Here is a 201,985-nt window from a genome sequence, read left to right as displayed (position 1 = left end):
TAGAGGATCTAATCACTTATCTTTTGTAGGTGTGCCAATCCCTTATAACGATGAAAGAATGCAATTTGAAATTCCGTTAGATGAAATTCAAAACAATCCTTTCGTTAACGATCAAAATAATTAGTCAATAATACTAATTGATATAAAAAACCTAACCATTAGTAATGGTTAGGTTTTTTACTTTTTGTTTGCTTTTTTCTCCGTATTGTAAAAGCCATTCAACTTCTTAGATCGTGTTTAAACAAAAAGCTCAAATTCATCCAAACTCTCCAAGAAAAATTATAATATCTTAGTTTATTAATTTCATTGATTAATGGATAAGGAAAATATTATAAAAAATACCATTCAATTTGTAAAAGAGACCTTAGAAGGTGCAGAAGGAGGACACGATTGGTTTCATATTCAGCGCGTATTGAATAATGCAAAACTGATTGCTGTAAGTGAAGACGTAGATGTATTTATTGTTCAGCTTGGAGCATTACTGCATGATATTGCCGATGCCAAATTTTACGATGGTGATGAGTCTATTGGCCCTAAAAAAGCAAGAGCCTTTTTAGAAAGTCAAAAGGTTTCTGAAGAAATAATTGTTCATATTGAAAATATTATCAAATACATCTCTTACAAGTCAAGTTTATCTATCGAAACAACATTTGCCTCTCCAGAATTAGCTGTAGTACAAGATGCCGATAGATTGGATGCTATTGGGGCTATCGGAATAGCGCGTTGCTTTAATTATGGTGGTTTTAAAAATCGTGCTTTATACGATCCTGAAATTCCTCCTAATTTAAGTATGACCAAGGAGGAATATAAAAAATCTATTTCCCCAACAATCAATCACTTTTACGAAAAATTGTTATTATTAAAGGACAAAATGAATACGGATACGGGGCGACGTATTGCAAATGATAGGCATGCTTATATGGAAGGGTTTTTGGCACAATTCTATGGTGAGTGGGATGGTAGAAAATAACTATTCATATCAGGTCATTTCAGAGGTTCCAGATCAAAATATACTGGATGCATTACTCCATTTATATGCTGAATTATTTGAAGACGCGAAACTCGACTTTTTTGTCGATCGAGTTCAAACCAAAGAAAATCTAATCATCATTTTATGTTATCATGAAAATGAATTGATTGGTTTTAAATTAGGGTATCGATATAATGATCATACATTTTATAGTTGGGTAGGAGGCGTATTACCTCGTTTTCGAAAACAGGGAATTGCGCAAAAACTCATGGAATTACAACATTCTTCCGCCAAGAAAAAAGGCTATCAAAAAGCACGTACAAAGTCCATGAATCGCTTTAAACCCATGATGATTCTCAACCTTAAAAATGGATTTGAAATTGTAAAAATCTATACCAATGACAGTGGACAAACCAAGATCATTTTCGAAAAATCGCTAGCGTAATTTTTGTAGTTTTCTGATTAAATGTTTCTTTTGAAATTCATTTTTAGTTAAGTCAATGGCTTTTTCTAACGCATTTTTAGCTTCGGAAAACTTATCTAACTCTTTTAACATCTCCGCTTTAATAGAATAAAACAGCGCATTTTCATTTAGTTTTTGCTCTCTATTCATAGATACTAATGTTTCCAGTCCTATTTTTGGCCCATACACTTTGTACAATGGAATAATTCGGTTTAGTTGCACTAACGGAGAATTCGCATATTTTAAATGCAAATCATATAATAATAAAACACTTTCCCAATCAATTTTTTCAAAGGAAGGAGCCTCGCAGTAATAATATGATATCGCAGCCTGCAAGTAATAGGATGGATTGCTCGATCGTCTTTCCTTAGCCTGATATAAGTGCCTCATTCCTATTTGAATGAGTTCTTTATTGTATAAGGTTCTGTCTTGATGCTCTAAATCGACCAGTTCATTGTTTGTATCAATTCTGGCATCAAACCTAGATGTATGGAAACACATCAATGCAATTAATGCATGTACTTCAGAGATGTTGGTCGTTTTGTTTTCTGTGAGTAACAATGCTAATCGGATGGCTTCATAACAAATGTCTCGTTTGATAATCACTGTTCCCTCACTAGCAGTATACCCCTCTGTAAATAGCAAGTAGAGCACTTTAAGAACACTATTAATCCGTGAAGAAAGCCCCATTTCTATCGGAATATCTAACGTCTTTATACTTTCTTTAAATTTTTTCTTCGCTCTCGTAAATGATTTGGCAACAGCTTCTTCTTTTTTTAATAGTGCTTTTGAGATTTCCTTATTACTAAAACCTCCTATTAACTTAAGACTCAATATAAGTTGACTCTCGTTAGGTAAGGAAGGGTTACAGCAAGCGAAGATCATCTTTAGCTGACTATCATCAACAGTGGTGTCTAATGATACTTCTTTTTCATCTTCAGAAAGTCCAGATAATAGCGTATGAATCTCATCGTGCTTTTGCACTTTTTTCTCCCTACGTAGTACATCAATCAATCCATTGCTGGCTACTCTTAACAGCCAGGCTGTTGGGTTTTTTGGCACTTCTTTATACCCCCAAATTTGCATGGCTTTCAGAAACGCATTCTGCACTGCATCTTCTATTTTTTCCAGGCTCTGTGCACCAAACTTATGGACCAGTATGGCTACGATCTTTCCATACTCGTGTCTGAAAATATGTTCTACTGTTTGGCTTTGGTTAGATGATTTCATCAACATAAAATATGTCAGTTCGAGCGTAGTCGAGAATGAACACATATCTCTTGTGTATCAAAAACCTCTCGACTGCGCTCGAGCTGACACGTAATTTTTAATTGCTATTACTGTATCAAGGGTTTACATATCCATAGACATGATCTCACGCACTTCTACCGTACTTCCTTCGTAATCGAAAATAGGGCACCCTTTAGAAATTTCAACTGCTTCTGCCAAATCTTTAGCCGATACAATAAGGTATCCTCCTACGATCTCTTCACCTTCCGCAAACGGTCCATTGGTTATTACTTCTCCTCTGTTCTCTACAACCTTGCCGTCTGCTCCTAAAGGTAAGCCATCAACCAAGCGCCCTTCTTCAGTTAGTCCACCCATCCACGTGGCCCATACTTGCATATGTGCTTGTTTTTCTTCTTGAGAAAGTTTGTTGAAGTTTTCGTCTCCGCCTCTAAATAAATACAAAAAATTGCTCATCTTTTTTAATTTTAAATGTTATTGATATTTCTCTAAAGACGAATTTGTTTCGACCTATTGGACAAATTAATGTACTTTTTTATTTTCCAGGAAAGTCCGCTTTTCTTTTTTCTAAAAAAGCCGTGGTTCCTTCTTTAAAGTCTTCGGTGCCAAAACAGTTTCCAAACTCAGCAATCTCCACCTCATATCCATTTGTTCCATCTTCAAAGTTTGCATTTACAGCTTTGATCGCAGCCCCTATAGCAACACTCGAATTTCGCATGATCTTACCAGCCAATTTTTCAGCCAAAGGAAGTAACTCCTCTTGTGCAACCACATAGTTTACTAATCCACAGGCTTTAGCTTCTTCAGCCGACATCATCCCAGCGGTCATGATCAACTCCATGGCTTTCCCTTTTCCAACTAATTGTGGTAATCGCTGTGTTCCTCCATATCCTGGAATCACCCCCAAAGAAACTTCCGGCAATCCCATTTTCGCATTGTCTGACGCCACTCTAAAGTGACAAGACATTGCTAACTCTAATCCTCCTCCTAAAGCAAAACCATTAACGGCTGCTATTACAGGGGTCGATAAATTTTCCACAAAGTCAAACAATTGCTCTTGTCCGTTCGCTGCCAATTTTCCACCTTCTTCTACAGAAAAATCAGCAAATTCCGAAATATCAGCACCGGCAACAAACGCTTTTTGTTCGCTTCCAGTAATGATGATTACTTTCGTATTAGTATCCTTATTCAAAGTGTCAAACGCTGTATGTAATTCAGCAATCGTCGCCTTGTTTAAAGCATTTAATTTTTTAGGTCTGTTTATAATAATAGTTGCTAACCCTTCATTATTGTTAACTAAAATATTTTCAAAACTCATATGTATATCGATTATTTTTTGGGTAAAGTTACAGTAAATACAGTTCCTATTCCAGCAGTTGAAGCAAACTTAATGGAACCTTCATAAGCTTCAATAATGTTCTTGATCATAGGTAATCCAAGTCCCATTCCACTAGATTTTGTCGTAAACTTAGGTTCGAAAACAAGATGCTTTACATCCTCTTGTATTCCTTTTCCGTTGTCTTCCACTTCTATTTTTATCGTTCCGTTATCTTCAGAAACGGTAACATCTATTTTTTGTATTTCTTGTCCTTCTACTGCCTGAATAGCATTCTTGATGAGATTGGTTAGAATTCTAATCAATTGTGTTTTATCCAGCAATGCATGCAATTCTTTTGCCCTTGGGTTGTATGAAATAAATGATTCGTTGAAGATGTCCAAAGCCATCTTTACGACACCTATTACTTCTATTTGTTCCTTTTTCTGCTTCGGCATCTTCGCAAAATCAGAAAATGCAGAGGCAATAGAACTCATCACATCTATTTGCTGAATAAGGGTTTCGGAATATTCTTTTAATTTTTCTTTGACCTTTGGGTCTTCTGGATTAAATCTTCTTTCAAAACTTTGAACGCTCAATCGCATAGGGGTTAGCGGATTCTTGATCTCATGAGCTACTTGTTTTGCCATTTCCCTCCATGCCTGTTCACGTTCACTTTGTGCCAATTTAACAGCGCTTTCTTCTAGCTCATCGATCATATTGTTATATGCCTCGACCAAAGTGATGATTTCTGAACTAGCTGTTCCTAACATGATCTTTTCATTACGCTTATTTAGCCGCGTTTTATGCATTTTATCTGAAATCGTCTTTAAGGAACGTGTAATATAACTGGATAGGAAATATGCCAATACAATTGCAATCAAGAACATGAAGAAATACACGACACTTAATCGAGATAGAAATTCTTCTAACTCCTTTTCTTGCTCTAAATTATCCTGAGTGAATTCCAGTTTTAAAATTCCTATCCTTTTGGCATATGGATCTAAAATATAGGTATACGATGTTTCGAAACTAATTTTTTCTCCCTCCTTAATATTTAAAATTCGATTCGTAGATGTACTTGCTAATTCGGTTACTATATCTTTAGAAAGATCATTTGGAATAGTATCTTTTAATCCAAAAGGGATAGACGTTTTTAACAACTTCCCATTGAGGTTGTACATCGTGATCTCAAAATTATGGATGTCCGACAACTCATAGATTCTATCCTGAAAAATACGCTTCAGGTTTTCAGTATTTACGAGATAAGTGGTCTTCTTTGTGAGTTCAATATTAATATCCTTCTTTACGGTTTGCTCTTTACGCCCAAATCGTTTGATATTATATTCTTTGGTCTGTTCATCGTATTGATAAATCGTAACAGTAACGATAAGCACAGAAGCCAACAAGACCAACAAGATCATTGCTAGAAAGATCCGTATTCGTAGTGATATGTTCTTAAATGGATTCAATTATTCTCCTAAAACAATTCTTTTGGTTTTCATGGTCAACAGGTCGTCAAATTCTCCATCTTTGTCCCAATCATACTTACTTATTCCTTTAAAGCCATCCTTTATTTTCTCAACATGATAGGCTTCTTTTACATTTCTACCATCGTAGAAGAATTCAATAAAAAGAGAATCTCCTTTTATATCCCAGGTGCCAGATGAATTTCCATGCCGTTCTCCTTTTCTGTTTAAAGACCAGGTATAAAATGTTCCATCGCTCTTGTATACCGATTGTACTCTTCTTGCCGGATTATTCTCAAATTTATCTTCAAAAACATGTGTTGAATCAGATTTACTGAACGTGGGCATTTCTATTTTCATATACTTCGTTTCCCAAGCATCAGTCATATATTCTTTCAATGGTTTTTCTTTATTTGTGCAACTTGCAAATAGCATTCCAAAAACAAACAGGGCTGCTAGTGTGTGTTTTGTTTTCATTTTTTTAATTTGTTTCTGACCTCTCTTATCTCTCGACAAGATAGTTAATAAACCTAAGACGAAAAAAAGTCATCACATAAACTATGATGACTTTCTGTTTGTTAAAAAACACTACGTGTTTTAGCCTACAATATTGATAATCTTACCAGGAACAATGATCACTTTTTTAGGTGTACGTCCTTGTAATTGTGCTTGCGTTTTTTCGTGCGCCATGACTACCTTTTCCATTTCCTCTTTAGTCATATCTAAGGGCAATTCTAACGTGAATCGCATTTTTCCGTTAAAGGAAATTGGGTAATTCTTAGAACTTTCAACTAAGTGTTTTCCATCAAATATCGGAAACGCCGTTGTTGAAATCGACGTTGTGTGTCCTAATTGACTCCATAATTCTTCCGCAATATGCGGTGCATATGGAGAAACTAACACCAATAATGGTTCCAGAATGGCTCTTTTGTTACATTTCTGAGCGGTCAATTCGTTCACTGCAATCATAAAGGTAGATACTGAAGTATTGAATGAGAAGTTCTCGATATCCTCTTCTACTTTCTTAATGGTCTTATGCAATGTTTTCAATTCTTCTTTGGTTGGAGCTTCATCAGAAACTGAAAATTCTTCTCCATTATAATATAACTTCCACAGTTTCTTTAAGAAAGAATACACTCCAGATATTCCTGAAGTTTTCCATGGTTTAGATTGCTCTAAAGGTCCTAAGAACATTTCAAATAAACGCAATGAGTCAGCACCGTATTCTTCACAGATACGATCTGGATTCACAACATTAAACCAACGTTTTGACATTTTTTCAACCTCTCTGCCAACAATATATTTTCCCTCTTCCAAGATAAACTCAGCATCCTTAAATTGAGGTTGCCAGTTTCTTAGATCATTGACCTCTATTTCATCTGCGCTATTCACTAAATTTACATCAACCCTCAATTCTTCTATTTCATATTGATCCTTTAATCCTTTCGAAACATATTGATTAGATCCAGAAACTCTATAGACAATAGCACTCGTCCCTAATATCATTCCTTGATTGATCAGTTTTTTTGCAAACTCATCTACAGGAACCAATCCTCTATCAAATAAGAATTTTTGCCAAAAGCGTGCATATAATAAATGCCCTGTAGCATGCTCCGATCCTCCAATATATAGATCTACTTGTTTCCAATAATCTAGTGCTTCTTTAGAAGCAAATTCAGTGTCGTTATGCGGATCCATATAACGATTGAAGTAATACGAACTTCCTGCCCAACCAGGCATGGTGTTTAATTCAAGTGGGTAAACACCGTTGTGTTTATCAGATTTCTCACTATCGTTCGAAATGACAAGTTCATTTGACATCACTGTGTTGGTATTGGTATCCCAAGCCCATACATCTGCATTTCCTAGTGGAGGTTGCCCATCTTCTGTGGGTAAATATTTTTCTACTTCCGGTAATACAATTGGTAAATGTTCCGCGTCAATCATTTGAGGCATTCCGTCTACATAATACACTGGGAATGGTTCTCCCCAATAGCGTTGTCTACTAAAGACTGCATCTCTTAATCTATAATTGATCTTTCCGTATCCAATGCCTTGTTTCTCCATTTCATAGATGACGGTTTTCATTGCTTTTTTGTATTTCAATCCGTTTAAGAAATCTGAATTGGCAATGATCGTTTTTTCTTTATCAGCAAAAGCTTCTTCTGAAATATCTACACCTTCAAAAATATTAGGGATGTCAATACCAAAGTGTTTTGCAAAATCATAGTCACGTTGGTCTCCACATGGAACTGCCATTACAGCTCCTGTTCCGTAACTCGCTAGCACGTAATCTCCGATCCAAATCTGTACTTTTTCTCCAGAAAACGGGTGTATCGCATACCCTCCAGTAAACGCTCCTGAAATGGTCTTTACATCTGCCATTCTATCTCTTTCTGAACGCTTCGCCGTTGCTTCCACATAGGCTTCAACTGCTGCTTTTTGAGATTCGGTTGTTATTTTTGATACTAGGTCGTGTTCTGGTGCCAACGTCATAAAACTAACCCCGAATATCGTATCCGGTCTTGTGGTAAATACATCGATCTTAGCATCATGTCCATCGACTGGAAATGAAACCATCGCTCCTTGTGAACGACCGATCCAGTTGGTTTGTGAGTCTTTTAAAGGTTGTGGCCAGTCAATGGTATTTAAACCATCTAACAAACGTTGTGCATATGCAGAGATACGCATGGACCATTGTGTCATTTTTTTACGAATCACAGGATGACCTCCACGTTCTGATACACCATTAACAATCTCATCATTGGCTAATACAGTTCCCAATGCCGGGCACCAGTTTACCTCTGTATCTGATAAAAAAGTCAGGCGGTATTGTAATAAAATTTGCTGTTGTTCTTTGTCGGAAAATGCATTCCATTCTTCCGCGGTAAAGCTTGTTACATCTTCATCGCATACCGCATTTACAGTTGTATTCCCGTCCTTTTCAAAAGCAACAATTAGCGTAGAAATATCTTCTGCTTTATTGCTATCCTTGTTATACCATGAATTGAACAATTGGATAAAGATCCATTGGGTCCATTTGTAATATTGAGGGTTCGAAGTACGCACTTCTCTAGACCAATCAAAAGAGAACCCTATTTGATCTAATTGTCTTCTATAGGTTGCGATATTCTCTTCGGTTGTTTTTGCTGGATGTTGTCCTGTTTGAATCGCATACTGCTCTGCCGGAAGTCCAAAAGAATCATAGCCTTGTGGGTGCAATACGTTAAATCCTTTATGACGTTTATAACGTGCATAAATATCCGATGCGATATACCCTAATGGATGCCCAACATGTAATCCCGCTCCAGATGGATACGGAAACATGTCTAACACGTAATATTTAGGTTTATCTGAATCATTACTGGCTTTGAATGTTTGGTTCTCTGCCCAAAATCTTTGCCATTTACTTTCTATCTCTTGATGATTGTATTGCATCTTAAACTTCTGTCTTTAAAGGATGCAAATTTACATTTATTGTTTGGAAGCGAAAAATAGCATATAGAAAATTCGAGAATAAAAAAACCTCTTCATTTTGAAGAGGTTAGATTCTATTCTGAAATTAAAATTGATATCCTAACGACAATTGAAATACTCCATTTCTAACATCAGGATTTTCTTCAATGGTTGTAATCCCAAGCGAATATCGGGTTTGAAAAAAGAATCCTTTCTCAAATTGATATCCCATTCCTACATTTAAACCAAAGTCAAAATTACTAACATTAGGGTTAAAGCTTCCGCTATTATTATTATTTACAACAAACTCTAATTCATCTTTTACCAAAAAAGAAAACTGCGGACCGGCTTCAATCGAAAATCCCTTAACTAGATAGTACTTAGCCATTATCGGAAGAGAAATATAATCCGTTCGTAATTTATTATTTGAATTCTCTGTGCCCAATTGAGAAAATAACAACTCGGGTTGAATCGAAAACTTTGGTGTTAACTTCAGTTCTGCAACCCCACCAATATGTAATCCAATTCTAGGATCTACGTCAAGGGCATTACCTCTTATCGTTGCAACATTTAACCCTGTTTTTACACCAAACTTTACTTCTTGGGCGTTTACGCTAGATATCCCAGCTACTAACAGTACAGCAAATAATAATTTTTTCATCATATGTATATTTAATTTTTTTAATGTTATTCAACAAGACAATCTTTGTGCCAAAAAACAGCATTCACGAGGCTAGAAAAATGTGATTAACAATAAATAACTCATAAACAAACTTTTACCTCTTAATTTTAGCTTTGAAAAAATCAAACATTTTATGTAATGTTGTTAATCTTATCTTTTTTTGAACAACCCTATTATAAAAATGCTGTTCTTTGTAACTATAAATTTACCTGCCTTGAACAAGCATCTATTAAAAGCACATTTGGCGCTATTGGGAGCCAATATTATTTACGGGGTTAATTATATTATTGCTAAGGGTATTATGCCTCATAAGATTGGTGCTTCCGCATTTATCTTTTTGCGTGTTGTAGGTGCTGGTTTGCTATTTTGGCTCATCAAATCTTTTGTTAAAGAAAGGGTAAAGAAAAAAGACCTCGGACGTTTAGTATTATGTGGATTATGTGGTGTTGCGGTAAACCAACTATTCTTTTTTCATGGTTTAAACCTAACCTCTCCCATTGATGCATCCGTGATTCTCACGGCTGTACCTATTTTAGTGATTATATTCAGTGCACTGTTACTAAAAGAGCGCATAACATCTAATAAGATCCTAGGTGTTGTGGTAGGTGGTATTGGGGCGTTTTTACTTATTTGGTATGGCAACGCCGATACAGGAACCAGTTCGCTATTGGGAAACCTTTTTGTCTTTTTGAATGCTTGCTCCTATGGGTTGTATTTAGTAATCGTGAAACCTCTGATGAAAAAATACAACGCTATAACAGTAGTAAGTTGGGTCTTCTTATTTGGTCTGATCTTTGTTTTTCCAGTCGGAATTGGCGATACCTTAAATACCGATTTTGAAGCGTTTACTATGCATACGTACATGACGGTAGCTTTTGTTATCATTGGAACTACATTCCTAGCATATCTCTTTAATATTTACGCACTTAAAAATGTGTCGCCCTCGGTAAGTGGCAGTTACATATACATGCAACCGGCTATTAGTTTTATTATGGTCAGTATCTATGCGTATTGGCTAGACCATGATCAGTACAAAGGAGATATAAGCTTGGTTAAAATTTTGAGTTGTTTCTTAGTTTTCTTAGGTGTTTTTCTAATCAGTAGAGGTCCTAAAAGGGCATAAAAAAACCGCAATTTATTCTGAATGTTATCAGAACAAATTACGGCAGGCATATATAAAGTCGTAAGAATTACTTTACAGGAACGCTTACGATCGTGTTTGCCCATCCTAAGTATAACTTTCCGTCTTGCACAGCTATTGAAAATGCTTCAATAGAATCTGCAGCTTTAGTAACGGTTGCTTTTACTCGAGCAACATCTTTGTCTTTATTATATGAAAAGGCTCCCCAATCATTCGTTGCCGAATTAATGATGATCGTCCATTCTTTTTCTCCAGGAATTGTAAATAATGAATAGGTTCCTGCTTTTATCTTTTCTCCTCCGAAGCTCACATCTTTATAAAAAGTGATCTGACTTGCTTCGTTAGCACCTGTTCTCCAAACTTTTCCATTTGGAGCTAATTTATCTAAGCTTCTTCCATCTAGTTGAGGTCTGCTGTATACGATCTTTAGTACTTTGTCAGCACCTCTTGTTGGAGAAAGAACTATATCTGCAGGGCTCTTATCTAGTTTACGGAATTTTTGAGCATTTGCATCATTCGTAAAAATGACAGCAAAAACTAAGATAGCAATGGTTGAAATAAGTTTTTTCATGATAATGATTTAAGTTAATTATTTAATAGGAATAGTTCTTCAAATTTACTCTTCCTTACACATAAAACTATTAATGTTCTGTTAAAGATTGTTAATGTCTAGCTCTTGATTCTTGAGGTAGTAAGCTGTGATAGATGAATGAATTTGTCGGAGTATCTATTTCTAATTCTAATCCTAACTTATGTACAGTTCCCACTTGAGACTCCAATTCTGAAGGTCTTCCTTCCATAATATCTCGCTGTAATGAAGCCGTAGTTTCGTGCGGAAGTCCATCAATAAAATGAAAAACTTTATCGATTGAATCTTGATTAAGATTTACTCCTTTCGCATTCGCAACTTGCACAATTTCTTCGGCTGTTTTATGCATTATTGCTCTTACTTCGGGAGTTGCTCGCATTTCTCCTAAAGTAGCTCTGGTAAGCCCTCCAATAGCACTAACAGTGGTAATGAATAAGAATTTACTCCAAATAGCCTTTTGAATATCATCAGGATTATCATTCGAGATCCCTGCTTCATCAAATACTTTTTTTAAGCCTTTAATTCGTCCGCCTTTTTGATTGTCTAATTGACCAAAAGCAATACAGGGTTCAATCGCCATATGATTTATAACCCCGGGTTCTTCTATTTTACTCACAATTTTACATAATCCTCCTATTACTTGCTGCTTATCTAATACGGAAAGTAAAGCGTCTGTATTTGTAACTCCATTTAACAATGGAACTACTGTAGAATAATAATTTAGTATCGGTTTGATGTCTTTTGCTGCTTCAGCGACCTGCCATGTTTTTGTCGCAATGATAACCAAGTCGGGATTTGAGATCGAGCGAACATTATCCGTAGCATTTACAGGAAAAACTGTATGATCTCCTTTGATGCTTTTTAATTGTAGTCCATTTTTATGAATGGCTTCTAGATGTTTTCCTCTAGCTATAAAGTGAACTTCATTACCACTTTGCGCCAACCTAGCGCCAAAGTATCCACCGACCCCGCCAGTACCGTAAATAATAATCTTCATAAGTAGTATGTATTAACAGCCACAATCAGGATTACATCCCTTGTCTTTTGCCGAAGAAAAGACATATTTTTTCAGCAAAAATGCAATAGCCAAACCTACGATAATATACACAATAATTTCTTGCATCTAACTCAAAATTTGATATACAATTAGTGAAGAAACATAGGCCAATAACCCCATTCCAAATAATTGGATTAACGGCCATTTCCAGCTTTTGGTTTCACGCTTTACAATAGCCAATGTAGCCATACATTGCATGGCAAAAGCATAAAAAACCAATAACGACATTCCCACAGGGAAGTTAAATCTCTTCTCTCCTGTAGTCGGATTAATTTCGGAAGCCATACGTTGTTTTATGGTTGTCGTATCATCGTCATCGCTTTCTACACTGTAAATCGTAGCTAAAGTTCCAACAAATACTTCTCTTGCGGCAAATGATGTGATTAACGCAATCCCTATTTTCCAATCGTATCCTAAAGGTTTTATAACTGGCTCAATCGTTTTACCCATGATTCCTATATAGGAGTTTTCCAGCTTTGCCGAAGCGATCTTTTGTTGCAATTGGTCTTCTGAAATTCCACTATTCTCGGTTTGAGCTTTTACATTTTTTTCTGCATCTGCATAGGCTTGTGGACCATTCGATGCTAAAAACCACAATACGATAGATAAGGCTAAAATAATTTTACCTGCACCAATTACAAAGGCCTTTGTTTTTTCGATTACATCAAAAGCTACATTCTTTAACGAAGGGGCTTTATAATCTGGCATCTCCACAACAAAAAAGGATTTGCTTTTAACTTTTAGTGTCTTATGTAAAATATACGCTGCTAAAATTGCTGTAGCAAACCCAAGTATATACAACGATAGCAATGTTAATCCTTGCAGACTTAAAAATCCGGCAACCCTTCTATCAGGAATAATCAATGCAATTAAAATCGCATATACTGGTAATCTTGCCGAACACGTCGTAAAAGGTGTAACCAAAATCGTGATCAATCGCTCTTTCCACCCAGCAATTGTTCTTGTTGACATTACCGCTGGAATTGCGCAAGCCGTTCCTGAAATTAAAGGAATTACACTCTTTCCACTCATTCCAAATCGACGCATGATCTTATCCATTAAGAATACTACTCGACTCATATATCCTGTCTCTTCTAGAATGGCAATGAACAGAAATAAGATCGCTATTTGAGGGATAAAGATCAGTACACCTCCTATTCCAGGGATAATTCCTTCCGTAATCAGGTCGTTAATAACGCCTTCCGGCAATTTCGATTTGATAAAGGTACTTGCGTCTGCAAAAAGGCCGTCAATAAAATCCATTGGGACCGTTGCCCAGTCAAAAATTGATTGGAATATCAGCAATAAGATTCCAAAGAATAGCACATAGCCAAATATCTTGTGGGTAAAAACCTTATCCAATTTTGCACGCAGATCTGAAGCTTTGGATCTATCAACGATATAAGTTTTCTTTAATATTTCATTGATCTTTTGGTATCGGTAGATGGTTTCTTTGTGTTGATATTTTTTTAATTTAGAAACGTCATGTTTAAAGTCAATGAGTTGCTGTTTCTCCTCTTCCGAAACAGAATCAGGAAAACTATTCTGTGTGATCATTAACCATAACTCATATATTGAGTAATTGGGGCTAATCTCTTTTAGCCTGTCAAAATAATCAGCATCTATTCTATGATTGATAGAACATAATGGTGACGCTTTTGCCGAAATGTACGCTTTAACAATGGCCGATTTAACTTCTTCAATTCCCTCATTCTTTCTAGCGCTAATAAGTATCACTTCAGAACCCAATTCTTTTTGTAGTGCTCTTAAGTCGATAGAAATCCCTTTACGACTCATTTCATCAGCCATATTAATAGCCAACACTGTAGGAATTTCTAAATCTTTAATCTGAGAGAAAAGTAATAAGTTTCTTTTTAAATTCTCAATATCGGCCACCACCAAGATCACTTCTGGGGCGTCCTCTTTGTCTGAGTTTAATAAGGTTTTGAGAACGATACTCTCGTCTAATGAGGTTGGGTTTATACTATAGGTACCTGGTAAATCAGTTACAACTGCTTTATGATCTTTTGAAAGGGTGCTAACACCTGTTTTTTTATCAACGGTAACTCCCGGATAGTTTCCTACTTTCTGATTCAACCCCGTAAGTTGATTAAACAGAGAGGTTTTTCCTGTATTCGGATTCCCTATTAAAGCAACATTTATAGAAGTAGGTGTCGCCATTAATTTGGTTTAATAATTATGATTTTTTCCGCTGTCTCTTTTCTTATGGCCAAATGACTTCCATTAACACAGATGTATAATGGGTCGTTCAATGGTGCTAACTGGACGAGTTCAACTTCTGCTCCAGGCAGGCAGCCCATTTCTAGTAATTTAAGAGGGATTTTATCTAAAGAGTCTTCAGAGATATATCCAAGTTCGCCAATCTGTAGAGATGCTATTGTTGTCAAAAAAATGATTTAGAAGGCAAAGATACCAAATTAGAATGATTCTAAACAAGTTAATCTTCGGCATATTCTACCTTTAACAACTTTATGTCATTCTTTACTTTTTCCATATCCTCTTTTTTGGTTCCATCATAGAATCCTCGAATACGACGTTCTTTATCTATCAATACAAATTGCTCTGTATGTATAAAGTCATTTTCATCTCCTTCACCTTCATCCAGCACAGCAAAGTAACTTTTACGGGCCAGATCATAAATGTGTTTTTTAGGCCCTGTAGTTACGTTCCATTTTTTATCTACCACTCCTTTCTTTATTGCATATTCTTTTAATACAGGAACACTATCCATCACTGGTGTAACAGAATGTGATAAAAACATAATATCATCGTCATTTTTGTAGTACTCTTGTAATTCTCCCATGTTATACGCCATGACAATACAAATAGTCTGACAACGTGTAAAGAAGAAGTCTGCAATATAGATCTTGCCTTCGTAGTCTTTATTTGTGATTATTTTCCCATTTTGATTGACCAAAGAGAAATCAGCAATCTTATGATTGTTACGTACATGCTTTACTGTTGGGTCTACTAATTTTGGGTTCACATCAGACGGGCTGTATACCTTTAATTTTTTATCCACTTTTAAAATATGGTAAAACGCTATAATTCCTACTATAGAAAATACGACCAAGAAAATTAACGTAGGTATTGATTTCTTAAAAAAGTGCAGGTTCATTTAAAAGTATTTATATTTACAAACACAATGCAAAGTTAGTTTATAATGAGGTTTTTACCACTATTATTTTTCTTTTTAACGCTCTCTCTTTTTGCTCAAAAAAAAGAGTATTATAAAGATGCATACCTCAATGAACTAACGAAAGGAGAAAAAAAGAGTGCTTCCAAAAAACTAGTGTTTCAGAGAAATTTAAACACGGCGAATTACGACGTAAAATATCACAAGTTAGAGTGGAATGTAGATCCAACTGAAGCTTCCATAAGCGGTACAGTAACAACCCACTTTGTTGCTGAAGAAGATATGTCTTCCATAACATTCGATATGGCCAGTAACTTAACCGTTTCTTCTGTTACCCAAAGAGGGGTAAGTCTTACTCATACAACAAATTCTGATGATGAATTAATCATCACGTTACCTTCGACCTTAAATCAAGGTGTATTAGATTCTTTGAAAATAACCTATAGCGGTAATCCAGTGAGTACAGGTTTTGACTCTTTCGAAGTAAGTACTCATAACGGAACACCTGTTTTATGGACACTTTCAGAACCTTATGGAGCAAAAGGATGGTGGCCGTGTAAACAAGACCTAACAGATAAGATAGATTCCATAGACGTATACTTAACACACCCTAATGCCTATAAGGGCATTTCCAATGGTTTACGTATTTCAGAAACTCCAGTAGGTGGTGATTTGGTAACACATTGGAAGCATAAATATAAGATCCCTGCTTATTTGATCGCTATTGCAGTGACTGATTATACCGAATACTCACACCATGTAAGCAATGGCAACTTTGATATTGTAAATTATGTGTACCCGGAAACATTTGCGTCTGCGCAAAATTCAACAGCGATTACCGTGGATATTATGAACCTTTTTGTAAATCTATTTGAACAGTATCCTTTTGCCGATGAAAAATATGGGCATGCCCAATTTGGTTGGGGTGGAGGTATGGAACATACTACGGTTTCCTTTATGGGTAATTTTAGTAGGGGGCTCATCGCTCATGAACTAGCGCATCAATGGTTTGGAAACAAAGTTACTTGTGGTTCCTGGGAAGATATTTGGTTAAATGAAGGGTTTGCTACCTATTTAAATGGATTGGTGATTGAAAATCTAGATGGTGAATCTGATTTTATAGCTTGGAAACAAGGAAAGACTAATTCTATTACAGCTTCTCCTTCTGGATCTGTACTATGTACTGATATTAGTTCAGTCTCACGAATTTTCAGTTCAAGATTAAGCTATAATAAAGGATCTATGTTATTGCATATGTTGCGATACAAACTAGGAGATACGGACTTTTTTAATGCCTTAAAAAACTACTTGCAAGATCCTAATCTGGCATATGGTTTTGCGAAAACTCCAGAGTTAATTCAACATTTGGAGACAGAAAGTGGATTGAGTCTTACTGAATTTTTTGACGATTGGTATTCTGGCGAAGGGTATCCTAGCTATCAGATTACGTCTAATGTGGATGGGAATTCAGTCGCTATTACCGTTAACCAAACACAATCTCATAGTAGCGTTTCTTTCTTTGAAATGCCCTTAATCTTTAAAATTGAGGGGGCTTCTGGAGAAGAAGAAACCATTCGAGTTGAACACACAACAGATGGTCAGGTTTTTAATCATACTGCGGCTTTTGCTATAGCGAATGTAGTTTTTGATCCTAAATCAGATATTATTAGCCGTAATAATACATCTACACTTTCTATCGAGAATGATGTGTTAGCCGCTGGTATCAGTATTTTTCCAAACCCTGTTATAGATAACCTCACAATACAAGTATCCAACAATATTCAACTTCAAAAAATAGAATTGTTTAATACACTTGGGCAATTGGTTTTTAGTAAAACAAGCCCGGCAGAAGTTACGGTCTTATCTAGTTTGAAAAATGGTGTTTATATTTTGAAAATTACTACGGATAAGGGTTTGTTAACTAAAACTTTGTTAAAATAAAAAGCCTTCCCCGTTTAAATCTTTTACAACTCTCTTTAAAAACGTACATTTGTGCGTTTTAAATACTTGACCAAAATTCCTTATGGAAATATTAATAAAAGCATCACAATTTATTTTAAGCCTTTCTTTATTGATCGTCTTACATGAGCTTGGACATTTTATCCCTGCCAAACTATTCAAAACTAAAGTTGAGAAGTTCTACCTCTTCTTTGACTATAAATTTTCTTTAGTAAAAAAGAAAGTGGGAGAGACCGTATATGGTATTGGTTGGATTCCTCTTGGAGGGTATGTTAAGATTGCTGGAATGATCGATGAAAGTATGGATAAAGAGCAGATGAAAGGCGAACCACAACCGTGGGAGTTCAGATCTAAGCCAGCTTGGCAGCGTCTTATTATTATGTTGGGTGGTGTTTTTGTGAATTTTGTATTGGGTATTTTTATCTATATCATGCTAATGTATTCATATGGTGAAAAGTATTTACCAAACGAAAATGTTACAGATGGTGTATGGGTAACAGATTCATTAGCCATTCAAGTAGGTCTTCAAAATGGGGATAAAATAGTATCCGTAGACGGAGAAAAACTGAGAAGATTCTCAGATATTACTGTAGCTTTTATTAATGGAAATAGATTTACTATTGACAGAGATGGGCAAACTATTGAGAAAGATCTTCCTGTCGATTTTATTTCTAAATTAATAGATAGAGGTAAAGATGCAGGTGCCATTGTTTCACCAAGATATCCTTTTATTATTGGGAAAATTCCTGATGAGTCTCCTAATAAAGACTCAGGTCTTCTAGCTAAAGATCTTATTGTTAAAGTAAATGGACAAGAAGTAAAATATTACGATGAAGTACAAAGTCTCCTATTGGGGTACAAAGGTCAGAATATTCAGTTATCGGTAAAAAGAGATGGTGGTGTCGAGGAAATCCCAGTTTCCATTACAGAAGAAGGCAAACTAGGAGTGTATGCTGCGGATTTGAAGATGAGCGATTTAGGAAAAATGGGATATTATGATTTAGCTGATATATCTTATTCGTTTTCTGAAGCAATTCCTGCTGGTTTTCGAAAATCTTACGAGACACTTAGCAACTATGTAAAACAATTGAAAAAGATCTTTAATCCTAGTACAGGGGCTTATAAAGGTTTAGGAGGATTTATTTCTATTGGAAGTATTTTCCCTTCAGAATGGAGCGCTCAAAGCTTTTGGAATATCACAGCTTTCTTATCTATCATGCTTGGTTTTATGAACCTATTACCTATTCCAGCTTTAGATGGTGGTCATGTAGTGTTTACACTATGGGAAATGATTACGGGTAAAAAACCAGGAGATAAATTCCTAGAATATGCGCAGGTAGCAGGCTTTATATTATTAATAGCATTGTTGCTCTTTGCCAATGGGAATGATATTTTCAGACTCTTTAACTGACGTTAGGGTTAGTAACGTTTTTTAATTTTTATTGATATCGCCAATGGTTGGAAGTACAAATAACGTGTGCTACAATCCTGACAGGAATAAGCCTTAGAAAAAGGGATATATTTAAGTGGCGGTTTTCTGGTACGCCGATTCCTCTTAACAGATTTACATTTCGGACATTGTTTCATATTACGGGGGAATTGGAAGACAATCCGCAATATAGACTATAATTTATAAGAAACGGTAACTATTTTATTTTTAAATTGTTACGTTTTTTTTCACCTTTACAGGTGATCCAACTATACTATTATATAGCTTGTTTAAATAAGCCTTCTATAGACTTCTGTTTTGATCTTAACACTTACATCTACCATTTGTAGATATAAGTATTTGGTTCCACAATCCATACAAGCATATAGTTTAGATAGTGGCACAAATTTTAAAAATGATTTTCGGGAACGTCTCATTCGTCGCGTAGACTCGCACTTAGGGCATCTTTTCATAATAGGGGGTTTAAAAGATTCCTTGCAATATAGTATTATTTTTTTAATACTATAATTAATCTATATTCAGTTTTCTGTGTGTGTTTTGAATAGCTTTTTCATTTTTCCAATCGATCCACTTTTGACCTTTTATCTTTCTCATGATATTATCATAAGTTCGCATGATCGCAATATTGTATATAGCTCGCGATAAGTTTTTAGGTTTTCTAGCAATAGCCCTAAGACTCATGGAAAACCCTGGAGTAATATATCTCATATAATGCCAATAACCTTCCGGCATATACAGCACATTTCCATGTTCTAAATCGGCAACATAACCTTTAGCATGTTTCAATGCTGGCCATTTGTCAAAATCTGGATTAGCAAAGTCGATATCTTCTCTAGTAATCAAAGAGTTTGGAATTTTATAGAGGTATTTACGCTGATCCTGTTCAAACAGAATACATTGTTTCTTACCTTCAAAATGAAAGTGGAAAATATTTGCCAGATCAATATCGTAATGCATAAATGTATAGGAATCTGTTCCTCCAAAAAACAGCATTGGCAATCCTTTGAGTAGCCTCAAGCCAAAATCAGGATAACTAAAGTCCTTTTGTAACATGGGAACTTCCTTAAGTACATTCCATAAAAAAATACGATATTTCGTAGGTTCTTTTTTCAGTAACTCTACATACTCACTCATTTTCATGGTGGCATGTGGCTCATTAAAGCCATCTTTATAATCTACAGGTCTATCATCATATAGGGGTACCGTCTTATCTCCAGCTACTTCTTTTATATAGTCTAAACTCCATTTTTTATAGGCAGGCCAATCTTCAATAAAACGCTCAATTACCACAGGTTTTTGAGGTTTGAAGTACTTTTCTATAAAATCTTTTTTGGTGATAGTTTCTACCCTATCTATTTGAGATAAGTTTAAACTCATTCTTAATCAATTAAAAAGCAAAGTTAAAAAAACGTTCTAAAATAGTTAACTCATTGCTATTCACAAAGAGTAGACGCTCATAAACACAGTTCTGTTACTCTTTTTAGGAAACTTTTACCTCTTTCGCTTTTTGTTTGGCCATTTCATTTCTTTCAATGGTATGTTCTGGCCTAGTCCACTTTGGTTTTTCTCCAAGAGATTCAAATTTAGAATCTCCAGCTTCCACCGTTTCTGGTTGCATCTTTTTTATAAAAGGTTTTTGTGGATTCAACCCTAACATTTTAAACATTTCCATATCCTCATTTACATCTGGATTTGGAGTGGTCAGTAATTTATCTCCTGCGAAAATCGAATTTGCTCCTGCAAAGAAACACATTGCTTGTCCTTCTCTACTCATTTCTGTTCTTCCTGCAGACAGTCGTACTTGTGTTTCTGGCATTACAATTCTGGTGGTTGCTACCATACGGATCATATCCCAAATCTCAACTGGTTTCTCATCTTCCATTGGCGTTCCCTCAACAGCTACCAATGCATTAATCGGTACAGATTCTGGTTGTGGGTTTAATGTCGCTAAAGCAACTAACATACCTGCTCTGTCTTCTACATTTTCTCCCATACCAATAATTCCTCCTGAACAAACTGTCACATTCGTTTTTCTAACATTATCAATGGTCTCTAAACGATCTTCATATCCTCTAGTAGAAATAACTTCTTTATAATATTCTTCAGATGAGTCTAAGTTATGGTTATAGGCATATAATCCTGCTTCTGCTAAACGATGCGCCTGATTCTCGGTAATCATCCCTAACGTACAACATACTTCCATATCTAACTTATTAATGGTTCTCACCATTTCTAACACCTGATCAAACTCCGGTCCATCCTTCACATTTCTCCAAGCTGCCCCCATACAAACCCTAGAACTACCTGAAGCCTTTGCTCTAAGTGCCTGCGCTTTTACATGGGGAACGGTCATTAGATCATTTCCTTCAATATCTGTATGATATCTTGCTGCCTGTGGACAGTACCCACAATCTTCTGGACATCCTCCTGTTTTTATGGATAACAATGTAGATACCTGTACCGTATTAGGGTCGTGATATTTCCTATGAACGGTAGCTGCATCATACAGCAATTCCATTAAAGGTTTATTATATATCTCTAAGATCTCTTCTTTAGTCCAGTTATGTTTTGCAGTGCTCATATGTGGGCGTTATTTAATAGGTCAAAAATAAAAAATTCCGCTGTAGTAGCGGAATTTTATCCCTGTTATTTAGTTTCTTCCGAATTAGGCTTTTCATCCGAAGGTTTCTTTTCATCTACCTGCGGTTTTATTTCTTTGTTTTTTATCACTTTAGCAGTTGGAGCGGGTTCTTCTTCTATTCCTTCCGAAGAAATTTCTTTACCTTTTAAATACTCTGGTAATTGCATTCCTGCCATATTAAACATTTCTTGTAAAGGCGGTACCGCATTATACATTCCTGAAATAAAATTAGAAGTCGATGTTTTTCCATCTTTTCCTCCTCCGTTTTCCCAAACAGTTACTTTATCAATCTTAATATTCTTAATCGCTTCCGATTGTAATCTTACCAATTCTGGTAATTTATCCGCAATTAATAATAGCGCTGCGTTTTGAGAATCATTTCCAGCAGCCTTCACGATTTGATCTAAACCGGCAGCCTGCTTTGTTAATACTTCAAAAACTCCTTTTGCTTCTGCCTGAGCCTTTAAGAAAATTGCATCTGCTTCTCCTTTTGCAATTCTTCGAATGTTTTCAGCCTCAGCTTCTGCGTCGATTTCAATTTTTGATTTTTCTATTTCAGCAGGAACCACAATATCTGCATATTGACTCGCTTTATCTCTTATAGCTCTGGCATTTTCAGCTTCTTTTTCTGCAGCATATGCTTCTTCTAAGGCTTTCGCTGCCTGAACTTTCTCAGAAGCGATCGCTCTTTTTTCTGCTTCTGCTTCTCTTTCTCTTCGTAACGCATCTGACTCAGCAATAGATATTTTTGCTGTATTTTCTCCATCAATTGCTCTCGCATTCGCTTCCGAAGTTTTAATTCTCTCATCCTTTAAGGCTTCTGCCTCTCCAATTTTAGCTTTGGCAATTGCACTTGCAGTTTGTATTCTCTCATTTTGATCTGCATTGGCTTCACCAATTTTTGCTTCAGCCATAGCTGCCGCTACCTGAGTTCTTTCGTTTTGAGCTGCTTTAGCCTCTCCAATTTTAGCTTTCGCTTGTAATTCTGAAACTTTAATTCTTTCGTCTTGCACAGCATCTGCCTCTCCAATAGATCCATCTCTATTTTTCTCTGCAACAGATTTACGTGCTGCATTGATTGCATGCGCTGCCGCTTCTTTTCCTAAAGCTTCAATATATCCCGACTCATCAACAATATCTGTAATATTTACGTTGATTAGTTTTAATCCTACTTTCTTTAATTCTGATTCTACACTTTTAGAAATATTCGTTAAGAACTTATCTCTATCAGAATTAATTTCTTCAATATCCATAGAAGCAACTACTAAACGCAGCTGTCCAAAAATAATCTCCTGCGCTAAATCTTGGATTTCATTCTGCCCTAAACCTAACAAACGCTCTGCTGCATTTTGCATGATTCCTGGTTCTGTAGAAATACCAATAGTAAATCGAGAAGGAACGTTTACACGAATATTTTGCTTAGATAATGCATTGACAAGGTTTACTTCAATAGAAATTGGAGTTAAATCCAAAAATTGATAATCTTGAAATACTGGAAATATAAAGGCGGCTCCTCCATGTATACATTTGGCCGATTCTCCACCGCCAACTTTTCCATAGACTACCAATATTCGATCAGATGGACATCTTTTATATCTTTTTAATAAAGTAAGAAAGATGATTAATACTCCAAGGATGATAGCAACAATTGTTACCGGCCACCCTAAATCTCCTAATTGGAGAGCAATTAAATTTAACATAGACATTTTTTATTTTTTTTGAGGTTCTACAATTAATATTCCATTTGACGTTACTTCAACCACTTTTATAACCATTCCTTGCGTTAGGTCATTATCATGATCGGTCAAAGCTTCTAATTCTCGTAACGAGTTTTGCACTTTTACTTGTACTTTTCCAATATTGGATCTATTTGCTCCAATAGTTAAATAAACTTCACCTATTGAGTGCAAAGCGTTTTTCATTTTTAGCGTTCCACTAGATGTCAGTTTACTGATATAATAAAACATGCTCGCCATCAAAGTCATCATTGCCAAACCGCATATAAGAGAAATGATTACAACAGTTGTTTTGGAACTTCCATCACCCATACTGGCAATTCCACTCCAACCAAAAATTGTAAAAAAAGCAACCGTGTTTTTAAAGGTGAAAAATTGAAATCCAGCACCAACATCTGCATCTACCTCAGCATCGATATCTCCAATATCATCTGTTTCTGCGCCTATAAATGTTGATATTAAAACAAACACAAAGACCACACTAGAAATCCCAGCCACTGCCCAATAAAATTGCTCAAAAGTGGTCAAATTAGAAAACCATTCCATCATAGTAATTAATTTAAAAGTTACTAAATATAAATAATTTTGACGGAATAAAAGGGTTTATCTCGTCAACAATACAGAAACCGCGTTTCCACCAAAGCCTACAGCATTTACCAATATTTTATGCAATTTTTTTGGTTGGTCTTGATCCATAGCAAAAGGAACCGAAACTGGTTGTTGGTGTACTAGCATGAACAATGCTAATTCCAAGCTCAACATTCCCGACGCACCGAAGGTGTGGCCTAGTTTCCATTTATTAGTAGTCAAAAAAGGCGTTTTGTTACAAAATATTGTTGAAATCGCTTTGAATTCGGATATATCTCCTTTAATTGTTCCAGGAGCATGCATAACAATCGCGTCAATTTCATCAGGATCTGTATCTCCTAAAGCCATCGTCATAGATCGTTGAAAACAATCTGCCTCCGTAGAAATAGAAATATTATGCTCCAAAATTTCAGTGGCATATCCAATTCCGGCTATATAGGCAAGGGCATTCTCCGAAATTCCTTTTTCTAAACAAGCCATAGAAGCTCCTTCCCCAATGACCATCGTATTTTCCTTCTTTTCAAGATCAAAAGCTCTGCAAGGATATTCTGCTTCGTTACTTGCATAAATTTTCATCGCTCGCATCTGTGCAATAGTAAAACCTGTTAGTGCAGCTTCACTACCTCCTACCAAAAACTTATCTGCCATACCTGATTGCATCCAGGCAACTCCATTTAACAAAGAGTGAAGTGCCGTTGAACAAGTAATAGAATGAGAGATCTCTGGTCCTTTGGTTTGTAGGTCATGTGCTACCCAAGAAGATATGTTTCCCAAAGTAGTTGTAGGGGACGTAAGTGTCTCTGCAAAATCATATTTTAAAAAGGACTGATGATATTTCTCAAATAAAGAAGTCGCCCCCCTAGAAGATCCAATGTTAATCCCAAAATTATCTGAAGCATCCCAGCCAGCCTTTTCAATTGCCTTTCTTGACGTGTATATAGCAAACAAAACACTAGCATCCAAGTTCTTATATTTAGAATCTGATTTTATCAATGCATCTATTTCCTCTTTGTCTTTCTCGGAAATTTCCGATACAAATGCAGAAGATGTATCAAACTTTTTTAATTTGATCGCATGACTATCATTTTGGTACTGCATCCAAATATCGCTTTGTGTTTTTCCTAATGCCGAAATGGACGCAATTGAAGTAATGGCTATTGGTTCTCTCAAGTTCTCTCTTCTTTGTTGCAAAAATACGCATCAACATTTATTTATACTCAAAATACCATTGAAATCTATTTTATTTATCTTGTTAAAAAATTTAGCATGGAACATCACGTAAAAAAAAGTTGGTTTCGCCGAAATTGGACATGGTTCGTCCCCACCATGGGTTGCGGAACCATCATTATTTTATTCATTTTGGGTATTGTAGGAATTTTCTCATTGATCAGTGGCTCAGAACCTACTCAACATGGGTTAGAAAAAGCTTCAAATGACCCTCAGGTAATCAAGTTTTTAGGAGAACCTATTGAAAAATATGGCCTCCCAACCGGAGAAATGACGTACAATTCGGATTCGGGGAGTCGCATAGATTTTATCGTTCCTATTGAAGGACCAAAAGGAAAAGGGTCCCTTATTGTAAAGGGGTACAAAGAAAATGAGACATGGGTGTATCAAAAATTGTATGTACACATTAAGGAAACTAATGAAAAGATCAATCTTCTGGATAAAAGTTTAGAGGGTATCTAATAAACCTTCTATCGTTTGATAGATTTTCTCCAATTGTTCTTCTGAAACAGTATATGGTGCGGAAATGTAGATCGTATTCCCAAGAGGCCTTAAGAAAACTCCTCGTTCCATAAAGAATTGGAACAGTTGGTCTCTCAAGTTTCCATAACGATCCATTTCAATATTCAGATCCAGTGCAAAAATAATTCCCGTTTGACGAGTGGTCTTCACTTTTGAGTGTGTCGAGATTCGCTCGTTAAATGATTGATGCGAAGCAATAATTCTTTTAATGTTGGTTTGCATTTCTGAGGTTTGCAACAATTCTGCAGCTGCCAAAGCTGCTGTACATGCTAATGGATTTGCAGAATAGGTGTGTCCGTGGAACAGTCCTTTTTTAATGTCTTCACTATAAAATGCATCATATATTTCTTGAGAACATGTCGTTAGCGCCATAGGTAGTAGGCCTCCAGTAAGTGATTTACTCAAACACATAACGTCTGGTTTTATCTCCATTTGATCTGAAGCAAAATAGGTTCCTGTTTTTCCAAAACCTGTCATTACTTCATCTGCAACAGTAATGATTGTATGGTCTTTACAAAACTTTAAAATCTCATTGAGTCCTTCTTTTGAATGCATTTTCATAGCCGCTGCTCCTTGCACTAAGGGTTCATATACAAATCCAGCTACTTTATTCGTAGACACAATTTTTTCCAGCTGATCCATGATTTTTTTATGGTTCTTTCCGCCCGGTACAGGAATCCTTTTAACCTCAATAAAAAAATCTTCAAAAGGTCCATTATAAACAGAAAGCCCAGACACGCTCATTGCTCCAAAAGTATCTCCATGAAATCCATCTTCGAAAGCTAGCAAAATGTTCTTTTTCTCTCCTTTATTAAAATGGTATTGCAATGCCATTTTAATACCAATCTCAACACTAGTAGAGCCATTATCACTGAAGAACATTTTCTGTTGATTCTCTGGAAGTATCTTCATCAATTCTTCGGAAAGCTTTATAGCTGGCTCATGGGTAAATCCACTAAATACAACTTGATCTAATTGCTGCATTTGAGCAGCTACTTTGTTTGTAATATATGGATTGCAGTGTCCGTACATAGCTACATACCATGAGGCAATACCATCTATATATTCATTTCCATTTTCATCAAAAAGAATACAGTTCTTTGCTTTCACAATTCCAATAGTGTCTGGATGTGTTTTATGCTGCGTTAAAGGGTGCCAAAGATGTTTCTTATCTCGTTCTTTTAGGCTCATAATTTGTCTTTAAATTCTTCTGCATATTCTACTATCACATTTTTGTCGAAATACGGTTCTTCATCTACTCTTCCTATGATGGGTACTCCAGTCATCTTTTCGATAATATCCTCTGTAGTTTGATGTTCCTTTCCCGAAAAAATAATCCCAATATCCAGCCCTTTTTCCTTAAGTGCGTTTACCGTAAGTAGCGTGTGATTTATACTTCCAAGATAATGACGTGAAACCACAATTACCTTATAACTAGGTTTAATAAGGTCAAATATCGTATCTGAATCGTTCAAAGGAACAAACAACCCTCCAGCTCCTTCAATGACCAAGTCGTTTTTCGTTTTTGGTTCTTTGATTTGATCTAACTTGATCTGAATTCCATCAATTTCTGCGGATGCATGAGGACTCATAGGCGTTTTTAAAGCAAATGAATTCTTGTGAAAAACAGATTTTTTATTCGAAATTAATGCTTTTACCTTATCCGTATCTGAGTAATGCAAATCCCCCGCCTGGACAGGTTTCCAGTAATCCGCTTCCAAAGCTTCCGTAACAATTGCTGATACAACCGTTTTTCCTACCTCCGTAGAAATTCCTGTTATAAAATATTTTTTCATAATTGTCATGCTGAACTTGTTTCAGCCTCTCATCTAGATTTAGTGATTCAGTAAGATGTCACAAAAATACGAAGTGTCTCTAAGACTTCATCTATTTCTTTTTCGGAATTATACGAATGTAAACAAAAACGTAGTCGTTCTTGTCCTTCGGGTACGGTTGGAGACAGAATTGGTTTTACATCAAACCCTCTCTGTTGTAATTGAGCGGCTCCTTGTTTTACCCTTTCATTTCCATGGATAACACAGCAATGGATGGCTGAATTACTTTCAATAAAGATCTTACCCATATTCAGTTCTTGTATTCTTCTTCTGAAATAGGTAATCTTATTTTTTAAACTTTCAATAGTCGTTTGATTATTGTTTATGAGCGTATAAACCATTTTGATAGTTGCGACGGCATGAGGAGACAAACCAGTCGTGTAAATGAGGCTTCTCGAAAAGTTAACCAAATATTCTTTCAATAAACTGCTGCCTAATATAGCTGCGCCATGACTCCCTATTGCTTTTCCGAATGTAATAATTCTGGCAAAAATGGCTTCTTCAATTCCCAAATCCTGCACAATTCCACGTCCTTTGTCCCCAAAAAGTCCAACAGCATGGGCTTCATCAACAACTAAATGAGCGCCATACTTTTTTCCTAGTTCCAATATCTTTATAAGATTTGGAGCATCTCCATCCATTGAAAAAATGGATTCCGTAACGATATAGATTTCTTGTTCAGGTGCTGAAACAAGTTCAGCATGACGGGTCAATAGTTCTTTCAGGTTTTCAAGATCATTATGCTTGAATTTATAACCTTTGGCATCGCTCATTTTTAATCCGTCTCTAATAGAGGCATGAATGAACTCGTCATAAAGAATAATATCTCCTCGCTGAAGAACGCTAGAGAAAAAGCCTACATTGGCGTCATAACCTGAATTGAACACAAGTGCCGACTCAGCATTATGAAAATCACACAAATAGGTTTCTAACTCTTCATACATATCATGATTTCCGGATAACAACCTCGACCCCGTCGCTCCATTCAGTTGCATGTTGTTATCGCGTAAATATTGATGTGTTTTATCAAAAACCTGTTCATTTCTAGCCATTCCTAAATAATCGTTGGAAGAAAAATCGACCAAATTATTTTGAGGCTTCAAACTGCGCATGGCATTTGAATTCAATCGCTTTTGAAGTTTATGATCAAGTTTTTTTGGAAATCTCATCAACACAAATGTATGTAAAATCTTGTACCTTTGGATTTTTAAAAACACAGATGGTAAAAGATAGTTCTTTAAAGGAAAAATGGGATTTTTTGGTTGATAAGTTATCTGGTCAATTTGCTGATGGGGATACACTTAATTTAGACAGTATTATCTATTTGATTGGTGTACAAGAATTGGGTCAGGGACAAAGACGATTTAAGAAAGACGATAAGGTAAATCTTATGCATATTGCGATATGTAAACTGTTAGAACCCTATGGATATTATGAGTTTGAGTACTTTGATGAAGACGGTTGGCCACATTATAAAGTAGTGACCGAATTACCAAATTTAAAAGCGGGAGAACAAACCGTCCTCATGAAAGAGTCCATCGTTCACTATTTTGATACATTGGGTTATTTTAAGTAACACTTAGCTTTCTAACCATAATCGAAAATAGTTTAGGAATCCATCTTTTTACATAGACTCCTAACTTCTCTTTTGCTCCAGCAATGTATGCCTCTTCTTTTTTTGCGCTCATTGCTCGAACCATGAGTTTGGCAAATCGTTCCGGTTTAATTCCATTCGCTGTGGCTTTATCCATAGTCTGCTGAGGTGTGCCATCACCAGTCAACGCATTCATAGAAACATTGGTGGTTACATATCCAGGACAGATCAATGTAATTGCAATCTTGTCGTTATACACCTCCGCTCGAAGACTATCAAAAAAACCATGCAAAGCGTGTTTGGATGCAGCGTAACTAGATCGTAACGGGGTTCCAATCTTACCTACTATACTTGTTGTAACAACAAACTGTCCAGATTGATTTTCTATAAAATGAGGAAGCACAGCTTTTGTCAATGCAATTGTTCCCAAGTAGTTGATATTCATAATACGCTCATCAACATCTATGGAAGTATCTTTTACCAATGATCGCTGACTAATTCCTCCATTATTTACCAAAACGTCCACCCGCCCAAAAGCTTTAATAGCTTCTTTTGCTTTCTCTTTAAAATTAGCGTGTTGAGCAAGGTCCAAATCCAGGACATATATATTATCTGGATCTTGGCAAAGTTCTTTCACCTTATTTAAGTCTTCTTTTTTTCTCGATGAGACGATCAATTTTGCGCCTTGTTCCGCTAAATGAAGTGCCAAAGCCTTTCCAATTCCGGATGAAGCGCCAGTGATCCAAACTACTTTATTAACATAACTCATTGTTAAAATTTTATTACAAAGTACATAAATTCTATTAGAAGTGGTACTTTTGGAATGCTTCTTGAAAGCCTATGTTCAAAACTGATTATATGAGAAATTTTTTAATCCTTTTTCTGTTTGTAACAACTGCTGCGTTACAGGCTCAGTATACAATATCTGGAACGATACAACCAGTAAACAATTATAAAAACGCATTGCTATACAAGGTAGAAGGTGCTAGACAGGTTTATATTCGAAATGCTAAAATTGAAAAAGGGATCGATCAAAGTATGGGCTCTTTTGAATTTATATTTAATAACGACATTGCTCCTGGGTCTTATAGAATTACATATGATCTCCAGCAAGGAGGTTTTATAGATTTTTTATACAATAAAGAAGACGTTTCATTTAACATCAATCCAAATTCGGATCAACCAGTGGTTACTTTTGAAAAATCAAAAGAAAATCTATTATACAGTAATTTTTTAAGTGCCTTATCCGTGGCACAATATAAAACAGATTCGTTGCAAATTGCGTATTTAAGAGCTCCTTCTAAAGTCACAGGCGATACATATAAAGAGGCAGTAAAAAACATTAAGGCAATCCAGGCGGACTATACACAGAAAGCCAATAATATGTTGGTCTTGAATTTTATAAAAGCAACAGACAGATACAATGCTGTTGAACCAGCAAAAACTCCCAAGGAATATTTTACAGGAGTTCTAACTCATTTCTTTGACAATATAAATTTCAAGAATCCTTTTCTATTCAATTCATCTTTTTTAATAGACAGAATTACTGATTATGTTTTCTATATGAACTATACTGATGACAGAGATCAACAGTTAACATTGCATAAGAATGCCGTTGATAAGGTGATGGGTTTGATCAACGATCCAAAATTCAAAGCAGATGTTATTGAATTCTTAGCTACGCAATTCTCAAGTGCAAAGGAAACTAAAATTGTAGACTATATTATCTCAAATCACTTTGAAAAATTACCTGCTGAATTTAAAAATCAAGAGTTTAAAAATAAAATATTAGGAGATTTAGCTATTGCTACTGGTAGAACCGCTCCAGACTTTTCCTGGGAAGAAAATGGAAAAACAGTAACACTTTCAGAATTAAATGATGGCAAACATTATGTCTTGATCTTTTATAGCACGGAATGTCCGCATTGCCTAAGAGAAATACCTCAATTTTTTGAATTTATGAAAGGTAAGGACCAAGTAAAAGTAATTGCTTTTGCTATGGAAAATACGAATATTTCGTGGAATAAGTTCAAGTCAACATTACCAGGTTGGCATCATGCTCTAGGGCTTGGGAAATGGGAAAATAAAATCGCAAGAACCTATCAAATTGTTTCTACTCCAACATATTTCGTCTTGGATGCTGATAAAAAGATTATTGGTAACCCGGAGGAGTTAGATGATCTAAAAGCGGCTGTTTCTCAGTTAAAAATGTAGGAACGCATCCTCTAAATGCACTACTTTGTCTTGATGGTCTTCTTTAGTGATCGCAATAATATCAAAGCGAACTTCTATATCGAGATCGTGTTGCTGGATATATTCATCAACAGCACATACCAATAACTTGATTTTCTTTTGACTTACAAAATCTTGTGGGTTTCCGAATTCACTCGTTGATCTGGTCTTAACTTCTACAACTGCTAAAACATTCTCTTTTTGAGCAATGATATCTACTTCTGCTTTTTGAAAACGCCAGTTTCGTTCTCGTACCGTATATCCTTTTGCAATTAAAAGGTCAACTGCCAGTTGCTCTCCTTTTTTTCCTAATTCATAGTGTTTTGACATGCTACTAAAGTAGAAAATTAATGGTATATTTAACCAATGGATTTCCCTTTTGTCTTCAACGAAAAAAGTTCGCTATTACTTATCTTCTTCTTTCATGGAATTATTTTTTCAATGCTATTATTAAGGAGAGGGATCCAACATCAGAATACTAGCAACAAATGGTTGAGTTTACTATTGTTTCTATGCGCTCTTTATATCGTTCCATACATGTTAGGTTATGCTAATTGGTATGCTAAAAAAGTGACTGCAGATATTTTATTTTTTGTTCCATTTATGCAAGTTTTAGTCATTGGTCCAGTCGTATATTTTTATATTCAAAGCCTACTACAAGCAGATTTTAAATTTTCTAAAAAAGATTGGATTCACTTTGTCCCAGGGTTTCTATATCTATTGTACTCCTTAGTTGTTTTCGTTACTGACAAGCTGATTTTAGAAGAGTTTTATTTTTATGCCGATGGCAGAGATAAAGACTTAAAAACGTGGTATCAGTTATTGGGTCTAGCTTCCATGCTTTATTATTTAGGTCTAAGTCTTAAAAAATATAGCGCGTACAAGAAACGGATTTATGATGTAGTAAGTTATGCAGATTCCATTCTTTTTCGTTGGATACGGAATTTTTTATTGGCGTTTTATACTTTGCTTATTATTAGAATCGTCTTCTTCTTTTCAAATCCGCAATGGGTTAATTTTGGAAGTCATTTCTGGTATTTTATATCCTTTGCTTTCATTGTTTATTATATCTCTATTAGTGGTTATACCGAAGCTATAAAATCGTCTTCATTCTTATTAAAAAAGGTCGATAATACTCCTATAATTCCTGAGAGAGAAAAACCAATGATGAGCGCTATTGACGTTGATAAATGGAAAACGCAACTTATTGCACTATTAGAACAACAGAAAGTGTATCAGAACTCTCAGTTGACATTGTCTGACATTGCCGAGCAGTTAAACACCAACACAAAAACGATTTCTTCAGTGGTAAACGGAGGTTTTGATATGAACTTCAATGATTTTATCAATCATTACCGAATTGAAGCTGTAAAAGAGCAATTAAAATCTGGAGCACATCACAAAACAACATTATTAGGAATTGCCTTTGATTGTGGATTTAACAGCAAAGCAACTTTTAATAGGGCTTTCAAAAAAAGTACTTCTTTATCTCCTAAAGATTATCTTAAAACCATTTCTTAAAAGAGGTCTCAAATCTTGATTTGAAGCGTTTCCTTCTTCTTTATGAGTGACTTTTGTCTAAAAATCAGAAACCATCATCATGAAAAAATTTGTAACACTTATGGCATTCTTCTTAGCGAACTTTACAATTGCTCAAGAGGATCTATTTAAAAAAATTGACGCTATCATCGCGTCAGAAATTAAAAAAGATGGTCCTGGTGTAATGGTAGGAGTTGTAAAAGAAGGAAAGATCATTTATGAAAAGTATCGCGGTCTTGCCAACATAGAACATAAAGTGAAAATTGGTAAAAAGACAAGATCTAATATTGCCTCTACTGCAAAACAATTTACTGCCTTGATGATTTTACAATTGTCACTTGAACAAAAACTACGTTTAGAGGATGATGTAAGAAAATATCTGCCTTTCCTATATCCCAAAATAAAAGAGAAAATAAAGATTCGACATCTCATCAACCATACTAGTGGTATTCGAGATTATGTAGATTTAATGAACTTGCAGAATAGAATTTGGTGGAAACAAGTTGGTTTAGATAATGGCGACATACTAGAATTGGTAGAAAAACAAGAAGATCTAGGTTTTACTCCAGGTTCAAAATATTCTTACAGTAATACCAATTACAATATACTTGCTATAATAATTGAAAAGGTGACTAAAAAAAAGTTCACTACATACTCTCAGAACTTTTTCAAAGAGTTAGGAATGGATGATACTGAATTCATTAGAAGATATCTGCAGGTAATTCCCAATAAAGCTTATGCGTATTCTGATTGGGGTTATGGCGAACTATTTCGTAGTGCATTCGTAACAAAAACCTCAGGTGAAGGATTTTTATACACTACATTAAAAGATCAATTGAAATTCGAACAAGCGGTACAAAATGCAAGTCACAATAATAACCTTTTGTTGATTAAAAGTCAGTTACCTATTGAAAACAGTGAAATCAAAACTTATGGCTTTGGATTAAAACTTGAAAATAGACTGGGAAGAAAAGCCGTTCATCACGATGGAGCTACACTTGCTTATAACTGTCAAACGCTTCGCTTCCCTAAAGAAAAATTGACCGTTTTTATTATGAGCAATAATGGAAACATTAGAAGTGATTTGATGGCAAATAATATTGCAAAAGTTTTTCTACCAGAATCAAAAAGAAAAGTGAAATATAATGACCGTTTTTATGCAAGTTCAGAAAGCAATGAAACAGTGAAAATAGTAGATCAATATAAGTATCCTGACGGAGAGAAAACAGTCGAAATCATTGAGAAAGAAGGTAAGAAATATTGGAGCAAGGGTAGTTTTACACTGGAAATGGTTCTTCAAAAGAAAAATTCCTTTTCATTTGCGAATCACCCAAAGATGAGAATTGTTTTTTACAAAGATGAAATGGTTGAGTATTACCCGTCTGGTAAAACTATGAGTTACAAGAGAAATACAGTTCCTCCAGTTTCATTTATGGATTTAGAAGGATTCGTTGGCGTCTATTATAATGGCGAATTAGAGATCGGTTTTCAGTTAAAATTATCAAAGAAAAATCAGCTAAAACTAAAGTTCTTAAATGACAAGACGTTTAAACGTGTTAAAGTATACAACAGAGCTGATTTATTGTTTGATAATAACATTTTCTTGAAGACCCAAAGAGATCAATTCAATAGAGTTACAGACATAATTTTAACCCACGGCAGAGCTAAAAATATTCGGTTTAAAAAGAAATCAAATCTCAAATTTCAACCTAAAATTGCTACTGAAAAAGGTTCTATTCAAGTAACTACTATTAGTGGATCAAGAAATGGTGATCCTTCCGATATTCTGCTTACGAAAAACTATGCTAACGGAAATGAGATCTGGTCCAAGCGATTCGGGGGAAAATCATATGACAAAGGAAACTCTATAATTGCAACTGACGATGGTTACTTGATTGTAGGTGCCACCAGTTCTTTTGGAAATGGAAACTACGATATGTTTGTCGTTAAGACCAATAAAAAAGGGAAATTACAATGGCAGCAATCGTACGGAGGTTTTTATAATGAATATGGATATACTGCGGAAAAAACCAGTAACGGCTTCCTGATCAAAGGTACACTTCAACAATGTACGTCAAATACAGATGTTTTTAACAGAAAGTGCAGTACCAATGTTTGGGTAGTTTCTATTGATGAAAAGGGAAAAGAACTGTCAAATACGGTTCTAGAAGAAATTAAGGAGTAATTTCTAATTTATATCCAACGCCATGAATATTTGTCAGCTTAATAGAAGCATCGTCTTTTAATTTCTTACGAAGTTTTGAGATATAGGTGTCCAAGCTTCTCCCAACAAACACTCCATTGTCTTCCCAAACCTTTTTTGTCAATTCGTCCCTTCTGATAATTTGGTTTGGGTTGGCAACAAATATTTCCAGTAATTCGCATTCTTTCTTTGAAAGGTTAATTTCTGTTGCTTCTTTTACTAATTTATGTTGTTCTGGGTAAAATTGAAAAATTCCAATAGCAGCAAATTTTTCTTTATTTTCTTCAATTCTCTGAATTGGTTTTTTTCGATAAAAAATTAACTGTAACATCAGAAAAACCACAAAAACAATAACATATAAAAATGTGTCTTTATTAAAAAAGATTGACCTATTGTCTAAGAGTCTAAATTGAATTGTATAACATTGCTCTGGTAAATACCGTCCTGCACAAGGAATGATTGTGTTTTCTGAATCTATACTTATTTCATAGCTATAGGCAACTTCTCTATCTACACATCGAATTACTTCTACTCTATAATTCTCTGATACATTTGATTTAAAAAAACTTCGTTTCACAACAGCAACTAAACTATCTGGATAAAATGAAAGCCTCTTTTCAAAAGAAAGTTCAAATTTTGATTCCCCTAACTCCATGACTGGTAAAATTAGAGATAGAGAATCTTGATTGGAAAGTAACAATTGATTCCCTACATCACGTAAAGAAATTTTAATCCGTTCTGAAAAATCATCATTTTTCTCATTAGAATCTGTAAAAACCCAAATAGAGAAAACAATAATCGCTAAGATCAAAAACGAAAAAATAGTCTTTTTGCTCATAATTTCTGTAAATAACATACAATTTCATGACTTTTTACAACTGTTGACACTTCTTTTACATTTTTTTGACACTCTTCTTTTGAGGTCAATATAGTTTTACTCGAAAATCAAAACATCATGAAAAAAATTATTATTGCATCTATGCTTATAGCTAGTTTTTCAGTAACGCTAAATGCACAAGAAAAACTCAAGGTCAATCCTACTAAAAGCACACTGCATTGGTATGGATATTACACTTTTTATTTTGGAGGGCATGATGGAACTATTAACATTATTGAAGGTCATTTTATTAAAACCAATGAGAAAATAACTGGCGGTGAATTTAATATAGATATGACCTCCATTAAAAGCACAGATGTAAAAAACAAAAAGGCAAATAAGAGTCTTGTAAATCACCTAAAAGATCCAGATTTTTTTGATGTGAAAAAATATCCTACAGCAAAAGTAGTTATTACAAAAGTAGATTATCATGATGCTACTCACGCAAGAATAGAAGCTAATCTAACACTTAAAGGGGTTACAAAATCGATTAATTTCCAAGTTGAGTTTAATTTTGAAGCCTTAACCATGACTACTAAGTTTAAAATTGATAGAACTCGGTGGGGAGTTAACTATAACAGCAAAATGAAAGACGGCGCTATTTCTGATGCTATTGGATTTGAAGTAAAATTAAGTTTATAAATGCTACAGTTAATTTTTCAACTTCGCAATATATTTCTTAGCTTCTTTCATCACTTTGGGTGCGAGAATAATGGTCGCTAGCATTGTTGGAATGGCCATGAGGGCAAAAGCACTATCTATTAAACTGATCATTGTATCTAAACTAGAAGTTGCCCCCACAATAATACTGGCAATAAATAAATAATTGTAGTAGTTCTTATACTTAGCTCCAGCCAAAAATGAAAGCGATTTAGTTCCATAATATGAATACGAAAACAAGGATGAAATACTAAAAACTGCCACACAGATCATCAATAAATATTTCCCTACTCCAGGCATTGCGTTTCCAAATGCCGTAGCTGTTAGGCTTACACCGTTAGCATCTGATGTTTGCCATACTCCCGTTACCAAAATAGCCAAAGCTGTAAGCGTACAGACCACAATAGTATCAATAAAAGGCCCTAGCATTGCTACTAATCCTTCTCTCGCTGGCTCTGTTGTTTTAGCTGCGCCATGCGCCATAGGCGCTGTTCCAATTCCAGCCTCATTAGAAAAAGCTCCTCTACGAATTCCAAGAATGATCAATGTTCCTAAAGCTCCACCAAAAAAAGCATCTGGTTTAATAAAATCAGCAGAAAAAGCGTCTGTAAAGATCATCCCAAAGTATTTTGGAACGTCCTCAATATGTACACCCAAAATAACAATTACTAATACAAAATACAGTAAAACCATTGCGGGAACCAATTTCGCAGTTACCTTACTAATGCGTTTTAAACCTCCTAGAATGACAATAGAGGTAACTATTACTAATATGATTCCGATTGCCCAATTACCAGTATCTGATTCTTTAATACCATTTGGTTCTAACATGATATCATTTATAGCCTGAGTTAACTGGTTTACATTAAAAACTGGCAATGCACCAATCATCGCACAAGCGCTAAAAAACAATGCCAAAGGTTTCCATTTTTTTCCTAATCCTTCAGTAATAAAATACATAGGGCCTCCTTGCAGTGCTCCTTGAGAATCTTTTCCTCTAAACATAATAGCTAGTGAAGACGTGAAGAACTTAGTAGACATTCCTACAACAGCACTCATCCACATCCAAAAAATAGCTCCTGGCCCTCCTACAGCAATAGCTACAGCTACACCAGAAATATTTCCCATTCCGACCGTTGCAGATAAGGCGGTGGTCAAAGCTTGAAAATGACTGATTTGCCCTGGATCATTTGGGTCATCATATTTTCCTCGAAGTACTTGAATCGCATGCCCAAAAAATCGAAAAGGTAGAAATCTAGATAGTACCAAAAGATAGAGCCCGCCTCCAATTAATAATATAAGTAGTGGTAACCCCCAAATAAAGGAGGAAAAATCCTGTATTGCTTTTCCTATAAAATCCATTTAATTATAATGCTTATCTATGTATGTTATGGCTTGTTGCTGTGAAAGTACGGCAAAACTTTTATATCGATCATGTACATCAACAATTTCGTCCAGTGCTTTCTGCACAAGTCCCTTGTTTTTCCATGATTTTAAGTGAGCAACTACTGTTTTTAAACATCCATTTTTATAAGAGATCTGACCTAATACATGTATAAGTGTATCTGAAACCCTTTTGGTTTCATCGAATTCTAATTGTTGTAATAATGGCAAAATCTCTTGAGGATGTGTCCTCCCTCTTAATTCTAATCCATGGCAAATCTCTCTTCGTACTTCTTTATCCGAATGAGTTAAGTATGGTTCCGACCATACCAAAATCGGTTGCGGATTTACCTGACCCATTTTTTTCATAGACCCAATAACCGCATTTCGTACCGAATGATGTTCGTCAAATAGGCCTATGTCAAAAAAGTCTTTCACCAAATCGAAATGACATTTACCAATCTCTCCGGCAGCGTTTATCACTGTCTGTCTAACTTTAGCTTCCTCTGAGCTCAATAAGGTTTTTAGCCTTTGTATAACTTTAGGGCGTAAGGTGTGATCTTGGTAGAAAATATTGCCAGTAGCTAAATATCCCGATTTTCGAATATAGGTATCTGCATCTGAAAAGTAGGTTAATATATTCGAAGTTTGACCTTGGGCAAGGTCATTTGCGATGTCTTTATGGATTCTATCAACCAGAGCAACTCGCTCTTCTTTTGTTAAGTCATAGAACCTCATATTACTTCGTAAAATCTAAATAGGTTTTAGATTTCTTTGATAATATTTCCACTTCTCTGCCTAGCAAAAGGGCTCTGTTATCTATTTCGTGACCTGCGGGGAAATCAAAAACTACAGGAAAGTCATATTCAGAAACAGCATCCAAAATTAATTGTTCTATAGTGCTACCCCACTTCGTTGTGTTCTTTTTGATGTTGCTCATATCACCAATGATCAATCCTTTAAGGTTATCAAAATATCCAGCACGCTTGAAGCTTTGCAACATACGATCTATGTGATACTTGTATTCTCCAATCTCCTCTATAAACAAGATTTTATCTTTTGTATTGAGCTGACTTTCGCTTCCCAACATCGTTAACAAAATAGTAAGGTTACCACCTACTAATTGTCCTTTGGCCTTTCCTTTCCTGTTGTATTTTGAGGTAGTAATTTCATATTTCATTTTTTCTCCAAACAATGTTTTTCTCAAAGTCTCAATACTCTCTTTATTTTCTTCAAGGTCAAAATCAAAACTAGTCCCCATCATCCCATGAATGGTTTCAATACCCATATTATGAATATGGCTGTGGATGGCCGTTACATCTGAATATCCTATGATCCATTTAGGCTGTTGTTTGAATTTTTCAAAATTGATCTTATCCAAAATACGCACAGAGCCATAGCCGCCTCTTGCGCCCCAAATGGCTTTTATATTAGGATCGTCTAAGGCTTTTTGAAAATCATTAGTTCTTTCTTTATCTGTACCAGCAAAATGATGATTCTGATTAAAAATATTTTTACCTATAATCACGTGCAAACCCCAACTTTCTGCAGTTGCTTTAGCTTTTGCAATAGCCTCTTCTTTATTCTTTAAAATTCCAGCCGTTGCCACAATGGCAATGGTATCTCCTTTTTGTAAGTATTTTGGGCGTTTTAGTTCCATTGTTTTTTTAACAAGTGCATCCTTTTTTTTCTGTGAGTTTCCTGTAAAGTTACTCAATAGAAAAAAGACAATGATCCATTGCAGCAGATGCTTACTATTCATAAAAATGCTTTTTGTAAATGTATCCATTTTCATTGGTTTAATAAAATAGGTTCTGATTGCTTTTTTGTACTTTTGTCAACCAAAAATTAATCCAAAAAATATCTGAAGATATATGAGTGCTCCTAAAAGATATACCATAACTGCTGCTTTACCATATACGAATGGTCCTATTCATATTGGTCATTTAGCTGGAGTTTATGTTCCTGCCGATATTTATGCACGTTACTTGCGATTAACAGGAAACGATGTTGCCTATATCTGTGGAAGCGATGAGCATGGTGTTGCTATACCAATGCGAGCAAAAAAAGAAGGTGTGAGTCCTCAAGATATTATCGATAAGTACCATGGAATTATCAAACAATCATTTGCAGATTTCGGAATCTCTTTTGACAACTATTCCAGAACCTCAGCAGAGGTTCATCATAAGACCGCTTCAGACTTTTTTGTAGATCTTTATGAGAAAGGTGAGTTTATAGAAGAGGTAACTGCTCAATTATATGATGCGCAGGCAGATCAATTCTTAGCGGATCGATTTGTGGTTGGTACCTGTCCAAAATGTGGATTTGAAGAGAGTTATGGTGATCAATGTGAAAACTGTGGAACCTCACATAATGCCACAGATCTGATCAACCCAAAATCTGCAATTACTGGAAATGTCCCTACTATTAAAGAAACAAAGCACTGGTTCTTACCTTTAGATAAACATGAAGGCTTTTTACGTGAGTGGATCTTAAAAGGACATAAAAAAGATTGGAAACCTAATGTGTACGGTCAGGTAAAATCTTGGGTAGAAGATGGTTTAAGACCGAGAGCTGTAACACGTGATCTAGATTGGGGAATTCCCGTTCCTGTGGAAGGTGCTGAGGGTAAAGTGTTATATGTTTGGTTCGATGCTCCTATTGGATATATTTCTGCTACCAAAGAATGGGCAGCGAGAGAAGGAAAGAATTGGGAAGATTATTGGAAGGATGAAGACACCAAACTAGTGCATTTTATCGGAAAAGATAATATTGTATTTCACTGTATTATTTTCCCTAGTATGTTAAAAGCACATGGAGATTATATTTTACCAGATAATGTTCCTGCAAACGAGTTTTTGAATTTGGAAGGAAATAAATTATCTACTTCTAAGAACTGGGCCGTTTGGTTACATGAATATTTGGAAGAGTTTCCTGATCAACAAGATGTGTTACGTTATACATTAACCGCTAACGCTCCTGAAAGTAAGGACAATGATTTTACATGGAAAGATTTTCAAGCGAGAAATAATAATGAACTAGTTGCCATTTTCGGAAACTTCATTAACAGAGTTGTTGTATTAAGTAACAAATATTATGACGGGGTTATTCCTGAACCAGGAGATTTTTCTGAGGTAGATGAAGATACATTAGCGGCACTCAAGCAATTCCCTCATATTATTGGCAAATCTATTGAGCGTTATCGTTTTAGAGAAGGAAGTCAGGAGTTGATGAACTTAGCTCGTTTAGGAAATAAATATTTAGCAGATGAAGAGCCATGGAAAGTAATTAAAGAAGATGAAAAAAGAGTTCAAACCATCATGTATGTGGCATTACAAATCGCCGCAGGGTTAGCTGTTCTATCTGAGCCTTTCTTGCCTTTCACTTCTGATAAATTAAAAACCATTCTCAACTTGTCACCTCGAGCGGAGTCGAGAGGTCTTTCTTGGGAAGATGTTTCTGAAAAAGAAGTGTTGCTTCCTGGAGGACATCAAATAGGAAAAGCACAGTTATTGTTTTCTAAGATTGAAGATAAAACCATGGATACACAATTGGCTAAACTTGAAGCAACAAAACTTGCCAATGAAAAGGCTAATAAAACAGTAGAACCTCAAAAAGAAACGATCGAGTTTGACGATTTTACCAAGTTAGACATTAGAGTAGGTACTATTTTGGAAGCTGAAAAAGTGGCCAAAACGAAAAAGCTACTACAACTCAAAGTCGATGTTGGTATTGATGTTAGAACCATCGTTTCGGGGATTGCTGAAAGTTTTGCTCCAGAAGACATTATTGGACAGCAAGTCACTGTTTTGACCAATTTAGCGCCAAGAAAGATTCGTGGTGTCGAAAGTCAGGGTATGATCCTGATGACAGATACTCCCGATGGAAAATTGGCTCTTGTAGAGCCCGAAAGAGCGGTAACCAACGGACAGCAGATCAGTTAATGCTTAAAATAGCATACCATCCCATTTATAAACATCCGTTGCCTTTAGGGCATCGTTTTCCGATGGGAAAATATGAGTTGATCTATCAGCAACTATTGCACGAAGGAACCTGTAGCTTAGACAATTTTTTCGAGCCGGAAATACCAAACAATAAATACATATTTCAGGTACATGATCCTGAATATGTTTCAGATCTTTTGAATCTTACGTTAGATCAGAAAGCCGCCAGAAAGATCGGTTTTCCTTTGAGTGAACGGCTCATAGAAAGAGAAATCATCATTACCGATGGCACATTGAAAGCCAGTGAATTTGCGGTTAGTAATGGTATCGCTATGAATATTGCAGGAGGAACTCATCATGCTTTCACAAACAAAGGAGAAGGATTTTGCCTGTTTAATGATCAAGCTGTAGGTGCCCGGTATTTACTAAAAAAGGGGCTTGCTGAAAAAATCCTGATCGTTGATCTAGATGTACATCAGGGTAATGGAACTGCCGAGATTTTTCGCAATGATACTGCTGTTTTTACTTTTTCTATGCATGGGAAAAATAATTATCCTTTTCAAAAAGAAGAAAGTGATCTTGATATAGCATTAGAAACAGGAACGCAAGATGACACTTACTTATCCATATTAATAGAAACACTTCCAAAATTAATCATGGATATACAACCTGATTTTATCTACTACCTTTCTGGTGCAGATGTGATCGCTTCTGATAAATTAGGAAAACTGTCGCTAACATTGGAAGGCTGTAAAGAACGTGATCGTTTTGTGCTGCAAACCTGTAAAGATGCTGAAATTCCCGTGATGTGTAGTATGGGTGGTGGCTATTCTCCAGATATTAAAACCATTGTGGAAGCGCATGCGAACACTTTTCGTTTAGCTCAGGAGGTTTTCTTCTAGACTTTTATATATTTGACTTTTAGTCCTAACGCTATGAAATTATCTACCAGATGCAAATCCTGTAAATCAGAAATAAGCTTTAACTCTTTAGTGGATGATCGAGTTGAGTTGGAAATGAAGAAGGGTAAGGAATTTCCTTTAACATGCAATGCTTGCCATAAAAAAGATAAGTATCATGTTAATGATTTTATTGCACATAAATCACAGTCTCATAAGGTTTTCATGTTAATCATTGTCATGGTAACAATTGTGAGTTTGATAAGTTTCGAACTATTTGTAGGTTCTATGGGTATCTATTTTTATGGAAGTATCTTGTTAGCTCCCTCAGCTACCTATGGATTGATTACAAGACAGTATCAAGTAAAATTAAATTCTTTCAATAGATTTAAGGTGAAACAGTAACTTAATTATAGGTATTATACAATTTTTAATGAAAAATTTGGTTTACTAGACGAGTGGTCATATCTTTGCAAAAGATTTTTAAAAATGCCGACAACTTTAAAACATGACGAAAAAGCAAATTTCCTTTTAGAAAAGGGAACAGAATTGTTATGGTGTAAAGGGTACAATGCTACTAGTGTTAATGACATCGTAAAAGCGGCAGATATTCCGAAAGGATCTTTTTATTTCTATTTTGACAGTAAAGAAGATTTTGCTGTAAAGGCAATCAACAAATATTTTGAGGATAATTTTGAAATGATCTTTGCCATTTTGCACAGTGAAGAACCTTCCCCAAAAAAACGCTTAATGAACTTTCATGAGTTTAGAGCGGCAGTTTTAAGAGATGAATTAGGGTATTCAGGTGGGTGTATGGCGTGTAATGTTGGAAATGAAATGTCGGAGCACAGCGAAAAAATTAGAAACGCTATTCAAATGAAAGAAAAAGTTTTAATTGATGGTATTGCTAAGGTAATTCAAGAAGCACAGCAAGCAGGGGAAGTAGATGGTTCGTTTGATGCATATGATATGGCAAGTTTTTTAGAAGATGCTGGAAAAGGCGCTATGATAAGTATGAAAGAAACAAACAGTTCTTATCCGGTAGAAAACTTTTTAAGAATGACTAAACGTCTATTGTAAAAAAAATTTAAACAAACAATAGACGACTGGTCAAATATTTAAAATAAATGAGAAATTTACTCGTTAACAAAAAATAACAATCAACCCAGATCATTCAATTAAGCAATGAGTTAATTATCTTCTTTCGATAATGTCCAAAATGTAAAGATAGGATCGTCATAAAAGAAAATAATCAATTACCAATCATAATTAATCGACTGGTCAACTAATTTTAAAACAATGAACGAACAACAAAAACAGAAAAACGGATTGATAAAAAGCTTTGCTACGAAATGGGCCGAGTTTATTATCCGTTTTAAATGGCCTGTGGTCATTGCAACCTTGGTCCTAGCTCTTGGTTTGGCATCTCAAGGAAAAATGGAGTTTGATGGAGATTATCATGTCTTCTTTAGTAAATCCAATCCTGAACTAGAAGCATTTGACGCACTGCAGGAAAAGTACACTAAAGATGACAATGTAGTTATCGTATTGGCTCCTATGAATGGAAATGTTTTTACTAAAGAAAATTTATCTGCGATTGAAGAGTTAACAGCTTCGGCATGGAATACACCTTATTCTTCCAGGGTAGATGCTATTACAAACTTTCAGTATACACGTGCAGAGGGCGATGATCTATATGTAGATGACCTTTCTTACGAATCTCACGCAAAAACACCTGAAGAGATTGCAAAAATACGTGAAGTCGCTTTAAAAGAGCCACTCTTAATGCATCGATTGATCAATGAAAAAGGGAGCGTAACAGCTATCAATGTAACGTTGCGATTACCTGGAATTGACACGGCTAAAGAGATTCCTGAAGTTACTAAAAACACACGTGAAATGATTGCTGCTTTTCAAGAAAAGCATCCTGAGTTTGATATGTATACTACTGGTTTGGTTCCTTTAAATACTGCTTTTTTCGAAGCTTCTTTTAGGGATCTTGCACTAACCATGGTGATGTTCCTCATCGTGATTGTAGTAACATTAGTGCTAACAAGGAATATTTTTGCCATGTTAGCTACATTATTTGTAGTATTCTTCTCAATTGCAAGCTCTGTTGGTTTTGTAGGTTTAATGGGTATTAAGTTAACACCGCCATCTTCTGTATTTCCAACCATGATCTTAACACTTGCGGTAGCAGATAGTATCCACATACTTATCACGATGCTTCAAAAAGTTCGTAATGAAGGGTATACAAAAACGGCTGCGATTATCGAAAGTATGCGCCTGAATTTCATGCCTGTGTTTATTACAAGTCTTACAACCATCATTGGATTCCTAACGCTAAACTTTGGTGAGGTTCCACCTTTTTGGGATCTAGGTAATATTGCTGCATTTGGAATGACCATGGCGTTCTTATATTCTACCACATTACTGCCTGCATTGATGGCAATTTTCCCTATTTGGAAGAAAAAATCGAAAAAAGTAAAGACGAAAGAGGCTTCCGTTTCTTTCTATACCAAACTCGGGAATTATGTTATAAAGCAACCCATTCGATTAACTGTTATTTCAGTAGTAGTTATTGGTGTTTTAGGTGTATTGGCGACAAAAAATGTTTTTAATGACGAGTTTGTTGAATATTTCGATGATTCAGTAAAGTTCCGAACGGATAGTGATTTCATTAATGAGAACCTTACAGGGTTTTACAATGTAGAATTCTCGGTAAGCAGCGGAGAAAGTGGCGGAATAAACAACCCAGAGTATCTTCAGACTTTACATGATTTTGAAGCCTGGTTAGAAACACAACCAGAAGTAACACATGTAAATGCATTTAGCGAAGTGGCTCGTAGAGTCAATCGTTCTATGCATGGAGATGATCAATCGTTTTACAGAGTACCTACAAGCAGAGAGGAAGCAGCTCAATATTTATTGCTGTATGAACTATCCTTGCCTTTTGGTTTAGATCTTAACAATCAGATCAATGTAGACAAATCAGAATCTAGAGTTACCGTTACCTTAAAGAATAATTCCAGTGCCGAGATGATCGCTTTTTCTAAACGTGCTGAAGATTGGTTAAAGAGCAATGCTCCAGGTGCTATGCACGCCTTGGGAGTAAGTCCAACCTTGATGTTCTCTAAACTTGGATTCAGACAAGCGGATAGTATGTTTAACGGAAACATTATCGCGCTGATATTGATTTCTATTGTTCTTATGATCGCATTGCGAAACTTTAAACTGGGGCTACTGAGTATCATTCCTAATGTTACTCCAGTCATCGTTGGTTTCGGATTATGGTGGCTCTATAAAGGAACCATCAATACAGGAATGGTCATTGTATTTGGAATGACTTTAGGAATTATAGTTGATGACACGGTCCATTTCATGAGTAAGTTCTTGAGAGCTCGACGTGATTATGGATACACGGCTAAGCAAGCGGTGGTATATGCCTTTGAAACTGTTGGTCAAGCTTTGGTAACAACAACTTTAGTGCTGATTGCAGGATTCGCAGTATTGTCTACCTCATCATTTGCCTTGAACAGCTATATGGCTCGAATTACATTAATGATCATTATTGCTGCATTGATTATCGACTTTGTACTGCTTCCATCTCTACTCATTTTAACAAGTAAAAAAACAACCACAAACCATACAAAACAATAGACATGAAAAAAATAGTTTTAACGGCATTAGCCACAGTATTAACAATAGGAATATACGCTCAAACAGCAGAAGATCGAGGCTTAGAAATTGCGAAAGCAGCTGAGAAAGCAGATCTGGGGTTCAATAGCTCTATTGTCACGTTAACCATGACGTTGAAAAACAAAAACGGACAAACCAGTCAGCGTTCTATGGTTACAAAAACATTAGAATTAACAGAAGATGGAGATAAATCTCTAATAGCATTTAATAGTCCAAAAGATGTTAAGGGGACTGCAACATTAACTTTTACACATAAAATAGGATCAGACGATCAGTGGTTATTCTTACCCTCAATTAAAAGAGTAAAAAGAATCTCTTCAAACAATAAGTCAGGGCCTTTTGTAGGAAGTGAATTCGCATACGAAGATCTTTCGTCTCAAGAAGTAGAAAAATACACCTATAAGTTCCTAGAAGCAAAAGGTGATCTGTTATTGGTAGAACAAGACCCAGTAGATCCAAAGTCTGGGTATAAAAGAAGAATTGTAACCTATAATAAAGACAAAGGATATCGTATTGAAAAGGTAGATTTTTACGATCGTAAGAATGCTTTGTTAAAAACATTGACTTATTCTGACTATAAATTGTACAAGAACAAATTTTGGAGGGCAGCTACTTTTAACATGGTAAACCATCAAAGCAATAAAGAAACTTTATTAAAATTTAGCGATTACAACTTTGATGCGAATCTTACCGAAGATGATTTCACACAAGCTTCTTTAAAAAGAGCCGGTAAGTAATATAATCTTAAAACAACACTGACAACTCATTACTGATAGTTGTTAGGTTTTGGTTAGTTCAGCGATGGATTGCTCAGTGTTGTTTTCTATAACTGAAACATGAAGAAATTTATATATAATCTGGTTTTGGCTGTAATATTACTGCTTAATATCGTAGGGATTTACGGCCAAGAAAAAAGCGCGTTAAGTCACGATTTTGAATTAGAGGTCGAAGGCGAGTATCGTTATTTTTACGATGACGGGTTGTTCAATGGTCAGGAAAGTCATTTTCCTTCCATCGCTTTTCGTCCGGAATATACCGTAGCATGGAATAAGGGATATGAGAGTATTAACTTTACTGGATTCTTCAGATTCGATCGGGACGATGAGCGAACCCATTGGGATATTCGTGAATTATATTATCAAAAAGCGAAAGGCAATTGGGAGCTGAGCGTTGGTTTAAAAAAAGTGTATTGGGGCGTTACAGAAAGTAATCATTTGGTAGATATTATCAACCAGACAGATCAGGTTGAATCTTTCGACGGTGAAGAGAAACTTGGACAACCTATGGTGCAGTTTACGTATACAACCGATAGCTTTGGAAGTTTTGACTTCTTCTATTTACCCTACCATAGAAAAAGAACTTTTGCTGGAAGGAAGGGGCGTCTCCGCTTTCCTGTGGTTATCGATAAAGATGATCTTGCTTATGAGAGCGGTGCTGAACAATGGAGACAAGACTTGGCTGTTAGATGGAGTCATTTTTTTGGTGCTTTCGATTTAGGGGTTTCTCACTTTTATGGTAACGGAAGAGAACCCCTGTTCACTTTTGATAATTTCGGAAACATCAATGCTTTTTATCCTGTGATCAACCAAACAGGAATAGATCTTCAAATTACTCACAATGCGTATTTGTGGAAGCTAGAATCAATCTATCGTAGTGCGAATGCACAGGATTTCTTTGCACTGGTAGCTGGGCTAGAATATACGTTTAGCAATATTGATGGTAATGGATTAGATATTGGATTTATAGGCGAATATTTATATGATGATCGGGATGCGCTTTCTTTAAATGGTTTACAAAATGATCTTTTCTTTGGAAGTAGAATCGCTTTTAACGACGTAAAAGATACTTCTATTCTTGTAGGAGGAATTACAGACCTGGAATCTAGCAGTACTATTTTTAGTATTGAAGCTTCCAGACGTATTTGGCAATCTTGGAAAGCGGAAGTAGAGGCTAGAATATTCAGCAATATTGATGCACACGAGTTTATTCTTTCAAATTTCCAAAATGATAGTTTTTTGAGGTTTTCAATCTCAAAATATTTTTAGTAGTTATTCTCCTGGGGTTACTGCTTCTTTATAAATGCTGAAAGGCTTTGTAGTGAAGTGGTAACTCCTTTTTTGAAGATTCTTTTCCCTATTAACTGTACCAATATCTTTTTGATAAGAGACTTTGCTTCCAAAAATACTTCAACGGTTAGTTTAGATCTATTCTGACCAATATCTTCTAATAGATAAAACTGATATAAGGCATCCACTAACGGCGGCGTCTTTGTCATTTCACCATAAACGAGTTGTCCTGGTTTTCCTTCTTTAGTTACCGCAATAAAATCTATATGCTTCCCATTGATCACACAGGTATGCTCAGAATCTAGCCGAGTTACCTCGTTCAGTTTAAACTGAAAATCGTCTACTCCAGTGGTCCAATCATTTCTATATCTGTAATTTGAAATATACTCATAAGCCTGTTCTTTAGACGTTTCTAATATCTGCTCAAATAAAATGTCTGGACTTCTTCCAAAAGTTACTTCTTTAAGTTGCTCTTGTTTTTTTAAAGACAAGGCTTCAACATTTACTATTGTATAGTTATATGGAATTTCTTCATTGTCGTAGGTATCCGCTCCTGCCTTAAAATCGTAGAGCTTGCTTTTATAATCTGCTGATAGCCATATCTTTTCACTCAATTCCTGACTCACCAACACGTAGTTATCACTTTCAATAGAGTTCTTCAACAATCTGTGAGACTGAATCACAGACTTTCCAAATGGTTTTTTGGTGCCTTGTACCTCTATAAACTGCATCTCTCCGCAATGAACAATGATCTTTAGGTTAAGGTCAGGCGCAGTAGCACAAGCATTACATGGACAGATCCTATTGGTTTCTAAAAGTTTTAAATGACTATAAAAAGCTTTGAACATGCGCTCTATCTGAGCCAATAACCGCTCTTGCGACGGCACTTTGTTCTCTTTATAAAAAAACAAAGCATCTCCTTCAATTTCTGCCAATTTCAAATTCTCCACGTTTGCCTCGATCAGTACTTCCAGAAGCTCTGCAATGACGTGCTGACTGTGCTCTATCTCCGTCGTTTGAATAAAGTTGGTATACCCTGAAATGTCAGGAATAAAGAATAAGGAATGTGCCATGAATTATAGACTCAAGTGTTCTATAAATATAGTCGATATTTTCTAGTTTTCCTTAACCGTTTCTTTTCTCTTAAATCGATATTGTTCATCCCAAAGCAAGATGATATTTCCTTCCTTATCTTTTATAAAATCCACTTTTTCGCCATCATTAATATCTCTGAACTTCGTTTCCGACAATGCTCGCAAAGGGTATTCTTCATTATTTTCATCAAGGTCGATCAACTTTAAATGCGAACCATCTCTTTCAACTTTTAACGTATATAAGTCTACGCCCAGTGTTAACTCATAGGTTCCTACGTAGACATCCAGTACTTCCTTTTTTATATTTACTGTTTCCAACTCTTTTGGCTTCATAAAATCCCACTGGTTCAAATCCGATATTCCACGAATGATCTCACTAAATAAGTATCCACCATTATCAGCATTCGTCAATACAATAACGCCATCTCCTTGCTGTACATATCCGATCATAAAATTCGTATATCCCACATTTTTACCACTATGATAAAAGGCAACGGTGTCTTTTTCTCCTTTTACGTTAAATCCTAAACCATAGGTTGCCTTAACAGGAGTGATCATTTCTAGTAGCGCTCTCTTAGAAAATTCCTGTTGCATGTTCATCATGAACTTCGCCAAGTCCTCCGCTGTGGTCCAAAGACCTCCGCTTGCTTTAATTCCAGCATTATACCAGTATCCAGGTACGATTTCTCCTTTTCTATTATAGGCATAGCTGATGTTTTCATCGTTGCCCTTTCTTCTTCTTTCGAATGTAGAATGGGTCATATCAAAAGGCATAAACACCTCTTCTTCCATAACTATCTCAAAAGGTTTTCCTACAACATCTTCGACAATCCGTTGTATGACACCATACCCCACATTAGAATACTGATATCTAACCCCAGGAACAGTATCTAATTGTGCAGGTTTGTACTTTCCGATACCATCTAAAACCATATTCAAACTAGGAACGTCCTCATTTTGAGGAAACCCTTTATAATTATTGTTGATCATTCCTGAGGTATGACTTAATAGCATCCGCAGTGTCACCGGTTTTTTATAGGGGTTTTTAGGAAGGTTCCAGTTCTTAATGTACTCATCAATGTTTCTGTCCAGATCCAAGATTCCTTTTTCCCCTAATCTTATGACACCTGGTGCAGTTATGGATTTCGCAATGGAACCTGCCTGAAATAAGGTCTTCGTAGATACCCGAATGCTATCGTCACTTCGAGATATACCATATCCTTTGTTCAAGACGATCTTTCCGTCTTTTATGATTACGATAGCAATTCCCGGGACCTTATAATGTTCCATTCTCTCTTTCAAATTGTAAAAGCGGGGTTCATTTTTTACTTGAATTGAGGGAATCAAATGGTCTTCAAAAGAAATGTCTCTTTCAACATTCCGGAAACACCCGACTAGAATCAATGTCAAGCACAAAAATTTGAAAATCTGTAAAACATACTTCGTGTTCATAATGGTTTGTTAGTTTTAGTATAACGCTTCGTTTGTGATTAAAATTTTGCCTTAGAAACCAAATTCTTGTTCAATAAGAAAAGGTAATGGTTTCTCTATTTGTTTCGGAATTTTATGTTGTATTGCCCAGTGTTCATCCAGCAAAGAACTATAGCATATAGAGATTTTAAGATTCCTTGTCTTTGTTTCTAACACTCTCGATTCTTCGTTCCATTTTATGAATATTAGTTGTTTGGTTTCCCCAGGACTGATCATCTGATCTCGTATGTTTCCTGAGGTACTAATAGTGGCATATCCTATAGTTTTCGCTTCTGGCATGTAGTGTTTTAATACATCGATCCAGTCTCTAAAATAGATACTATCATTAAACACCTTGTAAGAAGTGATCTTTGCCAAACCGTTCCCACTATTTTTAAGTTCGATCCCGAATCCTTCTCCGGTATAGGTCCAATTATAGGTTAGATAGGGATACATACTTGCTTTTTGTTGAGTCCTCATGATTCTTACTTCCTGAATGGAGAGAAACAATGCACACGCACTAATAAACAATGCGCTACCTGCAACCAATCCATTGATGTTCAATAATCTTCTTTTTTTCATTATTCCTTCTTAAAAAGTTTAACCACTTTTCCTTCGTCTCCCGCTTTTATAGTTACCAAGTGTTTTCGCAAGCCTATTTTATTCACTTTATACACTTTAGTCCCTACGGTCCATCTTTCTTTTTTACTAAGTCCAGGCATCATAGGAAATCCATAACTAAACCTACCTCCATTTTGCTTTGGTCCAACTACAACAAAATGATTTCTATTCCACGAGTTATTCTTGATTTTAAAACTAATCCATGTAATCTCTTTATTCGACGATTCTCTTTTTTTTCTCAAAAACCTTTTGGTATCACCAGTAAGTTTATTTGGCTGATTGACCATTTCCAGTTTTGCGTCTTCAGAAAGTTTTGTGAAAAGCTCCTTTTCTACAAAAACTCTTGCCTTTCCCCATCCCCAAATATTGACTCTGGCTTTTTTCGCATTTAATTCCGAGGCATCTACTTCTCCATTTTCGATCGCTAATCGAAGATCTCCTGTTTGACCTGAAAGAACCACTTTTCCTAAAGGAGCTGTTATTTGTATGGTTTCGTTATTTACATTGACCACTCGGAGCGTTCCATGTGTATCCTGAACAATTCTCTTCAGTTTTGGTGCTCCAATTTTTATACTGATCCGTTGTGACGGTTGTATCCATTTCAACTGACCCAATGCTAACCTACCATCTAAAACTTCGGTATCGATCTTGTCAAATAGATTTTCATCCATTTCTATGGTCATCCCTTCCTCTTGTTCCAGATCAACTATAATATTTGCATAAAGATCTACTGAGAGTACTTCTAAATTTTCAACATTAAAAAAACGTTTTTCTATCTTTTTGTTTCCTTTTGTTTGTGCTAAAGCTGTCATACTGATCAGCAATAGCAATACCGTTATTTTTTTCATTTTCTGTCTATTTTGATGTGCTTATTATTATTAAAAATTGCTTTGTATTCAATAACCTCAGGTTGGTATTTAAAAACAAGTTCTCTATTGCCTTCTCCTGGTAGTTCGAACTGATTGTTATTCTTCACAAACTTGAACGCTATTCCATATGCCGCTGTTTTTTCGGTAAAGGAGATCTGGTAGATTCCGTCTTTATCTTCATCCGACATTGGAACGGTTTCTCTCCATTTGTTCGGTAGAAAATTTCCTCGAATTCCAACACTGTTCACGTTTTCAACTCCGTTCATATCAATGAAAAAAGTCACCTTCTTTGTATGTGTTTCCTGTACGCAACTGGCGAACAATACACCCACTATCATTGTAATTATGTATTTCTTCATGATGTTTGTTTTTTAGTCATTAGATAGTCTAGTCCAAATCTTCCTGAACCTGTATATACATGGTACATCGACACCCATAAGAATCCCATAGCAGGAAGCATGCTCCAGACTCCCTGACCCCATTTTTGCATAAAAATGGCAACTAACATGGTACACATAATTAAAAAAGATGCAATCCTGGTTTTTAATCCGAGCATTAGCAGTAACCCTCCGACAGCCTCGCTAAACGCACCCATCCATGCAAAAAATACTGGTGCCAAAGCAAAGATTCCCCCATAGGAAGCCACATCTTCAGGAAACCAGGCCACCACCTCAAAGAACCCTAAATTTGCCTTGGAAGACCAAGGGAGCCCAAACTTATCAGACCCAAAGCTTGAGGTCAATAAAAATCCGCAGACAACTCTGGGGATTGCGAAGACTAGATCTCCTATCCAGTACTTTTGGATTAACGGGGTCATACTTCTTCGTAGTAATTGTAACAAACGTGTTTTCATAAGTAGAAAGTTTTATTTCGTTTTGATGAAACAAAATTGCAACACGTTTTTTGATTGTACGACTCAACCCGTAAAACTGAGGCTCAAATACGATTTGAGACGTCTTATTGTATATGAGAATTTAAATATTCTGTGGGTGAAGTACTGGTTAGTTTCTTAAAAACACGATTAAAGGTCGCCTTACTGTTGAAGCCTGAATCATAGGCAATTCCTAATAAGGAAAGTTGTTTATGCTTTCCTTCCTTTAGTTTTTCTTTAAATGTATCTATTCGAAAACTGTTGACAAAGTCATTAAAGTTTTTATTAAATCCGTTGTTTATGACTTGGGAAAGTTGAGCTCTACTCATATCTAACGCGGTTGCTAGATCAGAAAGATTCAACTCGGGATTCAGATAGGGTTTTTCTTTTTCCATATACGTCCTAACATGATCTATCTCTTCTTGGCTTACTCCTTTATCTTTTTCAACTTGCGGAATACTAATTGGGTTCGGTGTAAAGGTGAAGTTTAGTCTTTTCAACTTCGTGGTGTCCGTAAAATATCCTCTAATGCCAACATATATAGTAATTATTGCCATAAAAAGATTGAGCCACCACTGCTGTTTGTAACTTAGTTCTGTTACATACTCGTTTATTAATGTCTGAATAGTTCCATACAAAAAGAGTGCCGTGAAAACGACCAGAAAGCTTAAGATCCAATTAAGCTCTAGCTTGTAGGTATTTGAAAAATATTGCTGAATCTTATTTCTGTAATTATAAAATAGCTGGAATGTAAACGCTAGGTATAGTAACATTACAGCAAAATTTAAAAAGTTCAGAATGGGTAAAACAATGGGTTCATCTAATGCTAACTTAAGGACACCGTTTTGAGTGGCATCAAAACCCGTTTGCAGCGTATCATAGGTATAAATAGAAACTCTATAAATCACTAAGGCAATAGCTAATATGAAATGTCTTAGGTCCTTTCTTGTAAATCGAAATACAGAGGTCGTTACTGATCTCACATAGATATAGATCATTGGGCCCAACGCCAACGCTATGGGCATTAACCAATAATTGATCTTTGTGTTTCTAAACGTGTCATACCATCCCATAAATCCCACCGTATAGCAGGTTTGCTGGTAGCAAACCAACAAAAGGATTAATGCCAATAAAAGATCGGACGGGTTCTTATTTTTAGCATATTTAACAAGTAGTAACCCAACGAATATCAACCCTTGAAGAACAAGAATTAATAAAGGAGTACTATGGATATTAAAATTTGGAAACACAAATGCAGGTAACAAACTCATGCTCAAATATATGTGAAATTTTAATTCGAAATTAAAAATTGACCTGCTATCTCTATCGAAATAGGTCTCAAATTATAATGAGTCTTGTAAATCGGTTTTTTTGTAAATTATTAACACAACTAAGTCCTTGCGGATAAGTATAAGCCTGTTAAAATTTGTATTTTGGTACACTCGACCATGATACACGAATTAAAGAACATTATTCATGCTGCCAAACTAGCAAAAACAAACCATAGTAAAATAGTTTTTGTTTCGGTTGTCTCTTTAGATGGCTCTTCGTACAGAAGGCCTGGAGTTCGTATGGCAATATTGGAAGATGGAACCATGATCGGTGCCGTGAGCGGTGGGTGTGTTGAGAAAGAAATTCTTCGTCAGGCACAAAGCGTTTTTAAAGATGAGCTCCCTAAACTTATGGTTTATGATGGCAGGTATCGTTTAGGTTGTGAAGGCATTTTATACATTTTAATTGAGCCTTTTGCTCCTTCTAATGACTTCTTTGAAGCTTTTGAAAAACAATGGAAATCTAGAAAGGAATTTCAAATTCAAACCACTTTTTCGAAGGAAGAAGCACATCGACTGAAAGGAGGTTCTACCTTCACCTTCTCCCACAATTCGTATTTGTTATCGCCAAATGTGGATGCTTACAATACGCTGGATACTTTTCATCAAAACATCAAAGCTGGTTTTCAATTATTGATTGTTGGCTCAGAACACGATGCTGTTGAGTTATGCAAGTATGCTTCACAAACCGGTTGGGAAGTAACGATTATTGCTCCTCCCGATGACCCTAAAAGTATTGGCAACTTTCCGGGAGCATCCAGGTACTTGGGTGTTGATGAGATAGCATTTGCACAAGAGGAAATGGATGATCAAACCGCAGTGGTTCTAATGACTCATAGCTTTGTGAAAGATTTAAAATATCTAGGAAGTATTCGCAATAAGAAACCTAGATATTTGGGACTTTTAGGTCCTAGTAGAAGAAGAGATAAAATGATCAATGAATTGTTTGAATACTATCCCGATATAGATGAAGATTTTATCGAATCTATTCATGGTCCTGCTGGTATCAATATCGGAGCAGAAACTCCACAGGAAATTGCTATTTCCATTATGGGAGAAATTTTAACTGTGGTTCGGAATCAGGAACTTATGCTTCTGAAGGATAAAACAAAAGGAATTCATCAGTAATGAAAGACGAAACCGTCATACTACTGTTAGCGGCAGGTGCTTCAAAGCGACTAGGAACTCCAAAACAATTGCTTTCTTATAAAGAAGGTACTCTTTTGGAGGATACCATCTCAAAATTGCTGACTTTACAAGCACAAAAAGTATATGTGGTTTTGGGTGCTCATTTCGATCGCATTCAACCTACAATTGCACATTTACCCATCGGTATCATTCAAAATCACGAGTGGGAAAAAGGTATGGGAACATCAATTAGTACTGGTATTTCTTATCTCATACAAGAAGTGAGTTGCAAAAAAATACTAATAACACTAGTGGATTTACCTCTGTTCGAAATATCAAACTATGAGGCATTATTAAACACACATAATACCAATAATTTAGGAATCTCTGTTACAAAGTATACAAATAATCAAGGTGTTCCTGTTGTTTTTGACAGTGCCTATTTTGAATCTCTGATAAAGCTTTCGGGAGAAGAAGGGGCAAAATCAATATTGATGGAAAATAAAAGCGATGTTGCCTACTATGAAGCTAACATCGCCTATTTTGATATTGATACTATGGATGATTATGTCGCGTTAGTAGCGCCTTAATTATCCCAACACTTTCGATTTTATTGCTAATTCATTTATAAATGGCTGACTGAACAATTGTTGTCCCGTTGCTGCTTTAAGCGCATTTGCGACAGCACCTCCCGCTGGCGGCAACCCTGGCTCTCCTAAACCTGTTGGAGAGAGTTCATTCTGCACAAAATGCACATCAACTTTAGGTGTTTCATTCATTCTGATCATACGATACCTATCAAAGTTGACCGCTTGTGGTCTTCCGTCTTTAAACGAAAAACTTCCATACATTGCATGACCGATTCCGTCTAGTACTCCGCCTTCTACTTGATTTCTCGCTCCTGTAGGGTTGATCACAATTCCACAATCCACAGCTACCGTTACTTTCTGAATTTGAGGAATTCCATTTTTTAGCACTACATCTGCCACTTCAGCTACATGTGTGTTATGGCTATAGTAAGCAGCAAAGCCTTGATGTACTCCACTTCCTGTATTACCCCAATTCGACTTTTCGACAACCAGTTTAATGGTGTCTTCCATTCGCTGTCCAGAATACTGAATACTTTCATCTTTAGTTCCTTTTACATTTTGAAGTAGTTCAATAATCAACTGTGGATGGTCCTTTCCTAGTTCATCTGCCAACTCTCGGAAAAAGCTTTGCTCAGCAAAAGCTAAGAAGTTTGTATATGGTGCTCTCCATGCTCCCGTGGTAATATCACTTTTATAGTTTCCTGTGCTTACTTTATAATTAGGGATACATCCTGCCGGAAAGAAATTAGGAATCAATCCATACATGTTGGAATTAATTGCTGCTTCCTTTAAATGATACCCCGTTATTTTTCCATCTTTTAAAGATGCTTTGATTCTATATTTGATGGCTGGCCTGTACGTTCCAGCTGCCATATCATCTTCTCTAGAGAATACTACCTTGATTGGTTTTTTTACCATCCCAGAGATCTCTGCTGCTTCCAGCGCAAAATCTCCATACAGTCTGCGTCCAAAACCACCTCCCATTCGGGTCATTTCTAAATGCATTTCATCAGGTTTTCTATCGAACATTGCAGAAACCATTCCTGACACCCAAGCAGGAGTTTGGATGGGTCCCACTAAATGCATTTTCTCTGGAGTAATGTTTGCATAGAAATTCATCGGTTCCATGCAATTGTGAGGTAAAAACGGAGATTCGTATGTTCGTTCAATCACCTTGTCCGCTTTTGTAAAAGCGCTCTTAGTATTACCGTCATCACGACGTGTATCAAACTTTTTACCATCTAAGATCTTAAATAACTCTTTATCATGATCTGCTGTACTTTCTAATTTTCCATCATCTTCCCATTGCGCGATTAGTGCTTTTTTACCTTTCATCACAGCCCATGTGCTGGTCCCAATAACTGCAACTTTATCTACAATACTGGTAAACCTACTAGCTTGATTCCCAATTTTTTTAAGTTTTTCTCCAAACCGAACAACATCCGTTACACCATTCACTTCTCTCGCTTTACTATCGTCAAAACTAACTAGTTTCTTTCCAAAAGCCGGAGGCCTCAGTACGGAGGCATATAGCATCCCTTCTGCCTTATAATCTAATCCGAAAAGTGGCTTTCCAGTGATAATCTTATCTATATCTACATTGGTTATTTCCTGACCAATAATCTTATAATCCTTTATCTTTTTCAACGGTACATTCTCAGGAACTTCTAGCGCAGCAGCTTCTTTAACAACTTCACCATATCCCAATTTGTCTCCGTTCGCATTTGTGATAATTCCTTCTGAAACAGAACAAGTCGATGGTGGTACATTCCATTTTTTTGCTGCTGCATTAACAAGCATCTGTTTAGCAGTTGCACCTGTTTGGCGCAAAGCATTCCAACCGAATCGAATAGATTGACTTCCTCCTGCTACCTGTCTTTGAAAATTTTTATTATCCAAAGCTCCTTGCGCTACAAATACATTCTTCCAGGCCACCTCTAACTCTTCTGCAATGATCATTGGCATAGATGTTTTTACTCCCTGACCGATTTCTGGGTTCGGAGAAAAGATGGTTACATAGCCTTCTTCTGATATCTTTATAAATGCATTAAAATCGTTAAAATTTAAGTTTTCAACATCCACGGGCATTACCGCTTCCGGTTTACATGCTGATAAAATGTTAAACCCGATTAATAATCCACCACTAGCAAGAGCAGAGGTTCTTAAAAAGTTTCTTCGGCTAAAATTGAAGGTGTTATTTTTAGATTCCATATTGTAGTAGTTGGGTTAGTTATGACATATTTTTTGAAGCCACTTTCACAGCTTTCTCAATTCTATTATAAGAAGCACACCTGCAAATATTTCCATGCATAGCTTCGCGTATCTCTTTATCAGATGGATTCGGGTTTTCTTTCAAAAATGCCGATGCCGTCATCATTTGACCTGCCTGACAATAACCGCATTGCGGTACATCAATTTCCTTCCATGCCTGTTGCACAGGATGCGACCCGTCTTTTGAAAGTCCTTCAATAGTGGTTATTTCCATCCCATCGACCATAGAGATTTGCATTTGGCAACTTCGAGTTGCGGTTCCATCTATATGAATGGTACAGGCTCCGCATTGTGCAATGCCGCATCCGAATTTGGTACCAACCAGGTTAAGTTCATCTCTTAAGACCCATAATAAAGGGGTGTCTGAATCTACATTGACAGCTAATGTCTTTCCATTAACTTTTACGCTGTAATTAGGCATAGGTAGTTAGTTTTGAATTTTTGATGTGTTAAGTTACAAAAAAATCAAAGCCCTTCTATACTCTATCTTTTTTTAAGCTCCTTTTAAGAATGATTTAACAGAATATACCATTCAACTATAAAAAACAACAGCTTATCTAAACAGAAAAGCTATTAATCTAAAAATCAAACTCTTTGTTTCTCTATTTGGTTAACTATGCAGTACCAAAACCATATATCATGCTTTTACAGATTATGCCTACGGATACTATTCAAGAAGCTACAGCTAGTTCAACGCTTTTCTTTTCTGTTGTTTTAGTTATTTTTATCCTAGGTGCGATTGCCTTCTTTTTTGCTTCCAAAAAGGTTAAAAAATAGCATTGGAACCTACTTCTTTAGTACTTATTCGCATCTATTCGTTTTTCCGTTTATCTATTTAAACGCACCATTCATCGATAGTCTTTAACCCATAATCGAACATTTAACATTGTAATACTATAAAAATTAGTATCTTAGCTGCATAACAAAAATTTTAATTTATTATGGGGGGGCCAGATAATATTATAATTCTTGTTCTTGTACTGTACAGTTTAGTATCGGCAATATTGTTGGATAGATTCTACAGAAGAATTAAAGAATTAAAAAAGTAAACATTACGTATAATGTTTGATTATTAAAAAGCCGAGGTTTAAACCTCGGCTTTTTCATGGCAAGTACTTACACATCTTTCACTTTACAAAATCTCTTTTTTACTATGACAAAAGTCATGTTTAACCCTCTTCATTGTCTCTAATTTTGTGATATAATTTAAACTTAATTATCATGAAAAAAGCAATAATTGCAGCATGTGTTTTACTCTTATCTATTAGTATGACAAATGCACAAGAAGATTCAAAAAAAGATGCTGATTTTAGTAAATGGCAATTCCGATTGAGAGCCATTTCGGTGACTCCAAACGAGAGTGCTACCATTCAAACTATAGGTGGAGATGTTTCCATTTCTTCTTCTTTTGTTCCTGAATTAGATATTACTTATTATTTTACTAAAAATTGGTCGGCGGAATTAATTCTAGCAACTACGAATCATGATGTAAAAGCAGTTGGAACAGCAGCGGGCGATATTGATCTAGGCGATGTATGGTTATTACCTCCAACATTATTAGGACAATATCATTTTACAGGAGGGGATTTTGTACCCTATGTTGGAGCTGGTCTTAATTTGACCTTGTTTTATGGAGTTGATAATGGTCCGGTAGCAGACAAGGTGGAATATGACACCGTAGTAGGCTTTGCCTTTCAAGGAGGATTTGATTATATGCTAAATGACAAATGGTTCCTAAACTTTGACATTAAAAGATTATTCTTAAGCACCGATGCTACTATAAATGCGACTACTGCACTAGGGGCAACAGTTGGAGCAGATGTAGATATCAATCCTTGGATATTTGGTATTGGCTTTGGTCTAAAGCTTTAGAAACTTACTATTATATTTTGTGAAAACCCGTTTCTCAGTTTTGAGAAACGGGTTTTCCTCATAGCAAAAATTCCTGCTTACTTCCCAACATTGGCAATTCTACTCATAGATTGTTTTACAAATGAGTTCGTTTTTTCATTATTCTAAGATATTTATTTAACAACAAACATCCTTAAATTTTGTGTCTAAGTAAAGGTAATAACTCCAATCTCTTCTTTGGAAAAAATTAGAAGCACGAAGGAAATATTACTTTGGACGTAATCCTAATTTATAAGCTAAGCACATAGATTGCTAGCTTATTTTTGATAATTCTAATAAAATGTCAATGTTGTATGGTAATCTACCCACATTTTGTAGCTTCAGAGCTGCTAATTTAAGAGCCATTTGTATACATTCATCCATGCTTTTCTCCTCCGTATAAGCATATAAAAATCCAGACCAAAAAGCATCTCCGGCTCCAGTAGCATCTACAACTGTATCTACCTTAATCGCTTTATATTTTTTAGGCTCCTGACCTTTCTGAGATAGTACAACTCCATCTTTCCCAAGTGTAAGGCACACGGTATCAACATTGTTTTCATGAAAAAAATGAAAGAGTTCTTCTCGAGGCATCTCTTTTCCAAATAATCTTTGCACATCATCTTCACTCACTTTGACCAAAGGATTGTATGTGCAATATTCTTTTAGAACTGAAATAGCTTCTTCTTTATCATTCCAAATCTTATCTGAAAAATTAATATCAATACTGAGTTTGCAACCCAAAGAATAGGCTTCTTTTGCTTTTATGAGTATCGTTTCTCTTGCTGGATTTTTGCTCAAAGCAAAACAAGTCGTATGAAAAACCCCTGCTTCTTCAAGAATTTCTGTTCTTATTTGACTTTCTGTAATATGCACATCTGCCTCTCTAAAAGGTATAAATTCTGGAGTTCCTGAAGATCTAGACACGAAGATAATACTGGTAGGAATCTTTTTAATTCTTCTGATACTTGATGTTTCTACTCCTAATTCTTCCAATCTATTAATCGCATAAGACCCAAAACCGTCATCTCCAACAGTCGAGATCATTTTCACATTTAATCCTAATCTTGCTAGATTAATAGCCACGTTGGTAGGTGAGCCTCCTAAATATCGATGGTAATCTTTTGTTTCACTTATCTTCACTCCTGACTGAAGGCCTATAAAATCTATCAAAGATTCACCAACACACACTATATTTTTCTTTCTTTTTTGTTTCAAACCAAAAGTTTTTTACCTTTTAAGTACATTTCTAACATAACTTCTGCCGCTGCTGACCAACTACAATTCGGAACTCCGATCGCCTTTTGTGTTTTCGTATTAAAATTTTCATAGAATGAGTAATCTTTAACTTTGTTTAATTTTTTGATCTCATCTAAAACATATTTACTTACTAAAGGGTCTTTTTGAAAAACGCCAATTCCATAAAAGCCATTCACCATTTGCCAAGTCCCTCCATTATGGAATTCATAGGGGTGGTTTCTAAATTCATATTTGCAATTGTCAAGTAATAATTCCCATTCCGTCTGCTGGGGTTTTATAGTTTCCCAAAATGCAGGTAGAAGCTTTAGAGGTAAGCCGTTCCTAAGTTTTTCAGAAAAAGAGATGACCTTTTCTTGAAAGCCAATGTCTCCAAGTTTTAACATTAATGCTAAAGAGTTAGCAAACGCATCAAACATTTTTTGGTAGCCAGACGGGTTTATAGATGCTTGCCAATATTGAGAATCATTCAATTCTTTATATGCTTTTGGATGATACGGTTTAGATGTTTCTCCGTTTTTATAATTCTCAATGAGTTTCTTTTCTATTAGTTCTTTTTTTCTAGAGTATTCGTCATTAGAATAAAAATGCAAATAACATTTCAATGCCCATAACCTTAGTAGTTGATCGTATAATATATACCCTTCTGTGATGTATTCGTCCGCCCAATTTCCAGATCTAGGTACATATAAAAGGTGATTGTTATTAAACTCCCAAGCATTTAAGAGTTTGAATCCTTTTTCAATACTTCTTTTGTTCTGATGTAAAAAAGATATATCCTTTGTAAAAAATGCATAATTACAGATTCCAATTATATACCATGAAATGGTATCAACTCTTCCTGCTAATCCCCCAAAACTAACCTCAGGCTTCTCATCAAGAAAATGAACGTTAGACGGAATATGTCCCAAATCATGTTGATGTCTCGATAAAGTTTCTAAAGTTTTTTTAAAAGTTTCTATCAAATTTTTATCTCCGCTAAGAAGTGCAGCCAATCCACAGATCACTCCATCTCTAGCCCAAATACGCTGATAGTTTGATGTTTTGCTTGTACTTGCAAGAAATCCTTGAGAGTTACTAGCTTTATGTAATAATTCTAATGCTTTTTGCATGATTTATTTATTCTTTAACTGGGGTTTTCTTGGACTTAATTAAAAAAGTAAAAATCATTGCAATCAATAATAAAACACCTGCAAAAGTTATTGCGTTTCTTGGGTCGTTATTTAAAAAGTTCTTTAATATATACCCAAATGATAAGGTTTGAATTATCATTGGAATTACAATCATCATATTGATGATTCCCATATAAACACCATAGCGTTCTTTCGGAATATCTGCAACAATCATTAAATAAGGAATTCCCATCATGCTTGCCCAACCAATACCAAAACCTGTTATGGCAAAGAATAGTAAATTTTTATTTTCGATGTGTGGAAATACTAAAAACGCAATTGCTGCAATTAATAAACAAAAGGCATGTACTTTTTTAGGGCCGTGTTTTTTTGCATATCTAACTAATACAAAAGCTACTAAAAATGTAACCACATTATACCATCCATTTACCAATCCTGTCCAACTTACAGCTTCGCTATAAACTTCTTTATTATCGGGAGTTGCATTCCAAACGGAAAGAGCTACACTTTTCGATGAATTCTGCCAGTAGCAAAACAGCGCATACCATTGAAACAAATAGATCAAAGCTAATTGCCACATTACTTTTGGCATATCCTTAATGGCAGAAAAAATTTCGATTAATGGTCCTAGCACACTTCTTTTTTCACTTTTAAGCTTTGCGAATTCTTCCTTTGTAGGCGGTGTTTCTTTTGTTCTACTATTACTCCATAAGACTGTTCCAATGGAAAAAGCAGCCCCTAAGAAAAAAGACGCATAAATCCACGTTGGTAAAGAACCTGTAGTTCCTACAAAAATTAGAGGGAAAATAAATATTGATAAATTTGCTAATACTTGTCCTAAACCAGTAAAGAAACTTTGCATTTGAAAGCCTAATGGTTGTTGTTCTGTATCTAATGTATCAGCAATAAGAGCCCTGTATGGTTCCATTGTTGTGTTGTTACCAACATCTAAAATCCATAACAAACCTGCTGCCATCCATAAGGAACTACTAAAAGGAAATGCCAATAAAGCCAAACTACATAAAATTGCACCTATTAGAAAATAGGGTTTACGTCTTCCGAATCTTGGACTCCATGTTTTGTCACTCATAGCGCCAATAATGGGCTGAACCAATAACCCTGTTACTGGACCTGCCAAATGTAAAATAGGAATTGTATCTGGTGATGCACCTAAAAAATCATAGATAGGCGTTACAGCGCTTTGTTGCAATCCAAAACTATACTGGATTCCAAAAAATCCAACATTCATATTTAATATTTGCCAGAAACTTAATCTTGGTTTTTTAAGCATCTTTTTGTTTTTTGGTCCGTAAACTTGAATAATGAAAGGTAAAACTTTAACATTAGAAAAGAGCTCTTGTTAATTTTAGCAACAGGAACCCTTTTCCGCATTTAATAATCAAATAATATGATGAACTTATGATTTATTTAAAAGCGATAGTTAAGGCCTAGTGAAATTGATCTTCCTGGTACTGGTCTCGCTCTTACGTAACTTACTTGACCTGAAGTTATGCTCCCTTCTTCAGATTCTGTTATTCCTAATGAGTCGAATAAATTATTTATTGAGAGATTGGCTGCAAAATTCTTAGTAATTCCAATACCTAAATTACTGTTCACAATAACAAATCCAGGCATAATTAATTCGTTTGAATCTTGTGCGTATGCTTTGGACTGACCAATGAAGCTTAACCCAATACTATTTTGCAAATTACTGCCGAAAGTATAGGTTGGTATTAAGTTATACATAAAATCTGGCTGTCTTCTGGGTGTATTCCCATCATTAGTGCCTGAATCTATCTTTGCATTTGTGTAAGTTATTCCTCCTCGTAGATTAAAGTTTTTAATATTGTACGTCCCTTCTAATTCTACACCAATAGATTTATAGTCATTTTCTATAATGCTATTTGACGTTGCTTCAAACCCACCTTCTTCCGAAGTTTTCGCATAAAATAACGTTGCATAAAGAGTTCCTTTTTCAAAACCTCTTTTATACCCCAATTCTCCTTGACTTATAAAATCCAACGCATTAATTCTATCTCCATCTAAATAATCTAAGCCAGAAAATAGTATTCTATCAGCTTTTGCAGCAGCACCTTTGCTAAATCTTGCAAAGACAGCTTGTCTATCTTCTATTTTGTAATTAAATCCTAACGAATAAGATACATAGTCGTAATCATAATCAACTGTAGTAACATTTGCATTGTCTACTGCTGATACACTTTGTTCAGGTGCAGAAATCGTTCCATCGTTATTAATATCAAAGATTGTTTGAACAGTTCCTGCAAAAGAACCATCTACTTTACCTTTATCATAACGAATGCTTGCATCAATATTAAAGTTTTCAGAAGCTTCAATTGATAAATTTGCATAAGGAGCTGAAATATTATATTGAGTGTCATAATTTCTTGTACAACAATTCCCCCAGAAAGGTACACCATAAGCATACAGTCCATTTTCACTTAGTGAACCTCCTGTATTATCTTGAACGTTAATTAACCTGGCATTCTTCCCAACTGATTCTTGTAAGTAAGAATTCCACAACCAAGACATCGATACATTTTGTAACGATTTAAAATATCCTAAAGTCAAGTTTACCTTATCAAATGACTTCGTCAATTTAAAGTCATTCATAAAATTATTAAAGTTATTAAGTTCTGTATCAAACATATGAATTCTTGTAACCAGTACATTTCCTGGAACTGCTGTTCCATCATTAGCATAAGTCAATGATCCCCAATTTGCATCACTTGATAATATATCTGTTGCTGAAGCAACTTGAGATGGGAATGGCGATACAAACCTTCCTTTATTACTTGAAAAACGCCCATTGTTCTTTATTTTCCAGCCGTCTGTTAATTCAAATGAAGCTTCTAGGCCTAAAGACACAGATTCGGGGCGCATACCGTCAGCAACGCTTGACCTTCTTAACTGCCCATCAGGGCCCAAACCTACATTTTGTGATAAAAAAGGAGTGTGATTTGAACCATCTGTTGCATCAAACCCAGGTATACTTGACCATGTTGGGTTCTCATTTGTTCCTGTCACTTGAATTGGCATTGGCAAATAAGCAATTGCTCTATCATTTAAGTATTTTCCATAAACCCTTACATAACCTTTGTCAAATTCTTTGGTTAGATTAAATTTCAATTGGCCTCCGTTATTTGCTGTAAAACCAACATCTCTTATTCCTTCTCCTGCTCTATAAAAACCTCCAATATGGAAATAAAGATTTTCTCCTATAGGTGACCCATATTCGAAATCTGTTTTAAAAGAATTGAAATCCAACCCAAAAGTAGATCCTAATGACCCTCCTTCAGTTTTTCCTGTTTTACTTATTAAGTTGATTATTGCTCCAGGAGAGTTTGTAGATAATGTAGATGCTGAGCCTCCTCTAATTGCTTCAATTTTTGCAATGTTTGAATCAAATCTCGTAAAGATATCAGCCGTAGCAAATGACATATCTCCAAATAAAAGAACTGGCAATCCATCTTCTTGTAATTGAACATATTTAGATCCTCCAGAAGAAATTGGAACCCCTCTTACTGCTATATTTGAATTTCCTTCTCCTCCTGATGACTCTGAACGAATCCCTGGAATAGTTCTGAAAATCTCTGCTGTTGTTCTTGGTGCAGATTGCTTAATTGTCTCTGGTCTCATTGTGGTAACAGAAACACTAGACTCAATTTTAGACTTTGGATTAGTAACTCCCGTAATAATAATTTCATCTAAAGATTCTGCATTTTCAACCAGAACTATGTTTAAAGCAATGTTACTCCCATCAACTATAATTACTTTTGAAAATGAGTCAAAACCAATGTAGGAAGCAACCAATTTATAAGTTCCATCCGCTACATTTGATATTTTGTAGTTTCCATCGAAGTCAGAAACAGCACCTTGAGTAGTTCCCTTCAATAAGATACTTACTCCAGGAAGTGTCTCACCCGTTTGGTCTTTTACAGAACCTGAAATGGTAGACTGTCCCATAGCATTTGTAGACCCTAAGGTGATCAACACAAGAGCAAACAGCTTGATTAATTGTTTAATTTTTTCCATTGTGAATTTGTGAATTTGTGAATTTTTGTACTTATCGTTTGCTAAATCTATAATTGATCTGTCTTTTTTTGTTAATAATTAAAATCGAAAACGTTTTCGATTTTACCGAAAACGTTTTCGATTTCTTTTTTTATTATATTTACCTCTCTTAATATCAAATTTTTAAAGCTTAAAAGTATCTCTTTTTAATGAAACCTGTTACCTTAAAACAAATTGCTGAAACTTTAGGAATATCTATTACCACAGTTTCAAAAGCTTTAAAAGATTATCCTGATGTTAGTAAAAAAACAAAGGCACTTGTCCTTGATTTAGCCGAAACATTAAATTACAGGCCAAATACATTCGCAGTAAACTTAAGAACCAAAGAGTCGAAAACAATTGGAATTATTATCCCCGAAATAGTACATCACTTTTTTTCAAGTGTTATTAAGGGTATTGTCGGTCAAGCTGAAAAAAAAGGATATTTAGTTATCATACTTCAATCTAACGAATCTCAAGAGATGGAGAAAAAGCAAATTAATCTTTTGCTTGATAAAAGAGTAGATGGAATCTTAATTTCATTAGCTAATTCTACCGTGGATTTTTCTCATATAAACAGTGTAATAGAAAGAAATATTCCTTTGGTAATGTTCGATAAGATTGCAAAAATTGTGAACTGCTCAAAAGTTATAATAGATGATAGAAAAGCAGCTTATACCGCTACAAAACACCTCATAGATACTGGCTGTAAACGCATTGCTCACTTTAGAGGTCCTTTACTTCCTCAAAACTCTATAGATAGGTTCTTGGGATATAAAAAGGCACTCGAAGATCATGGAATTAACTATGACCCTTCTTTGGTTTATATATGTGAAAACTTGAGTTATGAAGAGGGGCAGTTTTTTGCAAGGAAGTTAATTTCAGAACATCAAGATGTCGACGGTCTTTTTACAAATCCTGACTTAGTTGCTATTGGAGCTATCTCGGTTTTTAATGAATTAGCCATTAAGGTTCCTGATCAAATATCTGTTGTTGGTTTTAGTAACTGGTTTATGTCATCTGCAATTACTCCTTCTCTTACAACAATAAATCAGCCAGGATATAAAATTGGAAAAACTGCATTTAAACAACTTTTCAAAGAATTAAAATCAAAAAAGAAAGAAAAATACTATCCTCCAAAAATCATTAAACTAGAAACTGAATTAATAAAAAGGAATTCTACAAAAGATTTACCCAAGTAAAAAACCCTGACGGCTGTAGTCAGGGTTTTCTTTCACATCAAACTTCCCCACTTACTTCCTAAAAGCGATAGTTCATTACAAGCAACCTCGGGAATAAAGCACTTCTTCTTTTTGTAATAAAAATGACTGAATTCTAAGGTTTTAACAAAAAAGATTTTGATATGTGAAATTAAATTGTAATTTTGGTCAACCAGATTGGTAAACCAAACAGGTTAACCAATTCAACTATAAAATTTATCGCGATATGAAAACAAAATTACTTTTAATTTGCTTGCTAACAGGATTCATGGGCTTTGCTCAAAACCTTGTTATTAGTGAGATTCTGGTTAACCCTTCCGGAAGTGACTCACCATATGAATATATTGAATTAAGAGGTGATGCTGGAGCTACAATCGCTGCTGACACTTATTTAATCCAAGTTGAAGGAGATAGTGGCTCAAACCCTGGAGATATAGAATCCAATGGTGATGCCACAAACGGATGTACTGTAAATAATGATGGAACTACTCCATGTCCACAGGGAGGGATTATCAATCTCTCTGGCGTAACAATTGGTTCAAATGGATACGTTGTTATCCTCACTACAGGTCACGATTATACGGTGGACCCTAATGCGACCATTCTTTTTGATGTTACAGATGGAGATTTGGAAGGGCAATCACATAGTTTTCTTTTAGTAAACACAAACGGAAACGGAGCTCCTTCTTCAAGTGATGATATTGATTCCGATGATGATGGAGAAATAGATGTAGCTTATACTTCCATTTGGACATTTATCGATGGAGTTGCTTTTATCGATGATGATTCATCAACTGGCGAAATTGCGTATGCTGATGTCATTTTTGCAGAAGCGGCTGCCGTGGCTGCATTGAAACACCCTTCTTCCGCAACTGTCATTTCAACAAGTACACAATACGATTATGCTGCTAGAATTGGAAATTCAACAGGAAGTACAATCAATAATGACGCATCTATAGATGCCGTTGATTGGGTGGGTGGAGATGTGCCATCAAGCACAACTTCTCCGAGACTATGGGTAATGGGATCAAATTCTACAAGTGTTAGAACACATCCCGAAAGTTGGGAAGGATCTGAATTGAATCATATTGGATCAGCAAACCCTACACAAAGTACTTTATCATCGGATAGTTTTGTGAGTACAAAGATTGGTGTATATCCTAACCCGTCAAATTCCTTTATAAATATTTCTTCAGAACTGGATATTTCATCTATTGAAATATTTAATGTTTTAGGTAAAAAAGTGGCGGCGCTTTCAGATTTGTCAAATAAAAGCATTGATATTTCAACTCTTGATAAAGGTATTTACATTCTAAAAATTTCAAGTGGAAGTTCAAATTTGACTAAAAAGATTATTAAAAATTGACTTTGGATTTATTTGTATTTGATTAAATTGTCGATAAACAGCATTTGTTCATCGACAATTTTTATCCAAACGTTCCTTAAGTAATATGATCTCAGAATTATCTATAGAATGAAGAATAAACAACTAGATCTGTCGAAAACCTTAGCAACACCCCATACAGTCATTTCTCAAAAACATCAGCTAAAATGAATATTAAAATATCCAAATCAAATTTTGTGTATTATCTGTTAATGATAAGTGCGATGCTGCTTTTTTATAATTGCGCAGAAAACAAAAAACAAAACTCAGTTATAGGTGCTAATGCAAACGAGGTCATACCTTTTTTTCAACACTGGAACTTAATTCTTGGTGATGGTTCTAACGTCGGTCAAGCAACAAATTATCAGAATAAGAATTTCTTTTATACTGCCTCTGATGACAAAGAAGATTGGGTAGTTTTTAAAACACCTAATGCTGGAAATACGCATGGTACTTCCAACAATACAAGAACTGAACTAGCACAATTAAAAAAATGGTCACCAATGACCGGAGGTAAAATGAACGCCACCCTTAAAGTAATGAATGTGGCTCAAACCGGAGATGCTCGCGTTGCTGCAACGTATTCGGTGGTAGTTGGTCAAATTCATAGTGCGGATGGACATGAGAATGAACCACTTAAGATCTTTTATAAAAAATTTCCAGGTCATACTAAGGGGTCTGTATTTTGGAATTATGAGATCAACACCAAAGGTGATGATAATTCGGGGCGATGGGATTATTCTTATCCTGTATGGGGTTATGATTTTTCTGTTGTTGGAACGGATAAAGACGCCTATCCGTCAGAGCCAGAAGATGGGATTGCTTTAGGTGAAGAGTTTAGTTATGAGGTAGAAGTCAAAGAAGGAATTATGCATCTTACATTTACGAGTCAAGGGCATGAAACCAAAACATTTACTAAAAACCTTCTTTCTTCAGAATACACGAAACGTTCGGACTGGCCAGAGCAAGTAAAGAATTTATTTGTCCCCATAGGTCAAGATGGTGTAGAACGTGAAGGGGCCTACGCGAATGAGGGACTCTTTTTTAAACTAGGTTGTTACAATCAAACAAACGGAAAAGATCCCAATGTAAACAAAGTATGGTGTTCTGGCGCTGAAACTCATGGTGGTGATATTCAAAAACAATATGGAGATGGAAACTACGCAGAAGTTTGGTTTAAATCTGCAAGTATCAAAATCAGTGATAATGCTATTTCAAATGCTGGGTATTTCAAAGCCAATGATGGCTTAAGTTCAAAAACAGTATATCCAAGTGAGGTCATTCCTTTTATGGATAAGTTTAAAATCTTAATGGGTGACGGAACGACTAAAAAAGATCTCGTTAATTATGAGTATAAAGATTTTTTCTATACTGTAATTGATGGCACTAGACGTTGGGTTGTTTATAAAACGCCAAATTCTGGGGTCACTTCAAAAAACTCTAGTAACACAAGAACGGAGTTACACGAAAAAAGAGAATGGACACCTGAAGAAGGAGGTAAATTAACAGGTACCTGCAAGGTCATGCAAGTTTCCGTTTCTGGTAATGCTAGAGTTGCTGCTTCATATTCAACAGTAGTCGGACAAATTCATAGTGGAGAGGGTCATGAAAATGAGCCACTAAAAATATTCTACAAGAAATTCCCGGGGCATACCAAAGGATCCGTATTCTGGAATTATGAAATTAATACAGAAGGTGATGACAATTCTGGAAGATGGGATTTTTCAACCGCCGTATGGGGGCACAATATGTCTGTTGTTGGAGCAAGCAAAAATGACTATCCCGCTGAACCCGAAGATGGAATAGAATTAGGTGAAGAATTTAGTTATGAAGTGAATGTATATGAAGGAATCATGTATCTCACTTTCAAAAGTGATAAACATGAAACAAAAACATTTACTAAAAATCTCGTCTCATCAGAATATGTAAAAAAATCTGACATACCAGAGCAAGTAAGGAAACTATTTGTGCCCATAGGACAAGATGGAACTGAACGTGTCATCGCATATAGTGGTGAACTAGGTTATTTTAAACAAGGAGCTTATAATCAAACCAATGGGAAAAGCCCGGAGAAGAATATAGTGTGGTGTGCTGGTGCAGAAACCTATGGAGGAGATATTACTAAACAATATGAAAATGGTTGTTATACAGAAGTATGGTTTAGAGAAGCAATGGTGGGTCCAGGAACACCACCAAAATAAATAGAATTAGTATATAAAGAATCAAATTTTAGAACAAAGTAATATGAAAACATTTGGAGCAAGTAAAGAGTTCATAATGGGAGATGATATTGAATGGGAAGTTGTAGGAGAAGGAGTAAAACGAAAAATCATGGGCTATGATGATAAAATTATGCTCGTGAAAGTTCATTTTGAAAAAGGTGGAGTTGGTCCTATGCATGAACATTATCATTCTCAGGTTACCTATGTTGAGAGTGGAAAATTTGAATTAACTATTGGAGAGGAAACCAAGCTTATGAAAGGAGGAGATTCATTTTATATCCCTCCGCATGTAATGCACGGAGCTATCTGTGTAAGCTCAGGTGTATTGATCGATGTATTTAGCCCTATTAGGGAAGATTTCATGGAATAATCCCTCAGAGATTTGAGAAAAACTTGTTTATTCCAAAATTTTAATTATATTTGGTAAACCAATCTGGTTGACCAGTTTGGCTAACCAAATGATATTAACAACAAACAGAATCAAAAAGAAAAAGGATAGGTGCACGCCTATCCTTTAGAAACATACTTCTTTTGAGGGAAGTATAACTATACACATAATCTTATGTTTGTATAAGTAACACAAAAGTACAAAAACAAATTGACCTAAGGGCCAATGTTTTTCTACCAAAAACGTAAGAATTATGTGAAAGTATTTTAGGGCTGGCTCATGCACACGTCAGCAAATTATGGACTTTTAACATAAAATTATTATTATGAAGCTAAAATTCAAACTGACATTTTTGTTAGTTATGCTGCTTAACATTTCAATGTTTGCTCAGCAAGAGTTTACTGTAAAAGGAGTTGTTACTTCTAAGGCTGATAACTCAGAATTACCTGGGGTAACAATTCTTGTCAAGGGAACGACAAGAGGTTATACCACGGGTCTGGATGGAACATTTGAGATCAAAGTTAAAACGGGGGACGTTTTAGTATTCTCCTTTTTAGGTTTTTCTTCTCAAACCATTACAATTACGAATCAAACTACTTTAAATGTTGCCTTAGTTGAGGATGCAAATTTACTCGATGAAATTGTCGTAGTAGGTTATGGAACTCAAAAGAAATCACATTTAACTGGAGCAATATCAAAGGTGGTCAATGAAAAACTGGACCAAATTGGTGTGTCCAGGGTGGATGACGCTCTTGTTGGTCAAGTTTCTGGAGTTAATATTCAGGCTACAGAAGGAGAAGCAGGTTCTGCACCAACGATTAGAATTAGAGGAACAGGATCCATTAATGGTAACTCTGGACCTTTAGTTGTTATAGATGGAGTTCCTGTAGATGAAGAATTCTTAGGATCTCTAGATATGAACGACATTGCTTCTTTCGAGGTTCTTAAAGATGCTGCATCTAGTGCTATTTATGGTTCGCGAGGAGGAAATGGAGTAATTATTATTACTACTAAAAGTGGAAAAGAAGGAAAGACAATATTCAATTATAATACCTATACAGGATATAAAACAGCAAGACAAAGTGATGCATATTACTTTTCTGTAGCAGAAACTGCAGCGGCAGAATTAGCAGCTACTGGTAGTATATCTGATAGAACTCGATATAAGCAACTTATTGGGGTTGATAATGAGTGGCAAAACATTATTTTTAATGGAGGGGTTATAACAAATCATTCTTTTAGCGCACGAGGTGGAGATAAAAAAACCAAAGCAAGCTTCGGAATGAATTACTTGTTAGACGAAGGTGTGCTATTGACAGATAATTATGATAAACTTAGTCTTCGATTAAAGTTAGATCATAAGATAAATAAGAGGCTAACCGTCGGGGTTAATGTAACGCCTTCTTTCACAAGCAAAAGAAGATTTGATGGTTCTACACACGACATTTTAAGACAACCGCCATGGTTGCCGCTTTATTTAGATGCTCGTACAATTCAATTTGTTAATAGAACGAGGGATGGTGGAAAATATGCAAATGTTCAAATAGGTGATTACGCGATTCAGCGAATGTTTGATGATTTTGATTTAACTACTGGAGCTCCAGTTCCTAATGGTGGAAGCGGTTTAGATATAAGTAATACATCCAACACCAATCCAGGAGCAAAAGTATTGGAGCGCTATAGAATAGAACGAAGAAAACAGTTCAGAGGAAGCTTTTATGCGAAGTATAAAATAAACGATAACCTTAGATTTAAAACAACTGTTTCTGGCAACTTCCAATTTAACAAGAACACTCGATATCAAGGAGTTGAATCAAGTAGAAATGGCGCCGCTGCCGCCAGACTAGATAGTGTGTACCAAAAAACAGCCAGATTTGTTGTCGATAATGTGCTTACTTATGATAAAGCATTTGGAAAACATCAAGTGAATGCTGTATTAGGAACATCGGCAGAGCAAAGAACAAGAACATTTGAAAGCGTTCAGGGAACTGGATATACAAATGATGGAACTCCGTTTATAGATGCCGCAGCTAGTATTACAGATCGGAACTACTATCGATGGGAAAGAACCTTATTATCTTTCTTTGGAAGAGTAAATTATGTATATAACGACAAATATTTAGCATCGTTTAGCTACAGACGTGATGGAAGTTCAGTATTTGGACCCAATGTAAAGTATGGTAATTTTACAGCAATCTCGTTGGGATGGAATATTTATAAAGAAGACTTTTTAAAAGATAGTGATATCGTAAATTATCTAAAGTTTCGTGTGAGTTACGGTGTTACTGGTAACAACGACTTTAGAACTGGGAATCCATTAGTAGATAACTATCCTTATTTAGCAATATTAGATAATACTACAACAACAGTTTCTGGTGGAAATCCAGCATTGATTGTAAATCCATTAAATATTGCAAATCCAGATATAACATGGGAAAGACAAATTGAATTCAATCCTGCGATTGACTTTGGTCTTTTTGATAATATAATCTCTGGTTCTATAGATTATTATACAAGAACAAGTGATCAACTTTTATTATACAATCCCGTTTCTGGAACAACAGGTTTTAGCAATGCTTTAGTTAATTTAGGGAAAGTTCGAAATAGTGGTGTTGAACTAGAGTTACGAAGCAGAAATGTATCGAATGCAGACTTTAAATGGACATCTACTTTAATAGCATCAAAAAACAAAAATGAATTGAAAGATTTTGCAGATTCCAACGGACTAATTCAAAATGTTGATAGTAAAAGAGCTGCAGAATGGATTAATTTAGAAGGAAATCCAATATCATCCTTTTATGGATGGGTAGTAGACAGAGAGATTCCACTCGAGTATATAGCGAATCCATATCATCCTGTTGGAGGACAGGCACAAGATGTTTACGTTAGAGACCTAAATGGAGATGGTTTGATCGATGATGATGATAAAACAATTTTAGGAAGTCCTTACCCAGATTTGGTTTGGAGTTTTGCAAACAATTTTAAAATAGGCAATGTTGACGTAAGTTTTATGATTCAAGGTAGTCACGGGGCTGAAGTTAGAAATATGGGTGATCAATACCTTTTTAATCACTTCAATAGTTCACAAGACTTCATTTCTTCTACTCCAAATCAAGAATTTATAAAGCAAAAGATTTTTACAAATTCTATCATACAAGACGCCTCGTATATTGCCTTGCGTAATGTGAATGTGGGTTATAACCTTACTGATGGAATATTGTCAAAATTAAAACTATCAAATGCAAGAATTTATATGGCTGCTCAAAACCTACTTTATATAACCGCTAGTGGTTATACAGGGTTTAATCCAGAGTCGATTAATAACACAAGTGCTACAACATATGGATATCAGAGAGCAGGATCTCCAGTATTTAGTACCGTATCATTAGGGGTAAATGTGCAGTTTTAGCATGCTATTAATTTAAAATAGAAAGTATTATGAAATCAACAAAAATTTTAATCCTACTACTAACAATGGTGTGCTTCATGTCGTGTGAAAAGACATTTTTATCGCCAGATTTAGAGACCGGAATTAACGGAGAAAGTTACTACGCTAATGATGGAGAAATAGAAACAGGAGTTTTAAATATTTACGATGGGATTCAAGGAGTGAATGCATTAAAGATCACTAATAACAATCTCAATCATGCTATTCAGGTAGAGTTTTATGTGACAGAAATGCGCAGTGACAATACCAGAACTAAGAGTAGTGAAGGTGAAGCAGCACAGTTCGAATCTTTTACCATTGAATCAACAAATGGTATTGTGGCCGACTATTATAGAAGCTATTATAATGTCATATATAGAGCCAATTTAGTTTTAGCAAACTTGGGAGCAGCTTCTCCAGAAAAAGCAATAGAATTTGAAGCAGAGGCTAAGTTCTTGAGAGCATACGCGTATTTTAACTTGGTTAGATTGTATGGGGATATTCCTTTAGTAGATAGAATTATACCTCCATTAGACACGGAAACGGCCTTTACCAGAGTTTCTTCAGCAACAATTTATGAATTAATTGTTAGTGATTTAGAGACGGCCGTTACAGGATTAGGAGATGCGGGACCAAAAGATAGAGCGAGCAAAGCAGCTGCGCAAGGACTACTTGCTAGGGTATTCTTAACATTGGGAAGATATGGCGAGGCACAAGGGTTATGCGAAGATATTATGAGTCCAGGAAGAGGCTTTTCGCTGGAAAGTGATTTTAAAAACATCTTCTATAACGAAGGCAATGACGAGGTTATTTTTGCCATTGGATTTCTTCCAGATTCCAATGATGATAGCCAGAACTTTTCAGCAGAATGGTTAAATGCCGTAGGAAGAACCAGTGGAGTTAACTATGTGACGGCAGATGCAAGAGCTTCTTTAGATGCCAATGGAGGAAACAGAACCATTCTTTCGTATAGAGAAGATAGTGGACAAGCTGGACAATATCAAGTGGTAAAGTATTTACCTAATGGAGATGTTAGTCTAGGAATACCTGTAACGTCTCCAGACCCAACTTCAGCAGGAAATGATTGGATCGTTTTGAGATATGCTGATGTATTGTTAATGCACGTCGAAGCTATTATGGCAGGAGGGCCATCAACTACAAGCTCAAACGCATTAGCTTCATTCCAGATGGTACGAGATAGAGCAGGCTTAACAACAGCCGTGACGAGTATCACCAAAGAAGAACTCTTAGAAGAAAGAAGAGTAGAGCTAGCATTTGAAAACCAACGCTTTTTTGACTTGGTAAGATTCGGTATGGCTCAAGATATATTGTCTGCATTTTCAACGGCAAACAATTTAGGTTACTCTGCGACGGATCTATTATTACCGATTCCTCAGGTTGAGATTGGTTTGAGTAATGGGCTGTTAACTCAGAATCCAGGATACTAATTACAGATAATTAAATATTAATTATGATGAAACAAATAATTAAAAAAACAAATAGTAGAACAATAAGTAAGCTCAAGTACCTTTTTATTGTTGCCGCAATTATATCATATATCTCATGTGAAGATAATATCTTACCAGAAGCTGGTTCAATACCAGATCTGACACCACCAGAAGCTGGTTTTGTTGCTACTCAAGGAGCAGGACCAAACGATGAATGGAAGACCTATACTTTTGCAAACTTATCTACAGGAGCAACGATGTATTCATGGAGTTTTGGAGATGGAAACACTTCAACGACATTTGAGCCACTAAATACATTTCCTGGAGAAGGTACATTTACAGTAACCTTGATTGCATCTGATAATTTAGGTGTAGAAAGTACGTATACAGAAGTTATAGAAGTCGTACAACCTATAGCAACGGTTATTCCTGACCCTGTTCTGGTAAATGCAGACTTTAACAAACTTCCAAAATCTTCGGGGTCTGATTGCTCTTGCTCTGGGTGGATCAATAAGAGTTTAGGAGATCAAGGAGAGTCTAGTTCAGGTAACGGAGGTTCTGATAACGTAGTGAAGTTTGATAATAATGAGCCTGATCACGTTTATCAAGAGTTTGAAGTTACTCCAAATGCAGATTATACAATTACAGTGGTTTCTTCCTTTAAAGACCCACTTAACGGCACATATCCGAGCATGCTTGAAATAAGAGTCTTGGCTGGTTCAGGATATGTAAGTAATTACGCTCCAACCTACTATACAAATACGGTAGATTTTCCTCAAGATGGATATGGGTATACCACTATTTCGCAGGTAGAAGATCCTACAAATAATCTGTTAACTCCGATAATGCCAATATCGAATCCAAGCGATACTAGTTATCTAACCAATACATTTACATTTAATGCGGGCAATAATACAAGTGTTGCATTTTTTATGAGAGGTATAGGAGGAGATAGTTCTGTCGGTAACTTTGGATATACTAGTGGCGACGAAGAAATTAGAGTGGACTCGGTAACGATTACAGCAAACTAATAATGAATAAACGGGCAATGAAAATACTAAATCTATTGGTAATTGGATATTTAATTTTGGCATTAAGCTGTCAAAGTAAGGACGAGTCAGTTACTCCAAATGAACATGGAGAAGACCCGGTAATTCCTTCCTATAAGCTGCCGAATATTGATTTAAATCACTGGAAAGTGACTTTGCCCATTGGAAACCCAACAGAGGTAAAACCTCCTGAAATTTTAGATTACGGTACAAATGAAACGTTAAAACCATTCATGTACAATGATTCTATTAAAGGAGCTTTAGTTTTCTATACATATCCTGGAGCATCAACAACAAACTCCAGCTATTCCAGAACAGAATTGAGAGAGCAAATGGTGCCAGGAAGTAACAATACGAATTGGACCTTTTCTCAAGGAGGTAATTTAAAAGGTGAACTGGCCATGGGGGAAGCTACAAGAGATGCAAATAATAATTACCATAGAACTATTATTATGCAGATTCATGGCCGGTTGACCAACGCACAGAAAGATCTTATTGGAGCAAGTGATAATAATGCTCCTCCAATGTTAAAAATATATTGGGTAAACGGTAAGGTACGAGTAAAAACAAAGGTTCTGAACGATCTCAATGCAACTGCGACGGAAATGCTACAAACAAGTGCATGGGGAGATGATGTAGGGTACACTTTCCCAGAATATGTTGGATTTGATAAATTTACACTAGAAGTAAAAGTGTCGGAAGGCAGAATGGAAGTTATTATGAACGGAGTATCCAAGATATACGATGATATTCACATTGAAAAGTGGGGTATTTTTGAAAACTATTTTAAAGCTGGAAATTACTTAGTAACAACAGATGATTGGGCAAAGACCAAAGTAGAATATTATAAACTTGAAGTAACACATTAAACAAATTAGTTTTTATATATTTAACCTATTAATTTGGTTAACCAATTTTGACAGAAAAATATAGAATATGAAGATAGAAGCAATCACTAAGACTGAGAATCAAACAATCCAAGATAAGATTATCATTGGTATTAGAGATTTGATTAATCACAAGAACTTAGAGCCAGGAGATAAGTTACCTTCTGAGCGTATGCTTTCTGAAAAGTTTACTGTGAGTCGTAGTAATGTTCGAGAGGCTATACAAAAACTTGAGTTCTATGGGTTGTTAAAATCGATACCACAGAGTGGGACGTTTGTTGCCAATATTGGCGTAATAGCCATGAATGGTATGATTGAGGATATTTTACGACTAGAAGATCCTGATTTTAAGTCTTTAGTAGAAACCAGAATTTTACTCGAATTAAAAACAGCAAGACTAGCGGCATTGAGAAGAACGGATGAAGATCTTGTAAAAATGAAGGACGCTTTAGATGCCTATGAAAATAAGGTTCTGTCTGGAGAAGATGCCGTTCAGGAAGATTTGTTATTTCACCTAGCGATAGCGCAAGCCAGTGGTAACAGTACGATGAATACATTTATGTTAATTATTACACCAGAAATTATAACAAATTTTGAAAAGTATCATGTATGTGATGATGATCAGGCGCATAAAGGAATTAAAGAACATACCGATATTTTTAATGCAATTGTAGATCAAGATCCGCAAGAAGCAAAAGAGAAAATGAAAATACATTTTAAAATGTTATACCAGTATTGTTATAACATTTAATAAATAGCAAGGGAAGTGCACGATTCCTGTTATTTAGAAGAAACATGTTAAAGAGGGAAAAATATAACTATGAATCATAAAGTATCTTGTGTGTTGCATTCCGCACCTACTCAGCTACTTCAAGATTAAAACAAATAAAAAACTAAAGACCCGTACAATTATACGTTCAGGCTTTTTAGAGATGTAATCTAATACATAAAAATGAAAATAAAAGGACTAAGGTGGTGGATTATTATATTAATATTTATAGCCACCGTTATAAATTATGTCGATAGAACGGCGTTTGCCCTCCTATGGCCAGAAATGGGCAAAGATCTAGGAATGGATAATTCCGATTATGCACTTATGCTTAATGTCTTCATGATTACCTATGCCGCAAGTAAGTTTTTATCAGGAAGGTTATATGATAAAATAGGAACAAGAATCGGCTTTACCTTATCAATACTTGTTTGGTCTTTAGCAGCAGCCTTTCACTCCGTGGCAAAAGGAATTGTGTCCTTATCGCTAGTTCGGGGGCTTCTAGGTTTAGGAGAAGCAGGATTATGGCCAGGAACAGTAAAAAATAATGGCGAATGGTTTCCGGTAAAACAAAGAGCATTAGCACAAGGAATATTTAATGCGGGAGCGTCCATTGGAAATGTTGTAGCACCTGTAATTATCGTTTATTTATACACACAATTTGGATGGAAATCTACGTACATAATTTTAGGTGTGGTGGGTTTAATTTGGGTACTTCCTTGGCTTGTAATTAATAAGTCGAAACCTGAAAGTCATCCTTGGATAACCCAAGAAGAAAAAGACTTATTGCTAAATGACAGAAAGGAAAATAACGTAGTCATTGTCGAAGGAGCTAAAAGTCTACCCGTATTAAAAATATTAAGTTATAAACAACCGTGGGGAATTTTATTGTGTAGATTTTTCATCGAGCCAATTTGGTGGTTCTTTGCAGGCTGGATGCCAATATATTTGAATTCTAAATTTGGTCTAAGTATAGAAGAAATAGGAAAAACTATGTGGATCTCTTATCTAATGGCCGCTGCAGGAGGAATCCTTGGAGGAATGTTTACGGAAGCAATTATAAAACGAACCTCTACAGATTTTGGACGAAAAGTAAGTATCGCGCTAGGAAGTATGCTTATAATAATTGGTTTTGTTTCCATCATATTATTTGTGGATAACTCTAATTACATGACGTTTATTTATTTGGCTGGATTGGCGCTATTTGGGTTTCAATTTGCAATAGGTAATATTCAAACACTTTCTAGTGATTTATTTAGAGGTCCGTCAGTAGGCACCTTAGCTGGATTAGCTGGTACGGTTGCTGCTTTTTCACCAATTATAATGAATTGGTTTATTGGTAGAATTACTGAAGGAGGTTCATATGTGCCGGCGTTTATAGCAATTACTATTTCGGTAGTACTGGCCGTTTTAGCTGTTTTATTTTTAATTAGAAAAGTAGGACTCGTAATAAAAGAAGAAATATAAATATCAAAAAAACAATATTGAATATGAGTACATTAAATGGAAAAGTAGCCATCGTTACAGGAGCTACAGGAGGTATTGGTTTTGAAGTAGCGAAAAGATTGGGAAAAGACGGATATACCGTAATCTTAAATGGCATCGAAGACAAAACTGGGGCTCAAAAAGTTGAGGAGTTAACTTCAAAAGGAATAACCGCAGAATATTATGGATTCGATGTTACGAACGAAGAAGCTGTAAACTCAAATATTAAGACCATAGGGGAAAAGTATGGAAAAATTGACCTTCTTGTAAACAATGCAGGAGGATTGGGAGGAAGATCTCGATTCGAAGGAATGACCACCGAATTTTATAGATTCGTGATGGCGTTAAACCTTGACTCTACATTTTTTGCTTCAAGAGCAGCCATTCCTTTTCTTAAAAAAGGTGAAAATGCTTCAATTATTAACTATACCTCTATTGCTGGTTGGAATGCTGGAGGCCCTGGGGCGGGTGTCTATGGAACATCAAAAGCAGGAGTTCATGCCCTAACAAGAGCACTAGCAAAAGATCTTGCAGAATATGGGATTCGGGTAAATGCAGTATCTCCAGGTACTATTGACACGCCTTTTCATGCGCAAATCAAGTCAACAAAACCAGAGGTCTTTGCTTCCTGGAAGAACAACATTATGCTCGGAAGACTAGGGCAACCAGAAGATGTGGCCTCTGTAGTTTCGTTTTTGGCAAGCGATGATGCTTCTTTTATCACTGCAGAAACCATACAAGTTGGAGGTGGCCAAGGTTTAGGAATTTAATTTAAAAAATTATAAAATTAGAAGTAATGAAAAAAGTAGTTACGTTTGGAGAAATTATGCTAAGATTAGCTCCACAAGGGTTTTTACGGTTCTCTCAAGCAAACAATTTTGATGTTATTTATGGAGGAGGAGAATCTAATGTTGCTGTATCGTTAGCGAACTATGGCGTCCCAGTAGATTTTGTAACACGCTTACCAAACAACGATATCGGGCAATGTGCCATGATGGAAATGCGTAAAAGAGGAGTTGGTGTTGATAAAATAGTATATGGAGGAGACCGTCTTGGGATTTATTTTTTAGAAACTGGAGCGGTTAGTAGAGGTAGTAAAGTAGTATACGATCGAGCACATTCTGCTATGGCAGAGATTCAGCCTGGAATGATCGATTGGAAAAATGTTTTTGAAGGAGTAGAATGGTTCCACTGGACGGGTATAACACCTGCGATTTCTCAAGGAGCGGCAGATGCATGTTTAGAAGCTGTTAAAGTTGCTAGCAGTCTTGGAGTAACCATTTCTACAGATCTAAATTATAGAGCTAAATTATGGAAATATGGTGGTAATAGGGAGGCAATTATGACTGAGCTAACCTCTTATTGTGATATTATACTGGGAAATGAAGAAGATGCAGAAAAACACTTTGGAATTAAGCCAGAGGGATTAGATATTACCACGCAAGGGCACGATGTAAAAGCGGAAGCATTTTTATCCGTTTGTACACAAATGATGGAGAAATTTCCTAGAGCTAAAAAAGTAATTACGACATTAAGAGGATCTATTTCAGCATCACACAATACATGGGCAGGAGTAATGTATGATGGGAAAAAAATGTATGAATCTCCACAATATCAAATTACTGATATAGTGGATAGAGTTGGAGGCGGAGATTCCTTTATGGGTGGTTTGATTTACGGATTATTAAAATACCCTGAAGATGATCAAAATGCATTGAACTTTGCCGTGGCAGCATCATGTCTAAAGCATACTATAAAAGGAGATGCCAACCTAGTTACAGTTCCAGAAGTTGAAAAATTAATGAGCGGAGATGCATCCGGAAGGGTTGCAAGATAAAATGTAAATACTATGGCACAATTTTCAAGAATAGAAGTGGCAACTACAATGGCTAATACAGGGCTTGTCCCTTTATTTTTTCATGACAACATTGAGGTAAGTAAGAGAATCCTTAAAGCTTGTTATGACGGTGGTGCAAGATTATTAGAATTTACAAGTAGAGGTGATTTTGCTTTTGAGGTCTTTGGTGAATTGACCAAATATGCTATCAAAGAACTTCCTGGAATGATCATGGGGGTTGGTTCTGTTACAGATGCAGCGGCAGCTTCTTTATATATGCAGCTGGGTGCAAATTTCATTGTTACGCCTGTACTTCGGGAAGATATAGCCGCCATTTGTAATCGTCGAAAAGTATTATGGTCTCCAGGATGCGGTTCGCTAACCGAAATCGCTCGTGCAGAAGAGCTAGGTTGCGAAATTGTAAAACTTTTTCCAGGAGGAATTTACGGCCCTGACTTCGTAAAGGCTATAAAAGGACCATGTCAATGGACCAGCATTATGCCAACAGGAGGCGTTTCTCCCACTCAGGAAAACTTAGAATCTTGGTTCAACGCAGGGGTAACATGCGTAGGTATGGGGTCCAAACTTATCAAGAAAAACAGTGATGGTACGTTTGACTATGAAGCCATAGAATCGTCTGTTCGAAAATCATTAGAGATTATAGCTAACCTCAAAAAATAATGTGAATGTTTTCAGGTGTTACTTTAAAGCAGATATCAAACTTATCTGGATATTCTGTTTCCACTGTTTCTAAGGCGCTGAACAACAGGCATGATATTAAGGAATCCACCCGCTCAAAAATTCAAAAAATCGCATCCAAAAACAATTATGTTCCAAATAACTCGGCAAGAGCCTTAAGAGATAGAAGAACAAAAGTTATAGCGGTTATCGTCCCTAAGTTAACTATTGATCATTTCAATATTTTCGTCTGTGAAATACAGAAAAAGGCATTTGCCATAGGGTACAGAGTCATGGTTCTACAATCTTTTAATGATGCGAAAACTGAGAGGGCTTGTGTTCATTTTGTAAACGATGGAAGCGTAGATGGGATTTTGATGCTCTCGAATACAAAATTCAAAAATGTTTCATTTAAAACATTGCCAGCAAAACGTTTTATAACCATCCCTTTTAATAAGGCACGAACGGATGCGAACCTAATTAAAAAGAAAGCGCTTAAAAGCTTTGAGCAACTCTTCGCAGAATAAGATAGATCTACCTATCCTGTAAACCTATGCGCCCTACTTTGTTGTTTTTACCCAGTAGATATGACTTTTCGCTAGGAACAAACTTCTTTTTATCCAACCACTTAGGGTTTCGATATAGAATATTTCGTTCTCTAGCCGCTTTAGAAAGCTTTACTTTACCACTATTATGAATAAGGCAATTTTCTATAAGACTATTTGGGCCATACAATGCAACAGGGTGTTTTTGCGAATAACTATTCACGAATACCGAGTTAGCAATCGTGACCTCAGGAATTCCTTTGCTTTTAATGGCAAATCCTTTTTCCGAATTCCCTACTTTACTGAAAACACTATTGGTGACTGATAATTTTCCTCCATTTGAAACATATATATTTCCTGCTTTAGTGTAGTTTATAGCAAACTCCGTTAGGTTTTTAAAAGTGCTGTTATGCACAATTAGCTGATGTGCACTAAACCTAGCAAATTCTTTCTCATAAGACAGGTTTAAACCTCTATAGCTATCCTTAAATGTTGAATTCGTAATCTTAATCGTATCAGCCATTGTTCCAATATACGCCTTGAATATACTTCCTCCTTTTGTATTGGTGAAGTTTTGAAAAACACATTGATCAATGAAAAGATTATACGGATCGGGTTGCTGTTTGTCTGGTGATACAATAGCATATTTAACGGGGTTTTTATGGTCACCATCAAAAACTAAGTTTCTGAGTTTCAATCTGCTTTTTTCTTGAATTCTGAAAAAGTAATTTAATGGTTTTGAGATAGCATCGGAAGCTTTAATACGACTATTCGCAGAACCCTCTATAGAAATGGAACCGCTAATCTTTTGCGTTTTGTTCATGTAATATATACCATCCACTAGCCTTAAAACTCCTTTTCGACCCACTTTTTTGAGTGCCTTTGATAATGTTCCAACTCCTGGCGCAACTTCTATTTCAACCACTTTTTGGACAACTTTTGGTTTTACAATCAATGGCTTCCATGTCGTTCCAGTTTTAATTCGTAGAGCTTCTGGATACAACCCATTGTTTAAATTAAATGCACCAATAGTATTATTCTTTTTAGGGTTGTTTGTGATGTCTACAGTTGGACTTTGATCATTTTTAAATGATGAAATTAGATCTGGATTTTCTAAGGTTGGCATCGGAAGGGATCTAACCAATTTCCAATTGATTTTTACGCGTTTAAAGAGTTTTTCGTCGAACGTACCATTAGAATCCGCTACGTTATTAGTAAATGAAATTCCAGTAAGACTATCTTCTATATCTACGATATTCTCTGAATTGGTATTTGACACTAGGTTGTTGCCAAATATTGTTTCTATAGGCGGCAAGGTTCTTTCAGCATCTTTACCTGCTCCAAACACTATTGGGCCACAGTTTAGTATGGTGTTGTTTTGAACATTTACATTTTTTACCTGATGGTAGCGGTTCAATGGAGAGTTAGGTACTCCATTCATAACAACAATAGGGCCTCGAAACCCTGTGCCTTTTAGGCCAATAAGCAAGTTGTTTCGAACAATATGTCCTTCATTTATGATGCGAATCCCTCCCGTTTTCGGAACATTATTTCCTAAAAAGACATTATTCTCTACCAGAGCATTATTACCATGTCTTAGCGTTAAGGTTCCTTTGCTTGAGAAGAAAAGGTTATTTCTATATATATTGTCTCCAGATTTATTTGAAATGATCTCAATCTCTCCATCGCAATTCTTAAATGTATTATTTTCTACAATTGTTTTAGACGATTTCATGGAATATGCACTGGTTCCTATACGTATCGTTTCGCCACCGTTTTTTCCAAGCTCTGGACGATGGCCGAAAAAATTATGATCTATACGATGATTATTTTCTTCATGTACCACACCTTTTAGCCAGACTACCAACGTGGTTCCATCATTTGTCTTTCCCGTAAAATTGTTGTGATCGACCCTATTATTATTTCCCCATATATCAACCCAGTGAGATTTAAAACTAGCATTCTCTGGATTAAAATAAGATATCGTACAATTGGTTAATCTAGAATTAAAAGCAAATTCTTTCGAGTTTTTTCTAAAGGAAATTATCGATTTCGAAGTAGGAGACCCATCCTTGAACCACAGCCCATCAACGACCAAGTATTTCCCATAAATACTCATACGTGAGTCTCCAGTAATAATCACTTTACCGGGGGTCTCTGCTTTTATTGTTATCGGTTGATCTTTTTTTCCAATACCTGTTACTTGCAAATGGACGTCTCTCCACTCTCCGTTTCGTATCCATATTGTTGTTCCTGGAACTGCTTTTTTTATAGCTGCATTAAATTCGCTGATATTCGACACAGAAACTGATTCTTGACTGTAAGACATTGTACAGAAAAACAGACTGAGAGTGAAAACAAAGTATTTCATTATAAATTGGTTTACCAGATTGGTTTACCAAATATATGTATATGTAAAGACATATCCAATTAAGGAGGAAACTTTAACGTTATTGTGCGAACACACCTATTTCCTATTATACATAAAAAGCCAAGATCTTCATCTTGGCTTTTTCTTCATAGCAAACTTTCCCACTTACTTACTTCCCAAAAGCAATAGTTCATTACAAACAATCTCGGTAATGTATCGCTTCTCCCCTTCCTTGGTTTCGTAAGAGCGATTGGTCAGTCTTCCTTCCACAGCAATTTCTTTTCCTTTTTCTACATATTTCTCTATGATCTCGGCAGTCTTATTCCAGGCAATCACATTATGCCATTGCGTATCCACTACTTTTTCTCCTTGCGCGTTTTTATACGTGTCATTTGTTGCGATAGAAAATTTGGCTATTTTCTTTCCGTTTTCCAATGAAATGATCTCTGGGTCATTTCCTAAATTTCCAATCAATTGTACTTTGTTTCTTAACGTATTCATAAGATAAGTTTTAGGCACTTGTATTTTTAAAGTGCATGTTTATAATTCATTTTTGTTGTGCTAAAACAACAGGACAAAGATGCGATCACATCCAAATTTTATTCGGTTAGAAAGCGCTTACTTTCGGTTGTAATTATTTGTAGTCGTTTGTAAACGAATAATTTATATATTTGCTTTATGGCAAACTTTAGTATTGACAAGGCTTTAGAGATATTAGAACAAACTCCAAAGACATTGACCTCTTTTTTACAAAATCTATCCGACGAATGGATCTTTTCTAATGAAGGAGATGAAACATGGTCACCATTTGACGTTATTGGTCATTTAATTCATGGTGAAAAAACAGATTGGATACAACGATTGAACAAGGTCTTAAGTGAAAACGACAAACACTTTGATCCTTTCGATCGTTTTGCGCAATTTGAAAGCTCCAAAGGAAAGTCGTTACAACAATTATTGTCAGAATTCGAAGTGCTCAGGACAAAAAACCTTGTGTATTTCAAATCATTAAACATTTCAGAAACTGATCTTCAAAAAACAGGAATACATCCTGATTTTGGTCAAGTAACCTTGCAGCAATTATTAGCTACTTGGGTAACGCATGATCTCGGGCATATTGCTCAAGTAGCTAGAGTGATGGCTAAGCAATATACACATGAAGTAGGTCACTGGACTGCCTATATATCAATTTTACAAAAATAGTTATGGAACAAAGAACGTGCTTAGAATGTGGAGAAACTGTAAAAGGAAGGATAGACAAAAAATTCTGCTCCGATTACTGTCGGAACTCCTACAACAACAAAGTAAATAAGGATAGTAAAAATCTTATCCGTAATATCAATAATCGATTGCGAAAGAATTACAAGATCTTATCGGAGCTCAATCATTCCGGTAAAACTAAAGTTACCAGAACAAAACTATACGATAGAGGATTCGATTTTCAGCTCTTTACGTCCATCTATACCACCAAAGCCCGAAAAACCTATTTTTATGTGTACGACGAAGGGTATTTAGCTTTAGAAAACGATTTTTTCTTACTGATAAAACGAGATAGCTAAACTATTTCCAACTATTTCCTTTCATGTTTAGCGCAGCTTTTAGAATGTCCTTTTGACTGATCTGACCGACCAATTTTCCGTTGTCAAGAATGGGGAAACGCCTACGTTTAGAGCTAATAAATTTACTAGCGGCGTCAAAAATATTCATATTCTTATCTATAGTTTCTACATTTGAAACCATATTCTTTTCTACAGTATGATTGTTATCCATAGGCATATTATAGTACTTACTTTCAGAAATGTGCTTAATACAATCTCCTTCAGAAATAATTCCAATTAATTCATTGTTTTCGTTCACCACAGGTCCTCCAGAAATTCTGTTCTTGATAAGTGTTTCAATGACCTCTTCAACAGATTGATCAGGTCGAAATGTGATCAGTTTTGTTGTCATATAATCTGAAACCAGAATATTTTCTGATGATTTTGGGATAGACGTATCCCTCTTACCTTGAAAGTTAATTATGCCCATAATATAGAAGTTTAGTCCTTTTAAAGTTACTGATTTTTAGCCTGTAAGTCCGCTTTATTTTCTTTTTTTTATTTTCTTACTTTTACACAAATCACTTTTTTATGAAAAAATACGCTTCTATTTTATCTGTACTGATCGTTGTTCTGACCGTTTATTGGAGCTTCTATGATATGATGCCAAATTCTGACAAGATTAACATTAAAGGTGGTTTTTCTATAGAAAATGCATTGACTCATTTAAAAGCGATTTCAAAAAAATCGCATCATGTAGGTACAGAAGCTCATAAAGAGGTACAAGCATATATTGTTAAAGAACTGGAAGCAATGAACCTCTCACCAGAGATTCAAACTCAAACCGCCGTTTATAAGAAGTGGTATGCAGGAACGACTGCAGAAAATATATTAGCCAGAATAAAAGGAAGTGGAAACGGAAAGGCGTTAATGCTACTCTCTCATTATGATTCCAATCCTCATTCTGCTATAGGAGCTAGTGATGCTGGTTCTGGAGTAGTAACGATTTTGGAGGGTATTCGCGCTTTTCTGGCAGAAAATTCTAAACCTAAAAATGACATTATTATTCTTATTTCTGATGCAGAAGAGTTAGGATTGCTTGGCGCAAAAGCCTTTGTAGACAATCACCCATGGGTAAAAGATGTTGGGTTGGTGTTAAACTTTGAAGCAAGAGGTAGTGGAGGCCCTAGCTATATGCTCATGGAAACCAATGGTAAAAACAGTAAGTTAATCGGTGCTCTTCTAGAAGCAGGCCCAAATTATCTTGCCGCTAATTCTTTGATGTATAGTGTATATAAGAAACTTCCAAACGATACCGATTTGACCGTTTTTAGAGAAGAAGCAGATATCAATGGTTTTAATTTTGCCTTTATTGGCGACCATTTCGATTATCACACTGCACAAGATTCATATGAACGATTAGATCGTGAAACCTTGGCACATCAAGCGGATTATTTAATGAATAGTCTGTATTACTTCGCAAACACAGATCTTAGCTCGCTGAATAGTGACCAAGATTATGTGTATGTAAACTTCCCTTTCATGCAATTGCTGAGCTATCCTTTTTCGTGGATCATGCCCTTGTTAATTGCAGCAATCATTATTTTCTTAATCTTGCTGTTCTTCGGAAGAGCATCCCGTAAAATACTTATAAAAGATGTTTTAAAAGGCTTTGCCGCATTTATCCTCGCGATTGTTATATGTGGTGGTCTTTCTATGTTTCTATGGAAAGGCTTGGTTTTAATACACCCGCAATACCAGGATATGCTTCATGGGTTTACGTATAATGGATACACCTATATTGCTGCCTTCTCGTTTTTAAACGTATGGTTACTATATGCAATCTATAAAAGAGTGGCAAATGACCAAAACAGTATTAGTTTATTAGTAGCGCCAATAACCATTTGGTTGATTATTAATTTCTTAATCCAAGGAGATTATAAAGGAGCTGGGTTCTTAATTATCCCTGTATATATTGCTTTATTGATTATGGGAATTTCCATTTTTGGAAACATGAAGAAAAAGTATACCATCTTATTTGCTATACTATCAATTCCAACCATATATATGATAGCACCAATGGTAAAGTTATTTCCGGTAGGTCTAGGGTTGCGAAATCTTTTAATTAGCGGTGTTTTAATTAGCCTCCTTTTTGGGTTATTGCTTCCTGTATTACTATCTGGAACGGCCAAAAGAGGATTTGCCAGAATTGCATTTATTCTAATGCTTGTGTTCTTTATAAAAGCTAGTTTTTCAGCTGGTTTTTCTGAGGAGAAAAAGAGACCTAATAGTTTGGTTTATGTTCATAATATTGATACTGGCACCGCTTATTGGGGTTCGTATAACACGACACTCGATGACTATATAAAACAAAAACTAGGTGAAAACCCTACACAAGGTGGCATTCCGAATGCCGACACAAAAAGCAAATACAACACCCGTTTTAACTATCATGTGGCAGCAGACTTCAAAGCTGTTCCAAGTTCAGAAATAAGCATCTCTAAGGATACTATTATATCAGGTAGTCGTATTATAAATTTTATGCTACGTCCTAAAAGAACACTTAACAAGCTGGAGTTTATAAGTGAAAAGCCTATTCATTTTGATTCACTTAAAGTAAATAGTGCTCGTGTAAATAGCGGAGAACCGTTTGACATACGCAGAGGTACTTTTTTGAGATATCATATGGCGAATCAAGATTCAGTGCTTAACGTATCCATGTCGGTTAAGAAAGATTCCGTTCCAAGAATTATTATCAATGAAATTTCCTATGATCTTTTGAGCAATCCTCTTTTTAATATAAAACCGAGATCTAAAGATATGATGCCCATGCCATTTGTAACAAACGATGCCATCATTAGCATACAGCAACTAAAGCTATAGTACTATTTTATTTCTGAAACCCGCAATGTATTCACCATTCCACGTTCCTTTGCTGGCATCGAGGTTAAGTTGATCATCAGGTCTCCTACTTTTACGAAGCCTTTTTCTTTGGCTATTCGGTTGATATCTTCTACAGTATCATCTGTGCTTAGGTCAGAATCATAATAAAAAGCTCTTACACCCCATAATAGGTTCAATTTCCCTAATATTCTTCGCTCTGTTGAGAACGCTAATACGTGTGTTCTAGGTCTCCATGCAGATATTTGAAATGCCGTATAACCACTATTTGTCAATGTTGATATTGCTGAAGCATCTGTATCATCAGCCATCAAAGCAGCATGATAACAAACCGATTTTGTGATAAATCTGTTTGTTTTGATATGTGGTGGTTGATGTGGAACTTTTATCAAAGTAGAATTTTCTACACCTTCTATAATTTCCGTCATCTTTTTGATAACTCTTACAGGGTGTTTTCCTACAGAGGTCTCTCCAGATAACATTACAGCATCTGCACCATCCATAATAGAATTTGCTACGTCATTTACTTCTGCTCTTGTAGGTACAGAATTCGTAATCATCGTTTCCATCATTTGAGTAGCAATGATTACTGGAATTCGAGCTTGCTTTGCTCTATGCACTAACCCCTTCTGAATCAAAGGAACTTCTTGCATTGGTATTTCAACGCCTAAATCTCCACGTGCTACCATTAATCCATCGCAATAAGGAATCAATGCATCTATATTCTCAACAGCTTCTGGCTTTTCTATTTTGGCAATAACAGGAACTCTATATTCAGAATGTTGGGCTATTAAGTCTCGTAACATTCTTAAATCTTCTGGGGTTCGCACAAATGATAGCGCAATCCAATCTACTTCTTGACCTAGTGCAAAAACAGCATCTTTTTTATCCTTATCCGTTAATGCTGGTAGGGAAATGTTAGTGTTAGGCAGGTTTACTCCTTTCTTAGAAGACAATACACCTCCAACAATTACTTTTGTCTTAACCGTAGTTTGCTTATCTGTATCAGTTACTTCAAATAACAGCTTTCCATCATCCACTAAAATCTGTTCTCCTTTTTTAACATCTTTAGGAAAACGTTCATATGTCATGAATGCTTTTTCTTTATTCCCAACGCATTCATCAGTAGTAAAAATAAACGCATCTCCTTCATTTAATTCTACCCCTTCTTCCATGACACCCACTCTCAGTTTTGGACCTTGAAGGTCGGCTAATATGGCTACATTAAAACCGTTTTCTTTGTTAATTTCTCTAACCTGTTGTATTCTTATTTTTACAGTCTCATAATCAGCATGAGAAAAGTTAATCCTAAAAACATTTACCCCAGACTTTGCTAAATCGGTCAAAATCTCTTTGGTGTTTGTTGCTGGTCCTAGTGTTGCAACAATTTTGGTTTTTTTATTATGAGGCATATTTAAAAAATTAAAAAGTCTTTTGACTTTAATGTGTTTGTATCTACTTGGTAAGAGGTTACTACTTGATTAATAGCATTAATTTTATCAATGGTCTTAGTAATATAGCTACGATCCGTTTCTCCTACTATTTTTATGAAAAAATCAACTTTTTTCTTTTCTTTGATCAGGTATGTTTTTGTTTCTGTGCTTTGCAACAATCCACTACTGTTTAATTTCACTTCTTGCGAACAACTATTAGCTATTAAATACCATTCAAAATCATATTCCTTATTTGTATAGTCGTAAATGGAAAATGAAACATCCTCTGCAGTATTACTAAAATCTAAACTATAAGATGCTCTATGAAAACCTGTCTTCAAATGACTATTTAATAGAAAGGCCAACTTATAGTCTTCTAGCGTCGTGTGAACACCTATAAGGGTGTAATTCTCTTCACAAAAGTCATTTAAATCTAGGGCGTGTACTTGCATTGTATATAAAATTCACTTAAATTTTCACATCAACATTAAGCTAAATTACTGATTGTTTAGCAAAGGTGAGTAAAAAAATAACGAAATCGTTATCGTATTTGTTAAGTATGTGTTATTTGATTTTGTAGTGCAAAGTACGCGCGTTTAGACGCTTGTTCCTCTGCTTTTTTCTTTGAAGTAGACCTTCCTTTGGCTATTTGCTCTCCATCAATACTGATCTTGACACTAAAATGTTTTACCAATTCATTTCCAGTATCTTCATAGGTCTCAATAGAATATTTTTTCTTTTGCTTTTGACACCATTCAATGATCAATCCTTTATAGCTTGTGATCTTTCCTTCTAATTTTTCAATATCTACGTACGGAATAATCACCTTTTCATACACAAATTTTTTGCAATAGTTATAGCCCTTATCAAGATAAATAGCACCAATTAATGCTTCAAAAATATTTCCGTGAATATTGTCTCCAACATTTTCTTTTGCAATATTACTTTTTACAAAACGAATAAGGTTCAAGTCTTTCCCTAATTCATTCAAATGCTCTCGACTTACAATCTTAGATCTCATTTGTGTCAAGTACCCTTCCGTTCCTTTAGGAACTTTCTTGTACAAATATGACGCTATTACAGACCCTAACATAGCGTCTCCTAAAAACTCCAGACGTTCGTAATTAAATGCGTTTCCATCTTTGTCAGATAATTTTAACGATCTATGGGTAAATGCTTTTTCGTAATGCTCAATATTCTTAGGTGCGAAATTGAGTAGCTGTTTTATATCATGATAAAAACTACCATCGTTCTTGGAGGATGGTTTTACTATTTTACGAATAAAATTCATTAATTATTAATCTAATTTTCTAAAAGCAACACAGGCATTATGACCTCCAAACCCAAAAGTATTGCTCATTGCAACTTTGATATCTCTTTTTTGAGCTTGATTAAGTGTTAAGTTTAGTTCAGGGTTGATGTTCTCATCAACATTAGAGTGATTAATGGTTGGTGGTATCATTCCATGTTCCATGGCCAGTATAGAAGCAATAGATTCAATTGCCCCTGCAGCTCCTAGTAAATGACCCGTCATGGATTTAGTTGAGTTGATGTTGATATTCTTAGCATGTTCTCCAAAAACTTCAGAAATAGCTTTCAATTCAGCTACATCTCCCAAAGGTGTTGATGTTCCATGCGTATTGATGTGATCTACATCTTCCGGGTTAATCCCAGCATTTTCTAAACAATTTTTCATAACAGCTATCACTCCTATTCCTTCAGGGTGTGGTGCTGTCATATGATGTGCATCAGAAGACATTCCTCCTCCGATAACCTCAGCATATATTTTTGCGCCTCTTGCCTTCGCATGTTCGTATTCTTCAAGAACAATTGCTCCAGCTCCTTCTCCTAAAACGAAACCATCTCGCTCCGCATCAAAAGGTCTTGATGCCGACTCAGGGTTTTCATTTCTAGTAGATAAAGCGTGCATAGCATTAAATCCGCCCATACCAGCAATGGCTACAGCAGCTTCACTACCACCTGTAACAATAACATCGCAATGTCCTAGACGAATATAATTAAGTGCATCGATCATCGCATTTGCAGACGATGCACAAGCAGATACCGTAGTATAGTTAGGCCCCATAAAACCATTCTTTATAGAAATGTTTCCTGGAGCAATATCTGCGATCATTTTAGGAATAAAGAAAGGATTGAATCTTGGCGTTCCATCTCCTTCAGCAAAGTTTAATACTTCATTCTGAAAAGTCTCTAATCCACCAATACCAGCTCCCCAAATTACTCCTACTCGTAATTTATTTATGGCATCTAAGTCTAGTTTAGAATCCGCAATAGCCTCATCAGAGGCTACCATCGCATACTGCGTAAACTTATCCATTTTACGAGCCTCTTTTCGGTCTATAAAATCTCTGACCTCAAAGTTTTTAACTTCACATGCAAAACGAGTTTTGAACTTGGTCGCATCAAAATGTGTTATAGGCGCAGCCCCGCTAACTCCGTTAACCAGGCCATTCCAATATTCCTCAATATTGTTCCCTATTGGTGTTAATGCACCAAGTCCAGTAACTACAACTCGTTTTAATTGCATATAAAAATTACTTTTTTGCTTCTTCTATATAGCTTACAGCTTGACCAACAGTACCAATGTTCTCTGCTTGATCGTCTGGAATTTGAATATCAAATTCTTTTTCGAATTCCATGATTAACTCAACAGTATCTAAAGAATCTGCTCCTAAATCATTCGTGAAGCTTGCTTCTGTTGTTACTTCGTTATCGTCTACTCCTAGCTTGTCAACGATAATCGCTTTTACTCTTGATGCAATGTCTGACATAATTTTCTAAATTTTAAATTTTAAATCAAGGGCAAAAATACAAATCTTATTAGTTATATCTAATTTTTGCCTCAAATAATGAACCCTAAAATAAATAATTTGATTTAATAATTGTTTAATTAGCGATTATTCTTTTTTTTGTAGTCAAGAAAATCCTGTATGAAACGTCTTGTCATTTTTGCTTCTGGTTCTGGAAGTAATGCCGAAAACATCATTAATTACTTCAAAGATTCTACAAAAATATCTGTGGTAAGTGTGCTTTCCAATAGGAAGAATGCTGGTGTCTTTGAAAGATGCAAACAATTAGGAGTAAATTGTTTTTACTTCCCAAAAGAAGACTTTACCACTAGTGACAAAGTGCTCTCAGTTTTAAAGAAATCTGCCGATTATATTATTCTAGCAGGTTTTTTACTGAAAGTACCTGAATCCATCATCGCAACTTTTCCAAATAGAATTATTAATATTCACCCTGCCTTATTGCCAAAATATGGTGGAAAAGGCATGTACGGAATGCATGTTCATGCTGCTGTGAAGGAAAACGGGGAGACCGAAACGGGTATCACTATCCATTTTGTAAACGAACATTATGATGAAGGTGCTATTATTTTTCAGACTAAAACCGATCTAAATGACACGGATACTCCAGAAGATATTGCTCAAAAAATTCATCTCCTAGAGTATGAGTATTTCCCAAGAATCATTAAAAAAACAATACTCGACAATGGCTAAGAAAAAGTTCTATGTTGTTTGGAAAGGGAAGAAAACGGGTGTTTTCTCTTCTTGGGATACCACAAAAAAGCTAGTCCAAGGGTTTGATGGAGCGCAATACAAATCTTTTAGTAATAAAGCAGAAGCGGAAAAAGCATTTAAAAAGAAGTATGCCGACTACAAAGGAAAAGACACCAAGAAGCCTGTATTGTCAGCCGCGGAAAAAGCAACATATGGTACTCCCTTGGCAAACACCTTGTCCGTTGATGCAGCTTGCAGCGGAAATCCAGGAAAAATGGAATACAGAGGAGTCGTTACTGATACTAGGAGAGAGCTTTTTAAATTAGGTCCTTTTGAAAACGGTACCAACAATATTGGCGAGTTTTTGGCCTTGGTGCACGGAATTGCTTTGTTAAAAGGAAAAGGAATGCATAAAACACCTATCTATTCCGATTCTAAAATTGCCATGTCATGGGTTCGTAAAAAAGAATGTAGAACCAAGGTTGTCTTTGACTCCAATAATAGTGAGTTGCTAAAATTGATCCAACGAGCAGAGAAATGGTTGAAAGAAAACTCCTATCAAAATCCCATTCTAAAATGGGAAACAAAGGCTTGGGGTGAGATTCCAGCGGATTTTGGGAGGAAATAATCACTACTTATAGGTATATTTTGGCTTTCGTTCCCGTAGTAGTTTTGAGTTAAAACTTAATACTACGATTATGAAACGGTTATTTTCAATGCTCTTTTTATTGGCATATTCTCTTGTATGTGCTCAAAAGACAACGGTGGGTTTTACAAAATCCAAACAAAGTTTCGACTTTTCAAAAGAGTATATCACATTGGAAGTTGAAATAAAAGATATTAAAAAATACAAATCAACGGACCCTATCAGGTTACAAATCTTTAGTGAAGTATCCGATACAATTCCTGTCAACATTTTTCCGAAAGAATACACATCTCCAAAAAAAGTAATGCTTTTTATAGATAAGGAGAAGCTTAAAGACTCACGAAATTTTATTGTTCGCCTCTCAAAAAAAGAGGTCAACAAGAACTTTGAGATGTCTGAAAACGATTTTATTTCAATTGTAGAAAAGAAAAAAGAAAAGTTCACCATTGGTATAGAAAAACTGGACGACCCTTCTTTAATTCTCGACACAAATAAGGATCTAGCCTTAAGATATACCTTGACGTCCAGTGGTTATCAAGTTAAGAAGACAGATGCCGTAATGTTAAAAGTGAAGTTTAAGGACGCTATAGAACTGGAATTTCCGATAGAAAGTATCTCTCAGGACAAAACATATCAATCTATCATTCTCAAAAAAGGTGAAAAGAATTATGATTCTATTAAAAAGGTCTTGCTAAAAGATAGAAAACTGATTTTAGAACTGATATCTGCCACAAGTAAGAAAAACAAGAACATAGAAGGTGCTGTTGATGAAAACAAAAAGATGTTAACATATACCCTTCAAAAAAAATCAGGTTTTGAGAATACATATGATATCTTTTTAGGTTCTAATTTTGACATTGTTGAGGAGTTCTCTGCTTCAAAGTTTTATGCTGAAATCAATGTTTTCTTACCGAATTTAGCTAAAGATCGATCGGGTAGAACTATTTTCGGAATGCGAGGTGGTATTTATAAAAACAACACCTCGACCAAACTAGAGGAAAATGCTCGACAAGAAGTTATTCTAGAACCTTTAGCCGAAAGTCCTACAGATTCCATCAGTTATGTAGAAAAAAGAGTAAGCTCTCTTCCTAATGTTGCCATCGAAAATCTTGGTTTATATGTACAAGGCTTTTATCCAATAATTACTAGAAACGAGATTTTTAATTTGTTCGTAGGATTGCATGTTGAGGTCATTCAGCGAAGCGAGAAATATACCTTTGACAATACGGACTTGTTTACCTTATCGACAAGTACGATCTCTTTGGATTCTCTTGCGAATAATCGCATATTACAAGCTCAATTGGCAAGATCTAAGTCATTTACGCGCAGATATGTAGACAGTTATTTTGGGCTATCACTTCCCATGTTATACAAGTTGTCCGATGAAAATAGAAGTACGAATCTGGAAGTGATGATCAATCCTGGCGTTGGGTTTGGAGACCCGGGGCTAACCCCTGCCAGACAGAGGAGTGCCATAAAAGCCTATGGATTAACGCAATTCCATGTGATCTTTGGTGCCAAAGATGGAGTGACCTTTAAGATTGGAGGAGAGGTCAGAAAATACTTCAACTTTTTTCAAGACCCCATCGTTACCATCAATTTTTCCACCAAGATCAATCTGGAAACGCTATTTAAAAAGAGCTAATACAAAACCCCAGGCAAATTGCCTGGGGTTTTGTTAATATCAATAGTATACAACCTCTTGACTCCGCTCGAGTCATGTGTTTCCTATTAAAAACTTGCCTTCATTAATTCTCTATTCATACGCGCAATGTTCTCTAAAGAAATTCCTTTAGGGCATTCCACTTCACAAGCTCCAGTATTGGTACAATTACCAAAACCTTCTAAATCCATTTGCGCCACCATGTTTTGCACACGATCTGCCGCTTCTACTTGCCCTTGTGGTAGCAATGCATATTGCGATACTTTAGCACCTACAAATAACATTGCAGAAGAATTCTTACAGGTAGCTACACAAGCTCCACAACCAATACACGTTGCTGCATCCATGGCTTCATCCGCTGCGTGCTTAGAAATAGGCGTTGCATTTGCGTCTTGGGTGTTTCCAGACGTATTCACAGAAATATACCCTCCTGCTTGCTGAATACGCTCAAAAGAGGTACGGTCAACAACTAAATCTTTAATTACGGGAAATGCTGCTGCTCTAAATGGTTCAATCGTAATAGTATCTCCATCTTTAAACATACGCATGTGCAATTGACAGGTAGTAACGCCGCGATCTGGCCCATGAGCCTCTCCGTTGATGTACATAGAACACATTCCGCAAATACCCTCTCTACAATCGTGATCAAAAGCCACTGGCTCTTCTCCTGTATTTACCAACTGCTCATTTAAAACATCCATCATTTCTAAAAAAGACATATGTTCTGAAATCTCAGTCACTTTATAATCAACCATTCGACCCTTGTCATTAGCGTCTTTTTGTCTCCAAATTTTAAGTGTTAAATTCATAATGTCTTTCCTATTTATATGAACGTTGTTTTAGTTCAATATCTTTAAATTCTAACTCTTCTTTATGTAAAACCGCATCTGCAGGTTCTCCTTTATATTCCCAAGCAGCTACAAAAGCAAAATCTTTATCATTTCTTTTTGCTTCTCCTTTTTGTTCTCCGTCTAATTCAACAGATTCTTCTCTAAAGTGACCTCCACAAGATTCTTCTCTCATTAAAGCATCTTTAGCAAACAATTCTCCTAATTCTAAGAAATCAGCTACGCGTCCTGCTTTTTCTAATTCAGGATTCATCTCATTCGCATTCCCAGGAACTTTTACTTCTTTCCAGAATTCTTCACGAATTGTTTTTATTTCAGCCATGGCTTCTTTCAAGCCTTTTTCATTACGAGACATTCCTGCTTTGTTCCACATTACATTTCCTAATTTCTTATGGAAATAGTCTACAGATTTAGACCCCTTATTGTTCACAAAGAAGTTAATTCTATCTGTGACTTCTTTCTCTGCTTCCTCAAATTCCTTAGTTTCTGTAGAGATTTTTCCAGTACGAATATCTCCTGATAAATAATCTCCAATTGTATATGGTAACACAAAATAACCATCTGCCAGCCCTTGCATTAAAGCCGAAGCCCCTAACCTGTTAGCTCCATGATCCGAGAAATTTGCCTCTCCAATACAGTATAAGCCGTCTACGGTAGTCATTAAATTATAATCTACCCATACGCCTCCCATGGTATAATGCACAGCTGGGTAAATCATCATAGGTGTTTTATATGGATCCTGATCTACAATTTTCTCATACATCTGGAATAAATTTCCATATTTTGCTTCTACAATAGCTTGCCCAAGTTCATATATTTTCGCTTCAGAAGCATTTGATATATTATGAATTTTTGCCTGCTCTTTTCCGTATCGTTCAATTGCAGAGGCAAAGTCTAAATACACCGCTTCTCCAGTTGCATTCACACCATATCCAGCATCGCAGCGTTCTTTTGCTGCTCTAGAAGCTACATCACGTGGTACTAAGTTTCCAAAGGCAGGATAACGACGTTCTAAATAATAATCTCTTTCGTCTTCAGATAAATCGGTAGGTTTTTTTCTTCCTTCACGGATTGCCTGAACATCTTCTATATTCTTTGGCACCCAAATACGTCCATCATTACGTAAAGACTCTGACATCAACGTTAATTTAGATTGATAATCTCCTGAACGTGGAATACAGGTTGGGTGAATTTGTGTATAACAAGGATTAGCAAAGTATGCTCCCTTTTTATGGATCTTCCAAGCAGCTGTTGCATTAGACCCCATCGCATTGGTCGATAAGAAATATACATTTCCATATCCTCCAGAAGCAACGACAACTGCATGTGCCGAATGACGTTCTATTTCTCCCGTAATTAAATTACGAGCAATAATTCCTCTTGCTTTACCGTCAACAATTACAACATCTAACATTTCATGACGGTTAAACATTTCAATTTTACCACGAGCAATTTGTCTATTCATTGCTGAATAGGCTCCTAATAATAATTGCTGACCCGTTTGTCCTTTGGCATAAAAAGTTCTTGAAACTAATACTCCTCCAAAAGAACGGTTGTCTAACAAACCTCCATAATCACGTGCAAAAGGAACTCCTTGTGCTACACATTGGTCAATAATATTTGCAGACACTTCTGCCAAACGATATACGTTTGCTTCACGAGAACGATAATCTCCTCCTTTTACCGTATCATAAAATAAACGGTAGGTAGAATCTCCATCTCCCTGGTAATTTTTTGCTGCATTAATTCCTCCTTGTGCAGCAATAGAGTGTGCTCTACGTGGAGAATCTTGATATGCAAATGCTTTTACATTGTATCCTAATTCAGCTAAGGTTGCAGAGGCAGAACCTCCTGCTAAACCCGTTCCTACAACGATCACATCAATATGACGTTTGTTTGCAGGATTTACTAAATCGATATGATTTTTATAATCCGTCCACTTATCTTTAATTGGACCCTTAGGTACTTTTGAATCTAAAGTTGCCATATGTTATGATAATACGTGTTTAAGATGATGGTATAATGCAATAAATATAAACCCTAAAGGAATGATAATTGAATATGCCTTCCCTATGTTTTGTAATCTCTTTTTTCTTCCTGCAGTCGCTCCCATAGATTGGAACGCAGAGGTAAAGCCATGCATTAAATGCAATGCTAAAAACACAAATGCAATACAGTAGGCAATGGTTCTAATATGCCCGTAAAATTTATGTTGTAATTCTTCATAATATCTAAAACCACTATCTGCAACATCTGGATTTATAAGCCCAGACATATCTCCTTCTATAAATTTTGTGTTTATTTCTGGGAACCAGAAGTCAATAAAGTGAAGGATGATAAATGCTAAAATAGCAACCCCACTCCAAATCATATTTCTACTCATCCATGAAGAATTGGCAGCACCATTGTTTTTTGCATAGGAAACTCCTTGTGCTTTTTTGTTTTTAATTTCAAGTACAAATCCCATTACAAAGTGAAATACAACACCAAAAATTAAGACTGGTTGTAATGCATATTGAACTAATGGGTTCGTTCCCATAAAATGGGATACTTCATTAAATGCATCTGCACTAAAGACAGATAAAATATTGATTGCAAAATGTTGAAGTAAGAAAAACATGAGGAAGAAGGCCGAAAGTGCCATGGCTACTTTTCTTCCAATTGAAGATTTAAAAAATCCGCTCATCTTGTAGTTAATTTTTAAGAACAACAAAGGTACGACTCAAACGTTTGATGCGCAAACCCTGAGTCGTCTTTTGAATAGTATTTAGAATGATTATAAGTAGGTCCTTACTTAACCTTAAATTCTCCTTTCGTCGATCCTATCTTGATGGTATACTTTCCTTTAGGCAAGTAATACACCCCATTCTTAGCCGCTTTTATCGAAGCTTCTTTATTTTGAGCTTCGTACGCTTTGCGTCCATCTTCAGAAAAAGAAACGTCAAAAACTGCTTCATTAAACCCACCATCGGCATCTACAGTTATCGAGTTTACTTTTACGTCTTTCAAATAAATATCAATTGTACGTTTTCCAGAAGCTTTCGTATAAAATGGAATCATCATTTCAGGCGTATTCGGTTCCAACCACTTACTCCAGGAACTACCCCAGCTACCTCTTTTTCGAATAGAGTTAACATCAAAAATATGCACCTCTTTATCCTTCAATTCATTCGTAAGCAATTGAAGTGGGGCAATATTTGCTTTGTACATGCTTCTACCATGTGTTCCTACAATCAAGTGCTTTGCAGCGGGCTGAATTACTAAATCATGTACCGCCACATTTGGTAATCCGTTTTCAAAAGGATACCAGGTATTCCCTTGATCAAAAGAAGCATATACTCCATTGTCTGTACCTACGTACAACAATTCTTCATTTTCTGGATCTTCCTTAACTACGTTTACCGGTGAAGTGGGAATATTTCTCGAAATGTTTTTCCAGGTTTTTCCAAAATCATCAGACATATATACATACACGTTAAAATCATCCCACCGATATCCATTTAGAGCCACATACACCCGTTCTTTCTTGTGTTTAGAGGCAATCACTCTGCTTACCCAAAGATCTTTTGGAAAAGAATCTGAGATACGTTCCCAAGATCCACCTCCGTTTTTTGAAATGTGCACATATCCATCGTCAGAACCCGCATAGATTAGTCCAAATTGGAATGGAGATTCCGAAATAGTCGTTAAGGTACCGTATGCTACATTTCCTTTCTTGCCTCCTGTAGTAAGATCTTCAGAGATCGTTTCCCAGGTATCACCTTGATTTAAACTTCTGTGCAATTTATTGCCCCCTAAGTATAAAATATCTTGGTTGTGTTGTGACAAATGAATAGGAGTTTGCCAGTTAAATCGATATGGGTTTTCTCCTAACGTATGTTTAGGCTGAATGTATTTTCTTCTTCCTGATTCACGATCTATTCTAAAATAATTTCCGAATTGATATCCTGTAAAAACAATATTCGGATTTCTATCATCTACCTGTACTTGCATTCCATCTCCCCCCATAATAGAAGTATATGGATTGTGTCCAGATTGATGCCAGCGTTTATTAATTCTAGCATTGTGAGGTGCTGTCCAAACTCCATTGTCTTGTAATCCCCCATACACATTATACGGTTTTTGATTATCAGCATAAATGGCATAAAATTGTCCTACTGATGGCACGTTTAATTTCGTCCAGCTTTCTCCGTCATCATAAGAGAGATTCAATCCTCCGTCATTTCCATCTATCAAGTGACCCTGACGCTTTGGATTTACCCATAACGCTTGGTGATCCGCGTGCACGTTTTCTTTGCTTATAGAGGTAAAGGTTTTTCCTCCATCTTTTGATTTTAAGATGGGAACACCTAATACATAAATTCCATTCTGATCTTGTGGGTCTACTCGAATTTCGCCAAAATAATATCCGTATGAGTAGTAAAGATCATCCAAGTATCCTTCATGCGTTTTGCTCCAAGAATTTCCTCCGTCTGTTGTTTTGTATACTTCTGCGCCAATCACAGGGGTATCGAATAATAATGAATTTGCATTCTCTAAGTATTTGGCTAAATCTATTGGTTTTACGGAGCCTGCACGCACCATCTGTTTTACATTTTCTGCTCTATACTTCTCTTGAAATCCGTTCGTTTTTAAGTAACTATTTAGTTTCTTATCTGTTAATTTTAAAAAGCCTTCTGTAGACATGGTTTTAAAATCTTCTTTGGTCAATGCTGCAGAAGCTTTTTTCTTTTTCTCCTTTTCTTCCCTTCTAAACTGACTATCATGGAAAGCATATACGGTATTCTCATCATACACAGCTAAACCAATTCGACCAACACCATCCCCAGTTGGGAATCCATTATTCTTTGTGATCTTTTTCCACGATTTTCCACCATTGGTACTCTTATAGATGGAAGAATGCTTTCCGTCTCCATCAAAATTCCATGCTTTACGCTCTCTTTCCCAAGAAGCCGCATATTGAATGTTAAAATTTCCTGGAGTAGTAACTACATCAATAATTCCCGTGTCTTTATTCACAAATAAGGTTCGCTTCCATGATTTTCCGCCATCTGTAGTTCTATATATCCCTCTTTCTTTATTTGAAGAGTACAAGTGTCCAATTACTCCTACTACTACCTCATCTGGATTGTTGGGATTAATCACAATTCTACTAATGTGATGCGAATCTGAGAGCCCGACATGTTGCCAGGTTTTTCCTTGATCTGTAGATTTCAACATCCCTATTCCAGCATAGGAAGATCTGGAAGAGTTCTTTTCTCCAGTTCCTACCCATAGTGTTCCGTTTTTCCAGTCTACGGCAATATCTCCTACATTTTGTGTTGGACTATTATCTAAAACAGGCGTAAAGGTGGTGCCATTATTATTTGTATACCATAACCCTCCAGATGCATACCCTACGTAAAACTCAGTTGGATCATTCGGGTTTACATCAATATCGGCTACACGTCCACTCATGATCGTTGGACCAATATTGATAAATGGAATATTCTTTATGATTGAATTTTGTGTAAGTTGTTCCTTGTCGGAAAGTGATTTTTTAACAATGTTAGCTTTCGTTGAGGGTTGTTGTGCTGTCAAAGTTATTGAGAATAAGCACAATCCTAATTTGAGTAGAGATTTCATTAGTTGTCTGTTTTGAACGCATGAATTTACTACTTTTTTTGATATTTTATTTATAGGTAATCTCTTCGTCTATATTTCTTTGCTGTTGATCTTTTCAAAGAAACCCTTTCTATATGTATTCCCGATAGGAACTTGCCGATTCTTGATCCATATTGCGTCATTTTCGATCTGATCAATTTGCTCTATAGAAACAATGTAAGATTTGTGGACTTGAATAAAGTTTCGTTTTGGCAGCATTTCCAAAATGTGCTTAAGCGTACTATACGTGATGATCTGTTCATCTTCTAATTGTACGGCTACATAATTCTTAAGGCCTTGAAAAAATAGCACATCGGTTAAGAATACCTTTTTAAACTTATTTTTCCCGTCTGTTTTGAAAAATATATACTTGTTTTCTGGTGATGAATTTGATGATGATGAAACTTCTTTTGGTTGTACCTTCTCAACAGCCTTATAAAAACGCTCAAATTCAATGGGTTTCAGTAAGTAGTCCATGGCAGCAACATCATAACTCTCCAGGGCAAACTCTGGATATGCTGTTGTAAATATGACGTGTGTGTCTTTGTTAATGATCTTTGAAAGTTGGATGCCGGTGATTTCAGGCATTTGAATATCCAAAAAGACGATATCAACGGATTGACTTTCTAGAAACTGCAGCACTTCTAGCGGCTTTGTAAACGTGTTTACTAATTTCACTGAAGGTATCTTTTCTACATATTTTTCCAACAATCGTATTGCAGGAGGTTCATCATCAACAATGATACAAGTTAAATGTTTTTTCATAACGGCATTTTTAAATACGTCCTAAAGATGGTATCATCTTCTGTATATTCCAACTTGAAATCTTCTTGGAACAATACTTTTAATCGGTTTTTTATATTCTCTGTGCCAATGCCTTTATCCATATATTTTTCAGAAGGGTTTTTGCTATTCTCAGTGCGTATTTCCAAGTGGCTTTCTCTTATTTTAATATGAATGTGGGCTGGTCTTTTTAGATCGTTTAAAACTCCATGTTTACAAACATTCTCCACAAAATGAATCAAAATTAAGGATGGTATCTTTTCGTCTCCGATTTTTCCATCTACTGTCAGTTCAACATGAAAATTATCTTCATATCGTTTTTTATAAAAGTAAAGATAATCTTCAATAAACGAGATCTCTTTTTTTAGCGGCATAAAGCTCTCTTTAGCTTCATAAGTCACATATCTCAACAATTGAGAGAGTTTTAAAATTCCTTTAGCCTCTTCAGGATTCTTATCATAAAGGTCGGAGTAAAATCCATTAAGTGTATTGAATAAAAAGTGTGGACCGATCTGCGACTGCAGCATAGACATTTGCGCTTCTTGATGCTGTACCTTTAACTCATGAACTTGTTGCGTTTTCTCCTTGTATCTAAAGAATAAATAGATCAAACTACTGAACAAACAAGGTCTAACGGTATATCCTGCGCTGTCCATTAAATAAATTGCAATAATGTTATCTCTATCCAAATTGTAATTGTTGGCTCCAAACAGATGATAGGACAATATTTCCTCTAAAAAGAATCGAACCGCAGCAAAACATAGTACCATAAAAAGAAAAGCCGCAATGTATTGAGGAATTTTATTCAGCTTTAAAAATCTCGGTGCAAAAACCAAATAATTTATCGCATATACTGTAAAATATGCAATATTAAACGTTAGAAAAAAAAGTACTCCTCCTAAGTTTATTTCGTTCCAAACATCGGATGATTTTCTAAAAACCATTTCAACAGAAATATCCCAGGTTTCTCCAACTAATATCAGAAGCAATCCGAAAAGGATGTTATATGTGAGTTCTTTACTCCATTTCATAGTAGCAAAACTAGGAAGATTGATCGTTTTTAAAACTTTATCAGGACAAGTTATCGCTTTTATCCTACAAAATAGCTTTTTCACAAAACGTACGGGTTTGTTGAGTAAAAAGAACAGTACATATAGGTATTTAAAGCATTCGTTTTATAACCGAGGAAATTGTGAAGCGTTTGAAATAACATTGCGCTAATATTTAATAGTAATTTAAAATCAGAAACAAATGAAACGTCTAATCTTACTCATTCTAACAATGTGTCTTGCCAATTGTGTCAACGCTCAAAAAGAGCATAACCCGCAAATACTGTCCACAGCACACATTCAAAAACATGCAGCATATTTTACAGTTGAAAACGGGAAAATTAATGGAAAAGGGCGAAAAATGATTAAAAAAATGATCAATTCTTCGCAATTCATTACCTATGGAGAAACACATAACTCCAAACAAGTATCCTTGTTAATAAAGTCTTTTATGCCTTTATTAAAAAAGGCAAACTTCAAATATTTTGCCATTGAGGTTGGTCCTTCTTCTGCTAAAAAACTAACAGAACTCTCTATTCCCGCAGAAAAAACTGTCGAAAACATCAGAGCATTCAATACTAAATATACTGTTTCTCAAGGAAGTGAAACTGCAGAGCCTATTCCCTTCTTTGCAGGTGTTAGCGATGCAGAATTTTTACAAGCGGCGCGTATGAACAACATGGAGCTTTGGGGTATCGATCAGGAATATTACTATAGCACTTTCTTTTTGTTAGATGAACTTATGACAACAGTAAAAGGTAGCCCGAACTACGGAAAATTAACGCAGTTAAAAAAAGGGGCTATGCAAATTATGTACAAGCATTTTTTAGATGAGTTTGCAAAAAAGAATGATGGAGCTTATGGTTTGATTGTTAAAGAAAAAGCAGTAAACAATTTCTTCAATGCCTTCAAAAAAACAAATCTTGCAGCCCAAGAGATTATTGAGAACTTAAAGGTAAGCTGGGACATCTATATACGATGGAGAAACGATTCTCATGTAGATCGAATCAGCTATATGCGAAACAACTTTATGGCGCACTTTAAGAAAGCACTTAAAAGTGAAAAAGAGCCAAAAGTATTTACGAAGATTGGCAGCCTACATGCTTCCAAGCTCATCTCAAATGGTGCTTTTGACATTGGAAACTTGACAGAAGAGTTAGGGCAAAAAAATGGAACGGTAAGCACTACTATAAACACATGGGTTCCTTTTTCTAAAACAAAAAATGGTATTCAAAATAACCTAGAGAAGTACAAAAGATCATACGGGAGGTATGCAATATTTACCAAATTAGCTAAAGAAAACGAGTGGGTCATCATCAATTTAAAGAGCATAAGAAAGGCACTTTTAGATGGAAGTATTGTCCTTCCAAGTAATGGTGATTACCACAAGTTGAAAAAATTAATTTTTGGCTATGACTATCAAATCATGTTGCCTATAAATGAGAGTATTGTTCCAAATAGAGATCAATAAAATACCGTTTTCACAAATTAACATTAGCCATAAGTTATAAACAATTGCTATCTGCATTGACATTAATTTATTACATTACAGTCTATTAACTAATTAAATTTTAAAAATTATGGGCTTATTGTATGCTTTACTTATTGGTGCAGCTGCTGGTTGGATAGCTGGCAAATTAATGAAGGGCGGCGGTTTTGGAGCACTTGTTAACATTATTCTTGGTATCATTGGTGGTATCGTTGGAAATTGGTTATTCGGACTTTTAGGAGTTTCCATCGCTGATGGAATTCTAGGAGATTTAATTACTGGTGTTATTGGTGCCGTAGTCGTGTTATTTATAGCCGGGCTACTCAAGAAAAAATAACTCTAATTAAACAAATTAAGAAGGGCTCTCATAGTGAGAGCCTTTTTTTATTCTTCATAAATAAGAAACTCCTACCAATTAATCAATGTACCTTTGCAGTTCCATAAAAGAAAAGCTGTATTCATTTTTTCTTAAATAGAACATATGACATTTAGAGATTTAGGATTGTCTAATGCTTTGCAAAAAGCAGTTAAAGAAAAAGGGTATACAAAACCCTCTCCAATACAAGAAAAAGCCATTCCTGTTATTTTAGAAGGGCGAGATGTATTAGCTTCTGCTCAAACAGGAACGGGAAAAACAGCTGGATTCACGTTGCCCGTATTACAATATTTAGCGGAGACAAAACATCCAAAATATCGTCCAATTAGAGCATTAATCTTAACTCCAACAAGAGAATTAGCAGCACAGGTACATGAAAACGTTCGAGAATATGGCGCTCATTTGAACGTTAAGTCGGCTGTTATTTTTGGAGGTGTGAAGCCAGCTGCACAAATAGCTGTTTTACGAAAAGGTGTCGATATTTTAATTGCTACACCGGGTAGACTTTTGGATTTGCATGACCGTCAAGTTGTTTCCTTTAAAAGGATAAACGTTTTTGTTTTAGACGAGGCAGATCGGATGTTAGATATGGGTTTTGTTAGAGATATCAACAAGATCATTAGTTTAATGCCCCACAAACGTCAAAACTTACTATTCTCAGCTACATTTTCTAAAGACATTAAAAAACTAGCACAAGGGATCTTAAGAAAACCTGTTGCTATTGAAGCTACTCCAGAAAACACAACCGCCGAAAAGGTAAATCATAAAGTATATACCGTAGATAAGAGCAAAAAAACTGCTGTCGTAACCAATTTAATAAAGGAAGGTAATTGGAGTCAAGTCTTGATTTTTACAAGAACTAAGCATGGAGCTAACAAGCTTACCCAAAAATTGATCAAAGGAGGTATTTCTGCAGCTGCTATTCATGGGAATAAAAGTCAAGGAGCGCGTACAAAAGCCTTATCGAATTTTAAAAGTAATGACATCCGTGTATTAGTTGCTACAGACATTGCTGCTCGTGGTTTAGACATTCCTTTATTACCTCATGTAATCAATTTTGAACTACCTAATGTTCCAGAAGATTATGTACACAGAATTGGTCGTACAGGTCGAGCAGGAGCTAGCGGAGACGCCATTTCTTTAGTATGTAGTGAAGAAACTGAATATCAAAAAGAAATTGAAAAACTACTAGGATTGAAGCTGCCTAGCACTGTAATTGAAGGATTTGAACCTACAGATACAACAGCTCCTAAAAGAGCAGCCACTCAAAAAAAGAAGAACTCTAGATCTAAGTCAACAGAAAAAAACTCAAACACAAAGCACACTAGATCAAAATCAAAGAGAAACGACAGAACAACATCTTCAAACAAAAATAGAGGTAGGTCCAGAAGAAATAGACGTAGATAGTGTATTTTTATCAAAAATATTCATGATTCATGGAAGCGTCAAAGTCGGACTTTCAACAGTATTTGTCTGCAATCATCGATGATACATCTTTGGAATCTTATATTCCAGAGATCGTAGATGTCTTTGTTCCTATAAAGCTTCGCAGAAACGAATTTCTAGCTCAAAAGGGAAAGGTCTGTACTACCTTCTGCTATATACAAAGCGGGGTTTTACAACATGCTATCGAAATTGATGAAGAGGAAAAAACAACCTACCTGGGATTAAAAAATTCATGTACTTCTGCTTTAAAAAGTTTCCTACAGCAAACTCCTTCTCGAAAAAGCATTAAAGCATTGAGTGATTGTTCCTTATTGAGCATCGATCTTACTACATTTAACGCCTTAGTCAAAAATAATCGCGCTTTTCATCAATTTTACTTCAATCTAATAGAACGGCAGATCTTTTTAATAGACGATTATCGTATTGATCTTTTAACACTTACTCCTGAAGAACGCTATAAAAAATTGTTGGAGAATGAGCCGAAATTATTATTGGAAGTACCTCTACATTATCTGGCTTCCTTTTTGGGTATTTCTAAAAGACATATGACCCGTATTCGTAAAAATATAAAATAGCGCCATTTGGCTACATTTTAAAACCGATGTTTTCTTTATTTTTGAGAAGATCAAAATTCTAATACCAAAAACAATGAAATATCACAGAATCAATTCGCAGCTTTTTATCAAAAATAGAAATGGGTTTACATCTAAAATGAAGCCTAATAGTTTAGCCGTTTTTAATTCGAATGATATTTATCCTGTAAGCGCAGACAGCACTATGCCCTTTGAACAGCACCGAGATATTTTCTATTTAAGTGGTGTAGATCAAGAGGAAAGTGTTTTAGTACTATTTCCTGACTGTCCAAAACAAAAACACAGAGAAATCCTGTTTTTAAAAGAAACCAATGAGCACATTGCGGTTTGGGAAGGAGAAAAACTAACTAAAGAAGCAGCATTAGCAACAAGTGGTATTCAAACGGTGTATTGGTTACAGGATATGGAAAAGGTGCTGTTTGAATTAATGACACAATGTGACACTGTGTATATTAATACCAATGAACATTACAGAGCCAATGTTGAAACGGAAACTAGAGAAGATCGTTTTACCAAATGGTTATTGGGCAAGTATCCTGCTCACTCAGTAGCTAAGAGCAACCCGATCTTACAACGATTGCGATCTGTAAAGAATCAAATTGAATTGGATTTGATGCAACATGCTTGTAATATTACTAACAAAGGGTTTAGAAGAATATTAAATTTTGTACAACCAGATGTTTGGGAATACGAAATTGAGGCTGAGTTTATCCATGAGTTTTTACGAAACAGATCTAAAGGGTTTGCATATACGCCAATTATTGCCTCAGGAAATAATGCCAATGTATTGCATTACATAGAAAACAACCAGCAGTGTAAAGCGGGAGACTTGATTTTATTAGATGTAGGAGCTGAGTATGCCAACTACTCTTCGGATATGTCTAGAACAATCCCTGTTTCAGGTCGATTTACAGATAGGCAAAAAGATGTGTATAATGCTGTAAACAGAGTAAAAGAAGAAGCTACTAAGCTATTAGTGCCAGGAGCATTATGGGAAGAATACCATGTGGAGGTCGGAAATATCATGACTTCAGAATTACTTGGTCTAGGTTTGATCGATAAAGCCGATGTTCAAAATGAAGATCCTAATTGGCCGGCTTATAAAAAGTACTTTATGCATGGAACTTCACATCATATTGGTTTAGATACTCATGATTATGGCTTATTGCATGAGCCTATGCAACCGAACATGGTCTTTACCGTAGAACCAGGAATCTATATTCCAGAAGAAGGCTTTGGTGTTCGCTTGGAGGATGATGTGGTGATTCAGGAAAGTGGAGCGCCATTTAATTTGATGGGAGACATTCCTATAGAAGTCGACGAGATTGAAAATATTATGAACCAGTCTTAGACTGGTTTTTATTTATACAGCACCTCTTCTACCTCAATATCTTCTTGTACTAACATTCTTTGATCTTTGACAAAGTCAACATTATCTTCTGAAAATACACGCAAAGCTACCAATAACAAGATGGCTGAAGCCGCAGCGTATACCATCCATTTTCTAGGTGATTTGAAAAAGGTTTTATTAGAAGTAAGTATCATTAATTTATATCCTTTTTTAGGAATCGTCATAATAGATAACTCTTCTTCCAGGTCGTGTTCTTTGATCAAGGCTCTGAGTTTATAAATGTTTTTACGCAAGGCATTTCCACCCACAAAAACATTTCCATTCCAAATACGATCAATCAACTGTTGCTTAGTAATGACCTGATCTTTAAACCGAATCAACTCCGATAACAATTGTGTTAATTGAGGCTCAATCTTAATACTCTTGATCTCTTTTTTATTTCTGATGAGTATCAGGTTTTCATCTTGCAATACCGAAACAACATCAGTAATCTTTAAAGAAGTATTCATAATTAGGACATTAAAAGGACATCTGTTTCTCACAAAGTTACCAGAACCAACATAATTTTAAAAATCATTAACAATAAATTATGAATTATGAAATTACGATCAATCGCAGCAATGCTGTTTTACTTTTTCTTTTTTACGAGTTGCGGACAAAATGCAAATACTGATGTTCCTGCAAAAACCGGAAGAGATTTAGTGGCCTTAGACAACTACGTTAACACCTTGGAAAAACAAGGCATATTTGGAAGTTTTTTACTAATGGAAAATGACAAGGTTTTGTATGAAAAAAGCATAGGATTTGCCAATAAAGAAAAGCAGATCAAAAGTCATAAGGGTATTGTATACCCATACGGTTCTATTGTCAAGGATTATACATTGGCTTTGATCTTATTGTTGGAAACTGAAGGGAAGCTGAATACTTCAGATAAGATCTCAAAGTATTTTGAAGATATTCCTGAAGATAAGCAAGGCATCACTATTGGGCATTTATTAAAGCATACTTCCGGATTGGGCGAGTATCATGATTTGGACCCTAAACTCAAAGAAAAATACAAAGGGTATCCCAATGATCTTTTTCCAATGCCTAGAAAGGAGGCTTTAGCGTATATTTTTGAACAAAAGCTAAAGTTCGAACCTGGTTCTGGAGACAGTTATTCTAATTCAGGGTATACAGTTTTGGCTTATCTCGCTGAAACAGTATCTGGGAAATCATTCGATAAAGCTGTTCAAGAGTATATATTACAACCAGCCAAAACTTCAAAAGCCGATTTTTACAGTAGTCCTTTATGGGGAGCCCCCGAAGAGGTAGCCGTTGGATATGGTAGAGGTAGTTTCGGAAAAGAAAATAGTGCTTTCTATTGGCCAAGAAATCCAGGAGCGCTAATCGGAAATGGCGGAATGTCAGGAACCTTAAAAGATCTTTATCTGGGAAACAAGTATATCGTTTCTTTAGAAACATCCAATCCCGCATTCGGAAAATTGGCTAAGAAGTATAAATATTCAGATCATATTTCCTCAGAATATGTCGGATCTGCTGGAGGTGGTGATCTTGGTTTTGTGGCCTTTACCTTCGGAATAAAATCGAAGAATCAATACCTACTTTTTGCTTCAAACAATAACAAAGAAGGGGAGGACGAACGTATGATCCGAAAACTCATGATTTTAGGGTTTGGGTTTGACGTGGCTTCCATTATTCCTGGCGAGTTTGCAGATGAAAACAAAGATGAAAGTGAGGTAATCAAAACGGATAAAGGGGATCGAAATAAATGGGGTTTGCCTAACAAATTAAAATACGATCGAATAGGAGGACTGCTCGATCTGCTTTCGAATAAAATGTCTATCGATGATTTTGTAAAAACGCATTGCGGAGAAAAGATGGTAAAAAAGGTTCTGAAGCGTTATAAAAAATGGCCTCGTTCTAATTACTTTAAGTACAATCAGGTGACGTCTTATGGTGCCGAAATGGAACTGATTGTTAAGGATAGCGTAACTAATAAAAAATACACCTTCGATCTTATGTTAGAGCCAAATGCAGCCGCCAAGTTTAAGAACATCAAATTCAAAAAGTAAAAAAGCGGGCATCACTGCCCGCTTCAAAGGTAAACCCCGATAAAATTATTCTACCACTAGTGTGTATTGTGGTGTCGGATTTAACGGACAGAAATAAACATATTCTCCTTTTTTTAATGTCACTTTGTTAGAAGTAGACTTAGAATTATTAGCAACTGGTTTTGTTACATAAGCATTTTTAATATGCTTTTTAACATCTGATTTTGGCGCTAATACAAACCCTACATTGTGCCCTACATTATTGTTTGAAATTTCAAAAATGTACGTTCCTTCAGATAAGGTAATTTTCTTTTGGGTAAATTCTCCTTTTGTTTGTTCTAAGGCTACTGTTTTTACCTTTTGAGCGTTTGCACTAAATGCAAACCCCACAAATAATACGATGATCGCTATTACTTTTTTCATGTTCTTGATTTAAAATTTGTTTTTTATTTATTGTGCTACTGCAAACTTTCCCGCTTCTACGCTTGGAAAATCCACTACAGTTTCTGCAATGTGGTTTACATAATTGGTTAAAGTATTAGAAACCACGTTTAAAACGATTTCTAAAATATCTCCATCTGTATATCCTACATTTTTAACTGCTTGTATAGCTTCTGATGATACTTGCCCTCTATTTCTGGTTACATCTTGTGCAAATTGTAATCCTGCTTGCGCTTTTGCATCACCAGCAATTCCTTGACGACTTTCTTCCGTTTGCTCATCAGTTAATCCGTTCATTTTTCCGATAGCAGTATGTGCAGATAAGCAGTAGTTACACGAGTTCTCTTCTGCAATTGCTAATGCTAGTTGTTCTCTAAATTTGTTACTGAAATTTCCACTTGCGGTTAACTCTCCTAAGCTTAAGTAACTTTGTAATGTTGCTGGAGAGTTTCCAAATACTTTAATCAGATTTGGAATAAATCCCAATTTATTTTGAACTGCATCAAACAATTCTTTTGATTTTCCTGTGGTCGTTTCTGGATTCAAGGTTTCAATTCTTGTACTCATAATTTCTATTTTTTATGTTGACTTTATTATTAATTATTGATTTTCTTTTGTGCATTCACACAACTGTTGATCTGGGTTCTTCTCGTCGTAGGTTTGATACCCCCAACAGTTTGGACATTGATAATTTTCTTGTGTGCTCATAATCGTTGGTTTTGAATTATGGTACAAAGATGCGATGGAAGTCAGGTCTTAAAAATGGACAAAAGTTCCTAGTGCTTGGACAGCACCTTTCTTAGAAGTCTTTTTTGAATTGTAATGGCGATTTTCCAGCTGTTTTTTTGAAAAATCGCGTAAAATAGGCAGGGTCGTTAAAGCCAAGATCGAAGGCTATTTCTTTTACAGAATCGTCGGTATAGATCAACTTTCGTTTTGCTTCCAACATAACCCTTCCTTTAATAAAGTCGCTCGGTGTTTCCGTTCCGATCTTTTGAAAGTGTTTGGTTAAAGATTTCGGAGAGACTCCTAATCGAGTCGCGTAATCTGTTACGGAATGTAGTTTCCTAAAATTGAACTCCACTAAAACACTGAATTCTTTGAAGAGTTTACTTTCGACATCCTCTTTCATTGAGTAGTGTTCCTTTTGAATGCGAACTGAATGAATGATGAATTGCTTCAAATAAGTTTGTAGCATATCGTATTGTGCGGTTTCTTCTTGTTTGAACTCTTCAATCAAGCTTTCTAAGATAAAACTGAGCTTTTGTGTATCACTTTCACAGGGTTCAATAAATGGAGTATCATATACATTATTGAATAATACACCATTACAAGCAACTTCTTTATCGTGTGTCTGAATACAATAAAAATCTCGTACAAAGGTCAATCGATAAGCTTCTTTTATATCATCAGAATCAATAGAGAACACCTGACCAGGTGACAGAAAAAACAGTACATTTCCATCAAAAGAATAGCTTTTAAAGTCAATAGTATAGGTTCCTTTTCCTTCTTTGATCCAATAGATATTATAGGCATCTATTTGCTCTTGCTTGTGCACTACACATGCCTGGTCAAAATCTACAATGCTTAATGAAAATGTATCGTTAAAGGTGTATTTCTCGATATCCTGAATGGCCATTACAATCTTTTATGCTGATGTTTTAGTCGTAATTTTTTTAAAACCATTCACTAAAACAAAAACTAATATTGCAGGGAGTATCCATCCAAAGTGGTTCTTCGAAAAAGGAATCAGGTTTTGAATAGGTGCTAAACTTTCCTTCTCAATAATAAACCCTAAGAAATCTGGAATACTAAACACGAATGTCACAAGCACTACAGCTCTAAAAATTGTTGGGCTTGCATGCTTCTCTGGAAGTACATTTAAGAATATTAACACGATGGTAATCGGATAGATAAACATTAAAATGGGCAATGCAACTACGATAATATCATGAAAATTCATTTGACCAACCAGAATACCAGCTAAACAACCAATAATCGCTGTAATGGTATATGCTTTAGGGGAGTTATTAAACAATCCTTTAAAATAGTCTGCAGTTCCAGTTACAATTCCAACTGCCGTTGTAAAACAAGACAGGGCAATTAGCACACTTAAAAAGACGTTCCCAATATTTCCTAAAGTAGCCATACTAATTCCGGTCAACAAATTGGCGCGTTGCATGTCGCTACTTAAAGATCCATCTACAAAGATCTCTGACCCGAAAAAAGCCCCAACAGCGATCAATCCTGCATACATGATAAATAGTCCTAAACCTGCAATAAATCCAGATTTCCGAATCAGACTGCGTCTTTCTAAAGAAGAACCTTGTCCTTTCAATTGTAAGGATATGATAACTACCCCTCCAACGACTACAGCACCAATCGCATCAAAGGTTTGATAGCCTTCTAAAACCCCCATTACAAGAGGAGTCTCAAAAGCGCTTGGATTCATCATCATTTCACTGGAAAAAAGTCCAATTCCAATGACTAAAAACAAGATCATCACAATAAGTGGTGTTAAGAATTTTCCTATAAAGTTGAGTATCTTAGATCGATTTAGCACAAATACAAATACCAGCGCAAAATAAATACTACTAGTAAGCAATGAGCTTGTTTCAAAGAATGGGTGAATAGCAACCTCGTGTGTGGCAGAGGCTGTTCTTGGTGATGGAATTGCAATGGATATCATATAAACGATTACACAATACACAATACTAAATATTGGAGATACTTTCTTCCCAAAATCATACATCGTTCCTTGAAGTTTCGCATGTGCTAAAATTCCAATAACGGGAATCACAACAGCCGTAATCATAAACCCTACAGCTACCCAAAACCACTGACCTCCTGCTTTATACCCCAATAAAGGTGGTAATAAGAGGTTTCCTGCTCCAAAAAAAAGAGAAAACAATGCAAAACCTGTGATCCAAACTTCTTTGTTCTTCCGCATTCTTGGTTTTATTTTAAAAAAGATACTATTAACATGATTTCTTTACCCGATAGGTTTCGAAAGATACATATTTTTGTAACATGCAAAAGACTGTCCTTTTTAAAAATAGCAAGATTTCATTTTCAGATACGGGGAAAGGTTCCGTGGTTGTCTTATTACACGGCTTCTTGGAAAATAATATGATGTGGAAAGATGTTATTCCAGTACTTTCTAAAAATCGCAGGGTCATCGCAATTGAGTTATTAGGTCATGGAGGTACAGAAGCTATCGGCTATGTGCACTCCATGGAATTGATGGCAGAAGCTGTTAAGGCAGTTTTAAAAAATCTACGGATTAGAAGGATTGCTTTAATTGGTCATTCAATGGGAGGATATGTGGCGTTGGCTTTTGCCGATAAATATCCAGAAAAAATAAAAGGCCTCTGTTTAATGAATTCTACTTCGCTCCCAGATGACGATGAACGGAAAACACTTCGTGCCAGAGCGAATAAAATGGTTCAAAACAATTTTGAAAACATGGTTCGTATGTCTTTTACCAACTTGTTTAGTGAAAAAAGTAGAACGGTTTTTAAATCGGAGCTAAAAATGGCGCTGGAAGAAGCATTACAAACACCTGTGCAGGGGTACATTGCTTGTCAGGAAGGAATGCGAATTCGCTCAAATAGAATGAAGGTCCTACAAAAAAACGACTTTAAAAGGCTGATTATTATAGGCAAAAAAGACCCTGTATTAGATTATGAGACTTCTTTAGAAGAGGTTAAAAAGACAAATGCAGAGGCAATGGTTTTTAATGATGGTCATATGAGTCATATTGAAAACAAGTCTTCCTTAACTGAGGCTTTGAAAACATTTTTGAGAGATCTTTAGGAAAGAAAAATTACGAATCATATAAAGGCATGTTCGAAGATAAAACTTAAATTGCAGCAATGTATTTAAGTGTTCAATAAGTACTTTGCTATAAACATGATGAAATTATTTAGCTCTAAGGTCTTAAAGATTTTTTTGTCACAAGGAGGCTTGTGGGTACCCTTCATTTCTTTGTTTATAACCTATTTATCCTTTGGTGATTTTACAAAAAGACCATTGGCAGCTTACTTTTTATGCGTTCTAGCCATCATTTTACTAAACAATAGTATTCGAAAGAAACAATTGTTTTTAGCCTTTTTATTAATTGCATCGTTTCTCTTTTCAATTATAGCTTTTTTTGAGGCAGCTCATTGGTTCATTTTTAATAATGAGATCACAGAATCGACTATACACATCGTACTGGAAACCACAGAAGGGGAGTCATCAGAGTTTGTAGCAACATATCTAAGCCCCCAATTAATGATTATGGCTTTCTTGCATCTTTTGTCAGTCATCTTTGGGTTCTTATATACCTACAGAAACTACTACGTTTTGCAGCTGGATTTAAACAAACGGGTAAAAGCTTATGGTGTTATAGGCTCCATCGTTTGCATGCTGTTGATCATTCCCTTAAAAACCCATTTTCTACCAACCTTAGCTCTAGATGCATTCATTATTTATAAAACAAACAGAGCTCAATTGGACAAACTCACCATAACAGAACATGGCGCTTTTAAAGATGTGGTTCATAAAGCAACTGATAAAAATGAAATCTACGTACTTATTATTGGCGAATCTACCACCAGCCATCATATGGGTATTTATGGGTATTATCGAAATACGACACCTCTTTTAGAAAAAAGAAAACCTGAGCTAATCATTTATGAGAATGTTAGTACTCCTTTTTCGAATACAAAACTTTCTTTGGGTGCTGCGCTATCCTTACATCATGATGATCTCGATAAAAAATACAATAGTACCTTAATTCAGCTTTTTAATAAAGCAGGATTTACTACCTATTGGATCTCTAATCAGAAACCCATTGGGGTCTATGAAACCTCAACGCGGCTCATTTCAAAAAAGAGCCAAAAAAGTGTTTATACGGACATGTCAGAAGTGATGTATGATGAACAAGTGCTGTTTCCTTTTAAAAAAGCACTTCAAGAAAACCCTAAGAAAAAGTTAATCGTAATTCATTTAATGGGTACTCATAATATGTATTTAAAAAGATACCCAAAGAAATTCGATATTTTCACGTCGACCCCTAAAACTAAGTTTAATCATGATTTGGCCTACAGAAGTATCAATCATTATGATAACGCAGTTTTGTACAATGATTATATTGTAAATAGTATTATCAGCGAGGTTGAAAAACTGAAGTCCAAATCATACGTCTTATACTTTTCAGATCATGGAGAAGACGTATACGAAACTATAAACCAGGCCTGTCATACTCAGGAAATAGGCACTAAGCCCATGCATGATATTCCTTTTTTACTTTGGTTTTCAAAAAGTTATACCGGCGAAAACCCAGATATTATTCTTGATACAGCGCGAAAATATAGTCTCGAAAGTCTAATCCATACAGTGAGCAATCTATCTAATGTTACTTTTGATGGTTATAATCCTGATAAAAGTATTATAAGCCCTTTATTTGTAGAACGTAAACGAACCATTTCAAACGGAAAATATTATGAAGACGTTTTTACTGAAGAATAGAAAAAGGGTTCTGATAGGTTTTATTTTTGCATATATCCTATTATTTGTTGTGGTAAACAAACAGAATGAACTATTCCGTTATGCATATGGAGAAAAGATGTGGGTACACAGGGTAAATTCGACTGAAAAACTAGCTGAGGTAAGTACCCTTTTCAAGGGGTTTGAACTAGACGTTATTTTTGTAGATAACACTGGTGTATTCGATGTTAATCATCCTCCTGCCAAGTCAATAAGCCTCACTTTAAGCACTTATCTTTCTTCTGTTGATGATGCTTCTGTTCATTATTTTTGGTTGGATTTTAAAAATTTAACTCCGGCAAATAAGCAAATGTCTTATCTTCGACTAGACTCCATTCGAAGTGCCCTAAGCTTGCAAAAAGAACTATTTATTATTGAGTCCAGAACACCAGAAAACCTTGATGTGTTTCATCTCAATGGATATAGGACTTCTTATTATCTTCCAAGTGGGTTGTATCAATTAAACGCAGAAGATCTTAACAAAGAAACAGCAAGGATAAAGCGTCAGGTTGCCGCAAATAAAACTACCTACATCTCCGCAAATTTGGATCATTATGGAATCATGAAACGGTCTTTCCCAGAACAAAATGTATTAACCTGGCCCTATAAATACAAGCAAGAATGGCACTACAATCCGATAACACTTTTTAAAAATCTAAAAAAAGTATATTACAAATACAAGGTTTTATCAAATGATAAAATAAACGTGGTTTTATTTACATACGATTCGGAAAAAGGCAATAGGTAGTCGCTTTTTACTCTTCCTTTAACGCATTCCAACCTTGTGCTTTTAGCTCAATTTCTTGATTGGCTCTCGTCACTAAATTCATCCCTTGATCCTCGGCAGTAATATGTCCAATAATGGAGAAATTTGGATTTCCTTTAACCTTTTCAAAATCATCAATAGAAACCGTAAACAATAATTCATAATCTTCACCACCGCTTAAAGCAATCATGGTTGAGTCTAAATTGAATTCTTCACATGTAGAAATTACTTGTGGGTCTAATGGAATCTTATCTTCATAAATCTTACACCCTTTTTTGCTTTGCGAGCAAACATGCATGATCTCTGAAGACAACCCATCAGAGATGTCGATCATAGAGGTTGGCTTTACTTCCAATTCTTTTAGTAGTCCGGGAACATCTTTTCTTGCTTCTGGTTTTAATTGTCTTTCTATCAAGTAAGTATACTGATCCAAATCTGGTTGATTATTTGGATTTACCTGAAAAACCTGTTTTTCTCTCTCAAGTACTTGAAGTCCTAAATACGCTGCACCCAAGTCACCAGAAACCACGATCAAATCAGTTTCTTTAGCGCCACTTCTGTACACCACATCTCCCTTATTTGCCTTTCCTATTGCCGTAACAGAGATTAGAATTCCTTTGTTTGAAGAAGTTGTGTCGCCACCTACCAAATCCACTTTGTAGGTGTCACATGCTAATTGGATTCCAGCATACAACGCTTCCAAAGCTTCTAAAGTGAACCTATTAGATACTGCAATAGAGACCGTAATTTGTTCTGCTTCTCCGTTCATGGCATACACATCAGATAAGTTTACCATCACCGCTTTATAACCCAAGTGTTTTAAAGGCATATAACTTAAGTCAAAATGAACGCCTTCAATAAGCAAATCAGTCGTTACCAACGTTTGCTTTTCAGAAGCTTCTAAAACAGCAGCGTCATCGCCTACTCCCTTTACTGTTGCTGGGTTTTTTATTTTAAAATATTGCGTTAAATGGTTAATCAATCCAAACTCTCCTAGTTCGGATAATGATGTTCTTCCTTGGTTCTTATCTTCAATCATGGCGCAAAGATAGTTAGTCTTAAAGAATCTGGTTATACCTGCATCAAATTTCTTAATAGTGCATGTACCATAAATCTTAGATTTTGTCCGTATATTTGCACTCTATTTAGATTTAATCTATTTTAAATTATGATCAAAGTATCAGATACAGCGAAAAGAAAAGTGATAGAGCTCATGACCGATGATGGTTTTGATGCTACTACAGACTTTGTGCGAGTGGGTGTAAAAAGTGGAGGTTGTTCAGGATTATCATATGATTTAGATTTTGACAATCAACAAAAAGAGAATGATAAACTCTTTGAGGACAATGAAGTAAAGATTATCGTCGATAAAAAGAGCTTTTTATATTTGATAGGCACCACATTAGAATATTCAGGAGGTTTGAATGGAAAAGGGTTTGTGTTTAATAATCCGAATGCCAATAGAACTTGTGGTTGTGGTGAATCATTTTCATTATAAATAAAAACGTTATGAGTAAGTACACGGAAGATGATTTACGTGAAGAGTTAAAAACCAAGGAATACGAATATGGTTTTTATACGGATATAGAAAGTGAAACTTTTGCAAAAGGACTGAACGAAGATGTTGTTATAGCTATTTCTAAAAAGAAGAATGAGCCAGAATGGATGACTGAATGGCGTTTGGAAGCTTTTAGAGTATGGTCTAAGATGGAAGAGCCGGAATGGGCGAATGTAACCTATAAAAAACCAGAATTTCAAGAAATTGCCTACTACTCGGCTCCAAAACAGAAACCTAAATTAGAAAGTCTCGATGAAGTAGATCCTGATCTATTGGCTACTTTTGAAAAGCTTGGTATTTCTTTAGATGAGCAAAAAAGATTGGCAAATGTTGCTGTAGATATCGTGATGGACTCTGTTTCTGTAGCTACCACTTTTCAAAAGACATTAGCGGAGAAAGGAATTATCTTTATGCCTATTTCCGAAGCAATTCAGGAACATCCTGAATTAGTCAAAAAATATATCGGTTCTGTGGTACCTACTACAGACAATTTTTATGCGGCCCTAAACTCTGCAGTATTTTCTGATGGATCTTTCTGTTACATTCCAAAAGGCGTTCGTTGTCCTATGGAATTATCCACTTATTTTAGGATTAATGAAGGAGGAACGGGGCAGTTCGAAAGAACCTTAGTGGTGGCAGATAAAGGTAGTTATGTTTCTTATTTAGAAGGATGTACAGCTCCTCAAAGAGACGAAAACCAATTGCATGCGGCTGTGGTAGAATTGATCGCATTGGATGATGCTGAAATAAAATATTCAACCGTACAAAACTGGTTCCCTGGTGATGCATCGGGAAAAGGTGGTGTATTTAATTTTGTTACCAAAAGAGGGTTGTGTGAGAACAATGCTAAGATTTCTTGGACACAAGTTGAAACAGGTTCTGCGATTACATGGAAGTATCCAAGTTGTATCTTAAAAGGAAATAACTCTGTTGGTGAGTTCTACTCTATTGCAGTAACAAACAATTTCCAACAGGCAGATACAGGAACGAAGATGATTCACCTTGGAAAAAACACCAGGTCAACAATTATCTCTAAAGGAATATCAGCAGGAAAATCTCAGAATAGCTATCGCGGATTGGTACAAATCAATTCGAGAGCAGAAAATGCCAGAAATTTCTCACAATGTGATTCCTTATTAATGGGTAATGAGTGTGGAGCACATACCTTCCCGTATATTGAAACAAAAAACAAATCTGCGCAGATAGAACATGAAGCAACCACCAGTAAAATTGGTGAAGATCAATTGTTCTATTGCAATCAGCGTGGAATAGACACTGAAAAAGCCATCGCGCTTATCGTTAATGGATTTAGTAAAGAGGTTTTAAATAAACTTCCTATGGAGTTTGCTGTAGAAGCTCAAAAACTATTAGAAATCAGTTTAGAAGGAAGTGTCGGATAATCTAAAAACCAACCCAATGAAGAAAGTACTATTCTTATTGCTTGCAATTAGTATTGTAAGTTGTAAATCAGAAAAAAAAGACACTCCTAAAAAGGCGGAAGTGAAATTGTACGCCTTAGTGGGAGGAACAATTTTGGTGAATAAGTTAGAGGTCTTTTCTCAAGATACAACCTATACGGGTCAGAACAAACAATTTACCGACGGGTATTATGTAATCTCACATCCTAAAGGAAACTTAATGTGGGATGCTGGCTTACCAGAAAACTTAGTAATCCCAGAACCTTTTACTACAGGGAATGGTGTATTTACCATTCAGAGGCCAGATTCTTTAATAAACCAATTAAAGACCATTGGTTTTAAAATTGAAGATTTTAAATACTTCGCATTGTCTCATCACCATTTTGACCATACAGGGCATGCAAACTATATGAAAGATGCTACTTGGTTGGTTCAAGAAAATGAGTATAATTTTCTTGCAGGAGACTCAACTAAGGTAAATCCTGCTATCAAAGATTTAACGAAAGTTAAAAAACTAAACGGAGACCATGATGTCTTTGGAGATGGAACGGTAGTTATAAAATCTATGCCTGGTCACACAATTGGGCATCAGGTATTATATGTTGAAGTGAGTGGTTTAGAAAACCCAGTACTGTTAACGGGTGACTTATATCACTTTGAAGAAAATAGAGAAACTAGAGGAGTTCCTTCATTTAATTATGATGTGGAACAAACATTAAAAAGCATGGATGAATTTGAAGCTTTTGCAAAAGAAAAAAACGCGGAAGTAATCATTCAACACTCACCTATCGCTTTAGAAAGATTACAAAAATTATTAAAAAACAAATAAGAAAGGATCATGTTAAAGATTGATAATTTACATGCCAATGTTGATGGTAAAGCCATCTTAAAAGGAATTAACTTAGAAGTTAAAGCTGGAGAAGTGCATGCTATTATGGGACCGAATGGAGCAGGGAAAAGTACCATGGCTTCCGTTGTTGCTGGGAAAGAAGAGTATGATGTTTCTAAAGGAACCATTGAACTGAATAAAGAGGACATTAGCGAATTAGCTCCTGAAGAGCGTGCTCATGCTGGTGTGTTCATGTCGTTTCAATATCCTGTTGAGATTCCTGGAGTTACGGTTACAAATTTCATCAAAACGGCCATCAATGAATCTCGTAAAGCACAAGGTTTAGAAGAAATGCCTGCAAAAGATATGCTTAAAAAGATCCGTGAAAAATCAGAATTGTTAGCTATTGATAGGAAATTCTTATCTCGTTCTTTGAATGAAGGGTTTTCTGGAGGAGAAAAGAAGCGTAATGAGATCTTTCAGATGGCAATGCTAGAGCCAAAACTGGCTATCTTAGACGAAACGGATTCGGGATTGGATATTGATGCGTTGCGTATTGTTGCAAACGGCGTAAATAAGTTACGATCTAAAGACAATGCAGTTGTTGTGATTACGCACTACCAACGTTTATTAGAGTATATCGTTCCTGATTTTGTCCATGTTTTGCATGATGGTAAAATAGTAAAAACTGGTGATGCTTCTTTAGCATTAGAGTTAGAGGAAAAAGGATACGATTGGATCAAAGAATTAGTATAACATGGAGTTAAAAGAAAAAATACTATCCTCTTATGTAGCCTTTGAAAATAGGGTGGACATCAATGACGATGTGCATGCCATTCGATCTAAGGCGTTACAAAACTTTGAAGAAGTTGGTTTCCCTACTAAGAAATTAGAGGCTTGGAAATACACTTCTTTAAACTCAATATTGAAAGAAGATTATAGCATTTTTCCAAATGGAGAAGAAGCTATAGAGCTTGCGGATGTTAAAAAGTACTTTATCCATGATATAGATACTTTTAAAGTAGTTTTTATTGATGGAAAATACAGTTCTTTTTTATCCGAAACTACCCATGATGGTGTAGATGTTTGCTTAATGTCTTCGGCATTGACAAAGGCCAAATACAAATCTGTAATTAAAAAGTACTTTAATAAAGCTGCCAAAGAAGATAATATGACATCTTTGAATACTGCCTTTGCTAAAGAAGGAGCATTTATCCATATTCCAAAAAACAAAGAGGTTCAGAAACCGATCCAGATTATCAATTTTACAACGGGATCTGATGATGCTACTATGTTGCAGCCCAGAAACCTAATTGTTGTTGATCAGAACGCTCATGTACAAATTATTGAGCGCCATCAAAGCTTAACAGAGAACGCTGTACTTACAAACGCGGTTACAGAAATCTTTGTGGACAAAGATGCTACAGTAGATTACTACAAGATCCAAAATGACCATACCAATGCTTCGTTAATTGATAATACGTACATAGAGCAACAAACACAAAGTATTTGCTCTGTGCACACCTTTTCTTTTGGTGGAAATATTACTAGAAATAACCTGAACTTCTATCAAAAAGGAGAAGGCATCGATTCTATTTTAAAAGGAATCACAATTATTGAAGGTAAACAACATGTAGATCATCATACTTTAGTGCATCATATTGAGCCTAATTGTGAAAGCCATCAAGACTACAAAGGTATCTATGGTGAGCGTTCTACAGGTGTGTTTAACGGAAAGGTAGTTGTAAACAAAGAAGCACAAAAAACAAATGCCTATCAGCAAAACAATAATGTGTTGATAAGCGATAAATCTACCATCAACGCGAAACCTCAATTAGAGATCTTTGCAGATGATGTGAAGTGTTCACATGGTTGTACGATTGGTCAGTTAGATGATCAAGCATTATTTTATATGCAACAACGTGGAATTCCTAAAAAGGAGGCAAGAGCATTATTAATGTATGCCTTTGCAAACACCGTTTTAGAAAGTGTAAAAATTCCAGAAGTGAAATCAAGAATTACCAAATTAATTGCAATGAAACTTGGGGTCGACATTGGATTTGACCTATAATTAAAAGTTCTATTATAGTAAAAACCTCGTAGTGATCCTACGAGGTTTTTTTATTTTATCGATGTGATGATCCCTTTCAAAAAAGTATTCTCGTCATAATTCTTTAACCCAAAACGCACAACCACCAAATCTTGGTCAGGTAATATATATACACGCTGTCCTTGAAAGCCATCGGCATAAAACATGTTCTTAGGCACATCAGGTAATCTCCCATTGGCATTTAACCAAAACTGTGCGCCATACCTTCCATTGGAAGTAGGTGTAGGAGTTGTTACATAATTTACCCAATCTGGAGCAAAAAGTTGTTCTCCATTCCAGTTTCCTTTATGTAGATAGAGCAAACCAAACTTTCCCCAATCTCTAGCAGTTCCCCATGCATATGAAGAGCCTACATAAGTACCGTTCATGTCTGTTTCGATTACCATGGAGTTCATCCCTACCTTATCAATAAAATCGGTATACCAATAATCTAAATACGCTTGATGAGAACTAAATTGCTTTCTTAAAATTCCCGACAGTAAATTGGATGTTCCCGACGAGTAGTTCCAAGAGGCATTCGTTTCGTGTTTCAAGGGCTTTATCTCCTGTGCTAAGGTCATGTCTTTTTCCAAAAACAACATCTTTGTCACGTCAGAAATCGATCCGTAATCCTCGTCCCACTCCAGTCCGCTATTCATTTGTAATAAGTTGTGAATGGTGATGTTCTTTCTATCATCATTTTGCCAAGATTCAATAGGTGCTTGGTCCTGTACATTCTGTTTCCCTTGATGTTCTAAAATTCCATAAACCGTACTCATGATACTTTTGGTCATTGACCACCCTAATATTCTGGAATCTTTGGTAAACCCTTCTTTGTATTGCTCCGCAACAATCTGATCTTTATAAATAACCACTACTGCACGGGTATGACTTTCGTCGTTGAATATTCCGTCTACCGCTTTGTTCAGCGCATCGTAATCAACATTTGTAAAGAGCGTATCTTTTTGTGCTCCATTCCCATAAGGGTATGCAACGGTATCACTAACAAACGACCTTTTTGGTTTTAGCGGTTTTTTAGTTAGATCAAAATCATCAGTAATTAAAACACTTCCCAGTCCTTCTCTATGAACTGCTTTTCTGGTTAACAATCCGAACACCGATGATGATGCAAACTTCCCTTCTTCATTGATCTCATCATAGGCAAAGCTAACTTCACCAAAATTATTGTCAGTACTATCGGTTAACGCTAATGTTCTTTCGGCAAGAAAAACCGAAGAACTGGTGTTCTTTGCCGAGTACCCAGCAATGATATTCAGCTTTGGGTAATTTACAACAACGAGTAAAATAAAAGCGATGGCTAGTACTAGTAAAATTCGTTTTAAGATTTTCATGATCAATACTTTGGTTCCTCACAAAAATAAGAATTAAATGATAGGTTTTTTGTAAGTTTTGCGTTTCAAGCCCTACCTTTGTATAACAAATTCAGAAGGATGTTTCCAGTAGAAAAAATTCGAGCCGATTTTCCAATTTTACAGCGAACTGTAAACGGAAAACCTTTAGTGTATTTTGATAATGCCGCTACTTCCCAGACACCTCAAGTAGTTATTGATACTATTGTAGATTACTACCAAAATTATAATGCAAATATCCATAGAGGAGTACATACATTAAGTCAGGAAGCTACTGATAAATACGAGCAAGCAAGAATCCTATTGCAACAACATTTTAATGCAGAGCATGCTTATGAAATGATCTTTACCTCTGGTACTACACATAGTATTAACATGGTAGCTTCTGGGTTTGGTTCATTGTTGAATAAAGGTGATGAGGTAATTGTCTCTGCTTTAGAGCATCATTCTAACATTGTGCCATGGCAAATGCTCTGCGAAAAAACGGGAGCTGTTTTGAAAGTGATTCCTATGAATCTTGATGGTTCTCTACAAATGGATACCTATCAGAATTTACTTTCTGAAAAAACAGCATTGGTTTTTTGTAACCATATTTCCAATGCCTTGGGAACGATCAATCCTATTAAGGAGATCATTGACAAAGCCCACCAAGTAGGTGCAGCTGTATTGATTGATGGCGCACAGGCGTGCCCACATATTAAACCTGATGTTCAGGCATTAGATGTAGATTTTTATGTTGCTTCAGCTCATAAGATCTGTGGCCCTACTGGGGTTGGTTTGCTGTATGGAAAACAAGAATGGTTAGAAAAATTACCGCCATATCAAGGAGGTGGTGAAATGATTGAAACAGTAACTTTTGAGAAAACTACCTATGCTGGTTTGCCTCATAAGTTCGAAGCAGGAACCCCTAATATTTGTGGTGGTATTGCTTTTGGAGCCGCCATTGCGTATATGAACAATATAGGTTTTGATGCTATTGCCAAATATGAGAATGAACTGTTGGATTATGGAACGGCTAAATTATTAGAGATTGATGGATTACAAATCTACGGAACCACAAACAAGACCTCTGTTATTTCTTTTAATGTTGATGAGGTGCATCCCTATGATATTGGAACCATTTTGGATAAATTAGGTGTTGCCGTTAGAACGGGTCATCATTGTGCACAGCCGATTATGGATTTCTATCAGATTCCAGGTACCATAAGAGCATCTTTTGCGTTTTATAATACCAAAGAAGAGATCGATATATTAGTTGCTGCTGTAAAAAGAGCAGTTGCCATGTTTGTTTAGATTTAGGTTTTGGCAAGCTTATTGATTTCTTAACTAAAAAGCAATTACATATTGCTTTTATATATTTACGGTAAAACCAAGATATTATGAAAAAAGTACTACTATATATGTCATTTCTAATTTTAACGATTTGCATGGGTTGTCCACCTGATTCGGATACGTATCCTGTAAAAGAAATTACCTACGAAGCGATGACGAGAGGTCAATTCGAAACAATTCATGTTAAGTCGAATATACTGACGTATAAGACACGAACAGAATCTAAAGAGACAACATTGTCAAGTAAGCAACTAAAAGCCTTATATAAAGTTCTAAAACCTATAAAACACAAAGAGGTAGATGCATTAAAAGCTCCATCAGGTAAACGTCTTTATGATGGCGCTATGGCGGCTGTGGTTATTTTTAAAACACAAACAGAAACGTATCAATCTTCTTCATTTGATGATGATAATCCACCAAGTGAATTAAAAAAATTAGTAAGGCTTCTGAAAAGCTTTATTAAATAAAAAAAGCGAGATCAAATGATCTCGCTTTTTTTATGAAAAACTATTCCTGGAAACTAGATTCCTGGAGGATAGTTTGTTGGATAGTCTGACGCTTTTGCCATATTTCCAGATACTTTAAAGTTCGATCCATATGTCGCATCAACAGCTTCTAAAATTTTATTAGCCATTAGTCCATATCCTCTAGTTGTTAAGTGAATACCATCTAAACTTACCATTCCACCAAATACTAAACTGGTTGTCATGGTGAATTCATCAAACTGAACGCCCGTTGTAGCCGCATCTATCAATAATTGATTTACGTCTACTAATGCTAGTCCTTTTGAAGCTGCAGCTGCTGCAATAGAAGCATTATACGCATCAACAGCAGTTTGAATATTGTTCTGCTCTTGAGGAGTCAATACCCAGTTATCAGCCAACGGTACCGAAACACCATTAATTAATGCTGGATTTCCGCCAACGGTAGTCCCAATAAAAGATGAACTCGTTAACACTAAGAAGTCACCAGCAGTTGCTTGTCTGTATAAAGGCAATCCTAATCCAGAAGTGTCTACTAGGTCTTCATCCACAATAACTACAGCATTTTGTCCTGCTGCAAAACTAATAGTACGTTTTGCAACTTCTGCAGCTATTTGGCTTGCATCCATACCTAAGCCTTGTAAAGCATTCGCAGCTGTAATAGCAGGTAATAAATTTGCGTTATACGCAGCATATCCTGCATTTACTTGTCCTGCTGTCGCCGCATCCATAGGTACTGGGTTATAAGGCACAGTAGTAAAGTACGGTAAGTTTACAATTGAAGGAACCGTTACGATTGCTCCTTTTGCTCCGCCAGCGGTCATTGCATTTACGATATTATTTAATACAACGTTAAACAACGCTGGTGCTGTAATATCGTTAGACGCATACATGGTTGGATCTAAGCCTGTTTGAACAACTCCTGTTCCTCCACCTGTTGCATAACTTAATACATCATTTCCTCCAATTTCAGAAATGGTAAAGAAAGTTGGGCTTTGTGACACAGCATCTCCTAACATTGTTGCTGTAGCACTAGAAGCCATTCTTGCAAAGTATGGGTTCGCAGTTCCAGCCAATACACCGGCAACGCTTCCGTACCCAGGTGCTAGTACGTGGTAACTTTTAGCTCCTGGTACTCCCACATTGTTAAATGGTCCTGTTAATACACTCGTTACTTCCGTAGTTGGTGTTCCTGGCAAAACTGCTGGTCCTGCTCCGTTAAAAAATAACCTTGGGTTTGCAATTTGGTTTCCACCATATAATAAACCTCCTACATTATCACTTACTAAAGGCTGTGTGAAAGTTCCTCCTCCAGCACCTGCCATTTTTTGTGCTAATATGCTTGGAAAAGAATTTGCCTGAGCCGCTAGGAATACAGATCCATCTGAAAAACCAGCGGTAAAAGAAGCTCCTATCGATACATATTTTGAAAAGTCTGCTGTTCCAGCGGATAGTGGAATTACCACCTCTGTTGGTGCTGGCACCTCATCCAAAGTGTTATTTACATCGCATGCTGTTAAACCAGCAACTAATGGTACTAACCATAAATATTTTAATTTCTTCATAATTTCTTTCTAATTAGTTATTAATGGTCCAAGATAAATAGTACATAGATCCTATGGCTCCTACTCCAGGTGCACTAAAGTATTCTTTACCTGTTAAGTTAGATCCTCCTAACTTAATTACTGACTTCAGTTTTGGTAACGTATAATTTACTTGTGCATCTACAATGGTTCTCGCTTCGATCACCGTATCATGGAAACTTGATTCCCATAGATACTCATCTTGCCATCTTACGTTCACGTTGAATCCAAAGTTTTGAAATAAGTTTGGTTTTCCAAACTCAAATTTAAACTTGTGCTCTGGTGTATTAAAAGAAGGCTCAAAATCAGGATCTGTAGCTTGATCAAAGTCAAACTTAGCATATGTGTAGTTCAATCCTACGTTGAATCCATTAAATACTTTCGTAGATAAGCCTATTGAAGCTCCATAAGAGTTTACGTCGGCTTTCGAATTTGTATATACCTGAAACGCTTTGAAATCACCATTACTAACTGCAATTACTGCAACAGGAACTGGTCCGTTAGGTGTTGGCACAACATCCGATAAATCTGCATTTCCATAAAATGGTACTAATACATTTTGTGTAGAGATAAAGTCTTGATAACTGTTATAGTATACGCTTAAATCCACAGTTACTCTATTTCCATCATTAATGTTTACTAAACCTCTATATCCAACTTCATAAGCGGTTACTTTTTCCGGTTGTACTAAACCTGGGTTTGCTTGAATAAACTCTCCTCTTTCTACAACTCCAGAAGCTGAGAATGAGTTATCATATGCTCTTCTTCCAGAAAGTGTTACTGTAGGAGCTCCTGTAAATGCTTGTCCTCCACCACTAACGGTTAATGGGAACGTAGTATAACGATCTAAGTTGTCAGGTGCAGAACCTACTAAGATTCCTGATCCAGCATCTAAACCAATGTATTGGTCTTGCGTTGTTGGATTTCTAAAACCTGTTTGAAAAGAAGCTCTGAAGTTACTATTCTTGTTCTCTCCTGCTGCATATGCTAAAGAAACTCTTGGCGAATAATTTCCATCAAAATTCTTTGCTTTATCATAACGAATAGACGCTGTTAATTTTAATCTATCCTCTTCTAAGAACTTTTTCTGCAATTGCGTATAGATTCCATATTCATCATAATCGATAGGTCCGTCATAATCTGTAAAGATAGTTCCATTAGAGTTTAACGAGTACAACCTGTAAGAAGCCCCTACTTGAACTTCTCCCCAATCTATATAATCACGAAGATTCATATTTGCATCTACGTGATACAGTTTGGTGTTATCCTGAAACTTAGAACCCGTAGATAAACTTGGATCAGAAGCTACTTCTGCTAATGTATCTGCAAAAGCCTGTGTACCTGGTATTAATCTACCAGTATCTGCTGTTTGTCTCGCTAAAACATGTGCTTGCGCTGGCAATAAACCTCCTAAGGTTCCTTGTACAAAGGCACCCACATATTCTCCAAACCAGGTATTGTCGTCCTTCCATCTTCTATTCACATTAATCGCTGCAAATCGAGTATCATACGAGTCTCCTGCATCTTCATTGGTTACATATCCACGAACGAAGAAGTTCTTTCCTCTAACTTCTAGCTTATGTTGTTCCATAAAGAAGTTCTGGATATTATATCTGTTGGCTCCCTGATAAATAGTATTTCCTCTACCAAATTTTGAGTTCCAGATTATTTCTAAACGATCATCACCAAACGGTCGGTAGTGCATCGCTCCACCAAACTTCATGCTTCTTGCATTATACGGCATCAAGTCTCTTTCATCATATCCTGTTCTACTTACTGGTACACTAGGAACTAACGCATCTGCACCTGCTGGCAACACTCCCAAACCTATTAATGCTTGAGCAACACCTCGGATATTTGTAGAAACTTCATCTCCATATACGTTTAATCCGTTATAGTTAATATCTGTGCTTCTATCTCCAGCAATATAATCTCCATCAAATGTGTTTCTATAATCTGTAGCGAACCACTCTGTTCCTTTTAAGAACGAGATCGTAGCTTTTGCTGCAAACTTTTCAGAAAAGACTGTTGCCAATCTTAAATTGAATTCATAGAATCTATTATCTCCTGCCGCTTCCTGACTCGTAATTCCTTCTCTATGTGAAAAGCTTATGCCTTCACTATTAAAAGGGTTTTTACTGGTCATAAACATGATTCCATTAAAAGCATTCGCTCCATATAATGCAGACGATGCTCCTGGAAGTAATTCAACTGTCTTTACATCTAGTTCAGACATTCCAAGTAAGTTCCCTAAAGCAAAGTTCAAGGCCGGAGAAGAGTTATCCATTCCGTCTACTAACTGCATAAACCTTGTGTTTGCAAATGTTGCAAACCCTCTAGTATTTACAGATTTAAATGTTAAACTATTGGTGTTGACATCAACCCCTTTTAGGTTTTCTAAGCCATCATAAAAAGATGGTGACGAGGTATTTTTAATCGCTCTACTATCCAATCTTTCGACTGTCACCGGAGACTCCATAATTCTCTCAGGAGTTCTAGAAGCAGAAACCACAACTTCGTCTAAAGCCGTAGCGTTTTCTTCTAAACTCACCTCTACCTTTTGATTGTTCTGTGTAATTTCAATTTTAGCAGTTTTAAATCCTAACATCGATACTTCGATGGTAAATGGAGGTGCGTCCGGGACCGTTAAAGTGAAGTTTCCGTCAAAGTCCGCAGTTGTTCCTACGGCTTTACCCGAAACTTTAATGTTAGCCCCAAGAAGTGTCTCTCCTGTTTTTGCGTCTTTTACAGTACCCGTTACGGTAGTTTGTGCGAACATCACCGAACTTCCAAATACCACAAAAGCAAAGAGTAATACCTTTTTTATCATAATATAAATTATTTGTTAACTATTCGCAAAATACAATTTTTTTTGATTTGTGTAATGTTTATGCCTGTTTTTTGCCATATAGCAAGGTTTTCAGCGCTTTTTTTATTGAATTAATATTTTGCTAAATGTCTTGATTTTAACAAAATAGGAGTCGTACATTTGTGTTATAAATTTGATGCGGCTTTGGAAATAATTCATGATGTTTCTTCTTTTCATTCTACAAACAGAACTATTGTAACAATCGGAACTTTTGATGGCGTTCATGTAGGTCACCAAAAAATCTTAGAGCGTTTGATTTCCGATGCTAAGAAGCAAGGTAAAAAGTCGGTGTTGTTAACTTTTTTCCCGCATCCAAGAATGGTCTTGCAAAAGGACATGAAGATTGAACTGATCAATACTATTGACGAAAAGGCATTACTGCTTCAAAATATGGGTTTGGATTATTTGATTATTCACCCATTTAGCAAAGAGTTTTCTAGATTGACCGCTCTGGATTTCGTCAGAGACATCTTGGTTAATCAATTAAAAACATCAAAATTAGTAATTGGGTACGATCATCATTTCGGAAAGAATAGAGAAGGCAATATTGACCAATTAAGAGAGTACAGCCCTTTATATGACTTTGACATTGAAGAGATTTCTGCGCAAGATATTGACAATGTATCCATCAGCTCTACAAAGATCCGAAAAGCCTTACACGAAGGCAATCTTAAAACTGCCAATCGATTTCTAGGATATCATTTTACGATTAACGGCATTGTAGTTAATGGTAAACAGCTTGGTGGCAAGATCGGCTTTCCTACGGCTAATATTAATGTGGAAGAACCGTATAAACTAATTCCTAAAACTGGAGTTTATGTAGTTCGATCTCTAATACAAGGGGTTTTTGTTAATGGGATGATGAATATTGGATACAGACCTACAGTAGACGGAAAACATCAAACCATTGAAGTACATTTCTTTGATTTCAATCAAGATCTATATGATCAAAAATTAACAATTGAATTATTGTATTTCTTGCGAGAAGAACAGAAGTTTGACTCTGTTGAAGATTTAATTGTTCAACTTAAAAAAGACAAAGAATCTTCTTTTCAGTTTTTAGAAAACAATCTTTAGTTTCAAATTGCTAATCTCTTAGAGTTCGTATATCTTTGCGGCTTATAAAATTTTTAACATGTTACAGGTTCAATTCATTAGAGATCACAAACAAAAAGTACTAGATGGTTTAGCAAAAAGAAATTTGCAAGACGCTTCATCCTTGATAGATAATGTACTTTCTCTAGATGAAAAAAGAAGAGCTACTCAAGTTTCTTTAGACAATACATTAGCCGAGTCTAATAAATTATCTAAAGAGATCGGGATTTTGTTTAAAAATGGAGAGGTTCAAAAAGCGAACCTTATCAAAGAAAAAACAGGTCAATTAAAAGAGCAATCAAAGACACTTACAGATAAGCTTAGCGGAATTTCAGCGTCACTTCAAGAGCTCTTATTTCAAATCCCTAATGTTCCTCACGAATCTGTTCCTTCCGGAAACTCTGAAGAAGACAATGAAGAGATTTTTAGAGAGGGGGTTATTCCTGAGCTTTCTGAAAATGCACTACCTCATTGGGAGTTAGCAAAGAAATACGATATTATCGACTTTGAATTAGGTACTAAAGTAACGGGTGCCGGATTCCCTGTCTATAAAGGAAAAGGAGCACGATTACAACGTGCTTTGATCAGTTATTTTTTAGATAAGAATACTGCGGCAGGATATACTGAGTATCAGGTGCCTCATATGGTTAATGAAGCTTCTGGTTTTGGAACGGGTCAATTGCCTGATAAAGAAGGTCAGATGTATCATGTTTCTGAGGATGATCTGTATTTGATTCCAACAGCAGAAGTGCCTATGACCAATATGTTTAGAGGAAACTTGCTCTCTGAAAAAGATTTTCCGATCTTATGTACAGGGTACACACCTTGTTTTAGAAGAGAAGCTGGTTCATATGGTGCTCATGTGCGAGGTTTAAACAGATTACATCAATTTGATAAGGTAGAAATTGTTCGTGTGGAACACCCAGACAATTCATATCAAGCACTGGATAGTATGGTAGAACATATTAAAGAAATCTTGCGTGAGTTAAAATTACCTTATAGAATTTTAAGACTGTGTGGAGGGGATATCGGATTCACCTCATCATTAACCTTTGATTTTGAATTGTTTTCTACTGCACAAGACAGGTGGTTAGAAATTAGTTCTGCCTCTAATGTTGAAGCATATCAAGCAAATAGGTTGAAACTGCGTTTTAAGAATAAGGACGGTAAGAGTCAGTTGGCGCACACGCTTAATGGAAGCTCATTAGCATTGCCTAGAGTTTTGGCAGGAATCTTAGAGAATTACCAAACAGATCAGGGCATTAAAATTCCAGAAGTTTTAATCCCGTACACTGGTTTTGATATCATCGATTAATTAGCGACCATTGCCGTCATTAATCTTTTGTATTTGTTCATTTCTAATAATGCATTTAAATATGCACTTATCTGACCATTTTTCATAAACTCTATAGAGCTTGTCTTGGCGTTCTCGTATTGTTTCGTTAGATCTTTCATCTTGTTTTCGATTGGTTATATATACTTAAGACAACTTTTGTGCCAAAATGTTACAAAAGGAAAATCAAATTGGTCTAGTTTAATATAAATTTAACATTAATGTTACCTATCTTTGGTTAACTATGAGAACGCGAATTCTGTTTATTTTATTGTTTATCAGCAGCTTATGTTTTGCTCAAAATGATTTTTACCTCGCTGAAAATTATTTTAGAGAAGGGGAGTATGAAAAAGCTACGCAGCTGTATAAAAAACTCGTTGATAAGAACACATACAATACAATTTACCTTAAAAGGTTAATTACCTGTTATCAGGAAACGGAAAAATTTGACCTTGCAGAAAAATTACTAACATCAAAACTTCAGGGAAACCCTACATTATTTCATTTGAATATTGAAATTGGATATAACTTTGAACGTCAGCAAAAAACAGAACTGGCCAAGAGTTATTATGAACTTGGGCTTGCAGGAATCGACGGGAACCCATCTTTAGGAGGTACCGCCGCCCGTTTATTCAAAGAGAATAATCTATTAGACTATGCAATCAAAGCTTATAGAAGGACAATGTCTTTAAATAAAGGTGCGAATTACGATTTTCAAATCGCTCAAATTTATGGAGAGAAAGGTGATTTTGAAAAAATGTTTAGCTCCTATATAGACCTAGTTGATAGGAATGGTAATTACCTAGGTACGGTCAAACGTTTTGTGAGCAGGTATATTTCTGAGGATCCTTTTGACAAAAACAACGTCCTTTTTAAACGAACGCTCTTAAAAAAGTCGATCAGCAATCCAAAAGATATTTGGAACGAATTACTCAGTTGGTTGTTTACCAGACAACACGAATACCAAAAAGCACTAACCCAGGAAAAAGCCTTGTTTAAACGCGACCCGAATTATCTTTCAAATATCAATACATTAGGCAGAACAGCTTTTAATAATAAAGATTATGACGCGGCTAAAGCTTGTTTCTCTTTTGTGCTATCGAGTACCAATTTTCTAGACGAAAAGCTATTTGCTCACCTTTATTATCTGAAATCCTCCGTAGAGATGAAAGACTCCAATGTGGAGGCAATGTTTAAAAAGGTGCTGAAAACGTATGGCGCAACAACCAATACTTTGAATATCCAAATTGCCTATGCTGATTTTCTAACATTTACAAAGAATGAACCCTCTATTGCCAAGGAGGTTTTGGAAAAAGCACTTGCATTAAATAGTTCCAAGTTCGAAAAAGCGAGGATCAAACTTAAGTTAGGTGATGTGCTGGTTTTTATGGGAAAATATAATAAAGCGCTTATTTATTTCTCTCAAATCCAAACGCGTTTAAAGAACCATACACTTGCGCAACAAGCCCGATTTAAAGTAGCCCAAACTTCATTCTTTAAAGGTGATTTTACCTGGGCAATGGCTCAATTAAAGGTTTTAAAAGGATCTACTACACAACTTATTGCAAACGATGCTGTTGATCTTTTTTTAGTCATTTCTGATAATGAACCTAAAGACTCCATTCCTACTGGATTAAAGAAGTTCGCAGAAGCTGATCTTCTTGCTTTTCAAAATAAGAATACAGCTTCTATCGCTATCTTTTCGCAAATCATTCAAAAGTACAAAGGGCAACCCATAGAGGATGAAGCGTTATATAAACAAGCTGCTGTGTTTATAAAAGAAGGACAGTACGAAAACGCGATTACCAATTACCTTAAGATCATTGAACTAGATCGTGAAGGTATCTTAGTAGACGATGCGTATTATCAGCTTGCAGAAACCTATTATTTCAAATTAAATAACCCTAAAAAAGCTTCAGAGTATTATCAAAAGATTATTTTTGATTTCGGGTCAAGTATTTATTTGGTGGATGCCAGAAAAAAGTTCAGAACACTGCGAGGAGATACCATCAATTAGTATTTTTGTTCCCGTATAATTAAATTCATAATCTAGAAGGTGCTTTAATCTTCATAGTAAATCATAATACTGTGTACATATATAACGTAACAATTAATATTGATGAAAGCGTTCATCAAGAGTGGCTTATTTGGATAGAAGATCATATTCAGGAAGTATTAGGCACGGGTAGGTTTCTGTCTGCAAAACTTACTCAAGTACTCGTAGAGGAAGAAATGGGAGGCGTTACCTATTCAGTACAATATACAGCTAAGACCAGAAAGGACTTGGATGACTATTATGCCTTTGATGCTGATAAATTGCGTGGTGACGGCATGAAAAAATTTGCGGATAAGATGCTTGCTTTCAGAACAGAATTAAAAGTAATTAACGAGTTTTATCCAAACACCACAAAAAACTAGCATGACTGTAAGAGCAAAAAAACATCTTGGTCAACATTTCTTAACCGACGAGAACATAGCGAAAAAGATCGCCGATTCGTTAACCGGAGTTGGGTATGATACTGTTGTTGAAATTGGTCCTGGGATGGGCGTGCTCACTAAGTATTTATTACAGAAAAAAGCAACGGTAACGGTATTAGAAATAGATACGGAATCTGTAGCGTATTTGCAGGACGATTTCCCTAAAGAGCATATCAATTTAGATACTTCTAGAGAGCGATTTCGCATTATCGAGGGCGATTTTTTAAAACAAAATATTCCTACGCTGTTTAACCAACAGCAAATCGCTATTATAGGGAACTTTCCTTATAATATCTCTTCTCAAATTGTTTTTAAAGCTATTGAGAACAGGGCGTATGTTCCTGAATTTTCTGGCATGTTTCAAAAAGAGGTTGCTAAAAGAATTGCTGAAAAGGAAGGGAGTAAAGTATACGGGATCATTTCAGTGCTAACACAGGCTTTTTATGATGTTGAATACCTGTTTACGGTACCACCAACCGTTTTTAACCCTCCTCCAAAAGTAGATTCTGGTGTCATCAGGTTGATTCGTAAAAAGGATTTTTCTCTTCCAGTGGATGAGCAATTGTTTTTCAGGGTGGTAAAAACCGCATTCAATCAACGGAGAAAAATGTTGCGCAGCAGCTTAAAATCATTTAAACTTTCGGATAGCTTAAAAGAAGACCCTATATTTGCGAAAAGACCGGAACAATTATCTGTAAATGAATTCATTTCATTGACAGACAAAATAGCAAGTCATGGGATTTGAAATAACCAAAGAGCTTTTAGAGGATGTAAAAGGGTATATTGATACCTCAAACAATAAGTCATTGCTGGCATTGTTTGAAGAGATGCACCATGCCGATATTGCTGAGGTCTTAGACGAACTTTCCTTTGATGAAGCCGTCTTTATTATTAAACTTTTAGATAGTGAAACTACTTCTGAAGTTTTAATGGATGTGGATGACGACGTTCGTGAAAAAATCTTACAAAAACTTTCTGCTAAAGAGATTGCCGAAGAGGTTGAAGAGTTAGATTCTGATGATGCAGCTGATATTATTGCTGAACTTTCTGAAGAACGTCAAGAGGCAGTAATGTCTCAAATTGAAGACGAAGAGCACGTAAAAGAGATTGAAGAACTACTAGCCTATGATGAGGACTCTGCAGGAGGGTTGATGGCAAAAGAGTTGGTTCAGGTAAACGAGAATTGGACTGTTTTAAAATGCGTAAAAGAAATGCGCATTCAGGCCGAAAAAGTAACAAGGGTACACTCGATCTACGTAACAAATGACAAGGGGACATTAAAGGGTCGTCTTTCTTTAAAGGATCTTTTGATTGCTTCAACCAGAACACCCATTTCAGAAATATACATCCCAAAAGTAGATTCTGTAAATGTGGATGAGTCTGGCGAAGAAGTAGCAAATATCATGCGTAAATATGATTTGGAAGCCATTCCTGTGGTCGATAACGAAGGTCTTTTATTAGGTAGAATTACCATTGATGATATTGTTGATGTTATTAAAGAAGAAGCGGATAAAGATTATCAGTTAGCTGCTGGTTTGGTAGAAGATGTAGAGGCCGATGATTCTATTCTAGAGCTTACAAAAGCACGACTTCCATGGCTTATCCTTGGTCTTTTTGGAGGACTAGGAAGTGTTGTAATCATGGAGGGTTTTGAAAGCGCTATGAACAGCTATAAAGAATTGTTTTTCTTTACCCCATTAATTGCCGCAATGGCGGGTAATGTAGGTGTTCAATCTTCTGCAATTATTGTACAGGGTTTAGCAAACGATAATGTTAAGGGTAGTTTGTGGAAACGACTCTTAAAAGAAGTTGGTTTAAGTCTTATCAATGGACTTGTTTTAGGGGTTATTGTAATTGCTGTAGCTCCATTAATGCACTTAAGTTTACAGTTTAGTTTAACGGTATCTATATCTATGCTTTGCGTAATTATAGTTGCTTCTTTAATCGGAACCTTTGTTCCTATCATTTTAGATAAAAGAGGGATCGATCCTGCCATTGCTACGGGTCCTTTTATCACCACAAGTAATGATATCTTTGGAATCTTCCTGTTCTTTATGATCGCGAAGGCTTTCTTACCTTTCTAAAACAAAAAAACCTTTCGACCGAAGTCGAAAGGCAAACTTTTTTCTTTTTCTAGTTATTCCCCTATAGATAACTAGCAATTACTTTCCCGTACTTGATTAATTGTCTCAATCGAAATAAGTAAGAGTGTCAAAACTACTTTTTACAAACGATTGTTTGTTTCGGGTTTCCGTAATTAAAAATGTGGTTTTCTGCAAAAAGGGCGTTAATCAATGATTCCCAGCTCTTTAGCCTTTAATACCAGGTCGGTATTATTATTTGCATCTAGGTCAATTCGTAAGTTCGCCAGCTTGTTCTCTATAGATCTAAGCTTTAAAAATCCGCCACTCTCTTTGGTGATTATCCCTTCTAGATTGCTGATCTTAGGGTGTTTTGGAAGTTCTTTTAAGATCTGAACAGCTACCTCGTCCATTTGGATTTGTACGATATTTCTTTTAAGTATCTTTTGGTGGATCTCATAGGTGTAAAAGCGCTCATTATTAAGCATCTTCTTTATAGCAAAATCTAATTCCTCAGCTCCTGCATGGTTTTTTAAAATATAGGCGTCTGGTTGTAAATTTGAGATTACATTATAGACTCTATTTGTTTCTGTATGCCCTGAAATTACCCCTATTTTTATGTCAATCTCTAAGGCTTTTATCGCCTTAATAAGGCTCTCCCCGCCGTCTAATTCTGCATTTTGAGGAGTATTATCAAAACTGAGATCTGTAAATAAAACATCAAATGGTTCTGAATGTAGTTGCTGCTTGATGCGTCTCAACGCATCATCACATGTATTCGTTGATGAGACTTTATATGAATCTGACCCACTTAATGACGATAAAATACCATCGATGATGAGCTGATGATCGTCTACAACCAAAATATTGATTTTATTTTCCATTCTGGGGGATACTTATTTCTATTACTGTTCCTTTTTCTGAACTCTTGATGTTTAACTGTCCTCGTAACTCCTGAACACGTTCTTCCATGTTTTTGAGTCCGATTCCTTTCGACCCTTTCTCTGCAGTAAACCCAACTCCATCATCCTTAGCGATAACTGTAACCTGTTTCTTTTCCAGTGCGAACAAAACATCAAACCTGTTAGCCTTGGCATACTTTATGGCGTTTTGGATGCTCTCTCTTACCGATAGATACAGTGTTCTTTTTATGGTTTCATTTACTGTATTCCAATCGTCATTATCCAATCCTTTCATAAAAACTTTAAAGTCTTTAGAGAAATAATCTGTTGCTAAATTAATCATTTGATCTTTAAAAGACACTTCTTCAAAGCTAACACTGCTCAATTGATGTGATAAATTTCGCACATTTTCTTTGATCTTCTCAAGTCCATCCGCTTCTTCTTTCTGATCACTACCGGTCAATTTCTGGTGCAACATACGTAGATCTCCTGCTACCTCGTCGTGTAATGATTTTGCAATTTGCTGACGCTCATGCTCTCTGGCATTGGCCTTTTCTAGTTGCGATTCGTAGAGTAACTTCTTTCTACGATTGCGGTAAAAAGTAACACTTAATCCTAGTATTAAGAATAATGCAATAGCCACCAACCAACCGATAATACGTTGTTGTTTCGCTTTTTGGACTTCCGCCGCTTTGCGATCGTTGTCTATTTTTAATGTTTTATTTTCCTGTTCTTTTTTCTCCGTTTCATAACGAATTTTAGTGAAATTACTCTTAAGGTTTAACTCAATGTTTCGAAGACTGTCATTCAGCGCAACGTATTCGTTCATGTACTTCTTTGACTCATTTCCTGATGTCAAATTTGCAAGTTTGATTAATAAGGATGCCCTCGTATAATTATTATTTATTCTTTTAGTTAATTTATACCCTTCTAGCGCGTGAAACAGAGCTTTTTTCCTATCTCCTTCTCGGGTAAAATAATCAGCATATCCATTATGTGAAAGACTCATTCCAAAATAGTTCTTTCTTTTCTTCCTGGCTTTATATAGCATATTCAAACCTTCCAGAGCTTCCTCTTTATCTCCTAAAAAATACTTAGTGTCAGAGTAATTTCCTAATAAAAGCTCATAGTAATAGGGGAACTTTTTTCTTATATCTCTGCGCTCTAAAGACTTCTCAAAAAATGGGAGTGCTTCCCTATACCTTTCCTCTATTAGATATGAGTTACCTATATTATTGGTAATCATCAACCTTAAACCTTCCTGTCTTTTTTCAGATGAGTCATTCTCAACAATGTCTAGGGACTTCCAGTAATATTTTCTAGACTCTTCAAACTGTAGTTTTTTAAGCAAAATATTTCCCAATGAATTGTAAGAGTTTGCAGTAAATCTGATCTCGTTTAACGACTCCAAATATCTTAACCCCTCAATTATAGATGCTTCAGCTCCCAAATAATCCTTTCCGTCTTTTTGCATATTTGACATACTCAACAAACGCCTTCCAACTTCCAAAGAATCTTTAATTGCAATTGAAGTTTCTTTCGATTTAAAATAATAATGAAAAGAGCTGTCTAAACGGTTTTGAATTCTAAAAATTAAGGCCTTGAAATGATGAATCTTTGCCAAAGCAAAGGAATCTTGATTTTTTTGAAATAAGTATGTCAATGACTTGTTGGCTTCACTTAAACCCAATAGATCTCTTTTAAAATAAGAATCTAACCCAAATTCTATAGAGGATCTTTTAAGTAAAGAGTCATTTCCAAAACTTTTACTTAAACTCAAAGCTTTTTTCAGGTAACTGTTTTTTATTGAGCCTCTTGCATTATTTAGGTAAAAAGTAATGGAGTCTTTTTGTATATCTTTCCGTGATTTCTCCTGACCAAATGTTAGGATAGAAGCTAGAAGAAAGTATGGAAGTAACCTCATAACAATAGATAAAGCACCCTTTTAAGGGTGCTAAATGTTTTAAAGTTTTCCGCCGCCTTCTCCACCGCCTTGACCGTCACCTCCGTTTCCCATTCCGCCAGAGCCTCCATTTCCACCGCCGCCACCGCGGATGCTGTACATTTTCATTGTTTTTTCCTGTTTGAAGAGTTTTTTGCTTTTCATATTTCCCGAGTTTTTAAGAATTAATAACTGCAATCCCCTTTTGATTGCTCATTAAAAATAGAAGAATCTAGGGTATAAAAAAAAGAATTAGGAGAGTTTCTGGAATAAATCCCATAAAACAACTCCACAGCTTACCGAGATGTTTAAAGAATGTTTGGTGCCTACTTGAGGGATTTCCAGCTGATAATCACAGGCATTAACCACTGCTTGTTGGACTCCTTTTACCTCATTTCCCATAACAATTGCCAGCTTTTTATTTTTATTTGGGGTGAAGTCATTTAGTAGTATGCTGTCCTCCACCTGCTCAATGGCAGCAACTTCTATATTTTCTTTCTGTAATTGTTGTACCAAGGTAACCGTATCTTCTACATATTCCCAATCTACAGATTCGGTTGCGCCTAAGGCTGTCTTATGGATCTCTTTGTTGGGCGGTGTCGCCGTGATACCACACAAGTAAATTTTCTCAATCAGAAAGGCATCGCTGGTCCTAAAAACGGATCCTACATTGTTCAGGCTTCGAATATTGTCCAGTATCACGATCAAAGGTGTTTTCTGCGCTTGTTTAAACGTCTCAACACTGATTCTACCTAGTTCATTATTCTTTAGTTTTCTCATAAAAAGCCTGTATATTTAAACACGAATATTTAACTTCGTAAAACTAATTGAAAATTTCCAATAACTTGGCAAAATCAACTGTGAAAAAGGTCACTCCTTTAATGAAACAATACAATAGCATCAAGGCAAAATACCCTGATGCCATGTTATTATTCAGGGTAGGTGATTTTTATGAAACCTTTGGAGAAGATGCTAAAAAAGCAGCTGAAGTTTTAGGAATCATTCTCACTAAAAGAGGGGCTGGAAGTGAAAGTGAAACAGCCTTAGCGGGGTTTCCACATCATTCACTAAACACCTATTTGCCTAAGTTGGTCAAAGCAGGAATGCGCGTTGCTATTTGTGATCAGTTAGAAAACCCTAAGCTCACCAAGAAAATTGTAAAAAGAGGCGTTACCGAACTGGTTACACCTGGAGTTTCATTGAATGACGAAGTATTACAATCAAAGTCCAACAATTTCTTAGCTGCCATTCATTTTGGTAAAAAACTATTAGGAGTTTCTTTTTTAGATGTTTCTACCGGAGAGTTCTTTGTAGCTCAGGGTACCGGTGAGTACATTGATAAATTATTACAAAACTTTAGTCCCAGCGAAGTACTAGTTCAAAAACAACATAAACAGTCTTACTTAGAATTATTTCAAGATCGATTTTACTCATTCTATCTAGACGATTGGGTGTTTCAAAAAGATTTTGGCGAAGAAAACCTAACCTCACATTTTAAAGTGAGTTCCTTAAAAGGTTTTGGTGTTGATGATCTAGAACATGGATTGATCGCCGCAGGTGCGGCCCTGCATTATTTATCGGAAACACAGCATACCAAATTAGAACACATTCAAACCATTTCCAGGATCTTAGAAGATCATTATGTCTGGATGGATCGTTTTACGGTTCGAAACCTGGAGTTATACAACCCAAATGCAGTAAATTCAGTAACCCTTTTAGATGTTATCGATAAGACCATTTCTCCTATGGGAGGACGCTTGTTAAAACGTTGGTTGGCCCTACCTCTAAAAAACGTAGATCAGATACAAACAAGACATGAGCTGGTAAAGTATTTTATTGATCATGATGAGGCTTTTGAATCTGTTGGATATCAATTGAAGCAGATCAGTGACCTGGAACGCTTAGCCTCCAAGGTAGCTACTGGAAAGGTTTCGCCTAGAGAGGTGATCTTACTACGAGATTCTCTAAAGGCTATTTTACCTATCAAAAGCGTTTTAGAAAACAGCAAAAATGATACAGTAAAGGCCATTGGTGAATTATTACACGATTGTGAGACATTGATCTCTAAGATTTCGGAAACTTTATTCAATGATGCTCCTGTAAATATCAATAAAGGAAAAGCCATTGCAACTGGTGTTTCTGAAGAATTAGATGAACTAAGAAACATCTCGTTATCGGCAAAAGATTACTTGGATTCCATGTTGGCAAAAGAGACCGAAAGAACTGGTATTACTAGTCTAAAAATCGCTTTTAACAACGTCTTTGGGTATTATATAGAAGTACGAAACACACATAAAGACAAGGTTCCTGAAGAGTGGATCCGTAAACAAACGTTGGTAAATGCTGAACGTTATATTACGGAGGAATTGAAAGAGTATGAGTCTAAAATATTAGGTGCAGAGGAAAATATACAGGTACTTGAGCAAGAATTGTTCTCTAAATTGATTCAATATATTATTCCTTCCATTCAAGAGATCCAGCAAAATGCGCAATTGGTCGCTCAGGTAGACTGCTTGTTGTCTTTTGCTTCTTTAGCTATCAGCAACAATTATATTCGTCCTGTTATGGATGAAAGCACTGATATCGAGATCAAAAATGGTCGTCATCCTGTTATAGAAAAACAACTTCCTATTGGTGAGGAGTACATTGCTAATGATGTGGTTTTGAATAGAAATCAGCAACAGATCATTATGATCACCGGACCAAATATGTCCGGTAAATCTGCTATTCTCCGCCAGACAGCCCTTATCGTGCTGTTAGCTCAAATGGGAAGTTATGTCCCTGCTCAAAATGCACGTATTGGTATTGTAGACAAGATATTTACACGTGTAGGGGCTAGTGATAATATCTCTATGGGTGAATCTACCTTTATGGTGGAGATGAATGAAACAGCTTCAATTCTAAATAATATTTCAGAGAGAAGTCTGGTGTTATTAGATGAGATCGGTCGAGGAACCTCGACATACGATGGAATCTCTATTGCCTGGGCTATTGCCGAATATTTGCACGAGCACCCTTCTAAAGCTAAAACTTTGTTTGCTACGCATTATCATGAGTTGAATGAAATGACCACGACTTTCGAGCGTATTAAGAATTATAATGTTTCTGTAAAAGAGTTAAAAGACACCATTGTTTTTTTACGAAAGTTAGTACAAGGTGGGAGTAATCATAGTTTTGGTATTCACGTCGCTAAATTAGCAGGAATGCCTGGGGCTGTAGTGCACAGGGCTACGAAGATCTTAAAACAGCTAGAAAAGAATCATGCACAAAGTGAGGTTAAGGAGACCTTAAAAGAGGTACAAAATGACGAGTTGCAATTGAGCTTTTTCCAATTAGATGATCCTTTATTGGAGAATATCCGAGAGGAGATCTTAACGACTAATATAGATACCTTAACGCCTATTGAAGCATTGATGAAGTTGAATGAGATCAAGCGAATGCTTACAAAAAAATAACAGCTTCCCTCAAAGCTGTTTTTTTATTATTTATTGTTTGACTTTTTGATTCTTTTGACATAAGGAAATAAAAAATACAGCCCCAATCCAAAAAATACTAAAGTCAGCCGAAGCTCCTTAATTGCTCCTGACGTTCCTGAGTGAAAAACTTCCCAGTTGATTAGTCTATATGAAATAGCCCCTAATACAACCATTAACACCATCAGTACTAGTAAGAACGTTTTTGATAATTTAATCATAATTATACTTTTACATTTTCGTAGGGTTTTTAATTCCTTTTTTAGTCAATTTTTGACGCGATGCTTGTATGAGTATTATGGAGCCCACTCCAAAAATTATTGTACTAAACTTCCAAAAATAATCTTCTCCATCAAAAAAACTTTGAGTAGTCATTTCATAGAAAAGAATTCCCAAAAAAATAACAGATGTCAACAACAAGCCTTTCAATAAGAATTGAAAAACCTTACGCCTTTTTAAGTTTTCTATAAAAAGGTTATTTATTATAAATATTGATGAGACAATTATATTTCCAAACAACGAACTAAATGAATGGATTTTTATTGTTTTTGAATAATATAATTGATCAATCACTATAAAAATGTAATAAAGCAATACAATTAAAGATAGTGTCGTCAAAATTGTATTAATTTTTTGATTTTTCATTCCTGTAGTTTTTAGTTAATCCGAACATGCTGCAATCATTGAACCGTATGCAACAACTGCTCTAGTTATTGCTAGAGGGCAAGCTATCGGAGTTGTTGGATTTGGCGTACACGCTGCTCCAACGGCTACTGTAGCTAGAGTATATCCAGCAATTGCAAAAGCACAGCCCCATCCAGACCTAGATTCTAATAAGTCAATATTGTTGTTATCCATGTCATCCTTAATCATAAGAAATTGGTTAACAAATTCATTATACTTATTAAATTCAAATTCATCAAGGTCAAGTAAATTGATCTTTTCTTCTAAATTTGCCAAAGCCATGTCGACTCCATAATTGGTCAAGTCTTTTGCAAAATTATTTAACAGCTCGTAATCTTGGCTTGAAAGAACGCTATCTACGATAGCTTTATTTACGATATTTTGGCCATCAACATCAAAATACTCTAATGCTTCTATTCTTAGAATAGGCGTATGCCCCAAGGAATTATTTATAAAGTCCAAGACCTGTTTCTTTGAATCAAATCTATTTAAAGTTGAATTATTTACAATAAATTTTAACCCTTTAACATCTAAAGCATCTATGTTATCAATTGCTTTTTTCGTTGAATTATATGAGTCATATTTAAAAGAGTATTTCGTTGTTTGATTCAATTCGGAATCATGTTCATTACATGATGCATACAACACCAATACTGCAATAATCATTGATAGATATGGCCTTCTTAAAAATTTTATAATTTTCATAATTTAATTTTTGTGAAATGTTTTTGTAACATTTCTATTCTTCCTACTCTTTCGATTTTCAGTTATCTCGTCTGCACATTGTTAATGTCTTGAAGCAGCTTGCGCATTTTTTGACGTTGGATGAGGCAATCCTTTTTCACCTGGCAATTTTTTATTTAAAGCTAAAAAGAAATTTACCGCTTGTCAATACCCTGAAACAGTGAAATTTACATATCACTGAAAGTCGTTATGCGAAAAAGATCAAATCCTCTTATTTAACAATTCTCTTTCATTCTTCTTTTCTATCTTTGCATCAGTTATGGGAACAACTTTCTTATTTATTGGTACTCCAGAAATCTTTATGATCATTTTGATTGTGGTCATGTTATTTGGTGCAAAAAGAATTCCGGAAATTGCTCGTGGTTTAGGTCAAGGAATGCGTCAGGTAAAAGATGCTACAAATGATATTAAAAGAGAGATCAATGAAAGTGCTAAACAAGAAGGTATCGACACCGATATTGCCAAAGACATCAATAAAGAGATCAACGAAATGAAAGATAATATTGATGATGTTACAGGACCTATAAAAAGAAGTATGTAACTACTTTACCCTGCTAATAGTTAAGCCATCCCGTATTGGCAAAACTACTGTTTCTATTCTTACATCTTTATGTAGCAATTGATTATACACTAACAGCGCTTTTGTGTCCTTATCTTTAGGGTCTAGTTTTTCAACTACTTTTCCGCTCCAAAGTACATTATCAGATAAAATTATTCCGCCTTTGTTCATTTTATCAATGATCAAATTGAAATAGTTTGGATAGTTTGATTTATCTGCATCTATAAATGCTAGGTCAAATTTGACATCAATAGTACGAATGATATCAATAGCATTCCCAACATATTGTTTTATTTTCGATCCATAAGGAGATTTAGAAAAGTATTTTTCTTGCAGTGTTTCTAATTCTTCGTTCTTATCAATAGTGTGTAAGGTTCCTGTTTCTTGCATCCCTTCTGCCAGGCAAAGTGCTGAGTACCCGGTATAGGTTCCAATTTCCAAAATCTCTTTAGGTTGCACCAACTTAGAGATCATAGACAATACCCTACCTTGAAAAGCACCACTCAACATTCTAGGATTCAGTACTTTTTGCCAGGTTTCTTTAGACAGCTCTTGAAGTAATTCTGGTTCTTGTTGTGAGTGCTCTACAACATAATCGTCGATTTCTTGTGGTAGGAAGTTCATTCTTTCTTTTTTTCAAAAATAAAAAAACGGGGCTTATAAATAAGTCCCGTTTTACATCTTTTCTCTTTTGCTTATGCTCCGATCTTCTCTAGTTCTCTTTTTAAACTATCTTTATCGTGGGCACTCATACAAATATGTGTTTCTTTTAATTCGTTTGCTTTTTTCTTAAATGCTTTGCTAAGTAAACTGTTTTGTTTAGTGTACTCCTTACACATTTTACAAGCAAGAATATGGACTCGTAATTTAAACTTATCCCAAAATGACGCCTCTCCATACTGATTTTTATCACAAATCATCGCGGCTTCATCACATGATAGCATGAACTTTTTAAACATCTCTTAATTTTTAAACCAGTTTTCTTCCATACAGCTTCTTAACTGCGTTCTCGCCCTATGGATGATAACCCATAAGTTTGACGGAGTAATATTTAACTCCTTACAAATTTCTTCAGTTTCAAATTCCTGAATAGTTTTCATCCTGAAAACCATGGCATATTTCTCTGGTAAATTGTTAATACAATCGTCTATTGTTTTTTGCAATTCTGCCGACTCTATGGACTTAGCAGCATCGTTGCCCCAGGATTGAGGTACTCTTTCTTCTAACCATCGCCCTTCATTTTCTCCACTGTCGTAGAAACTCATTCTAACTTCAGCTTGACCTTTCTTTGAGTTTATCTTTCTATAATGATCAATAATCTTTCTTTTTAGAATAGATACTAACCACGTTCTTTCGGTAGATTTACCTTCAAAATTCTTAGCAGACTTCAGTCCTGCAAAGAAAGTTTCCTGAACTAGGTCTTTTGCGAGGTCAGAGTTGTTAACACGGACAACCGCATAATTAAACAGATAATCTGCATAATTATCAATCCATTTATTTGGTTCTAGTGTGTTTGTTGGTCGTTGCTGGCTCATTCAAAAACAAAAACCAAAGATAGGTTATTTTTTATTTTTTAGGGCATCGCAATTTTGTCTTCTTCGCATATCTACTAAATAGATAATTTCCCATTTTCCATTGTTATTAAACAATTGAAATGAATTCGCTCCACAATGGGAAAAATTTCCATTGTAGTAAAACTCATAGGGTGTCCAAACAGATGCCAGGTTTCCATCTACTTTAATGGTATATGAAAGTAGTTTTTCCAGATACGTGTCTTGCGGTTTTTTATTTGCAATATTGGTCAATACTTGCTCTCTGGTCTCTGTTTTTAGCATTTTTTTGCCTTCTCTATTTGTTGCTGTTGTTTGAATCTTTATAGCCTTGTGCATCGTAGATTTCAAAATTGTTGAATCTCCTTTGTGAAGTCCGTCAAAAAAGGTTTCAATCACTTTTTTAATGGCTTGTTTTTCTGCTGACTGACCTTGCGCTTTAATAGCCATTGTGCTTACAGATAATGCTAAAAGTAGTAGTATTTTTTTCATGGTTTTTGTTTGATTGGTTTTTAAAACTATGAAATTTTGATAGGTCTCGAAAAAAAGCTTTTCGTATTAACGAAACATTAACGTGTGATACATCTGTACATATTTAGTATTTTTACACCATAAATTTGTGAAACATGTCTGTAGCAAAAAAGCAATATAAAAGGATTACGGTAAAGTCATTGGTAGAAATGAAAGCCAACGGTGAAAAGATCTCTATGTTAACCGCGTATGACTATACGATGGCTAAAATTGTAGATGCCGCTGGTGTGGATGTAATTCTGGTAGGAGATTCTGCATCTAACGTGATGGCGGGTCATGAGACAACTTTGCCCATTACATTAAACGAAATGATCTATCACGCAAGTTCTGTTGTAAGAGCAGTGGAAAGAAGCTTGGTGGTTGTAGACCTTCCTTTCGGAACTTATCAAGGGAATTCAAAGAACGCTTTGGATTCGGCTATTCGAATCATGAAGGAATCTGGAGGACATGCCGTAAAATTAGAAGGAGGAAGTGAGATTTCTGAATCTGTTTCTAGGATTTTAACCGCTGGAATTCCAGTGATGGGGCATCTAGGATTGACACCTCAATCTATTTATAAATTTGGAACTTATACTGTAAGAGCAAAAGAGGAGGAAGAGGCTAAGAAGTTAATAGAAGATGCAAAACTGTTGGAACAGCTAGGTTGCTTTGCCTTGGTTTTAGAGAAGGTTCCTGCAAAATTAGCAGAACAAGTAGCGAATTCTATTTCAATACCCGTTATTGGTATTGGAGCAGGAGGTGGTGTAGATGGTCAAGTACTGGTAACTCATGATATGTTGGGTATGACACATGAATTTAATCCACGTTTTCTAAGACGTTATCTAGACTTATTCTCTGAAATGACAGGTGCTTTTAAGCAGTATGTTACTGATGTTAAGAGTCGAGATTTCCCGAACGAAAAAGAACAATATTAACTGATGAAAATCCTTCATCTAGATACCAATCATTCTTTACTTTTAGATCAACTTTCTTTTTTGGGCTTCTCAAATGACGAGGATTACACCTCTTCTAAAGCTACCATAGAAGAAAAAATACATCTTTATGATGGTATTATTATCCGAAGTCGATTTTCCCTTGATGCTGCCTTTTTAGACAAAGCGACCAACCTCAAGTTTATTGGACGCGTCGGGGCTGGTTTAGAGAATATAGATTGTGAATACGCAACAAGGAAAGGAATATATTTGATCGCAGCACCAGAAGGGAATAGGAATGCTGTTGGAGAACATGCCTTAGGGATGTTACTTTCTTTATTCAATAAATTACACGCTGCTAATAAAGAAGTAAAGCAAGGAACGTGGTTACGAGAAGAAAATAGAGGTATTGAACTGGACGGAAAAACTATTGGGTTGATCGGTTATGGTAACATGGGCAAGGCGTTTGCAAAAAAGCTGCAAGGTTTTGACGTTGATGTACTCTGCTATGATATTAAAGAAAATGTTGGGGATCAAAATTGCACACAGGTTTCTCTTCACGAATTACAAGAAAGAGCCGATGTATTAAGTTTACATACACCCCAAACGCCGTTAACCATTAGCATGGTAGATGCTCCTTTTATTCAAGAATTCAAAAAACCTTTCTGGCTGATAAATACAGCGAGAGGGAAAAGTGTGGTAACAAAAGATCTCGTGTCGGCCCTGAAATCTGGAAAAATACTTGGCGCAGGTCTAGATGTATTAGAGTATGAAAAATCTTCCTTTGAAAATTTGTTTTCAGACTCTTTAATGCCTGATGATTTTAGATACCTCATGTCTGCGAACAATGTGTTATTAACTCCTCATGTTGCAGGTTGGACAACGGAGAGTAAAGAAAAATTAGCACAAACGATTGTTGATAAGATCAAAGAAAAATTTTGCTAATTTTAGCATATGAAAAAAACAATTCTAGTCTTTGCTTCATTAATCTTGGCATTACTGGTATTGTTTCAACTCAGTAGCTATTCCATTATTTCAGGTGATATGACCACGGAATGGGCAGTAGCAATTATAGCTATCGTTTTCTTTGTTATAGGAATCTATATTAATAAGAGAAGTCTTGCCAAGAAAACAAAACCTTTAGGGGAGATAGATCATCAAAAAATCAAACAATTAGAAATTACCTCGAGAGAATATGAAGTATTAACGGCTATCGCTTCTGGCTTGTCGAATAAAGAAATTGCCGCTAAATTATTTCTTTCTGAAAGCACTATAAAAACCCATGTTTCCAGTCTTCTTTTAAAGTTAGATGCCAAACGAAGAACGCAGGCTGTTCAAAAAGCAAAAGAGCTTTATATCCTATAAGTAGTTCTCATTTATACTTAAGTATGACCAATTTGGTACTTTAGTATGAGCTCTTTTTACTACCTTGATAGTACTTTAGTGCCATCAAACTTTAAATTTTTATATCATGAAAAAAACAATTATTCGATACGGGTTCTACGGTTTTTTAACGGCAGTAGTTCTGTTCTTGTCAGCCTTGGTTTTCGGGCAGGGCCTAAGTTTTGAAACTCAAACAGTACTGGGCTATGTAAGCATTGTAGCCTCTCTTTCTTTTGTTTATTTTGGAATTAAGCATTTTCGTGATCGACAAAACAATGGTGTTATTTCTTTCGGAAAAGCATTAGGTGTTGGTATGTTAATCACTCTTTTTGCAGCGCTAGGTTTTGCCATTATTGATTACTTGTATACCGCGTATATTAATCCTGATTTTATAGATCAATATGCAGCAAATTCTATGTCGAATCTTGAAAAAACTCTTTCTGGTGACGATTTAGTAAAGGCAAAAGAAGATTTTACCAGCCAAATGGAATCAATGGGAAGTTCATCAGCTTTAGCATTTTTTATGTTCGTTATTGTTACGGTTATAGGTTTTATTATATCTTTATTATCATCACTTTTTTTAAATAAAAAACAATCATGAGATACGAAGCAACATCACCAGAGGATTATATCAATCAACTCCCAGAAGAAAGACAGGAGCCAATTAAAAAAATACGTCAGATCATCTTAGACAATCTTCCAAAAGGAATGGAAGAACAAATGAGTTATGGAATGTTAGGTTTTGTTATTCCGCATAGCGTATATCCGGATGGGTATCATTGTGACCCAAAAACGCCTTTGCCTTTTATGAATCTAGCCTCTCAAAAGAACTTTATTGCGGTATATCATATGGGCATGTATGCAAAGAAAGAGGTCTTGGATTGGTTTACTACAGAATATGCCAAGCACTGCAAATACAAATTAGATATGGGGAAAAGTTGCGTGCGTTTTAAAAAAATAAACGATATCCCGTATGATCTTATTGGAGAACTAGCAGGTAAAATGAGTACAGAAGAGTGGATCTCTATCTATGAAGAAAACATAAAAAAGAAATAATGAAAAATCGAGTTACAGGAATAGGAGGGTTGTTCTTTAAAACAACAGATCCTAAGAAAACTAAAGACTGGTATAAAACACATTTAGGCTTTAATACAGACGATTGGGGTTGTACATTTTGGTGGAAAGATGATGCTGGTAATAAGTGTTCTACTCAATGGAGCCCATTTACGAAAGACACAAATTATTTTGAGCCTTCTAAAAAGGAATTCATGTTTAATTATCGTGTTGAAAACCTAGTCGAACTATTAGAGGAATTAGAAAAAGAAGGGGTAACCATTGTGGGGAAGATGGAGGAATATGATTATGGTAAATTTGGTTGGATCTTAGATGGAGATGGGAATAAAATTGAGCTTTGGGAGCCAAAAGATGCTGCTTTTTTATAAATTTATGCATCTAACCAACACGTTTTATTATGGATGTAGTAGACGATCATGGGAATAAAATCCCTGAACAGGAAAGCAAAAGGGTCATCGCTGGGATTTTGGCAATCTTTTTAGGGTGGGCCGGTGTACATAAATTTGTCTTAGGATACACTAACGAAGGATTGGCAATGCTAATATTAACTATTGTCCTTTCCATAGTTACCTGTGGTATTTTTTCAGGTTTTATTGGTCTAATTGGGCTAATAGAAGGAATCATTTATCTGACAAAAACAGATGAAGAATTTGTTTATGAGTATCAGGTAAATAAGAAGCCCTGGTTTTAAAAGCGCACTCTAAATACCAAATTTGGAGTAAAGCCTAGTGAAGCAATATCTTTGGTAACTAAGAATGAGTTTCCATTTTCATCAAAGTCAACTGAGTATACTCGTTGCAGTACATTTTTTTTGTTATATACATTAATCAAGGATAGCCCTATTTTACCTTTCCATGTTTTGCTTGAATTCAAATCAAACGAGTAGGTGCTAGAAAAATCCAAACGATGGTAAGCAGGTAATCTACTACTATTAATGCTTTGATAGATTATTTGATTACTTGCATCCAGTCCAGTTCCTCTAGTAAAAGGGACTCCGCTTCTATAATTCCAACCAAGAGAAAATTGATAATTCCCCGCTTTTATATTATGGGTCCAAAAGAAATTATGAGAAACATCCGTGTTTGAAGGAAATGAATGTCCTTCGTTAATGTTTGAAAACGTCAAATCTCCTTTATTATAACTATAACTGATCCAGGAAGAGTAGTTATTCCATTTTTTTTGAATTAAAAAATCAATCCCTTTTATATCGTTAGTTCCTTCAGAAAAAGTATTGTTTACCGTTTGAAAACCACTACTCACAGTTGTAATTCCACGTACTTTCTTTTGATACAAGTCTAAGTCTATGGTCCAATTATCTCTCTTAAAAATAAACCCGACCGTGGTTTGGTTACTCCTTAATACTGGGACATTATTGTTATTAGAAAGTGCCCAAATCTGATTTTCAAGTCCAAAATCCGCCGTTGATAGTTCCAGTAATTGACTAATGTTCTGCTGTTTGAATTCTAATGATCCTTTTGCCCAAAACTTTGGAGCTAACTGAAATTGCAAGTAGAGTCTTGGGGCAATAAAGAATTTCTTTGTAAGACTAAAATAATTACTTCTTATCCCTAGTTGTACTGTTTGCTTTTCTTTGTTATCATATACATACTCACCAAATATTGCGTGTGTAATATTTCTATTCGATTCTAATAACGCAAAATTGTTTTGCGGAAAGAGTTGATCTACACTTTCAAAACTATAAAACACTTTGCTATTCGCATACTCATAACCAATATCAAAATGAGATACATCGTTTTTCTTAAAATTGAATGTTGTTTGAAAGTTTGCGTCCTTTATTTGATTCTGCTTTGCTCTTGATTGGTCTCTATTAGCCGCATCTTGAACAGCTTCAAAAAGATATTCCAGATCATATTTTGAGTAATAAAAACTTGTTCTTTGGGAGGTTCTTTCACTCCAATTTCGAAGCCATTTAATACTAAAACCATCATTATTTATATTGAGTACATCTTTCGTACTATAACTATTGTCATTAAACTTAAATAAGTGCTCCAATTTGTTTCTGGTCATCAACTGGTTGAAGGTAATCTTGTCTTTTTCCGTGGGCTCGTAAATAATTTTGCTATTAAAATCGACAAAATGAAAATCATTATTATCAGAAAAAAGATCACTATTTGACTGTTGTCTATCAATATCAATAATCGTATTTTGAAATACTTTATCTGAAAATTTGCTAAACGTATTTGTATTTATAAAATCGGTAAATGACCTCCTTGCAGAAAAGGACACTCCAATTTTATCATCTAGTTTTGTCTCTATAAACGCATCGACATGTGTAAGGTTAAACCCAAAACCTCCATTTGTCTTATTTGTTATAAAATTGTTTGTTTCTATGTCCACAACTCCAGAGATATGATTCCCATATCGTGCTCCAGCACCACTTCTGTACACCTTTATTTTATCAGTTATGTAGGGATTAAATGACGATATCATTCCGAAAAAGTGTGCGGAGTTGTACATTTTAATTCCGTCAAATAGGATGAGGTTTTGATCAGGAGTTCCTCCTCGTACATGAATCCCGGACGCTGTTTCACTAGGGCTATTTATTCCTGGCAAAAATTGTATACTCTGTAGCACATCTGGTTCTGTTAGACCAGGTAAAATGCCTAATTTCTTTGGAGAGATTCCGATGGAGCCATCTTTCTCTCTAGTAATTCCACTCGCTAAATAATTGGTAATTCGTATTTCATTTAAAACCGATGTAAATTCCTCTAAATAAATTTGTTTACATGGTTTTTTAATTAACTCTTTTGCTAAGAATAGTTTGCTTAAATATCCAATAAACGAGATCTTTATGGTATCGTTAGGCGCTAATGATGCTAGTTGAAAATATCCATCACGGTCTGTTGTAGTACCAGTATTTTTTGAAAGAATCGTTATCGATGCTTCTTGTAATGGTTTTTGAGAAATAATATCAAGCAGATAGCCGCAGGCGGCTGTTTTGCTTTTCTCATCTTTGTCCAATACAATAATGTAGCGTTCAGATACTTTCTGAAAAATAAAATTTGTCTGTGTTTTAATTTCTCTTAAAACGGTATCTAAGTCTTTTCCGTCCAACTTAATAGACACGCGAACATTAGCTACTAAATTATCTGAGTATGAAAATTTGATTTGGTGTTTTTTTTCCAGCTCGAAAAAGACCTCCTTGATAAGTCTATTCCTTTGGGGTTCTTTTTGAGCGTACGCTGAGCCTGCTATACAGATATAGCATATAAAAGAAATTAATACACGTTTATTCATTCATTGCCTCTAACACAACCGTTTTCTTACCGCTAAAGGTAACACCTATTTTCATAGGAACAAAAACTGTTTGCAATGCAGTTTTCAAATTGTCGTGCGTGAAGCTCCCTGTGAACTTATCTTCGCTATTAATATTGGAAAGGTCAAATGCCACATTGTACTGACCTTCTAGTGCTTTTATTACATGTTTTAAAGGAACGCTCTTAAAGGAACTTTCTCCTGTTTTCCAAGTGGGTTCGTTATGCGTAACATCCCATCTTTCTGGTACTATTCCTTGTTGTTTTCTAAAGGCATTACCTTGAGTTAGTATCCCTGAATGCTCTCGTGTTCTTGCTTCAACTTTACCTTCGTAACAGATGACTTCAAAGAAACCTTCGTCTGTCCTTATGTTAAACTTGGTTCCTAAAACAGCCACCTGTCCATGCGGTGACTCAACTATAAAAGTGCTTCCTTTTTCTACTTCAAAATATGCTTCTCCATCTAATTTAACTATTCTTTTTTCGCCCCATTGCGAGTCATTATAAGAAATAGTTGTTTTAGAGTTCAATAAGACTTTGGAGTTGTCGGGTAATACGACAGCTAATTTTTCCCCAATATCTGTTATGTGTTCGGATTCATTATTAAACAAAAGTATTCCAATCGTTAAAACAACAGATGCTGCAGCCACATAGCTTAATCTCTTAACTAAAGTGATTACTTTTCTTTCCTTCTTTGAGGATACTTTTTTCTCTATTTGACTAAAGATCTGTTCCTTATTATAATCAGGAGCTGAGAACTCTAAAGATCTTTCTGCTATTTTCTTATACAGCAAATAATCTGAAGACTTCTCAAACTCGCTGAGTTCTTTAGGAGTAAGCTCGTTGTTTAACCAACGTGCAAGAAATGTATCTGACTGACTTCTTTTCATTTTATCTTTATTAACAGTATAACAACTTATACTTATTTTACCCTACGGCTTTTATATATTTCCTATTTTCCCTCTTAGCGACTTGAGCGCCAAGCTCATTCTTTTTTCAACAGTTTTAATTGAAATCTCTAGCATCTCTGCAATTTCTTTATATTTCTTCTTATCGATCCTATTTAATAGAAAAACCTCTCTTTCCTTTGCTGGTAAGTCCGCTATGGCATTTTGAAGCTTTACCATGAACTCTTTTTCTTCAAGTAAAAACTCGGGGTTTTGGTTAGTATGCTGAAGATGCGTACCTTGCTGATGTTTTAGGATCACTTTTTTATGTGCTACGTCGTTTAGAAATAGATTATTAGCCACTGTGAATAAGAAGGATTTTGCTTTACTAACCATAACTTTAGCACAATTCTTCCAGAGTTTTACAAATGCATCCTGGACAAAGTCTTCAGCAAGATCTTTGTCACCACATTTGTAGTACATAAAATTGCGCAAAGTTTCTGAGTGCGTGTCAAACACTTCTTCAAAAACTTTAGGTTTGCATATAGATTGATTGTCGTCCATATGGAGCAAACATACCAAAAATTTTAAAATAGCATATACAATATGCTATAAGGATTATTAAATATATAATACGCTAACTAATAACTTAAACCGACCAGCATGAAAAACTTCAGAACTCTTTTCTGCATCATGTTATTATCCGTATCATGTACGTTATTTTTTTCTTGCACTAACGATGAAGGGTTGTTGATTACGAATAACGGTGGTACAACCAATAATAATAATGGCAATAACGTTGGTCAGCAAGTAGGCTCTCAAAGCTCTATTACCTTATATCAGGTAACAAATGGAAATATTTCGAAAATAAGAGATTATAGAGTTACCGGAGAAAACCTTAATTATCAAAGAGATATTGCAAAACACGATGAAATTTGGGATTTAGTTACAAAAATTGCTCCATTGGATCAATTGGAAAAAGTTTCCGAATTTATGATCTACAATGGGCGTGTTGCTGGGTCTTCAGGTTTTGTTATAAAGAAAAGTGCTGACTTAAGTAAATGGCAATTGGGTATTGCAATTGATAAAGCATATGAAGGTGGTTTTAATTCGGGAGGTGAACTTGCTTATACGATTCTACATGAGTACGGTCATATTCTAACCCTTAATCATACACAACTAGATGCGGCCATTTCCGAAAGGAGTTGTACTACATACTATCCAGATTTAGGGTGTTCTTACGAACATTCTTATATTAATGAAATGTACGATCTGTATTGGAAAGATATTGAAAACGAACATAGAGCTGCCCAAAACAGCCATAGTGAACAAATGGCATTTTATGTGAGACATACTGATCGATTTGTGACAAATTTTGCTTCTACAAACCCTGTTGAAGACATCGCTGAAGTCTTTTCTGTGTTTGTTACTGCTAGCAATAAACCAACTGGAAGTTCTATTGCGGATAGAAAAATATTACTCATGTATGATAGTACTGAGTTGGTTAATTTCCGAAATCACACAAGACAAAATGTATCACTAAAAGGATCTTCTTTATCAGATTTTGAACTTCCGGCACCAGGATCATGGAGAAGAGCAAATACATTCGGAAACCCTGTCTTATCTACTTGCGGACACTGATAAAAAACGCTCTTTTCGGATATGTTTTTTTGAAAAATTCACTCGATTTTATTCAATTATTTTATCGTTAATATAATTTCTTTTCGTTTTTACGTAGGGAAACTTAAGGTTTAGCTGTTTTATATTATGAAAGGTGGAATACCTGATAAAATACATCACTTAATAGTGGCGTATTTAACTCACCGCTTTTGATTATCATATAAAATATTGAACTTTTTAATTCCTTCTTAATTCGGAATTGAGGTTGGTTGACGTAAGAAAGCTCAGACATACTTTGTTCGAGCTTTCTTTTTTTTAAAAAAATATTGTTAAAAATATAGGGTGTTTTAAAGTTGGTCTGTTTAACAAACATATGCACTGAAAGGGACATATATTTACTTAATTTGGATTTAAGTTTAGTTAGTTAGTAAAGCTCATACATGATTTTTGTTTGAGCTTTTTTTTATGCTACATTTGAATTAAACTATTATTATGAATGTATTATTAGATAGTCCTGCTGAAATTTTAATCCTGCTATTTTTAATCGTTACTTTTTTACAATCTGGATTAGATAAGTTAACTGATTGGAATGGTAACCTAGATTTTATTAAAACCCATTTTAAGAATTCTCCATTAAAAAATTCTGTTCCTCTTCTATTAGGTATCATATTACTTATAGAGGTGGCGGCTAGTTTTTTTATGATTATAGGAGTGTATCAACTTGTTGCACATGGAACAAAAGAGATGGCTTTATATGGAGCAGAACTTTCAGCGCTCACTTTAATATTGCTTTTGATTGGTCAAAGACTCGCTAAAGATTATGCAGGGGCTATGACTTTAGCAGTATATTTTATCACCGCTGTTTTTGGGGTATATCTATTGTCTATATAAATTATAAGAAAAAACTATGATTTTTATTATATAAATAATTTTTATTTATGTGTTGTGTCTTTTTTAAGCGGTTTCTAGCGCCTTGATGAAGTCCAGACCCGTGATTCCTTTATTTTCACCGACAAAGTGGCTTAGAGCCCCTCTATTTGCTCTTATTTCTTTTTTAAGACATATATTATAGAAGAATACTCAGATGTTTTCTTTGCTTTTTGATTTGACTTCCATCCATTCATAAAAGCACTCACAATATTTTTCTTCCCTGTTTTATTTTCTTCGCTTAAAAGAGAAACATAATATGCGTCAAACTTTAATGGGTGTTTTTCAACCACTGACATATTTACTTCCTTAAAAAGTTTTTCGATACTGGCTTGAGAAAAATGCCATAAGTGTCTTGGTACGTCATAGGCTGCCCAAAATTCTTTATAATGTGAAGCATCATAACTTTTAAAGTTAGGCACAGCTACGATCAATACACCGTTCTTGGTAAGCAGTCGCTCCAATGTTCTAATATACTCACTTAAATTTGGAATATGTTCCAAGACGTGCCACATTGTAATTACGTCAAATTGATGGTTTTCGAATTCTGAAATTTGGTCCTTGAGAAGCACTTCTTTTTGAGCAGAAAGTATTCGCGCTTTTTCATTTGGTTCAACACCAAAAACCTCCCATCCTTTGGATTTGAAAAAAGACAAAAAATCGCCGGTTCCTGCTCCTATATCCAAAATTCTTTTCTCTGTACTGAAGCCGTTTATTAATTTGAACTTTCGCTTTGTTGAGATGCTTTTGATCATTTGATATGCTTTATCAAACATTGTTTTCTTCGCATCTGTATGAGAAATATATGCCTCGTCCTGGTAGTAATATCCTAGATCAACCGGTACAGGAGAAGTAACTAACATGTCATATTGATCGCAGATCATGACCTCATAACTCTCATCTGACACAAGGTGGTCTTTACAACTTAAGTAAGGGGTGAGTCCACAATAGAATTCGATTTCTTTTTCCATTTACATGTATTACCTTTTCATATGTTCCACATGAAACATTTTGCTTTTTACCTTCCCATATACACCAATAACACAGAAATATCACTTGGAGAGACTCCGCTAATTCTGCTTGCTTGAGAAATGGTAACTGGCTTTATCTTACTCAGTTTCTCTATCGCTTCATACGATAAAGACTTTACTTTTTTGTAATCAAAAGAACTTGGAATTGGAACATTTTCCAATCTATTTAACTTATCAGCGTTGTTCTTTTCTTTTTGAATGTATCCAGAATATTTTAAATGGATTTCTACCTGTTCAATAATCTCTTTATCTATTTTATGTAGCGCTAAGAATTCAGAAAGTTTTGGAATATCTTTATAATCGTTAAACTCAAGTTGGGGTCGTGCGGCAATCTTTATAAGCTTCATAGATTGATTAACCAATGCTAAATTCTTTGAAGCAAGAATTGGATTAATCTCCTCTTTAGTTACACTTAATTTACTCAGAAATTCTATAAGAGCTTGAGTTGTTGATATCTTCGTATTCACTCTTTCAAGTCGTTCGTCAGAAGCTAGTCCAATGGCATTAGATAATGGTGTTAATCTAATATCAGCATTATCCTGTCTTAATAGCGTTCTATACTCTGCTCTCGAAGTAAACATCCTATAAGGTTCTTCTGTACCCTTGGTAATAAGATCATCAATCAAAACACCAATATATGCTTCACTTCTTTTTAATATAAAAGCCTCCTTCTCCTGCACTTTCAATGCCGCATTTACTCCAGCCATTAAACCTTGTGCTGCAGCTTCCTCATAACCTGTAGTACCATTTATCTGTCCTGCAAAAAACAAATTTTCAATCAACTTTGTTTCTAAAGAATGCTTCAGCTGTGTTGGTGGAAAATAATCGTATTCTATTGCGTATCCATACCGAAAGAATTTCACATTTTCAAATCCAGGTATTAAACGGATAGCTTTATCTTGAACATCGTCCGGTAAAGATGTTGAAAATCCATTCACATAAATTTCTACAGTATTCCAACCTTCTGGCTCTACAAAAATCTGATGCTGTTCTTTTGAAGCAAAACGATCTATTTTGTCTTCAATTGACGGACAATATCTGGGGCCCGTCGATTGAATTCTTCCATTAAACATTGGAGATCTCTCAAAGCCCTCTCTAAGGAGTTCGTGCACTTCCTTATTGGTATATGATAAATAGCACGATCGTTGTTTCGTCAATCGTTTCGTTGATGGCAGATATGAAAACTTCTCCGGGTGTTCATCTCCCGGTTGTTCTGTCATTTTTGAAAAATCCAACGAACGACCATCTACTCGAGGAGGTGTTCCTGTCTTCATTCTTCCAGAATCAAAACCTTTAGCCACTAAATCTTCCGTAATACCTGTAGAAGATTTCTCCCCTGCTCTTCCTCCTCCAAACGTCTTTTCACCAATATGGATCAAACCATTCAAAAAAGTACCCGCGGTTACTACCACAGTTCTAGCCGATATATTTAAACCTAAGCTCGTTTTAACGCCAACTATTTTATCTCCTTCAAAAAGCAACCCATTGACAGAGTCCTGGTAAAAATCCAAGTTATCTGTTTGCTCTAACATGTTTCTCCATGTTTCGGCAAACATCATCCTATCCGACTGCGCTCTTGGACTCCACATGGCAGGGCCTTTTGATTTATTCAACATCTTAAACTGGATAGCTGTTTTATCAGTAACGATAGCGCTGTAACCCCCTAAAGCATCTATTTCTCTCAAAATTTGACCTTTTGCTATTCCTCCCATAGCAGGGTTACAACTCATTTGCGCTATATTCTGCAAATTCATTGTAATTAAAAGCGTTTTAGCGCCCATGTTTGCTGCCGAAGCTGCGGCCTCGCTACCCGCGTGTCCGCCTCCAACAACAATTACATCATATACTGTGCTTGATAAACTCATGCTATTTCTGTTTCACGTGAAACAATTAAGGTTAAAAAACTGATTATCAAATGTTTAACAAACTAATTGCTTCATTTTCCTTCGTTCTCATCTCTCTAGATTCTTCTTCCGTTTTATCTTTATACCCCATAAAATGAAGCATCCCGTGTATAATCACACGACTAAGTTCCTCGTTAAAGGAAACATTAAAAGATTTTGCGTTTTCCGCCACTCTCTCCGTTGATATAAAAATATCACCAGCAACTTTCTTCTCCATACTATTATCAAAACTGATAATATCTGTCAAGGTATCATGATTTAAATACTTTACATTAAGCTCGTGAAGGTATTCATCATCGCAAAAAATATAATTCACATCATCACATTCATAACCTTCCACCTCTAACACCTTCGTGATCCAATTAGCAATAACTTCTTCATTTTGCAATGAGAAGTCGTTTACGTAATTAAAAAGTATCATACATTAGTCCTTTTTCTTAGGTGCAGAAAAATACTTCTGTACCTTCTTTTTATAATTTTGCTGCAAAGGTAGTGATTGTCTGTTTAATATCTCTGTTTGGTTGTAAAACAGTTTCTTAAGTGTTAGTTCTTTTATCTTTCTTTTAGCGGCTTCGTTAGTGTTTGCCGTAGATTTTCTTTTCTTTTCAAAACCTTGCTCAAATGCTGCTTTATCAAGTTTTAATAATTGATACTCTAGGTTCCTCATTTTTTGTAATGTAGCCTGATTAAATCCTTTTTCAAGAATCTCATTCTCCAATTGCTCCATTGTTTTCAATGCTTTCCGAGCCTCTCCCGACTTATCTCCTCCTTGCTTAATTGCATTTTGCAATTGTTCTCTTAACTGAGACTGCTCTTTGTATATCTGATATAATTCCTGGTTCATTTGCTCCTCTCCTTCTCCTCCGCTTCCTTTCTTGCCGTCTTTTCCATTTTTATCGGGTTTATCTCCCTTTTTCTTTCCTCCTTGATTCTTTCCCTTTTCATTCCCTTTCTTCTGACCATCCTTCATTTTCTCACCAAGCCCTTTTTGTTTTTGTATCAGGTCAGGTAAGCTAAAAGACTTTCCGCTTTTTTTTCCTTGTCCCATAGAAGGAGACATGCTGTTTTGCATATTGTTCAGCATATTACTTAAAAAATCGGCTAAACCGTTCGCTGCGGTCATTACATAGCGCTGATTAGAAATACCACTATTAAACCTTCTCTCTGCAAAGTTCTCTAAAGATTGATTCAAATTATAATGGGCGCTCGACAGGTCGTCTTGAATTTTGGTTGATAATGTTGGCATTCTCATGCTTAACATATACAAGCTATCATCAATATGCTCGAAATAGGTTTTAATTTCGTTCTGTTTTTTCAGGTTCTTTCCAAACTCTGGATGATCCGAAGAAATCTCATCAAACGTATTCATTAGTGCCTCCTGCTCAAAAGAAAACGTAACTAGGTTCTCTAATATCTTTCTTAGATCATCTATGTTCTCCTCAATCATTTCCCCTTGCATATCCATCATAGATTGCTGCATCATCTGACTCATCTCCTTCATCTTTTTAGAGGCTTTCTTTTGATTCTTTTTCGCTTTACTTTTCTGTTGTTTATCGAGATTCTCTTTGGCTTTTTGAGTTTCTTTATTTACATCTTCTTTTTGATCGTCCATTTCAGGCATCTTCATAGGTTCTTTCAGCTTCTCATTGTCTTTTGACAGTTCTTCCAGTTCCTTTTCAATGTTCTTAAACTCTTTATTTATCTTATCTTGTTGCTCTTTTGCGTCCTGTTTATCATTTTGTACGCTCTCTTGTTTTTTTGCAAGTTTATCTAACTTATCGGCTATCTGCATTGTCTTTTGCTCTACATAAAACCTTTTGGTAAGCTCTAGAATTCGTTCTAAGCTTTTCTCTTGCTGTTTATTTTGTTGTGCAAGTTCTTTCGCTTTGTTAATCAATTGCTCTTTGTTTAACTTTTGAGCCATTTTTTCCAATTCGTCCAACAGTTTTTGTTGTTTTTCCAATTTCTTCAGCTCTTCTATTCTTTTCTTTAGTTCCTCTTTTTTATTCTGAAGCGATTCATTGATTTCCTTTTTTTCATCCAAGTTCTCTTGCATTTTGTCTGTTTGACGTTCCATCATTTGCTTATATTGCTCCTGTCTTTTTATGTAGTTGTCAATTTTCTTTTTGTCATTCCAATTAATCTCTTTCTTATCTTTTAAGTTCTTTTGGATATTGTCTAGTTCTTTTTGTTGCAGTTTTTGGTTTTGAATGGAGTTTTCTAATTTATTAATATAATCCTTTTGCTCTTCTAGCAACTCTTGCTGCTTTTCATTATCAGTCTTATTCTTAAATGAAAATTTTCTGCTCACAGCTTTTTTAGCGCCATTCACCCCGTCATTATCAAAAACCTCAAAATAGAGCTCATAGTAAATCCCTTCTTTAGTTAATAAAGAGTCAGGGAGCTCATAAAAAAATGTTTCCAAGCTGCTCTTTTGAATTGAAATCTCTTGAAACTGCTTAGCTTCTGGGTTGGATTGATCATAATACACCACTTGTAATTTTTTCAATCCGTAATCATCCGATATTTTCCCTGCGAAAAAACGTTGTTTCTCTGAAATAGAATCTAAGCTCGATTTTACTTCAATCTTTGGGTATTCATCCTTTAAAACATTAACGGTAAACCCTAGTTTTTCGTACTCTTTCAGGTGTGCATTAGAAGATGCGATCTGATAGTAGAATCCCTTTTTTATTTGTCTTTTAAATTCGAAATGCTGCCTCTCTACCTCCTTAAACCTATCTTTTTTAGTCTTGTTTATAAAAAAAAGTTCTTCTGTTTCATTTGTTGTAACATTCCAGGTAAGTCTTGTTCCTTCAGGAACGGTCACATTGGTTATGTTTTGTAGCGATTCGTTTTCCTTTCTGATGTAACGAGGATATTCAAAATCTAAGGAGATGTTTTGAATAATAGGTGCTTTAATCACATTTAATTTATATGTTCTTGATTCAATGCCATTGGATTCTACATAAAAAGACGTGGATTCTTGTAAATCAGTAAATGTAAAAGAGAATGTTCCACCCTCATTTGTATCCAGAAAGTATTCTTGGTCATTAAAAAATATTTTTGCCTCTAATGGCACCACAGAACCATTAGTTTTAACCACAATTTCGATCTGTTTTCCTTGAATAACATCAAGGTTTTCATTTAACAATTGAAAAGCGAATGGAGCAGGAGGTACATATTCAGTATTAAAATTCACTACTCTGGTAAAGCTTTCTGACAAGGCTTTGTTCGTTCCAGAGAATAATGAGACCATCCATACCAACACGGGTATTATAAAATAAGGGATGTATTTTTTATTCTTACTAAAATTAATAGCTTTTGCAAATGGTACTGGCTGTAGTTCTTTCGATTTTTGAGCTATACTTGCCAACAGTAAGTCCGTCTGGTTTGTATTTTCCTTTAGCTGTAAAACATTTAGCAGCTTATCTTGTACTTCAGGAAAGTGGTCTCCAATAATCTTTGACGCTTCTTTAAAGGATATTCCTCGTTGAAGTCCGATCAGCTTAAATGCTGAAAACAAGATAAATCTAAACAGTAAAAACCCTTGAACGGCAATAAAAATAAGAAACAACATAGTTCTTCCCGAAGGTTTTAACCAAAGAAAGTACTCTATGTAAAGTGTCGAAAACGCAAATAAAACTCCAAGCACTAAAAAGAAAATAGTTCCTTTGATCAGTTTGTTTACATAATATTTTCTGTAAAACTGATATAATTTTTGTTCTATCGTACGGTTTTCCTGCATCATAAGAGATAAAAATACAGATTTTAAAGGTTGAATGAGTCAATAATTTGTTAAAAGCGTGTAAGCTACTCCTTGTTTTTACAACAAAGAGGATATAAAATTTACTATTATGAAAAAATTTGTTGTTTTAATTTTAATCTTGACTGTATCAAATGCATATAGTCAAAGTCCCTGGGTTCAAAAGAAAGGAAAAGCCTATACTCAACTATCGTTTACGTCAATTTCTGGTTATACTGGTTTGTATGGAGATCCTGACTACCCTACAGAGCGTAAAATTTCGGACAATACACTTCAGTTCTTTGCAGAATACGGTTTAACTGATAAAACGTCTATCCTCTTAAATATACCTTTTAAAATGGTAAAAGCAGGCGACTTAACAAACGCCGCTAATTTGACACCAATTACACAATCGGGGTCTGAATCTTCTTTAGGAAATATAGAAGTAGGTATCAAACATGTCTTCTCTCAAAAGAAATGGATTTTTTCTGGACAATTTAACATAGAGGCTAATTCTGGTAATTCTTATGCCAATTCCGGTCTACGAACTGGATATGACGCCTGGAGTTTTACTCCTATGTTCTTAGCGGGGCGAAGTTTTGGTAATACCTATGTTCAAGGGTTTTTAGGAACTAATATTCGAACAAACAATTACAGTTCTAATTTTAAAATTGGAGGAGAAGTTGGAACCAAAGCTTTTAAAAATATCTGGTTAATTGGTTTTGTAGATATTTCGTCTTCATTTAAAAATGGAGATGTTCTCATCCCTGCGACGAACCAACAAACGGGTTTATATGTTAACGACCAAGAATATGGTGCAATGGGAATAAAAGCTATTGCAGAGCTTAATAAAAACTTTGGCGTAAATGTTGGTTTTGGCGGTGCGTTTTCAGGAAACAATGTGCCAAAAAGAGCGGCAATCTCCTTTGGTCTATATCATAAGTTTTAAGTTTTTAAATCACATATAATTATTCAAAAAGCCATTTTAAAATGGCTTTTTTTTATGACTTCATACAAGTATCTTTGTTCCATCAAATTTTATTTTTAATGGAAACCAACGTACGTGTTCGTTTTGCACCAAGTCCAACCGGACCTTTACATATCGGAGGGGTTAGAACCGCTTTATATAATTACCTTTTTGCTAAAAAGCATCAAGGAACATTTATCTTAAGAATTGAAGATACTGATCAAACCAGATATGTAGCCAATGCTGAACAATATATTATTGATGCTTTAGAATGGTGCGGTATTCCATTTGATGAAGGGCCTGACAAAAATGAGCAATTTGGTCCTTACCGTCAATCAGAAAGAAAAGAATTGTATAAAAAGTATGCGAACATTCTTTTAGAAACGGGTCATGCCTACTACGCTTTTGATACATCTGAGCAGTTAGATGCTCATAGAAAAGGTCATGAAGCCGAAGGAAAAACTTTTATTTATAATTGGCACAACAGAGAAAAGGGTCGATTGGTTAACTCTTTGGTTTTATCCAATGAACAAGTACAACAAAGAATTGATTCTGGTGAAAAGTATGTGGTACGTTTTAAATCGCCTCAAGATGAAATATTAGTTTTAGAAGATGAAGTTAGAGGAAGTATCAGAATTGATACAAATGTTTTAGACGACAAGATCTTGTTTAAAAGCGATGGGATGCCTACTTATCATTTAGCAAATATTGTGGATGATCATTTGATGGAAATTTCACATGTTATACGAGGTGAGGAGTGGCTACCGTCATTAGCTTTACACGTATTATTATACCGTGCTTTTGGTTGGGATGCTCCAAAATTCGCTCACCTTCCGCTTATCTTAAAGCCTGTTGGAAAAGGAAAGTTAAGTAAGCGTGATGGAGATAAATTAGGTTTTCCGGTATTTCCACTCGAATATAAGAATGAGGTAACGGGAGATGTTTCACGTGGATATAAAGAAGATGGTTACTTTAATGATGCTTTTATAAACATGTTGTCCCTTTTAGGATGGAATCCTGGAACGGAACAAGAGATCTTCTATTTACAAGAGTTAATTGATGCTTTTGATCTTCAAAAAGTAAGTAAATCAGGTGCTAAATTTAACCCAGATAAGACCAAATGGTTTAATCAACAATATCTTCAACTCAAAGAAGATATGTATCTTACGGCGTTGTACAGACCAATCCTAGAAGAAAAAGGCATCACTTTTGATGAGAAATATACAGAAAGAGTGGTTTCATTAATAAAGGAAAGGGCTGTTTTTGTTCATGATTTTTGGAATTTGAGTAATTTCTTTTTTGAAAGCCCAGAGACATACGATGCCAAGGCTTCGAAAAAGAACTGGAAAGAAGGAACTCCAGACATCATGAGCGAGTTAATAGCCGTGATTTCTTCTATTGATCTGTTTGAATCGGCAATAATTGAAACCATTGTAAAAGAATGGATCACGAATAAAGAAATTGGTTTCGGAAAAGTGATGCAGCCATTGCGATTAAGTTTGGTTGGTGCCTTAAAAGGCCCACACTTATTCGATATTATGGAAATGATCGGGAAAAAAGAAACTTTAAATAGAATACAAAACGCAATAGATAAATTATAAAATACTTAAGATGAAAAAATTAGTTCTTTTAACACTCATCTTGCTTTCTGTATCCATTACAGCACAGCAGCGTAGAAATAGAAACAATCCGTTTCCAAACACGAATAACAGGTCCGCCAGTATTCCTGAATTTAAGGCCGCAGAAGCCGCAGGTTTAATACACTATGACATTAAGAAAACGTGTAAAAAAATAGGTGTTAAGCAAAAAAGTGATGCTGGTAAAAAAGTGGTTAATAGACTAACTAAACACAATAAATCAGTCAAAGACGCGGTGCGTATCAATTCCTTTTCTTTAAAGGATTTGGAGAAAAATTATAAAGCTGCCTATAAAACTGCTCAGGAAACAAAAGATTTCTCCAGTATTATGGCACTAAGGAAGCAAATAAAAGTAGTTTTAGATCCTATTAGAAAGGTTGCTTCAAAAAACGATAGCATTTTAAATGTAGATTTGAAAGGTCTTTTAAACAAAAAGCAATTCAAGAAATGGGAAAAGTATAACAAGAACATAAAAAAGAGGACCGGGCCTAAGGTGCGTCGACAACCTGCGAGAACAATGAGATCAAGAAGAGGCTTTTAGCCTCTTTTTTTTGTAACAAATACTTTTTTTTGCGTCTTGTAGTTAGATACTATTTCCTGTATCTTTAAACATTATTAACTTTTAAAAACAACGTTATGAATCCAACCGTGTATATTATTGTAGGTTTAGCTGTATTATTTGTTGCTGCTGCAATTTTTATCGTAAAACAACAAACCGCTGCCGTAATAGAAACTTTCGGTCGTTTTAGCAGTATTCGTCAATCAGGTTTTCAAATGAAAATACCTGGTGTACAAAGAATTGCTGGGCGATTGAGTTTAAAAATTCAACAATTAGATGTTATTGTAGAAACCAAAACCTTAGATGATGTATTTGTAAAACTGAAAGTCTCTGTTCAGTTTAAAGTTATTAAGGACAAAGTATATGATGCGTTTTACAAACTAGACTATCCTCATGATCAAATTACTTCTTACGTCTTTGATGTGGTGCGTGCAGAAGTGCCAAAAATGAAACTGGACGATGTCTTTGTAAAGAAAGACGATGTCGCTATTGCTGTAAAAACAGAGCTGAATGATGCGATGCTTAATTATGGTTATGATATTATAAAAACATTAGTAACAGATATTGATCCAGATGCTCAAGTTAAAGCTGCAATGAATAGAATTAATGCTGCTGATCGTGAAAAAACAGCCGCGCAATATGAAGGGGATGCTGCACGTATTTTAATCGTTGAAAAAGCAAAAGCTGAAGCTGAAAGTAAACGTTTACAAGGACAAGGTATTGCTGATCAACGTAGAGAGATCGCAAGAGGTTTAGAAGAGTCTGTAGAGGTTCTTAATAAAGTAGGAATTAATTCTCAAGAAGCTTCTGCTTTGATCGTAGTAACGCAGCATTACGATACACTGCAATCTATTGGTCAGGAAACAAATAGCAATTTGATCTTGTTGCCAAATTCACCGCAAGCAGGAAGTCAAATGTTGAATGATATGGTAGCTAGTTTTACCGCTAGTAATCAAATAGGAGAGGCTATGAAGAATTCAAAAAAGAAAAAAGATGAATAGAATGCTTTTAACAACAACGAACGGTATTGATGGTAAACCAGTAAAAGATTATTTGGGCATTGTTACCGGTGAAACGATTATTGGAGCGAATATTTTTAAAGACTTCTTCGCAGGTATTAGAGATATTGTTGGCGGAAGATCTGGGTCTTATGAAAAAGTTTTACGAGAAGCTAAAGACACTGCTTTAAAAGAGATGCAAGATCAAGCAATGCGCCTTGGTGCTGATGCCGTAATAGGAATTGACCTTGATTATGAAACTGTAGGTGCCCATGGTGGTATGTTGATGGTTACTGCTTCTGGAACCGCAGTTCGTTTCTAATCAGAAACATAGGTAAAAAAGAAAACCGAGGATAATATCCCTCGGTTTTTTTATGTTTTATATTTTCAGAATTACTTCTTTTCTTCTAACTTTTCTTCTTTAGCATCGTCTTTAGAAGCGTTTTTAAATTCTTTAATTCCACTTCCTAATCCTCTCATTAATTCAGGAATTTTTCTTCCTCCAAACAATAATAGAACCACCACCACGATAAGTGCGATAGATGCTCCTCCTGGAATTGCTAAAAATATTTGTAAACTGTTCATCATTTCTGTGTTTAATGCTACAAAGATACAAAAAGGTTTTAATTACCTGATAGTATCCTGAACAACTTAATTACGTTGTTTAATGATCCCTCCTACTACTTTTTTATCTTTAATTACTTCTGGGTTCCCTTTATAAAATATAGAGCCTCCAAAACTTACTTTAGCATTCAGTGTTTCTCCTGCAAAAATCTCTGCTTTAGCACCAGAGCCCGCTCTTACGGAAGAGTTATCTGAAACTTGTAAACCATATCCATGATAAATACCATATAAATCCAAATCTATATCTTGATTTTTTGCAGTACCCGTAAGTTTTATAATTCCTCCTGAAGAGGATTTAACTTTTAGATGTTTTACTTTTAAAACTATATTGATAAAAGCTCTTTCTTGAGCTTTTATTTCTATTTGCGATTGTGTTATTTCTTTACTAGTGATCGTTGCTCCTTCATTTGCATCTATCACTTTGATTTCTGTATTATAATACAACTTTACCTCAACCTTATCATCTGCAGACAAGTCAGGGAATTTTAATGAAATCTTTAAAATATCTCGAGTGTTCTTTACTTTAACCTTCTCCGATTTTTCTCCTGTTATTACTAGTTTATGTTCATCAGATTTGATTAATTCTACACTAATTCCATTATATACTTTTAATGTAGAAAAATCTCCTAAGTTCTTAGTTATTGTGGTTTGACTAACTGATATACTAGATATAAACAGTGCTAATAAAAAAACTGTTTTTCTCATTTTTATTGTGTTTGATAATTGATTCATCAATTTATATACCATAATAAAGGTATTATTCATTTTTTATTGTAAATGATACGTTAAATTTAATCTTCAATTAGATAGAAGTCCAGATGCTTTCTTTCGAGGTCCGTGTTCTTTACTTTCACTTTAACAATATCTCCTAATTGATACATTTGTTTGGTAGCCTCTCCTATTATAGCAAATTGCTTTTCGTCAAATGTGTAGTAATCGCTCTTAATATCTCTAATCCGGACCATTCCTTCACATTTATTTGATAAGATTTCCACATAGATACCCCATTCCGTCACACCAGAAATAACACCTTCAAACACCTCGTCTTGGTGATCTTTCATGTATTTTATCTGCATATACTTAATAGAATCTCTTTCTGCCTTAGCCGCTAGTTCTTCTTGTTTTGAAGAATGCTTACATTTCTCTTCATAGGCCTCTGCTTTTGGAGTATTACCACCATCCAAATAGTGTTGCAATAAACGATGTGTCATTACATCAGGATATCTTCTAATTGGTGATGTAAAGTGGCTATAGTAATCAAACGATAGTCCATAATGTCCAATATTCTGCGTAGTATAGGCTGCTTTACTCATGGATCGAATTGTTAGTGTTTCTACCATATTAGCCTCTCCTTTTCCATGAACATCTTTTAAAAGCTTATTTAAACTTTCTGATGTAGATGCCCTACTATCTGTATTAATTTTATATCCAAACTTGCTAATTATATTCTGAAGCGCTGCTAGTTTTTCTACATCAGGTTCATCATGTATTCTATAAATAAACGTTTTATTCGTTACTTTTCCATTAGTAAAACCAATAAACTCAGCCACTTTTCTATTTGCTAGTAACATAAATTCTTCAATTAATTTATTAGCATCTTTAGCTTCTTTAAAGTAAACACCTGTAGGGTTTGCTTTTTCATCTAAATGAAATTTTACCTCTACCCTATCAAATGATATAGCACCGTCTTTCATTCGTTGTTTTCGCAACTTTTTAGCAAGTTCATCTAATTTTACTGTTGCATCTACAATAGTGTTGTTAACTTCGTATCCTTCTCCTGTTATAGATATATCTTTTGGTATTTTATTTTCTTTAGTTTCAATAATATGTTGTGCTTCTTCATATGCAAATCGTTTATCTGAATATGTCACAGTTCTTCCAAACCATTGATTTACTATTTGCGCTTTCTCATTCATTTCAAAAACTGCTGAAAAGGTCAATTTTTCTTCATTTGGACGTAAAGAGCAAACTCCATTAGATAGTACTTCTGGCAACATAGGTACTACCCTATCTACTAAATATACCGATGTAGCCCTGCTATATGCTTCATCATCTAAAATGGTTTTTGGTTGTACATAATGAGAAACATCGGCAATGTGAATTCCTATTTCATAGTTTCCGTTTTCTAACTTGGTAAACGACAATGCATCGTCAAAATCCTTAGCATCTTTTGGATCAATTGTAAAGGTGAGATCTGCACGCATATCACGTCTATTCGAAATTTCTTTTTTCGTGATCTCTGTATTTAATTTAGATGCGTCTTCCTCTACTTCTTTTGGGAATTCATAGGGTAATGCATACTCTAATAGAATAGAGTGAATTTCTGTATCATGTTCACCTGGTTTTCCTAAAACCTGTGTAATCTTACCAAATGGATTTTTAGACCTGTCTGGCCAATCTGTGATTGTAGCGTATACTTTATCTCCATTCTCCGCACCATTTAATTTGTTTTGAGAAATAAATATATCAGCGTACATTTTTGGATTGTCAGGAATAACAAAACCAAAGTTCTTGTTCATTTGTAATGTTCCTACAAATGCTACTTTGTTTCTTTCTACAACTTCAACAACATCTGCTTCAAGTTTATTATTTCTTCTTTTCTTATATACATAAGCTTTTACGGTATCGTTCTGTAATGCTTTATTGACATTTACAGAAGGTATAAAAATATCGACATCAAAATCTTCACAAATAAAGTATCCATTTCCATTATTAGTAAGGTCTATCTTTCCAATAAAGTATTTTCTATCTTCATTAATTTGAAACTTTCCTCTATCTATTTCTTTTATTTTTTTGTCGGTTTTTAATTGCTGTAGTTTTTTTATGATTTGATTCTTACCATCCGTATTGGTTACTTTTAATTTGGCAGCAATTTGTTTATAGTTGTAAAATTTATCGGGATGCTCTTTTAAAATCTTTAAAATATTTCTTGTTAAGTCTTTAATAACATTCCCTTTCTTCTTGTAGATTTTTTTCTTTCTACTCATTATTTCTTTTCTATTTTATGATTAGCAAAGTACAAATTATTAGTACGTTAAACATTAAAAAATGATTATATAAGTATTTTGTACTTTGGTTGTCTTATTATTTAAATCTTTATGTCTCACTTAGACGAATCTAGCGTAACATCTTCTTATTTTTTAATTGTGAATCCTTCTTCTGGAGGAGGTCATTTTGACAAAAAATGGATGAAAATTCAGCAATTATTAAACGTCTATCAAATAGACTATTCTTTTTCTTTTTCCGAATATTCCAAACATGAAATACAGCTTGTTGATAATGCAATTAAACAAGGTTTTAGGAAAATAATTTCCGTTGGTGGAGATGGTACACTACATTATGTAGTAAACGGAATTATGCAGCAAAGGTACACAAAAACTTCTAATATAAAAGTTGGAGTCATTCCTATTGGTACCGGAAACGATTGGATTAAGACCTATACTATTCCTAATGATATTGAAAGTGCTATTAAAATAATTGTGCAAGACCAGACTATTTTACAGGATATTGGTATGATGACACTATCTGATAATAGTACCTATTATTTTAACAATCTAGCTGGTATTGGGTATGATGGATACGTTGTTCATAAACTGGATACACTTAAAAAATTAGGTAGTATTTCATACATTTTAAGCGGATTGTATGGATTGTTATTTTATAGAAAACCTCAATTCAGAATTCATATAAACGAGAAAGTTATTGAAACTACCTGTTTAATGACCTTATTCGGGATTTGTAAATATTCAGGAGGAGGTATGCAAATGACTAAAAATGCGGATCCACAAGATGGTTTATTAGATATTACTCTTGCTAAGGATTTTAAATTTTTCGACCTGGTTTTCAATCTTAAAAAATTGTATACCGGTGCTATTGTACACCATAAAAAAGTGGAAAATTACAAAGCTACTCAGTTAGAGATTATAGATATACATACTAAAAAACCATTTATAGAAGCAGATGGCGAATTAATTGGTACTGGATCAGTAAAAGTAAGTATACAACCTAAAGCTATTCACTTCATTATTAAACCAGTTAAAGGTTAAAAAGTTAAGAAAATCTTAAAAAAAATGTAACGTTTGTTAAAATAAGACGTCTTTACATAAAGCGAACCTAACTAAAAGATGAAAAATCTTCGAAAAATAATAGCATTATTTCTACTGATCTTTATAACAGGAACAGTAGTTACTATTATTTCTATTAATAAAACGCTTGAAAAAAATACTTCTCCAGAAACCGTAGAAGTTTCTAAAGATTCTATTAAAGATCTAAAAAATGATAAGAAAGCTGTTTAGCTAGTTTTTTCATTTATCAACAATTTATATAATAATCATTTTATTTATTTGAATTTTAAAAAAGAGATGATTGTTATTATATAGTGTTAATAGTTGCTATAATTTTTATGTATATAATTTTGATATGTTAGTTATTAAAAAAATTAAACAACTTGTTAGGTAACTAATCTATTAAAAATCAAAGGTATTTTTCACTTATTAACAAATGTTATAAACATCGATAAACATATTTTTTTTAATAATGAATGTAAAATATCATGTAAATAAACTGTAAATTTTATGTTGATAAATGTTCATTAAAAAGTAAAAAATAAAGTTGTTTATATCAGAGTAATTCTTGTATTGTAATATTTACCTAATAAATCAAATTATTTTTTAAAAATCTGCTAATAGTTCTTAACATTTACTTAAACCAATATAATACCTTCATCTTTAACAGGTTATTAAAAATATTAAAAAAGTTATTTTCATATCTGTTGATAACCATATCTATTCGTATTTTTGTACTGTATAACCACATAAAAGTCAATAAATTATGAACATTTCAATTGGGAATGATCACGCAGGAACAGAATATAAATTTGCGATTGTAGCATTATTAGAATCAAAAGGAATTAACGTAAAGAATTATGGAACTGATTCTAATGAAAGCGTAGATTATCCAGATTTTGTTCATCCTGTAGCAAAAGATGTTGTTAATAATAGTGCTGATTTTGGTATTTTAATATGTGGTAGCGCTAATGGTGTGGCAATGACAGCGAATAAATACCAAGATATAAGAGCTGGATTATGTTGGACTAAAGAAATTGTCACTTTAATAAGACAACACAATAATGCGAATGTATTGTGTATTCCTGCGAGATTTACTGCAATACCTCAAGCACTTCAGATGGTAGAAACTTTTTTGAATACGGAATTCGAAGGTGGAAGACATCAAAATAGAGTGAATAAAATACCTGTTTCTTGTTAATGAGATTTATAGTTAAAAGGTTTACTGAATTAAGTACAGATGAGCTGTATGCAATTTTACAACTAAGATCAGAAGTATTTGTAGTAGAACAAGATTGTGTTTACCAGGACATAGATTATAAAGATCAGAAAGCATTTCATGTGATCGGAATAAAGGAAAATGCAGTTGTTGCATATGCACGTATATTTGATGCTGGTGATTATTTTGAATTGCCTAGTATTGGTAGGATCTTAGTAAAAGAAGATCAACGAGCATTTAAATATGGACATCAACTTGTTCAGGAGGCAATTTTTTATATTGAAAACCATTTTAAGAATACATCTATTTTAATATCTGCCCAAACATATCTTCTTAAATTCTATAATAATTTAGGATTTGTGCAACAGGGAGAAGAATATTTAGAAGATGGTATACCACATATAAAAATGTTTAAAGGTTAATTACCTGCGTAACGAAAAATACCCTCTCTTTTTTAAACCATCAGCAAAGTTTATCCTGTACCAATACGTATTAGATGATATTAATCTGTATTGATAGGTGCCATTCCAACCACTTCCTCCAGGAGTAACGGTATAAATTAATTTTCCATATCTATTGAATATATCTATCGAAGTAATAGTGGAAATAAGACAGTTTACAGTCCAATAATCATTGATACCATCATTGTTTGGTGTAAAGAACTCTGGTATAGTGCAGTCTGTTGTCCCTAGCGTGCTGTTAATAGTGATTGTAAAAGAAGATTCGGCAAAACAAGTAGTATCTGTAGCATCTACATTATAAATATAAATGGTTTGAGATGTGGTAATAACATCTCCAGAAAATAAAGCCATTCCGTTTCCTCCAGACATGGTATAATAATTACCATTCGTTAAAGCAAGAAGTTCATAACTATCGTTGGCAACTACATCAGATAGCACATCTACCGTTATTTGGCAAACATCATCGCATTCTATTTCTGTTTCTACAAAAATTGAATGCGTATCTATATTAGTCCAATTAGCTTGACTATATGACTTATTATCCACAAAAATACATCTCAGATTAGGATTATTCGTTGTATTGAAATACGTCATATTCGTATTGTTTCCATTTCTTAAATCGATAGAACTTAATAGAGAATTAATCGATGAAAGTGTAGTTAAAGAAGAATTCTGAGACAGATCGAGTGCTTCCAATAAAGTATTACCCGACCATAAGCTTGAGAGCACCGTATTATTAGTCAAATCAATGTTTTGGATTTGATTGTTCTGAAAAGCGAGTGATACAAGCTGAGAATTCTGCGTCACATCTAAACTAGTAAGTACATTAAAATTACAGAAAAAATGAGATAACACTGTATTTTGAGAAACATCGATGGCACTGATTTCATTGTTACTACATTCAAACAGTTCTAGCATTGTATTTTTTGTGACATCTATAGCTGTAAGCAGATTTTCAGAACATGTAAAACTCATCATTTTAACGTTCTTAGTCACATCTAAAGAAGTTAATAGATTGTTATGACAAGAAAGCTCTTCTAAATTCACATTTTTAGTAACGTCCAAGGTTGTTAGTGAGTTGCTGTAAATAAAAACCTGTTCTAGTGCTATATTATTTGTAATGTCAATTGTTACAAGTAAGTTATCGCTGATAAGTAAATTCTTTAAAACAGCATTATTAGAAAGATCGACTGTTGTTAATAGATTATCAGAAATATATAAAAACGTTAGCGCTGTATTTTGAGTAATATTTAAGGTAGAAAGTTGATTATTAAAAGCCTCTAATCTATACAATTGAGTGTTTGTGGCTAGGTCTAACTCAGCTAATAGGTTCATCGAACAATTTAAAAAACCAAGAGAAGTAAAATCTTCTATTCCAGTAAGATCCTGAATGCCTTGATCACTTACATCTAAAGAGGTAATAACTTCTATGGTTGCAGTTAGGACATAATCATCTAAGGGACCTGAATCATATCCTTGATCGATTAAGGCTTGTTCAAAATTATCGTCAGGAACATAAGTGAGATCTGCATTACTACATTCAGCTATATTTTCTACAAAACGCGCTCCAGGATCAATATTCGTCCAAGTTGCTTCACTATATATTCTGTTATCTACAAAAATGCAATCTAGATCTGGATTATTTAAGGCACTAAATGTATTTACAGTAGTATTACTTCCATTCCTAAAATCGACAGTTGTTAAGTTGGTTTCATTAAGACGAATATTTAAAAGTATAGGGTTTTGCGAAATATCTAGTGTAGTAATGGGGTTTTGATCACAATAGAATAACTTAAGCTCTGGGTTGGCAGTAACATCAATCGAAGGTACTTGATTAGCTCTCATGTCTAAAAAAGAGAGTATCGGGTTGTTACCAACATATAAACTAGGAAGATCATTATAAGCACAAAAAAGATTTTCAAGATTGGCATTTTGCGAAACATTAAGCGAGGAAAGAGAGTTGTTGCTTATAGACAATGTTACAAGCTTAGATAAAGTAGTTATGTTAATGGATGTGATTAGATTATCATTTACCTGAAGATGTTGCATTCCAATAAAATCTTCTATACCAGTAAGATCTTCAATAGATTCATTTTCTATAAAGAGTTCATGAAGTGTATTAATACTAGAGGTTAATACGTAATTATCCATAACCGTATCTACTCCTTTATTAATTAAGGCAGCTTCAAAATTATCATCAGGAATATAGGTATAGGATGGAATATTACATCCACTTGAACTATCAAGAAATACAGAAGGAGTATCAATATTGGTCCAGTTAGCAACACTATATGTACTATTATCAACAATGAAACAACTCAGGTTTGCATTGTCGGTAGCGTCAAAATTTTGAATATTGGAGTTCCCTCCATTTCGGAGATTTATAGTTTCAAATATCCCCATACTCAGGTTAATATTTATAATCTCATCGTGGTTAGAAAGATCTAGATAAATGAGACTGGTTCCACCAATGGTCAGATCTGTAATTCTGGTATTCGCAGTTAAATGAAGAACTTCAATAGGAGAATTTAAGATAATAAGTGTTTCTAATTGTAAATTCTGACTAAGATCTATATGAACAAGGTCATTGTTAAATTCGACCCGAAGGTTTTTCAAGGAAGTAAAACCGTTTATTCCTTCTAAACTTGCGATATCTGTAGTTATAACCTCTAATGACTGTACTCCATTAATATTTGCCGTTAGCACATAATCATCTAAAGGACCAGTGTCATATCCGAGGTCAATTAAGAGTTGCTCAAAATTGTCATCAGGCACAAACGTGTTTTGAGAAAAAAGCACCGTGGATGACAGCACAAAAAGTAGTAAAAGAGATATGTGTTTTATAGAAAACATCTAGGCTACCAAAAATAAGAAAAATGAATTAACTTTTTTTACTTAGAATAAATCACATTTCGTAACTTGTCATCTCTATTTTAAAAAGTAAAAATAAGCGAGATTTATGTCAGCAGATAAGGAAAAAACAGCAAAGCTAAAAGCACTACAATTAACACTAGACAAATTAGACAAAACCTATGGAAAAGGTGCGGTAATGAAGATGGGTGATAGTGTGGTAGAGGATGTGGAAGCGATATCATCAGGATCTTTAGGGCTGGACTTGGCCTTAGGAGTAGGAGGGTACCCTAGAGGAAGGGTTATAGAAATCTATGGACCAGAATCGTCAGGTAAAACAACACTCACACTACACGCTATTGCAGAAGCTCAAAAAACAGGAGGTATTGCTGCTTTTGTAGATGCAGAACACGCTTTTGATCGTTTTTATGCTGAAAACTTAGGTGTCGATATCGATAACTTAATTATTTCGCAACCGGACCATGGAGAACAAGCTTTGGAAATCGCTGACAACCTAATTCGATCAGGAGCTATTGATATTGTGGTTATTGATTCTGTTGCTGCATTAACCCCAAAATCTGAAATAGAAGGCGAAATGGGTGACTCAAAAATGGGATTACACGCTCGTTTAATGTCTCAAGCTTTAAGAAAATTAACTGGAACGATTAGCAAAACAAATTGTACTGTAATTTTCATTAATCAATTGCGTGAAAAGATTGGGGTAATGTTTGGAAACCCTGAAACAACAACAGGAGGAAATGCGTTGAAATTTTATGCCTCTGTACGATTAGATATTAGAAGAAGAACGCAGATAAAAGATGGAGATAGAGTTATTGGAAACCAAACGAAAGTTAAAGTAGTAAAGAACAAAGTAGCCCCACCATTTCAGACCGCAGAGTTTGATATTATGTATGGAGAAGGAATCTCTAAAGTGGGAGAAGTATTGGATATTGGAGTTGATTTAGGGATTATAAAGAAAAGCGGATCTTGGTTTAGTTATGGTGATACAAAATTAGGACAAGGAAGGGACGCGGTAAAAGGACTTATAAAAGACAATCCGGAACTCATGGATGAGCTGGAAGGAAAAATAAAAGATGCTATTGATAATCAAGAATAAGTTTTATTAAAAGTTCTATTATCTAAGACGGTTGGAAAACCCCAACCGTCTTTTTTTTGTAATAAGAATATGCTTCAAGCGTTACATATATATTGTTTGCGACGATGTAATGAAATAATTCATACTATCTTTAAGAGATCTAAAAGCACGGGAAGAACAAAACAAAACATGAATACAGTACTACTCTTGTTTGCTATAATCATTAACTCAAGGTCCTCTCAAAATGGATGGCACAGATCAATCAGGCAAAAATTGACAGAACCATTTTTAACGGGAAAGAAATTTATACACTATAGGAGAACAGGTTTAAAATGATGAAAATCTCTGAAACCATTTATTTAAAAAGTATTACGGAACATGATTTAGACGATCTTCGGACGCTTATGGATAAAATTTATCATCCAGCATATATTAATTACTGGAAAGATAAAGGAGATTGGTATGTGAGTGATTTATATAATGAAGAGAATTTACATCAGGAATTACAAGAAAATGAAGCAGATTATTTCTTTATTTTGTTAAAGGATGTAATTATTGGGATTATGAGAACCGTCTGGAATTTAGATACTAATTATCAACCTGATAAAAACTATGTAAAACTGCATCGCCTGTATATAGATCAAGAAATCCAAAATAAAGGAATAGGGAAAAAAATTATGAGCTGGTTAATAAAAACAGCAACAGAAAAAGGATACAAAAAATTATGGCTTGAGGTGATGGAGAAACAACATCAAGCCGTTCATTTCTATAAAAAACTTGACTTTACAGAAGTAGATAAAGTTATGGTAGATTTTCCATTGCTATATGACAATTATAGAGGAATGTATAAAATGGTAAAAGAATTAAAAAAATAGGCTAATCTAACAATTTAAAGCTATTATAAAAGAAAGCAAAGCGGTCATCTTTTATTCCATCATTTAAAAATAAAAACCACCTTGATTTTGTTTTTAAAAGAACATATTCATTGTACTCATCAGGCCGCTTAGGGTTAGTAATTACAAATGACCACCCTTTGATGCTGTTTATTAAGATTTCTTTTTTTAATAACTTATCTCCTTTTTCCAGTTCATTTTCATTAAAGAAAAAATGGATACGCTCTAAATTATCATGATCAGCGAAGACAACCATCCAGCTAGCATCAATAAAAGAAGTTTTTTCACCTGTTAAGAAACCACCTTTTCCGCCTTTAGCCTTCCATTTATTAGGATATTTTATGGAATATTTTTTAACATCATCTTTAAATAATTTCCATTCGCCCTTCTTTTGAGAATGGCAAAAAAACAAACAACTAGAAAGCAACAATACTACTGAAAGGATAAGATGTTTTTTCATAACAAAAATGGCTAAACTCCAGTACTTCCAAACCCGCCAGCACCTCTTTTAGTCTCATCTAAAACATCTACCTGCTTCCAGGATACCTGTTCGTGTTTAGCAATGACTAATTGTGCTATTCTTTCGCCATCTTCAATGGTAAAATCATCATTAGATAGATTTACTAAGATTACACCTATTTCACCTCTATAATCAGCATCAATAGTTCCTGGGCTATTCAAAACAGTAACCCCTTTCTTGGCAGCCAGACCACTTCGAGGCCTTACTTGTGCTTCATAACCTTCGGGTAATGCAATAAATAAACCTGTTTTAATAATGACTCTATCAAGAGGTTTTAAAATAATAGCTTCGTCAATATTGGCGCGTAAATCCATTCCTGCAGAACCGCTGGTTTCGTAATGAGGAAGTGCATGTTTTGACCTGTTGATAATTTGTACATTCATGTTTTTAGGTTATTTCAGAAGTGTTCATATGCCTGTTAATTGCTTCGATGTAAAAATTTTGATATTGTGTTTCTTTCGTTGAAGAAAATGATCAAAAGAAAGAGTAAAATAGCAAAAACCGAAACTACATAATTTCCTCTAAAAGACAAAAATGAAACTCCACAAAAAATAGAAGAGGTAACAATATATAACCCTACTTTTTTGAGCTGATAAGGTATAGGATAATGCTTTTTACCTATAATATAAGAAATGATCATCATCGCCCCATATGCTAAGAGGGTTGCCCATGCAGAGGCTATAAAACCAACTTTAGGAATCATCAGAATATTAAAAGCAATGGTTAGTCCGGCTCCGAAAATGGAGAAATACATACCATACTTTGTCTTATCAGTTAGCTTGTACCAAATAGACAAGTTGTTATAAATGCCTAAAAACAGATTTGCCAATAAAATAATAGGAACAATTTGAAGGGCGTTAAAATATTCAGGTTTCCCTAAAAGAATGAGAGCAAAGAGATCGATAAACACCACTACGATCAACATGAAGAATGCCCCGACAATACTGAACCATGTAAGTATTTTCGAATAGGTTTCTTGGGCATTTTCTTTGTGAGATGTATTAAAAAAAAACGGCTCAGCTCCCAAACGGAAAGCCATAATATATAAGGTCATAAAAACCCCTAATTTATAACAAGCAGCGTACGCGCCCATTTGAGCGTTTCCTAGCATTTCCCCAAGAAGCAACTTGTCAAGATTTTCGTTAGTAACAAAAGCTAAACTACCAATCATTATTGGCAAACTATAGCGCAGCATTTTCTTTAAGAGCTTAAAATCAAAAAACACTTTAAACTTGAGGTTAATAGGCAACAAGAGTAAAAAGGTAACAGCGCTGGCAATAGTACCCGAAACAAAAATGTGTAGGACTTTAGGGTGGGAAGAATAGTAGTTGGTCAAGAATTCAGGAAGGGCAATGCTATTTTCTAAAGCAAAGGGAATTCCCCATAGAAAAAAGACATTCAATATGGCAAAAATGGAAATATTAATCACCTTAAAAAGTGTGAACTTCTTAGGCTTATTTGTTACTCTTAGATAGGCATACGGAATAACAACAAGCGTATCTAAAGTAATTGTCCAGATTAATAATTTTAAAAATAACGGATGGTTAAAACCAAAATATACGGACAGGTCATCGCTAAAAAACAAGGCGACTCCTAAAAAGAATAAACTAGTAAAAATCAAGGTCAAGAAAGAAGTAGACACTACTTTCCCGTTTTCTTTTTCTTTAGAGAAGAAGCGAAAAAAAGCAGTTTCCATACCATAGGTAAGTAAGGCATTTAAATAGGCGGCATACACATAATAATCGGTGTTGATTGCATACTTTTCTACCGCCAATGTAGACGTATGTAATTTTACCAAAAAGATATTGATCGCTCTGGGTAATACCGCTGCAATCCCATAGATCACAGTATCTTTTAGAAACTTTTTTAATACACTCAAAAGAGAAGAGATTAAGAGCAAATATAATAATTAGGAATAGCTTTGGGTGATGGATAATAGTTTTATTACTTTTGACTAAACCAATCGAATTAAGTATGGATAAAAATACAAAGGTTGCCGTTTTAGGTGGAGGGAGCTGGGCAACTGCAATTGTAAAGATGTTGTCTGAAAATCTGGATAGCATCGGTTGGTATATGAGGAGCGTGTATGCCGTAGAGCATATTAAAAGAAATAAGCACAACCCGAATTATTTAAGCTCTGCAGAACTTCACCCTGAGCAATTAGACCTATCTTCTGATATAAATGCAACCGTTGCTAATTATGACGTGCTCATTTTTGCAATACCATCTGCATTTTTAAAATCTGAATTAGATAAGTTAACAGTATCATTAAAGGGAAAGGTAATTTTCTCTGCAATCAAAGGAATTGTTCCAGAGTCTGGGTATATCGTAGGAGAACATTTTTTCGAGGAGTATCAAATACCTTTCGAAGATATTGGGGTCATTACAGGACCTTGTCATGCAGAAGAGGTGGCAATGGAAAGACTTTCATATTTGACAATTGCTTGTATAGATGGACACAAAGCAAGATTTGTGAGTAAATGCTTAAAAGGGAGATATATAAAAACAAAGATCTCAGATGACATTATTGGTACCGAATACGCCGCTATGTTGAAGAATATATATGCCATTGCTGCGGGAATATGTCATGGTTTAGGGTATGGAGATAATTTTCAATCTGTTTTGATGAGTAATTCTATTCGTGAAATGAAGCGTTTTATCAAGAAGGTCCATAAAATGAAAAGAAACATTAATAACTCGGCTTATTTAGGAGATTTATTGGTGACCGGATATTCTACTTTCAGTAGAAATAGGATGTTCGGAAATATGATAGGTAAAGGATATACAGTAAAATCAGCAATGTTTGAAATGAGTATGGTTGCAGAAGGATATTATGCTACAAAAAGTGCCTATAAGATCAACGAAAAGAATGGTGCTAGAACTCCGATAATCAATGCCGTTTACAATGTTCTTTATGGAGGAAAAGAAGCAAAGTCTGAATTCTTAAAACTGACCAACAGACTGAATTAAACAATTTCCAAAGTAACTTTTTTAGAAAACAGTCCTCGATTTAAGGCATTTAGGGCCCGTTTCTTATCAGAAGTTTTAACCAACAAAGAAATATTGTAATTACTACCTCCGTAAGAAATCATTCGAATTGGAATGTCTTTTAAGGAATTGAATACCTCTGCACTGATCCCCTCTTTGTTTTGAGAAAAATCTCCTGCCACACATACAATACTTAGACCAGTGTCCACTTCTACCGTACCAAATTCGGTAAGTGCATTGGTGATCTTTTTCAAATTTGCATCTTCATCTATGGTTAACGATACTGCTACTTCTGAAGTAGTAATCATGTCGATCGGAGTTTTATAGGTTTCAAAAACCTCAAAAACCTTTTTCAAGAAACCATAGGCCAACAACATTCTAAAGGACTTGATTTTTATCGCAGTAATCCCATCTTTAGCGGCTATAGAAGTAACACCATTCGTTATAGCGTCATTCTTAATCACAGTTCCTTTTTGAGCAGCATTAAATGTGTTTTTTAAACGAACTGGAATGTTCTTTTCTTTAGCCGGAATTAAGCTTTGAGGGTGCAAGATCTTTGCTCCGAAATATGCTAACTCTGCAGCTTCATCGAAAGAAATTTCTTCAATAGAAAAAGTGTTTTCTACAAACCTTGGATCGTTATTATGCATACCATCTATATCGGTCCAAATCTGAATTTCATCAACATCTAAAGCTGCCCCAATTAAAGAGGCGGTATAATCACTTCCGCCTCTTTTAAGGTTATCAACCTGATTTAATTTTTTGCAAATAAAACCTTGGGTTATGAAAAGATCACTTGAAGATTCGCTATATATCTGAGGAGATAAAAAGGTAGCGATTTTACTAGGAACAGGTTCTTCATTATGATCTATTTCCATAAAATCTAACGCAGAAATTAATGTTGATGAAATTTTCCTTTCTTGTAAATAGAATTGAATGATATGGGTAGAGATGATTTCTCCTTGGGCAACGATCAGTTTTGTGTTTTTTTCACTATATGTTTCCTGAGCATATGAAGCAATTTCTTTTATTTTAAAATCGATAAAATTTAAGGCGATTTGCTTATAAGAATGAAGCTTAAAAAGATTAGAAATAATAGTTCTACACTTTATTTCTAACATATTTAGAGTCTCAGAAATAGTTACAGGATCTTGTATCTTATTGCAAGCATTAATATGTACTAATAAGTTTGTTACTCCAGAAAAAGCCGAAAAGACGACGATTTTTTTCCCAGAAGTAGATGTAATAACATCAACTACCTTTTTTATGCTTTCTGCAGACCCTACAGAGGTTCCTCCAAACTTTAAAACAATCATTAAATCTTAAATTTTACACAAAAAAAAGGGATACATCAGCAAACAACAATTTTATTTAATAATTTTACGAATTATAACAACGTGTTTAAATTTCAACATAATTATGAAAACTATACAAGAAGCAGTAGAAAGCACCATCCGGAAAACTCCCTTTATGGAAGAGGCGCTCTATGAAAAACTGATCAACGTTTCTTCTTTAGCGAGGGTTATATTACCGGAGGTTTCTAAATTGTTGAAAAAAGAGGTAAAGCCAGGAGCTGTAATGATGGCAATAAACAGACTATCTCCTGCCAATGAGCTTCGCATACGAAAGAATATTCGTAAAATGACGCTTTCTATTGGAGATTTTATTGTCCGGTCCGATCTCTGCGATTTTACTTACAAGAACTCACCGTCACTTTTTAAAGAAATAGGAAAGATATTTACAAAGACTTCCGAAAGTAAAGATTACTTCTTTACGGTTTCTCAAGGGATCTTTGAGACAAATATTGTCATGAGTAAAACGTTACTTCCTTATATTGAAAAGAATTTTAAAACAGAAACTCAAATCAATTCTGTTTTAGACCTAGCTTCGATTACCATTAAATTACCTGAAGACAATCTAGAACAATCGGGGGTTTATTACTTTATTTTAAAGCAATTAGCATGGGCAGATATTTCACTTCAAGAAATAATATCTACTACAAATGAAATGACCATAGTGGTAAAAGAAAAGGATATAAATGAAACGTTCTCTATTTTAATGAATATGAAAATGAAGTAGATAGCTTCGAAATCATAACCCGCAATTTGAAAAAAGCTGCCGAAAAACCACTATATTCGTATTCAATTTTTTCAAATACAATTTATGATGATAAAAAAATACGCTAGAAAACTATTGTTTCTTACTCTTAGCATTTTTTCTCTTTATGCTTTCGCCCAAACAAAACAAGAGGCTGAAAAAATAAAAAAGAGCTATGACCTCACTAAGCTTAAAAGCTTATCTAAAAAATACGAAGCAGATTATTTACGAGAAAAACAGAAAGCTTTGACTATGGCGCAGCAAAAAGGCTGGCGTATAAAATATACTGATAGTAATGGAAGCCTATACGAGCTAATGGCCGTGACTAAAGATGGATTTCCACTATACTACAAAACAGACAACTCAGACGCAGCATTATCTACTAGAACCAATTATTTGAATAATGGCGGAGGGCTTGGCTTAAACTTAGAAGGGCAAGGAATGACAGCCCATGTCTGGGATGGAGGACTTGCGAGAGTTACTCACCAGGAGTATGACGGAATTGGAGGAGATAACCGATATTCGGTAGGAGACGAGACCACAGCCCTAAATTTCCACGGAGCGCACGTTACGGGAACCATTATCGCCTCAGGTGTAGACCCTGAAGCAAAAGGAATGGCGCCACAAGCAAAAGGAGTGGGATATTATTGGGATAATGACCTAAGTGAAATGACAACAGCAGCAGCAAATGGAATGTTGCTATCTAATCATTCTTATGGTTTTCCGTTGGATCAAGTTCCATCTTGGATTGCAGGAGCATATATCTCTGCTTCTAGAGGAGTTGATGAGATTATGTACAACTCTCCATATTACTTAATGGTAACTTCAGCGGGGAATAGTGGAAACGATAATGTTTCTAACACATCACCACTTGATGGAGAGGCACTTTATGATAAGTTAACAGGGATGTCCACATCGAAAAACAACTTGGTTGTTGCAAACGCTCAGGACGCGACGATAAATGGAGACGGATCACTAAGTTTTGTTTCTATTAATGCAGGTAGTTCAGAAGGGCCTACAGATGACTTAAGAATAAAACCAGACATCACAGGAAATGGAACAAGCTTGCATTCAACGTTCGATTCTGCCGATGATTCATACAACAGACTTTCTGGAACATCGATGTCATCACCAAACGTATGTGGATCTTTATTGTTGATCCAGCAACATTACAACAATACGTATGGGAGCTTTATGTTGGGAGCTACGCTAAAAGCATTAGCGCTTCATACAGCCGATGATAGTGGAATAACAGGACCAGATGCAACTTGGGGATGGGGATTGTTAAATGCTAAGAAAATGGCCGAAACAGTTACTGACAGAGGGTTATTTGCTGAAATAAAAGAATTAGAATTAGCCGATGGCGAAACGTATACCTTTACAGTAACGGCAGACGGAACAAATCCGCTGATTGCGTCTATCAACTGGACAGATGTTCCAGGAACTATTAATGGAGGAACCGCAAATGACGCAACAGCTATTTTAGTAAACGACTTAGACCTTAGAGTTTCCAATGCTTCAGACACTTTCCTTCCTTGGAAATTGACAAGTGTAAATACAAATGAAAAAGCAGATAATGTTGTAGACCCATATGAAAGAGTTGATGTCGGAGTAGGTTCAGGTGTATACACCATTACCGTTACACATAAAGGAACATTAACAAACGGAAGTCAGAAATTTTCTTTAGTTGTAACAGGAATTGTTTCAGACTATACCTTTTCTTCTACAGACACTGATGTTGAAGCTTGTAAAAGCGGAACAGCTCAGTTCGATTTTGATTATAGACAATCATCACCGACTACTACTAATTTTACAGTAGAAAATGGGCCGGCAGGAGTAACAGCAAACTTTTCTTCTAGCACATTAACAGCAGACGGAGCTTTTAGCGTAACATTTGAGAACCTTCAGGGGCTTACTCCAGGAACACATACGGTTGATGTTGTAGGAGATAATGGGGCTGTAACCAAAAGACAAACGGTAGAAATATTTATTTTAGAAGAAGACTTTACCAATCACCCTCAAACGTTAAGCGCTCCTGCAAATGCACTGGTAGGTGCAGCTACGAGCGGTGTTACGCTAGAATGGGTGAAAAACACAAATGCGCAATCATACGTCGTAGAAGTTTCAACAAACCCATCTTTTACAACATTATTCGATTCTAGTACAACTGCAAACTTGAGCCATAATGTGACAGGTTTAGCAGAAGATACAGTATACTATTGGAGAATAAAACCTCAAAATACTTGTGGTACGTCCAATACCTACTCAGAAATTAGAAGTTTTCAGACCTATGTTCTGGAGTGTTCTAATAGCTATTCTGCAACAAATTTCGGAAATGCATCAGTAGATGGTATAAATGCCAATGAGACAGGTTCTGTTTCCATTTTTATAGGAGATAACTTAACCATCGAAAAAATGACTGTAGATATCGGAATTTCGCACACAAGTGTTTCTGATCTAAGAGTTTCTATTCAAGAGCCATCGGCAATTGGATCTAATGAAATGTTCTTAGTAACAAATGATTGTGATGGTTCAGATGATATTAATGCTACGTTTGATGACGAAGGAGCAGATCTATCTTGTAGTACAAGTGCTCCAGCGATTTCAGGAACAATTAAGCCTAGTAATTTATTAAGCGGATCTCAAGGAAAAGATCCTTTTGGGTGGTGGAGTATCTTTATGCGTGATGATGTGGCAGGAAATGGCGGAAGTATTACTTCGGCAACGATAAACATTTGTACGGTAAGAGCAGCGAATGCAGCACCTAATTTTACTAATAATGCCTTAGAAGCTTTAACAAACTCAAGTTTGTTAGTTACTTCTGCGCACATGGAAGCAACTACAAATGCTGAAACAGCAGCACAACAAGTATATACATTGGTAGTAGCACCTACAAAAGGTAACTTAACTAAAAACGGAGCAACATTAAACGCGGGAGATACATTTACACAAGAAGATATCAACAACGGGCTTATCTCTTACGAGAACACACAGACAGCGTTATTTACAGACGAATTTAAAGTAGATATTTTAAATGGAGTAAATGGTTGGTTAGCAGATCAAACAATTAGCGTAACATCTACGTTAGGAGTTGATCGTTTTGATATAGGAAACCTTGCAATGTATCCAAACCCATCAAGCACCGAGATAAATATTAGAATCAGTTCTTTTTCGAATGATCCTGTAACGGTACAAATCTTTGACCTACAAGGAAGAGCTGTTTTAAGAAAAAAATACAATGATATTTCAGGAGCTTTCAGCGAAAGTATAGATGTAAGGTCTATAGCTAGCGGAGTTTACTTATTAAAAGTAAAACAAGGAAGCAAGGAAGGAACTAGAAAGATTATTATTTCAAAATAAGAAGCCTTCTTTAAGATAACAAAAAGGCAGAAATTAAAAGTTTCTGCCTTTTTTATTTTGTTGGCTTTCCATCAATACTTACTGTATTTCGTTCTTTCCAATAGGTTTTAATGCCGTCTTCACCTTTTTCATTTGCCCAATCTATTAACTGTTCTCGTTCTCCTAAATACTCATAAAAAGGAATAGACATTCCGCAAGAGGTTTGCGCACTTTCAATAGTAATATCAAAGATTTGACGTGTACCAGGGAGCTTTGGAAACAACGGCTCTAATTCTTTCCAAGAATCGTCTCCAGCATAAACAGCTCTAGCTTTACCATAAATACGAAGAATGTTTGGGGCTCCTTCAAAAGCACAAAACATAATGGTAATTCTAGGGTTTTCTAATATATGTGCGGCAGTTTCGTTTCCGCTACCTGTTACATTCAGCCAGGCAATTCTATTGCTATCCAACACCCGCAATGAATCCATTCCTTTAGGAGAAAGGTTAATTCTTCCTTCTTCAGGAGCTGTAGCAACGAAGAATATCTGTTGCTTTTCAATAAAAGACTGTAATCGATTTGTAAGTGCAGGATAGAGTTTAGCCATAAGTTGTGAATTAAAGAACTAATTTACAACTTATCTTTTTTTAATTCACCCATAAACCAGATTTGAAAAAACGAAACCCCCAGCAAGGAAAGCTGGGGGAATCAAACTACTATTGCTTCATTCCTTCAAAGAAGCAATAAACCTTTCCAAACTGCATTTTGCCCGTTGCAATTCTTCTGGGGGAGAAAGGCATTATCGTTTCAATAATTTTTTTGTAACTACACTTTTGCTCTTTGTTGTTAATTGAACAAAGTAAACTCCTCGGGGTAATTCAGAAATACGTATATGCATGTTTTCGTCTAGTTGTTGTTTCAAAAATAACCTTCCTGAGATGTCGTAGATCTTTACGGATTCTATATCCATAGAAGAATCTATTAAAATAACATCTGCAGATGGATTTGGAAACAATGATACGGATTGAGCGGTAATATTTTCATCTGGTACAGATAAACTAGAGAGGTCAATTTCAAAAACACGGGTGTGACCAGATTCATCACCGCTATTATAACCTGATGCGCTGCCAATTACGACTTGATCACCAACAGCATTAAAAGACACGGAAGAACCACAAGCATCGCCAAAAGACTCAGCTAAAATAGAACCACCGATTTGAACCCATGTTCCAGATTGATTTTGAAAAACTCTTGTAAACCCTGCAAAAGGACCTACAATACTATTTGAGCTACCACCAATAGCGATTATATTTCCATCATGATTCAAACTAATGCTATCTCCAGTGAATTCTAGTGCATGAGTTCCGTAGATAGTGCTTCCAATTTGAACCCAATCAAGACCATCAAATTCATAAATAGAAACCCTTCCAGCAAAATCAAATACATCGTCGTTACCAAGAGCACTCATGGCTACAATAGTTCCGGCATCATTAAAACTTACAGAATACCCTAAACCTTCGGCCGAGGATTGTCCATAAAAAGGACTTCCTACCAATTCCCACGTAGCCCCAACCAGTTCAAAAACCTTTACATGACCAGCGTTTGAAAAACTTGTATTGCTAGAAGTACCTCCAGAAACAAAACGATTACCTGATTTATTAAGACTTAAGGAAGTTCCTAAGATATCACCTGCATTTTCTCCAAATACGGTATTACCTAAAGAATTCCATACGGACGATTGAAATTGAAACACCTTTACTTGACCAACTCTTTCAGTACCATTATTATGCTGATTGGCACCAACAGCTAGAATAGTACCATCTCCATTTAAGCTTACAGAATACCCCATTTGATCGCCAAGGTTTTCTCCTGAAATTGTGGCTCCTATTTGAGTCCAATTGCCTCCCTGATATTCAAAAACACGAACATACCCATGCCCATCAGAATTACTTGGAGCTCCAATAGCCAGAATAGTACCATCATCATTTAAGTCTAAGGAGAAACCAAACAAGTCTTCTGCCTGATCACCTAGAATATCTTGCCCTTTTTGAAGCCAGTCTCCACTTTGATATTCATATACTCTTACCTGACCGGAGTTGTTTGCGTTGGCGTCATTTCCTGTAGAACTAGAAGCGAAAATGGTTCCACTTGCATTAGAACTAACATAAAACCCCATTTGATCCGCCTGGTGATCTCCTTCAATTTTGGAACCAATCTGATTCCAAGATTGAGCGTTTATCGCAATGGAAGCAAATAAGGCTAAAAAAAGCAGCGCTCTCTTTTTTAAACTAAAATTTTGTAGGTGTTTCATGATTGGGGGTCGGATAAATTTCTAGCACAATGTTAGGAAGGATGAATGTAACCCCCAAAAAAAACAGGGTTACAAAAGAGGTTACACCAATATTGATTCTTAAATTAAGAAAGTGAGTTTAAGTAATCATCCAAGGTAATGTTTGCATTAACATGGATCTTTTTTCTGACCCTATTTCTCATTGTTTTTACTGCATATTCAGAAGTGCTTCGCACTTCCGCGATTTCTTTTCTAGATAATCCTACTTTAATGAATAGACAAACTTCTACTTCCGTTTTTGTTAGGTTAGGGTGTTTTTCTTTCAAAGCCTGAATAAACTCTGAGTTAATTTTTTCAATATTCTGTTTAATTAATAAGAACTTGGTATCATCAACTTTTGATGCTTTTAGGTCTGATAAGATGCTTTGCAAAGTCACCCCTTCCTCTTCACGCGAAAACTTCTGTAAGTTCATAGTCAACTTCTCTTTAGACCGCACATGTTTTAAGGTTTCCTTTAGAAGCTCATCAATTTCTTCAGACTTATAAGCAACTTTCTTATTAAGTAAAATGTTTTGATATGCCTGCTCCTTTATACGTTGCTTGTTTAAAATGTAAAATATAAGTACTACAACTAGTGTTGTAGAAAGTGCTAAAACATATAGCCAGAATCGTGTATTAGCATCTTCTTTTATCTTTTGCTCATCCAGCGCTTTTTGTTGAGCAAATTGAATGCTGTCAATCCTCTTTTGATTTTTATAAGCTAATCGAGTTTCCAGTTCAACCAATTTTCTGTACTCCTTTTTATCATTGACCTTTTTTTGCATTCCTTTATAATTCAAATAACTGTAATATGCATTCTTAAAGTCTTTGATGTCTCTATAACTATTACTCAACCCTAAATATCGGTACATAAGTCTTGAGCTATCTCTGAGCTTTAGATTATAGGTTATCGCCTTTTTGTAATAAATGATGGCTTTTTTAGGAGCTCCAATTTTACGATAGTAACTAGCACGCGTAGAGTTTACACGCTCTAAAGCCGAAATATTTTCAGTTTTCTTAAAACCATTTTCTGCTTTGTTTAGATGTGACAAGCTCTTTTCAAATTTTTTCTTAAGATTATAATCCTTTGCTATTTGATAATTTGCATTGGCAACCCCACCAATGTCATTGTATTTTTTGGCTAAATCCAGAGCGACCATGTTTGTTTCTAAAGATTTGTCATAATCCTTATTGGTTAAATAATAATTGGATAAAGCCATTGTGGATCGAACTTCTTCCTTTCTACAATCTTGCTCCTTAGCAATAGTCAATGATTTCTCAATCCAAAGTAGGGCCTTTTTATAATCTTTTTGAATTCTCCAAAAAGCACTTAAACCTCTATATGACTTAGACAAACCACAGGGATCATTCAATTCTTTTTTGTATTCAATATTCTTTAATATGATGTCGAGACTTTCTTGATATTGTAATTGATTTCTCTTGAAAACATAGTAGAGATCATAAACCATAACTCTTTTTCTTTTCAAATAAAGACTGTTGGAGTTTTTTTGCAACATTTTTTGAACTAAAGAAAATGCCTTAAAAGTGTTACTCTTATATAAGAAGGGGTCTTTATAATAACATTCCATTCCTTTTGTGAGCTCTTCGAGACGAAGACTATCTTGTTGGAAAGAAGTTTGAGCTGTCGTCTGATGAACTAAAAAAAACATCAAAACACATATCGCAGGTAGAATTCTCTTATACATTATGTACGAGTCAAGTGATTACAGTTTAATACGATATGATTAACATTGAAGAATGGGCAAATTACCTCATGGAATGAGATAATGAAATGCATCATATTACCGCAATTTACGAGAAAACTAAGAGGTATTCAAAATAGTCAGGCATAATTTAAGAACCTAGTTTGGTAAGACACACCTATCTGGCAACGACCCCTCTTTTTTTCATTGTAGGAATCATGCGTAGAGCTCCTTCTCTAATGGTACCTTTTTTAAAGGAAAACGTCTTATCGTACAGCGTATTACTTTCGAAAAAGCTTACTTGAAAGTCGTTATTAAGCGCAAAAAGTTCTGGTTGAATCAGTTCAACTTTAGCAAATGAATTTGCGGGTAATACATCTAACTTTTTTCGAAGTGTAGAACTGATTTTATTATCATTATAGCCTTTAGAAACAATAACCACTAACTCCAGATCTACATCCTTATTGTTGATAATATACACGTTCCAGTCATCTGTTTTATAGATGTCATTGTACTCATAAACAATCGCGATCTCAATACCGGAAACTTCAGGTATTTGTATGTCTTTTTTCAAAATAAAGAGAATTAAATAACAGACTTGAACTGCTCTAAGAAACGCACGTCGTTCTCGTAGAACATTCTAATATCCGGAATCTGATATAACAACATTGCTATACGTTCGATTCCCATACCAAAAGCATATCCGCTATATTGGGTAGGGTCAATATTACAATTGGTCAACACATTAGGGTCTACCATTCCACAACCCATGATCTCTAACCAGCCGGTTCCTTTGGTAATTCTATAATCAGTTTCGGTTTCCAACCCCCAGTAAATATCTACCTCGGCACTAGGCTCAGTAAACGGGAAATAAGAGGGGCGCAATCTAATCTTTGATTTCCCAAACATTTCCTTTGTAAAATAGAGTAAGGTTTGTTTAAGATCAGCGAAAGAAACATCGGTATCAATATATAAACCTTCCACTTGATGAAAGATACAATGTGCTCTGGCAGAAATATCTTCATTTCTAAAAACCCTTCCAGGAGAAATCGTTCGGATTGGTGGTTTATTCTCCTCCATATATCTCACTTGCACAGAAGATGTATGTGTTCTTAACAAGGTATCAGGATTCTTTTCAATGAAGAAAGTGTCTTGCATATCTCTTGCAGGATGATATTCAGGTAAATTCAATGCAGAGAAATTGTGCCAGTCATCCTCAATCTCAGGTCCCTCAGAAACGGTAAAACCAATACGATTGAACACATCGATAATTTGATTTTTCACTATAGAAATAGGGTGCCTCGCACCTAACTCGATAGCTTCGCCAGGGCGAGTTAAATCGCCATAAACACTTGCATCAGAAACGGTATTATCTAATGTTTCATTAAGAGAAGAAACCTTGTCATTGGCTGCAACTTTCAAATTGTTCAGTGCCTTTCCAAAGTCTTTTCTAAATTCAGCATCTACATTTTTGAACTCAGCGAATAACCCTTTGATCAATCCCTTACTTCCTAAATACTTAATCCTAAACTGCTCAACTTCCTCTTTAGATGTTGCCTTAAAAGCTTCTACTTCTGCAATTAAATGTTTAACCTTATCTAACATTTCAAAAAATCAAAATAATAAAGGGCAAATTTACATTTTTTATAGAGAAAGGCTTGTTGTTTTTATTGGAATTAAAAAAAGCAAGCGAAAACGATTGAGTACTGGCGATAAGACAAGTGAATTTAAAACGAAATTTCATTTTATCATGTGTTAAATTATCTATCTTTGCCAAATTATTATCAAATAAAACAATATAAATCACTTATTATATGGAAGCTAAGATTAATGCTTTTATGGATTTGGTGAAGCAAAGAAATCACCATGAGCCAGAATTTTTGCAAGCTGTTCACGAAGTTGCAGAAACCGTAATTCCGTTTATAGAGAACAATCCTAAGTATCAAGGGAAGAAATTGTTGGAAAGAATGGTGGAGCCAGAAAGAACGTTAATGTTTAGAGTTCCTTGGGTTGATGATAGTGGAGAAACGCAAGTAAACAGAGGATACAGAGTAGAATTTAATTCTGCAATTGGACCTTATAAAGGAGGTTTACGTTTTCACCCTTCAGTGAATTTGTCGATCTTAAAGTTTTTAGGATTCGAACAAGTATTCAAGAACTCGCTTACTACTTTACCAATGGGTGGAGGAAAAGGAGGTTCTGATTTTAACCCGAAAGGAAAATCAGATAATGAAGTGATGAAGTTTTGTCAGTCATTTATGACGGAATTGGCACGTCATATTGGAGCAAATACGGATGTGCCTGCTGGAGATATTGGAGTTGGAGGAAGAGAGATCGGATTTATGTTTGGTCAGTATAAAAGATTGCGAAACGAATTTACAGGAGTACTTACTGGAAAGGGAGCTTCTTGGGGAGGATCATTGATTAGACCAGAAGCAACTGGATACGGAAACGTATACTTTGCTGAAAATATGTTGAAGACCAAAGGAGATTCTTTTAACGGAAAAATAGTAGCGGTTTCTGGATCAGGAAATGTAGCACAATATGCTACAGAAAAAGCAACCGAATTAGGCGCTAAAGTAGTAACGATGTCGGATTCATCAGGATATATTTATGATGAAGATGGAATCGATGCTGAAAAGTTAGCATATGTAATGGAGATCAAAAATGTACGTCGCGGAAGAATTCACGAATATGTGGAGAAATACCCATCGGCTAAATTCTTTAAAGGAGAAAGACCTTGGGGAACGAAGTGTGATGTGGCTTTACCATGCGCTACTCAAAATGAACTAAATGGAGATGAGGCAAAAACTTTAATAGCTAATGGATGTATGTGTGTTTCTGAAGGAGCAAACATGCCATCTACTCCAGAAGCAATAGAAGCGTTCCATGAAGCAAAACTATTATTTGCTCCAGGAAAAGCATCGAATGCAGGTGGTGTAGCAACATCTGGATTAGAAATGTCTCAGAACTCTTTACGTTTAAGTTGGACAAGAGAAGAGGTAGATGCTAAATTACATGGAATTATGAACAGTATCCATGAAGCTTGTGTAACCTATGGAACACAAGAAGGTGGATATGTAGATTACGTAAGAGGAGCTAATGTTGCAGGCTTTGTAAAAGTAGCAGATGCAATGTTAGATCAAGGTGTAGTATAACCCGTAACATATAGAAAGAAAAAAGGCGCTCCAACGGAGCGCCTTTTTTTTTACACCAAATATTGTAAAGCTGCTCTAATTGCTACGACACAAATAAAACAGTATTACAATATGAATATCGCAGTTCCATTTATTTTAGGCTTTGCTACATCGTTCTTAGGAACGATCTTTCCGAGTATGCTGAACATGACAGCAGTAAAAACAAGCCTAGATAAAAACAATACGGAAGCTGTTCGATTTGCACTTGGTGTATCCATTGTGGTATTAGCACAGGCATATCTAGCCATTTTATTTGCGAAATACCTACATAATAATCCAGCATTTATTCAGAATATTCAAATTATAGGCGCGGGAATACTCGCAATACTTTCCGTGTACTTCTTTATGCAGTCTAAAAAAGAAAGACGATACAGAGAAAAGGAGCATGTAAGCAATAGTTTTATGTTTGGCGTTGTACTTTCTTCTTTAAATATATTTGCTATTCCATTTTTCTGTGAGATTACGTCAGTGCTAGGAATGTTTGGTTGGTTGCGGTTCGAAAATGCTAGCACAGCAACTTTTGTTTTGGGCTCTGCCATTGGCACTTTTTGCCTATTGAACATGTATATAATGTATGCGCATAAAATTAAGAACAGATCTCAAAGAGTAGTAAAAGACTTGAACATTGTATTGGCTGGATTGACTGGCGTTTTGGCCATATTTACCATGTTAAACGCATTCTTTTAAAAAGAAGTTTTTGACCATTCCGTTTTAAGCAAGATCGACAAAGATTTTGTAGTTTTATCTTGTGCAAGAAGAGGACACATATCGCAAAATAATTCATGTAGACATGGATGCATTCTATGCATCTGTAGAGCAACTGGACAATCCGGAATTAAGAGGAAAACCTGTAGCGGTTGGAGGAAGTGAAGTACGAGGTGTTGTCTCGGCTGCGAGCTATGAGGCACGTAAATTTGGAGTTCGGTCCGCTATGAGTGGATATCTAGCTAAACAAAAGTGTCCACACATTATTTTTGTAAAACCACGATATGATAGGTATCAAGAGATCTCGACAAAAGTTAGAGAAATATTTTATGAATATACCGATTTGGTAGAGCCACTTTCTTTAGATGAAGCCTATTTAGATGTTACCAAAAATAAGAAGGGAAACCCATCGGCCAGTTTAATAGCTCAAGAAATAAGAGACCGAATTTACGATGATTTGGAACTAAGAGCTTCGGCTGGAATTTCTATCAATAAGTTTATTGCCAAAGTAGCTTCCGACATTAATAAACCGAATGGACAAAAGACGATTAACCCGGAAGAGGTGCTCTCATTTTTAGAAGACCTTCCAGTGAATAAATTTTACGGAGTAGGAAAGGTTACAGCTGCCAAAATGCACAACTTAGGGATTTTTAAAGGAGAAGATCTTAAGAAAAAATCCCTAGAAGAATTGACAACTCTTTTTGGGAAATCTGGGCAATTCTATTTTAACATTGTTCGCGGAATGCATAAGAGCAAGGTAAAGCCTGATCGAATTCGAAAATCAATAGCCGCAGAAAGAACGTTTTCTGAAAACATTTCATCAGAGATCTTTATGTTGGAACGGTTGGATAAGATTGCAGAGGAATTGGAAAGAAGAATGATCAATTCCGAAACAAAAGGAAAAACGATTACCTTAAAAATAAAGTATAGCGACTTTACTCAGCAAACCAGAAGTAAAACTGTACATCATTTCCTACAAAAAAAAGAAGAGTTTATGCCTGTGGTAAAAGAACTATTATATCAGGAAAAATTGCAAAACTCTGTACGCCTTTTAGGTATATCTTTTGGTAACTTAGACACAGAAAAGAAAGAACCATTTTGGG

The 201,985-nt window shown here is 35.4% G+C and carries 185 protein-coding genes (1 of these 185 running past the window's edge); 92 read left to right on the top strand and 93 right to left on the bottom strand.

Features of this window, described 5'->3' with window-relative positions; all coding sequences use genetic code 11:
• The first annotated feature begins 313 nt into the window (after positions 1-313).
• Positions 314-970, top strand: coding sequence for an HD domain-containing protein (locus RQM59_RS04010; RefSeq protein WP_349240774.1), 657 nt, complete (start codon positions 314-316; stop codon positions 968-970).
• A complete protein-coding gene (locus RQM59_RS04005) occupies positions 957-1,415 on the top strand; it encodes a GNAT family N-acetyltransferase (protein WP_349240773.1) in 459 nt (152 codons plus the stop codon). The genes RQM59_RS04010 and RQM59_RS04005 overlap by 14 nt, the downstream gene beginning before the upstream one ends.
• Here RQM59_RS04005 and RQM59_RS04000 read toward each other — a convergent pair.
• From RQM59_RS04000 to RQM59_RS03970, 7 genes are all read right to left on the bottom strand, one after another.
• The gene (locus RQM59_RS04000; RefSeq protein ID WP_349240772.1) at positions 1,407-2,663 is read right to left on the bottom strand and encodes an RNA polymerase sigma factor; all 1,257 of its coding nucleotides are present in this window, start codon (positions 2,661-2,663) and stop codon (positions 1,407-1,409) included. The two genes, RQM59_RS04005 and RQM59_RS04000, sit on opposite strands and share 9 nt — an antisense overlap.
• A gap of 123 nt (positions 2,664-2,786) precedes the next feature.
• Positions 2,787-3,137 (bottom strand): YciI family protein, encoded by a 351-nt coding sequence (locus tag RQM59_RS03995; protein WP_349240771.1) that lies wholly within the window; start codon positions 3,135-3,137, stop codon positions 2,787-2,789.
• A 79-nt stretch (positions 3,138-3,216) separates the two neighbouring features.
• Complete coding sequence (locus RQM59_RS03990) at positions 3,217-3,999, bottom strand: enoyl-CoA hydratase/isomerase family protein (protein WP_349240770.1); 783 nt, start codon at positions 3,997-3,999, stop codon at positions 3,217-3,219.
• Between the two features lie 11 nt (positions 4,000-4,010).
• Positions 4,011-5,420 (bottom strand): sensor histidine kinase, encoded by a 1,410-nt coding sequence (locus RQM59_RS03985; protein WP_349240792.1) that lies wholly within the window; start codon positions 5,418-5,420, stop codon positions 4,011-4,013.
• A gap of 48 nt (positions 5,421-5,468) precedes the next feature.
• Positions 5,469-5,942 carry a hypothetical protein gene (locus tag RQM59_RS03980; RefSeq protein ID WP_349240769.1) on the bottom strand — a complete coding sequence of 158 codons (474 nt, stop codon included), beginning with the start codon at positions 5,940-5,942 and terminating at the stop codon, positions 5,469-5,471.
• Positions 5,943-6,062: 120 nt separating this feature from the next.
• Entirely contained in the window at positions 6,063-8,903 is a 2,841-nt protein-coding gene (gene leuS / locus RQM59_RS03975) for a leucine--tRNA ligase (protein WP_349240768.1), read from the bottom strand.
• A 124-nt stretch (positions 8,904-9,027) separates the two neighbouring features.
• Complete coding sequence (locus tag RQM59_RS03970) at positions 9,028-9,585, bottom strand: porin family protein (RefSeq protein WP_349240767.1); 558 nt, start codon at positions 9,583-9,585, stop codon at positions 9,028-9,030.
• A 232-nt stretch (positions 9,586-9,817) separates the two neighbouring features.
• On the opposite strand from RQM59_RS03970, the gene RQM59_RS03965 reads away from it, so the two are divergent.
• The gene (locus RQM59_RS03965) at positions 9,818-10,726 is read left to right on the top strand and encodes a DMT family transporter (protein WP_349240766.1); all 909 of its coding nucleotides are present in this window, start codon (positions 9,818-9,820) and stop codon (positions 10,724-10,726) included.
• Positions 10,727-10,793: 67 nt separating this feature from the next.
• Here the strand turns inward: RQM59_RS03965 and RQM59_RS03960 are convergent, their stop codons facing one another.
• From RQM59_RS03960 to RQM59_RS03940, 5 genes are all read right to left on the bottom strand, one after another.
• Complete coding sequence (locus RQM59_RS03960; RefSeq protein ID WP_349240765.1) at positions 10,794-11,315, bottom strand: DUF2911 domain-containing protein; 522 nt, start codon at positions 11,313-11,315, stop codon at positions 10,794-10,796.
• Between the two features lie 91 nt (positions 11,316-11,406).
• The gene (locus RQM59_RS03955; RefSeq protein ID WP_349240764.1) at positions 11,407-12,330 is read right to left on the bottom strand and encodes a ketopantoate reductase family protein; all 924 of its coding nucleotides are present in this window, start codon (positions 12,328-12,330) and stop codon (positions 11,407-11,409) included.
• A 126-nt stretch (positions 12,331-12,456) separates the two neighbouring features.
• The gene (gene feoB / locus RQM59_RS03950) at positions 12,457-14,571 is read right to left on the bottom strand and encodes a ferrous iron transport protein B (RefSeq protein ID WP_349240763.1); all 2,115 of its coding nucleotides are present in this window, start codon (positions 14,569-14,571) and stop codon (positions 12,457-12,459) included.
• Entirely contained in the window at positions 14,571-14,798 is a 228-nt protein-coding gene (locus RQM59_RS03945; protein ID WP_349240762.1) for a FeoA family protein, read from the bottom strand. The genes feoB and RQM59_RS03945 overlap by 1 nt, the downstream gene beginning before the upstream one ends.
• A gap of 50 nt (positions 14,799-14,848) precedes the next feature.
• Entirely contained in the window at positions 14,849-15,529 is a 681-nt protein-coding gene (locus tag RQM59_RS03940) for an SCO family protein (RefSeq protein WP_349240761.1), read from the bottom strand.
• Between the two features lie 45 nt (positions 15,530-15,574).
• On the opposite strand from RQM59_RS03940, the gene RQM59_RS03935 reads away from it, so the two are divergent.
• On the top strand, positions 15,575-17,488 hold the full coding sequence (locus RQM59_RS03935; RefSeq protein ID WP_349240760.1) for a M1 family metallopeptidase: 1,914 nt from the start codon (positions 15,575-15,577) through the stop codon (positions 17,486-17,488).
• A gap of 82 nt (positions 17,489-17,570) precedes the next feature.
• Positions 17,571-18,917: an RIP metalloprotease RseP gene (gene rseP / locus RQM59_RS03930; protein WP_349240759.1), complete on the top strand. Its 1,347-nt coding sequence runs from the start codon at positions 17,571-17,573 to the stop codon at positions 18,915-18,917.
• Positions 18,918-19,463: 546 nt separating this feature from the next.
• Here rseP and RQM59_RS03925 read toward each other — a convergent pair.
• The 5 genes from RQM59_RS03925 to RQM59_RS03905 all read right to left on the bottom strand — a co-directional run bounded on the left by RQM59_RS03925 (position 19,464) and on the right by RQM59_RS03905 (position 25,091).
• A complete protein-coding gene (locus RQM59_RS03925) occupies positions 19,464-20,333 on the bottom strand; it encodes a cupin-like domain-containing protein (RefSeq protein WP_349240758.1) in 870 nt (289 codons plus the stop codon).
• Positions 20,334-20,436: 103 nt separating this feature from the next.
• On the bottom strand, positions 20,437-21,537 hold the full coding sequence (gene bioB, locus RQM59_RS03920; RefSeq protein ID WP_349240757.1) for a biotin synthase BioB: 1,101 nt from the start codon (positions 21,535-21,537) through the stop codon (positions 20,437-20,439).
• A gap of 65 nt (positions 21,538-21,602) precedes the next feature.
• On the bottom strand, positions 21,603-23,303 hold the full coding sequence (locus RQM59_RS03915) for a flotillin family protein (RefSeq protein ID WP_349240756.1): 1,701 nt from the start codon (positions 23,301-23,303) through the stop codon (positions 21,603-21,605).
• 3 nt (positions 23,304-23,306) lie between these two features.
• Positions 23,307-23,882, bottom strand: coding sequence for a hypothetical protein (locus tag RQM59_RS03910; RefSeq protein ID WP_349240755.1), 576 nt, complete (start codon positions 23,880-23,882; stop codon positions 23,307-23,309).
• Between the two features lie 54 nt (positions 23,883-23,936).
• A complete protein-coding gene (locus RQM59_RS03905; RefSeq protein WP_349240754.1) occupies positions 23,937-25,091 on the bottom strand; it encodes a beta-ketoacyl synthase N-terminal-like domain-containing protein in 1,155 nt (384 codons plus the stop codon).
• Positions 25,092-25,187: 96 nt separating this feature from the next.
• Between RQM59_RS03905 and RQM59_RS03900 the strand changes: the two genes are divergently transcribed.
• Positions 25,188-25,610 carry a cytochrome c oxidase assembly factor Coa1 family protein gene (locus tag RQM59_RS03900; RefSeq protein ID WP_349240753.1) on the top strand — a complete coding sequence of 141 codons (423 nt, stop codon included), beginning with the start codon at positions 25,188-25,190 and terminating at the stop codon, positions 25,608-25,610.
• On the opposite strand, the gene bioA is transcribed toward RQM59_RS03900, so the two are convergent.
• From bioA to RQM59_RS03885, 3 genes are read right to left on the bottom strand one after another with little or no spacing between them, the layout of a single operon-like run.
• Positions 25,596-26,861 carry an adenosylmethionine--8-amino-7-oxononanoate transaminase gene (gene bioA / locus RQM59_RS03895; RefSeq protein WP_349240752.1) on the bottom strand — a complete coding sequence of 422 codons (1,266 nt, stop codon included), beginning with the start codon at positions 26,859-26,861 and terminating at the stop codon, positions 25,596-25,598. The two genes, RQM59_RS03900 and bioA, sit on opposite strands and share 15 nt — an antisense overlap.
• Positions 26,858-27,466 (bottom strand): dethiobiotin synthase, encoded by a 609-nt coding sequence (gene bioD, locus RQM59_RS03890; RefSeq protein ID WP_349240751.1) that lies wholly within the window; start codon positions 27,464-27,466, stop codon positions 26,858-26,860. The genes bioA and bioD overlap by 4 nt, the downstream gene beginning before the upstream one ends.
• Before the next feature lie 47 nt (positions 27,467-27,513).
• The gene (locus tag RQM59_RS03885) at positions 27,514-28,674 is read right to left on the bottom strand and encodes an aminotransferase class I/II-fold pyridoxal phosphate-dependent enzyme (RefSeq protein ID WP_349240750.1); all 1,161 of its coding nucleotides are present in this window, start codon (positions 28,672-28,674) and stop codon (positions 27,514-27,516) included.
• A gap of 50 nt (positions 28,675-28,724) precedes the next feature.
• On the opposite strand from RQM59_RS03885, the gene RQM59_RS03880 reads away from it, so the two are divergent.
• Positions 28,725-29,081, top strand: coding sequence for a hypothetical protein (locus RQM59_RS03880; RefSeq protein WP_349240749.1), 357 nt, complete (start codon positions 28,725-28,727; stop codon positions 29,079-29,081).
• Here the strand turns inward: RQM59_RS03880 and RQM59_RS03875 are convergent.
• On the bottom strand, positions 29,074-29,868 hold the full coding sequence (locus RQM59_RS03875; protein ID WP_349240748.1) for an SDR family oxidoreductase: 795 nt from the start codon (positions 29,866-29,868) through the stop codon (positions 29,074-29,076). The two genes, RQM59_RS03880 and RQM59_RS03875, sit on opposite strands and share 8 nt — an antisense overlap.
• Before the next feature lie 89 nt (positions 29,869-29,957).
• Between RQM59_RS03875 and RQM59_RS03870 the strand changes: the two genes are divergently transcribed.
• Positions 29,958-31,313: a TlpA family protein disulfide reductase gene (locus tag RQM59_RS03870; protein WP_349240747.1), complete on the top strand. Its 1,356-nt coding sequence runs from the start codon at positions 29,958-29,960 to the stop codon at positions 31,311-31,313.
• On the opposite strand, the gene RQM59_RS03865 is transcribed toward RQM59_RS03870, so the two are convergent.
• Complete coding sequence (locus RQM59_RS03865; RefSeq protein WP_349240746.1) at positions 31,302-31,661, bottom strand: YraN family protein; 360 nt, start codon at positions 31,659-31,661, stop codon at positions 31,302-31,304. The genes RQM59_RS03870 and RQM59_RS03865 overlap by 12 nt on opposite strands.
• Positions 31,662-31,772: 111 nt before the next feature.
• Here RQM59_RS03865 and RQM59_RS03860 point away from each other — a divergent pair, with 111 nt between their 5' ends.
• Both RQM59_RS03860 and RQM59_RS03855 read left to right on the top strand, forming a co-directional pair.
• Positions 31,773-32,852: a helix-turn-helix domain-containing protein gene (locus RQM59_RS03860; RefSeq protein WP_349240745.1), complete on the top strand. Its 1,080-nt coding sequence runs from the start codon at positions 31,773-31,775 to the stop codon at positions 32,850-32,852.
• A gap of 79 nt (positions 32,853-32,931) precedes the next feature.
• Complete coding sequence (locus tag RQM59_RS03855) at positions 32,932-35,055, top strand: serine hydrolase domain-containing protein (protein ID WP_349240744.1); 2,124 nt, start codon at positions 32,932-32,934, stop codon at positions 35,053-35,055.
• Here RQM59_RS03855 and RQM59_RS03850 read toward each other — a convergent pair.
• Positions 35,045-35,929 (bottom strand): winged helix-turn-helix domain-containing protein, encoded by an 885-nt coding sequence (locus RQM59_RS03850; RefSeq protein ID WP_349240743.1) that lies wholly within the window; start codon positions 35,927-35,929, stop codon positions 35,045-35,047. The two genes, RQM59_RS03855 and RQM59_RS03850, sit on opposite strands and share 11 nt — an antisense overlap.
• Before the next feature lie 99 nt (positions 35,930-36,028).
• Between RQM59_RS03850 and RQM59_RS03845 the strand changes: the two genes are divergently transcribed.
• Positions 36,029-36,592, top strand: coding sequence for a YceI family protein (locus RQM59_RS03845; RefSeq protein WP_349240742.1), 564 nt, complete (start codon positions 36,029-36,031; stop codon positions 36,590-36,592).
• A gap of 9 nt (positions 36,593-36,601) precedes the next feature.
• Here the strand turns inward: RQM59_RS03845 and RQM59_RS03840 are convergent, their stop codons facing one another.
• From RQM59_RS03840 to RQM59_RS03830, 3 genes are read right to left on the bottom strand one after another with little or no spacing between them, the layout of a single operon-like run.
• Complete coding sequence (locus RQM59_RS03840) at positions 36,602-37,972, bottom strand: alanine/glycine:cation symporter family protein (RefSeq protein WP_349240741.1); 1,371 nt, start codon at positions 37,970-37,972, stop codon at positions 36,602-36,604.
• Entirely contained in the window at positions 37,973-38,731 is a 759-nt protein-coding gene (locus tag RQM59_RS03835; RefSeq protein ID WP_349240740.1) for a HEAT repeat domain-containing protein, read from the bottom strand.
• Position 38,732: 1 nt separating this feature from the next.
• A complete protein-coding gene (locus RQM59_RS03830; protein ID WP_349240739.1) occupies positions 38,733-39,755 on the bottom strand; it encodes a S66 peptidase family protein in 1,023 nt (340 codons plus the stop codon).
• A 112-nt stretch (positions 39,756-39,867) separates the two neighbouring features.
• Here RQM59_RS03830 and metG point away from each other — a divergent pair, with 112 nt between their 5' ends.
• From metG to RQM59_RS03795, 7 genes are all read left to right on the top strand, one after another.
• Positions 39,868-41,937, top strand: a complete 2,070-nt coding sequence (gene metG / locus RQM59_RS03825) for a methionine--tRNA ligase (protein WP_349240738.1) — start codon at positions 39,868-39,870, stop codon at positions 41,935-41,937.
• Positions 41,937-42,839 carry a histone deacetylase family protein gene (locus RQM59_RS03820; RefSeq protein ID WP_349240737.1) on the top strand — a complete coding sequence of 301 codons (903 nt, stop codon included), beginning with the start codon at positions 41,937-41,939 and terminating at the stop codon, positions 42,837-42,839. Before metG ends, RQM59_RS03820 begins: the two co-directional genes overlap by 1 nt.
• Positions 42,840-42,872: 33 nt before the next feature.
• Complete coding sequence (locus RQM59_RS03815) at positions 42,873-43,241, top strand: hypothetical protein (RefSeq protein ID WP_349240736.1); 369 nt, start codon at positions 42,873-42,875, stop codon at positions 43,239-43,241.
• 84 nt (positions 43,242-43,325) lie between these two features.
• Positions 43,326-43,916, top strand: a complete 591-nt coding sequence (locus RQM59_RS03810) for a TetR/AcrR family transcriptional regulator (protein ID WP_349240735.1) — start codon at positions 43,326-43,328, stop codon at positions 43,914-43,916.
• A 219-nt stretch (positions 43,917-44,135) separates the two neighbouring features.
• A complete protein-coding gene (locus RQM59_RS03805; RefSeq protein ID WP_349240734.1) occupies positions 44,136-46,496 on the top strand; it encodes an efflux RND transporter permease subunit in 2,361 nt (786 codons plus the stop codon).
• Between the two features lie 2 nt (positions 46,497-46,498).
• Complete coding sequence (locus tag RQM59_RS03800; RefSeq protein ID WP_349240733.1) at positions 46,499-47,272, top strand: outer membrane lipoprotein-sorting protein; 774 nt, start codon at positions 46,499-46,501, stop codon at positions 47,270-47,272.
• 99 nt (positions 47,273-47,371) lie between these two features.
• Entirely contained in the window at positions 47,372-48,580 is a 1,209-nt protein-coding gene (locus RQM59_RS03795) for a hypothetical protein (RefSeq protein WP_349240732.1), read from the top strand.
• 17 nt (positions 48,581-48,597) lie between these two features.
• Here the strand turns inward: RQM59_RS03795 and RQM59_RS03790 are convergent, their stop codons facing one another.
• The 7 genes from RQM59_RS03790 to RQM59_RS03760 form a co-directional block, all read right to left on the bottom strand.
• Complete coding sequence (locus RQM59_RS03790; protein ID WP_349240731.1) at positions 48,598-49,674, bottom strand: DUF2652 domain-containing protein; 1,077 nt, start codon at positions 49,672-49,674, stop codon at positions 48,598-48,600.
• 42 nt (positions 49,675-49,716) lie between these two features.
• Positions 49,717-50,985 (bottom strand): serine hydrolase domain-containing protein, encoded by a 1,269-nt coding sequence (locus RQM59_RS03785; RefSeq protein WP_349240730.1) that lies wholly within the window; start codon positions 50,983-50,985, stop codon positions 49,717-49,719.
• Positions 50,986-51,198: 213 nt separating this feature from the next.
• The gene (locus RQM59_RS03780) at positions 51,199-51,747 is read right to left on the bottom strand and encodes a DUF8453 domain-containing protein (protein ID WP_349240729.1); all 549 of its coding nucleotides are present in this window, start codon (positions 51,745-51,747) and stop codon (positions 51,199-51,201) included.
• Entirely contained in the window at positions 51,747-52,634 is an 888-nt protein-coding gene (locus RQM59_RS03775) for a GIN domain-containing protein (RefSeq protein WP_349240728.1), read from the bottom strand. The genes RQM59_RS03780 and RQM59_RS03775 overlap by 1 nt, the downstream gene beginning before the upstream one ends.
• Positions 52,631-53,014: a hypothetical protein gene (locus RQM59_RS03770; protein ID WP_349240727.1), complete on the bottom strand. Its 384-nt coding sequence runs from the start codon at positions 53,012-53,014 to the stop codon at positions 52,631-52,633. The genes RQM59_RS03775 and RQM59_RS03770 overlap by 4 nt, the downstream gene beginning before the upstream one ends.
• The gene (locus RQM59_RS03765) at positions 53,011-53,508 is read right to left on the bottom strand and encodes a DoxX family protein (protein ID WP_349240726.1); all 498 of its coding nucleotides are present in this window, start codon (positions 53,506-53,508) and stop codon (positions 53,011-53,013) included. The genes RQM59_RS03770 and RQM59_RS03765 overlap by 4 nt, the downstream gene beginning before the upstream one ends.
• A gap of 104 nt (positions 53,509-53,612) precedes the next feature.
• The gene (locus RQM59_RS03760) at positions 53,613-54,797 is read right to left on the bottom strand and encodes a helix-turn-helix domain-containing protein (RefSeq protein ID WP_349240725.1); all 1,185 of its coding nucleotides are present in this window, start codon (positions 54,795-54,797) and stop codon (positions 53,613-53,615) included.
• Between the two features lie 177 nt (positions 54,798-54,974).
• On the opposite strand from RQM59_RS03760, the gene RQM59_RS03755 reads away from it, so the two are divergent.
• The gene (locus RQM59_RS03755) at positions 54,975-55,985 is read left to right on the top strand and encodes an XdhC family protein (protein ID WP_349240724.1); all 1,011 of its coding nucleotides are present in this window, start codon (positions 54,975-54,977) and stop codon (positions 55,983-55,985) included.
• The gene (locus tag RQM59_RS03750; RefSeq protein WP_349240723.1) at positions 55,985-56,575 is read left to right on the top strand and encodes a nucleotidyltransferase family protein; all 591 of its coding nucleotides are present in this window, start codon (positions 55,985-55,987) and stop codon (positions 56,573-56,575) included. Before RQM59_RS03755 ends, RQM59_RS03750 begins: the two co-directional genes overlap by 1 nt.
• On the opposite strand, the gene RQM59_RS03745 is transcribed toward RQM59_RS03750, so the two are convergent.
• Together RQM59_RS03745 and RQM59_RS03740 are read right to left on the bottom strand one after the other, a co-directional pair.
• Positions 56,576-58,786, bottom strand: a complete 2,211-nt coding sequence (locus RQM59_RS03745; protein WP_349240722.1) for a xanthine dehydrogenase family protein molybdopterin-binding subunit — start codon at positions 58,784-58,786, stop codon at positions 56,576-56,578.
• A gap of 19 nt (positions 58,787-58,805) precedes the next feature.
• Complete coding sequence (locus tag RQM59_RS03740) at positions 58,806-59,267, bottom strand: (2Fe-2S)-binding protein (RefSeq protein ID WP_349240721.1); 462 nt, start codon at positions 59,265-59,267, stop codon at positions 58,806-58,808.
• A gap of 218 nt (positions 59,268-59,485) precedes the next feature.
• Here RQM59_RS03740 and RQM59_RS03735 point away from each other — a divergent pair, with 218 nt between their 5' ends.
• Complete coding sequence (locus tag RQM59_RS03735; RefSeq protein WP_349240720.1) at positions 59,486-59,623, top strand: hypothetical protein; 138 nt, start codon at positions 59,486-59,488, stop codon at positions 59,621-59,623.
• Between the two features lie 444 nt (positions 59,624-60,067).
• Positions 60,068-60,718, top strand: a complete 651-nt coding sequence (locus RQM59_RS03730; protein WP_349240719.1) for an OmpW/AlkL family protein — start codon at positions 60,068-60,070, stop codon at positions 60,716-60,718.
• A 291-nt stretch (positions 60,719-61,009) separates the two neighbouring features.
• On the opposite strand, the gene RQM59_RS03725 is transcribed toward RQM59_RS03730, so the two are convergent.
• The 4 genes from RQM59_RS03725 to RQM59_RS03710 all read right to left on the bottom strand — a co-directional run bounded on the left by RQM59_RS03725 (position 61,010) and on the right by RQM59_RS03710 (position 67,179).
• Positions 61,010-61,954, bottom strand: a complete 945-nt coding sequence (locus RQM59_RS03725) for a carbohydrate kinase family protein (protein ID WP_349240718.1) — start codon at positions 61,952-61,954, stop codon at positions 61,010-61,012.
• Entirely contained in the window at positions 61,951-63,105 is a 1,155-nt protein-coding gene (locus RQM59_RS03720; protein WP_349240717.1) for a glycoside hydrolase 100 family protein, read from the bottom strand. Before RQM59_RS03720 ends, RQM59_RS03725 begins: the two co-directional genes overlap by 4 nt.
• A 7-nt stretch (positions 63,106-63,112) precedes the next feature.
• Positions 63,113-64,417: an MFS transporter gene (locus RQM59_RS03715; RefSeq protein ID WP_349240716.1), complete on the bottom strand. Its 1,305-nt coding sequence runs from the start codon at positions 64,415-64,417 to the stop codon at positions 63,113-63,115.
• Positions 64,418-64,554: 137 nt separating this feature from the next.
• The gene (locus RQM59_RS03710; RefSeq protein ID WP_349240715.1) at positions 64,555-67,179 is read right to left on the bottom strand and encodes a TonB-dependent receptor; all 2,625 of its coding nucleotides are present in this window, start codon (positions 67,177-67,179) and stop codon (positions 64,555-64,557) included.
• A 188-nt stretch (positions 67,180-67,367) separates the two neighbouring features.
• Here RQM59_RS03710 and RQM59_RS03705 point away from each other — a divergent pair, with 188 nt between their 5' ends.
• The 14 genes from RQM59_RS03705 (at position 67,368) to RQM59_RS03640 (ending at position 84,518) form a co-directional block, all read left to right on the top strand.
• Positions 67,368-68,399, top strand: coding sequence for a LacI family DNA-binding transcriptional regulator (locus RQM59_RS03705; protein ID WP_349240714.1), 1,032 nt, complete (start codon positions 67,368-67,370; stop codon positions 68,397-68,399).
• Positions 68,400-68,643: 244 nt separating this feature from the next.
• Positions 68,644-69,783, top strand: coding sequence for a T9SS type A sorting domain-containing protein (locus RQM59_RS03700; protein WP_349240713.1), 1,140 nt, complete (start codon positions 68,644-68,646; stop codon positions 69,781-69,783).
• Between the two features lie 185 nt (positions 69,784-69,968).
• On the top strand, positions 69,969-72,002 hold the full coding sequence (locus tag RQM59_RS03695; protein ID WP_349240712.1) for a polysaccharide lyase family 7 protein: 2,034 nt from the start codon (positions 69,969-69,971) through the stop codon (positions 72,000-72,002).
• Between the two features lie 43 nt (positions 72,003-72,045).
• Positions 72,046-72,393 (top strand): cupin domain-containing protein, encoded by a 348-nt coding sequence (locus tag RQM59_RS03690; RefSeq protein ID WP_349240711.1) that lies wholly within the window; start codon positions 72,046-72,048, stop codon positions 72,391-72,393.
• 343 nt (positions 72,394-72,736) lie between these two features.
• Positions 72,737-75,820 (top strand): SusC/RagA family TonB-linked outer membrane protein, encoded by a 3,084-nt coding sequence (locus tag RQM59_RS03685; protein ID WP_349240710.1) that lies wholly within the window; start codon positions 72,737-72,739, stop codon positions 75,818-75,820.
• Between the two features lie 29 nt (positions 75,821-75,849).
• Positions 75,850-77,286 (top strand): RagB/SusD family nutrient uptake outer membrane protein, encoded by a 1,437-nt coding sequence (locus tag RQM59_RS03680; protein ID WP_349240709.1) that lies wholly within the window; start codon positions 75,850-75,852, stop codon positions 77,284-77,286.
• A 23-nt stretch (positions 77,287-77,309) separates the two neighbouring features.
• Entirely contained in the window at positions 77,310-78,317 is a 1,008-nt protein-coding gene (locus RQM59_RS03675; protein WP_349240708.1) for a PKD domain-containing protein, read from the top strand.
• Between the two features lie 17 nt (positions 78,318-78,334).
• Positions 78,335-79,204 (top strand): polysaccharide lyase family 7 protein, encoded by an 870-nt coding sequence (locus RQM59_RS03670; RefSeq protein WP_349240707.1) that lies wholly within the window; start codon positions 78,335-78,337, stop codon positions 79,202-79,204.
• Between the two features lie 67 nt (positions 79,205-79,271).
• Positions 79,272-79,973 (top strand): FadR/GntR family transcriptional regulator, encoded by a 702-nt coding sequence (locus RQM59_RS03665; protein WP_349240706.1) that lies wholly within the window; start codon positions 79,272-79,274, stop codon positions 79,971-79,973.
• 201 nt (positions 79,974-80,174) lie between these two features.
• Positions 80,175-81,458, top strand: coding sequence for an MFS transporter (locus RQM59_RS03660; RefSeq protein ID WP_349240705.1), 1,284 nt, complete (start codon positions 80,175-80,177; stop codon positions 81,456-81,458).
• A gap of 23 nt (positions 81,459-81,481) precedes the next feature.
• Positions 81,482-82,246, top strand: coding sequence for an SDR family NAD(P)-dependent oxidoreductase (locus RQM59_RS03655; protein ID WP_349240704.1), 765 nt, complete (start codon positions 81,482-81,484; stop codon positions 82,244-82,246).
• 26 nt (positions 82,247-82,272) lie between these two features.
• Complete coding sequence (locus tag RQM59_RS03650; protein ID WP_349240703.1) at positions 82,273-83,313, top strand: PfkB family carbohydrate kinase; 1,041 nt, start codon at positions 82,273-82,275, stop codon at positions 83,311-83,313.
• A gap of 12 nt (positions 83,314-83,325) precedes the next feature.
• A complete protein-coding gene (locus tag RQM59_RS03645) occupies positions 83,326-83,994 on the top strand; it encodes a bifunctional 4-hydroxy-2-oxoglutarate aldolase/2-dehydro-3-deoxy-phosphogluconate aldolase (protein ID WP_349240702.1) in 669 nt (222 codons plus the stop codon).
• A 5-nt stretch (positions 83,995-83,999) separates the two neighbouring features.
• Positions 84,000-84,518 carry a LacI family DNA-binding transcriptional regulator gene (locus RQM59_RS03640; protein ID WP_349240701.1) on the top strand — a complete coding sequence of 173 codons (519 nt, stop codon included), beginning with the start codon at positions 84,000-84,002 and terminating at the stop codon, positions 84,516-84,518.
• 7 nt (positions 84,519-84,525) lie between these two features.
• On the opposite strand, the gene RQM59_RS03635 is transcribed toward RQM59_RS03640, so the two are convergent.
• The gene (locus RQM59_RS03635; protein ID WP_349240700.1) at positions 84,526-86,907 is read right to left on the bottom strand and encodes a polysaccharide lyase 6 family protein; all 2,382 of its coding nucleotides are present in this window, start codon (positions 86,905-86,907) and stop codon (positions 84,526-84,528) included.
• A 165-nt stretch (positions 86,908-87,072) separates the two neighbouring features.
• Positions 87,073-87,408 carry a single-stranded DNA-binding protein gene (locus RQM59_RS03630; RefSeq protein ID WP_349240699.1) on the bottom strand — a complete coding sequence of 112 codons (336 nt, stop codon included), beginning with the start codon at positions 87,406-87,408 and terminating at the stop codon, positions 87,073-87,075.
• A 177-nt stretch (positions 87,409-87,585) separates the two neighbouring features.
• Here RQM59_RS03630 and RQM59_RS03625 point away from each other — a divergent pair, with 177 nt between their 5' ends.
• Both RQM59_RS03625 and RQM59_RS03620 read left to right on the top strand, forming a co-directional pair.
• Positions 87,586-88,110, top strand: coding sequence for a DinB family protein (locus tag RQM59_RS03625; protein WP_349240698.1), 525 nt, complete (start codon positions 87,586-87,588; stop codon positions 88,108-88,110).
• A gap of 2 nt (positions 88,111-88,112) precedes the next feature.
• A complete protein-coding gene (locus RQM59_RS03620; RefSeq protein ID WP_349240697.1) occupies positions 88,113-88,466 on the top strand; it encodes a hypothetical protein in 354 nt (117 codons plus the stop codon).
• 1 nt (position 88,467) lies between these two features.
• On the opposite strand, the gene RQM59_RS03615 is transcribed toward RQM59_RS03620, so the two are convergent.
• Positions 88,468-88,935, bottom strand: a complete 468-nt coding sequence (locus RQM59_RS03615) for a CBS domain-containing protein (RefSeq protein ID WP_349240696.1) — start codon at positions 88,933-88,935, stop codon at positions 88,468-88,470.
• Between the two features lie 101 nt (positions 88,936-89,036).
• Here RQM59_RS03615 and RQM59_RS03610 point away from each other — a divergent pair, with 101 nt between their 5' ends.
• Entirely contained in the window at positions 89,037-91,328 is a 2,292-nt protein-coding gene (locus RQM59_RS03610) for a M20/M25/M40 family metallo-hydrolase (RefSeq protein ID WP_349240695.1), read from the top strand.
• A 2-nt stretch (positions 91,329-91,330) separates the two neighbouring features.
• On the opposite strand, the gene pyk is transcribed toward RQM59_RS03610, so the two are convergent.
• The 5 genes from pyk to RQM59_RS03585 form a co-directional block, all read right to left on the bottom strand.
• The gene (gene pyk / locus RQM59_RS03605; protein ID WP_349240694.1) at positions 91,331-92,758 is read right to left on the bottom strand and encodes a pyruvate kinase; all 1,428 of its coding nucleotides are present in this window, start codon (positions 92,756-92,758) and stop codon (positions 91,331-91,333) included.
• Positions 92,759-92,760: 2 nt separating this feature from the next.
• Positions 92,761-93,231 (bottom strand): IPExxxVDY family protein, encoded by a 471-nt coding sequence (locus RQM59_RS03600; protein ID WP_349240693.1) that lies wholly within the window; start codon positions 93,229-93,231, stop codon positions 92,761-92,763.
• Positions 93,232-93,332: 101 nt separating this feature from the next.
• Positions 93,333-94,070 (bottom strand): ribonuclease III, encoded by a 738-nt coding sequence (gene rnc, locus RQM59_RS03595; RefSeq protein ID WP_349240692.1) that lies wholly within the window; start codon positions 94,068-94,070, stop codon positions 93,333-93,335.
• A 6-nt stretch (positions 94,071-94,076) separates the two neighbouring features.
• Positions 94,077-95,327: a beta-ketoacyl-ACP synthase II gene (gene fabF / locus RQM59_RS03590; protein WP_349240691.1), complete on the bottom strand. Its 1,251-nt coding sequence runs from the start codon at positions 95,325-95,327 to the stop codon at positions 94,077-94,079.
• A gap of 7 nt (positions 95,328-95,334) precedes the next feature.
• On the bottom strand, positions 95,335-95,571 hold the full coding sequence (locus tag RQM59_RS03585) for an acyl carrier protein (protein WP_004569249.1): 237 nt from the start codon (positions 95,569-95,571) through the stop codon (positions 95,335-95,337).
• Positions 95,572-95,730: 159 nt separating this feature from the next.
• On the opposite strand from RQM59_RS03585, the gene purN reads away from it, so the two are divergent.
• The 3 genes from purN (at position 95,731) to RQM59_RS03570 (ending at position 98,591) form a co-directional block, all read left to right on the top strand.
• Positions 95,731-96,300: a phosphoribosylglycinamide formyltransferase gene (gene purN, locus RQM59_RS03580; RefSeq protein WP_349240690.1), complete on the top strand. Its 570-nt coding sequence runs from the start codon at positions 95,731-95,733 to the stop codon at positions 96,298-96,300.
• On the top strand, positions 96,293-96,928 hold the full coding sequence (locus RQM59_RS03575; protein WP_349240689.1) for a ribonuclease H1 domain-containing protein: 636 nt from the start codon (positions 96,293-96,295) through the stop codon (positions 96,926-96,928). The genes purN and RQM59_RS03575 overlap by 8 nt, the downstream gene beginning before the upstream one ends.
• Before the next feature lie 70 nt (positions 96,929-96,998).
• A complete protein-coding gene (locus RQM59_RS03570; RefSeq protein WP_349240688.1) occupies positions 96,999-98,591 on the top strand; it encodes a hypothetical protein in 1,593 nt (530 codons plus the stop codon).
• A gap of 86 nt (positions 98,592-98,677) precedes the next feature.
• On the opposite strand, the gene RQM59_RS03565 is transcribed toward RQM59_RS03570, so the two are convergent.
• The 6 genes from RQM59_RS03565 to RQM59_RS03540 all read right to left on the bottom strand — a co-directional run bounded on the left by RQM59_RS03565 (position 98,678) and on the right by RQM59_RS03540 (position 106,998).
• Positions 98,678-99,418 carry a succinate dehydrogenase/fumarate reductase iron-sulfur subunit gene (locus tag RQM59_RS03565; RefSeq protein ID WP_349240687.1) on the bottom strand — a complete coding sequence of 247 codons (741 nt, stop codon included), beginning with the start codon at positions 99,416-99,418 and terminating at the stop codon, positions 98,678-98,680.
• 10 nt (positions 99,419-99,428) lie between these two features.
• The gene (locus RQM59_RS03560) at positions 99,429-101,444 is read right to left on the bottom strand and encodes a fumarate reductase/succinate dehydrogenase flavoprotein subunit (protein WP_349240686.1); all 2,016 of its coding nucleotides are present in this window, start codon (positions 101,442-101,444) and stop codon (positions 99,429-99,431) included.
• 3 nt (positions 101,445-101,447) lie between these two features.
• Positions 101,448-102,143, bottom strand: coding sequence for a succinate dehydrogenase cytochrome b subunit (locus RQM59_RS03555; protein WP_349240685.1), 696 nt, complete (start codon positions 102,141-102,143; stop codon positions 101,448-101,450).
• A 104-nt stretch (positions 102,144-102,247) separates the two neighbouring features.
• Positions 102,248-105,082 (bottom strand): VPS10 domain-containing protein, encoded by a 2,835-nt coding sequence (locus RQM59_RS03550; RefSeq protein ID WP_349240684.1) that lies wholly within the window; start codon positions 105,080-105,082, stop codon positions 102,248-102,250.
• A gap of 69 nt (positions 105,083-105,151) precedes the next feature.
• Positions 105,152-105,865: a LytR/AlgR family response regulator transcription factor gene (locus RQM59_RS03545; protein WP_349240683.1), complete on the bottom strand. Its 714-nt coding sequence runs from the start codon at positions 105,863-105,865 to the stop codon at positions 105,152-105,154.
• Positions 105,862-106,998 (bottom strand): sensor histidine kinase, encoded by a 1,137-nt coding sequence (locus tag RQM59_RS03540; RefSeq protein ID WP_349240682.1) that lies wholly within the window; start codon positions 106,996-106,998, stop codon positions 105,862-105,864. Before RQM59_RS03540 ends, RQM59_RS03545 begins: the two co-directional genes overlap by 4 nt.
• A gap of 136 nt (positions 106,999-107,134) precedes the next feature.
• On the opposite strand from RQM59_RS03540, the gene RQM59_RS03535 reads away from it, so the two are divergent.
• From RQM59_RS03535 to RQM59_RS03515, 5 genes are all read left to right on the top strand, one after another.
• Positions 107,135-108,403 (top strand): hypothetical protein, encoded by a 1,269-nt coding sequence (locus RQM59_RS03535; RefSeq protein WP_349240681.1) that lies wholly within the window; start codon positions 107,135-107,137, stop codon positions 108,401-108,403.
• A 109-nt stretch (positions 108,404-108,512) separates the two neighbouring features.
• The gene (locus RQM59_RS03530; protein ID WP_349240680.1) at positions 108,513-108,758 is read left to right on the top strand and encodes a GlsB/YeaQ/YmgE family stress response membrane protein; all 246 of its coding nucleotides are present in this window, start codon (positions 108,513-108,515) and stop codon (positions 108,756-108,758) included.
• A 144-nt stretch (positions 108,759-108,902) separates the two neighbouring features.
• Entirely contained in the window at positions 108,903-110,204 is a 1,302-nt protein-coding gene (locus RQM59_RS03525; protein WP_349240679.1) for a DEAD/DEAH box helicase, read from the top strand.
• A 29-nt stretch (positions 110,205-110,233) separates the two neighbouring features.
• Positions 110,234-110,818 (top strand): Crp/Fnr family transcriptional regulator, encoded by a 585-nt coding sequence (locus RQM59_RS03520; RefSeq protein WP_349240678.1) that lies wholly within the window; start codon positions 110,234-110,236, stop codon positions 110,816-110,818.
• Positions 110,819-110,891: 73 nt separating this feature from the next.
• Positions 110,892-112,187 (top strand): aminopeptidase P family protein, encoded by a 1,296-nt coding sequence (locus tag RQM59_RS03515; protein WP_349240677.1) that lies wholly within the window; start codon positions 110,892-110,894, stop codon positions 112,185-112,187.
• 8 nt (positions 112,188-112,195) lie between these two features.
• Here the strand turns inward: RQM59_RS03515 and RQM59_RS03510 are convergent, their stop codons facing one another.
• Positions 112,196-112,696, bottom strand: a complete 501-nt coding sequence (locus tag RQM59_RS03510) for a winged helix-turn-helix domain-containing protein (protein WP_349240676.1) — start codon at positions 112,694-112,696, stop codon at positions 112,196-112,198.
• An 87-nt stretch (positions 112,697-112,783) separates the two neighbouring features.
• On the opposite strand from RQM59_RS03510, the gene RQM59_RS03505 reads away from it, so the two are divergent.
• A complete protein-coding gene (locus RQM59_RS03505) occupies positions 112,784-114,262 on the top strand; it encodes a serine hydrolase domain-containing protein (RefSeq protein ID WP_349240675.1) in 1,479 nt (492 codons plus the stop codon).
• A 45-nt stretch (positions 114,263-114,307) separates the two neighbouring features.
• Here RQM59_RS03505 and RQM59_RS03500 read toward each other — a convergent pair whose 3' ends face one another.
• The 4 genes from RQM59_RS03500 to brnQ all read right to left on the bottom strand — a co-directional run bounded on the left by RQM59_RS03500 (position 114,308) and on the right by brnQ (position 117,632).
• Positions 114,308-114,664 carry a cupredoxin domain-containing protein gene (locus RQM59_RS03500; RefSeq protein WP_349240674.1) on the bottom strand — a complete coding sequence of 119 codons (357 nt, stop codon included), beginning with the start codon at positions 114,662-114,664 and terminating at the stop codon, positions 114,308-114,310.
• Between the two features lie 27 nt (positions 114,665-114,691).
• Positions 114,692-115,249, bottom strand: coding sequence for a carboxymuconolactone decarboxylase family protein (locus RQM59_RS03495; protein WP_349240673.1), 558 nt, complete (start codon positions 115,247-115,249; stop codon positions 114,692-114,694).
• 232 nt (positions 115,250-115,481) lie between these two features.
• Complete coding sequence (locus RQM59_RS03490) at positions 115,482-116,321, bottom strand: helix-turn-helix domain-containing protein (RefSeq protein ID WP_349240672.1); 840 nt, start codon at positions 116,319-116,321, stop codon at positions 115,482-115,484.
• A gap of 9 nt (positions 116,322-116,330) precedes the next feature.
• Positions 116,331-117,632, bottom strand: coding sequence for a branched-chain amino acid transport system II carrier protein (brnQ, locus tag RQM59_RS03485; RefSeq protein ID WP_349240671.1), 1,302 nt, complete (start codon positions 117,630-117,632; stop codon positions 116,331-116,333).
• A gap of 80 nt (positions 117,633-117,712) precedes the next feature.
• On the opposite strand from brnQ, the gene RQM59_RS03480 reads away from it, so the two are divergent.
• From RQM59_RS03480 to RQM59_RS03470, 3 genes are all read left to right on the top strand, one after another.
• Positions 117,713-118,498 carry an alpha/beta fold hydrolase gene (locus RQM59_RS03480; protein WP_349240670.1) on the top strand — a complete coding sequence of 262 codons (786 nt, stop codon included), beginning with the start codon at positions 117,713-117,715 and terminating at the stop codon, positions 118,496-118,498.
• 96 nt (positions 118,499-118,594) lie between these two features.
• Positions 118,595-120,196: a sulfatase-like hydrolase/transferase gene (locus RQM59_RS03475; RefSeq protein WP_349240669.1), complete on the top strand. Its 1,602-nt coding sequence runs from the start codon at positions 118,595-118,597 to the stop codon at positions 120,194-120,196.
• Entirely contained in the window at positions 120,171-120,962 is a 792-nt protein-coding gene (locus RQM59_RS03470; RefSeq protein WP_349240668.1) for a hypothetical protein, read from the top strand. The genes RQM59_RS03475 and RQM59_RS03470 overlap by 26 nt, the downstream gene beginning before the upstream one ends.
• Positions 120,963-120,969: 7 nt before the next feature.
• On the opposite strand, the gene thiL is transcribed toward RQM59_RS03470, so the two are convergent.
• Positions 120,970-122,019 (bottom strand): thiamine-phosphate kinase, encoded by a 1,050-nt coding sequence (gene thiL, locus RQM59_RS03465; protein ID WP_349240667.1) that lies wholly within the window; start codon positions 122,017-122,019, stop codon positions 120,970-120,972.
• A 129-nt stretch (positions 122,020-122,148) separates the two neighbouring features.
• Here thiL and RQM59_RS03460 point away from each other — a divergent pair, with 129 nt between their 5' ends.
• Genes RQM59_RS03460 through sufD form a run of 5 tightly spaced genes read left to right on the top strand, consistent with a single transcriptional unit; the run spans position 122,149 to position 126,856 of the window.
• Complete coding sequence (locus tag RQM59_RS03460; RefSeq protein ID WP_349240666.1) at positions 122,149-122,478, top strand: HesB/IscA family protein; 330 nt, start codon at positions 122,149-122,151, stop codon at positions 122,476-122,478.
• Positions 122,479-122,489: 11 nt separating this feature from the next.
• Positions 122,490-123,938, top strand: coding sequence for a Fe-S cluster assembly protein SufB (gene sufB / locus RQM59_RS03455; RefSeq protein WP_349240665.1), 1,449 nt, complete (start codon positions 122,490-122,492; stop codon positions 123,936-123,938).
• Between the two features lie 16 nt (positions 123,939-123,954).
• Entirely contained in the window at positions 123,955-124,785 is an 831-nt protein-coding gene (locus RQM59_RS03450) for an N-acyl homoserine lactonase family protein (protein WP_349240664.1), read from the top strand.
• 9 nt (positions 124,786-124,794) lie between these two features.
• The gene (gene sufC, locus RQM59_RS03445; protein ID WP_349240663.1) at positions 124,795-125,541 is read left to right on the top strand and encodes a Fe-S cluster assembly ATPase SufC; all 747 of its coding nucleotides are present in this window, start codon (positions 124,795-124,797) and stop codon (positions 125,539-125,541) included.
• A 1-nt stretch (position 125,542) separates the two neighbouring features.
• Positions 125,543-126,856, top strand: coding sequence for a Fe-S cluster assembly protein SufD (sufD, locus tag RQM59_RS03440; protein ID WP_349240662.1), 1,314 nt, complete (start codon positions 125,543-125,545; stop codon positions 126,854-126,856).
• Between the two features lie 50 nt (positions 126,857-126,906).
• On the opposite strand, the gene RQM59_RS03435 is transcribed toward sufD, so the two are convergent.
• Positions 126,907-128,226 carry a serine hydrolase domain-containing protein gene (locus RQM59_RS03435; RefSeq protein WP_349240661.1) on the bottom strand — a complete coding sequence of 440 codons (1,320 nt, stop codon included), beginning with the start codon at positions 128,224-128,226 and terminating at the stop codon, positions 126,907-126,909.
• Between the two features lie 99 nt (positions 128,227-128,325).
• On the opposite strand from RQM59_RS03435, the gene RQM59_RS03430 reads away from it, so the two are divergent.
• Together RQM59_RS03430 and RQM59_RS03425 are read left to right on the top strand one after the other, a co-directional pair.
• Positions 128,326-129,537: an aminotransferase class V-fold PLP-dependent enzyme gene (locus RQM59_RS03430; protein ID WP_349240660.1), complete on the top strand. Its 1,212-nt coding sequence runs from the start codon at positions 128,326-128,328 to the stop codon at positions 129,535-129,537.
• An 86-nt stretch (positions 129,538-129,623) separates the two neighbouring features.
• Entirely contained in the window at positions 129,624-130,043 is a 420-nt protein-coding gene (locus RQM59_RS03425; protein ID WP_349240659.1) for a hypothetical protein, read from the top strand.
• Between the two features lie 53 nt (positions 130,044-130,096).
• On the opposite strand, the gene RQM59_RS03420 is transcribed toward RQM59_RS03425, so the two are convergent.
• Positions 130,097-131,623, bottom strand: coding sequence for an SGNH/GDSL hydrolase family protein (locus RQM59_RS03420; RefSeq protein WP_349240658.1), 1,527 nt, complete (start codon positions 131,621-131,623; stop codon positions 130,097-130,099).
• Positions 131,624-131,636: 13 nt separating this feature from the next.
• Positions 131,637-134,471, bottom strand: a complete 2,835-nt coding sequence (locus RQM59_RS03415; protein ID WP_349240657.1) for a TonB-dependent receptor — start codon at positions 134,469-134,471, stop codon at positions 131,637-131,639.
• Between the two features lie 183 nt (positions 134,472-134,654).
• Here RQM59_RS03415 and RQM59_RS03410 point away from each other — a divergent pair, with 183 nt between their 5' ends.
• On the top strand, positions 134,655-135,587 hold the full coding sequence (locus tag RQM59_RS03410; protein ID WP_349240656.1) for a bifunctional riboflavin kinase/FAD synthetase: 933 nt from the start codon (positions 134,655-134,657) through the stop codon (positions 135,585-135,587).
• A 58-nt stretch (positions 135,588-135,645) separates the two neighbouring features.
• On the top strand, positions 135,646-136,920 hold the full coding sequence (gene serS / locus RQM59_RS03405) for a serine--tRNA ligase (RefSeq protein WP_349240655.1): 1,275 nt from the start codon (positions 135,646-135,648) through the stop codon (positions 136,918-136,920).
• Here the strand turns inward: serS and RQM59_RS03400 are convergent.
• Positions 136,917-137,060, bottom strand: coding sequence for a hypothetical protein (locus tag RQM59_RS03400; RefSeq protein WP_349240654.1), 144 nt, complete (start codon positions 137,058-137,060; stop codon positions 136,917-136,919). The genes serS and RQM59_RS03400 overlap by 4 nt on opposite strands.
• 122 nt (positions 137,061-137,182) lie before the next feature.
• On the opposite strand from RQM59_RS03400, the gene RQM59_RS03395 reads away from it, so the two are divergent.
• The 4 genes from RQM59_RS03395 to mgtE all read left to right on the top strand — a co-directional run bounded on the left by RQM59_RS03395 (position 137,183) and on the right by mgtE (position 141,500).
• On the top strand, positions 137,183-138,955 hold the full coding sequence (locus tag RQM59_RS03395) for a tetratricopeptide repeat protein (protein WP_349240653.1): 1,773 nt from the start codon (positions 137,183-137,185) through the stop codon (positions 138,953-138,955).
• 71 nt (positions 138,956-139,026) lie between these two features.
• Positions 139,027-139,356 carry a DUF4286 family protein gene (locus RQM59_RS03390; protein WP_349240652.1) on the top strand — a complete coding sequence of 110 codons (330 nt, stop codon included), beginning with the start codon at positions 139,027-139,029 and terminating at the stop codon, positions 139,354-139,356.
• A 1-nt stretch (position 139,357) separates the two neighbouring features.
• Positions 139,358-140,161, top strand: a complete 804-nt coding sequence (rsmA, locus tag RQM59_RS03385; RefSeq protein WP_349240651.1) for a 16S rRNA (adenine(1518)-N(6)/adenine(1519)-N(6))-dimethyltransferase RsmA — start codon at positions 139,358-139,360, stop codon at positions 140,159-140,161.
• Positions 140,151-141,500 (top strand): magnesium transporter, encoded by a 1,350-nt coding sequence (gene mgtE / locus RQM59_RS03380; protein WP_349240650.1) that lies wholly within the window; start codon positions 140,151-140,153, stop codon positions 141,498-141,500. The genes rsmA and mgtE overlap by 11 nt, the downstream gene beginning before the upstream one ends.
• 203 nt (positions 141,501-141,703) lie before the next feature.
• On the opposite strand, the gene RQM59_RS03375 is transcribed toward mgtE, so the two are convergent.
• The 3 genes from RQM59_RS03375 to RQM59_RS03365 all read right to left on the bottom strand — a co-directional run bounded on the left by RQM59_RS03375 (position 141,704) and on the right by RQM59_RS03365 (position 145,121).
• Positions 141,704-142,381, bottom strand: a complete 678-nt coding sequence (locus RQM59_RS03375) for a response regulator (RefSeq protein ID WP_349240649.1) — start codon at positions 142,379-142,381, stop codon at positions 141,704-141,706.
• On the bottom strand, positions 142,371-144,323 hold the full coding sequence (locus RQM59_RS03370) for a tetratricopeptide repeat protein (protein WP_349240648.1): 1,953 nt from the start codon (positions 144,321-144,323) through the stop codon (positions 142,371-142,373). The genes RQM59_RS03375 and RQM59_RS03370 overlap by 11 nt, the downstream gene beginning before the upstream one ends.
• 270 nt (positions 144,324-144,593) lie before the next feature.
• Positions 144,594-145,121, bottom strand: a complete 528-nt coding sequence (locus RQM59_RS03365; protein WP_349240647.1) for an RNA methyltransferase — start codon at positions 145,119-145,121, stop codon at positions 144,594-144,596.
• Between the two features lie 65 nt (positions 145,122-145,186).
• Between RQM59_RS03365 and mutS the strand changes: the two genes are divergently transcribed.
• On the top strand, positions 145,187-147,796 hold the full coding sequence (gene mutS, locus RQM59_RS03360) for a DNA mismatch repair protein MutS (protein WP_349240646.1): 2,610 nt from the start codon (positions 145,187-145,189) through the stop codon (positions 147,794-147,796).
• Between the two features lie 26 nt (positions 147,797-147,822).
• On the opposite strand, the gene RQM59_RS03355 is transcribed toward mutS, so the two are convergent.
• The 3 genes from RQM59_RS03355 to RQM59_RS03345 are packed head-to-tail and all read right to left on the bottom strand — an operon-like array spanning position 147,823 to position 149,203.
• Positions 147,823-148,035 (bottom strand): hypothetical protein, encoded by a 213-nt coding sequence (locus RQM59_RS03355; protein ID WP_349240645.1) that lies wholly within the window; start codon positions 148,033-148,035, stop codon positions 147,823-147,825.
• A gap of 10 nt (positions 148,036-148,045) precedes the next feature.
• The gene (locus RQM59_RS03350) at positions 148,046-148,459 is read right to left on the bottom strand and encodes a hypothetical protein (RefSeq protein WP_349240644.1); all 414 of its coding nucleotides are present in this window, start codon (positions 148,457-148,459) and stop codon (positions 148,046-148,048) included.
• Positions 148,460-148,474: 15 nt separating this feature from the next.
• Complete coding sequence (locus RQM59_RS03345) at positions 148,475-149,203, bottom strand: hypothetical protein (protein ID WP_349240643.1); 729 nt, start codon at positions 149,201-149,203, stop codon at positions 148,475-148,477.
• Between the two features lie 298 nt (positions 149,204-149,501).
• Between RQM59_RS03345 and RQM59_RS03340 the strand changes: the two genes are divergently transcribed.
• A complete protein-coding gene (locus RQM59_RS03340) occupies positions 149,502-149,783 on the top strand; it encodes a Sec-independent protein translocase subunit TatA/TatB (protein WP_349240642.1) in 282 nt (93 codons plus the stop codon).
• On the opposite strand, the gene RQM59_RS03335 is transcribed toward RQM59_RS03340, so the two are convergent.
• The 4 genes from RQM59_RS03335 to RQM59_RS03320 form a co-directional block, all read right to left on the bottom strand.
• The gene (locus RQM59_RS03335; RefSeq protein ID WP_349240641.1) at positions 149,784-150,425 is read right to left on the bottom strand and encodes an O-methyltransferase; all 642 of its coding nucleotides are present in this window, start codon (positions 150,423-150,425) and stop codon (positions 149,784-149,786) included.
• A gap of 71 nt (positions 150,426-150,496) precedes the next feature.
• Positions 150,497-150,760: a hypothetical protein gene (locus tag RQM59_RS03330; RefSeq protein ID WP_349240640.1), complete on the bottom strand. Its 264-nt coding sequence runs from the start codon at positions 150,758-150,760 to the stop codon at positions 150,497-150,499.
• Positions 150,761-150,763: 3 nt separating this feature from the next.
• Positions 150,764-151,336 carry a sigma-70 family RNA polymerase sigma factor gene (locus RQM59_RS03325; protein ID WP_349240639.1) on the bottom strand — a complete coding sequence of 191 codons (573 nt, stop codon included), beginning with the start codon at positions 151,334-151,336 and terminating at the stop codon, positions 150,764-150,766.
• A gap of 24 nt (positions 151,337-151,360) precedes the next feature.
• Entirely contained in the window at positions 151,361-151,843 is a 483-nt protein-coding gene (locus RQM59_RS03320; RefSeq protein ID WP_349240638.1) for a nuclear transport factor 2 family protein, read from the bottom strand.
• Positions 151,844-151,977: 134 nt separating this feature from the next.
• Between RQM59_RS03320 and panB the strand changes: the two genes are divergently transcribed.
• The 7 genes from panB to RQM59_RS03285 all read left to right on the top strand — a co-directional run bounded on the left by panB (position 151,978) and on the right by RQM59_RS03285 (position 155,941).
• Positions 151,978-152,796 (top strand): 3-methyl-2-oxobutanoate hydroxymethyltransferase, encoded by an 819-nt coding sequence (panB, locus tag RQM59_RS03315; protein WP_349240637.1) that lies wholly within the window; start codon positions 151,978-151,980, stop codon positions 152,794-152,796.
• Positions 152,797-152,799: 3 nt separating this feature from the next.
• Complete coding sequence (locus RQM59_RS03310) at positions 152,800-153,738, top strand: 2-hydroxyacid dehydrogenase (RefSeq protein WP_349240636.1); 939 nt, start codon at positions 152,800-152,802, stop codon at positions 153,736-153,738.
• A gap of 9 nt (positions 153,739-153,747) precedes the next feature.
• On the top strand, positions 153,748-154,158 hold the full coding sequence (locus RQM59_RS03305) for a response regulator transcription factor (protein WP_349240635.1): 411 nt from the start codon (positions 153,748-153,750) through the stop codon (positions 154,156-154,158).
• A gap of 106 nt (positions 154,159-154,264) precedes the next feature.
• On the top strand, positions 154,265-154,777 hold the full coding sequence (locus tag RQM59_RS03300) for a DUF4199 domain-containing protein (RefSeq protein ID WP_349240634.1): 513 nt from the start codon (positions 154,265-154,267) through the stop codon (positions 154,775-154,777).
• Positions 154,774-155,232: a DUF1801 domain-containing protein gene (locus RQM59_RS03295; protein WP_349240633.1), complete on the top strand. Its 459-nt coding sequence runs from the start codon at positions 154,774-154,776 to the stop codon at positions 155,230-155,232. Before RQM59_RS03300 ends, RQM59_RS03295 begins: the two co-directional genes overlap by 4 nt.
• Positions 155,232-155,618 carry a VOC family protein gene (locus RQM59_RS03290; RefSeq protein WP_349240632.1) on the top strand — a complete coding sequence of 129 codons (387 nt, stop codon included), beginning with the start codon at positions 155,232-155,234 and terminating at the stop codon, positions 155,616-155,618. The genes RQM59_RS03295 and RQM59_RS03290 overlap by 1 nt, the downstream gene beginning before the upstream one ends.
• A gap of 29 nt (positions 155,619-155,647) precedes the next feature.
• Positions 155,648-155,941, top strand: coding sequence for a TM2 domain-containing protein (locus RQM59_RS03285; RefSeq protein WP_349240631.1), 294 nt, complete (start codon positions 155,648-155,650; stop codon positions 155,939-155,941).
• Here RQM59_RS03285 and RQM59_RS03280 read toward each other — a convergent pair.
• From RQM59_RS03280 to RQM59_RS03270, 3 genes are read right to left on the bottom strand one after another with little or no spacing between them, the layout of a single operon-like run.
• Positions 155,938-158,508 carry a TonB-dependent receptor domain-containing protein gene (locus RQM59_RS03280; protein ID WP_349240630.1) on the bottom strand — a complete coding sequence of 857 codons (2,571 nt, stop codon included), beginning with the start codon at positions 158,506-158,508 and terminating at the stop codon, positions 155,938-155,940. The two genes, RQM59_RS03285 and RQM59_RS03280, sit on opposite strands and share 4 nt — an antisense overlap.
• The gene (locus tag RQM59_RS03275) at positions 158,501-159,415 is read right to left on the bottom strand and encodes a FecR family protein (protein WP_349240629.1); all 915 of its coding nucleotides are present in this window, start codon (positions 159,413-159,415) and stop codon (positions 158,501-158,503) included. The genes RQM59_RS03280 and RQM59_RS03275 overlap by 8 nt, the downstream gene beginning before the upstream one ends.
• A 51-nt stretch (positions 159,416-159,466) precedes the next feature.
• The gene (locus RQM59_RS03270; RefSeq protein ID WP_349240628.1) at positions 159,467-159,976 is read right to left on the bottom strand and encodes an RNA polymerase sigma factor; all 510 of its coding nucleotides are present in this window, start codon (positions 159,974-159,976) and stop codon (positions 159,467-159,469) included.
• 99 nt (positions 159,977-160,075) lie between these two features.
• Here RQM59_RS03270 and RQM59_RS03265 point away from each other — a divergent pair, with 99 nt between their 5' ends.
• Positions 160,076-161,053: a zinc-binding metallopeptidase gene (locus RQM59_RS03265; protein WP_349240627.1), complete on the top strand. Its 978-nt coding sequence runs from the start codon at positions 160,076-160,078 to the stop codon at positions 161,051-161,053.
• 471 nt (positions 161,054-161,524) lie between these two features.
• On the top strand, positions 161,525-161,923 hold the full coding sequence (locus RQM59_RS03260; protein WP_349240626.1) for a DoxX family membrane protein: 399 nt from the start codon (positions 161,525-161,527) through the stop codon (positions 161,921-161,923).
• A 152-nt stretch (positions 161,924-162,075) separates the two neighbouring features.
• Here the strand turns inward: RQM59_RS03260 and RQM59_RS03255 are convergent, their stop codons facing one another.
• The 4 genes from RQM59_RS03255 to RQM59_RS03240 are packed head-to-tail and all read right to left on the bottom strand — an operon-like array spanning position 162,076 to position 168,642.
• The gene (locus tag RQM59_RS03255; RefSeq protein ID WP_349240625.1) at positions 162,076-162,930 is read right to left on the bottom strand and encodes a class I SAM-dependent methyltransferase; all 855 of its coding nucleotides are present in this window, start codon (positions 162,928-162,930) and stop codon (positions 162,076-162,078) included.
• Between the two features lie 47 nt (positions 162,931-162,977).
• Entirely contained in the window at positions 162,978-164,855 is a 1,878-nt protein-coding gene (mnmG, locus tag RQM59_RS03250) for a tRNA uridine-5-carboxymethylaminomethyl(34) synthesis enzyme MnmG (RefSeq protein WP_349240624.1), read from the bottom strand.
• 46 nt (positions 164,856-164,901) lie between these two features.
• A complete protein-coding gene (gene ybeY / locus RQM59_RS03245; RefSeq protein WP_349240623.1) occupies positions 164,902-165,315 on the bottom strand; it encodes an rRNA maturation RNase YbeY in 414 nt (137 codons plus the stop codon).
• A 3-nt stretch (positions 165,316-165,318) separates the two neighbouring features.
• Complete coding sequence (locus tag RQM59_RS03240; RefSeq protein ID WP_349240622.1) at positions 165,319-168,642, bottom strand: DUF4175 family protein; 3,324 nt, start codon at positions 168,640-168,642, stop codon at positions 165,319-165,321.
• 106 nt (positions 168,643-168,748) lie between these two features.
• Here RQM59_RS03240 and RQM59_RS03235 point away from each other — a divergent pair, with 106 nt between their 5' ends.
• From RQM59_RS03235 to RQM59_RS03215, 5 genes are all read left to right on the top strand, one after another.
• Positions 168,749-169,585: a hypothetical protein gene (locus tag RQM59_RS03235; protein WP_349240621.1), complete on the top strand. Its 837-nt coding sequence runs from the start codon at positions 168,749-168,751 to the stop codon at positions 169,583-169,585.
• Positions 169,586-169,683: 98 nt separating this feature from the next.
• The gene (gltX, locus tag RQM59_RS03230; protein ID WP_349240620.1) at positions 169,684-171,204 is read left to right on the top strand and encodes a glutamate--tRNA ligase; all 1,521 of its coding nucleotides are present in this window, start codon (positions 169,684-169,686) and stop codon (positions 171,202-171,204) included.
• A gap of 10 nt (positions 171,205-171,214) precedes the next feature.
• On the top strand, positions 171,215-171,781 hold the full coding sequence (locus RQM59_RS03225; protein WP_349240619.1) for a hypothetical protein: 567 nt from the start codon (positions 171,215-171,217) through the stop codon (positions 171,779-171,781).
• Positions 171,782-171,876: 95 nt separating this feature from the next.
• Positions 171,877-172,800 carry an SPFH domain-containing protein gene (locus RQM59_RS03220; RefSeq protein ID WP_349240618.1) on the top strand — a complete coding sequence of 308 codons (924 nt, stop codon included), beginning with the start codon at positions 171,877-171,879 and terminating at the stop codon, positions 172,798-172,800.
• Position 172,801: 1 nt separating this feature from the next.
• Complete coding sequence (locus tag RQM59_RS03215; protein WP_349240791.1) at positions 172,802-173,119, top strand: YbjQ family protein; 318 nt, start codon at positions 172,802-172,804, stop codon at positions 173,117-173,119.
• Between the two features lie 71 nt (positions 173,120-173,190).
• On the opposite strand, the gene tatA is transcribed toward RQM59_RS03215, so the two are convergent.
• The 3 genes from tatA to rnr form a co-directional block, all read right to left on the bottom strand.
• Entirely contained in the window at positions 173,191-173,382 is a 192-nt protein-coding gene (gene tatA, locus RQM59_RS03210; RefSeq protein ID WP_349240790.1) for a twin-arginine translocase TatA/TatE family subunit, read from the bottom strand.
• 66 nt (positions 173,383-173,448) lie between these two features.
• Entirely contained in the window at positions 173,449-174,126 is a 678-nt protein-coding gene (locus RQM59_RS03205) for a head GIN domain-containing protein (RefSeq protein WP_349240617.1), read from the bottom strand.
• Positions 174,127-174,212: 86 nt separating this feature from the next.
• On the bottom strand, positions 174,213-176,408 hold the full coding sequence (rnr, locus tag RQM59_RS03200) for a ribonuclease R (protein ID WP_349240616.1): 2,196 nt from the start codon (positions 176,406-176,408) through the stop codon (positions 174,213-174,215).
• Between the two features lie 111 nt (positions 176,409-176,519).
• Here rnr and RQM59_RS03195 point away from each other — a divergent pair, with 111 nt between their 5' ends.
• The 4 genes from RQM59_RS03195 to RQM59_RS03180 all read left to right on the top strand — a co-directional run bounded on the left by RQM59_RS03195 (position 176,520) and on the right by RQM59_RS03180 (position 179,126).
• Entirely contained in the window at positions 176,520-177,467 is a 948-nt protein-coding gene (locus RQM59_RS03195) for a diacylglycerol/lipid kinase family protein (protein WP_349240615.1), read from the top strand.
• A gap of 78 nt (positions 177,468-177,545) precedes the next feature.
• The gene (locus RQM59_RS03190) at positions 177,546-177,716 is read left to right on the top strand and encodes a hypothetical protein (protein WP_349240614.1); all 171 of its coding nucleotides are present in this window, start codon (positions 177,546-177,548) and stop codon (positions 177,714-177,716) included.
• A gap of 535 nt (positions 177,717-178,251) precedes the next feature.
• Positions 178,252-178,686 (top strand): ribose 5-phosphate isomerase B, encoded by a 435-nt coding sequence (gene rpiB / locus RQM59_RS03185; RefSeq protein WP_349240613.1) that lies wholly within the window; start codon positions 178,252-178,254, stop codon positions 178,684-178,686.
• Positions 178,686-179,126 (top strand): GNAT family N-acetyltransferase, encoded by a 441-nt coding sequence (locus RQM59_RS03180; RefSeq protein ID WP_349240612.1) that lies wholly within the window; start codon positions 178,686-178,688, stop codon positions 179,124-179,126. The genes rpiB and RQM59_RS03180 overlap by 1 nt, the downstream gene beginning before the upstream one ends.
• Here the strand turns inward: RQM59_RS03180 and RQM59_RS03175 are convergent, their stop codons facing one another.
• Positions 179,127-182,018, bottom strand: coding sequence for a T9SS type B sorting domain-containing protein (locus RQM59_RS03175; protein ID WP_349240611.1), 2,892 nt, complete (start codon positions 182,016-182,018; stop codon positions 179,127-179,129). It lies immediately after the preceding gene.
• Between the two features lie 106 nt (positions 182,019-182,124).
• Here RQM59_RS03175 and recA point away from each other — a divergent pair, with 106 nt between their 5' ends.
• Both recA and RQM59_RS03165 read left to right on the top strand, forming a co-directional pair.
• A complete protein-coding gene (recA, locus tag RQM59_RS03170; protein WP_349240610.1) occupies positions 182,125-183,132 on the top strand; it encodes a recombinase RecA in 1,008 nt (335 codons plus the stop codon).
• A gap of 311 nt (positions 183,133-183,443) precedes the next feature.
• A complete protein-coding gene (locus RQM59_RS03165) occupies positions 183,444-183,986 on the top strand; it encodes a GNAT family N-acetyltransferase (protein WP_349240609.1) in 543 nt (180 codons plus the stop codon).
• 1 nt (position 183,987) lies between these two features.
• On the opposite strand, the gene RQM59_RS03160 is transcribed toward RQM59_RS03165, so the two are convergent.
• The 3 genes from RQM59_RS03160 to RQM59_RS03150 are packed head-to-tail and all read right to left on the bottom strand — an operon-like array spanning position 183,988 to position 186,403.
• Positions 183,988-184,464 carry a hypothetical protein gene (locus RQM59_RS03160; RefSeq protein WP_349240608.1) on the bottom strand — a complete coding sequence of 159 codons (477 nt, stop codon included), beginning with the start codon at positions 184,462-184,464 and terminating at the stop codon, positions 183,988-183,990.
• Between the two features lie 11 nt (positions 184,465-184,475).
• A complete protein-coding gene (gene dut, locus RQM59_RS03155; RefSeq protein ID WP_349240607.1) occupies positions 184,476-184,907 on the bottom strand; it encodes a dUTP diphosphatase in 432 nt (143 codons plus the stop codon).
• A 35-nt stretch (positions 184,908-184,942) separates the two neighbouring features.
• Complete coding sequence (locus tag RQM59_RS03150) at positions 184,943-186,403, bottom strand: lipopolysaccharide biosynthesis protein (RefSeq protein ID WP_349240606.1); 1,461 nt, start codon at positions 186,401-186,403, stop codon at positions 184,943-184,945.
• 95 nt (positions 186,404-186,498) lie between these two features.
• Between RQM59_RS03150 and RQM59_RS03145 the strand changes: the two genes are divergently transcribed.
• Positions 186,499-187,494 carry an NAD(P)H-dependent glycerol-3-phosphate dehydrogenase gene (locus RQM59_RS03145; protein ID WP_349240605.1) on the top strand — a complete coding sequence of 332 codons (996 nt, stop codon included), beginning with the start codon at positions 186,499-186,501 and terminating at the stop codon, positions 187,492-187,494.
• Here the strand turns inward: RQM59_RS03145 and RQM59_RS03140 are convergent.
• A complete protein-coding gene (locus RQM59_RS03140; RefSeq protein ID WP_349240604.1) occupies positions 187,491-188,828 on the bottom strand; it encodes an aspartate kinase in 1,338 nt (445 codons plus the stop codon). The genes RQM59_RS03145 and RQM59_RS03140 overlap by 4 nt on opposite strands.
• 103 nt (positions 188,829-188,931) lie before the next feature.
• Between RQM59_RS03140 and RQM59_RS03135 the strand changes: the two genes are divergently transcribed.
• Positions 188,932-189,591 (top strand): hypothetical protein, encoded by a 660-nt coding sequence (locus RQM59_RS03135; RefSeq protein ID WP_349240603.1) that lies wholly within the window; start codon positions 188,932-188,934, stop codon positions 189,589-189,591.
• A gap of 84 nt (positions 189,592-189,675) precedes the next feature.
• Positions 189,676-192,969, top strand: coding sequence for a S8 family serine peptidase (locus tag RQM59_RS03130; RefSeq protein ID WP_349240602.1), 3,294 nt, complete (start codon positions 189,676-189,678; stop codon positions 192,967-192,969).
• A gap of 52 nt (positions 192,970-193,021) precedes the next feature.
• Here the strand turns inward: RQM59_RS03130 and RQM59_RS03125 are convergent, their stop codons facing one another.
• From RQM59_RS03125 to pheS, 5 genes are all read right to left on the bottom strand, one after another.
• Positions 193,022-193,555 (bottom strand): pyridoxamine 5'-phosphate oxidase family protein, encoded by a 534-nt coding sequence (locus tag RQM59_RS03125; protein WP_349240601.1) that lies wholly within the window; start codon positions 193,553-193,555, stop codon positions 193,022-193,024.
• Between the two features lie 192 nt (positions 193,556-193,747).
• Positions 193,748-195,259, bottom strand: coding sequence for a T9SS type A sorting domain-containing protein (locus RQM59_RS03120; RefSeq protein WP_349240600.1), 1,512 nt, complete (start codon positions 195,257-195,259; stop codon positions 193,748-193,750).
• 104 nt (positions 195,260-195,363) lie between these two features.
• Positions 195,364-196,764, bottom strand: coding sequence for a tetratricopeptide repeat protein (locus RQM59_RS03115; RefSeq protein WP_349240599.1), 1,401 nt, complete (start codon positions 196,762-196,764; stop codon positions 195,364-195,366).
• A gap of 394 nt (positions 196,765-197,158) precedes the next feature.
• Positions 197,159-197,554, bottom strand: a complete 396-nt coding sequence (locus RQM59_RS03110) for a hypothetical protein (protein ID WP_349240598.1) — start codon at positions 197,552-197,554, stop codon at positions 197,159-197,161.
• Positions 197,555-197,565: 11 nt separating this feature from the next.
• A complete protein-coding gene (gene pheS, locus RQM59_RS03105; RefSeq protein WP_349240597.1) occupies positions 197,566-198,585 on the bottom strand; it encodes a phenylalanine--tRNA ligase subunit alpha in 1,020 nt (339 codons plus the stop codon).
• Between the two features lie 209 nt (positions 198,586-198,794).
• On the opposite strand from pheS, the gene gdhA reads away from it, so the two are divergent.
• The 3 genes from gdhA to dinB form a co-directional block, all read left to right on the top strand.
• Entirely contained in the window at positions 198,795-200,138 is a 1,344-nt protein-coding gene (gene gdhA / locus RQM59_RS03100; protein ID WP_349240596.1) for an NADP-specific glutamate dehydrogenase, read from the top strand.
• Positions 200,139-200,249: 111 nt separating this feature from the next.
• Entirely contained in the window at positions 200,250-200,864 is a 615-nt protein-coding gene (locus RQM59_RS03095; protein ID WP_349240595.1) for a LysE family transporter, read from the top strand.
• Between the two features lie 61 nt (positions 200,865-200,925).
• On the top strand, positions 200,926-201,985 hold the 5' portion of the coding sequence (gene dinB, locus RQM59_RS03090; RefSeq protein WP_349240594.1) for a DNA polymerase IV. 23 nt of this gene lie beyond the right edge of the window; only the first 1,060 of its 1,083 coding nucleotides appear in the window; its start codon is at positions 200,926-200,928; the stop codon falls past the right edge of the window.

This window comes from Asprobacillus argus (assembly GCF_032248395.1).
Classification (GTDB): domain Bacteria; phylum Bacteroidota; class Bacteroidia; order Flavobacteriales; family Flavobacteriaceae; genus Polaribacter; species Polaribacter argus.
Note: the sequence above shows the minus strand (reverse complement) of the source record. Positions and strands in the feature narration are given on the sequence as shown.

Bases quoted from the DNA above. Each gene is read 5' to 3' on its own strand.
- RQM59_RS04010 (WP_349240774.1), top strand. From the start codon at position 314: ATGGATAAGGAAAATATTATAAAAAATACCATTCAATTTGTAAAAGAG.
- RQM59_RS04005 (WP_349240773.1), top strand. From the start codon at position 957: ATGGTAGAAAATAACTATTCATATCAGGTCATTTCAGAGGTTCCAGAT.
- RQM59_RS04000 (WP_349240772.1), bottom strand. From the start codon at position 2,663: ATGAAATCATCTAACCAAAGCCAAACAGTAGAACATATTTTCAGACAC.
- RQM59_RS03995 (WP_349240771.1), bottom strand. From the start codon at position 3,137: ATGAGCAATTTTTTGTATTTATTTAGAGGCGGAGACGAAAACTTCAAC.
- RQM59_RS03990 (WP_349240770.1), bottom strand. From the start codon at position 3,999: ATGAGTTTTGAAAATATTTTAGTTAACAATAATGAAGGGTTAGCAACT.
- RQM59_RS03985 (WP_349240792.1), bottom strand. From the start codon at position 5,420: ATGATCTTGTTGGTCTTGTTGGCTTCTGTGCTTATCGTTACTGTTACG.
- RQM59_RS03980 (WP_349240769.1), bottom strand. From the start codon at position 5,942: ATGAAAACAAAACACACACTAGCAGCCCTGTTTGTTTTTGGAATGCTA.
- leuS (WP_349240768.1), bottom strand. From the start codon at position 8,903: ATGCAATACAATCATCAAGAGATAGAAAGTAAATGGCAAAGATTTTGG.
- RQM59_RS03970 (WP_349240767.1), bottom strand. From the start codon at position 9,585: ATGATGAAAAAATTATTATTTGCTGTACTGTTAGTAGCTGGGATATCT.
- RQM59_RS03960 (WP_349240765.1), bottom strand. From the start codon at position 11,315: ATGAAAAAACTTATTTCAACCATTGCTATCTTAGTTTTTGCTGTCATT.
- RQM59_RS03955 (WP_349240764.1), bottom strand. From the start codon at position 12,330: ATGAAGATTATTATTTACGGTACTGGCGGGGTCGGTGGATACTTTGGC.
- feoB (WP_349240763.1), bottom strand. From the start codon at position 14,571: ATGGCGACACCTACTTCTATAAATGTTGCTTTAATAGGGAATCCGAAT.
- RQM59_RS03940 (WP_349240761.1), bottom strand. From the start codon at position 15,529: ATGAACCTGCACTTTTTTAAGAAATCAATACCTACGTTAATTTTCTTG.
- RQM59_RS03935 (WP_349240760.1), top strand. From the start codon at position 15,575: ATGAGGTTTTTACCACTATTATTTTTCTTTTTAACGCTCTCTCTTTTT.
- rseP (WP_349240759.1), top strand. From the start codon at position 17,571: ATGGAAATATTAATAAAAGCATCACAATTTATTTTAAGCCTTTCTTTA.
- RQM59_RS03925 (WP_349240758.1), bottom strand. From the start codon at position 20,333: ATGAGTTTAAACTTATCTCAAATAGATAGGGTAGAAACTATCACCAAA.
- bioB (WP_349240757.1), bottom strand. From the start codon at position 21,537: ATGAGCACTGCAAAACATAACTGGACTAAAGAAGAGATCTTAGAGATA.
- RQM59_RS03915 (WP_349240756.1), bottom strand. From the start codon at position 23,303: ATGTCTATGTTAAATTTAATTGCTCTCCAATTAGGAGATTTAGGGTGG.
- RQM59_RS03910 (WP_349240755.1), bottom strand. From the start codon at position 23,882: ATGATGGAATGGTTTTCTAATTTGACCACTTTTGAGCAATTTTATTGG.
- RQM59_RS03900 (WP_349240753.1), top strand. From the start codon at position 25,188: ATGGAACATCACGTAAAAAAAAGTTGGTTTCGCCGAAATTGGACATGG.
- bioA (WP_349240752.1), bottom strand. From the start codon at position 26,861: ATGAGCCTAAAAGAACGAGATAAGAAACATCTTTGGCACCCTTTAACG.
- bioD (WP_349240751.1), bottom strand. From the start codon at position 27,466: ATGAAAAAATATTTTATAACAGGAATTTCTACGGAGGTAGGAAAAACG.
- RQM59_RS03885 (WP_349240750.1), bottom strand. From the start codon at position 28,674: ATGAGATTTCCAAAAAAACTTGATCATAAACTTCAAAAGCGATTGAAT.
- RQM59_RS03880 (WP_349240749.1), top strand. From the start codon at position 28,725: ATGGTAAAAGATAGTTCTTTAAAGGAAAAATGGGATTTTTTGGTTGAT.
- RQM59_RS03875 (WP_349240748.1), bottom strand. From the start codon at position 29,868: ATGAGTTATGTTAATAAAGTAGTTTGGATCACTGGCGCTTCATCCGGA.
- RQM59_RS03870 (WP_349240747.1), top strand. From the start codon at position 29,958: ATGAGAAATTTTTTAATCCTTTTTCTGTTTGTAACAACTGCTGCGTTA.
- RQM59_RS03865 (WP_349240746.1), bottom strand. From the start codon at position 31,661: ATGTCAAAACACTATGAATTAGGAAAAAAAGGAGAGCAACTGGCAGTT.
- RQM59_RS03860 (WP_349240745.1), top strand. From the start codon at position 31,773: ATGCTATTATTAAGGAGAGGGATCCAACATCAGAATACTAGCAACAAA.
- RQM59_RS03855 (WP_349240744.1), top strand. From the start codon at position 32,932: ATGAAAAAATTTGTAACACTTATGGCATTCTTCTTAGCGAACTTTACA.
- RQM59_RS03850 (WP_349240743.1), bottom strand. From the start codon at position 35,929: ATGTTATTTACAGAAATTATGAGCAAAAAGACTATTTTTTCGTTTTTG.
- RQM59_RS03845 (WP_349240742.1), top strand. From the start codon at position 36,029: ATGAAAAAAATTATTATTGCATCTATGCTTATAGCTAGTTTTTCAGTA.
- RQM59_RS03840 (WP_349240741.1), bottom strand. From the start codon at position 37,972: ATGGATTTTATAGGAAAAGCAATACAGGATTTTTCCTCCTTTATTTGG.
- RQM59_RS03835 (WP_349240740.1), bottom strand. From the start codon at position 38,731: ATGAGGTTCTATGACTTAACAAAAGAAGAGCGAGTTGCTCTGGTTGAT.
- RQM59_RS03830 (WP_349240739.1), bottom strand. From the start codon at position 39,755: ATGAATAGTAAGCATCTGCTGCAATGGATCATTGTCTTTTTTCTATTG.
- metG (WP_349240738.1), top strand. From the start codon at position 39,868: ATGAGTGCTCCTAAAAGATATACCATAACTGCTGCTTTACCATATACG.
- RQM59_RS03820 (WP_349240737.1), top strand. From the start codon at position 41,937: ATGCTTAAAATAGCATACCATCCCATTTATAAACATCCGTTGCCTTTA.
- RQM59_RS03815 (WP_349240736.1), top strand. From the start codon at position 42,873: ATGAAATTATCTACCAGATGCAAATCCTGTAAATCAGAAATAAGCTTT.
- RQM59_RS03810 (WP_349240735.1), top strand. From the start codon at position 43,326: ATGCCGACAACTTTAAAACATGACGAAAAAGCAAATTTCCTTTTAGAA.
- RQM59_RS03805 (WP_349240734.1), top strand. From the start codon at position 44,136: ATGAACGAACAACAAAAACAGAAAAACGGATTGATAAAAAGCTTTGCT.
- RQM59_RS03800 (WP_349240733.1), top strand. From the start codon at position 46,499: ATGAAAAAAATAGTTTTAACGGCATTAGCCACAGTATTAACAATAGGA.
- RQM59_RS03795 (WP_349240732.1), top strand. From the start codon at position 47,372: ATGAAGAAATTTATATATAATCTGGTTTTGGCTGTAATATTACTGCTT.
- RQM59_RS03790 (WP_349240731.1), bottom strand. From the start codon at position 49,674: ATGGCACATTCCTTATTCTTTATTCCTGACATTTCAGGGTATACCAAC.
- RQM59_RS03785 (WP_349240730.1), bottom strand. From the start codon at position 50,985: ATGGAACATTATAAGGTCCCGGGAATTGCTATCGTAATCATAAAAGAC.
- RQM59_RS03780 (WP_349240729.1), bottom strand. From the start codon at position 51,747: ATGAAAAAAAGAAGATTATTGAACATCAATGGATTGGTTGCAGGTAGC.
- RQM59_RS03775 (WP_349240728.1), bottom strand. From the start codon at position 52,634: ATGAAAAAAATAACGGTATTGCTATTGCTGATCAGTATGACAGCTTTA.
- RQM59_RS03770 (WP_349240727.1), bottom strand. From the start codon at position 53,014: ATGAAGAAATACATAATTACAATGATAGTGGGTGTATTGTTCGCCAGT.
- RQM59_RS03765 (WP_349240726.1), bottom strand. From the start codon at position 53,508: ATGAAAACACGTTTGTTACAATTACTACGAAGAAGTATGACCCCGTTA.
- RQM59_RS03760 (WP_349240725.1), bottom strand. From the start codon at position 54,797: ATGAGTTTGTTACCTGCATTTGTGTTTCCAAATTTTAATATCCATAGT.
- RQM59_RS03755 (WP_349240724.1), top strand. From the start codon at position 54,975: ATGATACACGAATTAAAGAACATTATTCATGCTGCCAAACTAGCAAAA.
- RQM59_RS03750 (WP_349240723.1), top strand. From the start codon at position 55,985: ATGAAAGACGAAACCGTCATACTACTGTTAGCGGCAGGTGCTTCAAAG.
- RQM59_RS03745 (WP_349240722.1), bottom strand. From the start codon at position 58,786: ATGGAATCTAAAAATAACACCTTCAATTTTAGCCGAAGAAACTTTTTA.
- RQM59_RS03740 (WP_349240721.1), bottom strand. From the start codon at position 59,267: ATGCCTAATTACAGCGTAAAAGTTAATGGAAAGACATTAGCTGTCAAT.
- RQM59_RS03735 (WP_349240720.1), top strand. From the start codon at position 59,486: ATGCTTTTACAGATTATGCCTACGGATACTATTCAAGAAGCTACAGCT.
- RQM59_RS03730 (WP_349240719.1), top strand. From the start codon at position 60,068: ATGAAAAAAGCAATAATTGCAGCATGTGTTTTACTCTTATCTATTAGT.
- RQM59_RS03720 (WP_349240717.1), bottom strand. From the start codon at position 63,105: ATGCAAAAAGCATTAGAATTATTACATAAAGCTAGTAACTCTCAAGGA.
- RQM59_RS03715 (WP_349240716.1), bottom strand. From the start codon at position 64,417: ATGCTTAAAAAACCAAGATTAAGTTTCTGGCAAATATTAAATATGAAT.
- RQM59_RS03710 (WP_349240715.1), bottom strand. From the start codon at position 67,179: ATGGAAAAAATTAAACAATTAATCAAGCTGTTTGCTCTTGTGTTGATC.
- RQM59_RS03705 (WP_349240714.1), top strand. From the start codon at position 67,368: ATGAAACCTGTTACCTTAAAACAAATTGCTGAAACTTTAGGAATATCT.
- RQM59_RS03700 (WP_349240713.1), top strand. From the start codon at position 68,644: ATGAAAACAAAATTACTTTTAATTTGCTTGCTAACAGGATTCATGGGC.
- RQM59_RS03695 (WP_349240712.1), top strand. From the start codon at position 69,969: ATGAATATTAAAATATCCAAATCAAATTTTGTGTATTATCTGTTAATG.
- RQM59_RS03690 (WP_349240711.1), top strand. From the start codon at position 72,046: ATGAAAACATTTGGAGCAAGTAAAGAGTTCATAATGGGAGATGATATT.
- RQM59_RS03685 (WP_349240710.1), top strand. From the start codon at position 72,737: ATGAAGCTAAAATTCAAACTGACATTTTTGTTAGTTATGCTGCTTAAC.
- RQM59_RS03680 (WP_349240709.1), top strand. From the start codon at position 75,850: ATGAAATCAACAAAAATTTTAATCCTACTACTAACAATGGTGTGCTTC.
- RQM59_RS03675 (WP_349240708.1), top strand. From the start codon at position 77,310: ATGATGAAACAAATAATTAAAAAAACAAATAGTAGAACAATAAGTAAG.
- RQM59_RS03670 (WP_349240707.1), top strand. From the start codon at position 78,335: ATGAAAATACTAAATCTATTGGTAATTGGATATTTAATTTTGGCATTA.
- RQM59_RS03665 (WP_349240706.1), top strand. From the start codon at position 79,272: ATGAAGATAGAAGCAATCACTAAGACTGAGAATCAAACAATCCAAGAT.
- RQM59_RS03660 (WP_349240705.1), top strand. From the start codon at position 80,175: ATGAAAATAAAAGGACTAAGGTGGTGGATTATTATATTAATATTTATA.
- RQM59_RS03655 (WP_349240704.1), top strand. From the start codon at position 81,482: ATGAGTACATTAAATGGAAAAGTAGCCATCGTTACAGGAGCTACAGGA.
- RQM59_RS03650 (WP_349240703.1), top strand. From the start codon at position 82,273: ATGAAAAAAGTAGTTACGTTTGGAGAAATTATGCTAAGATTAGCTCCA.
- RQM59_RS03645 (WP_349240702.1), top strand. From the start codon at position 83,326: ATGGCACAATTTTCAAGAATAGAAGTGGCAACTACAATGGCTAATACA.
- RQM59_RS03640 (WP_349240701.1), top strand. From the start codon at position 84,000: ATGTTTTCAGGTGTTACTTTAAAGCAGATATCAAACTTATCTGGATAT.
- RQM59_RS03635 (WP_349240700.1), bottom strand. From the start codon at position 86,907: ATGAAATACTTTGTTTTCACTCTCAGTCTGTTTTTCTGTACAATGTCT.
- RQM59_RS03630 (WP_349240699.1), bottom strand. From the start codon at position 87,408: ATGAATACGTTAAGAAACAAAGTACAATTGATTGGAAATTTAGGAAAT.
- RQM59_RS03625 (WP_349240698.1), top strand. From the start codon at position 87,586: ATGGCAAACTTTAGTATTGACAAGGCTTTAGAGATATTAGAACAAACT.
- RQM59_RS03620 (WP_349240697.1), top strand. From the start codon at position 88,113: ATGGAACAAAGAACGTGCTTAGAATGTGGAGAAACTGTAAAAGGAAGG.
- RQM59_RS03615 (WP_349240696.1), bottom strand. From the start codon at position 88,935: ATGGGCATAATTAACTTTCAAGGTAAGAGGGATACGTCTATCCCAAAA.
- RQM59_RS03610 (WP_349240695.1), top strand. From the start codon at position 89,037: ATGAAAAAATACGCTTCTATTTTATCTGTACTGATCGTTGTTCTGACC.
- pyk (WP_349240694.1), bottom strand. From the start codon at position 92,758: ATGCCTCATAATAAAAAAACCAAAATTGTTGCAACACTAGGACCAGCA.
- RQM59_RS03600 (WP_349240693.1), bottom strand. From the start codon at position 93,231: ATGCAAGTACACGCCCTAGATTTAAATGACTTTTGTGAAGAGAATTAC.
- rnc (WP_349240692.1), bottom strand. From the start codon at position 94,070: ATGAATTTTATTCGTAAAATAGTAAAACCATCCTCCAAGAACGATGGT.
- fabF (WP_349240691.1), bottom strand. From the start codon at position 95,327: ATGCAATTAAAACGAGTTGTAGTTACTGGACTTGGTGCATTAACACCA.
- RQM59_RS03585 (WP_004569249.1), bottom strand. From the start codon at position 95,571: ATGTCAGACATTGCATCAAGAGTAAAAGCGATTATCGTTGACAAGCTA.
- purN (WP_349240690.1), top strand. From the start codon at position 95,731: ATGAAACGTCTTGTCATTTTTGCTTCTGGTTCTGGAAGTAATGCCGAA.
- RQM59_RS03575 (WP_349240689.1), top strand. From the start codon at position 96,293: ATGGCTAAGAAAAAGTTCTATGTTGTTTGGAAAGGGAAGAAAACGGGT.
- RQM59_RS03570 (WP_349240688.1), top strand. From the start codon at position 96,999: ATGAAACGGTTATTTTCAATGCTCTTTTTATTGGCATATTCTCTTGTA.
- RQM59_RS03565 (WP_349240687.1), bottom strand. From the start codon at position 99,418: ATGAATTTAACACTTAAAATTTGGAGACAAAAAGACGCTAATGACAAG.
- RQM59_RS03560 (WP_349240686.1), bottom strand. From the start codon at position 101,444: ATGGCAACTTTAGATTCAAAAGTACCTAAGGGTCCAATTAAAGATAAG.
- RQM59_RS03555 (WP_349240685.1), bottom strand. From the start codon at position 102,143: ATGAGCGGATTTTTTAAATCTTCAATTGGAAGAAAAGTAGCCATGGCA.
- RQM59_RS03550 (WP_349240684.1), bottom strand. From the start codon at position 105,082: ATGAAATCTCTACTCAAATTAGGATTGTGCTTATTCTCAATAACTTTG.
- RQM59_RS03545 (WP_349240683.1), bottom strand. From the start codon at position 105,865: ATGAAAAAACATTTAACTTGTATCATTGTTGATGATGAACCTCCTGCA.
- RQM59_RS03535 (WP_349240681.1), top strand. From the start codon at position 107,135: ATGAAACGTCTAATCTTACTCATTCTAACAATGTGTCTTGCCAATTGT.
- RQM59_RS03530 (WP_349240680.1), top strand. From the start codon at position 108,513: ATGGGCTTATTGTATGCTTTACTTATTGGTGCAGCTGCTGGTTGGATA.
- RQM59_RS03525 (WP_349240679.1), top strand. From the start codon at position 108,903: ATGACATTTAGAGATTTAGGATTGTCTAATGCTTTGCAAAAAGCAGTT.
- RQM59_RS03520 (WP_349240678.1), top strand. From the start codon at position 110,234: ATGGAAGCGTCAAAGTCGGACTTTCAACAGTATTTGTCTGCAATCATC.
- RQM59_RS03515 (WP_349240677.1), top strand. From the start codon at position 110,892: ATGAAATATCACAGAATCAATTCGCAGCTTTTTATCAAAAATAGAAAT.
- RQM59_RS03510 (WP_349240676.1), bottom strand. From the start codon at position 112,696: ATGAATACTTCTTTAAAGATTACTGATGTTGTTTCGGTATTGCAAGAT.
- RQM59_RS03505 (WP_349240675.1), top strand. From the start codon at position 112,784: ATGAAATTACGATCAATCGCAGCAATGCTGTTTTACTTTTTCTTTTTT.
- RQM59_RS03500 (WP_349240674.1), bottom strand. From the start codon at position 114,664: ATGAAAAAAGTAATAGCGATCATCGTATTATTTGTGGGGTTTGCATTT.
- RQM59_RS03495 (WP_349240673.1), bottom strand. From the start codon at position 115,249: ATGAGTACAAGAATTGAAACCTTGAATCCAGAAACGACCACAGGAAAA.
- RQM59_RS03490 (WP_349240672.1), bottom strand. From the start codon at position 116,321: ATGGCCATTCAGGATATCGAGAAATACACCTTTAACGATACATTTTCA.
- brnQ (WP_349240671.1), bottom strand. From the start codon at position 117,632: ATGCGGAAGAACAAAGAAGTTTGGATCACAGGTTTTGCATTGTTTTCT.
- RQM59_RS03480 (WP_349240670.1), top strand. From the start codon at position 117,713: ATGCAAAAGACTGTCCTTTTTAAAAATAGCAAGATTTCATTTTCAGAT.
- RQM59_RS03475 (WP_349240669.1), top strand. From the start codon at position 118,595: ATGATGAAATTATTTAGCTCTAAGGTCTTAAAGATTTTTTTGTCACAA.
- RQM59_RS03470 (WP_349240668.1), top strand. From the start codon at position 120,171: ATGAAGACGTTTTTACTGAAGAATAGAAAAAGGGTTCTGATAGGTTTT.
- thiL (WP_349240667.1), bottom strand. From the start codon at position 122,019: ATGATTGAAGATAAGAACCAAGGAAGAACATCATTATCCGAACTAGGA.
- RQM59_RS03460 (WP_349240666.1), top strand. From the start codon at position 122,149: ATGATCAAAGTATCAGATACAGCGAAAAGAAAAGTGATAGAGCTCATG.
- sufB (WP_349240665.1), top strand. From the start codon at position 122,490: ATGAGTAAGTACACGGAAGATGATTTACGTGAAGAGTTAAAAACCAAG.
- RQM59_RS03450 (WP_349240664.1), top strand. From the start codon at position 123,955: ATGAAGAAAGTACTATTCTTATTGCTTGCAATTAGTATTGTAAGTTGT.
- sufC (WP_349240663.1), top strand. From the start codon at position 124,795: ATGTTAAAGATTGATAATTTACATGCCAATGTTGATGGTAAAGCCATC.
- sufD (WP_349240662.1), top strand. From the start codon at position 125,543: ATGGAGTTAAAAGAAAAAATACTATCCTCTTATGTAGCCTTTGAAAAT.
- RQM59_RS03435 (WP_349240661.1), bottom strand. From the start codon at position 128,226: ATGAAAATCTTAAAACGAATTTTACTAGTACTAGCCATCGCTTTTATT.
- RQM59_RS03430 (WP_349240660.1), top strand. From the start codon at position 128,326: ATGTTTCCAGTAGAAAAAATTCGAGCCGATTTTCCAATTTTACAGCGA.
- RQM59_RS03425 (WP_349240659.1), top strand. From the start codon at position 129,624: ATGAAAAAAGTACTACTATATATGTCATTTCTAATTTTAACGATTTGC.
- RQM59_RS03420 (WP_349240658.1), bottom strand. From the start codon at position 131,623: ATGAAGAAATTAAAATATTTATGGTTAGTACCATTAGTTGCTGGTTTA.
- RQM59_RS03415 (WP_349240657.1), bottom strand. From the start codon at position 134,471: ATGATAAAAAAGGTATTACTCTTTGCTTTTGTGGTATTTGGAAGTTCG.
- serS (WP_349240655.1), top strand. From the start codon at position 135,646: ATGTTACAGGTTCAATTCATTAGAGATCACAAACAAAAAGTACTAGAT.
- RQM59_RS03400 (WP_349240654.1), bottom strand. From the start codon at position 137,060: ATGAAAGATCTAACGAAACAATACGAGAACGCCAAGACAAGCTCTATA.
- RQM59_RS03395 (WP_349240653.1), top strand. From the start codon at position 137,183: ATGAGAACGCGAATTCTGTTTATTTTATTGTTTATCAGCAGCTTATGT.
- rsmA (WP_349240651.1), top strand. From the start codon at position 139,358: ATGACTGTAAGAGCAAAAAAACATCTTGGTCAACATTTCTTAACCGAC.
- mgtE (WP_349240650.1), top strand. From the start codon at position 140,151: ATGGGATTTGAAATAACCAAAGAGCTTTTAGAGGATGTAAAAGGGTAT.
- RQM59_RS03375 (WP_349240649.1), bottom strand. From the start codon at position 142,381: ATGGAAAATAAAATCAATATTTTGGTTGTAGACGATCATCAGCTCATC.
- RQM59_RS03370 (WP_349240648.1), bottom strand. From the start codon at position 144,323: ATGAGGTTACTTCCATACTTTCTTCTAGCTTCTATCCTAACATTTGGT.
- RQM59_RS03365 (WP_349240647.1), bottom strand. From the start codon at position 145,121: ATGAGAAAACTAAAGAATAATGAACTAGGTAGAATCAGTGTTGAGACG.
- RQM59_RS03355 (WP_349240645.1), bottom strand. From the start codon at position 148,035: ATGATTAAATTATCAAAAACGTTCTTACTAGTACTGATGGTGTTAATG.
- RQM59_RS03350 (WP_349240644.1), bottom strand. From the start codon at position 148,459: ATGAAAAATCAAAAAATTAATACAATTTTGACGACACTATCTTTAATT.
- RQM59_RS03345 (WP_349240643.1), bottom strand. From the start codon at position 149,203: ATGAAAATTATAAAATTTTTAAGAAGGCCATATCTATCAATGATTATT.
- RQM59_RS03340 (WP_349240642.1), top strand. From the start codon at position 149,502: ATGGGAACAACTTTCTTATTTATTGGTACTCCAGAAATCTTTATGATC.
- RQM59_RS03335 (WP_349240641.1), bottom strand. From the start codon at position 150,425: ATGAACTTCCTACCACAAGAAATCGACGATTATGTTGTAGAGCACTCA.
- RQM59_RS03330 (WP_349240640.1), bottom strand. From the start codon at position 150,760: ATGTTTAAAAAGTTCATGCTATCATGTGATGAAGCCGCGATGATTTGT.
- RQM59_RS03325 (WP_349240639.1), bottom strand. From the start codon at position 151,336: ATGAGCCAGCAACGACCAACAAACACACTAGAACCAAATAAATGGATT.
- RQM59_RS03320 (WP_349240638.1), bottom strand. From the start codon at position 151,843: ATGAAAAAAATACTACTACTTTTAGCATTATCTGTAAGCACAATGGCT.
- panB (WP_349240637.1), top strand. From the start codon at position 151,978: ATGTCTGTAGCAAAAAAGCAATATAAAAGGATTACGGTAAAGTCATTG.
- RQM59_RS03310 (WP_349240636.1), top strand. From the start codon at position 152,800: ATGAAAATCCTTCATCTAGATACCAATCATTCTTTACTTTTAGATCAA.
- RQM59_RS03305 (WP_349240635.1), top strand. From the start codon at position 153,748: ATGAAAAAAACAATTCTAGTCTTTGCTTCATTAATCTTGGCATTACTG.
- RQM59_RS03300 (WP_349240634.1), top strand. From the start codon at position 154,265: ATGAAAAAAACAATTATTCGATACGGGTTCTACGGTTTTTTAACGGCA.
- RQM59_RS03295 (WP_349240633.1), top strand. From the start codon at position 154,774: ATGAGATACGAAGCAACATCACCAGAGGATTATATCAATCAACTCCCA.
- RQM59_RS03290 (WP_349240632.1), top strand. From the start codon at position 155,232: ATGAAAAATCGAGTTACAGGAATAGGAGGGTTGTTCTTTAAAACAACA.
- RQM59_RS03285 (WP_349240631.1), top strand. From the start codon at position 155,648: ATGGATGTAGTAGACGATCATGGGAATAAAATCCCTGAACAGGAAAGC.
- RQM59_RS03280 (WP_349240630.1), bottom strand. From the start codon at position 158,508: ATGAATAAACGTGTATTAATTTCTTTTATATGCTATATCTGTATAGCA.
- RQM59_RS03275 (WP_349240629.1), bottom strand. From the start codon at position 159,415: ATGAAAAGAAGTCAGTCAGATACATTTCTTGCACGTTGGTTAAACAAC.
- RQM59_RS03270 (WP_349240628.1), bottom strand. From the start codon at position 159,976: ATGGACGACAATCAATCTATATGCAAACCTAAAGTTTTTGAAGAAGTG.
- RQM59_RS03265 (WP_349240627.1), top strand. From the start codon at position 160,076: ATGAAAAACTTCAGAACTCTTTTCTGCATCATGTTATTATCCGTATCA.
- RQM59_RS03260 (WP_349240626.1), top strand. From the start codon at position 161,525: ATGAATGTATTATTAGATAGTCCTGCTGAAATTTTAATCCTGCTATTT.
- RQM59_RS03255 (WP_349240625.1), bottom strand. From the start codon at position 162,930: ATGGAAAAAGAAATCGAATTCTATTGTGGACTCACCCCTTACTTAAGT.
- mnmG (WP_349240624.1), bottom strand. From the start codon at position 164,855: ATGAGTTTATCAAGCACAGTATATGATGTAATTGTTGTTGGAGGCGGA.
- ybeY (WP_349240623.1), bottom strand. From the start codon at position 165,315: ATGATACTTTTTAATTACGTAAACGACTTCTCATTGCAAAATGAAGAA.
- RQM59_RS03240 (WP_349240622.1), bottom strand. From the start codon at position 168,642: ATGATGCAGGAAAACCGTACGATAGAACAAAAATTATATCAGTTTTAC.
- RQM59_RS03235 (WP_349240621.1), top strand. From the start codon at position 168,749: ATGAAAAAATTTGTTGTTTTAATTTTAATCTTGACTGTATCAAATGCA.
- gltX (WP_349240620.1), top strand. From the start codon at position 169,684: ATGGAAACCAACGTACGTGTTCGTTTTGCACCAAGTCCAACCGGACCT.
- RQM59_RS03225 (WP_349240619.1), top strand. From the start codon at position 171,215: ATGAAAAAATTAGTTCTTTTAACACTCATCTTGCTTTCTGTATCCATT.
- RQM59_RS03220 (WP_349240618.1), top strand. From the start codon at position 171,877: ATGAATCCAACCGTGTATATTATTGTAGGTTTAGCTGTATTATTTGTT.
- RQM59_RS03215 (WP_349240791.1), top strand. From the start codon at position 172,802: ATGCTTTTAACAACAACGAACGGTATTGATGGTAAACCAGTAAAAGAT.
- tatA (WP_349240790.1), bottom strand. From the start codon at position 173,382: ATGAACAGTTTACAAATATTTTTAGCAATTCCAGGAGGAGCATCTATC.
- RQM59_RS03205 (WP_349240617.1), bottom strand. From the start codon at position 174,126: ATGAGAAAAACAGTTTTTTTATTAGCACTGTTTATATCTAGTATATCA.
- rnr (WP_349240616.1), bottom strand. From the start codon at position 176,408: ATGAGTAGAAAGAAAAAAATCTACAAGAAGAAAGGGAATGTTATTAAA.
- RQM59_RS03195 (WP_349240615.1), top strand. From the start codon at position 176,520: ATGTCTCACTTAGACGAATCTAGCGTAACATCTTCTTATTTTTTAATT.
- RQM59_RS03190 (WP_349240614.1), top strand. From the start codon at position 177,546: ATGAAAAATCTTCGAAAAATAATAGCATTATTTCTACTGATCTTTATA.
- rpiB (WP_349240613.1), top strand. From the start codon at position 178,252: ATGAACATTTCAATTGGGAATGATCACGCAGGAACAGAATATAAATTT.
- RQM59_RS03180 (WP_349240612.1), top strand. From the start codon at position 178,686: ATGAGATTTATAGTTAAAAGGTTTACTGAATTAAGTACAGATGAGCTG.
- RQM59_RS03175 (WP_349240611.1), bottom strand. From the start codon at position 182,018: ATGTTTTCTATAAAACACATATCTCTTTTACTACTTTTTGTGCTGTCA.
- recA (WP_349240610.1), top strand. From the start codon at position 182,125: ATGTCAGCAGATAAGGAAAAAACAGCAAAGCTAAAAGCACTACAATTA.
- RQM59_RS03165 (WP_349240609.1), top strand. From the start codon at position 183,444: ATGATGAAAATCTCTGAAACCATTTATTTAAAAAGTATTACGGAACAT.
- RQM59_RS03160 (WP_349240608.1), bottom strand. From the start codon at position 184,464: ATGAAAAAACATCTTATCCTTTCAGTAGTATTGTTGCTTTCTAGTTGT.
- dut (WP_349240607.1), bottom strand. From the start codon at position 184,907: ATGAATGTACAAATTATCAACAGGTCAAAACATGCACTTCCTCATTAC.
- RQM59_RS03145 (WP_349240605.1), top strand. From the start codon at position 186,499: ATGGATAAAAATACAAAGGTTGCCGTTTTAGGTGGAGGGAGCTGGGCA.
- RQM59_RS03140 (WP_349240604.1), bottom strand. From the start codon at position 188,828: ATGATTGTTTTAAAGTTTGGAGGAACCTCTGTAGGGTCTGCAGAAAGC.
- RQM59_RS03135 (WP_349240603.1), top strand. From the start codon at position 188,932: ATGAAAACTATACAAGAAGCAGTAGAAAGCACCATCCGGAAAACTCCC.
- RQM59_RS03130 (WP_349240602.1), top strand. From the start codon at position 189,676: ATGATGATAAAAAAATACGCTAGAAAACTATTGTTTCTTACTCTTAGC.
- RQM59_RS03125 (WP_349240601.1), bottom strand. From the start codon at position 193,555: ATGGCTAAACTCTATCCTGCACTTACAAATCGATTACAGTCTTTTATT.
- RQM59_RS03120 (WP_349240600.1), bottom strand. From the start codon at position 195,259: ATGAAACACCTACAAAATTTTAGTTTAAAAAAGAGAGCGCTGCTTTTT.
- pheS (WP_349240597.1), bottom strand. From the start codon at position 198,585: ATGTTAGATAAGGTTAAACATTTAATTGCAGAAGTAGAAGCTTTTAAG.
- gdhA (WP_349240596.1), top strand. From the start codon at position 198,795: ATGGAAGCTAAGATTAATGCTTTTATGGATTTGGTGAAGCAAAGAAAT.
- RQM59_RS03095 (WP_349240595.1), top strand. From the start codon at position 200,250: ATGAATATCGCAGTTCCATTTATTTTAGGCTTTGCTACATCGTTCTTA.